This is a genomic window from Porphyromonas macacae DSM 20710 = JCM 13914 (genome assembly GCF_000379945.1).
GTDB classification, from domain to species: Bacteria; Bacteroidota; Bacteroidia; order Bacteroidales; family Porphyromonadaceae; genus Porphyromonas; species Porphyromonas macacae.
The window spans coordinates 230,687-461,372 of record NZ_KB904124.1; the positions used below are offsets into that span (position 1 = coordinate 230,687).

Sequence of the window (230,686 nt, forward strand, 5' to 3'; positions counted from 1 at the left end):
AGATGAACGCCGGGCTGCCGTACTTAAGGACTATGAAGTGATTATTTACCTGGGAGACAATCTGGGAGATTTCAGCCATCTTTTCGATTCGAACAGTGAAGCCGAACGCAAGCATGCTCTCTGGAAATTCAAACGCGAGATCGGCAGCCGCTTTATCGTATTGCCCAACCCGAATTATGGCAACTGGGAAAAAGCCATGAACGGAGGCTATCCTCCGTTATCCGTTCGAGACAGTATCCTCAAGCACACATTACGGAGCCATAAATAAGATTTGCCAAAATTTATGGATAGGGGGGTGTCAAAATTCATTTTTGGCACAGTCCCTTTCAGGTGTGTCAGAGTGCGTAAAGTACAAGGCGTTAAAGACTTGGGCTGAAGGGAGCATGCTGAAGTACGTGACCGAAGCCGAATGTCGTAAGCAACGCAGTAATTTGCGCATGATGACAAACCGTCGTTTGTATTATCCCCTGCCTCTTTTATTATTAAACAGTGCAAATAGGGGAGAAGAGTTTCGTATTTTACTTGTATAAACTAACGGTATTCAGGTGTAATTATTGATGCCATATCGATTTTTTATGTACATTTCAAGTATCTTGATAAATAAAAATGATAAACTTTATAGAATGTAAACACACGTTATTCTTTAATTTTTCAAAATTTACAACACAATGAAAAGTAAACTGTTTCTCGTGGCTCTTTTTGCCACTCTGATCCTCTCGTCCTGCGGATCCAACCAGAAAAAGAAAACGGAAGACAATACCGCTACGGAAACAGCGGTAAAGAAAATGGAGGTCGACAGTCTTCTTGCTCAAGCTGAAACCCTCATAGGTCAGGAAGTTACCGTACAGGGCTTTTGCACCCATCTCTGCGCTCACGGAGCATCCAAACTGTTTATGATAGGTAGCGACAGCACCAAGAGCATTCGTGTGGAGGCTGCCTCACTCGGTTCGTTCGATGCTGCCTGTGCAAACAGTATGGTGGAGGTGAAAGGTATTCTTAAAGAGCAGCGTATCGATGAGGCTTATCTGCAGGAATGGGAAGCGAAATTGGCTGCCGGGCAAACGGAAAAACATGGCGACGGCAAAGAAGGCGGTTGTGCCTCGGAAAAGAATGCCCGTCAGGAAACAGCCAATACGCCTGAGGCTCGCATAGCCGACTTCCGGGCAAAAATAGCTCAACGCGAGGCTGAAACCGGCAAGGCATACCTCTCGTTCTACTATTTGGAAGCCAAAAGTTATGAAATTCAATAAAATCGGTCCCTCGGTGCGCAAGTTTTCGCGTATCATACATCGGGATTTATCTTTCTTCTTCTCCGGTATGGTGTTGATATACGCCATATCGGGGTTTGTCATGAACCATCGTGACAGCATTAACCCCAACTATTCGATAACGCGCAAAGTCTATAACCATACCGAAACGTTACCTCCGAAGAGCGAGATAAAGAAAGAAGATGTGCTGCGTCTGCTTACTCCTCTTAAGGAAGAGAAAAACTATACGAAACACTATTTCCCGCAAGAAAATACGATGAAAGTGTTTCTCAAAGGCGGCTCCAATCTTTCGGTAAACCTCACAAGCCGTGAAGTGATCTATGAGAAACTGACCCGCCGCCCTGTCATTGGCCGGATGACTCGCCTGCACTATAATCCCGGGAGGTGGTGGACGACGTTTGCAGATATTTTTGCCATCTCGCTCATCATCATCACCGTCACAGGACTGGTTATGATTAAGGGGAAAAAAGGACTTTGGGGGCGTGGTGGCATCTACCTGCTTATCGGCATACTCTTCCCGTTGGCATTTCTGCTGCTGTGAAACATTCCGGTTTTCCGGAATTCTCTATCTCTGTTTTTCTGTAAAGCAGAGTGCAGCAGGAGGGTCAGCAGTAAAAATCAGATAGAGCGAAGCAGGTTCACCGTTTCCCGCACAAGTTCGGGGTGAGTGGTCGGTTGTGCATATTCGTCGATAATCACAGTGCCGCCCATGCTGACATTGCTTCGCCGATATTGCATGGCGCTTGGCACATCGGTTCTTAAAGAGCAGTGAAACTGATTGATGCCGGTTTGCCGTGCCAATTCGGCTATGTTGGATGCTCTTACTCCACTGCCTGCCATGATGCCGATGCGTCCTGCAGCACGGTACACCAGTCGCCCGATCAGAGCAGCTCCCTCCGGTGCCGTGGGGGCACATCCGCTGGTAAGAATACGGTTGAATCCTCCGGCAGTGATAATCTCCTCCAACATCCTTTCGGGGTCGGCACACATATCGAAAGCCCGGTGAAAAGTTACGGCCATCCCTTCGGCCGCCTCCAGCAATATGCCGTTAGCCCGTTTATCGTAAAATCCCTCGGGTGTCAGACAACCGAAAACAACACCGTCGGCTTTCAACTCCCTTGCCACCCGGATATCATAAACCATCTGTCGCAGTTCCGTATCGCTGTAAAAGAAGTCGCCGGCACGTGGTCGGATAATGACATGTACAGGAATATCTATTGTTTCGCATGCTTCTTTAATCATGCCCGCAGAGGGAGTTGTCCCCCCCTCGGGAATACCCTGGCAGAGCTCTACGCGGGTGGCTCCGCCCTCTTGTGCCGCTATACAGCTGTCCACCGAGTTGGCACAAATTTCCAGTTCGAAGTTTTTCATCGGGAAAGTAGTGTTAATCCGGACTTTTATTCCGGTAAAGGTAGCGATAAGAAATAATCTCTAAAGAAATAAGGCAAAACAGAGGTGGCGGAAAATCCGTTGCCTGATGGTTGAAAATTCTTCAGGCAAAGAAAAAAAATCCAAGTTAACTTCGTTGAAAATCCATTGCGCTAAGAATTTTCAACCATATTGCAACTATTCGAGCTTATAAGAGTTAAGCTCAGTATTTTCATGTAAACTTGTGTAAATCATCGTTCCGAAAGATATTGTCTTATTTCGTTAGCAGTCAATCTTCTCACCTGCGTATCTGTAAATTCTCTATATTCTTCCATGCGGAAAAGCGGACTCATGCCATCGCATCTCTTCCCTTTGTTTCTTCTTAAGTATAATTCCAAATCTTCCTCGTCTGCAAAGATTTTATACGTGCTTTTTCCTTTCCCGTCCTTTATTTCATAAATACCGCATGGTTTCCTGTTCGTGTAGTCTGCGGTCCGCAAATACAGCTTTGCAATTTCTAAGGATTTGAACGGGAAATTCCATCTTTGCAATCCTCTTTTCGGGTCGTGCTCTATGCAGATACAGCGACCACAGGTGCCGCATATATATTGTGTGTGGTTTTCCAGGCAGTCCGAAGGATTGAGTAGTGGTGTAATTCTATTTCGGTCGCTATAGCATTCTTTACATATCATAATGAAGTTATTTTTTTATTTTCTTGATGATTGTTAGGTGAATTATTCAATAAAACAACAATGTAGCGATGACTACATGCGTCGGTATTTTGTTCGGCGTTTTTATTTCTACATGACTGTTGACTTATTTGCACTTCTTACGAAACTTCACCAATATAACCATTTTAGTTTGCCTGTCGCAAGTATAGAGAGTTGTTATTACTATATCTGTTTGTTGTTGTCTAAATCTTTATTGATAATTTATACGGAGCCATACCGCTCAAAAGAGCAATTGCCTTACAAAACGATTAGATACCTAATTTATTTGATGCGTCTCCTTTGTTAGGCGAGGATTTCTTGCCTTTTTGGATTTAGTGATTGTCTGTTTGCAGATTGCATTTTGTTTTTTCTTGAATGATATATGTTTGTTTTGTTTTATTTGTTTAATAGGGTCTTTTTTTGGTTTTATTGTTAAAGTTGATTTGGGTAATTGGTTTTCTGTAGTCAAAAAATAGATGTATTACTGTTTGATTATTAATTTATGTTGGTTCTGTTGTTTGATATTATAAATAAAATATATAAATTTATTAAACGAAGAAAGAAGGGTGTCGAATAGAATATTTCGTGAGACTGGAGGATGTTAACGGGTTCTGTGCTTTCATGTCTCTATGTTGAAATAGGTAAAACAGGGCCTAATTAAAACTATTGTATTATGGCGAACGTAACACCCATGGGTTACCCGCATTATGGAGCGGGAACCGTAGAAGTTTTAGTAAAAGATGTGGACGGAGTGGATTACTCATTGCTGTTTGCTCCTGATCCGAAGAACAATGAATTGCGCAATGCCGGGCTGCCCATGCAGTTTTATTATTACCCAAAGGCTCCCAGGCTTGCTAAATATCCTGATGGTCGTTTCAAGTTTTCAATGCAAGTGTTTAAAAGTACCGGAGACGAGTCTACGGTAATTGGTGCCGAGGGGTTGGAAGAAGAGGCCGGTGCTTTCACTTCTCTTACCAGTACCATTGATGTGCCCGAGCCTATATTGCTAAAGGCGATCGAAAAGTTTAAGACAACCATAGAGAAACAATTTGGAACACACCGGAATGGTTTGTTGGGGCTTTTCTCTTGGTTAAGGGGAAAAGATAAGGATATAACCCTTGCCAATATTCGTCCTGTTCAATTGATAGAGAATAACATTTCGATGCACATTATCGGAGAGGAAGATCCCGACAAGCAACCCTTTGGCGGCCTTAATCCGTGGACTATGAATGTGCAGGGTAAAGGTGCGGGGCAAACTTTCGGACTCGGAGAGAATGCTTTTTCCATCATGATGGGGCGTAACTCTGCATCCCTTTTGAAAGCTTCTTTAGAAAGCGGAGGCAATAATCTGGTAATAGAAAATGTCATTAAGTATAAGGCCTACATGCCTACTACCATTATTCGTACGGTAGTAAAAACATCAAGAGTGCATAAATACTTTTCGTCCAAACTTTCTGTTCCGGGGAGATTTATTGATTTTAACTGGGAGCATGAATACGAAAAGCTACGCACATCGGGGGCTATTGAAACTGAGATTATTGCCGATGAGCAGTTTTCGACCGAAGATCGCAAGCGATTGGAAGAATCTTTGATTGAAAAACAGAGAGATTATGCTTTTAAGGCTGTCGAGAAGTGTATTTTTGAGCCGGAAATAAAGAAGTTTACCCCGGCAAAAGAACCGGACACAAAAAGAACGAAAACAATTAGATTTTTGGGTATCTCGGTTTCTATTTCCAGACGCTGTGTCGGATGGAGTCTGAAAACGGCTTCGGATATTAAGGAGCTTGACTTTAAAGATGAAGTTAAGTTTAGCGGTATTTGCGTGCTTGATTCCAAAATTAGCGGAAACCTGGATCCTCTTATCAATAAGGGGGATCAGGAAACTTTGAAGCAATACGTTTCCGAGGTGCGTCTTGATGAAGATTTTGCTAAGGTTCATATTATTACCGCTCTTAATGGAAGCCTTGTCAAGATGGACCGGGATAATGAGATTTTGAACGATAGCCCCGTCAGTCAGGTGGCGATCGAAGTCGGTTATCCGGATTCAAAGGGTAATATGATCTGGAAGAGTTCGGGGCGCATGATTGCAGAGGGGGGCACCCCTTATATTCAGAAGACCTCACGGAGCGGAAAGACTGTAGATGCGATCTATCCTGCATTGTGGAACTCTCCGGCTATGGATCAAAACCTGTTTGTTTTTGATTTTGTACGTAATACTCCGCCCAGCGAAGTGACTGTGCGTCAGGAAGTAATGTATGAAAAGGATAAAAGAGTAAAAGTCAAGGACAAAAAAGCGGAATTCGTGTTTAAGGGTACGAAAGTCTTTATCGAATTACCTGTATTGACATTTGTCGATTATAATCTTTCTGCCGAAGAGCTTTATGAATGCGATACTCTGGAGGTGACATTGAAGGTTGATAAGATGAGCGCTAAGACATTTAAGTTCAGCTCTGAAAATTTTGGAGATATTATCCCTTATAAAGTTTGGTATGAAGCCGGTTACTCTGTCAAACCTACCGAATATAAAGTGAAGTATACCTGTAAGGGTAAGGTCAATAAGGCTTTGAAGAAGGTAACCATTAATAGTGGCTGGCAGAAACTGGACTATCTTGAGGGGGATGTTATCTTTGAAATCCCTTCAGGAACAGAAAGTCAGAATGAAGCCGTTCAAGCTATTCGCCGGAAGTTTACCGAAGAGGAATAAACTGAAATAATCAAATGAGGGTGGGGGTGTCCACCCTCTGTTATTTTAATTAAGTAAGTACAATCATATAACCTGCAAAAAACGTTATGATGTGTCTTTTGCTGTCCTGTTATATCTTTTTATAAATAATACTATGGATACTGTATATAAAGAAATGGATGGAAAGCTTGTTCCCATTGAACGGTTTAATTTGGGAAGAGCTAAAGCTTCTGTTGCATATTTCCGGGGGCAGGGTAAAACAGAGGAGGATGAGTTTGCCGTAAGAAGGCATCCGGTGGTGCAATCTATTCCTTTGGAAAAGGCTCTTTTGGATGGTGATGTGAGAGTAAAACTGCCTGATTCTTTGGAACGCGGAACGGTAATAAATCGGGAGATTATAAAGCTGCTTGTTGAAAGTGAATCCGATTATCCTGTTGTTGAAAATGTCAGTGCAATTGATCCAAAGAGCACTTTCAAGAATAAAAAAGGAGACAAGATACTTGTCTTTCCTGAAGTTAAAATTCAGCCGTATGGGGGGAAAGAGTTGTTTTATTATGAAAAAGTCAAAAGCATCGAAAGCAGGGAAAGCGTACAGGAAGCAGAAAGAAAGCGGTTAAAATATACAGGCCGTATTACGCTTGAATATGAGCTGATTGATCGGGCAGCTCAGAATCAGACCTCTATTACGATTCGATTAAGTGAGGCGGTGCTGAATTTGAAGTCCGCAAAAGAAAAGATCTGTATCAGTGGACAGATCGATGAGGATAAGAAGATGTTGACTTTTCCCATGAAAGACGATGCTGTCGAAATTGCTTTTTGGAATTTGGTTTCAGATTTTCCGGAGAATCATTGTAGTGTGAGTCTTTTCTTCGAGTTTAAGGGATATGAGCCGGTGTCAAATAGTATTTTAATTTCCGGTAATCGAGAATTGCTGGCAGAGGTTTTTCTCGAACGGCATAATGAAAGACTTGTGGGATTGACAAAGGCCAGTTTTTTGCGGGAAATTGCCGTTCCAAAATCAGAAATTCATTTTCAAAGAAGAGAAGGCATATTACGGAAAAATCCACAGAGAAGAGCAATTCGAAGGGAATTTATAGGGAGTAAAATCTTTTCTGAAGGAGAGATGCAGAAAAGCTCTTTTATCTTAAAGGTCGAGAATACAATAAACTACCCTTGGAAAAGGGATAAAAAAGATACGTTGTACCGGGATATCGACGGTGGGATCACTTCCAATCCGTTTAATTTGAATGAAAAGTTTTCAGAGTTCGAACAGTTGTACTGTCCCGGTATTTCATTTCATGATGTGGCTGTATACAAGTCAAAAACACAGCCGGATTTGTTTCTTCTTTTCCCGAAGAGATATTTCCTGGCGAGAGACAGTGATACGTCTTTGCCATGTATGACACTGACGGCTCATTTAAGCGAGGGGGGAAGCGGTAATTATGAGGAAATCTCCAAGGTTTGCTTCTCGTATGCACTCTCTCCGGATTTGTCGGACTTAAAGCTCTGTGAATTGAAGATGAAATTGTATCAGAACAAATTATTGGATGATGACAGTCCCGGTTATCTGGATCGTATTCGATTTTGGTATCCGAGTGATATCAATGCCGATTTGGAGGTGACCGGCAATCAAAATATCCTGCCGGAATCTATTCTTGAAGACGGGAGACACTTTGTGGTTTCCTATGTCACAGAGAGCCTGTCCGATGCCAGTCTGTTTATCACGGCTCTTAACAATGAAATATCACAATATGCAAATATTACTTTCTCTCATCGCGAGATACGTAACACTGCTATCATGGAGTTGAATATGGGAAAAACAATAGGCTCTTTTGTGGATATTGTGCCGAATGATGAGAAAAAGACTTTCACAATTACAAATAATTCTCTTTCTCCATGCCGTATATCCAACGTTCTGCTCGTTTCAAAGGAAGAGAAACCGTATTATAATCCTGTCTATTTCAGCAATAAATCGAATCTTAAAAGTAAAGAAAAAAGAGAATTGCCAATCCAAGACTTGACCAGTGGCAGGGAATATCTAAATCCTAAATATATACATCTTGATTATGAAAGTTTGGAAGATATCAGTAAAGAGTTTAAACAGGAAATAGCGACAACATCCAATTATCAACGTTCGGTCATAATAAACTTTAGTAAAATTGCGAATAAAAAAATCTGTCGGTTATGGGGGGCATTGAAAATAGGGGCGACCGGCAACTCTTTTACTTTTGAAAGAGAGAAATCCGAGTTTTCAACACCTCTTTTATTAAGCTTCATTATCAAAAACGAAAAAGCGAATAATAATTATCTGATTTCTTATGAGATAACATATTATGATCAAAATGGTAATGTTTTGAAAAATCAGAAAGAAACATTTGATTATTCGAAGAGTGGACGTATTGACTTGCGATGCTGAAGACAAGAACCTTTCTTTTCATGTAGATTGATACGCTTGGTGTGCGGTGATTGGCGGTGTGCGAGAGAGCCTGTTTTTATGTTTTGAGTCGTCTTTAAGGGATAATGCCGATGGAATATCGGAACAAGATAAAAGGCCAGGTCTTTCAATTTTGTTCGGCAAGGACAATCGTTATTTTCGGAGTAAAGTAAAAACAGGTGTTTGAATGTTGTAAAAAGGAGTCTTCAAATAGCTGTTATGCACGCTGTTAATCCATTACATTTACTAACTTTGTGGGAAATTAGAAACACGACTGTCTCCGAGCTTATATCTAATCTATAGGGATTGTTAGAAATAAATGACAGAAAAGGAAAAAAAGCAGTTGGCCTTAGACCGGCGCTATCTGCGTATGGCACAAATATGGTCCGAAAACTCATACTGTAAACGCCGGCAGGTGGGTGCCCTGATCGTTAAAGATCAAATGATTATATCCGATGGCTATAACGGAACACCGTCAGGGTTTGAAAATGTTTGTGAAGATGAACATGGGGTAACCAAACCTTATGTGCTCCATGCAGAGGCCAATGCTATTACGAAAGTTGCCGCTTCGACCAATGACAGTCGTGGAGCCACTATTTATATTACCGCTTCTCCCTGTATAGAGTGTGCCAAACTGATTATTCAGTGCGGTATCGTAAGAGTCGTTTACTGTGAGGAATACCGCCTGACCGAAGGAGTGGATTTACTGAAAAAGGCCGGCGTAGAGGTTGCGTATGTTCCCATCGATTGATACATGTTTAATTGACTGCAAGAGATGACACGAAGAAATTTTTGGCGAGGAATGCTTCTTTTCCTCTGCGCCGCAGCTGTTTATTCGTTAGGGCATTATGTGGGAGGATTATCCGAGCGACGCTCTCTCAGGGGTGGTAAGCTGGATCGGGTAATGAAACTTATCCGCACGGCTTATGTGGATACGGTAGACGTCGACAAACTGGAAAGCGATGCTATCCCGATGGTTTTGAGCCATTTGGATCCTCATTCGGCTTACCTGAGCAAAGAGTTGAATACTTCGGAGGTGGAGAAACTGGACGGTTCGTTCAGCGGTATCGGTGTACAGTTCAATACGGTTTTGGATACGCCTGTTGTAGTTAAGGTAATACCCGGAGGACCCAGTGAGAGAGCCGGCATTCAGGCAGGAGATCGCATATTGAGAGCCGATGGATTCCCCCTTTTCGGCGAGAAATTGGACAGTAAGGAGATTATTTCCAAACTCAAAGGTCCCAGAAAGAGTGTTGTTAAACTGGATATACTCAGAGAAGGCAAAAGCGTGGAAGCCAAAGTTTTGCGTGATGATGTGCCTGTGCCTACGGTGGAAGCTTCTTATATGGCAGCCCCCGGCGTTCTGTTCGTCAAACTTAATGGCTGGGGATTGCAGACGCATGGCGAGGTGTTGACGAGCTATGCCAAACATAAACCTGAAGGAGTCGAAGGTATTGTAATCGATTTGCGAAACAACGGTGGCGGTTATCTGGAGGCTGCCACGTCATTGAGCAGTGAATTTTTACCAAAGAACAAGCTTATACTTTATGCCGATGGCAATGCTTTCAGCCGGCAGGACATCCGGAGTACGCGTGACGGGTTACTGAAAGATGTGCCTCTTGTGGTGCTTTTGGACGAATTTTCTGCCAGCTCCAGTGAAATTTTTGCCGGAGCCATGCAGGATCATGACCGGGCGTTGATCGTAGGGCGACGAAGCTTCGGTAAAGGACTGGTACAACGTCCGTTTATGCTCCCTGACAGTTCGGTGGTACGTCTCACCGTAGCCCGATATTACACTCCGAGCGGAAGATGTATCCAGAAACAATATGATCCGGAGAATTATGACGGGTATGTTCGGGATATTCAGGATCGCTATCTGCATGGTGAACTTTTCAATGCGGATAGCATACGGTTCAACGATTCGCTCCGTTATTTTACAGAAGGAAAACGTGTGGTTTACGGTGGCGGCGGTATTACTCCCGATGTTTTTGTGCCGCGTGACAGTTCGGGTATCACATCCTATTATATAAGGCTTATCGATTCCGAGATTTTGCCCAAGTTTGCGTTCCTCTATGCCGACGGCAATCGTGCGATGCTATCTCAGGCTAAAAATGTAGAAGAATTGACGGCCATGCTGGATGCGCAGGGCGTATTGTACAAGCTGACAGCTTTTGCGCAGAAGGAAAACATACAGATGCGTACGACATTGTTTAAACGTTCTTTTGAGCTTTTGCGCACCAATCTGTATGCTCTTATTGCCGATTATTTCTTCGACCGTGAAGGTCTTTACCTTATTATGTATGAGAAGGATGAAGCTTTGAGTAAAGCTGTCGATGCCATTAATGAAGGAAAAACTTATCCGGTAATGAGCGAAGATAAAAGGAAAGCTTTGCCGGGTAAAGGCGTTTAGACTCACTGATTTGGACAGAATGATCTCCGGTCTGTAATGTGTCGTTTGGTAAATATGGATAAAAAAGAACTGCGCAGGGTGTTGAGGCGTATGAGCCGTGAAGATCTGACGCCTGAAATGCGGAATAAAGCATCGGAACATGTGTGCAATATGCTGGCTGTACATCCTCGATTTCAGGATGCGAAAAATGTAGGACTGTATATGGCTTTGCCGGATGAGCCCGATGTCAGCAGTCTGATACGTCAGAGTGAAAAAGAGAAAAATATTTCTGTGCCTCGTGTGATAGACGAGGAAATTATTCGTTTTTATCGTTTGACCGGGAATACCGAGCTTTGTGCAGACAATAAGTTCGGCATAGAGGAGCCGGGAGAAAATGAGCAAACGCTGGTCGATCCGCAGGAGTTGGACCTGATTGTGGTGCCGGCCCTGTGTTTCGATAAGAAAGGCTACCGCCTGGGACGAGGCAAAGGGTATTACGACCGTTTTTTGGCCCTTTGTCCGCAGGCCTATAAAATAGGGGTTACAATAGGTATGATGAGTGTGGAAGAACTGCCCGGCGATCCCTGGGATTTACCCATGCACGAGGTTATTTCCGGTATGTAGAAAACGACGTCTGTTTCTGAATTATGTTAGTCTTTCTGTCTCCGGCCAAAACTTTTACTCCTCCCCGGCGTATCAAGAGTGAAGAACTTCCGGCTACCCGGCCTCTTTTCTACGATGAAGCTCAATTGTTGGCTGCATCGGCTGCCTCGCTTACTGCAGAACGGTTGGGTGCCGGTATGCAGATAAGTCCTGATCTGGCAGCTTCTGCTTGTAGATTGTTGCAAGAGTTCCCGGGAGAAAGTACGCCGGCCGCTCCTGCTGCTTTGGTTTATTCGGGTATGGTTTTCAAGAAGCTGGATGCTGCGGGCTTCGGCCGGGATGAGTGGACTTATGCTCAGGAACATTTGTTGCTTGCTTCTTTTATATATGGTCTTTTGAAGCCATCGGATTTGATCCGGCCCTATCGTATGGAGGGGAATTTGCTGCTTCCCGAGCCGATCGGCAAGACGCCTTTCGATTACTGGAAAGATAAACTGACCGATATTTTTATCGAGCGTATTCGGATTGCAGGAGGGGTACTTTGCGATTTGGCCAGTGAAGAAATGAAAAACTTGTTTCACTGGCACAAAATCAAAAAAGCTGTTCATATTGTACAACCGCTCTTTCTGGTCCGCAGACCTGACGGCCGAACCAAACAGATCGTTATCTATACCAAAATGGCGAGGGGGTTCATGGCACGAAATATTATCAAAAACCGTATTGAAGACGTTGAGGTGTTAAAGAGAATGACGCCCAACGGCTTTGTTTACAGTGAGGCCGATTCTTCACCGGATATTTTTCGGTTTATTTTAGAAGATTAGTCTTCCTCTTTTTTACGGAATTTTTCTGTATAGCCTGTGCTTGTATGATTGAGGAGAAGAGTCTGTTTCTTTTCCTTGATGGCTGGGTTATGAAAAAAATAGTTATCTTTCGCAAAACGAGAACAGATAGAGTTCCGAAGTATCAGCGGAGTAAAAGCCTGTATTGCATTCGATTGCAGGGCTTTGATAACGTGAGGTGTTTCGGGCTTATTTTTTTATCGTTTTTTCACAGAGAGGCAGGAGTGTTGTGTGAAAATGGTAAACGATTAAAAAAGGAAAAATATGGCATACAGTTATATGACTCAGGAAGGCTATGACAAGATCATGGCCGAGATCAATGAACTCGAGAGCGTTCAGAGACCGGAGATTTCAAGACAGATAGCAGAGGCACGCGACAAAGGAGATTTGAGCGAGAATGCCGAATACGATGCAGCTAAAGAAGCACAGGGTATTTTGGAAGCCAAGATTGCTCAGCTCAAAGGGCTTATTGCGAATGCCCGCATCATAGATGAGTCTCAGGTGCAAACCGATACGGTGCAGATTTTGAATAAGGTTACGATCAAGAATCTGAAAAACAATGCCGAAATGACCTATACATTGGTATCGGATTCGGAATCGGATCTCAAGCAAAACAAGATTTCCGTGAATACCCCCATTGCTCAGGGACTGATGGGGCATGCCGTTGGCGACGTGGTAGAGATCAAAGTGCCCGGTGGTGTGATGAACTTCGAGATTGTTAAGATCAGTCTCTAAAATAATGGTTGTACCTCGGTGGCGTAGAGCCCAAAATACATTCTTATTATGTCAACCGTATTCAGTAAAATCATTCGGGGTGAAATACCCTGTCATAAAATAGCAGAGTCCGATCGCTATTTTGCTTTTTTGGATATCAGCCCCGTAACTGTGGGGCATGTGCTGGTCGTTCCCAAACAAGAGATCGATTATATTTTCGACCTCGAGGACGATTTGTTAAGCGGTATGATACTTTTTGCAAAACGTATTGCTGTGGCACAGAAGAACATATTCGATTGCAAGCGTGTTGCCGTAGCCGTTATGGGTATGGAGGTTCCGCATGCCCATATTCATTTGGTGCCGATGAATAAAGAGGGCGATTTGAATTTTGCGAAAGAAAAACTTAATTGTACGCAGGAGGAGCTGGCTGCAATTGCAGAACGCATTCGCGGCGAGTACGATCGTCTGGCCGGAGGAAAGAGCCTGTAAGAATAAAAGTCGGTTTAAGCATAGGAACCAATGAAAATAGCGGTCGTAGGTGTCGGATATGTAGGCTTGGTCAGTGCTGCATGTTTTGCCGAACTGGGAGCTTGTGTGCATTGCCTAGATGTGGATGTACAGAAAATAACCCTGCTGAAACAGGGGAAAACACCTATTTACGAGCCGGGTTTGGATGCTTTGGTGCGCAATAATATATCTGCCGGCCGTTTACTCTTTTTTACGGAACTTGAAGAGGCAATTCAAGAAGCCGAGATGATTTTTATTGCCGTAGGTACACCGCCTGATGAAGATGGATCTGCCGACCTCTCTCATGTGCTGAGCGTGGCATCGGAAATAGGTCGTTCGTTACAGCATTACAGTTTGGTGGTGACCAAAAGTACGGTGCCGGTGGGTACGGGCGAGAAGATCCGTCACGTTATCGAGAGTGAACTCGAAAAGAGAAAAGCGTCGATTCCTTTTGATGTTGCTTCCAATCCTGAATTTCTGAAAGAGGGTAGTGCCATTCAGGATTTTATGCGTCCCGATCGCGTGGTGGTCGGAGTGGATTCGGAAAAGGCAAAGGATCTGCTTACCCGTCTTTACAGGCCTATGCTTCTCAATAACTTCAGGGTTCTCTTTATGGATATCCCTTCTGCCGAGATGACCAAGTATGCCGCTAATGCTATGCTGGCAACACGCATCAGTTTTATGAACGATGTGGCGAATTTGTGCGAACGGGTAGGTGCCGATATTCATCAGGTGCGTTTAGGGGTCGGATCCGATAACCGTATAGGCCAGAAGTTTTTGTATGCCGGATGCGGTTATGGCGGAAGCTGTTTCCCTAAAGATGTAAGGGCTTTAATTCATACTGCCCGTGAAAACAGTTGCCGTATGCAGGTGCTGGAGGCCGTGGAGGCTGTAAACGAGAGTCAGAAACAAATTCTTTTTGAAAAATTCAGCCGTCATTATGCCGGGAAGCTGGCAGACCGTAAAGTGGCGGTTTGGGGACTTTCGTTCAAACCCGGCACAGACGATATGCGGGAGGCGACCTCTTTGGTGCTTATCGATCAGTTGTTGGCTGCCGGTTGTCGCATTTCTGTGTATGACCCTGTGGCAATGAAAGAGGCCGAAAGCAGATTGGGAAATCGTGTGACTTATGCCACCGATATTTATGCGGCGGTGCAGGGTGCCGATGCGCTATTTCATGTAACTGAGTGGAAAGAGTTTCGTATGCCCGACTGGAAGCGTATTTATCATCTGATGAAGACTCCGTTGTTGATAGACGGCCGTAATGTTTATGGTGTGGAGCCGTCGGAGGCCGGACTGCAGGTTATGGGTATCGGTTACTGAGCCTGTGTGTCTTTGAGGTGCTTTTTTTGGAATTCTTGTGAAAGATTTTCGGTTTCTGGATTTTGTGTGAAAGATTTTTTGAACGTTAATCTTGTCTTTCTCAATAATATATCAAAGGAACTATTGTTAAAAAGAAAAATATAACTACCTTTGCACGACCGAATGGAATAGTGTGTCCGTTCGTTTGCGAAAAGCATTTTATGATCAGTTATAAATAATTAGAAATGCCTACTATTCAACAGTTAGTTAGAAAAGGTCGGGAAACATTGCCGGAAAAGGGGAAAAGTCCTGCTCTGGAATCATGTCCTCAGCGTCGTGGCGTATGTGTACGTGTTTACACAACAACGCCTAAGAAGCCTAACTCTGCCATGCGTAAGGTAGCCCGTGTGCGCCTGACCAATGGTAAAGAAGTGAATGCTTATATTCCGGGTGAAGGTCACAACTTGCAAGAGCACAGCATCGTGTTGGTGCGTGGTGGTCGTGTGAAAGACCTGCCGGGTGTACGTTATCACATCGTTCGCGGTACTTTGGATACTGCGGGTGTGAACAACCGTACGCAACGTCGCTCCAAGTACGGTGCAAAGCGTCCGAAGGCTAAGAAATAGTATGGTGTAAGGTGGCCTTGCGGGTCGCCTCGTCATACGAAGCCTTTCGATGGATGGACAGGCGGTCCTCCGGCTTACCAAGTTTGAATGTTCTATTTAGCCTCTTGTGAGGGTTTGATGAAGATCGCCCTTTAAGTTGAGCATGAAAAAGGGATAACCCCAGAGAAAGAGTAATGCTCCCCGACAAGTTTTAGAACCGGTTTTCGAGTTCGATTTTGAATAGGCTACGAAACAGGGTTGAGTAAATGCTCCGGCGGGAGCGTTGAAGACAAAACTAAAACGACAACCAACAAGTAAACGTAATTTTTTTACATCAGAGACAATGAGAAAAGCAAAACCAAAGAAAAGGCAGGTATTACCTGATCCGGTGTTTGGAGATGTAAAGGTGACGAAGTTCGTGAATCACCTGATGTATGACGGTAAGAAGAATACCGCCTATAATATCTTCTACTCGGCGCTCGAAATCGTTAGAGGAAAGATGAAAGACGAGGAGAAGAGCCCGCTGGAAATATGGAAAGCTGCATTGGATAATATCACTCCGCAAGTGGAAGTAAAGTCTCGCCGTATCGGTGGTGCTACCTTCCAGGTTCCTACAGAAATCCGTCCGGATCGTAAGGAGTCGGTTTCAATGAAAAACTTAATTCTCTTCGCACGTAAGCGTGGCGGTAAATCTATGGCAGACAAGCTGGCGTCTGAGATTATCGACGCATTTAACAGCCAGGGTGCTGCATTCAAACGTAAAGAAGATATGCACCGTATGGCGGAAGCTAACCGCGCATTCGCTCACTTTAGATTCTAATAACGAAAATGGCAAAGAATAATCATCTCGAACTTACCAGAAATATTGGTATTATGGCGCATATCGATGCCGGTAAAACAACGACATCGGAGCGTATTCTTTTCTATACCGGCTTGACCCACAAAATCGGTGAGGTGCACGACGGTGGCGCCACCATGGACTGGATGGAGCAGGAACAGGAAAGAGGTATTACTATTACATCTGCTGCCACCACTACTTTCTGGAATTACGATAACACACGCTACAAAATTAACTTGATTGACACCCCGGGGCACGTTGACTTTACCGTTGAGGTAGAGCGCTCTTTGCGTGTATTGGATGGTGCAGTGGCTGCGTTCTGTGCTGTTGGCGGTGTGGAGCCTCAAAGTGAAACCGTTTGGCGTCAGGCTGATAAATATAAAGTACCCCGTATCGGTTATGTAAACAAAATGGACCGTTCGGGTGCCAACTTCTTTGAAGTAGTGCGTCAGGTAAAAGATGTGCTGGGTGCTAACCCCTGTCCTATTCAAGTGCCTATCGGAGCCGAAGAAAGCTTCAAAGGTGTTGTGGACCTGGTTCGCATGAAAGCGATTATCTGGCATGATGAATCTATGGGTTCTGAATACAGCGTTGAGGAAATTCCCGCTGAATTGGTAGCCGAGGCTCAGGAGTGGCACGATAAGATGCTGGAGACTTTGGCCGAAGTGGATGAGACACTGATGGAGAAATTCTTCGATGATCCTTCTACTATTACGGAGGATGAAATCCGCACGGCTTTGCGTAAGGGTACGCTGGCGATGGATATTAACCCGATGATGTGCGGTTCTTCATTCAAGAACAAGGGTGTTCAGACTTTGCTGGATGCTGTATGTGCATATTTGCCCAGCCCTATCGATACGCCTGAGGTAGTAGGTACATTGCCTGATGATGCCGAAACACAGGTTGTTAGAAAAACAGATCCTTCAGAACCTCTTTGCGCACTTGCTTTCAAGATTGCCACAGACCCTTATGTAGGTCGCTTGTGTTTCTTCCGTGTATATTCCGGTGAGTTGAATGCCGGTTCTTATGTGTTGAACTCTCGTTCGGGCAAGAAAGAGCGTATCTCTCGTATTTTCCAGATGCACTCAAACAAGCAAAACCCGATGGAAGTGATCGGTTGCGGAGATATCGGTGCCGGTGTCGGTTTCAAGGATATTCGTACCGGTGATACACTTTGTGATGAAAACCACCCGATTACTTTGGAATCCATCGAATTCCCCGATCCTGTGATCTCCATTGCTGTAGAGCCCAAAACTCAGAAAGACCTGGATAAACTGGGTGTAGGTCTGGCCAAGTTGGCTGAAGAAGATCCTACTTTCAGAGTGAAGAGCGATGAGGAAACAGGCCAAACGGTTATTAGCGGTATGGGTGAATTGCACCTTGAGATTATCGTAGACCGTCTGCGTCGTGAATTTAAGGTCGAATGTAACCAGGGACGTCCTCAGGTTGCTTACAAGGAAGCCATCACACAGTCTGTTCAGATCCGTGAGGTTTATAAGAAGCAGACCGGTGGTCGCGGTAAGTTTGCCGATATCATTGTTCGTGTAGAGCCGGCTGATGAGGGCTTCGAAGGTGAATTGCAATTTATCGATGAGGTTAAGGGCGGTAACGTACCTAAAGAATTTATTCCTTCGGTACAGAAAGGTTTTGCCCGTGCGATGAAGAATGGCGTATTGGCCGGATATCCGCTGGATAAGTTGAAAGTGACGTTGGTAGACGGTTCTTTCCACCCGGTAGACTCAGACCAGTTGTCATTCGAAGTTGCCGCTGTTTCTGCGTTCAAGACAGCTTCCGCTCAAGCCGGTCCGGTGTTGATGGAGCCGATGATGAAACTCGAAGTGGTAACTCCGGAAGAAAACATGGGTGACGTAATCGGAGACTTGAACAAACGTCGCGGTCAGGTGGAAGGCATGGAAAGCAGCCGCACCGGTGCGCGTATTGTTAAAGCTAAGGTGCCTCTGTCAGAAATGTTCGGTTATGTAACCGCTCTTCGTACTATTACTTCCGGCCGTGCAACCTCTACGATGAGTTTCTCTCATTATGCCGAAGTTGCCTCTTCTATCGCTAAGCAAGTGCTGACAGAGGTAGATGGTCGCGTAGACTTGATTAAATAATAATTCCCCATATCATAATCTATGAGCCAAAAAATTAGAATTAAACTAAAGTCTTACGATTATATGCTGGTCGATAAGTCCGCAGAGAAAATCGTTAAGACCGTAAAGGCTTCCGGAGCTGTAGTTAGCGGTCCTATACCTCTGCCTACACACAAACGGATCTTTACTGTTAACCGCTCTACGTTCGTAAACAAAAAGTCTCGCGAACAGTTTGAGCTAAGCTCTTATAAGAGACTGATCGATATCCATAATTCTACAGCCGAAACAGTGGATGCTCTGATGAAATTGGAGTTGCCCAGCGGTGTGGAAGTGGAAATCAAAGTGTGAGAACAATAATCAATAAACAAAACTGAAATGCCAGGTTTATTAGGAAAGAAAATCGGAATGACATCCGTATTCAGTGCCGAGGGTAAGAATTTGCCATGCACTGTTATCGAAGTAGGTCCTTGTGTGGTATCGCAGATCAAAACGGTAGAAAAAGACGGCTATGAGGCTCTTCAATTGGCCTTCGGTGAAGCAAAGGAGAAGAATACTTCTGCTCCCATGAAAGGTCACTACCGCAAAGCAAACTCTGCACCCATGAGGCACTTGGCCGAGTTCAAGGGTTTTGATCTCTCTCAGTACAAACTGGGTGATGTGATCAATGTAGATTTGTTTGCAGATACAGCATTTGTAGACGTTGTCGGTACCTCTAAAGGGCACGGCTTCCAAGGTGTTGTGAAACGCCATGGTTTTGGTGGTGTGGGTCAAAGCACTCACGGTCAGCATAACCGCTTGCGTGCTCCCGGTTCTATCGGTGCCTGCTCTTATCCTGCGAAAGTATTTAAGGGTACCCGCATGGCCGGTCAAATGGGAAATGAACGCGTTACGGTACAAAACCTTAAAGTGATTAAGGTTATGCCCGAGCACAATTTGCTGCTGGTTAAAGGCAGTGTGCCAGGCGCTAAAGGTTCAATCTTGTTAATTGAAAAGTAAATGGAACTGAGTATTTATAACATTAAGGGAGAAGACACCGGACGTAAGATCAACCTCAATGACGAAATCTTTGGTATCGAACCTAACGATCATGCTATCTACATGGACGTTAAGTTGATCATGGCCAATCGTCGTCAGGGTACCCATAAAGCAAAAGAACGCAGCGAGATGTCCGGAAGTACCCGCAAGCTGATCCGTCAGAAGGGTGGCGGCGGTGCTCGTCGTGGGGATATCAACTCGCCTCTGTTGGTGGGTGGTGGCCGTGTGTTTGGTCCGAGACCCAGAAACTACAGCTTTAAGCTGAATAAAAAGGAAAAAGCGCTGGCTCGTCGCTCTGCTTTGGCTTATAAGGCTAAGAACGAAGAGATACGTGTGATTGAGAACTTCTCATTCGATGCGCCTAAAACAAAGAATTTTGCAGCTTTGTGCAAGGCTATCAACGTGAGCGATGCTAAATCTTTGTTCGTATTCCCCGTTATCGAGGAAAACATCAGACGTTCTGCCAATAACTTGCCGAAAGCCAGTCTGTCTACTGCAGCTCAATTAAACACTTATGATGTGTTGAATTGCAAGCACCTGGTGCTTACAGAAGATGCTGTAGCTTTCATTAATGATAATTTTAAGGCGTAAGGAGGATATAAACAATGAGTAGCATTATCATTAAGCCGATTATCTCCGAGAAGATGACGGCAATCACAGAGGGGATGCCCGAGCGCTGTGCTTTCCGTGTAAGTACGAAAGCAAATAAGATTGAGATTAAAAAGGCTGTTGAAGCCATGTATAATGTAAAAGTCGCACAGGTAAACACCATGAAATATGAAGGCAAGCGTAAAGATCGCTATACGAAAGCCGGCATGATTCATGGCCGTAGCGCTGCTTTCAAGAAAGCTGTCGTTACATTGATGCCGGGTGAACAGATCGACTTTTTCAGTAATATTTAATTGAGAAATGGGAATACGTAAGCTTAAGCCCACAACCCCGGGGCAGAGACACAAAATTATTGGTGCTTTTGATACAATCACTGCAAGTGCACCAGAAAAGTCTCTTGTATGCGGTAAACCTAAAAAGGGAGGCCGTAACAATACCGGTAAAATGACCATCCGCTATGTGGGTGGCGGCCATAAACGCCGTTTTCGTTTTATCGATTTCAAGAGAACAAAGGACGGCATTCCTGCTGTGGTAAAGACTATCGAGTACGACCCGAACCGTACTTCGCGTATTGCTTTGCTGTATTATGTCGACGGAGAAAAGAGTTATATTCTGGCTCCGGACGGATTGCAGGTTGGCCAAACAGTGATGTCGGGAGAGGATGCCGCACCTGAAGTAGGAAATGCGTTGCCTCTTTCTAAAATTCCCGTAGGTACGATTATCCACAATATAGAACTTAGACCGGGACAGGGTGCCAAATTGGTACGTTCAGCCGGAGCTAATGCACAGTTGACTTCTCGTGAAGGAACTTATGTGGTTATTAAAATGCCTTCTGGTGAAACTCGCCGTATTTTGTCTGCCTGTAAAGCTACGATAGGTAGTGTTGGCAACAAAGACCATGCTCTTGAAAAATCAGGTAAGGCAGGTCGCTCACGCTGGTTGGGTCGCAGACCTCACAACCGTGGTGTAGTTATGAACCCTGTTGATCACCCGATGGGTGGTGGTGAAGGTCGCGCATCCGGTGGCCATCCCCGTTCACGCACAGGTCTTTACTCTAAGGGCTTGAAGACCAGAGCACCTAAGAAACACTCTTCGAAGTATATCATCGAAAGGCGTAAGAAATAACACTGATTAATCAAGAACATTATGAGTCGTTCACTAAAGAAAGGTCCATATATCAATCTGAAGCTCGAGAAGAAAGTATTGGCGCAGAATGAGAGCGGTAAGAAGTCTGTTATCAAGACTTGGGCACGCGCATCAATGATTTCGCCGGACTTTGTTGGGCATACGATTGCAGTGCATAATGGCACTAAGTTTATTCCTGTTTTTATCACCGAAAATATGGTGGGACACAAGTTGGGAGAATTTTCTCCTACACGTACGTTCCGTGGCCATAGCGGTAATAGAAAGAAATAATTCGGTTGAGATTAATCTCAGGAATCTGAAATAAAAAAGTATTTAATATAATGGGTTCAAGAAAACAAAAATCAGCCGATGCCCGCAAAGAAGCTCTGAAAGCATTGTACTTTGCTTCACTGCGTAATGTGCCCACTTCTCCTCGAAAGATGCGTTTGGTGGCAGACATGGTACGTGGTATGGAAGTAAACCGTGCTTTAGGTGCTTTGCGCTACTCTAAGAAAGAAGCGTCTGTACGGCTGGAGAAATTACTCCGCTCGGCTATAGCTAACTGGGAAGAAAAGAATGGTCGCTCTGCAGAAGAAGGCGAACTCTACATTTCACGTATTTTTGTGGATGGAGGTAGTACCTTGAAGCGTCTGCGTCCTGCACCCCAAGGAAGAGGTTATAGAATTCGAAAACGTTCGAATCACGTAACGCTCTATGTAGACACACTCACTAATAACGAAAGCACAAAGAACTAACGATGGGACAGAAAATTAATCCGATAAGTAACCGTTTGGGCTACATCCGTGGTTGGGATTCTAACTGGTATGGTGGCTCTAATTATGGAGAGAAGCTGCTCGAAGATAGCCGTCTGCGTCGTTATCTGAAAGCAAGATTGGCAAAAGCCAGTGTATCGCGCATCGTTATCGAACGTGCTCTGAAAGTAATTACCATTACGATTTGTACGGCTCGTCCCGGTATGATTATCGGTAAGGGCGGCCAAGAAGTTGATAAGCTGAAAGAAGAGTTGAAGAAGGTAGCGGATAAAGATAAAGATATTCAAATCAATATCTTTGAAATCCGCCGTCCGGAGCTGGATGCTGCTATCGTAGCAGACAATATCGCTCGCCAATTGGAGGGTAAGATCGCTTATCGCCGTGCAGTGAAGATGGCTATTGCTTCTGCAATGCGTGCCGGTGCCGAGGGTATCAAGGTGCAGATTTCAGGTCGTTTGAATGGCGCTGAGATGGCACGTTCTGAAATGTTTAAGGAAGGTCGTACGCCATTGCATACACTGCGTGCCGATATCGACTATGCACAAGATGAAGCCTTGACCAAGGTGGGTCTTTTGGGCGTAAAGGTTTGGATCTGCAAAGGAGAAGTGTATGAAAAGCGCGACCTCGCTCCTAACTTTGCTGCTCCCAAGAACACCGGTCGTCGTGAAAACGGCAGCGGAAACCGTTCAGATCGTCCTCGCCGTAAGAAAAGAGGTAATCGCTAATTTTTTAAGTTGACAACAGTAGAAAATGTTACAACCAAAGAAAACCAAATTTAGAAGACAGCAAAAGGGCCGCAGCAAAGGTTTTGCCATGCGCGGCAATCAGCTGGCTTTCGGTTCTTTCGGAATCAAGTCTTTACAGACAAAGTGGATTACCGGTAGACAGATCGAGGCTGCTCGTATTGCTGTTACACGTTATATGCAACGTCAGGGGCAAGTTTGGGTACGTATATTCCCGGATAAGCCAATCACAAAGAAACCGGCTGACGTACGTATGGGTAAGGGTAAGGGTTCTCCGGAGGGCTTCGTGGCTCCCGTTACCCCGGGCCGTATGATTTTTGAAGTGGAAGGCGTGCCTTATGAAGTGGCCAAAGAAGCTCTTCGCCTTGCTGCTCAAAAACTTCCTGTTACTACTAAGTTTGTAGTTCGTCGTGATTATGATATGTCTAAAACTAATGCATAGCCGATATGAAGATAGCAGAAATGAAAGAACTCACTGTGGCTGAATTGAAAGAACGATTGGCTGCCGAAGAGCAAAACTATGCTCACATGCGCATCAATCACGCTGTGTCTCCTTTGGACAAACCCAGCCAGTTACGTGATACCCGTCGGATGATTGCACAGATGAAGACAGTACTTCGCGAACGTGAAATAAATAATAACTAATCTCTGAAGCGAACTCGATGGAAACAAGAAATTTAAGAAAAGAACGTGTGGGTGTTGTTTCAAGCAACAAAATGGAAAAAACCGTAACCGTTGCCGTGAAATGGAAAGAAAAACACCCTATCTATGGTAAGTTCGTGAATAAGACGAAGAAATACCATGCTCATGATGAGAAAAATGAATGTAATGAGGGTGATACCGTACGCATTATGGAAACTCGTCCGCTGAGCCGCACTAAGAGATGGAGAGTTACAGAAATAATCGAAAGGGCTAAATAAGATGATACAACAAGAATCAAGACTCGTCGTAGCAGACAACAGTGGCGCAAGAGAAGCGCTGTGTATTCGTGTGCTGGGTGGTACTCGCCGCCGTTACGCTTCCGTTGGTGATATCATTGTCGTTTCGGTTAAGAGTGTTATTCCCTCCAGCGATATTAAGAAAGGCGCCGTGTCTAAAGCAATCATTGTACGTACGAAGAAAGCTGTTCGTCGTGCGGATGGTTCTTATATTCGTTTTGATGACAATGCTTGTGTGTTACTCAATGCCGCAGGCGAAATGCGTGGTAGCCGTATTTTCGGCCCCATCGCTCGTGAGTTGCGTAACAAGAACATGAAGATTGTTTCTTTGGCACCGGAAGTCCTCTAATTTTATTATAACGAAAGAATCATGAGTAAGTTACATATAAAGAAGGGCGACACCGTATTTGTTAACTCCGGTGAAGACAAAGGCAAGACCGGCCGTGTGCTGGAAGTGCTGGTAAAAGAGCAGCGTGCTATTGTAGAAGGAGTTAATATAATCAAGAAGCACACCAAACCCAGTGCTCAGCACCCTGATGGAGGTATTGTGGAGAAGGAAGCCTCGATTCATATCTCTAATTTGAACGTGGTGGATCCGAAGACGGGCAAACCTACCCGTATCGGCCGTCGTGAAGATAAAAATGGTAAGCTGTTTCGTTTTTCTAAAAAATCAGGAGAGGAGATTAAGTAATGAGTACAACAGCAAATCTGAAGAATGAATATAAGGAGCGTATAGTGCCTGCTTTGATGAAGCAGTTCGACTATAAATCTGTGATGCAGGTGCCCGTGCTGAAAAAGATTGTTATCAATCAAGGTTTGGGTATGGCAACAGGTGATAAGAAGATTATTGATATTGCTATTCAGGAACTTTCTGCAATCACCGGACAAAAAGCCGTTGCTACCGTATCAAAGAAAGATATTTCAAATTTCAAACTTCGTAAGAAAATGCCTATCGGTGTGATGGTTACATTACGTCGTGAGCAGATGTACGAATTTTTGGAGCGTCTCGTTCGTGTGGCTTTGCCTCGTATTCGTGACTTTAAGGGTATAGAAAGCAAGTTCGACGGACGTGGTAATTATACCCTTGGAATTCAAGAACAAATCATTTTCCCTGAAATTAATTTGGATTCTATATCTAAAATTATGGGAATGAATATTACCTTTGTAACCTCTGCGGCTACAGATGAAGAAGGTTATGCTCTTTTGAAAGAGTTTGGCCTGCCTTTTAAGAACGCAAAAAAAAGCTAATTAAATAGAAGAATGGCAAAGGAATCAATGAAGGCTCGTGAAGTTAAGCGAGCTAAGCTGGTGGCCAAGTATGCAGACAAACGTGCACAGTTGAAAGCTGAGGGCAATTATGAAGCTTTGCAAAAGCTCCCCAAAAATGCTTCTCCTGTACGCTTGCATAATCGTTGCTCTATGACGGGCCGTCCGCGCGGATATATGCGTCAGTTTGGTATTTCACGTATTCAATTCCGTGAAATGGCTTCTAAGGGATTGATACCCGGAATAAAGAAAGCCAGCTGGTAAATGAATATATAGAAGCCTTGCTCTCTGTCTTGAGTCCTGACTCCTGACAGAGGGCATGGTTATAAATATATTAAACTATCGGATGCATAGGGACCAAAAAGGTTGAAAAGCTTGTTTTATCGTGTATGCATCATATTGTTAAATATTGTCCGGGTGTTCCGGATCAATTTAATTTTTTAATCAATGACAGATCCTATTGCAGATTATTTGACGCGGCTGCGTAATGCGGTAAGTGCCGGTCACCGAGTGGTGGAAGTGCCTGCGTCTAATCTAAAGAAAGAGATCACCAAGATTCTCTTTGAAAAGGGCTACATCTACAATTACAAGTTTGTGGATGAAGGGCCACAGGGCTTGATAAAGATAGCTCTTAAGTATGATCCACAAGACAGAGTAAACGCAATCAAAGCTTTGAAGCGTGTTTCGCGTCCGGGCTTGCGTAAGTATGTGGGATATCGTGAGATGCCTCGCGTTCTCAACGGATTGGGTATCGCTATCCTTTCTACATCGAAAGGTGTGATGACCGACAAAGAAGCTCTTCGTGAGAAAGTGGGCGGTGAAGTTTTATGTTACATTTATTAATCTTAGGAGATACAAAAGATGTCAAGAATTGGTAAGTTGCCTATTAGCATTCCTTCCGGTGTGACAGTATCTCAAAAGGATAATGTAATCACCGTAAAAGGACCAAAAGGAGAACTTTCTCAAGTAGTTGCTCCTGAAATTGAAGTTAAGATCGAGGGTTCGGAGATTGTCGTAAGCCGCCAATCTGATGAGCGTGCCGATCGTTCGTTGCACGGTTTATATCGTTCACTTATCAATAATATGGTAAAAGGTGTTTCTGAAGGTTTTTCTAAAACACTTGAACTGGTGGGTGTGGGTTATCGTGCTTCTAATCAGGGTCAAATTCTCGAACTCTCTTTAGGTTTTACGCATAGTATTTTTATGCAATTGCCGAGTGAGGTTCGGGTTGAAACTAAGAGTGAAAGAAATAAGAACCCATTGATTATTTTGGAAAGTGCAGACAAGCAATTGCTGGGTCAGGTGTGTGCTAAAATTCGCTCCTTCCGTATGCCGGAGCCTTATAAGGGCAAGGGTATTAAGTTTGAGAACGAATATATCCGCAGAAAATCTGGTAAGTCTGCCGGTAAATAAACGCTAAACTTTTGAATAATCATGGTACAAAAAGATAATAGAAGACTAAAGATCAAAACTCGGATTCGCTCCAAAATCAGCGGAACGGCAGAGCGTCCGAGATTGACTGTTTTCCGTAGCAATAAGCAAATCTATGCTCAGCTTATTGATGATGAAGCGGGTAAAACGCTTGTTTCATTTTCAAGTCGTGGCTTGGAAGCTGAAGGAAATAAGAAAGAGATTGCAGCGAAAGTGGGTGCAGAGTTGGCCAAACGTGCCAAAGATGCTAATGTTTCGACTGTAGTATTTGATAGAAACGGATACCTCTATCACGGTAGAGTAAAGGCTTTGGCTGATGCAGCCCGTGAAGCAGGTCTAAAATTTTAAAAGATGGCAGGAATGAATAATAAAGTAAAATCCGTAAGTGACGTTGGTGAACTGAAAGATCGGTTGGTTGCTATCAATCGCGTTACTAAGGTAACAAAGGGTGGCCGTACGTTTACATTTGCTGCCATCGTCGTTGTTGGAAATGAAGATGGTGTTGTAGGCTGGGGTCTTGGTAAAGCCGGTGAAGTATCCGCTGCTATTGCCAAGGGTGTTGAGGCTGCAAAAAAGAATCTGATTCGTGTGCCGATTCACAAAGGTACTATCCCTCACGAACAAAGTGCTCGCTACTCCGGTTCGAAGGTTTTTTTGAAACCTGCTACAGAGGGTACGGGAGTTGTGGCCGGTGGCGCTATGCGTGCCGTATTGGATAGTGTTGGCGTTACCGACGTGTTAGCTAAGAGTTTCGGCTCTTCTAACCCTCACAATTTGGTAAAAGCGACATTTATGGCTCTGAGCGAGATGCGTGATCCGAAGATGATTGCCAAGGTGCGTAACATTTCTGTAGATAAAGTATTTAACGGTTAAAATTATATTCAATGGGAACAGTAAAAGTACAGCAAGTTCGCAGCCGTATTAAGTGTACTAAAGTGCAAAAGCGTACGCTGGATGCTTTGGGACTGAAGAAAATGAACCAAATCGTGGAGCATGAAGCTACTCCTCAGATTATGGGTATGATAAATGCCGTTAACCATTTGGTTCGTGTAGTAGAATAATTAAGACGCAAATAAAACAGATTATAAGATATGAATCTTTCAACTTTGAAGCCTGCAGAAGGCTCTGTTAAGACGCGTAAGAGAATAGGACGTGGTCCGGGTTCAGGCTTGGGTGGTACTTCTACCCGTGGTCATAAAGGAGCTAAGAGCCGCTCGGGATATAAGAAAAAAAAGGGGTTTGAAGGAGGCCAGATGCCTATTCAGCGCCGCTTGCCCAAGTTTGGCTTTAATAATATCAATAGAGTGGAGTATCGCCCTATCAATTTGTCTGACCTGCAAAAGCTGGTTGAGCAAAAAGGGGTTTCGGCCATATCAAAGGCTGAACTTGTAGATGCAGGTTTGGCGCAAAATAAAGATCTTATTAAAATCCTGGGCAATGGAACCCTGACAGCAAAAGTTGAGGTTACTGCTCATGCTTTTTCTAAGAAGGCAGAAGAAGTAATCACAGCAGCCGGTGGTAGTTGCATAAAGTTATAAGCTCATGCGGTTTGTTGAGACTATAAAGAATATATGGAAGATTGAGGATTTGCGTAAGCGACTCCTCACTACCATTTTTTTCGTGCTCGTCTACCGATTGGGCTCCTTTGTGGTGATTCCGGGTATTGATCCGAGTGCTTTGTCGTCACTGAAAGATCAAACCTCTACAGGTTTGTTGGCATTGTTGGATATGTTTTCCGGTGGTGCTTTTTCCAATGCTTCGATTTTTGCTCTTGGGATTATGCCATATATCTCTGCCTCCATTGTGATGCAGTTAGCTGCCATTGCAGTACCTTCTTTGCAGAAGATGCAACGCGAAGGAGAGAGCGGAAGACGTAAGATCAATCAAATTACCCGTTATTTGACCGTGGCGATTTTGATTCTTCAGTCTCCTGCATATCTGATAAACCTTAATACTCAACTTCATGCCGTAGGTGCTTCTTTGCCCGGAGGTTTTTGGTTCCAGTTTGTAGCTGTTATCATCCTTACTGCCGGAAGTATGTTTGTTTTGTGGTTGGGTGAAAGAATTACGGACAAGGGTATCGGTAATGGTATTTCATTTATCATTTTGATCGGTATCATTGCTCGTCTTCCGCATTCTGTGGTTGCGGAGTTTTCTTCTCGCTGGTCAAGTGGATCCGTAGGAGGGCTCGTTGCTTTCTTGGCAGAAATCGTATTCTTGCTTTTTATTATTGCAGGTGCAATCATGTTAGTACAGGGAACACGCCGTGTGCCGGTACAATATGCTAAGCGTGTGGTTGGCAATAAACAGTATGGAGGTGCCCGTCAGTATATTCCTCTTAAGGTTAATGCGGCAAATGTAATGCCTATCATTTTTGCTCAGGCTATTATGTTTATCCCTATTTTCCTGGTAGGTTTCTCGAAATCTGCCGAAAGTAGCGGTTTTGTTCGTGCATTTATGAATAACACCAGTTTCTGGTACAACTTTGTATTTGCGTTCCTTATTATAGTATTTACCTATTTCTACACCGCGATTACCATTAATCCCACGCAGATGGCTGATGACCTGAAACGTAATAATGGTTTTATCCCCGGAGTTAAGCCTGGTAAAGCTACAAAAGACTATATCGACCAGATTATGGATCGTATAACTTTGCCGGGGGCATTTTTCCTGGCTATTGTGGCTATTTTACCTGCTTTTGCTGAAATTTTTGGGGTGAGTGCTCAGTTTGCTCAGTTCTTTGGCGGTACTTCTTTGTTGATTTTGGTGGGTGTCGTATTGGATACTTTGCAACAGATAGAAAGTCACTTGCTGATGCGCCATTACGATGGTTTGCTGAAGAGTGGTAGAATTAAGGGTAGAACCGGTTCTGTAGCTGCATATTAAAATGATCTATCTGAAAACGGACGAAGAGATCGAGTTGATGCGTGAGGCAAATCAGTTGGTTGGTAAAACATTGGCTGAGGTTGCTAAACATATAAAACCGGGAATAAGTACTTTGGAGTTGGATCGTGTGGCGGAAGAATTCATCCGTGATCATGGTGCTGTTCCGGCTTTTCTTGGTTATGGTGGTTTCCCCAACAGTCTTTGTACTTCCGTAAATGAACATGTGGTTCATGGCATTCCTTCTGCAAAACATATTTTGAAAGACGGAGATATCGTTTCTGTAGATTGCGGTACAAAGTTGAATGGTTTTACCGGAGATTCGGCTTATACTTTTGCTGTGGGAGAAATTTCTTCCGAAGTAGAAGCTTTACTCCGGACAACAAAAGAATCGCTCTATGTGGGTATTGAACAGGCAGTTGCCGGTCATCGGGTAGGTGATATTGGAGCTGCTGTACAAGCTTACTGTGAGAAACGGGGTTTCCATGTGGTGCGAGAGTTAGTCGGTCACGGTATAGGTCATGATATGCATGAATCGCCTGAAGTGCCTAATTACGGACACAAAGGTACCGGAGCTTTATTGCGTGCCGGCATGTGTATCTGTATTGAACCGATGATCAATTTGGGATCTAAGAATGTGGTTTTTGAGAAGGATGGCTGGACTGTCCGGACCAAAACGCGTAAACCTTCAGCTCACTTTGAGCATTGCATTGCAATACGTGAAGGTAAGGCTGAGATCCTCTCTTCGTTTGAATATATCAAAGATGTTTTAGGTGACAGAGAATTTTAATAAAGTATATGTCTAAACAAGCAGCAATAGAGCAAGACGGAGTAATCCTTGAGGCGTTGTCTAACGCTATGTTTAAGGTGGAACTCCAGAGTGGCCATATTATTACGGCGCATATATCGGGAAAGATGCGTATGCATTATATAAAGATTTTGCCGGGTGATAAGGTCAAAGTAGAGATGTCTCCTTATGATTTGTCAAAGGGACGTATCTCTTTTCGTTACAAGTAAATTCAAAAAACAGCAAAATAGATATGAAAGTAAGAGCATCAGTTAAAAAGCGCACTTCTGACTGTAAGATTGTGCGCCGGAAAGGTCGCTTGTATGTGATCAATAAGAAAAATCCTAAGATGAAACAACGTCAAGGATAGTTTTTAAGTATTAATCGTTGCATAATTATTTTACCAATAGAATATGGCTATAAGAATTGTTGGCGTTGATTTGCCACAAAACAAACGAGGAGAAATCGCCTTGACCTATATCTATGGTATCGGCCGCAGCAGCGCTTCAAAGGTTTTGGATGAAGCCGGTGTAGACCGTAATATCAAGGTAAAGGACTGGACAGATGATCAGGCGGCCAAAATCCGTGAAATCATCGGAGCGAACTTTAAGGTAGAGGGTGAATTGCGTTCTGAAGTACAAATGAACATCAAACGTTTGATGGATATCGGTTGCTACAGAGGTATTCGCCATCGTAATGGATTGCCGTTACGCGGACAGAAAACGAAAAATAACGCGCGGACCCGTAAGGGTAAGAAAAAGACCGTTGCGAATAAGAAGAAAGCTACTAAATAATAAAGGTTGATATGGCAAAGAAAATAGTTGCAAAGAAGAAAACCGTAAAAGTTGATGCTATCGGTCAGGCACACATCCACTCTTCTTTTAATAACATCATCATATCCATTGCCAATAGTGAAGGTCAAGTAATTAGCTGGTCTTCTGCCGGTAAGATGGGATTCCGTAGCTCTAAGAAAAACACTCCTTATGCTGCTCAAATGGCAGCTCAAGATTGTGCTAAAGTAGCTTACGACCTGGGGCTTCGCAAGGTTAAGGTGTATGTGAAAGGACCGGGTAATGGTCGTGAATCTGCTATCCGTACTATTCATGGTGCAGGTATTGAAGTTACTGAAATCGTTGATGTAACGCCAATGCCACACAACGGATGCCGCCCTCCTAAAAAGAGACGCGTATAATTATCAGCTAAAACAAAAATCCTTCTAACATTATAGATCGTTTTTCTATAAGATTAGATTTTAACGTTTTAACATACACAAAAAACGAAGCTTGGTATCTTTAATTGATTATGAAATAAAGCAGTAAGATACCGAAGAAGAAAAGAAACAGAAGAAAAACGGAACGAAAGAGTAACGAGGTGAATAGATTGGCTATCTTACTTTCATATAGTTTATACCCTCTCTCCTTTTTGTCAATCGCGGCTGCACACGTTGCAAATATTTCGTATTTGTATTTTTCTGCCGATTAGATTTTGAAGAGCTTCATATTATAACAGAATAAAACAATGGCAAGATATACAGGTCCTAAGTCCAAGATCGCTCGTAAGTTTGGTGAGCCTATCTTTGGCGCTGACAAAGTTTTGTCCAAGAAAAATTACCCTCCCGGTCAGCACGGCAATAACCGTCGTCATAAGACCAGCGAGTATGGTACGCAGTTAAAAGAAAAGCAAAAAGCTAAATACACATATGGTGTATTGGAGCGTCAGTTTCGCAATCTTTTTGAGAAAGCTCAACGGAGCAAAGGTGTAACCGGTGAAGTGCTGTTGCAGTTATTGGAGAGCCGTTTGGATAATGTCGTTTATCGTCTCGGTATTGCTCCTACCCGTTCTGCCGCCCGTCAGTTGGTTTCTCACCGTCACATCACCGTAGATGGCGGTGTGGTAAATATCCCGTCTTACTCTTTAAAACCGGGTCAGATTGTTGGTGTGCGTGAGCGTGCTAAAAGTCTTGAAGTAATTTCAGATTCTCTGGCCGGTTTCAATCATAGCAAGTATCCTTGGCTGGAGTGGGAAGAAAGTACAAAATCCGGTAAAGTTTTGCACATTCCGGAGCGTACCGATATTCCCGAAAACATCAAGGAACAATTGATTGTAGAATTGTATTCTAAATAATCCACTTAATCCCATGGCAATATTAGCATTTCAGAAGCCCGAAAATGTAATAATGATGGACGCGTCAGATACGTTTGCGCATTTTGAGTTCCATCCGTTGGAGCCTGGCTACGGCATCACCATTGGTAATGCTTTAAGGCGTATCCTCTTATCTTCACTCGAGGGGTTTGCCATCACCTCTATTAAGATCGATGGCGTAGATCATGAATTTGCTACTATTCCGGGTGTATTGGAGGACGTTACCAACATAATCCTTAATCTTAAACAAATACGCTTCAAGCAGATCGTTGCTGATACTAACGAAGAGACTTTCTCTGTGTTGGTTGAGAAGAAAGATGTATTTACAGCCGGAGATTTGAATGCCCAATTAAGCGCATTTGAAGTTCTTAACCCGGATTTGGTAATCTGTCATCTCGACAAATCAGCTTCTGTCAATATCGAATTCAAAATCTCGAAAGGTCGTGGTTATGTGCCTGCAGAGGAAAATCGTCAGGCAAACGGTGATTTGCAATCGATTGCAATCGATTCGATCTACACGCCTATTCGCAATGTGCGTTATTGGGTGGAAAACTTTCGTGTAGAGCAGAAAACCGACTATGAGAAACTTCTTTTGGAGGTGACTACCGACGGTAGCATCAGACCTCAGGAGGCTCTTCGTGAAGCTGCGATCATTATGATACAGCATTTGCAACTTTTCACCGAAGAGAATATCGAGGTTGAGAAGTCGGAGATTGGTGCCATCGATGAGTTGAATGCAGAGGCCCTTCGTATGCGTCAGTTGCTCAAGAACAGTCTGGAAGATTTTGATCTCTCGGTACGTGCTATTAACTGCCTCAATTCAGGTGGTGTATATACGTTGGGAGAGCTTGTGCGTTATCAAAAGAGTGACTTGTTGAAGTTCCGCAACTTCGGCAGGAAGTCTCTGAACGAGTTAGAGGAGTTATTTGATACGCTCGGCCTATCGTTTGGGATGGATATTAGCAAATATAAATTAGAAAAAGAGTAAGAACGATGAGACATAATAAGAAATTCAATCATTTAGGTCGCACGCATGCCCATCGAGCAGCTATGCTTTCTAACATGGCTACTTCGCTCATTATGCACAAGCGTATCTTCACTACGGTGGCCAAGGCTAAAGCTTTGCGCAAGTATGTGGAGCCTATGGTTACCCGTGCAAAAGAAGATACCACACACAGTCGTCGTATCATTTTTGCCGATCTGCAAAATAAATATGCAATTAAAGAGCTTTTTGGTGTAGTTATTCCTAAAGTAGGCGATCGCCCGGGTGGATATACCCGTATTATTAAAACGGGATTTCGTCAAGGTGACAATGCTGCTATGTGCTTCATTGAACTTGTGGATTTCAATGAAAATATGCTTAAGGATAAAGCTAAAACTGCTGCACCTAAAACACGTCGCTCACGTCGTAAGAAATCTGACGATGTTGCTGCTACTGCCCAAGCTCAGACCGAACAGTCTGCAAAGGAAGAGACAAAAGAGGAAGCATAGTCAAATAATTGATCTTTTTAGAGAAAAGGCGACTCCGAAACAAAGGAGTCGTCTTTTTTTGTTTTGTAATTCGGCATGTTTTGAAGGCTGTTTTTTAACATGAATTCAATCCAAAGTGCAAGCAAGATAAAGTCGGTTTGTAAATCTTTGATATTGAGTTTGGATTTCGAGTAAGGGGGCTGTAAGTGGTAATCCCGAAGATAAGATTGATGGATATAGGATATTCAGATGTTTAGGTGCTGTTGTTTCCTTTGAGTTCGTGAGGTTTCGAAGAGAGATGCCTCTTATAATACTCTTTATCTTATGTTTAAGTTTGCAATAAACGTGCTTTGTCTGCTGATTTTATAGTTTGTTTGAACATTGAAGTCGATATATATATATCCCGGCAAGATACCTTTCAATCCCTATAAATCATTAAATAAAAGGGAGATAAAAGCAATCAATATCATCTTTTGTGGTGATATTTGATTTGATGCTTGTTGTGTATTTTTGTCTTAAATAAAGCTATGAATATGATTTTGACAAAAATTGAAAAAGATAATAGAACGGCCGTGATCCCTTTGTCTGTCATAGAGGCCCTTTCTACCGAAGTGAAAGTGTTTTTACATCATATTTATGAATACGAGAAAGGTGTGCGCAGAATGGTTTTATGCACACTGCATGCCGATGAATGCCAATTTGCATGTGAACGGTTGGAAAGCAAGGGAATCGCTTTTTTTACACAGCCTACGCCGGGAGGGAAGCGTGTTAATGTCTTTTTCGGACGAAAAGAGTGTATTGAAGCTATACGGCTGTTTACTTGTAACAGACCTCTTAACAGCTTGAGTGCAGAAGAAGATTTTATCATCGGAGCTTTACTCGGTTATGATGTATGCCAGCAGTGTGAGCGTTATTGCGAACGCAAGAAGATGGAGGTTTGAGGAGTATTTCGTATTTATGAATAAGTTTTCTCTTTTTCTTTGATAAGAGGATGAAAAATATAAAAAAGGAACCATTATTCGAGAAGAGTAATGGTTCCTTTTTGTTAGCCATCAGCCTTAAGGCTGATAATGACATCTTTATTTTTTCTCTTTTGCAATGTCCTTTTCTGTTTTTGTGCTGCGAAGGATGATTTTTGAAACGTTCTTTTGTTTGTAAAGTTCCTCTGCAAATTTGCGAACAGATTCCGGGGTGATTGCATTCAGTTCTTTTTCGTAGTTGGTTACAAAGTCTTTGTTCCAGATAATATAGTCTACTGCATTATTCAGCCAATAGCCGTTTTCTACCAGTTTCTCCGCATGATCTTTCTTCATGTTTTCAATCGTCTTGGCAAAGTATTCTTTGTTCAAGCCGTTTTTAAGCATTTCTTCATATTCTTTGAAGATCAAGCTGTTCAGGTGGTCTACTTTTTCCGGAGCTGTGCGGTAGAAGATCTGTATGGCAGCTTCACCGACAGGCAGTCTCTCCAGCTTTCCACCTACGCTTACACCATAAGTTCCTCCTTCGTCTTCGCGTATGCTCTTCAGGTACATCTGGTTCATTACTGCAACCAATACGTTCATTGAGATTGCATTTTTGAGATTATACGGCATTCTGCCATTAATTACGCTCAGTACCATGGCCATCGGTGTATCGAGGTCTTTCTTATAGTCGCATACATTTGTTCCTTTGCTCATTTCAAAAACCTTATCCAATGCGGGTTTTTCTTTTTTTCCGGATGCAGGTAGAGAGGCAATGTACTGTTCGACCAGAGTTTTCATTTTTGCTTCGTCGATATTACCCACGAAGAAGAAGCTGAAATCACCGGCATTGGAAAAACGTTCCTTAAAGATTTGCATGCAACCCTCGTAGTTTACTTTTTCCAGATCTTCGGCTTTCAGAGGAGTCATATACTTATTGCCCGGGTATAACACTTGCATGAGGCTGTCTGCGAAACTTTTTAGCGGATTTTGCTGAGCGGCCTGCAGCTCTTCTATAGAACGTTGTTTATAGGCTTCAAATGCTTCTTTATCAGCGCGCTGAGCTGTGAATTGCAGGTGAACCAGCTGCATCAGGGTTTCCAAATCTTCGGTAGTACTTTGTCCTGAAATATTTTCCGTGGTCATATTTACAGCAGGACTGATTGAGGCAGTACGTCCGGTCAGTGCTTTTTTCAGCGCTATTTGGTCAAAATTGCCCAATCCGCCCAGTTCTGCTACATCGTTGATAACCTTCATGTTGGTCAAATCTTTGGCCAGATATGGCAAATAACCGCCAAAGCTTACGATGTTCATACGGATTTCGTTCTCTTTGTGGTCTGTTTTCTTCAGATATACTTTGGCTCCGTTGCTCAGCGTCCACTCCGTCATACCGTATTTGAGATTTTCTTTTACGCCCACCACCTTGCCCGGTTTAGGCATGGTTGTCATTAGTTTTTCGTCGCTTTTTTGCTCTTTATAAGGGTCTACTTTGATTTTGCGGGCATTCTGGAATGTTTTAAGGAGTTCTGCTTCTGTCGGATATTTGAGATTATCTTTTTTGGGTCCCATGGTGAAGATCACCAGATTTTCAGTATCGGGCAGCCCCTCTTTCATTATCTGATTAACAGCTTGAATCGGGATGTTGGGAGCCAATTGTTGCAGTGTTTTGTATTCTGTTTCTATGCCGGGGATGTATCCGCCACGAGTGAAGTAATTCTTGTATTCCTCTGCATAAGTTCCATTCTTGCGTTTACCACGCTCTTTGTAGCTGTTTTCATATGCTTTTAACAGGTTTGTGCGTGCACGGTCATATTCGCTTTCTGTAAATCCGTGCTGACGTACGCGTTCGATTTCCATGGCCAGGCGAATTAAAGCTTCATTCAGCCCTCCCTCCTTTACTTGAGCAGAAATGCTTATGGCATCCATCATCGGGGTGATATCCATATACATACCGATAGACATATCGGCATTCATAAACGGAGCATTCGGTTTGATGGTGATTTCATGGAAACGGTCGTTCATCATGTTTTGCACTATCGAGTACAGGTAGTTTTGAACCATGCCGTAGATCGTTCCTTTCTGCTCACGGCTCAGCGGCTCTACTTTGAAATTGATGCTCAGTATCGTAGACGTTGCTTCAGAATCTGTGGCGATTACAACGATAGGTTCTTTATTGTCTTCAACTTTCAGATATTCACGCGGAGCCGGATTTACCGGTTTAGGCACGTCTTTGAACATCTCTTTGATTTTGTTTTCCACGTAATCCACATTTATATCGCCCACGATAATCAAGCCCTGCAAATCCGGGCGATACCATTTGTGATAGTAGTCGCGCAGTTCTTTATAAGAGAAATGATCTACCACGTCCATGCTTCCGATCGGCAGCCGCTGGCCATAGCGATTTTTGGGGAATATGCGTGGCAGGATGGTTGTAAACATACGCATGGAAGCATTGTTGCCTTGTCTCCACTCTTCGTGTATAACGCCGCGTTCGTTGTCGATCTCTTTTTCTTCCAAAGAGATAAAGTGACTCCAATCATGCAGGATCAACAGACAGGAGTCGATAATGCCTGAGCGATTCGAGGGCACGTCCATCAGTGTGTAAACCGTTTCGTCGAAACCGGTATAGGCGTTCAGGTTTGCCCCGAAACGTACGCCGTTTTCTTCAAGGTAGCTGATCAGGTTTTTTCCGGGGAAGTTTTTTGTGCCGTTGAAGGCCATGTGTTCCAAGAAGTGAGCCAATCCGGACTGTGAATCTTCTTCCAGAATAGAACCGACACGTTGTGCTATGTAGAAGTGTGCACGCTCTTTAGGGTTTTCGTTGTGTCTGATAAAGTAGGTTAATCCGTTCGGTAAGGTGCCCATGCGCACTGCCGTATCGATAGGCAGAGGTGGCATTTGAGGTTGTTGTGCTTCCGATTGTGCAAACAGCGGGGTCAGCACAAGTGTCATGGCAGCAGCAACCAGAAGTTTTTTCAGGTTCATTGTGTTTGTTTATAAAAGTTAGTTATGATTATCGCAAATATACAGAATTTCTTTCAGGTGCAATAGCTAAATAGAACACCTATATAACTTTTTTGAAAAAGATATATCGTGTAACTGTTTTTGTGAGGATAGGCTTCTTGAATTGGAGTGATTTTTGGTGTAAAAAGAAAGAGCTGCCCGATGATTTCGGACAGCTCTTATTTCTGCTCAAGGCTCATCGCTTGCCTTCGGGCTTGCAATGTGCAGCTAAGATTACTCGGCCGGAGTGGCTTCTGCTTCAGGTGCCGTTGCCTCCGTTTCAGCGGCCGGTTCTTCACCGGCAGCTTCGGCTTCGGCCTCGGCTTTTGCTTTGGCAGCGGCAGCTCTTTTTTCTGCTACGGCTTCTGCTTTAGCCTGATTAGCTTTCTTCTCTGCTTCCAGAGCTGCTTTCGCAGCATCTTCTTTTGCTTTAGCCATGGAAGCCTTTGTCTTGTTCAGTTTTTCGTCTTTACCGGATTTCCACTCTTCGAATTTGCGTTGTGCCGTAGCTTCGTCGAAAGCCCCTTTTTTCACTCCGCCCTGAAGGTGTTTCATCATCATAACGCCCTCACGTGAAAGGATGTTACGAACGGTATCCGTAGGTTGTGCACCTACGTTCATCCAATACAGCGCACGTTCAAAGTTCAAATCTATTGTAGCAGGATTCGTGTTCGGGTTATAAGAACCTATCCTTTCAATAAACTTGCCATCTCGTGGCGCCCTGCTGTCTGCGATGACGATCTTGTAAAAGGGATAACCCTTACGACCGTGACGCTGCAATCTGATTTTTGTTGCCATTAAATTTTGATTTGATAATTTATTGCTGTATGTAGCGGGCACAAAGATATGGATAATCAGATGATTACGCAAATATCCCCGCATAGCTCTTTACTGTTTTGCTACTGACCGAAAATTTCAAAAAATTCTTCCGGCCGTCCCAGATATTGGCCGATCACCGAAACCTGTAATGGGGTGAGAAGGCGGCGTCCCGGCTTCCAGCCGTGCGAACGGAGAACATTGTGCAGTTCGCTGTCCGATTTGATCAGGTTGTTTAGATTGCGGCTCGCCTGTCGCGGATCGTGTTTGGGGAAGTAGGTGCCTGCCAATTCCTTAAAGGTATAGGCTCTGAATTCGAGCATCGCTCGTTCCGGCCCATACTGTCTGTTTGAAGCTTTTTCCATGTCTAAAAAGTATAAGAATATAAAAAATAAACAAGTCTCTTCAGGAGCTTGAACCGGTTGCGGGCATAGTCTGCCGGTTGTTTGTCTTCCGTCTGAGACTTGTGCAAAGTAAAGCCTTTTAGGCAACGAAAACAAGAACTTCTACAACTAAAATTTTTAATAAATATAGAGATGAATTTAGGCATGTACGGCAGAGTATCCCCGGCTGCTTTTTTGGGAAAAAGACTGCTGCTATTCCTTCCGCCTGTAGTGGTAGTCGATACCCAGCAGAGCACCGGCAAAAGTCATTACTTCACCGAAAGCCACCAGTACACTTGATCCGATCTCTCCTTCCGGAGGGGCATAAAACGAAGCATAGAGCAGCCCTAAACCTCCTGTTGTCAGGAGCAGGGCTAACATACGTTCTAAATAGATATGTTGTCTGTTTTTCATTGTTTTAATTGTTTGTTTATAACCATTCATATTCTGCTGCTGCATCGAAGCAGGGGCATAGTTTCAGCCATTCCGTTTCTTCGATTATCCCATTCCCGTTACGGTCCGGGCTGAGATCCCGGTGGCCTGTAATCATTGCCTTAGGGTATCGCAGCCGTAGTCCTGCTACCAGTCTGCGTAGCGTTCGCCGCTGTTCCCGGGTCCGGGTGTCGGCCGGTTGTCCGCCCGGCAGTAATCCGCCTTCGTAGCAGATCCCTATGCTGCACGTATTATAGCCGCGTACATGTGCCCCTGCTTCTGTGGGCGGACGGAGATTTTCCAATGTACCGTCTCTTCGTACATAGTAGTGATAACCCCAGGTGTAAAATCCGCGGTTCTTATGATCTCGCAGCATTTGTTCCTTGTCATACCTTTTATTGCAGGGCGTAGCCGAGCAATGCAATACGATATATTTTATGCTTTCGCTTTTCATTGTTTTTTATTTTTGTCCGTTTATGAAAGAAGCTCTCATTTCCGGAGTATGAGAGCTTCCCTGTTTTATCCTGTATTCAGGAATTAGATACCTTCTTCAGATGGATTGTCCTTTTCTGTTCCTCCCGGCTTTTCCTTTTTCTCAGGTTTTTTACCGGAGCCTACACATTCCAGCGAGATGTCTTTCGTTAACAGTTTTATGGCTTTTCCCGGGGTGAAAATCACTCCCACACCTTTGATCATATCGTTTTTGAAATCTTCTGCTTTCTTCGCACTTTTGCTTCGCAGGGTGAGGCGCAACCTGCCCAAATCGCCCAGAGAGACCAGTCGCCCGTTGGAGAGTTCTTTAGCCACCAGTTTGGTCAGAGTATAGAGCATGCTGCGCACATCTCCCACGCTAATGGCCGAGATATCGGCTATCAGTTCGGCCAAAGAGTTGATGTCGGCCTCATTCGTGTAAACGGGTCTGGCGTAAGCGATTGCCTCTCCTTCTTTGTTTTTCAGTTTAGAAACAGTTTCCAGTACTTTATACTTTAATGCCATAATAAAAAATAAATAAAAAAATAAACAATTGAGCCACTTGACTCTTTTCGGCGGGAGTGGCTCGTTGTCCCGCATCATGTCCGCACAGCTTTAGTCCCGTTTCTGCCATGTGCACATCTTTTTTTCCGGAGGCAGGGTGCCTATCGCTCTGTTGACACTGCAAACATACAACCGCTCTTTCACGCATGGGTGCAGGAAAAGGCACTTGGAGATACTTGGCGGCATTTTTTGGTGCGAAGAGTTCTTTAACCGGACTGTCCGAAGTCTGTGGTACGGGTAATTTAACGAGTCGTATTCTCGGGTTTGATATCAAACAGAGCCGGTCGCTTAATCTCGAGACTTTATTCTCGAGGTCGGAGGCACATTATATCTCTGACAAACCGGTGTTGCGGATGAAAGATGGATTTCGGGTTTTCGTCTCCCTTCGATGCTGTTTTGTGGATATCTATTTTTCTGTATTCCCTTAAAATCACCCTTTCGGGTATTGCGAAGAACAGCGTAAGGGTGGAACTTTGCAGCAGCGTACAATTATCATCAATCGGAATTTATGAAAAGATACGAGCGAAACCGGATATATATATCGGAGCAAGAGCAGAGAGAAATAAAAGGTTTCCGGGTCTTGTTGGGGGGAGCCGGGATAGGCAGTAATATAGCCGAAACCATTCTCCGGTTGGGCTTTGAGCATATCACCATTGTGGATGGCGATGTGGTGGAGGAGAGTAACCTTAATCGACAGAACTACAAACAGACAGACTTGGGACGTCCGAAAGTCGAAGCCCTGAAGCAGAGACTGCTCGGCATCAACCCCCGGGCGAAAATCACAGCTGTTCACCGGTTTATCGACCATGAGAATATCCGGGGGCTTATCGAAGGACATGATGTCGCTATTAACGCTTTGGATTTCAAAAGCGATATTCCGTTTCTTTTCGATCGTCTTTGCTCCGAACGGGGAATCTATGTACTCCATCCATATAATGTGGGATTCGCCGGCATCGTGATGGTGATGAAACCCGGTGGCATGAATTTGGAAAGCCTGTTGAAAGAAGGAGAAAGCCATGTGGCGTTTGAGAAACTTGCTGTCCGGCACGTTACGGATTACTTCAATTATTGGGTACGTCCCAAACTCTGGATAGAGGAGGTTATCCAAAAATACGAAGCAGAGAAAGAGGTCCTTCCTCCGCCGCAGTTATCTATTGCCTCTTCTCTTGTTGCCGGGATGTGTGCTTCCATTCTTCTGCGCATTGCTACCGGGGCTTTTGTTAAGGTTTTTCCTAAGTTTTACTATTATTCCGAATACGACGACTTAAATTAACCGACGATGGGTGGCAACGGCTATTGCTTCGGAAATATTCGTTACGCCTAATTTGACAAACAAACTCTTGCGGTATCCTTTCACGGAATCCTCCGAGCGGTTGATCTCACGCGCTATTTCACTTACCGAAAAACCTTGGTTCGCCAGTCGAATCACGGCTTTTTCGCTTTCAGACAAGTCGATGTTTTCAGAGAGTTTCCATCGTCCGGTTTTTAGTGTATAATGCCAGCTTTGATTCGAGTGGACGGCTGTGATGTAAGCAACGTGAAGTTCCTGTGACGGAGCCAGAGAAACCATACACAGGGCAAGCCAGATATTCCCTTCGGCTGTAAGCTTCAAAGGCGTAATCTGGTGGTTGACAAGCATTTTCTCTTTAGAGCACTCCCGGTATAAATGAAAGTTGTACGAGATGGTATATTTATGACGGTCCGAAATCGGTATACCCATGAAAAACTCGAATCCTGCCCGGTTTACGGAAAAAAGGAACTCCAAATCCTCTTGAGGCACATGCCTGTAATAAAATGCATACCCTTCCTGTTGTACCTGTTCCACCGTCTCTCCACAGAGAAAAAGCGGATTCTCCGACACGTAGAGGAAGTTCATCCGGTTGTAATCGATGATATAAAGCGATTTGTAAGTAAGCTGGGCAACTGCAGCCATTGAATCCATGTAAGGCTGTATATTCAGGTATTCATCCTCACAGACCTGAGGACGAACGCCTTTACTAAGCTCAAAACCGGATAATTTGCGTGTTTCTATATTCATACCTTATGAAAACCATGGTTTCACAAATATAATCATTTGTAAATACCCGATTACCCGAAAGGGTGAAAATGTCTTTCACCTCTGAAAATCACCCTTTAGGGTATTGTGCAGGGGGTTACACTTCTTGAAATTTGTATTGTAAGGTAAATACAAACAAAACGACAATGGATAGATTTATTACAAAGTTCGAAGAAATTACTCTTTGGCAATTATCAAAAGAGAGCCTTTTTTCTTTGGCCAAATTTGTTGTGGATGAGAATTATATACATCATCAAAAAGTAGGAGATAATAAAGAGACTTATGTAGAAGAATATCAAATGATATTTACGGAAGAATCTATCTTTTTTGATTATTCTTCTATTGTAGTGGCAAAGGACAATGCAGGTTCGATTGTCGGATCTATTAGAGTAATGAATTGGAACCTTAATCCTAATACAATTCCATTAATGAAACTGTTTGGAGAGAATCTTATCAATAAAATCAAGCTTAAAGAAGAGTATGAACATATTTGGCATGTGGGGCGTTTTGCTGTTCAAAAAGCTTATAAAGACAAAGTAAAGCTTTTTAAATTATTGATGTTATATGCCATCAGCCCTGTATTTCGACATGATCGGGGAGTCTTGTTGGCAGAAGCTGACGAAAAACTTTTGCGGGTAATGCGGGCAATGAAAATCGATGTTCAACTTTTGTCCGAAGGAAAAGAATATATTGGTTCAAAAACTATACCGATGATGGTGACGAAGAATGGACTTAGTGAGTTTATGCTGAATAATGTTGCAATGGCTTTTGATTTGCGTTTTGATGTGGAAAAGACTCAATTACCCGAAAGGGTAAAATTTAAGTCTCGCATGCAGAATTACCCTTTTGGGTATTGTGATGCTATTGAGGCATACCGAAATTCGCAAGTATATAAGGATAATAGCATATATCAAGAATACAATGATATATAGACATGAAGCAGACAAAGATCTACTTTAATGAGTTTTATGAGAGGAATATTCTTAATTATGAACTATGAATTTTCACTCAAAATAGAATGGATAGAAATGACATCTTATACAAATGAACTTCCTACATGTATGTTTATGGGGGCAGAATTAACTGCCGATGGATGGATGAGAAGTTGGAAAGAGTTCACTCCGGAGGGAATAAAGACGCGTGGGACGATACTTTTGAAGCAGGATATTCGACAGTTGAAGAAGTACATTATAAAATATTGGGTAAATCACATTGAAGAGGTACTTGACAAGCACAATATAAAGGCCGAGGAGATAAGTTATGTGATATCACATGTTTCCTCGATGTTCTTCTATGAGAAGTTGAATGATGAAATTTCCACTCGTGGAATTGCACTAACGAAAGAGAAGTGGTTTACCAATCTCACTTCTGTTGGAAATATCGGTTCGGCAGCTATTTATGTGGCATTGGATGAGTTGATTAGATCAAAAGAGATAAAGCAAGGACAGAAGATACTTCTTCTCGTTCCCGAGAGTGGCAGATTCTCGTATGGAACAGTACTTCTAAGTTTAGATCTGTAAACAATACAGAGGCATCAACCCTATATTGAAAAAACAATATAAATCTTTATAGATAGTATGGTTAAATTTAGTCTTTATTTACTCATATTGTTTTTGGGTAGTGTTGTTACATTTTCCCAAACGATCGAAGGGGTGATTGTTGATAAAGTAAGGCAGCCGATTGAGTTTGTCAATGTAGTGCTTTATTCTTTACCTGATAGCAGTTTCGTTGCAGGGGCCGTAACAGACAATCAGGGTTTTTTCTCTATACCACTCAATGAGAATCGTAGCTGTTTTTTGAAAGTTTCTCGTATCGGCTATAAGTCTCAAATTTTGTCTCCTGAATCGAATCTATCTATTTTGTTAGAAGAAGACTCTCAACAACTAAAAGAAGTGGTAGTAACGGGGAGGCAAAAAGTATTTAAGGTTAAGAACGGTGGCATTGTCGCCTCGGTGAAAAATACCATATTGGAATCCTTACCAACACTCAATGATATTATTCTTCAACTTCCTTTTGTCTCTGGGGATGATGGTTCTTTTCATATACTTGGTAAAGGCAAGCCTGCAGTATACATCAATAACCGTCTCGTGAGAGATCGTAAAGAGATTGCACAGTTTTCTCCTGCAGATATTGATAAGATAGAAGTAATTACAACACCAGGTTCAAAGTACGATTCGTCTGTAAAAGCGGTAATTAAAATCCAAACTCGTAGGGATATAGGAGAAGGACTAAGTGGTCGTTTCGATTTGTTGACCACACAAAGAAGCACTTTTTCTTCAGATGAAAACGCTAACTTTAATTACCGAACTGGAGTATGGGACATCTTTGGTGGTCTTTCTCTTTCTCAATCAAAGCAAAAACAAAGTTCTTTCTTCACTCAAGAATATCTTAAAAAAGGTCTTGAGCAAAAACAGAGTTCACATTCAGATGAAAGATATAGGTATAATTCCTTTATTCCTTCATTTGGGGTGAACTATAATCCCAATACAGCACATTCGATGGGTCTTCGTTACAGGAGCAATATTAATACAAACAATACCAAAATATGGAACACCATTGATGTTATTAATAAAGGATCGCAATATCAGGTTGTGCAGTTTTCTGAAGCGCAAAATAAGGGAAATAATCATTCGATTAACACTTATTATAGTGGAGCCCTTTCTAAACATCTTTCCCTAGATCTTAATGCTGATTGGATGACTGGACATATTGACAAAGGGCAAAAAATTAGCTATAAAGAAATTTCTGATGATGGTCTAACGACCAAAGGACTTAGTGATTACTCTCTATATGCTGCAAAAGGAGTACTTTCTTATCGTATGAAACATGGAGTTTTAGAAGCTGGAGGGGAGTATTCTTACACACAATATCTACAGTCTTATAGCACGGACAAACCAGAGATTGGCATTGAAGATTCCAAAGACAAATCCCTCCAACATCGAGCAGCACTATTTTCTTCGTATAGTATGCAAATAGGAAAGTTGGGACTATCTGTCGGGCTTCGTTACGAGGATATCTGTATTTCATATTATCTCAATGGTACTCTAAATAAGGAACAATCTCGTATTTATTGGCAATTATTTCCAAATATATTAGTTGCTTACAATGAAACTGGGACGCAAACTTCTTTTAGTTTCGAGAGAAAAATAGAGTATCCGACCTATAGCGATCTGAGAAGTAATGTGCAATATAGTACTCCTTTTTTATACGAGAGTGGAAATCCATCACTCCTCCCTAAGATTGCGAATGTTTTTACAGCATTGGCATCGTGGAAAGATTTACAAGTGATGTTAGGGTACACAATAAATGAGAATGATATTCTCCAGATGATACGCACCTACAAAGAGAAAAATATTATGATGAGTCGCCCAGAAAATATAAAGAAAACCCAAAATGCAAACGTAGGAATCTCTTATGCCCCAGTAATAGGGCTATGGCGTCCACAACTCGTAGTAAGTGGAATATGGCAATGGTTGGACTTGGATACTTCATATCGGCAAGAACAGTATAAAAGTCCACTTTTTAGCATAGCTTTTCAGAACACATTTTCCTTCCTTGACAATTGGATATTACGTACTGGAGTTATGTGGAATAGTGGAGGGTATCGAGGAATTACCTATGGGAAGCACTCTTGGCAAATCAATCTTAGACTCTCTAAGAGTTTGTTCAAGCGAAAACTTTGGATAAATCTAACACTGAACGATATCCTAAAGACAAGTACAAGTTACTGGAAAATGCATTTCGATGATCTTAGAGTAATGCAGGAGAAAAATATGGATAGTCGCTATATGATGTTGTCGATTTCCTACCGATTCAATCCGGCTAAAAACAAATATAAAGGAAAACAATCTAGTGATGAATTAAATCGCTTATAAGAGGTAAGGTTATGAATAGCATGCTTTCCATCAAAGGGTTACATTTTAGTTACCAGAATAACCCAATACTCCGAGGTATAGATTTAGATATCCCTTCTGGTTCTATCTTTGGGTATCTCGGAAAAAACGGAGCTGGTAAGTCTACTACCATTAAACTATTATTAGGACTACTTCCAATAGATGAGGGAGAAATCTTCTTTAAAGGTGTCTCACTCAAGAAGTCACCTTTATTGCTGCGTTCTCATGCGAGTAGTATGATTGAGCATCCTTCCTTCTATTCATTCCTTACAGTATCTGAAAATCTTGACTACCTCAATAAAATATTCAAGATGGGAAAGTGTCGAAAACAGGAAGTTTTATCGCTTTTAGGGCTTAGTGAGCATGCTAATAAGAAAGCGCAAGCTTTATCTTCTGGACTAAAGCAACGTCTTGGCTTAGCGATGTGTTTATTTAAACGCCCAGAAATGCTCATCCTTGACGAGCCGCTCAATGCTCTCGATCCTCAAGGTATATATGAATTAAGGCTAATCTTGAGACAACTAAATGAGGAAGAAGGAGTAACTATATTTCTTTCTAGTCACATATTGGAGGAGTTGGAAAAGCTTGCCAATCAAGTTGCCATAATTGATGGTGGCAAAGTCCTTTACCAAGGAGATATTGATGGTTTGACAAAAAAACATTCTGATGTCATAAGCCTAAAGGTTGATAATACGGATAGAATTATACAGTTAAATTATGCGTCTATCTTCTCTGTGAAGCAGGTTGATGCCCCAAATCATGTAGAGTTTGAGGTGAGAGACGAGGAGGAATTTTCCAGGTTAATCTCTTCTTTGAGTAAGGATGGGATCTCTATCTACAATATAACACACAAGGGTTCTGCCCTTGAGAACGCATTTATCCACCTAACTAAGTAAATGTATTATGAAGCTCCATATTTCTCTTCTAAATATCATTAGAGCAGAGGTTTATAAAGCCTCTCGTAGTAAGCTAATTATAGGGATTCTATTGTCCCCTTTAGTTATCTATTTATTGATGTTCATCTACATCATCTATAAAGGAAGATATGGGCTTTTCGACCATACAGCACTCGCTTATAGCGGAGATCCATGGCTAATGGTTTGGTCGCGTTACACCCTACCCTTATTCTCCTTAATGCTTCCGCTCATATTGATCGTCTTGTCCTATCTGATCTGCGAATTTGAGTTTCAGAATAACAACATAAGATCGCTTTTCTCCTTTCCTATTGTTCGGTGGAAGTTGTATCTCTCAAAGTTTATTGTGTTATCCGTACTCATAATTGCTCTCTGTATTATTACATGGAGTGGTTTTGTTTCGTTTGGCTATTTGTTGGGGGAGGTGATTCCTGCATATAGATTTGCTGAATATGCTATTGGGCTATCCTCTTCTCTGGTTATGTTGAGAGTCTTATTAGCTTCATTTTGCGTGGGAACATTTGGACTAGTAGTCAGTTTATTAACACGCAACTTCACGGTCCCTATCTTGTTAGGAGTGTTCCTGACAGCATCCGCCATTTTTGTAACAAACGAATCGGTGGGTGAATTCATTCCCTTTACAACCTTTACATACCTTGCCTCAGTACGGCCAATAGATGAACTTACGAGCTTTACCACGAGAGATGTGATAAACATTGGTTTCTTGTGCATTGCAATGCCTATAGGTTATATAAGCTTTACTCCAGAAAAGAAGTCATAATTACATAGAAAGTAATATAGACTCTGATGGTTAATGCAGACTCGCCAGAGGAGTTTTAGAAAATAACAAAAGAGTTTGCTTAATTTTCATTATGAAAGAATCTCGTAAATTGACCCTTTCGAAGAAGGTTATCTCCTCTCTAGAAAACGACAGGATGAGAGGAATCGTAGGTGGTGAAGATGTCCAAGGAGTTACCTTCGACAATGGATGTACAAGAGGTTGTACAGATGGATGTGGTCCATTCCAAACATGGTGGAATTGTACCAGAGAAACTTGTACTGCAGATTGCACTTCTTCCTTAACTTGTAATAAGACCGTTACAGTAATTGAGGAGGATTAAAGAACTCCCTCAATACATAATTGAGGAAGTTCGACGGAAAGGATAGGGGAAGGGGACCCTTCCTCTATCCTTATGAAATATAATGCACTAATGCAGCGCTATAATTCTAATATCCACAGAGAAGACTAATGCATTTATTCTCCAATATGGTTAGAGTTTTGAATATAGCTTAATATATAAATATGAACACAGAGAGAGTTTTGGAAAATATTGCGGACCGTATCATTGTGCGAGAAGGCAACGACTTAGGGCTTCTATCTGGAGCAATGGGAGATGTCCTCTTTCTCTTTGAATACTCCAGATTTAATCATATCTATAGAGATAAAGCGGAATCGATCTTTAATATTATCTTGGATCGTATTCAAAATACTCCGCCTCATTATTCATATTGTTCTGGACTTGCCGGAATAGGAATGGGGGTTTTGTACCTAAAATCACAAAAACTCATTTCAGATGATTTTGAAATAGGAGAAGAAATAGATGAGTATCTGCAGAAAAGCTTGGTCAGTTGTATTGATAAAGGCAATTACGACTTTTTACATGGAGCTATCGGAATAGCATTCTATTTTATAGAACGATTTATACAAACAAAGAGTGCTCATATAAAGAGTGTTCTAATTTTCTTGATGAGAAAGATCAAAGAGTCTGCAACTGTTTTTAAAGATAAAGATAAAAGTATTTATGCTTGGTGTACAAAAAACAAAAATGGACAGGAAGTTTTCGACCTATCTTTAGCACATGGTTGTTCTCATATTATACTTCTTCTTTGTAGGCTATATGATATTTTAGATGACAACTATCGACCTGATTTAAGAGAAATGATCATAGGTGCAGTTGAATTTGTTTTGCATCATCAACTACCCAATCCACGCTTTTCATACTATCCATATAGTGTTCAGAAAGAAGAAGTTTTTACTACTCAACATACGGCAAGCCGATTATCATGGTGCTATGGCGATTTCGGGATCGTATTATCTCTTATTCACGCAGATAAAATTTTACCCAATCATGGCTTTTATGATAAAGCTAAAGCAATCGCATTATTCATGACAAAACGGAGGAATTTATCTGAAAATTTAGTTGTTGATCCTTGTTTCTGTCATGGCGCATCGGGGGTTTCTGCAATATTTGCTTTTTTATACAAAAAAATCAAAAACAAGGAAATGCTCAATAGTTACTTCTATTGGTTAGAAGTTACAAATAAAATGCTGGTTAATAACGATATTGAATTGACATATTTCAATCCAACTACAGCGAAATTCGAGAAGCATGAGGGGATGCTTACGGGGATAGGTGGAGTTGGTATTGTTCTTTTATCCTCTTGTTATAAAACAATTGAAAGAAAACTTCCGTGGGGTAAGTTGTTTTTATTAGAATAATTGCTACGATGAAATCAATTTCTTTTTTCTCAAAGTATATAGTAAGAACACCAACGTTCTCCTATGATGAGGTGGATAAAGTATTATCGTCTCCCTCTTGTTTTGAGCAAATAATCTCAAACTCGATATTTGCAGAGGCCATTTTTATTGCTAGTCAAAGTCTTTATAAAAGAATATATCAACAAAACATAGAAAAGATGACTAAGGAGGATATTGATAGGATTCAATCATCCATCGTAAAATACTTTTCACGAATGTCTGTGAGGAGTACCCCGTTTGGTCTTTTTGCAGCTTGCTCTGTAGGAGAGTTTTCTTCAAGTAATTCTTTTACAATAAAAAAAGATGTATCAAGAGTTATTCGCTTAGATCATTCAGTTCTTTGTAAGATTGCTGAAGTAATTACTAATCCTGAAAATTGTGCAGATAATCACATTATGTATTATCCTAACACATCTCTATATAGAGTGTTTGGAAATAAAGCAAGATATATAGAGCCGTCTCAAGGGAAAGAGCTAGGAAGACAGTATTTGTTAGAGGAAATCATTTTGACAGATTATCTTATTGATGTTTTGAATTCATGTCATGATGGAGCATCTCTCGTGGAGCTGTCTAATATGATTAAAAACAAATATGGAACAGATTCTACAGAGTCAATCGAGTTCCTACATGACCTTGTAAGGTCAAAAATAATTGTTCCTGAATTATATTATTCTGTAACTGGCGATGATTATCTAAATAGAATTATCAATCTTCCTTTTTTGAAAAATACAAGAATAAAGAAAACGCTTAACTCCATCAAATGGCATACTCTTAACGATGAATCTGGAATTGTTGCATACACCAATATCCAAAAGGAACTTAGTTCGATAGGTTGGGAAAAGATAGACGATAATCTTATTCAAATCGACCTCGTTCGTAGCTCTAAGGACTTTTTTATTGGAGAAAAAATAAAAAATGACATCAAGGAAGTCTTTTATCTTCTTCGTTCCATCTCTCCGAAAAAGAATTTGCATCGAACAATGGACCAATTCAAGAATAAATTCTCCGAGGTATATCAATTACAAGAAATACCCCTAGTACTAGCACTTGATCCTGACATAGGCATTGGTTACCCAGTAGGTGCAACTAGAGCTACACAATCATCCATGATGGATTACGTTGAATTTCCCAATTTAAATAATGAGAATGAAACATCAAGCATCGTAAATCGCTTTTTGGAGAATAATATTGCAAAGACTATTGCTGAGAATCAGAAAGAAATAGACCTTACCAGTATTTTCAATAAGATAAGAATAGACGAGGATGATTTATTAGATCAATACCCTGAGTATAGTTCTTTTTTCACCAAGATTAGGCCCTTTATTTTGAATAATTCTGGGGAAGTAATAATTGAATTGAGTTCTTTTCATGGGAACTCCGCGTTGAATATAATAAATCGGTTCGCACACACATCGCCTGAGATAATGTCAATCTGCAAAGAAATTGCGTCATGGGAGAATAATCTTGGAGGAAAGGATTCCATAATTGCTGAGATTGTTCATCTTCCAGAAGATAGAGCAGGAAATGTAACATATCGCCCACTTCTAAGGGATTATGAAATCCCTTATATATCTTCAGCATCAACAAGTCGGGATTGCACTCTCAATATCGAAGATCTATACATATCAATTGTTAACAATCGATTAAAGATTAGATCAAAGCGTTTAAACAAGTGGATTATCCCTCGATTATCCAATGCTCATAACTTTGTATACTCCAAACTTCCAATATATCGTTTCCTTTGTGATTATCAATCTGAAATATCAGATATACAAGCTTTTTTTCCAAAGCCATCTAATCTTAAGTCTTCGACCTTTTTCCCAAGACTAAAGTATAAGAATATTATTCTTTCTCTTGCGTCTTGGCATGTTGATAAAAAAGAATTTGAGCACATCTTTGATATTAACGATGACTGCGATTTACTTTTTCAAATATCCCAATGGAGGAAGCATAACAATATTCCCAATAGAATTTTATTGTGTCAAGGTGATAATGAGTTATATGTAAATCTCTCCATACCGAAATCTATTAGAGCTTTTATTTCTTCAGTAAAAAAAAGCAGTTCATTCTTAATAAAGGAATTCTCTTATCCCAATACCACTCCTGCCATTATGGATGAAAATGGGGAACGACATTGTGGAGAAGTTTTTGTTTTTCTCAAAATAAAAGATAATTAAGCATGCTATCTAATAAGCAAAGAATATATCCTCCCGTATCGGAATGGATTTTTTATAAGATATATCTTGGAAAGAATTTAGCGGAAGAACTAATCATAGAATTAGGTAAAGAAGCAAATGACTTGATAAATCAGGGTGTTGCTCAAAAATGGTTCTTTATCCGATATTCGGACCCAAATTTTCATATCAGATTTCGGATTTATTGCCCTCTTAATAATCGCATGTTCGTTCTTGATAAAATTAATGCGATTATTTCAAGATTACTATCTTCTAGAATCATTCACAATGTCATGATTGATAGTTATCATAGAGAATTTGAGAGATATGGAGAATTCGCTATAGAATACGTTGAAGACATCTTTTGTATAGATAGTTACGCTGTTTTGAATTTGATCGATATCGCTATGAATACATGTTCTGATATTGAAAAATTCAAACTACAGTCGTCAATTGCTTTAATTGAAGAGTATTTCAAAGTGTTCAATATATCATTGGACGATAAAATATTAATCTTGCATGGAATTAGCGATAGTATGCATAAAGAGTTTGGATTTAATGAATATAATAGGAAAAGCCTGAATACACTCTATCGACAATACAAGCCTTTGGTATTTTCTACATACGAGAACCATGAGGATGAGCAAGTTATCCTAATCAACAATGAGATAAAGAAACACCATGTAAAATACAAATTATCGGCGAAAAAAATTATGAACGCAAGCAAGGGATCTCCTCTGTTTATTCAAAAATCATTGCCTAGTTATATTCATATGACAATGAATAGACTTTGGGCTGATAAGAATAGGATGTACGAACTCGTTATTTACGATTTCTTGGTTCGGTATTATAAAAGCTATATTGCACGCGAAAGCAATAAGCGTAAATAAAATTCGAAACAACATCAAGTATAAATGTTTTGAAGACTCCCGTTTTTATATTTTTGCACTTATGAATGCTCGGAAAATAAGACTGATAAAACAAAAGGATTCGATGGACTGTGGTTCTTCTTGTTTGTTGATGGCCGCTATGTACCATGGTATACAACCGAATATTGAAGTCGTACGATCTACTTGTGCATTAGGTAAGGACGGAGTATCTCTACTTGGCATAAGTAAAGCTGCGGAAGGAATAGGATTCAAAACTATTGGAGGGTGTTTAAGTTTTGCGAATTTGATCGATGGAGTTCCATTACCATGTATTGTTCATTGGAATCAAAAGCATTTTGTCGTAGTCTACAAGATAAAGAAACACCGGAAAGGGAGATATACGATCTATGTTGCAGATCCCGGGAAAGGGTTTGTAACATATACTAAGGAGGAATTTTGCAACCATTGGATTAGCACAAGAGTCAATGATGAAGAGAAAGGTATTGCTCTCCTCATCGAGCCTACAGAGCAGTTCTATGCCCAGACAGATACAGAAAAAACTCAGACACAGATTCGGGTAAAGTTTCTATGGAGCTATATCAAAAAGTATAAACGTTTCTTTCTTCAATTGATATTGGGCTTATTGCTTGGCTCGCTCTTACAATTAGTCTTTCCTTTTCTTACCCAAGCTATTGTGGATACGGGTATTGGAGGAAAGGATCTCAGTTTCGTATGGCTGGTTCTATTGGCACAAATGATGTTACTATTCAGCCGTACTGCCATTAACTTTATTCGATCGAAGATCCTCCTGCATATCTCTACCCGCATCAATATTTCGCTTATTTCGGATTTCTTCATCAAGCTGATGAAGCTCCCGATGAAGTTTTTCGACACCAAACTGATGGGTGATCTCTTACAACGCATCGAAGACCACAGGCGGGTGGAGCAGTTTCTTACTTCGAGCAGCCTGAGCCTTCTGTTCTCTTTCTTCACGTTCCTTGTTTTCGGGGTCGTTCTGGCCATTTACAATCCTGGTATCTTTTTTGTCTTTCTTCTTGGAACGCTCTTATATGCCGGCTGGATCATCCTGTTTCTCAAAAAGCGCCGTCGGTTGGATTACAAATACTTCGAGCAGTCCGGTCGTAATCGTAACGTAACCTATCAACTGATTGGAGGAATGCAGGAGATCAAGCTGCAGGGTTGCGAACAGCGCAAACGGTGGGAATGGGAGGATGTGCAGGCCGACCTCTTCAAAGTCAATCTCCAATCCCTCAATCTTCAACAGTTACAGCAGGCAGGAAGTATCACCATCAACGAGGTTAAGAATATTCTTATCACTGTTCTTGCCGCCGCAGCAGTCATACAAGGGCATATGACACTCGGTATGATGCTGGCGGTACAGTATATCATCGGACAACTCAACAGTCCTGTGGAGCAACTCATTCAATTCATCTATTCATGGCAGGACGTGAGCATCAGTCTCGATCGTATGAATGAAATCCATACGGAGAGCAATGAGGAGAATACGGACAGACATAGAAACGGCTATACCGGTGAAACATCCGTAGATCATTTGCTTTCGGTGAAAGAACTTTCGTTCAAATACGATATTTACAGTCCTAAGGATGTTCTTTCCGGGATCAATCTTTCCATCCCGAATGGCAAGGTAACGGCTATCGTGGGAGCAAGCGGAAGCGGTAAGACTACGCTTATCAAACTCCTGCTCGGGTTTTATGAACCGCTGAATGGGGAAATTCGGGTAGGCGGTGCGAATCTCTCGGAATACAATCTTTCCTGGTGGCGCCATCAGTGCGGTGCGGTGATGCAGGAGGGCTATCTCTTCTCCGATACCATTGCACGGAATATCGCCATTTCGGATGATGAACCCGATATTGAACGTATTCGCCGCGCTGCTCGTGTGGCAAACATTGCAGACTACATAGAAGCCCTCCCTTTGGGTTATAATACCATGATCGGTCAAGATGGGCAAGGCATCAGTCAGGGGCAACGACAACGGATACTGATAGCGAGAGTAGTGTATAAGAATCCGATGTTCGTTTTTCTGGACGAAGCGACCAATGCGCTTGATGCCAATAATGAGCGGGCCATCACCGAAAACCTCTCTGAGTTTTATCGGGGCAAGACCGTCGTGGTTGTTGCACACCGACTCTCCACCGTTCGCAATGCCGACCAGATTGTAGTGTTGGATGAGGGGAAAATTGCAGAAATCGGCACACACGAAGAACTCACGGCTCGACGTGGCAAATACTTTGCTTTAGTCAAAAACCAATTGGAGTTCGGCAATTGACATGGAAGACAGAAAGAAACAGGAACGGAGTTTTGAACTCAGAAGCGAAAAAGTTCGCAGTATTGTGGGGCAGATACCGCCCTCGCTTGTACGTTATGGGATCACGGTTATCGGAGCGGTATTGTTGTGTCTCTTTATGATTGGTTATTTCTTGCCGTATAAGCAGGTTTACTCGGGTACGGCCGTAGTACATGGCATAGCCGGAGAGTCGAAGACAGACAGTATGGAGATAACTCTCCTGCTGAGGTTTGATGGGCAGAGGATGAACGGAGGGAACAATCTGTCACAGCCGGTTTTTTTGCAGACTGAGGATGGAACGCTATCAGGACAACTGCTCCAACTGTCTTCTCTGCGTGACACGCTGCAGAGGCAGGAAGCTCTTGGCCGTTTTAATGCAAAAAAGATCAAATCGGTAGAGCATCAGACGGTGGACTTCCGGATTATTCGGTCTTCGGGTAATCTACTGCAAAAAATGCTCGGAGATCTATAATCGGTTTACAGGATTTTTGACTTATCCTTAAATGCTATTCTTTCCTCTTTAATCGAAATAAAGTCTTTGCGAGAATCATTCTTGCTGCGAATGTGTATAAGAGGCGGAAGAAACGGCTAAGTGAGGGGGCGTTTTGCTTTTGTGTAAACGGAGGAGAGCGACAGAGTAGGGTATAGAGCAAAGTTGTTGTTATCTTTGTTTCTCGTATAGAACGTGTTTTCGTAGAGCCGGACAAACGGACATCGAATTTTCGCAAAGATGCTTTTCCCGTCTGTCGAAGTGTGCACTTCGGAATACGTACACCGCTCTTTTATGGATAGCATGGAAATAGATAAAAAGCCGAAGCCTGTTTTTGTTGTTATGAATTTGGGCTCTCCCGACAGTGCGAGCGTGGAGGATGTACGCCGGTACCTGACCGAATTTTTGATGGACGGACGGGTCATATCCATTCCCCGCCCTTTTCGCTGGTTGCTGGTACACGGTTATATAACTCGCTTCAGGACTCCACGTTCGGCTAAAAAATATATCCGCATCTGGAATCATGAAAAACAATCTTTCCCTCTGATTACTCATGCCGAACAACTTGCGCATAAATTGAGCCTTCGGACCGGTGCCCCGGCATACAGCGCGATGCGCTATGGTCAACCTTCGGTGAAGGTGGTACTGAAACGGATATTGGACGAACAGCCTGAACAGAGTCCTGTTGTTCTGCTGCCTCTTTATCCGCATTATGCACAGAGCAGCTACGAAACGGCTGTCGAACATTTCCGCCGCCAGGCGCGAAAGTCAGGACTTACGCATCGTTTGCATGTTTTACCTCCTTACTATAATGATTCCGGATATATCGCTTCTTTGGCGGCATCCATAAGACCTTACCTTTCCGAACCGTTCGATAAACTGGTGTTGAGCTATCACGGTATACCGCTGCGGCATCTGGCTCCTGCCTGCCGTTTGTATAACGGCAATGATGCCTGTCACGGATTGTGTGCCGAAGATCCTGTTTGCTGCTCCACCTGTTATCGTTTCCATTGCTTTCGTACCACCGAGCTGGTAGCCGTTTCCTTGGGGCTTGATCTGAACAGGGTGGAGATGTGCTTCCAATCCCGCATGGGACACGTAGAGTGGTTGAAGCCTTATTTTTCCGAACGGATGAAAGAACTTCCTGCCGAAGGAGCCAAACGGATAGTGGTTGCTGCCCCCGGGTTTACGGCCGACTGTCTGGAAACGCTGGAGGAAATTCAAGAGGAAGGGCAGTCCGTTTTTATGCAGAGCGGAGGACATTCATTTACTTATGTGCCGTGCCTTAATGACAGTGATACTTTTGTCTCTTGTCTGGCTTCGCTGGGAAATGCTTTGGTCGAATCGGAGGGATAATCTCAGTCTCTTTGGATATTTCTCACGCCAAGGGGAATTTTGTATTCATGTCTTTGAGTGGTAGACAGAGGCGTTTTTATGCATTAAAAACGTATTCTTTTATTTTTCCCGAGAGAGGTGAAAATTCTTCAGGCAAAGAAAAAAAATCCAAGTTAACTTCGTTGAAAATCCATTGCGCTAAGAATTTTTACCCATCAGGCAGAGAAATCCGCTCTCTCCGGCAGAGAGAAATCAGCATATTCCGAGAAATTCAGGAAATCGCCCTCTCAAAACCGGAGAAAAGCTGTATACCATATACTTTAGAAGCAATAAAGAGCTATTCCGATTTAAGGGTTTTAGCCGGATTCTGCCGGGCAGCCTTGAATACCCGACTGAAAATACTCATATAAACAACGACAAACACCACCGTTATGATACTCAAGTAACTCCAGATACCTGCGGTAACCTGCCGGGTGTACTGCTCCACCCAACGCTGCATGATATAGTAGCCTACAGGCAAGGCAAAGAGAACGGAGCATAAAATCACATAAAAATATTGGCGGAAGAAAAGCATCATCACTTCCCGCACACCGGCTCCGTTGATTTTGCGAATGGCTATCTCTTTTCTACGCCGGTTGCAACTGAGCGTAATCATCGAATAGATACCGAAAACGGCAATGAGCACAGCTACTCCCGTCATCACCGAAAGCAGATAAAGCAAATAGCGTTCGCTTTTCATGTAACCGCGATAGACTTCCTCCATACTGTACATTTTATGCAAAACATAATTGCCTCTTTTTCGATATGCTTTTTCAATCTCTTCATAAATACGCGGAGCATCTTTCTTTTCGCATCGAAAAGCGAATGACTTGGAAACGGAACCGCCACCCCCGGAATTTCCATAATAGATAGTCGGCAATACCGGTTGCGTAGGCGATGCCGTATAGAAATCTTCAATAACACCCACCACTTCTTTTCCGGCTAATTTTTTACCTACCGGATCTTTTTCGCCCCACTCTTTGAGCGCGGCCTGATTGATCAGACATGCCCCCTCTTCTCCTTTGTGAATACAACGCCCGTCAACAAGTTTGATTTTGAAAAAACGAATAAAATCTTCCGGAATTCCCATATCATAAGCCTGATAGATAACTGTCCGGGGCTTCTCGCTCTTATTGTTTTCCGTCGTTTTAATGGTACTCCATGTATTTTGGGGCAGAAAGATCTGAGGAAAATATATCACATCGGTTACTCCGGCTATACTGCGTATTTCGTCTCCGGTAACGGGATCTTCATCATCGAAATTGAAATTATACACCGTATGCGTATTCATCCGGTCGAAGCCGGCAGATTCGTTATTATTCAGATGGATAAGTTGCATGGTCATAACCATGGTACAGAAAATGAGCAGGATGCTTGCAGAAAGTTGAGCCCAAAGACTGATAACGGTAAAGCTGTTCTTGAAACCCTTACCGCCGTATGCGGGACGGAGGATCTCCTGAATACCCCGTCGCATAAAATGGCGAATAGGCAACCAACCTGCAAGAAAAGAAAGAATCAATACACCCGCAACATAAAGAAGAGACATTTTGAAGAAGAAACCGCGATTGGCTGTAATCAGTGAAAATTTGGCAAAAGGGACAAAAAGCAACTCCGAAAGCATAAGCCCGAAAAAGAGACTGATCAAAATAAGCAGGAGATACTCGGTAAACAGATACTGCAACAGATTTTTTTCACCGGCACCGTTTGCCTTGCGCAGGGTCAATTCGCGACTCCGCAACTTAATGCTGTTTATAAAAAGCATCAGGAAGTTGAACAATGCGCCCAAAGTGACAAGAAGAGAAACCACAGCAAAAATCCTGAGATGGTTGTATCTTATAGCCGTTTCCTCTAAAGGCTGAGTATAGTGCATTTTTTTCAAAGGAATCATTTTAAGCTCCGTCTCCGGCGCATTTTCCTGAAGAGAGCCCAATGAAGATATTTTCTTCTCAAAAGCCTTTACATCTACCCCTTTGCGTATTTTGACAAATGCAAGAGAACCGAATTGCTGCCAGGAATGGGGATCGTTTAAGTCGAACAGCCGCGACTTCAGCTTCAGAGCCTGAAAGGCAATATTCGTGTGCTTCACATCGGGCAGGCTGCCGATATAATTTTCGTTGGTGATTTTACCCTTCAGGTTATTATCGGCGATGAGTTTATCGGACAGGAAGAAACTCCCGTCCACCACAAAATGAGGTCTTCGTGTTTGCCATTCAGGGTAAAAAACTTTGAAGAAACTGCTGTCGGCATACGCTGTTTTGATATTCAGCAAGGAATCCGTGGCACTCGTTTTAATTGTTTCTACAGCCACAAAAACGCCCGTGGCAGCCTCCACTTCCGGATAGTTCGTTTCCAAATGATGCGAAAGAGGAATCTGTGTGTACATGGCCCAACTCACCGTTTTATCTTTACCTCCCTGTATCAACAGATAGATACGGTCGGCATCCGTTATGCGGGCATCGAATGTCTTTTCATACCGTATCCAGCTTGCAGTGAAAGAGAATGCGGTAAAACCGATGGCCAACCCGATGATACTGATCAGCGTTTGCGCACAATGCCTGCCAAGGTTACGCCGGGCCATTTTCAAATCGTGTGTAAACATATCTTTTAAGATTGTATTATTTTCTGAAAACCGTACAACAAATATGATGCCAAAAATATAACTTACTGTCAATTAAATAAATACAAAAACACTCTCTTCCGCTTGTGTTCGGAAAAGCACGCCGGACTGTTCGTATCCGCACGTTTCGGACAGACTATTATTCTTATCTTTGTTGCAGTTCCTTTCAATAAAAAAACAACCCCATGGATAAACAGGGACAAATACTTATCGTAGACGACAACGAAGATATTCTCTTCGCACTCAATCTGCTGCTGGAACCGCACTGCGAAAAGGTACGCGTAACGACCGACCCCGAACGTATCGGCTATTTTATCAACACTTTTCATCCCGATGTGATCCTGCTGGACATGAACTTCCACAAGGACGTGGCCGGCGGACAGGAGGGGTTTTACTGGCTGGAGCAGATCAAGGCTTTGGATCCCGATGCCGTGGTTATTTTCATTACAGCTTATGCAGACATGGAGAAAGCTGTGCGTGCCATCAAAGCCGGAGCTGTGGATTTCATTCCGAAACCATGGGAAAAGGAGAAGCTGCTGGCTACCGTATCGGCTGCGGTTAGGCTGCGAATGAGCCGTAAAGAGGTAGACAGCCTGCGCCGGCAAGTGGAGGCGCTGCAGGGAGCAGTTCCTCCCCTTATCGGTGAAAGCCCCGCAATGTGCCGCCTGATGGACATGATCGGTCATTTAAGCCAAACGGATGCCAATATCCTGATACTCGGAGAGAACGGCACGGGTAAGGACCTGGTGGCACAGCAGCTGTATCGACACTCGCCACGTGCAGGCGGTCCGTTTGTACATATCGACATGGGCAGCATTCCGGAACAGCTGTTTGAAAGCGAACTTTTCGGCTACGAAAAAGGCGCCTTTACCGATGCCGGGAAGACCAAGCCGGGACGTATGGAAACGGCCTCGGGCGGGACGCTTTTCTTAGATGAAATCGGCAACCTGTCGGCAGCCATGCAGGCCAAGCTGCTCACGGCAATAGAGAAAAAGGAGATTGTGCGTCTGGGAGCTAACGTACCTGTTCCGATAGACGTGCGCCTGATTTCTGCCACTAATGCAGACCTTGACCGACTCATCCGGGAGGGACTTTTCCGTCAGGACCTGCTTTACCGCATCAACACCATCGAACTGCATATCCCTCCGCTCCGGGAGCGAGGCGACGATGTGTTGCTGCTGGCAGATTTTTTCATAAAACGTTTTGCTGCCAAGTATAACAAAAAAGTATCCTCTATCAGCACCATGACGGGACGCAAACTCAAGGAATATGCCTGGCCGGGCAACGTGCGCGAGCTGCAACATGCAATGGAGCGGGCCGTTATTCTCTGTACGGGCAGCACCGTCACACCTGCCGACCTGATGCTTTCGGCCAAAGGAAAGAACAGAGGCAGCATACCCGGAACGCTTAATCTGGAGACACTGGAACGACAAGCCGTCCAACAGGCGTTGGCACAGTGTGGCGGCAATATCAGCCGGGCAGCCGAACTACTGGGAATCACACGCTTTGCCCTTTACCGAAAAATGGAGAAATACGGGTTATGATCAAATACCGCAAGAAATACATTGCAACCTTCGGGCTTAAAATAGCCGCCATCGTGGTGCTGGCTTTCCTTTCCGTATGGCTGGTCTATCGCTCTTTATACATCTCGGCTTCTTTCGTCTTCCTTCTGATGATTGCTTTGGCAGTGAGCATTTACAGAGCACGCCTGCAACTGATACGACGCATCACCGAGGCGATACGGAGCATCCGCGCCGATGATTTTTCCAGCCGGCTCGTTTCGGAAGAAGCGACTTCCGGCAAAGAGATGCAGAAGCTGATGGAGGAAATGAACGAAGCGCTCGCCCACTTCCGGACGCGCACACATGAAGCCGTGGAGCAGGAAGCGGAGACGGCAGCCTGGCAGAAGCTGATCAGTGTACTTACCCATGAAATCATGAATAGCATGACGCCCATCATCTCACTTTCGGAAACCATGAGCGAACGGCAGGCGGAGTGCCTGCCGGAAGATTACGAAAAGATGCGCAGTGCCATGGAAATCATCCACCGACGCAGTGAAGGACTGCTTGCCTTCATCAATAACTACCGGAGGCTGACGCGCCTGCCGGAACCGAAAATCGCCACCGAACCGCTCGAACCTCTTTTCTCCACACTCCACCGACTGCTGAAAACCGAAGGTATCCGGTTCGACTATGAGGTTTACCCGGATACGCTAACCTTGGATGCAGACCGGGAGATGCTGGAACAAATGCTAATCAATCTCATCAGAAATGCCGGCGAGGCAGCAACAGACACATCGCAAGAAGTAGAAATCAAAATAAGAGCCCAAATGACAGAGCAGGGCGTAGAGATTGCCGTCCGGAACAACGGGCCGGAAATTCCGCCAGATGTGCTGGAGCGTATTTTCATACCGTTTTATTCGACCAAAGCAGGGGGCAGCGGCATCGGGCTGAGCCTCTGCCGGCAGATTATGCACAAGCACGGAGGTTCCATTTCGGCAACCTCGGCTCCCGGCAATACGTCCTTTATTCTCCGGTTTCCCCGGCATAAAGATTTTATGAGGTAACGGCCGATAAATATTAAAAAGAGACTCTCGCAGGCAGCGTTACCCACGGCACTCCATCGTTTGGGATATTTATTAATGGATGGATATTCGGATGAGAAGCGGAAACGCCCCGAATAATTATCGATTTTTCATCAAAACAGAGCTCTTCAACTCGTGTGATTTCCGCTATTCGGGCGAAACGGATATTGAATACAATTTAATTTTTTTGTCAATATCTTGGGGGACGGGCATAAAAGCCATCCGTAAACCCATCTCGCACGTCTTTCAAAAAGCCGGGAACGGGAACCTCGCCGGATTTTACACCTCTGACAATATCCGGACCATCGATAAACACCACGTACGTAAAAAAGCCCACAGCAATGGCCGTTAAGACAGTCCTAAAACTTAATTTTTCTTTTTTAATGCCTCGATCTTCTGTTAAATTCATCGCTAAAACCTCTAATATGGCTGAAATTATCAATAAACGAAATTACAAAACAGCTGCTATACCCGTTAAGATACGGTCCCTGATACTGCACTTCATCACCGGTGAAAATAAGTTCATCATGGTCCGATTCGGTTACCTGCCGTCACTCAGAAACATTGCTGCTATTCTATAATTCTTTTTCTGTTTTTATCGTACAAAGTTAATGATTGGAAATCAATATTAAAGTACAGATGTACGGTTTGGCCTCTTGTGTAAATTCCGCTTACCGGCGCAACACGGTGAAAAGATGTCTGTTTATTTAATATTTGCTATCTTAACAACGATTTTAATCCATGAGCAACTCTTTGGGAGAAGAGAACATTCACTTAGATAAATGTAAAAGCCATGAAAAAATCTCAACAGATATACGTATCGGAGATCATCGAAGGAAGTGGTAAAGGGCCTTTGCCCCGTTTTGTTTACCGTTTGCTGGAAAAAATTACCCACCAGGAAGAAATCAACTACATCTTACGTACCTATGGCCATTTGAAAGGCGTGGAATTCATGGGTGCACTGATCGGCTATTTCAATATAAAGGCCGATTTCGTTTTTCCCGAACGACTGCCGGAAAACGGTCGCTGCATCTTTGTCTGCAATCACCCGCTGGGAAGTCTGGACGGTATCTGCGTATCTTATTTACTGGGCAAGCATTATGGAGATATACGCTACGTGGTAAACGATCTGTTATATCGCCTCAAACCGCTGCGCAACATCTTTCTGCCGGTAGTTTTGTCGGGAGATGAAAAAAAACGGCGGAAAGCGGTAGAGATACTGAAGAAAGCCATGCGTTCGGATGTGCCGGTGGGGGTTTTCCCCGCGGGAGCCTGCTCACGCAAAATTAACGGGAAAATACAGGATCTGCCCTGGCGTAAAACGTTCCTGAAACAGGCGATACAATACGAACGGGATATCGTCCCTCTGCATTTTGTCGGATTCAATTCGCCGAAGTTCTACAACGCCGAGCTCATCCGTCGCAAAATGGGTATAAAAAACAACTATATATCGCTGTTTCTGCCCGACCAGATGTTTCGCTCCAAAGAAGCGGACTATAAAATAGTGGTAGGCAACCCCATTCCCTGGCAATCCATAGACCGGACTAAACATTTGGAAAATACGGCCCGGGACATCAGACAGATCTGCTATGATCTTCAGGAGGAATACGGCAAACTGTGTCTACCCTGAATATACGGCGTGGTTTTATCGAAAAAGAGAATGGAACAAAGCAAATATCGATATGGCACGGGAAAACGAGGCAAAAGAGTTACCTTTACAAAAGCGGGAAGCCGAATCGTAGCGCTTTATCGATTGCAGTTTGGCGGAAATATCTGCAAAAGGAACAAAAACAGGCTGTACCATATATAAGAAGAAGATTATGACTAATCTGAAAAACGATATAAAAATGGCTGAAGCCAAGAAGGCGATAGCCAAAGACCGGGAGCGAACAAATGTTTTACGAAAAGGAGAACAGACAGCCATAGCATGGCTGGTGCAGCGCATACCCTCGTGGATAACATCCAACGGACTGACCGCAATCGGATTTATGGGTAACGTGATTGTAGGCCTGAGTTTTATTTTGGGGGCTTACGTCAACCGGTACTGGCTGCTGATCTGCTCGATCGGCTTTTTTATCAGCTGGTTCGGCGACTCGTTGGACGGCCGTCTGGCTTACTATCGCAATAAACCGCGCAAGTGGTTCGGATTCTGTTTGGATATTACCGTAGACTGGTTCGGCATCGTGCTGATCGGGCTCGGTTTTATTTTTTATGCCGCGGGGTTCTGGAAGCTGATCGGCTTTGCATTCGTAGCCATGTATGGCGGAGAGATGATCGTTTCGCAGCTGCGTTATAAAGTGAGCGACCGGTATTCGATAGATTCAGGAGTATTCGGACCCACAGAAGTACGCATCCTGCTGGCAGCGATGATTTCGCTGGAGGCTTTCGTGCCGGGGACTCTGAACTACTTAGGGCTGGGTGCCTGCATCATCCTTACCGTTTTACATTTTCTGGATGTGAGAGCCCTGCTCCGTACAGCCGATGAAAGAGATACGATAGAAAATGCCGAAAAACTCAAAAACAAGGCCTCTTGATCTGGAATAAACTGTTTATGTTTGCAAAGGCTCAAGCCTCTGCATTCATCGGAGGGGTGGTAGATTACGGGGTAATGATTTTCGTTACCGAAGTTTTTCATATTCATTATACGATAGGCATTGCCATCGGAGGTGTAGTAGGAGCTATTGTCAATTTTACGGTCAACAAGGTTTGGACGTTCAGCGATAAGAAACGCAAGTATGACAGTACGCTGTTCCAGCAATTACTGAAGTTTGCCGTAACCGTTTTGAACAGTATTATGCTGAAATCGGCGGGCACTTTCATGATGACCACGCTATTGTCTCTGGACTATAAGATCAGCCGTATCATTGTCGATCTGATCGTTTCGCTGGGCTTTAACTATACTTTGCAGAAGCTGTGGGTATTCCGTAAAGTGAAAGCGAACGGAAAAGCCCGGCACATATAAACCGTTGCCATATCCGTAAAACCATATCTGCAAAAGCTATGGCTTTTGTTTCTTATTCGCCCGGCAAACGGAGCGAATAGTGTTATATTTGTACTTATGGAAGTAAGTGTAGACGAATGGCTTAAGAACCGCAGCGAATGGCTACTGCTGGACGTGCGCACGCCTGCCGAATATGAGCAGGGACATATACCGGGGGCACTCAACCTGCCGCTCTTCGACAACGAGGAACGTGCACGTGTCGGTACCCTGTACGTCCAACAAAGCCGGGAAAAAGCCGTAGACGAAGGCCTGCGAATTGTGGGGCCACGCTTGCTCCGTTACGTTAAAAGAGCCCGTAAGATGGCCGGTGGCAAACCGATATGCCTCTACTGCTGGAGGGGCGGTATGCGCAGTGGGAGTATGGAATGGCTTTTAGCAACGGCCGGAATGGACGTAAGGCGAATCGGAGGCGGCTACAAAGCCTATCGCAATCATCTGGACGAACTGTTGAATGAAAAACCATGGCGGTTCATCATTCTCGGAGGACCTACAGGCAGCGGGAAAACACCTATCCTCTACGAACTGCAAAAGCAGGGCGAGCAGATTATCGACTTCGAGGGGATGGCACATCATAAAGGTTCGGCTTTCGGAGCTTTGGGGCAGGAGCCTCAACCCTCTACCGAGCATTTTATCAATCTGGTGCACGACGAACTGTGTGCTCTCGACCCACACAAAAGAGTTTGGATGGAAAGCGAGAGCAAACTCATCGGCAAAGTTTTTATTCCCGACCTGCTTTGGACAAAGATGCTCACCTTTCCGATCATACGAATCAACCTGCCGCCGGATGTGCGGGCAGAGCATATCGCCAAAGAATACGGAATATTTGAAACGGAAAAACTCATCGAACCGTTCGAACGTATCGTAAAACGTCTGGGTATGGCCGAAAAGCAGCGAGCCATAGGGGCTTTGCAGCAAAACGATGTTCGGACGGCAGTCAGGATAGCTCTGGTTTATTACGACAAGGCCTACAACAAGTCTCTGGAAAAAGACTGGGGAACGCCACTGCTCTCTCTGTCTATCGAAGAGGATAACCCGACAGAAACGGCACGCCTGATTTTGAAAGAACTGGATAAACTAAACAAATAAAAGATATGATTACTGTAGATACGCGCGGACGTCTTTGTCCGATACCTCTGATTATGCTAAAAAAAGCACTGACCAACTGCAACCCGGGCGAGGATGTTTGCGTGCTTACCGATAACGAAACGGCCTGCGGAAACCTGACGGACTTTATCAGCGACCTGAAGTGCGAAGTGGTAAAGAAAACGGAGACCACGGCGGAAGGCTTAAGTTACACATCTCTGTCGTTCAAAGCTCCCACCGGCATAGTGGCTACAGGCACGGCAGAGACATGTACCGCTCCCCCGCGCAAATATGAAGAAGAACCTTACGTGGTTGTCATCGACAGCGACGAGATGGGTGGAGGCAACCGGGAATTGGGGCAACTTCTGCTGCGCTCGTTTGTCAATGCTTTGATCGAAATGCCTCATCTGCCTACGCATGTCATCCTGTATAACAAAGGAGTGTACATGGCACTTAAGGGAACGGATACGGCAGAAACGCTCCAACGCATGAACCGTGAGTTCGGCGTAGATATCGTTTGCTGCGGAACCTGTGTGGATTTTTATAAAGTGCGCGAGCTTTTATTGTTAGGACGCATCACCAATATGTATACCATCATGGAGTTGCAATCCAAAGCCGGCCATATCATGCGCCCGTAACAGACCGGAAAGATGCCCCAAGAGCCGAACCGTTACTTCGATAACGCCACCACGAGCTATCCGAAACCCGAAGAGATGAAACGGGTGTTGGCACACTTCTACGATGTGCCCGTGGGCAGTTATGGACGAAGTGCAGATGAAGCCACTCTCAGTATAACGCTCAAGGTGGAGGAGCTGCGAGACCGGCTGGCTGCATGGTTGGGTGTATCGGAGGCTTCCCACATTCTTTTCTGTGAAAATGCAACTTTCGGGCTCAATGCCATTCTCAAAGGATACAAACCGCTTCGTAAGCCGGGCAGTATTGTCTGGATAAGCCCTATGGAGCATAATGCGGTCATGCGACCGCTTACAGCCCTCTGCGCAGGAAGCGGCATTTCTTACCGCATTATGCCGCATTTGCCGGATGGTACCATAGATACAGCAAGGCTTGCCGAAGAGTGGCCGGGCAGCCAAACGGCTCTGGCCTGCATTAATTTGGAAAGCAACGTAAACGGTATGATGCAGCCGATAGAATCCATCGCAAACGAACTGCACCGCTTGGGTGTGCCCATTCTCTGCGATGCAACCCAGCTACCCGGCACCGAACGCATAGAGGCAGACCGGCTGGGGATAGATTTCGTTGCTTTCACCGGGCATAAAGGTTTGTTAGGCCCTTCGGGAACGGGGGGCTACTTCATCCGTCACCCGGAATCGGTGGAACCGCTTACCGCAGGAGGAAACGGCGTGCACTCCGAAAGTATGGACATAACGGAAGAGATGCCCGACCGGTTCATGGCCGGTACACCAAATATGTTGGGACTGGTGGCACTTGCCGAATCCGTTGCTCATTTGCCGGCATACGGCATTACGCAGGAGCAGTGGTGCGATGCGCTGGACGAGATGGCAGAGATGGAAGGATTGACGGTATGGCGTTCGGCGGATAGGAAACGGCAGGGTTATGTATGCTCGCTTACGCACGAAACATTGCTGCCATCCGAAACAGGAGATCTGCTGCTTTACAGACACGGCCTTATCACGCGCATGGGGCTGCACTGCGCCCCCCTCGCACACCATACATTAGGTACAGATAAGACGGGTACGGTGCGCATCTCGCTGTCGCCCTACCATACCTCACAAGATCTGCAACTCTTACTCACCGGCCTGCGCGATGTTCTCCACAGCAGATAGGCTGTATTGCCTCTTCCCGACCACGCGTGAATTTATCCGCGGTATGAAAGCCGCCTCCGGGGCAGGACTCAAACATCGTGTGATATCGGTGCCCACACGCATCAGCCACGAGTGCGGGATGTGTCTGGAGTTTGCACCCGAACTGAAAGAAGAGCTGCAAAAGCTGTTAATACAAGAAGGTATCTCCTTCGAGATAGCAAAATAAACAAATGGAAAATAAAGACTCTTTCGACCTGCTCGGCACCGTAGAATATGGCGGTTGCTCAGCCAAATTGGATCCTCTCAAACTTCAGTCTTTACTGAAAGATATTCCCCTGCGTACCGATGCGCGGGTAATGGTGGACATCAGCACGCACGACGATGCAGGAGTGTATAAACTGAACGATGAAGAAGCGTTGATCGTAACTACCGATTTTTTCCCACCTGTCTGCTCCGATGCCTTTACTTTCGGACGCATAGCAGCCGTCAACGCCTTATCCGACGTGTATGCCATGGGCGGTACTCCTTTGTTGGCTCTCAACCTCACCATGTTCCCATCCCAATCCATACCTCCCGAAGTTCTGGCCGAAATCTTAAAAGGGGGCCAGGATGCCATCAATGAAAGCGGAGCTCTGACAATGGGCGGGCATACGATAGACGACAATCCGCCCAAATACGGACTGGCAGTGGTGGGGCGCGTACATCCCGGCCGACTGGTAACGAATGCCGGAGCAAAGCCGGGACAGGTATTGGTTCTCACCAAGCCATTGGGTACCGGCGTAGCCATCGCCGCACAGCGTCTGGGATTGATTTCTCCCGAAGCCTATCAGGCAGCACTCGACAGCATGCAGTTATTGAATAAAAAAGCTGCCGAACTGATGCTCGAATATGGAGTGAAAGGAGCTACAGATATAACAGGTTTCGGACTGATTGGGCATGCTCTGGGGCTTGCACGGGCTTCCGGTGTGGTCTTGGACATCGACACACGCTCGGTACCGGCTTTGCCCGAAACCCGTCGTTTAATCGCCGACGGCTGTGTGCCGGGGGCTGCCTTTCGCAACGTTCGTTTTGCAGGTAGCGAGCTGAACGTTTATTGCAGGCATGAAGAAAAGATGCTGGCAGCAGATGCCCAAACGTCGGGCGGCCTGCTGATGGCGGTGGATGCGAACAGGGCTGCCGGTCTGCTGCAGGAACTGCACGAAACGGGAGTACATCCGAAAGCCGCGATTATCGGTGCGGTAAGCGAAAAAACATCCGATACCGCTCCCTATATCAACTTATATTAAAAAGGCCTGTTCGATTAAAAACATCTTTCCAAAAGTCTTCCGGAGCCGGCTTCGTCGAACATCTGCAAACACATAACGGAATTTCTCTTTCCTCCTCTCCCGTCAATAAAAAACTACGCTGCCTTCCATCAGGAAAAGCAGCGTAGCCAACACATTAACAACAATCTTATTTCTTGAAAAAGAGCCGAAAGCCGGACTCGAACCGGCGACCTATTCATTACGAATGAATTGCTCTACCAACTGAGCTATTTCGGCAACTTTAGAACCACGAAAAGGGAAAGCATTCCCTCAAAATCTGCGCAAAGATATAAAATTATTTAATATCCCCTAACAGCTCTTCCATAAATTTATTCAAGTCGCGGTTCAGGTCTTTCAGCAACGGTTCGTCCAGGATGATCAGATCATCGTCTAAGAATAGCAGTTGCTCGATGCTGTTCATTTCATCATCCACCAGCTCGACAGAAAGAGGCTTTAGAAAAAGCGGATTTTCCCAGAAACCTTTCTGTTCCAAAGTACTTACTGTTTCACGCACGGTTCTCTTCATCTCTGCCGTAGGCTCATTCGAAGGTTTTTCCGCCCAGTTGAACAGTGTGCAAGAGCCCAGCAATCTGTCCTGATCGTCATACAGATTGACCGCTCCGTTTTCAGGGTCTATCTGTACAAACAAGTCATGCATGGGCACAGCCAGATAGTCTTCTTTCGATTTGACGATTTCCTGAAACAAGTTTCGCAGCAGAGCGATTTCTTTTTCGTTATTCATTCCTGTTATTCTTAGATTGATGGTGTCTGTGTCGGTCGATATATTCTCTAATATACCGTTATTTCTGAATTAATTGCTCCAAAGCCTGACGAATTGTGGCGATGCGCAACTCGGCATCGGCTTCTTTTTTACGTTCCAGCTCCAGCACCCTGGCCGGAGCATTCTTTACAAAACCCTCATTGGCCAGTTTCTTTCTGACCGATTCAAGGAACTTTTGCTGATATGCCAGGTCTGCCTGCAATTTGGCGGTTTCCTCCTCCACATCGATATGTGCAGCCATGGGTACGCCGAACTCGTGAACGCCTACCATGAAGATAAAATCGCCATCCGCCTTGGTTGCCACACGGCGCAACTCGTTCAGATTACCCATTTTACAGAGAACCGCATCGAACCGGGTTGTATAATCTTCGGGCATTTCCAATTGCAGCGGCTCTTTCTGAGGGATATTCTTACCGGCGCGTATATTGCGGATACCGGTGATGACTTCCTGTATCTCGGCAAAGTCTTTCAGATAAACTTCATCTACCGGAGCAGCCTCTTTAATTTGCCGGTACATAATGGTTTTGCCGTCCTTGCGCTCCTTGATGTTTTGCCACAGTTCCTCGGTGATAAACGGCATAAACGGATGCAGAAGACAGAGCAATTCCTCAAAATATGCCAGTGCCTCGTTCAATGTTTTTCCATCGACCGGCATACCGTAAGCCGGCTTGATCAGCTCCAGATACCATGCTGAGAAATCATCCCAGAAAAGACGGTAAACAGCCATAAGCGCTTCGCTCAGTCTGTATTTGGAGAAGAGGTCTTCCACTTCGCTCTTGGCGGCATTCAATCGCATGCCGAACCAGTGGCTTGCTTCCGTTGCTGCGGCCGAAGGTTCGGCTGCCTCATCCACCTGCCAGCCTTTGAGCAGGCGGTAGGCATTCCATATTTTATTACAGAAATTACGTCCCTGTTCGCAGAGCTGCTCATCGAAAAGCAGATCATTACCCGCCGGTGCTGCCATCATCATACCCATACGCACGCCATCGGCGCCGTATCTCTGCATCAACTCTATGGGATCGGGAGAATTGCCGAGACTTTTGGACATTTTTCTTCCCTGAGCATCGCGCACAATACCTGTCAGGTAAACATTGTTGAACGGCTTCTTGCCGCGGAATTCGTAACCCGCCATAATCATACGCGCCACCCAGAAGAAAAGAATGTCGGGGGCAGTGATCAGGTCACTCGTGGGATAATAGTAATCCAACTCCTTATTCTCTTTGTCCATCACGGGAGCAAATACCGAGATCGGCCAGAGCCAACTGCTGAACCAGGTGTCCAAACTGTCTTCCTCCTGTCTCAGATCCGCTACGGACAATTCATCGTTACCCGACTGTTTTCGAGCCAAAGGAAGTGCTTCTTCGGCATTGCGTGCTACCACAAACGAACCATCGGGAAGGTAATAAGCCGGTATCCGGTGTCCCCACCAAAGCTGCCGGCTTACGCACCAGTCTTTCACATTCTCCATCCAGTGACGGTAAATGTTTTTGAATTTCGCCGGGTGTAACTGTATTTCGTCCGACATAACGGCGTCCAGCGCCGGTTTTGCCAGTTCGCTCATTCTCAAGAACCATTGCATGGAAAGTTTGGGCTCGATAACGGCATTCGTACGCTCGCTGTGTCCCACTTTGTTTACATACGGCTCGGTACGTTCCAGAAGGCCGGCTTCCTGCAGGTCTTTTTCAATCCGTTTACGCACGTCGAACCGGTCCATACCTGCATAAACATCGCCATACTCGTTGAGTGTACCGTTGTCTTCAAAAATATCGATACTTTCCAACCGGTGCTTTTCACCCAGCATATAGTCGTTGGGGTCGTGGGCGGGGGTAACTTTGAGGCATCCCGTTCCGAACTCCAAGTCCACATACTCATCCTCGATAATCGGTACGGAGCGATTGACCAGAGGCACGATAACACGCTTGCCCCTGAGCCATTCGTAGCGTTTGTCTCCGGGATTGATACATACGGCCGTATCGCCCATAATCGTTTCAGGACGCGTGGTAGCCACTACGATGTATTTGCCGGCTTCACCCTCCACTTGATAGCGGAGATAATACAGCTTACCGTTCGTCTCTTTGTACACCACCTCTTCGTCGCTAAGGGCAGTAAGCGCTTGCGGGTCCCAGTTAACCACGCGGATGCCACGGTAAATCAGTCCTTTGTTATACAGATCTATGAATACGTCAATAACGCTTTCGGAGCGCACCTCATCCATGGTAAAAGCCGTGCGTTCCCAGTCGCATGAGGCGCCGAGGTGCTTAAGTTGCTCCAGAATAATACCGCCATGTTCTTCCGTCCACGCCCATGCATGTTTGAGAAACTCTTCACGGGTAAGGTCTTTTTTCCGAATGCCCTGCTCCGCCAGTTTGGCCACCACTTTGGCCTCGGTAGCGATGGAAGCATGGTCTGTGCCCGGCACCCAGCAGGCATTGAAACCTTTCATGCGTGCCCTGCGCACCAGAATGTCCTGTATCGTGTTGTTGAGCATGTGCCCCATGTGCAATACACCGGTCACATTGGGCGGCGGTATAACGATGGTGTACGGCTTGCGCTCATCGGGTTCGGAGTGAAAGAATCCATTCTCCATCCAGTATCGATACCATTTTCTCTCTACATCCTGCGGATTATATTTTCCGGAAAGTTCCATTTGTTGTCGTCTGCTTGTAATAACGTTATAACACAGGAGGTTCAGAAGCCTCTCTGTCTGATTGTTCGAGCCGGATAATCTACGGCTGCGAATTGATTTGCAAATTTAGTAAATATTCTTATTTGCATTAGGATAAGAGGCTTACAAGCTTTTTCCGGCAGATTGTATGTCACTTTCACCCGACAGCTTGGCAAAACATCTCCTCTACTCTACAAGAAGAATTTTGAACCATCAGGCAGGGAATTTTAAGCTCTTCCCCAAAAGAGGAAAAGAGTCGGCAAAAAAAGAGACAACCCATATCGGATTGTCTCTTTACAGTCTGATGTCACCCCGCATCGGGGATACACTATTTTACGCGTTTGTAACCGTAAACGGCCAGATCGCCCAATTCCTCCTCAATGCGAAGGAGTTGGTTATACTTAGCCATGCGGTCGGTACGGCTCAGAGAACCGGTTTTGATTTGTCCGCTGTTAGTGGCTACGGCAATATCGGCGATGGTAGCATCTTCCGTTTCTCCGGAGCGATGGCTGGTAACACTGGTATAACCGTGACGGTGCGCCATATCGATAGCATCGAGCGTTTCGGTCAGAGAACCGATTTGGTTAACCTTGATCAGGATAGAGTTGGCACAACCTTCTGAAATACCACGTCTCAGGAAGTCTACGTTGGTCACGAAAAGGTCGTCGCCCACCAACTGGCAACGGTCACCGATGGCATCGGTCAATTTCTTCCAGCCTTCCCAGTCGTTTTCGCTCATACCGTCTTCGATAGAGTCGATGGGATATTTGTTGACCAGCTCCGTCAGATAAGCCACTTGCTCATCGGCAGTACGTTTCTTGCCATTGCTGCCTTCGAACTTGGCATAGTCGTATATGCCGTCTTTGTAGAATTCGCTTGCGGCGCAATCCATGGCAATGGTAATATCCTTGCCGGCAACATAACCGGCAGCCTCAACGGCTTTCAGGATAGACTCGATGGCATCTTCCGTTCCGTTCAGGGCCGGTGCAAAGCCACCTTCGTCACCCACGGCAGTACTCAGGCCACGGTCTTTCAACACTTTTTTCAGTGCATGGAATACCTCGGCACCCATACGCAGACCTTCGCGGAAGCTTTCGGCACCGACAGGACGGATCATAAACTCCTGAAAAGCAATAGGAGCATCGGAGTGAGAGCCGCCATTGATAATATTCATCATAGGCACAGGCAATACAAAAGTATTAGTGCCGCCGATATAACGGTAAAGAGGCATCTCCAGATAGTTGGCAGCCGCCTTGGCTACAGCCAGAGAAACGCCGAGAATGGCATTGGCACCCAGGTTGCTTTTGGTTTTCGTACCGTCCAGCTCCAGCATCTTCATATCGATGGCACGTTGATTCAGTGCACTTAAACCATATAACTCGGGGGCAATAACTTCGTTGATATTTTTAACTGCAGTGCAAACACCTTTACCGCAGTAGCGAGATTTATCGTTGTCACGTAACTCCAAAGCCTCGTGCTCGCCGGTAGAAGCACCGCTGGGCACAGAAGCACGACCCATTACACCGCATGCCAAATGTACATCTACCTCAACGGTAGGATTGCCGCGAGAATCCAAAATTTCGCGACCTACAATCTTTACAATTTCCATAATTTCTGATTACTATTTAAGAAGTTAAAGTTTTAACCTCCACAAAGATAAGAATTTTAATACCATATAACCGCGAATATAAAATAACGGCATTAGAGTGCGGTTTCATCTTTCGTTGTGAAGTATGTATAAAATAATAGTACGATTGTTTTCATACGTATCGAAACAAAACCGGCTTGGCATCTCCACATACCGCTCTATACGCAAACAGCGGGCAAAATAGCTGCTTAACGGAAATAATTTGTTACTTTGCAACATTGCGTATTACGGAGTATTTTTACCAAACAATACAGTTGCAATGAACGAAGCTAAATACAAAAGAGTTTTACTGAAACTGAGCGGCGAGAGCCTGATGGGTGCCCAACAGTACGGCATAGACCCTGCACGGCTCAACGACTATGCGGCAGACATCAAAACAGCCGCGGGCATGGGCATACAAATAGCCATCGTGATCGGTGGCGGTAATATCTTCAGAGGTCTGAGCGGTGCCACAAAGGGTTTCGATCGTGTGAAAGGCGACCAGATGGGTATGTTGGCCACGGTAATCAACAGTCTTGCCTTAAGTTCGGCGTTGACGGCTGCGGGCGTAAAGGCAAGAGTGCTGACTGCTACGCGCATGGAGCCTATCGGCGAATACTACAATAAATGGCGTGCCATCGAATTGATGGAGCAAGGTGAAGTGGTTATCCTTTCGGGCGGCACGGGCAACCCTTATTTTACCACCGACACCGGCAGCTCGCTCAGAGGTATCGAAGTGGAAGCCGACGTCATGCTTAAGGGCACGCGTGTGGACGGTATTTATACGGCCGACCCCGAGAAAGACCCTGCGGCTACGAAATTCGATAAAATCACCTACGACGAGATTTACCGCAGAGGACTCAAGGTCATGGACCTTACGGCTACAACCATGTGTATGGAAAACAACCTGCCCATCGTGGTGTTCGACATGGATACGCCCGGCAACCTGTTGAAAGTTCTGCGCGGAGAACCCATCGGCACTTATGTTTCAAATGAATAACGAATAAAATTGCATAATAAATTATACTATGATCGACTTGAATATTTTTGTGGATGATGCCCGTGAAAACATGGAGCGCGCCGTAGAGCACCTTACCGAACAGTTGTCCCGAGTCAGAGCCGGCAAAGCCAATCCGAAGATTCTGGACGGTATCTTTGTGGAGTATTACGGCAACAATACGCCCCTGAATCAGGTGGCTACCGTAACCACACCCGATGCACGCACCATCGTGGTGGCTCCATGGGAAAAGAATCTGCTCAAAGAAATAGAGAAAGCCATTATCAACTCTCCCGTAGGTATTACACCGGAAAACAACGGAGAGGTCATTCGTTTGGGTATTCCTCCGCTGACCGAAGACAGACGGCGCGACCTGGTAAAACAGGTAAAGAGCGATGCCGAAGATGCCAAAATCAGTGTACGCAATGCACGACGCGACGCCATAGAAGCCGTGCGCAAAAGTATCAAAACCGACTCTGTGCCGGAAGATGCAGCTAAAGATACGGAAGCGAAAATACAAACCGTGCACGATAAGTATATCAAACGTATCGAAGAGGTTTTCGGCGATAAGGAAAAGGAAATCATGACCGTGTGAAAAAGCTGGAAGGGCTGGTCACGCACAACACCGGCAGTCACTACCGCGTATTGTGCGACGACGGCAAGGAACGTCTCTGTTTGATAAAAGGCAACCTTCGCCTGCGCGGTATCCGCTCCACCAACCCGGTGGCGGTGGGCGATCGTGTACAGGTGGAGGTGATGAGTGTCGACGGAGATAACCCGGATTATATCCGAGAAATCTTACCGCGACGCAACTATATCATACGGCGTGCCAGCAACCTCTCCAAAGAATCACATATTCTGGGTGCCAACTTAGACCGCACCCTTCTGGTATGCACCGTGGTACAGCCGCAAACCAGCACCACATTCATAGACCGTTATTTAGCCACGGCAGAGGCTTACCGCGTACCTGCCGCTTTGGTGTGGAACAAAACAGACCTTTACGTCCCGAAGGAACTGGAGGAACTGGAGTTTCTCTGTGCCATGTACCGTTATATCGGTTATCCCTGTTATTGCGTTTCGGCCGAAACAGGCGAAGGCGTCGAAGCCCTGTCGACCGATCTGGCAGGGCAGACAACTTTACTGGCAGGACACAGCGGCGTAGGGAAAAGCTCGCTGATTAACCGGCTGGTTCCGGGTATAAACCTGCGCACAGCGGAAATCAGCGATGCACACCGTACCGGCATGCACACCACCACCTTTTCGCAGATGATTGCTTTGCCCGGTTCTGCAGGAGGATATCTTATCGACACACCGGGAGTCAAGGGATTCGGTACCATAGACATGGCTCCCGAAGAGGTCGGACACTACTTCCCCGAAATATTCAGGGAATCGGCGCACTGCCGGTTCAATAATTGCAGTCATACGCATGAACCCGGCTGTGCTGTGCTGGCTGCTTTGGAAGAAGGACGCATACCCCAAAGCCGGTATACGAGCTATCTGGGGATTATGGAAGACAAAGACGAAACGAAATACAGGCAGGACCATTGACGGGTTACCCTGCACCTGTGTTCAACCGGGTACAGAAATCCTTTTCATCTCTTAAACATTTCCGATCATGATTGCCTATCTTAAAGGAACATTTACCGAAATTACCCCTACATCGATGATTGTAGAATGTGCCGGCGTAGGTTACGAAGTGAACATTTCGCTCAATACTTATACAGCATTGCAGTCTGAAAAAGAGGGACGCGTGCTGACTACCGAAATAATCCGTGAGGATGCCCATCTTCTCTATGGCTTTGCCACGCATGCCGAGCAGATTCTTTTTGTCAAGCTGACTTCTGTGTCGGGCGTGGGACCCAATACGGCGCGCGTCATCCTCAGTTCGTATGCGCCGAATGAGCTGACGCAAATTATCGAGACGGGACAGACGGATGCCCTGAAAGCGGTAAAAGGAATCGGACTCAAAACAGCACAGCGTATTCTGGTGGATCTGAAAGGCAAACTTACACTGACGGAAGAGATGGCTCCGTCCGGTTCGGGCGCCGGCATCAATATGCCCGACGCACATGCAGCCGAAGAGGCCATTAGCGCTCTGAAAATGCTGGGGTTTGCCGATGCTCCTGTTCGAAAGGCGGTAAAAACCATCCTGATGCGCGAGCCCTCTGCTCCGGTCGAAGACATCATCAAGCAAGCTCTTAGAATGTTGTAGTCATATTCGTTTCGCCTGTTGCACGATTATCCGTTAATGTATTAAACTCCCTGCCGGATGATGGCCTGTCTCCGTTCGCTATACAAAGTGGTACTGTGGTGCCTGCTCGTCGGCGGAGTGAGTTGCGGCCTGCTTACGGCACAGGACAGCCTTCCGCGGCGGCGTTATACTTCGACCTTTGTTTACGATGCACCGAACAACCGGTATCTTCTTATTACTTATCTGTACGGGCAACCTGTAGGCAGCCCTGTTGTTTTTACGCCCGAACAGTATCGCCGGTATATGCAAGCCCGAGACGGCGGGGCATTGCCTGTGCCGGATCTTCTATCAGGGGAATCGTCAAAAAGAACGGAACAACCGAAAAGCATGCTGCAATTCGGTGCCGTTAACATGAATGTCAACGGCTATGCCGAGTTATCGGCCGGAGCGCACCGTACCCGTACGGACAACCCCACTCTGCACGAACGGGATCGCAGTCACCGCTATCCGGACTTAAACCAGAACATCCATCTTTCTCTCAACGGTTCTGTGGGAGAGCGTCTAATCTTCGGGCTCGATTATAATACCGATGCTCCGTTCAAACAGGACGCACGACGCTTACGTCTGGCGTACAAAGGCACCGAAGATGAGATCCTGCAATCCGTGGAGTTCGGCAATGTAAACCTGCTTCCCCGCAATTCGCTGATTCAAAGCGGCGGAGGACTTTTCGGCATTTACGGACAGATGCAGTTCGGCAAGTTGCGGGTGGATATGGTGGCGAGCCGTCAGCGAACGACGGTCAAACGTTATTCGGCTCCCCGCGGCAAGTCCGTAACTCCTTTTGAAATCAGTGCAGACCGCTACGACGAACGGCGACACTTCTTTTTAGCTCCTTTTTTTTATCACCGCTTCGATGAGGCAATGGCTTCCTTGCCGGTTGTCAACAGCGGTATCCACATAGACCGGATAGAGGTTTGGATAACCAACCGACGAGGCGTTTACGACGGTGCACGCAATATCGTGGCCATAGACAATCTGGCCGATCCGATCAATGTCGAACAGATTCCGCCTGCCAATAACGAGGGCGAACTGTATGCCATGTTGAGCGCCAATCCGGCCGTTCGCAATCTCCATCAGGTCGACGGTATTCTCTCCCCCACACATCAGCTGCATCACAGCTACGAAAGGCTCGAAAGCGCACGAAAACTGGAGCCGCAAGAGTACACCCTGCACCCCGCATTGGGATATATCTCCCTGCACAGAAAACTGGAAGCCGGCGATGTGCTGGCCGTGGCCTTTCAATACACCTATAAGGGAAAGACCTACCGGGTGGGTGAGTTCACTGCAGACCGACCGGGAGGAGCAGCCGACAATCTGATTCTCAAACTGATTAAAAGTTCGTCCTCCTCGCCCATCGACAAGGTATGGCCGCTGATGATGAAAAATGTTTACCGCATTGCTTCCGGTATTACGCTCGAACCTAAAGATTTTAAGCTGGAGATTGTGGGGCGTACAGACTCTACGGGCATTTATCTGCCCTACTTCGATGTGCAGTCCAAACGCGAAGAGAGCATCCTCCGTCTTTTGGGATTCGACCGTTTGAACGAACGACACGAACCGCACCCCGACGGTCGTTTCGATTTTGTGGAGGGATATACGGTCGACAGCCATTTGGGTACAGTTATATTCCCTTCTGTGGAACCATTCAGAATATCCGTAAAGAAAGCTCTGGGAGCAGATGCCGGACTCTATGTTTTCGATGCCCTTTACGATTCCACACGAGTAGCAGCCACACAACGCACCGAGTACAACCGCTTCCTTATCCGCGGAAGTTACGCAGGCGGAAGCAGTACGGACGACACAGGGACCGGACGGGTACGTCCGGGTTCCGTACAGGTTACCGCAGGCGGGGTCACTCTTGCCGAACATATAGACTATGAAGTGGACTATGCCACCGGAGCCGTACGTATCATCAACGAAGAGATTTTAGCTTCCGGGGTGCCGGTGGATATCCGCTATGAAGACCAGGGAACAGATCTGATACAGCGCAGGTCTGTTTTCGGAGTCGATCTCAATTATGCCTTCAATCCCGAACTGAATATCGGAGCTACACTCATGCACCTGAGAGAAACGCCTCTGGATGCCAAAATGGCTTTCGGACTCGAATCCATGCGCAATACACTCTGGGGTGTAAATCTGAACTGGCGAAAAAAGAGTACGAAGCTGACCGAATGGCTGGATGCCCTGCCTGCCGTAAAAGCCTCCGAACCGTCTCATATCTCCTTCGATGCCGAATTTGCCCATCTTATTCCTGGGCGCTATAAAAGCCGTTATGCAGGCGATTACAGCTATATCGACGACTTTGAATCCGCACGCAGTTATGATGATTTGCTCAACGCCTATTCCTGGAGTCTCTCCGCCACTCCGTGGGGAGTGCCCGGAGATGAGCTGGGAAACGAAGCCCGTCTATCCGGAGACATCCGTTACGGCATGCACCGGGCTTTGCTTTCGTGGTACCATATCGACCCGTTGTTCATGCGCCCCGATGCCCGATATATGCCGGCTTACCTGCGTGCCGACCCCAATCTGCTGAGCAATCATTACAGCCGTTCGGTAGAGGTGCATGAGCTGTTCCCTTTCCGGGATTTCTCTCTTTCCGCCATGAGCTATCTGCGCACGCTGAATGTCAGCTATTACCCCGAAGAGCGCGGTCCGTACAATCTGTCCACCGACAACCTGCTACCCGACGGACGTCTATCCGAACCTCAAAAAAACTGGGGCGGCATGATGCGTGCACTCAATCAGACCGACTTCGAGGAGGCAAATATCGCTTATGTGGAATTCTGGCTGCTCGATCCGTTCATCTATCATCCGCAGTCTAAAGGTGGCAACCTCTGTTTACATTTGGGCGATGTCTCCGAAGATGTACTCCGGGACGGAAGAAAGTTTTTTGAAAACGGCATGCCTGTGAACGATACGTCCGGAGCCACGGAACAGACCGTCTGGGGCAAGGTACCCGCTGTGCAGCCCGTATCCTCCGGGTTCGACAATACCGGTACGGGGCTAAGCCGGCAAGATGTCGGGCTGAACGGATTAAGTTCGGAAGAAGAAAAGCAAACACCGGTCTATGCCGATTACCTGAGCCGCCTGCACCGTATCGTCAGCCGGGAACAGATCGACCGCTGGGTGCAGTTGCCGGTAAGCCCTCTGACAGACCCCGCAGGCGACGACTTCGTTCATAGCCGGGACGAACGTTACGATCGCCTGCAGGCTTCCGTAACGGAGCGTTACAAATACTACAACGGCACGGAGGGCAACACGGCACGGAAAGCCGAGACCTCCACCGGAGAAACGGCCGCCCGCCTGTTACCCGATACAGAGGATGTAAACGGAGACAATACACTCACAGACCGGGAGCAGTATTACGAATATCGCATCGAATTGAAACCGTCTTATATGAAACCGGGACAAAACTTCATAGCCGACAGCCGTACGGCCTCGGTCAGCCTGCCCAACGGAAAAACCGAAACGGTTACGTGGTATCTCTTCAAAATTCCCATTCGCGACTACACCGCACAGGTGGGGAACATGCGCGATTTCCGTTCTATCCGTTTTGCCCGCCTGTGCCTTCGTAATTTCGAGGAAGAAGTGCACCTGCGGTTCGGCACATTCAGGCTGGTGCGTGGCAGTTGGCGCCCGTACGAACAGCCTTTGAACGCTCCGGAAACATCCCCCGTAACGGATGCACGAATCACGGTCGGCACGGTCAATCTGGAAGAAAACGGCGACCGCACCCCGGTCAACTATGTATTACCTCCGGGCGTAACGCAGAGTATAGACCGTTCCGGCCTCAATCCCTCACGAGTCAATGAACAGTCTCTGAGTTTGCAGGTAGAAAATTTATCACCGGCCGATGCCCGGGCAGTATACAAAACAGGCAATTACGATTTGCGCAGATATAAGAAACTGCAACTGTTCGCCCATGCCGAACGGCTGATAAACAGCACATCGACTCCCGACGATAAAGATTTGGAGCTCTTTATTCGCTTAGGATCGGATTACAGGCAAAATTATTATGAATACGCCCGCCCGCTACATCTGACCAAACCGGGTGTCTACAGTTCGGAAAACGAATTCGACCGTGAACAGGTTTGGCCTGAAGTCAACAGGATGAATATCCATTTACGCAGTCTCCCGGCTCTTAAACGCAAGCGCAATGCTGCCATAAGGAAAGCGGAGGCTTCGCTCTACGAGCCTTATATCCGTGAAGACGAACATTCCTCCGGGGGGCGTCTGTCGGTGATGGGGCAACCCACGCTGTCCGATGTACGTGCTGTCATGATCGGAGTACGCAACCGATCCGGGCGGGTGCTCAGCGCAGAAGTCTGGGTGGATGAGTTCAGGCTCACCGATTACGATGAGGAAGGTGGCTGGGCGGCACGAGCCAATCTGGGCATGCAACTGTCCGATATGGGCACGGTACATCTGGAAGCACGCCACTACTCGGCCGGCTTCGGAGCATTGGATCAGCGACTGCATGAACGGCGAATAGACCACCTGACGCTGCTGGATTTTACGGCGCAGATGGATATGGGGCGCTTCCTCCCGGAAAAATGGAAGACAAGTATCCCCCTTTATGTTACGGCGCACAACGAGCAGAGCACCCCGCTTTATAATCCCATAGACCCCGATGTATTACTGGACGATGCGCTGAAAGATGCTTCACGCTCTTCGGAACGGGATTCGATGCTCGACCTTTCCCGCAGTGTACAGCGCTCTCACAGCGTGGCTCTGACCAATGTGCGTGTGGGGATAAAAAGCAAAAACCCGATGCCTTATGATCCGGCCAACTTCAGTTTCAGCTATGCTCATAGCCGGGCACACAGTGCTACGCCCGAAGTTCGCTTCGACGACAGCCGCAACTGGAGCTCCGCCATCCATTACGATTACGCACCACGATTCAAACCGCTGCGCCCTTTGGCTTCTATGGCTTCGCATAAAAACGAGCGGTTCAGACCTCTGGCATATTACGCTGTGAACCTCTGGCCTTCCAAAATACATTTGAGTTCCTCGCTCAGGCGTTACTATCAGGAGCAGCAGATGCGCGAATACACCGCCCATTCCGAAGCCATCGTTACGCACCTGCAACATTTCTACTGGGATCGTGAGATGCAGTGGCAGTGGGATCTGACTTCCGATCTGAAAATAAACTGGCAGAGCGGCACGCATGCACGCATAGAAGAGCCTTACCGGCGCGTAAACAGACGTCTGGATCCGGACGGTTATCGTATCTGGCGCGATTCGGTGATGCGCAGTATCAGAGAACTTGGAGAACCGTTGAGCTACAGACGTATGGTTAATATTACCTATGTACTGCCCACGGCCATGCTTCCGAAACTGACGTGGGTGCGAGGCGATGCGGCTTACAGCGCCATGTACAACTGGGAACGCGGAGCACAAACACCTGCAGGCACACCGGCCATGGGACATGTGATACGCAATAACAGCACTGCTGACCTCCATTTGACATTGGATCTTCTATCTTTTTACCGACAGAACCGGCATCTGCAATCGGCTTTACAGGGGATAGAAGGAACAGGATCTGCGCGCGATACGACAACACGAACCGCTCGGCTGTGGCGTTATGCCGCAATGATCGTGCGCCGCATACAGCTCAACCTCAGCCGGAGCAGCACCACCTATCTGCCGGGGTTCATCCCCGAGATAGCCCCGTTCGGCGGTCAGGCGCATACTCACGGAAGCCTTAGCCCGGGGTTGCCCTTTGCTTTCGGTTTTACCGGCGCAGACTTCATCGATCATGCAGCAGACCGGGGCTGGTTAGTGAAAAATAGCGGCAGAATAACGCCAGCCACCTATTCCCGAACCAATACCCTCGATATGGTTGTCCGTCTGCGCCCGGCTCCTCATCTGGATATTACGTTAAACATGAACCGCACGGACACGAGACGCACCGAAGTACAGTATATGTTGGATAACCGTCCCAGAACATACGGGGGATACTTCAATATGACCACCATAGGGCTACGCAGTTTCTTTAATCGAGGCTCGGCAGATAACGGTTACCGGTCTGCGGCCTTCGAGCAGTTGCTGGCAGCCCGGGAGTCTATTGCCGGAAGACTGCGCCGGCTGTATGAAGGAAAAGTTTACCCCGATGCCGGCTTCCTGCACGGAACGGAATACGCGGGTAAGGCCGTCGATCTCTCTTCCGTCGCTTTTGCAGCCAACAGTGCCGAAGTACTCGTATCTGCCATGCGCGCCGCCTATCTGGCAGGTGGGGAGGCCGGGCGCGTGTCTCTGAATCCTTTACCGTCCCTGCTATCCATGCTGCCCAACTGGAATGTAGTTTACAATGGATTTGGCGAATTACCGTTTATGCGAAAAATTTTCAGTCGTCTGGAGCTGAGTCATGCCTACCGGGGTGTTTATACAGTAGGGAACTACACATCCGTAAACGACTGGGCCGGTTACCGCGGGGAGCATTGGGGTTTTCTGCCCGATGAGAAAGGAGAACCGCGTGCAGCCATGCCCTATTTGATACCGATGGTTTCGTTGCAGGAGGCATTCTATCCGCTCGTCGGCGTAGAAATCAGCATGTACAACGGCTTTACACTTAGCGGACACCGGCGTTACAGCCGTGGCGTACTGTTGAATACCGGAGCGGCACAACTGATCGAGTCTTATACCGATGAATGGGCTTTGATAAGCAGTTATAAATGGAAGAACCTCCCTCGACTGGATTTGGATGCACTCTTCGGCAGACAGAAAACCGCAACCCCGCCAAGTGAAAAAGAACGCCGGCAGGGAGGGATACTTCTCCGTGTGGAGTACAGCCGCGGACATACGCAAACCTTGATACGCAATATCGTAGCCGCCCGATCGCAGGCTACCACGGGCAATCTGAACAACCGTCTGCGCATGACCGCCGACTACGACCTCTCGCGCTATATCACCCTGCGCGGCTACTACGAATGGAACAGCAACAAACCGCTGGTCAGCGGCAACTCTTTCCCCGTCCACGATACACATTACGGCCTTTCTCTGCATTTCAACTTCTTACCGCAATAGGATTTCTTCAGACTGTTTCCAAGGCGTTCGCAAAAGTCTATGATACAGCTTCTTACAAGCAAAGGAATTTCTTTGCCTGACGGTTGAAAATTCTTGTTAAGGAAAATAAAAATCCAAGTTAACTTCGTTGAAAATCCGTAGCGCTACGGATTTTTAACCGTTGCCCGAAGAATTTCGAACCGCCGGCCGGAGATTTTTACTCCTCTGAAAAAACGACACTCTCATCATAAAAAGAAAGAAATCAATCGATTCGGAAGATTGAAAATACTGTGTTTTAGGTATTGAATTTTCGATTATTTCTCCATTATATTTGTGCATTGATTAACCATAGCAAGGTTGTTTGTGAAAACCCGGGCGTCCGACAGAGCTAAAGAAAAAGAAGAAACCCGTAACCATATCATCGAGGTTACCAAGAAAGCTTTCTTAGAAAAAGGCTATCGTGGCGTATCTATGCGCGATATCTCGAACATGTCGGGAATCGGGTTGAGCAATATTTATAACTATTTCAAAAACAAGGAGGAAATTTTCAGTTGCATCGTTCATCCTGTATTGGAGGCTTTCAATGATATGCTTTCCAAACATAATGAAGAGCCGCAACTCTCTGTAGACTTTTTCTCTTCCCAGGATTTACAGTACGAATTCATCCGAATGACGCTTTCCATTGTCACTCAATTCCGGGAGGAACTCCAGATTATCCTTAACTCTTCGCAGGGATCTATCTTTGAAAATTTCAGACAGCAACTCATTAACCGGAACAAAACGATCGGCATACAATACATAGAAGAAATGAAAAAACGTTATCCGGAACTGAACACGAATGTATCCTCACTTCTTATCGAACTGAACAGTATGAACTATGTCACAGTTTTCGACCTTATTGTGGAGAATTACAATCGCCCGCAAAAAGAGATAGAGACATTCGTATCACAATATATTCAATACGGAACTGCAGGATGGAAAGAAATTATGCAAGTACATTAATCCCAAGGCATTCACCGCCACAGTATCTAAAAACCCATAGCAAAAGTGTCCGACTCAAAGAGTCGGACACTTTTGTTTCTGAACGAATCTGCATTTTGTTCTCACTGACCTTGACCTCAAAAACATTATCGATATGAAACAAACCAAATCTACTTTTCTCTTATTTTTCCTGTGTCTGAATATATTTACACTTGCAGCACAGACAGCAGTCCTAAAAGGGATAATCATCGACTCTAAAAACGAGGAACCGCTTATCGGAGCCTCCATTATACTGAACCCTCTTAAGAATGGGACTACGACTGATAACAACGGAGAGTTCACTCTCCTCAACTTGCCGGCCGGCCGCTACGAAGCCTCCGTTTCCTACATAGGCTATGCTCCTAAAAAGGAAACCGTCATACTCAAAGCCGGCGAAACCAAATCCATCATTATCCGTCTGAAAAGCGAAGCCAAAAGCCTGAAAGAAGTAATCGTAACGGCAAAAAGCACGGCCCGCAAACTTCGTGAGCAAGCCATGCCCATTTCCGTTATCAATATGAATCAACTGCAGGGTACGGTCAGCAACGTACAGGATGTTTTATCCAAAACCATGGGCATAACGATACGCTCTTCGGGAGGTGCAGGGAGCAAATCCCGTATTTCGGTCAGAGGACTCGAAGGCAAAAGAATCGGGTTCTTTATCGATGGAAGCCCCATAAACGACAACTCCGATTTCGTGGATATCAACGATATACCCATCGAGATGATAGACCGCATAGAAATCTACAAAGGAGTGGTACCGGCTAAATTCGGCGGATCTGCCGTGGGAGGAGCTGTCAACATCGTGATCAAGGAATATCCGCCGAAATATATCGACGCTTCCTATTCCATCGAAAGCTTCAATACGCACAAGTTTTCCCTTGTAACCAAACATAACAGTGCCCCAAAAGGATTGGAATTCGGCTTGGGAGGCTTTTATACGCATGCCGACAACGACTACAAAATGCAGTCGCCTTTCAACGATGATCTGATTATAAAAAGAGATCATGACCAATTCAAAAAGATGGCCTTGGGAGGCAGCTTCAAGGCGCGTAAATGGTATTTCGATCTGGTGGAGCTGGAAACAGTACTTCTTCGCAGCAAAAAACAGATTCAGGGAATCGAAAGCAATATACGAAAAGCTCACAGCAGAGCTAATGTTTTATTGATAAACAATAAACTGGAGAAAGAAAACTTTTTGATCGACGGCTTAGACTTAGACTGGGCTGCTTACTATGCCTACACAAACTATTCGGTGATAGATACCGCTTCACAGCGCGTACAGTGGGACGGCACGATATTGCCGGGGGTTTCCTCCGAAGGAGGCGAAATCGGCTTGTGGGCTTCTAACTCGGATAATAAAAAACATACTACTGAAAATAAATTGAATCTGAACTATGTGCTGACGGAGAATCATTCATTAAACTTCAACTCTCTGTTTTCCTTTGCCTACGGCAATCCTAAAGACGAGACGAAAGAGCGCGCCATCGGATATAAAACGGATTTCGACAGTCACATGGTGAGTTGGGTGGCGGGACTCACATACGACTTCAGGGCCGGCAATGACCGGTTGTTAAATTCCCTTTCCGGAAAATTCTATTATTATAATACAAAAACCCGCAAAGCAAGCATTGCCAGCCCTCAACCGCAGGATTTCAATATTAGAAAAACAGACTGGGGCGTAAACAATGCTTTCCGCTACCGGCTGATACCCAATCTAATGGTTAAAACAGCTCTCGGTTACGAAGTACGCCTGCCTTCCGAAAACGAACTGCTCGGCGACGGATTTCTGATTGCACCGGCCGGAAATCTCTCTCCGGAACGTAATGCAAATTTGAATGTGGGGATGCTCTTCGACCTTACGGGAAAACATTCCACAAATCTTCAGGTAGAAGTCAACGCTTTTGCCATGTATCTGAAAAATATGATCAGATTTACCGGCGGAGTATTGCAATCGCAATATGAAAACTTCGGAGAAATGCGCACGTTAGGCATCGAGGCCGAAATAAAAGCGGATATTACATCCTGGCTGTACGGCTATGCCAACATGACCTATCAAGATCTGAGAGACACGCGCAAATACGAACAAAATACCTCTGTTCCCAACCCGACCAAAGGTTCGCGCATTCCCAACATACCGTACTTTATGGCCAATGCCGGATTCGAGTTTCACAAAGAAAATCTCTTTGGCGGAAAAGGGCAAAACACCCGTTTTTTCATCGACGGCTCTTTTGTGGAAGAATACCTTTACGACTTTGAGCAAAGCATCTATCAGGAAAGGCGCATACCTCGCACTTTCAGCTCCAATGCAGGTATCGAACACAGTATCCTGAACGGGCGTATCATCCTGAATGCCCGCATCAACAATTTGACCGATACGCGAATGCTATCCGAATTCAACCGTCCTCTGCCGGGGAGGAACTTCGGGTTTAGAATCCGTTATGTATTCAAATAAAAAACAAACCGTATTTCTAATAAATCAAATTCTAAAAAGCAATGAAAAAGTATTTTATGCCGCTGACAATGACTGTAATGACAATGTTGCTGTTGCTCAGCTCCTGTAAAAAAGACAGTCCATCCAACAACCCCGAATCGCCATTGGGCGGAACAGGCAACACTCTTATCATGACCGTCGTTCCGAACACGGATGGAATGTCCGGATCTCAGTTTGTCCGGCTCATAGAAGGCCTTCAGCCCCGGGTAGATAACAAAGAGGCTATTCCCGTTCCCTACAGCAGTGCCAACCCCTGCATTTTCGGGAATGACATTTATATCTTTCCGAGTTATATGAACGATGGGAAATTCGAAATCGTCAAGTACAGAAGGGAACAAAACCGGTTAAAAAAAGTCGGAACGATGAAAGTTCCCGAAAAATCATCGGCAACGAATATCGTGGTCATAGCTGCCGATAAAGGTTATATAGCTTGTGCCGGTATCGGGAAAGTACTGATCTTCAACCCTGAGAAAATGCAACTGACAGGAGAAATAGACCTGTCTTCTCTGGGACATCTGGATAAAGACCCGAATGTAGGAGCCATGATATATCGTGACGGTCATCTGTTTGTAGGGCTGAATCAAATGGTGGGCGGATGGGTTCCCCCTGCCGATTACACGAACACGGATATCGCCATTATCAACACTCAAACGGATAAGCTGGTAAAAATGATTTCCGAAACCACGCACAACTTCTCCATGGCTACACGCCCCATCGATCCATATTCCATATTCATGGATGAGAACAGAGACATTTATGTAAGCTGCCTCGGAGGCTTCGGCATGTTGCCGAATACGAAGCATAAGGCCGGCTTTCTTAGAATCAAAGCCGGTGCATTGGATTTCGACCCCACTTATGCGTGGGCTATTACGGGAGAAAAAATAGCCGTCAAATTCGACAGCAAGCACAATCCTGTCGAATACGACAAAAATACAGCCGGGTTCATTGCTTCTATCCGTTATGTCAAAGACGGAAAGGCTTACGGATATGTAGATATTCCCGGTTATTATAAAGAAGGGGAAACCGGGCACAATGCCATTTCCAATATGGCCGTAGAAATAGACTTGAAAAACAAAACTCTTCACAAAATCGAAGGGCTCGACCTCTCCAACGGATACGGTATTTGTGTTGCTCCGTATGGAAGCGATCAGATTATTTTCGGAAATTCATCCAAAACATCGAAAGGAGTCTATTTATATAACAGAGTAACCCGAAAACTCTCCGAAAAACCGGTCATCGTGCCCAGTTCAAACATAATTATGCTACATCCGTTCTCTATATAATTATAATAGAGAAGCAGAGACTTCGGGCTGAAAGACCGAGAGGCCTGTATCGTTTTTTCAGTCCTAAAAACACATGATATTCTCACAGAGTTGGCTTTTGGAGTTTCGGACCGAAAGCCAATTCTATTTTCGATTTTCCCCGTAATTTATATTGACAGGATTTTATATTGTGTAAGAAATATGCTTTTTGTACCTTTGCAGAGATTTTACGACGACGAAAACGAATGGAGCAAAGCACAAAATACACGCTGAAGTTGAAGTCTCTGCCCGAAGGGAAAGAGGATTTCGACTTTCAATTGGACGAAAAGTACTTCGCTCAATTAGAAAGCAATGTCATCAACAGTGGCTATGTACGCATGCAAGGAACCATTGAACGTGTCGGTACCGTATTTACTATTAACATGCGTTTCGAAGGAAATATCGAAACCGTTTGCGACCGCTGTCTGGCTCCGGTGACTGTTCCGGTGAATACGGAAACTCGCTTGATTGTAAAATTCGGAGAAACATACATAGAAGAGTCCGATGAGATTGTGATCGTGCCCGAACAGGAAGGCACCATAGACCTCGGCTGGCACATGTATGAGTTTATTCTGCTCAGCCTGCCTATGCAGCGTATGCATGAAACAGGCGAATGCGACCCTGAAATGATGGCTGTCATCAACCGCTATGAAGCGAATGAAGCCACAACGGATACCCAACAAACCGATCCGAGATGGGAAGCGCTGAAGCAGCTCAAAAACAAGAAAGATTTATAACAATAAAATAAAAAAAGATGGCACATCCTAAAAGAAGACAGTCTAAGACTCGTACAGCCAAACGTCGTACACACGACAAGGCTCAGATGCCGGCTTTGGCAAAATGCCCGAACTGCGCATCATGGTTTATTTATCACACCGTTTGCCCCGAATGCGGCTACTACCGCGGCAAACTGGCTATTGAAAAAGAAGAAGCATAAATCTTCCTTACAAAACCACACAAAAGGCTGTCTGAACTCTATGAATTTCGGACAGCCTTTTTAATTATGCAAACTGTACAAAAGCAAAACGGATAAGCCGTCAAGATCTGCACAGGCAAGAACAAAAATAACACGAGGAAGAATACCGGATATTATTCGATATTATTTCGTTATTTAATGGAAGTATCTGCACTTTTAATTAAATTAGCACGATATAATTCATTAACAATGAGATAAGAAATAAAAGAGATGAATAAAATCAACGCTGCCATAACAGCCGTAGGAGGATATCTCCCCCCGCATCTGCTTACGAATGCAGATTTAGAGAAGATGGTCGATACAACAAACGAATGGATAAAAACCCGTGTGGGCATTGACCGGAGACATATATTAAAAGAAAAAGGAAAAGGAGCGGCATATATGGCTACTCAGGCCGTTCTGGATATGTTTGAACGCAATCATATCGACCCGCTAAGCATCGAAGGTATTATTATGGCCACGGTAACACCCGACTACCATTTTCCCACTTCATCATCTATCGTAGCACATGAAACCGGCTGTCTCAATGCCTTTACATTCGACTTGCAATCGGCTTGCCCAAGCTTTATGTATGCTTTGGAAACCGGAGCCAATTACATACGTTCCGGCCGATACAAACGCCTCGTTGTGGTCGCATCCGAAAAGATGTCGGCAATTGTGGACTATACAGACCGCGCCACAGCACCGCTCTTTGGCGACGGCTCCGGCTGTGTACTTCTGGAAGCTACCGAACAGGAAAACGGCGTGATGGATGCTTATTTCCGAACCAACGGCGATTTCAAGGAACAGCTTATCATGAAGAGTGGCGGATCGGTAAGCCCTGCAACAACCGAAACCGTAGAAAAACGGGAGCATTTCGTTTATCAGGAAGGACAGGCGGTATTCAAAAATGCTGTATTGGGCATGAGTTCATCCTGTTCGGAGATCATGCGCCGCAATGCGCTGTCTAAGGACGATGTAACGTGGTTCATCCCCCATCAGGCCAACCTGCGCATCATCGATGCCGTGGCACGCCACCTCGAAGTGCCCAAAGATCATGTGATGATCAACATTCAGGAAACGGGCAATACCAGCTCCGCTACTATACCCATCTGTCTGTGGCAATGGGAAAAACAGCTGAACCGCGGCGACGTGCTTATTCTGACGTCTTTCGGATCCGGCTTCACATGGGGAGCCATGTATGTGAAATGGGCCTACGACGGTGCCAAGCGTATCAATGCTCAAATCGATCCGGCAGAAACGGAAGCCGAAGCTTCTGCAGAGGAAAGCAGTAATCCTCCTCTATAAATATAAATAGGGTCTCGAACCGGAAATATCGCTAATGGGGCAGGAAAGGCAATGTCTTTCAGCCCCATAGCTTTTCTTTTGATGAGACACACAGACCGGGAACCTGGTGCCCGGCCAACCGATAAAAGACGAAAACAAACATGAACGACGGCATATCACCTCAAACCTCGGCAGACAAAAAGCATCGCTCTGGCTTCGTAAACATCGTGGGCAACCCCAACGTGGGCAAAAGCACGCTGATGAATTTACTGGTGGGTGAACGTATCTCCATCATCACATCGAAAGCCCAGACCACCAGACACCGTATATTAGGTATTGTGAATACGGAAGAGATGCAAATCGTTTACAGCGATACGCCGGGTGTATTGAAACCCAACTATAAACTCCAAGAGTCTATGCTGGAGTCGTCAAAGTCGGCTTTGGGCGATGCGGATGTGCTGCTCTATGTAACAGACGTTATCGAACAGCCGGATAAAAACGTAGACTTTGTGGAGCGGGTGAAACGTATGCAATGCCCGACCCTGCTTATCATCAACAAAATAGATCTGGGCAATCAGCAACAACTGGAAGAGCTGGTGGAGCGATGGCATACGCTGCTGCCGAAAGCAGAGATCATCCCCATATCGGCCAAAAGCAAGTTCAATGTAGAACCTTTGCGCAAACGTATCGAAGAATTGATACCGCCCTCTCCTCCGTTTTTTGAAAAAGATGCGCTTACAGACAGGCCTGCCAGATTTTTTGTAACCGAAATTATCCGGGAGAAAATTCTGCTTTATTATCAAAAAGAAGTACCCTATGCCGTAGAAGTGGTTGTGGAAACTTTTGAGGAACAGGCAAACCTTATACGCATTCAGGCCGTTATAATCGTAGAGCGAGACTCCCAAAAAGGTATTATCATCGGACATAAAGGCGCTGCGATCAAAAAAGTGGGAGCAATGGCACGCAAGGATCTGGAAAAATTTTTCGAAAAGAAAATTTATTTGGAACTGTTTGTAAAAGTAGAGAAAGACTGGCGGAGCAACGAAGCCTATCTGCGCAACTTCGGGTACAGACAAGAGGATTGATTTTTCCTGTAAAAGGATACAACGCTCTCTGCCTGGGGCGTAAACCTTTCTTGACCTGAGAATTTTACACAGGCAACACATGACTGTATAATACACCAAAAAGTGAAAGATGAGTAGTTTAATAGCAATAGTAGGCCGTCCGAATGTGGGCAAAAGCACCCTCTTTAACCGACTGACACAAACCCGCCATGCAATCGTAACCGAGGTGCCGGGCACCACACGCGACCGCCAATACGGAAAAGCTCTATGGCTGAATCGTGAATTCTCCGTTGTAGATACCGGCGGATGGGTGGTAGGCTCGGACGACGTATTTGAGGAAGAGATCAACAAACAGGTAGAGCTTGCCATGGAAGAGGCCGATGTTATCCTTTTTCTGGTAGACGTCAACAATGGCATAACTCCTCAGGACGAAGAAGTAGCCAACAAACTCCGGCGCAGTAAAAAGCCGGTGATTCTGGTGGTCAACAAAACCGACAACTTCTCACAACACGCAGACTCTTACGAATTCTATTCTTTAGGGCTGGGCGACCCCGTCTGTATCTCTGCTGCCAACGGTTCCGGCACAGGCGATCTGCTGGATATCGCTGTAAAAAACCTGCCCGAACCAACGGAAGAAGAGGAAGAGCGGACTATTCCCAGGCTGGCTATCGTAGGCCGTCCGAATGCCGGAAAATCATCGCTGATGAACGCTTTTATCGGAGAGGACAGACACATTGTTACCGATGTGGCAGGCACCACACGCGACTCTATTTATACCCATTACAATAAATTCGGTCTGGAATTCGAACTGGTGGACACGGCCGGTATTCGTAAAAAAGGCAAGGTGGAAGAGGACTTGGAGTATTACTCCGTGATTCGATCCATAAGGGCTATCGAAAACAGTGATGTCTGCCTGCTGCTCATCGATGCTACGCGCGGCATCGAAAGCCAGGATGCCAATATCTTCTCGGTTATACAAAAAAACAGCAAAGGATTAGTGGTGTGCGTAAACAAATGGGATTTGGTGGAAAACAAAGATACCAGAACACAAAAGCAATACGAAGAAGCCATCCGCAGCCGCTTTGCCCCGTTTACGGACTTCCCCATCCTGTTTATTTCGGCTATGACCAAACAGCGCATCTTCAAAGTCCTGGAAACAGCGCGCAGCGTATACGAAAAAAGATCGAACCGCATACCCACACACAAGCTGAACGAGGTACTGCTGCCCATCATCGAGCAAACACCTCCTCCGGCATGGAAAGGGAAATACATAAAGATTAAATATGTCATGCAGCTCCCCACAATGGTACCCAGCTTCGCATTTTTCGCCAATTTACCTCAATGGGTGAAAGAGCCCTACAAACGCTTTCTGGAGAACCAAATCAGAAGCCATTGGGACTTCAGCGGAACGCCGATTAACATTTTTATTCGAGAAAAATGAGTTAAAATTTGTTTTTTTCAAAAAAAAGTAGTAACATTGCAATGTGTTTTTCATGATTAAACAATTAAGATTAACGACTTCAAAAGTCACCGTGCGTGAGCATAGTGACTTTTTTTATTTCAAAGCCTCTATTTTTCCCAAGAAAAAGTATATCGAAAAGAAAGTAACCAGCCCCCCCCTCAAAACCATTATCCGGATGACTGTCCGTGGCGTTCGCCCCAATTGATCATACGGCAAATCTGCTCCACCGTTCGTTTTATGTTTTCCCGTGCATAAGCCGGTTCCATGGCTCGTTGTAAAGCAACGGGAGAAGGAGTTATTGAAAAGACTCCCAAAAATCCGGCACCGTTCAACTCTTTTTCGTCTTCAATGCTGCCGGAAAGCAAAATCACCGGAATCTGTTGCTTCACAGCCTCGTTCAGAATACCGGACGGCACCTTACCCATCAAAGTTTGTCTATCGGCTTTACCCTCTCCGGTCAGAATAAGGTCGGCATCCCATATGATGTCCGAGAAATGGAGAGTATCAAGCAACAATTGTATGCCGGGTTTGAGCTCGGCATTCAGAAAAGCCAGCAAACCGCCACCCATACCGCCGGCAGCACCCGTACCGGGTATCTGCGAAATATCTCTGCCGGTCCGGTGGTGGATAACTTCAGCCAAATGCCGCATCGAAGCATCCAGTCGCGCAATCATTTCTTCATCCGCCCCTTTCTGCCGTGCAAAAGCATGTGCGGCTCCGGTGGGGCCGCAAAAAGGATTGCGCACATCGCATGCCACCGTAAACTGCGACTCCGCCAGAGCAGGATGAGCGAATGTACGGTCGATTGCAAAGACTTCGGACAGCAGGCCTCCGCACAAAGGTGAAGCAGTCCCCAATTCCACCCCCGATTTGTCGTAGAAACGGAAACCCAATGCCTGCAACATTCCTAATCCCGCATCATTGGTAGCACTTCCGCCGATACCGATAATAAAATTACGGCAACCCCGTTCCAAAGCATCTTTTATCAATTCCCCCGTGCCGTAAGTCGTTGTTTTCATCGGGTTGCGCTTCCCTTCCGGCACAAGCGGCAAACCGCTGATACTGGCCATTTCGATAAAAGCCGTCAGTCCGTCTCCGGAGATACCGTAATATGTTTCGATCATTTCCATCAGAGGGGAATGAGCACGAACAGGAATCCGCCGTCCGCCCGTTGCACCGATCAGCACATCCTGCATACCCTCTCCGCCGTCGGACACGGGCACAAGTGTCGTTTCGCACTCGGGACAGGCTGCATGCACCCCGGCCTCTGCAGCCCTTCCGGCTTCAATGGAAGTAAGGCAACCCTTAAAAGAGTCGATGGCAATAATGATCTTTTTCATACTTTATTCCGAAGATACGATACCTTCGATTAAAAAACAACGATACTCCAACTTTCCGGAAATCCGGACACGAACAAAACGAAAAGGTAAAAATGTCAGCTTTTGTCAGTAAGTTGAGATGGTTCTAAGGCAACAAAAAGCTCACTTTGTAAAATCCCCCCCCCCCCCAGTAAAATCATCTTTTTGACTATTGCAGGTTTATAATAATTGCCGTATTTTTAACATAAGAGTCTGAAAACAATACAACGAGTAAAGACTTCACATCTTTTCCCGTTCTTGTGATAATACAAGTTCACAAACAACATTCAGAAAAGTCATTGATATAGAAACAACTGAAAAGAAGAAACAATGAAACATATTTTCATCATTACAATCATCTCCCTTATTGCAATCTCTTGCAGCAAGGAGGAAATCCGGTTGAACCATCTTCAAGGGAAATGGAACGAATGTTATGACAATTCCGAATTTTGTATGGATGGAAGAATCGAATACGATTTTCTCGGAGAAAATGCTTATGTACAAACATCTTACGACATACTTTCACATAAAATGTCTGTCAGCAAAGGATATTATGCACTTGGCATGTTCGGAGAGAATGTCCTAACGCTGAATCCTCAGATGTCCGACTTTTCCGGAGAAAGCTATACCATCGTCAAACTCACTTCCAAAGAGATGGTCTGGCAAAAAGTCGGCACAACATACTCAAAAGGAACATTCGGCACTGAACACCGACGTTTCAAGCGAATCAAATAGCATTCCTTATTTCAATGAGAAAACAATGCTGATTTTGGGAATCATTCCCTGCTCACCTTTAGAGATATATTTCCTTGTTTTCTCTTTCTCCTCTTTGTCGCATTTTCAGGATTCGTTTCATCGTTTGTTTTACAACCCTCTTTTTCGTAAAGGAGGGGGGATCGTATTCATCTATGCCATATCAACGCCGTACCAATCCCGGAAACTTTCTCATATCCCGATTCTGCTTAATCTGTTTATGAACAGTGAAAGCACAAGCGTTATCATGTAAAAAGGCATGAGATAAGTGCAGTTAGGGAAATTCTGGTTATCTTTCTGCTTAATAAACAGTTTTGTTTCTCAAAATCAGACTACAGCATCAAGACCTATGCGCTCAACACGCTTTCTGCCTGCAATCGTAACGATTGCTTTTCTGGCCTGTGGCTTACAAGCCCAAACAAAGCAAGTAAACCCTGTTATCACCTCCGTACCCTCACTGGCCATCACACCCGATGCACGGGCTGCCGCCATGGGTAATCTGGGCGTGGCTTCCTCGGCCGACTTTTACGCCCAATACTGGAATCCTGCCAAATATGCCTCTACGATGGCAAAATCGGGAGCTTATATCGGCTACACACCATGGCTCAGCAAGCTGACGGACGGTATAGCTCTGATGAATATAGGTGGCTTCTACAAACTGTCATCAGGCACCGATCAAACCATAAGCGCCTCTCTGCGCTATTTCTCTACGGGCAAAATGATCCAATGGGACGATATGCTGAATAAAGTGGGGCAGGTCAGCGCCAGCGAGTTGGCCTTCGACATCGCCTACTCGCGCAGACTCTCCGCCTCTTTTTCAATGGCGGCAGCCTTGCGGTACATTTATGCCGACCCCGGCATTCAGCGCGAAGGTATCGGCAAAGGACACGCCTTTGCCATGGATATTGCGGGCTATATGGATAAGCCCATATACCTGTTTAAGCAGGATATGCGCTGGCGTGCCGGCTTCAACATCAAAAATATTGGCACAAAAATCAGCTTCGACGGGGGTAGCCACAAAGGATTTATTCCCACGAATCTTGGTCTGGGAACAGGGTTAAGTATGGATCTTGCTCCGGCACATGCACTGGAGGTAAACGTGGAGCTGAACAAACTGCTGGTGCCTACGCCGCCGATGTATGACCCCAAATCTTCGGAGCTCCGGGACAAGGCTTTTGCAGACTATTACAACACCTCAGCCCTCGCCGGCATATTCAAAAGTCTGGGTGATGCCCCCGGTGGCTTTAGCGAAGAGATGAAAGAGATTCTGTGGAATGCAGGCATGGAGTATACTTATCGCCAAATGTTCTTTGCACGTATGGGATACAGTTATATCCATCCCGACAAGGGAGCAATGCAACTGTTCGGTTTCGGAGCGGGCGTACGCTACAACGGTTTTACCGTAGATGCAGCCTATCAGATCGCCACCACGCCGAACAATGCGCTTGACGGCACTTTCAGCATCACCCTCGCCGTGGAGCCGGATCAGTTGAAGAATTTATGGAAGTAAAAACGGAGAAAATGATCCCTTTTAGAATTGGTTTCGGATACGATGTTCACCGCCTCTGCCGGGGGCGCGAACTCTGGTTGGGCGGCATACGCATCGACCATGAAAAAGGACTGGACGGGCACAGTGATGCCGACGTGGCTTTACACGCACTGAGCGACGCCCTGCTCGGAGCGGCAGCTTTGGGAGACATCGGCACGCACTTTCCTCCGTCCGACATGAAATATAAGGATATCGACAGTAAAATACTGCTTCGCGAAGTTATTGCCTTGTTGAAAGAGAACGGTTATCGACCCGTAAATGCCGACATAACCATCGCAGCCGAAAGACCGAAACTAAGACCGCACATAGACCGGATGCGAGAGGTTATCGCCGGCATCATGCATTTGCCGGTGGAGAATGTTTCGGTAAAAGCCACGACAACGGAAAAACTGGGATTTACGGGCAGAGAAGAGGGGATAGCCGCCCATGCCGTCTGTCTGCTGGAGAAAACAAGTGCAACGTCTTCTTTTTAAGCTGTTTTTGTTAAATTTGAAACCATACACAAAAAACGATACATCTATGCCAACTATCAATCATCGAATCGGGAACACAATAAAGATCATTTTAACCTGCTCTGCCATGCTTTTAGGCCTCGGCAGCTGCAGCAACGGCGGCGGGGGCGGCACTTTCACCCGGTCTACGGGTAAACCGGGAGAGGTCATGCTGGCTATCAACAAAAAACATCTTAATGACCAAACAGGGAAAAAGATACAGAACATGCTGGTGGAGCCTGCAATCGGTTTACCGCAAAACGAGGCTTCCATGCGTGTTTCACGGGTAAATCTGGAAAGTTTCGACAGCTTCCTGAGATACGTGCGCAACGTTCTTCTGGTAGACGTAGACCCGGAGCGGTTTACAACCACCTCACTCAAATACAGCTATGACGAGTGGGCCAAAGGACAAATCGTGATACGCATCAACAGCGTTTCTCCCGACTCGTTGAATGCCTACATCGATCGCAACAAAGAGGGCATCATGAATCGTTTTATCAACCACGAGCTCTTCCTCTTCGGCGAAGTTCTGGAAAAATCGTACAGTGGCAGTGCAGACCGCAATGCCGACAGCATTTTCAATCACCGCATCAATGCTCCCGGCGATATCGTGGGGTGGAAATTCGGGAAAGATTTTCTGTGGATGTCCAACAGCCTGCCGCGGAAACGTCATGATCTGCTGATCTATACCTACCCGTATACGGGTCAAGGCTCTCTGGGTATCGACCGCATGACGGAGATGCGCGACTCGGTGCTGCGCGAAAACATACAGGGAGCTTATGAAGACTCCTATCCTACCACACAGAGGGAATATTCTCTATACCACCGTTATGTCACCATGCACGACGGCACGGTGCGCGGAGAGCTGCGCGGCCTCTGGCACATGCACGGCAAGGCACGCATGGGCGGCCCGTTCGTAAGCCAGGCATACGCCAACAAAGAGGAGGGTAAGGTGTACGTGGTGGAAGGCTTTGTCTACAACCCGAACGACGATCTCCTGACGTTGCTCAGGATGATGGAATCCATGCTTTATACATTCAGGCCGGGCACCGAAAAGAAATTCGACCCGGAAAATATCCTCAAGTGTAAATACACCAGAATGAATTAACCGGCGTTTTTGAAAAAAACTTAAACTGAATCACTTATTCCGGTACTTCTATCGAAACGGTCTCGGACAACATTTACAATGAAATGGAAAACAGAAAGCTACGCATAGCCATCTCTCAAGGCGACATAAACGGCATCAGCTACGAGATTTTATTCAAGATATTCGAAGAAGAGCTTATGCTCGAATTGTGTACGCCCGTCATCTACGGCTCCACGCGTGTGGAAGCTTTCTGGCGAAAACGCCTGGAGCAGAAACCCGAAGAACATAAAAAATGGGTGCCGGTAAACGATGTGAGCGAAGTGCGCGATGGCAGGGTAAACATCATCAACTGCGGCTGCCGCGAATGGATGGTAGATCCGGGCAAAGCAACGGCAGACAGCGGACAAGCGGCAGCCGAAGCATTGTTTTGCGCTACGCAGGACGTGATGAAAGGTTTGTGCGACGTACTGGTCACGGCGCCTATCAATAAGGCAGCCATGCCGAAAGAAATTTTTCCATACAAAGGACATACCGACTATTTGCAGGAAGCAGCAGCCGAAAAACCGGGAGAATCTCTGATGATACTCTGCTCCGGAAACACCCGTGTAGCTCTTGTCACCACACACCTGCCATTGAACGAAGTAGCCGGTGCAATCACACCCGAACTGATCCTGCAGAAACTCCGGCTTATGGAGCATAGCCTGATCCGTGACTTCGGCATCGTAAAGCCGCAAATAGCCCTGCTCGCACTCAATCCGCATGCCGGAGATAAAGGGCTGATCGGAGAGCAGGAACAAAGGATCATCAAACCGGCAATGGAACAGGCCAAGGCATTGAACATCTTTGTTCACGGTCCTTTTGCTGCAGACGGTTTCTGGGGATCGCCCAACACGCTGGATTCGTTCGACGGTATTCTGGCCATGTACCACGACCAGGGATTGGCTCCGTTCAAAACGCTCTACATGGACCGGGGCGTAAACTTTACTGCCGGATTGAGCATCGTGCGCACATCGCCCGACCACGGTACGGCATACGATATCGCCGGCAAGGGTATTGCATCCGAGGTTTCCATGCGCGAAGCCATCTACACGGCAATAGACATCTACCGCAACCGCAGGACCTACTACGAAGCCAACCGCAATCCGCTGCGCAAACTCTATTTCAACCGTGGCAAGGATGATGAGAAAATCGATCTGACCGCAGAAGACGATAACGACTGATTTCCCGCTCTCGCCACATTCTTCTTTTTTCGTTCTCAAACGCAACTCTCATGCAGCTCAGTGTATATACAGCTTCGGCTGGTGCCGGAAAAACGCACAAATTGACAGGAGAGTTTCTCTTGCTGTCTTTAAGCAGACCCGGAGCTTTCAGGCACATACAGGCCGTAACGTTTACCAACAAGGCCATGGCCGAGATGAAAGAACGTTTCGTGAAGGAGCTGCACACTGTAGCCATAGTACCGGAGGAGTCGGCTTTCACGGACGAACTTTGCGAAAAGCTGAGAATAAGCGTGGAAGAACTGCAGAAAAAAGCAGGCGAAACGTTGTACAATGTTATGAACGACTATGATGCTTTCAGGGTCAAGACGATAGACGCTTTTTTTCAAGAAGTGATCCGCGCCTTTGCCCGCGAGCTGAATATGCCCTCGCATTACAGGCTGGAGATGGATGCTAAAATCATGCTGGATCTTGCAGCCACTCGCCTTTTAGACAGTCTGGACCACAACCCCGATATGGGCAAAGAGCAAAAGAAAGAACTGATCGACTGGCTCAAAGAGATTGCCGAAGAACAAATCGAACAGGGCAGAAACAGCAACATCAAAGCCGGGCTGATACGCATCGGTAAAGAACTCTTCTCCGAACGATTCAAACAAAACTCCGTTAAAATCATTTCGCCCGAAGAATTCAAAGAGCTGAAGCAACGTTGCCACTCATCCATTGCTGTTTTTGAAAAAAAACGGCAGCAGCAGGCCGGGCAGCTCCTTGAGCTGCTGAACGATGCCGGGCGAATACCTCAGGAGCGTGTAAACAAAAATCTGGTAAAAGGATTGGAAAAGCTGCTCCGCAAACCCAAAGAAACGGAGCTGGCGGCAGCCATCCGTAACGTGGCCACGGCAACTCCCGCCCCCGGTGAGTGGAAAGAGCAGGAAAAGGGTATCCTGAAAGCTGCAACGAAAAACTCCGCACAGGCAGACGGCACAGCCATCGACGAAATCCGCTCGCTTATCATCGATCTTTATAATTACACCGAAAAGGAAGGTAAGGACTACGCCTCCGCCCGGGCAATACTCAAAAACCTGAATACATTTGCCCTGATCAGTGCGCTGCAGGAGCAACTCAACCGGATAAGCAGCGAAAACAACGTCAGCCTCATTACCGATGCTACACAGTTCATCAACCGTATCATAGACGGATGCGAAATACCGTTTATCTATGAAAAACTGGGCGCACAGATACACCACCACATGCTGGACGAGTTTCAGGATACCAGCCGATTGCAGTACGACAACTTCAAACCGCTTCTGAAAGAAAGTTTGGACAAACAATACGGCAACCTTATCGTGGGCGATGTCAAGCAGAGCATCTACCGCTTTCGCAATTCGGACAGCAGCTTACTGTCCGGGCAGGTACCTGCAGATTTCAGCCACTATGTAAGAGAGTACAATCTGGATCGCAACTGGCGCAGCGTCCCCGAAATCATACGCTTCAACAACGCCTTCTATAAATCCTTTGCAGAACACCTGGAGCAACTCTTCAACGAGGAGTACGAAACCGCCCTGAAGCTCTTCACCGAAACCTACTCGCAAGTGGAGCAGCAGGTACCGGCATCGCACAAAGAAGAGAGCGGGGCTGTGGTCGTTCATTATCTGCCGGAGGAAACGGACGAAGCGGATGAAATGGAACCGCTCGACGAAGCACCGGTTGCCGATATCGAAGAGATACGCCTGCAGGATCTTTGCGAAACAATATACGACATCACCCGGCGCGGATACGGCCCGTCGGACATTGCTATCCTCGTACGTACCAACCGCGATGCGGAGATCATCGCCGACGCCATATTGAAGTACCGCACACCCGAAGGGGAACGCATACAGGTGGTTTCGGCCGAAGCGCTCAAAGTACGTAATTCCGCATCCGTAAGGCTGATTATAGCAGCACTCTGTTTCATCTCGGGCAACACTTCGGAAACTCCATTAAACACCCTCCGCCTGCAAGAGGCTTACCGTGTTTCCTACGAAACGCTGAAAAGAAATGACCCTCAAACGGCAGTCGGTGCATCGGTCGATACGGAAAAGATAGCAGCCTGCGCAGATCTGAACGTGGCCGAAGCGGCAGAAATGATTATCAACATTTTCGAGCCATTGATTCCGGAAGGGGAATGGCCTTATGTACTCAAGCTGCTGGATCTGATTGCCGGAGCACAGGCCGATTTCTCGGCAGACATAAAAGAGTTTCTCGATTTATGGGAAACGCGTCTCAACAAAGAGACCATCCCCGAATCGGCCGCCGCCCATGCCGTAACCATCATGACCCTGCACAAAAGTAAAGGACTGGGGTTTCCCGTAGTGTTGATGCCATTCCTCGACTTCTCCGTCAGGACGCATGGGAGCAATGACTTCCTCTGGTGCGATATATCGAAATTCGACAACCGTTTCGACTTCGAAATGCCTGTCGAATACAACAAACAACTGCTCGACACCGTATTCAAGCAGTACTATATCGACGAGGTGAGCCACATGCTTTTGGATCAACTGAACGTGCTCTACGTAGGAACGACCCGTGCCAAACGCGAACTGCACCTGTGGATAAAACAGGCAAAGCAGGACAAACAGCGTGTCACCCGCTTCGAGTCGATGATTCAATCGTGTCTGACTTCACTGAATGAGACCGACGAAAGAAATAATCAACTCTTCCTGAGCAAGCAGGTTGTCGATAAAGAAATGCCTCCACTGCCATACCTGCCGACGGAAAAACAGGAAAAAGAAGACAAAAAACCGAACGAAACCATACAGCTTAAGAGTATAGGCAGCAACCCCGTTCGCCAACGCATCGGCGTACTGATGGAAGGGCGCGATTTCTTCAAAGAGGATAACCCTCGCCGTCTGGGACGCATCATGCACTTGATTCTTCAGGAGATCAAGCAGCCGGCCGACATTCCGGAAGCCATCGAAGCTGCTATGGGAAAGGGGCTGATCACATACGACCGGGCCGAAATGCTAAAAAAAGAGCTCTTACAGATGATGGAGAACCCCACCGTAGCCTCCTGGTTCAACGGAAAAGATACGCTACTGCGCGAACAAGCCATTATCGGCCGCGAAATAGAAGGCAGCCGCAGACCCGACCGTATTCTGATTCATCCGGACGGAAGCGCCACAGTCATAGACTACAAATTCGGGGCATATCGCAGTAAGAAACATTTCACGCAAGTACGGGAGTATATGCAGTTACTCGCACAGATGGGCTACAGCCCCATAAAAGGCTTTTTGTGGTACGTGGCATTGGACGAGATTACTCCTGTCAAAATCGACAAACACCCATAAAGACAAATCATCCGGCCCTGCTCGTTTCTACGGCAAGATCTGCCAAACGGATGGATACCGTTTCTTTTGTATATATAAATATGGTGTATGAAGAGGCTTTTCACCCCTTTTGCCATAAGATTATATATAGCTAATCGGACTAACCGGCTCATCAAGCAAAAGTTATTAGTTACCTTTGCCTCATACCATTCTGCAAATCTTATCGAAAGAAGAAATGTATCAATTCGATTATATCGTAGTCGGTGGGGGGCTGGCCGGTTTGTATACCGCACATAGAGCGGCCCTGACGGGTGCCACCGTTGCTATTATTACGAAAGAGGACATAACAGACAGCAATTCATATTATGCACAGGGCGGCATTGCTGCCGTTACAGCTGAAGATGATAAGCCGTCGAACCATTTTGAAGATACCATAGAAGCCGGGCGCGGGCTCTGCGACGAGGAAGCCGTGCGCATACTGACCGAAGAAGCTCCACACCGTATCCGCGAACTTATTGCTTTGGGCATGCACTTCGATGTGGAGGCCGGAGGCGATCTTTCCTTGGGTTTGGAGGGCGGACACCGCCATAAGCGTATTTTGCATGCCGGAGGCGATAGCACAGGGCGTAAGGTAACGGAGTTTATGATTGAAGAGGTCAAGCGGGATAAACGCATCAGACTTTTTACCGAAAGGCAGGCTGTGCACCTGTTGGTAGATGATGAAGGCTGCTATGGCGTGAGTGTGTGGAACTGGTCTAAGGACTGCGAAGAAGTGTACTGCGGCAAGCATATCGTGATGGCTACCGGAGGGTCGGCCGCCATTTACGACCGCACCACCAATCCGAATGTGAGCATAGGAGACGGCATCGCCATTTGCTACCATGCCGGTTGTAAGGTGCGCGATCTGGAGTTTGTGCAGTTTCATCCTACGGCTCTTTATTCGGAAACGGGGCATTCTTTTCTTATCAGCGAAGCTGTGAGGGGCGAAGGCGCCTATCTGCTGAACAGCCGCGGAGAGCGATTTATGCCGGGCGTACATGAATTGGCCGAATTGGCACCGCGCGATGTGGTGGCAAGACAAATTTTTCAGGAGATGCAGCGTTTGGACGATAACTTCGTTTACCTGTCTCTTGCTCATCTCGATAAGGATATCATCCGGCATCGCTTCCCCACCATTACACAGCATTGCAAACAGTTGGGGCTCGATTTTACCGATAAGATTCCCGTTGTTCCTGCTGCCCATTATACTGTGGGCGGTGTGGTTACGGATCTTTACGGCCGGACTACGGTGCCGCATCTGTATGCCGTGGGCGAGTTGGCCAGTACGGGCATCATGGGAGCTAACCGTTTGGCATCGAACTCTTTGATCGAGTGTCTGGTCTTCGGTCACCGTGTGGTAGAGGATGCCCGGGTACAGGTGGGTCACAGCCTTACTTCTTATGCCTACAATGCACATCTGCCCAGACCGCTAAGCAGCGAGCTGTACGAAAAGATCAAGCATGATTTGGCCAAGACCATGATGAATTATGTGGGTATCGTGCGTGATGCACCGGGGCTGGAAAAGGCTTTGCATCAGATCGAGGAGATGAGGCTTCTGCTGGATTTGAGTGCTGCCAGCAACCTTTACTCCCGCTTTGCCGCCCAACTGCTGGATGTGGGCGAATTAGTGACACGCGGAGCCATACAGCGTAAGGAAAGCAGAGGCGGACATTACCGCCGGGACTACCCCGAGCCACGGGAGGAGTACAAAAGACATCTGGAGAATAGACTGAAATAACATGAAAACAATCTTTTTTGAGTATCTTATTATAATGAAAGGGATTGTTTGTAATCGATATATATGAAATATGGTAAATGAAGAAGTATTGATAGAGCGGATGCTGGATATTGCTTTTGATGAAGATATTGCCACGGGAGATATAACCACAAACTCCATTATTGCCCGAAGCGATTCGGCAGTGGCGGAGTTGAAAATGAAGGCCGACGGCATTATCTCCGGTCTGGCCGTAGCTCGGAAAGTTTTCGATCGTTTCCCCGACAAGGTGGAGTGGGAGCAGCTGGTGCAGGACGGCGACAGCGTGCACCGCGGGCAGATTATTCTGCGTATGCGGGGCAGTTATCGCACTTTGCTGCAGGGAGAGCGTCTGGCTCTGAACCTGTTGCAGCGGATGAGCGGCATAGCTACGGAAACAGCCCGCTATGTAGCTGAATTGCGCGGAACGAAGACCCGTATTCTGGATACCCGAAAAACGGCCCCGGGCTTGCGCATATGCGATAAAATGGCGGTACGCCACGGTGGCGGACTCAACCACCGTATGGGGTTGCATGATATGGTGCTTTTGAAGGACAATCATATCAAGGCGGCAGGCAGCATAGCGGCAGCCGTGGAGGCGGTGCGCCGGACGGTGCCCGTATCGGTGAAGGTGGAGGTGGAAACCGCTACGCTGGACGAAGTGCGCGAAGCCGTGGAGCTGGATGTGGATGTGATCATGCTGGACAATATGGATACGCAGACCATGAAAGAGGCGATTGACATCATCGACGGCCGTTGTTATACCGAAGCGTCGGGTAACATGACGCGTGAAAGACTTGCTAAAGTGGCTGCCGTGGGAGTCGATTTCATCAGCGTGGGAGCCCTTACGCACTCCGTAACGGCGCTGGATATCAGTATGAATTTCGTTCTCGACCCGGCTTGATGCACTTCCGGGCAGTCGAAACACTTAAACGAAGAGATGAAAAAAGAAGAAATTATAGCTGAAATTGCACGTTTGAAGAAAGAGAAAAACGTGCTTATTCTGGCGCATTATTATGCTCGTCCCGAGGTACAGGATATTGCCGATTTTATAGGAGATTCCCTGCAGCTTTCGAGACAGGCTGCGGAAACGCAGGCCGATATTATTTTGTTTTGCGGGGTGCACTTTATGGCCGAAACGGCAGCCGTGTTGTCTCCGTACAAAAAAGTACTTGCCCCCACTAAGTATGCAGGTTGCTCTCTGGCCGAAGGGGCCGATGCCGAAGGTTTGCGCCGATGGCACGAGAAAAACCCCACAGGATTAGTGGTGAGTTATGTAAATACCACTGCCGCCGTGAAAGCCGAAACGGACTATTGTGTGACCTCTTCCAATGCGTTGGAAATCGTTAAAAGCCTGCCGGCAGGCGTACCCGTTCTTTTCGGCCCCGACCGTAATCTGGGAGCCTACATAGCCAAAGAAACGGGCAGGGAAATGGAGCTGTGGGATGCTTGCTGTTTTGTGCACGAGCGTATAGACACCGAGTCGATCGAAGCAGCCCTGTATGCCTACCCCGAAGCAGATGTGCTCATTCATCCCGAAAGCAAAGGCGCCAATGATGTGTCGGTAATGAACCATCCGAGATGTTTCATGTACAGTACGGCAGGTATTCTGGCTCATGCGAGCCGCTCGTCGAAGCAGCAGTTCGTGATTGCCACCGAGCCGGAAACGCTCCACCTCCTGAAGAAGCAAAACCCCGGTAAAGAGTTTATTGCCATTCAGCCGGAAAACCGTTGCCATTACATGAAGCAGGCCGGTCTTTGGGAAGTGCTGGAGGCATTACGCGAAGAAAAATACCGGGTGACTGTGCCCGATGAAATCCGCGAACGAGCTCTGATTTCTCTGGAACGTATGTTGAGGTTCGGTTGAAAGTTCTGTCTCTCTCTCATACAAGAAAGTTCTTTTTGTGCGTTATGTTTATAGAATTTGCCGACCCGTAGCATGATAACGCAATAAACAGGGCGGTAGTAGATTGTTGAATGTTTTTCCATCAAGAGCAGAATATGGACTTAAAGACAAAGATTGCTTATAATACTTTCCTCCGTCACAGACTGACCGCCGTCGACCGTTATGCCGAAGATCCACGCACAATACAATTGAAGCAGTTGCGCTACATTCTGGATAATGCGCAGCATACGGATTTCGGCCGGAAGCATCATTTGGAGAGGCGTCTGACTTACCGCCAATTTGCCGAGCGTGTGCCCGTTCAGACCTATGACGATGTCAAGGGCGATGTGGAGCGAATGATCAATGGTGCCGAAGGTGTGCTGATACCGGGCAAATGTATATGGTTTGCCAAGAGCAGCGGCACTACAAATGACAAAAGCAAGTTTATTCCCGTTCCCTATTCTTATCTCTCGCGTAATCACTATCGAGGCGGTTCGGATGCCCTGACGCTTTATTTGAGGAACAGGCCGGACAGTCGTTTTTTCGACACCAAGGGGCTTCTTCTCGGCGGCAGTCATGCTCCCACACCCTTGAATGCCAAAGCTCGTATGGGTGATTTGAGTGCAGTGCTCGTTCAACATATGCCGGTGCTGGGGGATGCCATTCGTGTACCCAAGCGCAGCACTCTGCTGATGAGCGAATGGGTGTCGAAGCTGGAAAAGATTGTCGATGAGGTTATCCCGGCCCGTGTGGGCAGCCTTTCCGGAGTACCGAGCTGGATGCTGGTGCTGATACGTCGTGTTCTGGAAAAGACGGGATGCAATGATCTGAGCGAAGTTTGGCCGGACCTGGAAGTGTTCTTCCACGGAGGCATCAGTTTTCAGCCGTACAGGGAAACGTATCGGGAACTTATTTCCTCTCCGCGCATGAAATACATGGAGACGTACAATGCCTCCGAAGGATTTTTTGCCCTGCAGGACGATCTCTCTATTTCTGCCATGATGCTGATGCTCGACTATGGCGTCTTTTTCGAGTTTCTGCCTCTTGAGGAATTGGATGAAAGCCGTACGCCCGTTTGTGACCCGTCCAAACTGTTGCCTCTCTGGGAAGTCGAGCTGTATAAAAACTACGCCATGGTGATTACGACTTCGGGTGGTCTTTACCGTTACCTGATTGGCGATACGGTTCGTTTTGAAACGGATATGCCTTATCGTATCGTCATAACCGGACGCACCAAAAGTTATATCAATGCTTTTGGCGAGGAGCTGATGGTGGGCAATGCCGACAAGGCGCTGGCTGTCGTTTGCGAGCAGATGGGGGCGAAGGTGAAGGAATACACCGCTGCTCCTTTCTTTTTGCCCGATCAGGCGAAAGGACGTCATGACTGGCTCATCGAGTTCGAGCGGAAACCCAAGGATATGGATTGCTTTGCTCTGGAGTTGGACGGTGCTTTGCAGGCGTTGAATTCGGACTATGAGGCCAAACGGTACAGCAACATGACGCTGCTGCCTCTACGGATTACGCAGGCACCCGAAGGGCTTTTCCACCGCTGGTTGGATGAAAAAGGCAAGCTGGGCGGCCAGCATAAGGTGCCCAGACTGTCAAACAACCGCAAAATTATGGATGAACTGCTGTCGATGATATAATATCGAGGAACAGGTTCGTTTTTTCTCAAATACAGAACAGGCCGGGCTCCGTGAAGGGGATACCGGCCTTCTTTTTATGGAAACGGTTCATTTCGGATAAACGATTCCGCTGACCAGTGTAAAATAGTTGCATAATTCGTCGGGCTTGCACCATAGCATTTCCGTATGCAGCAAATCGGATGCCGTGCGGTTCAGGTCGAAACCCACGGCTTCCAGCGACAGGCGCATGCGACGGGGGAAACGGCAGGCTGCCCCTTTCTTTCGCGAACAGTGCTCTTCCGGGCATACATGACAGCTGCCGGCAAAAAACACCGTGCTGCCGTGCTGCTCTTTCTCACGTTCCAGTAGTGCTTTGTCCAGACGTGCTCGTGCTTCCTTGAACAGCATCTCGCAGGCCTCGCGGACCGATAACTGTTGTGCGATTACAGCTTTTTTCAACTCTTCGGACGGATAGACCAAGTCTACGATAATTTCGATTGTCATATCCTCTGAAAAACCGGCCGTCGGGTCGTAGCCATCGAACGGCGGGCAGGTCCATAGCATTCCGTAGCTGCGGCACTGTTTGCAGTAGCCCAGCATTTGTTGTGTGTTGCGATACTCTTTGCAGTATGTTCCCCACGCAAGGGAGCAGGTGCGTCGCTCGTATTTCTCTATCGGTCTCATTTGCCGGATGGTCTTCGTTTTTTACAAAGATAGTCATCCGGATAATTCCCTTTCCGGGAGAAACGGCTAAAGGCTGTGAACCCCGGATAATTGTGATGAAATAGCGTTAATTGCAGCGGACGGTGTATATTTGCATATTATATAACCTTTTACTCATATGGAAAGACAAACTCAGTTGGATATCATCAAGATGCTTCACCGCGAGGTCATACCCGCCACGGGATGTACCGAACCGGTTGCCGTAGCCCTTACTGTGGCTTATGCTGCTCATGCTTTGGGTTGTGTGCCCGACAGCATCAAACTGGAGTTGAGTGCCAACGTGTTGAAAAACGCCATGGGCGTAGGTATTCCCGGAACGGGCATGATAGGTCTGCCCATTGCCATTGCTTTGGGCGCTGTGATCGCAGCACCCGAGAAAGAATTGAAAGTTTTGGACGGCTTTTCCGACGAGCAATTTGCCGAGGCTCGTAAACTTATGGAAGGTAAATTCATCGATATTGGTTTGAAAGAAGGTGATGTGGATAAGCTTTACATTGAGGCAACGCTTTGCGATACCCAAGGACACGAAGCGAAAGCCATTATCGAACATGCACATACCGCTCTCAAACTGCTGACTTTGGATGGCAAGCCCTGTGAATTGAAAGAGACTCAGGCGGATAGCCGGAGCGAAGAGAGCGGTGTAAGCAGCTTCGACGGCCCCGAAGTGCCGCTTACTTTCAGCATGGTGTATGATTTTGCTACGCAGATGCCTTTGGAGGAGATTCGCTTTATCAGCGAGGCTGCCAGGCTGAACCGCAATGCTGCCGAATACTCTCTCAAAGGCAGTTTCGGCCATGCTGTCGGCCGTATGATTCAAGGTCCGTTGGGACGCAAATATCTTGGAGATACCGTTTTTACTCATTTGTTGACTTATACCAGCGCCGCCTGCGATGCTCGTATGGATGGCGCTCCCGTAACCGTAATGAGCAATTCGGGCAGCGGCAATCAGGGTATTACCGCCACTTTGCCCGTACTGAGTTTTGCCGAAGACGAGGGTGTGAGCGAAGAGAAGAAGGTGCGTGCCCTGCTGTTGAGCAATCTTATGGTTATTTACATCAAACAAAAGTTAGGTCGTCTTTCCGCTCTTTGCGGTTGTGTGGTGGCGGCTACGGGAAGTGCTGCCGGCATCACGTATTTGATGGGCGGGAGTAAGGAACAAATAGGTTTTGCCATTAAGAATATGGTGGGCAACCTGACCGGTATGATTTGCGACGGGGCAAAACCCAGTTGCAGCCTTAAGGTTTCCAGCGGTGTCAGTTCGGCTATGCTTTCTTCTCTTTTGGCTATGGAGCAGAAAGTGGTTACCAGCAACGAAGGTGTGGTAGACGATGATATAGACCGCAGTATAGACAATCTGACGAGCATCGGGCGCGATGCCATGAGCGAGACGGACAGGCACGTGCTGCATATCATGACCCATAAGAATAAAGACAAATAACACTCGAACCTTTATTCCGGAACATAAAAAACAAATACCTGCCGTTATGTAAAGAGTTTATACGCTCTTCACATAACGGCAGGAAAGGGTAGAATATGTGCTTGCTTGAACTTGCTAACAAACAGGATTTAAGACAGATTAAATCCTGATATAGAATAATAATCGTTTCTATTTTCTATGTTTTGAAAGGAACTTTTAAGAAAAGGGAAATTACAATCATTGCAGTTCGAATGCGAAACAAGCGGTGTTGCTTTTAGAGGAGATCTTTTTTTTCGTACTTTTAAGATACCATAATTATGACCGTTTGAAGTGTCGTTGTCATAACTCGGTTAATACTTCCTTTCCCGTAGTGTTATTTTGTGTAGTATTCCCAAACTTTCCTGGCAATATCCGAAATAATCTTTTCGTTTGTTTTAATATCTTCGGCGGAGTTAGAGACCAGAATACTGATAAAGACAGGATCTCCTGTTGGTAAAATTATTATGCCGATATCATGAGTGGCTGCGATTATATTTCTTTCATTTATTCCCGATGTTCCCGTTTTATGCGCCACCCTTGTTCCTTCTGGCAGTTGTCCTTTCAGTCTGTTGCCTCCTGTTGAAGTATCGACCATTACCTTCCACAAGAAGTCGAAAGATTTTTGTGAAAGAATGCTTTTGTTTCCAACACCATAAAACATCGTTAACAGTTTAGTTAAAGAAACCGGGGTTGCCCGGTTTCGGAACTGAAGATCGGGTGTCTCGTGCATCTCTTTTTCACTTGCTTTTATTGAAATGTCGGTAAGTTCATACTTGGACAGAAACTTTTCGACAGCGGTTGTTCCCCCAATAAGTTGCAGTAATATATCACAGCCGTTGTTGTCGCTTTCGGATACGGTATACCTGATAACTTCCGAAAGCGGCATAGTCGTTCCTTTGGGGTATTTATTCCTGATAGGACTCCATGTGTCCGGTAGTAAATCCGTGGAAGAAATTCTGATTTCCTGCTCTAAACGGAGAGCTCCTTTATCGACTTCCGATAGAACCGTTAATGCGATGGGCAACTTAAAAACACTTTGCATCGGGTAATGGAGATTTTCATTTATGCCTATTGTATCTTTACGGTTATTTGCAATAATCGATACCCCGACAGTAGCGTTTTTGTCCTTTATCAGGCGGTTGATCTCTGATTTCAAACGGTCAATTTGTGCATGGGAAATTACACAGTTAAAGATAACCAAGGCTATCGTAAAAATTCTTTTTTTCATTTTAATGTCTGCTTTCCCTCCTTATTTTATTCAATGATACTTTTATACTCAATTGGATATAGGGAATGATACAAAAGTGAAATTACGAAATCTTCACGCCGAATTCCAATATTTATGAGTTTACCCTGCTACTTTCAATAAAAAATCTTGGGATCTCTTCCAATGAACAATGATAACTGAAGCATAGCAATTGCAGAGGAAACATTTTATCCCTTGGGGAAGAAGGAGATAAAAGATGTCCGATGGTTCTTCTTTTGCGATTGTTTGAGGGAGGTTTTACTGTATAGAAAACAAAATGTATTTTTGAGGAGATCTAATTTTCGGTGTGTTTGCCTCTGCGATGATACATGCCCTGTAAATTGTAATCACTTATGAAACTGCGAAATTTCGGTCTTTTCACTTTGTTTCTTTATATGACTTTGCTTTCTGTTCATTCACTTGAAGCCAAAGATCTTCCGGATACCGTTTATTTGCATGACGGGTGGACTTTCGGTCCTCCTGCCAAGCCTGCCCGATTTCCTGCCACTGTGCCCGGTGTGGTGCAGCAGGATTTCATCCGTCTGGGCGTTTTACCCGATCCGGGGTGGGGAACCAATGAGGATTCCGTACAGTGGGCAGGCGAGCATGACTGGACTTACCGGCTGGTATTCAAACTCACGGATGAACAATTGAAAAGCCGTAACAGCATTCTCGAATTTCAGGGTTTGGATACTTATGCCGAGGTGAAGTTGAACGGCAGGGAGATTTTGCGTTCGGAAAATATGTTCGTGGGGCACCGTGTGCCGGTGCAGGGCTTGCTGCAAAAGGAAAACGAACTGCTGGTCGCTTTCACTTCTCCGCTTAAGGCAGCTTTGCCTGCATATGAGAAAAGCGGGGTAGATTATCCGGCCGACAATGACCACGGACATCCTCGCCTGAGTGTTTATACTCGCAAGGCGCCTTATCACTATGGTTGGGATTGGGGTGAGAGGTTGATTACCATCGGTATCTGGCGTCCCGTGCTCCTCCATTTGCAGGGCGATTTGGCTTTTGAAGAGCAGCCCGAAATAACCTGTCGACTGAATGCTCCTGCTTGTGATAAGGCTGAGGTTGCAGTAAATGTGACTTTGCGTAATAATACTCCCCGGACGAAAAAGATACAGATCGGCTGCACTCTTTTTGCTCCCGACGGGCATATTGTTCATCAAAGCCGTAAGCCCGTTGCCTGCCGGGGTGTTGTTTCCGATTACTCCATCGCTTTCGATGTTCATCGACCGGAGCTTTGGATGCCCGCCGGCCGGGGTAAGCCCAACCTTTACCGTACAGAGGTCGTTCTGTATGATGAGAAAGGTAAACCTTTGGGACTGAAAGCAGAAGCCTCCGCCGGGTTTCGGACGGTAGAGCTGGTGCGTGAACCAGATGTGTATGGACGGAGTTTTTATTTTCGTGTCAATGGCAAACCGTTTTTTGCCAAGGGGGCGAACTATATTCCCGGCACGTTGCTTCTGCCTGCGCGCGATGAAACATATCGCCGGCGACTGTTCGATGATATAAAGGATCAGGGCATGAATATGCTGCGCGTTTGGGGTGGCGGTGTCTATGAACACGATTGGTTTTACAACCGGGCCGACAGTCTGGGGATCCTGATTTGGCAGGACTTCATGTTTGCCTGCACGGCCTATCCCGGCGATACGGCTTTTCTGGATAACGTGGAGCAGGAGGTGCGGTACAATGTACGAAGGTTGCGCCGGCACCCCTCCGTGGCTGTTTGGTGCGGTAACAATGAAATACGTGAGGGTCTGAAGTATTGGGGCTGGCAGAAAAAATACAGCCCCGAAGTTTATAGCCGTTTCCTCACGGACTATGATAAACTCTTTGCCCGACTGATACCTTCCTTGCTGAAAGAAGAAGATCCGAATCGTTCTTATATTCAGAGTTCGCCCGATACTGCCAATTGGGGACGTCCTCAAACTTTGGGTTTGGGCGAAAGTCACTATTGGGGCGTATGGTACGGACGGGAACCGTTTGAAATCCTGCGCGAACGAACCTCGCGGTTTATGAGCGAATTCGGTGTGCAGAGCTTTCCCGCACTCTCTTCCATCAGGCGTTTCAGCACACGGGCGGATGAATCTTTGGATAGCCCGGTGATGAAAGCTCACCAGAAAAGCAGTATCGGCAACGAGGTTATAGCCGAATATATCGATCGTTATTATACGCCAACGTCCGATTTTGCCCGCTTCGTTTACCTCTCTCAGGTGATGCAGGGCGCAGGCATTCGTTTGGGTATCGAAGCTCAGCGCGCAGCTGCTCCTTTCTGTATGGGCAGTCTTTACTGGCAGTTCAACGATGCGTGGCCTGCCGTTTCATGGAGTGCCATTGATTATTACGGGCAGCGCAAGGCCTTGCATTACGAAGCACGCCGGGCTTTCAGACCGGTTATTCTGGTCCCTGCGGCAGACGGTGCCGGTATCCGTATTGTGAATGACCGGTTGGTATCGATGAAGGATTTGACGCTTTCAGTGACCCCCGTACGCTTCGATGGATCGAAGCCGCATCAGAAAGAATGGCAATGCGCCGTTTCCGTAAGAGCCAATAGCGTATCGGACGCCTGTTCCATACCGTTGGAAAAACTTTTGCCTGAGGCAGAAAAAACGAGAATGCTGTTGCTGTATCAATTGAAGGACCGGAAAGGTACAGTGCTTGCCGACTATCTCTATTATGCCCGCCCGCCCAAAGATTTGGCTTTGCCGCAGGATCCCGGGCTTACCTTTACCACACAGAACACAGAGCGAGGAGAGTTGAAAGTGAAAGTAAAAGCCAGACAATTGGTTCGCAGTCTGTATCTTGAAGTGTCAGAGTGTTTCGGACGATGGAGCGATAACTATTTCGACCTGTTACCCGGCGAGGAGCGTACCCTTCTTTTTACTCCGGACGAACAGTTGCCGCAGCAGATACGGCTTTTACACCAACATCTGTGATCTCGAAATTCTCTGCCTGATGGTTAAAAATCCTTCAGAGAGTTTTAATATCCCCAAAAGAAATGGTAACGGGTTTCCATCGTGAAATTTCACCTATCCGGTAAAGACGCCACCCAACGATAGACGGACGGATAAAAATAACCCATACAAGAAGCAATCCAAGGGAAACCCAACCCGGAAGGTGGAGCAATGCACCCAAAATAACAGCAGCCAAAGAACCGAATATGGCCAAATAAAAAAGAATTAAATTTTTCATTGTAATTAAATTTATTTTGTTGCACTTCTGCGTACCCGTCTTTTACTGTACGGTCTTATTCTATTTTCTCCAAAACATAACAGGCCAAGACTACATGCAGCAAAAATAGGTAAAACAATCAAAATAGCACAGTAAATCTTCTTACTCAAAAACACATGCAAATACCCTTGTACAAACGGAACTTCAGCTTTTCCATATATAAGGTAATCCGTATACTTCAAGAAGAATCTATACGATAAATCGATAAAAAACACTTTGCAGAATCATGCAACCTGTATTCACATGACTGCCTTGCTTAATACCCGAATGTGCAAATACCGGTTTCAGAGACCGCCTGCTTCGATATTGGGGCTTTTTTTGTATTTTTGATTTGTCTTTTCAGATTGTTGCGCTTGCAACACCCTTACTTAAAACAAACGAGACATGAGCTCTGACAGGAATACTGCTCTTAAAAGTTATCTCTTCTATATATTTCTGCTAATTCTATTCGCCGGAGGCCTCTGGGCTACACTTTATTTCGGTGCGGATTATATTCCTCACTCGGAAACAGTACTCGGAAGCGGTCGTTTTCTCAACGAATCTTTCAATCAGTTCATGGATGGCGTCAGCCACCACATGTCTTCCACCATCGGGCTGCTGCTCCTGCAAATACTGGTAATTCTTGCCGTTGCGCGGCTTATGGGCTGGCTCTTCACCAAAATGAGACAGCCGTCAGTCATCGGGGAAATCGTGGCCGGTATCCTTCTGGGGCCTACCCTCCTGGGCACGCTTTGGCCGGAAGGGTTCAATTTCCTTTTTCCGGCACAAAGTCTGGCTTCCATCGAGCTGCTAAGCCAGTTCGGGCTTATTTTATTTATGTTTGCCGTCGGCATGGAGCTTAGCCTGAACGATATCAAAACTCAGTTTACAGACAGTCTGGTACTCAGTCACGCCGGCATCTTCATTCCGTTTTTACTCTCTCTGCCCCTTTCTTATTTTATCTACCCGCATGTCAACATGGAAGGTACACTGCCCTTCATTCCTTTCACTCTCTTTGTGGGTATAGCCATGAGCATTACGGCCTTTCCTGTATTGGCACGTATCATCAGCGAGCAGGGACTGTCCGGCAAACCGCTGGGAAAACTGGCTCTCAGCACCGCTGCCATGGGCGATATCAGCGCATGGCTTTTTCTGGCGGCCATTATGGCCATTACGCAGAACGGGAATATACTCAGCTCCGTCTACAATCTGATCTTTCTGCTGGCCTATTTGGGGGTAATGTTCGGCCTGATCAGACCGCTCTTTAAGATTATGGGCAAGATTTACGACAACACCGAAGTCGTCAACCGCACCATGGTCGGTTTTATTTTCATTCTGCTCATCATCTCTTCTTACGCTACAGAATTGCTCAGTATGCATGCACTCTTCGGCGCCTTTATCATGGGACTGGTAATGCCCGAGGATGATAAGTTCAGACACATCATCACGCAAAAAGTGGAGGACGTTTCGCTGATGCTTTTCCTGCCGCTCTTCTTTGTTTCTTCGGGTTTGCACACACACCTGGGGCTGATAGACAGTGTCTGGATGTGGGCTTTGCTGGCTCTCTTCGTTTTCGTAGCCGTATCGGGCAAAGTGGGAGGCACCTATATTGCCGGACTGGCTACGGGGCACGGTTCGCGTCAGAGTTTGTATCTGGGAGCTTTTATGAATACACGCGGGTTGATGGAGCTGGTAGTGCTCAGCATCGGTTTGCAGCTGGGAGTACTGCCTGCACCCATTTATGCCGTGTTGGTGCTGATGACCATCATCACTACGGTGATGACACAACCGCTCGTGAGTCTCATTAACAGTCTGTATAAACGCCGGGAGAAAAAATATCGGGATCCCAAAGCACGAAAAGGCATTTACGAAAACGGGCGTGTACTGCTTTCGTTCGGCCGTCCGGAGTCGGGAGCCATGCTGCTGCAACTGGTAGATCGCTTACTGCGCCGAGGCGAACGTGTTCCCGACGTTACGGCATTGCACATCACTCCCGATGTAGATATTAACCCGCATCATGCGGAAACCATTTGCAAACAAAGTTTCCAACCGGTTCGCCGGGAAAGCAAACGCCTGAATATTCCATTGACTACGCAGTACGAGATTTCTACGCAAATAGAACGCCTGGTGGTGGAAAACCTCGAAAAAGGATACGATATGCTTGTCGTGGGCGGCGGTATCAAACTGTCGGCACGCTCCAGCGATTTGGCTGCAACAAGCTACAGACGCACCATGCGTCGCCGCCTGGGCAATCTGCCCGTAGCTACGGGCGAAGCCCTCTTTGCCATGAGAAACATGCTGCGCGACAAAATGGATTTCTTCGTCAAGAATTCTCCGTGCTCGGTAGCGGTGTTTGTAGATCGTGACTTCGGACAACCCCAAAATGTGCTTATGCTCGTGAGTGCCCGAGCAGATATGAACATACTGCCCTATGCACGCACCATGGCGCAAAACTGCAATGCCTCGCTAAGCCTTTTGCCGACGAATGACGATATGATTATTACTCCGGACAAACTGCGCACGGGAGAGATGCAATTATCGCCCGAACGCCTGCCGAAACCGGAAACTCTGGCCTCCTATGACTTTATGCTGGTTTCTTATGACCATTGGAAGAGACTTATGCACGAATGTCCCGACCTTTTGATGGCCATACCCAGCACTGTAATTCTGAACATACGCAACTATAAAAACGACTTGTAATACTCTACCCGATTACCCGAAGAGTATTTTTTCTTTTATTTTTACACAGAACATCAACGACACTCCGTATATTATGAAACTATTGGATCAAGACCCCTGGCTGAAACCCTATGAAGAGAGAATAAAAAAACGGGCTCTCTACTCTTTAAGCAGAGAACGCTCTCTGACACAGGGAGGAGACCTGCTTTTAAGCGAATTTGCCGATGGACATCGTTACTACGGCCTGCACCGCCGGGAAGACGGCAGCTGGGTCATCCGGGAATTTCTGCCCAACGCCACCGAGGTCTACCTGATCGGAGACTTCAACAATTGGCGTCGCATGATTGTCTGGGGGATGAAACGTACCAATGACTACGGAGACTGGGAAATAAACATCGCAGCCGACAAGATCAAACACGGGGATCACTACAAGCTGTTTGTGGTCTGGCCTCACGGCTCGGGCGAACGGATACCGGCATGGGCTACGCGTGTGGTGCAAGACCCACGGACGGCTATTTTCAGTGCGCAGGTATGGGCACCCGCCAAACCGTATACTTTTCATCACCTGCGCCCCACTCCGAAAGCGGAACCGCTGCTCATATACGAATGCCATGTGGGCATGAGTGGCGAAGAGGAGGGTATCAGTACTTACAATGATTTCCGCCTCAACGTTCTGCCCCGCATCGCCAAATCGGGATACAACGCCATACAGGTGATGGCCGTTCAGGAGCATCCCTATTACGGCTCTTTCGGCTACCATGTCTCCGGTTTTTTCGCTCCGAGCAGCCGTTTCGGTACGCCGGACGAACTTAAACAACTTATCGACGAAGCACATGCCCTCGGAATACGGGTGATCATGGATCTCGTACACAGCCATGCCGTGAGGAACGAAGTGGAAGGGCTGGGCAACTACGATGGCACGCGCACACTCTTCTTCCATGGCGGAGAAAGGGGGGAACATCCGGCATGGGATTCGCTCTGCTTCGATTATGGGCGAAACAATGTGATGCACTTTCTGCTCTCCAACTGCAAATACTGGCTGGAGGAATTCCAGTTCGACGGCTTCCGTTTCGACGGCGTATCCAGCATGCTTTACTACAATCACGGGCTGGGACAAACATTTACGGGCTACGGCGACTATTTCAACGGACATCAGGATGCCGATGCTATTGCCTATCTGACAATAGCCAACAAACTGATTCACGAACTTTACCCTAATGCCATTACCATAGCGGAGGAGGTGAGCGGTATGCCGGGGATCGCCTCAAAGATAGAAAACGGAGGCATGGGATTCGACTACAGGCTGGCGATGAACATACCCGACTACTGGATCAAAACGATTAAGGAACTACCGGATGAACGATGGAACCCCGGAGATATTTGGTATCAGCTGACGAACCGGCGCAAAGAAGAGAAAACCATCAGCTATGCCGAAAGCCACGATCAGGCACTGGTGGGTGACAAAACGCTGCTTTTCCGTCTGGCAGACGCCGAGATGTACTGGCACATGGAGCGCAACGATCGCAACTTTGCGGTAGACCGCGGCATTGCATTGGTAAAAATGATCAGGCTGGTTACAGCGGCTACAATGAACGGTGGATACCTCAACTTTATGGGAAATGAATTCGGGCACCCCGAATGGATAGATTTCCCGCGCGAAGGCAACGGATGGTCCTATAAGCATGCTCGCCGGCAGTGGCAGCTGGCCGATGACAAAAACTTGAAATACAACTGCCTGTACGAGTTCGACAGAGATATGATTGCTCTCTTCAAAAGTGTGGATCACTTTGAGAAAAACAGTCTGGAAAAAACATGGGACAGCAGAGAAGACCAGATACTTTGCTTCAAGCGAGGCAATCTGGTGTTTGTCTTCAACTTCCACCCCGACAGTTCTTTCACAGATTACCCCCTGCCGCTTCCGGCAGGCAAGTATAAAGTGGTTATGAACACGGATAATCCGGAATACTGCGGCTTCGGTCTGACAGACGACAGCGTGGAGCATTTCACCATACCCGATGTGGACGAAAACGGTAAAGCAATACCGGGACAGCAGCACATCAACCTCTACATCCCAAGCCGCAGCGCACAGGTGCTTCGCTTAGAGGATTGACACCCGGTGGCTTATAGAGAGCTGTTTCTCTTTCGCCATTCCTCAGAGATTTAACCCAAAAGACACTAAAAAAGCCCGAAGAACATCCTTCGGGCTTTTTGTTTTATACAGTAAGCTGTCTGTATTACAGCAATTTGTCGATTTCTTTCTTAAAGGCCTCTTTGCTTTGAGCACCTACCATTTTGTTAACCATCTGACCATCTTTCAGGAAAATAATGGTGGGGATATTGCGTACGCCGAACTGAGAAGGCAGGTCTGCATTGGCATCTACGTCAACCTTACCGATGACCACACGACCTTCGTATTCGGTTGCCAACTCATCGATGATAGGACCGACCATGCGGCAAGGACCGCACCATGTTGCCCAGAAATCGATAACTACGGGCTTGCCTTCTGCAAGAATCTCCTGGAAGTTTGCGTCTGTGATTTGTTTTGCCATAATTAAAATAGTTTTAGGATTAAATGTTATTTGTCTTAATAATCTTTTTTCAGTTGTTTTTGTTCACGCCTACCCGATATTATAGGCAATATTATTTTCTTCGAGCAGATTGAAGAAGGTCGTAGAGGGCGTTACGGATGCCAGATGCGAACGCAGCTGGACGCCTACTCCCGAGCTCTCATCAATGGCATATACGGAAAGCGAAGCCTCCCCCGGATTGCTTTTTGCTATCTCCACGAGACTTGCTGCCATCGTCTCGTCTAACTCGGTCACATTCAGCCGGAGTTTCACCTCTTTTATCAACGAATCCGCTACTTCGGGCAGCAAATCGATTTTGTTGACAACAAGCTCCAGCTGATTGTCCCAGCGGCGCTCCTGAATGCCGGCGCGCACCAACAGGAAGAGCCCGTCGATGGCGAATTTGCCGAATTCGATATGCTGACGGCTGAAAAGCGGGAACTCGAAGCTGCCGCTGTAATCTTCGATGGTTATGCGCGAGAAGGGTTCGTTGCGCTTGGTCATACCCTGATAGGTTTTCGTTACCTGCCCACCGAAGATAAGCGTTTTGCCGGCTCCGTATTCACTCAAATCCGACATCTCGGCTGCACGGATATTGCAATAATGTTCGAGGATAATTCTATATGGCTCCAGAGGATTGGAAGAAAGGTACAGCCCTACCAGTTCGCGCTCTTTATTGAGTCGCTCCAGATCGCTCCAGAGCTCGATGTTCTGAGCAGGCTCGGGCTTTGCCACGGTAGCCATCACCTCCGAAGTGTCGAAAAGAGAGAAAGCGGCCTGGTAACGGTCTTCCTGCACGCCGCTGCCGTAACGCATGAGAGACTGGATGAAAGTATCTTCCTGCCCGGCAGAGGACGGTTGCAGGTATGCCTCGCGCGGGATACCGAAACTGTCGAAAGCTCCGCTAAGCGCCAATGCTTCAAGAGAACGACGATTGCAGGCTGAAAGATTGATACGCTCGACGAAGTCGTAAATATCTTTGTAGGCGCCGTTGGACTCTCTTTCGGAAAGGATGGACTCCACTCCGCTACTGCTCATGCCTTTAATTGCACTCAGCCCGAAGCGAATATCCCCCGATTCGTTAACGCTAAACTTAAAGTCCGATTCGTTAACGTCCGGAACAAGCACTCTGATACCCATACTCTTACATTCGTCCATCAACTTGGTGATTTCAGTAATGTTGCTAAGGTTTCGGCTCAACGCCCCGGCCATGTATTCCGAAGGGTAGTTTGCCTTAAGGTAAGCCGTCTGGTAGGCTACCCAACTGTAACAAGTGGCATGGCTCTTATTGAATGCGTAGCTGGCAAATTTTTCCCAGTCGGCCCATATCTTATTCAGCACTTCCTCTTTATGCCCGTTAGCTTTACCGCCGGATAGGAATTTCACTTTCAAAGCATTCATTTTATCAATGAGTTTCTTTCCCATCGCTTTACGCAGCGTATCGCTTTCTCCACGCGTGAAATTGGCCAGTTTACGGCTCAAAAGCATGACTTGCTCCTGATACACCGTAATACCGTAGGTTGCTTTGAGATATTCCTCCATTTCGGGCAGATCGTATTCGATCTTTTCCCGCCCGTGCTTACGATCTATAAACTGCGGAATATAGTCCATGGGCCCCGGCCGGTAGAGGGCGTTCATAGCGATAAGATCTTCAAAAGTACTGGGTTGCAGTTTGCGCAGATAGTTTTGCATACCGGCAGACTCGAACTGGAAAGTACCTACCGTACGCCCGTCGCAGTATAACTTGTATGTCTTCTCATCATCCATAGGAATGCTGTCGATATCGATATCCTGCCCCGTCCTTTTCTTGATGTTAAGAAGAGCTTCCTTGATAATGGAAAGAGTTTTGAGCCCCAGAAAGTCCATCTTGATAAGCCCCGTTTCTTCGATAACGGAGCCTTCGTACTGGGTTACCAGCAGCTCGCTGTCACTCTCCTTATCCTTCACCGTACTGATAGGCACCACATCGCTGATGTCGGTTTTACCGATAATGATACCACAGGCATGCACGCCCACGTTACGCACATTGCCTTCCAGCATCTGGGCATATTTAAGCGTATCGCGCAGCACAGGATTGTCACTCAGGGCTGCCTGCTTGAGTTCGGTTACATTGTCGATAGCGGCCTTGAGGTTCACTTTCTTGACATTCGGTATCTTATCCGGTACCAGTTTGGCCAGACGGTTACTTTCGGCAAGAGGGAGACGTTGCACCCGCGCCACATCTTTAATGGAACTTTTCGTGGCCATGGTACCGTAGGTGATGATATGAGCTACGCGATCGAATCCGTACTTTTCAGTTACCCAGCGCAAGATCGTGGCTCTTCCGTCATCGTCGAAATCCACGTCGATATCCGGCATCGAAATACGGTCGGGGTTCAGGAAACGCTCGAAAAGGAGGTCGTACTTGATCGGATCTATATCCGTGATACCCAAACAGTAAGCCACTGCCGAACCGGCTGCCGAACCTCGCCCAGGCCCCACCGAAACGCCCATTTTCTTGGCTTCGTTGATAAAGTCCTGCACGATAAGGAAGTAGCCCGGGAATCCCATATTTTTAATCGTGTTGAGCTCAAAGTCGATACGCTCCTTCTGCACCTCGCTCAATTCTCCGCCATAGCGTTTCTTGGCTCCTTCATAAGTCAGGAACTTCAGATAATCGTCATCGTCATCGAATTCGCTCGGAATCGGAAAGTCGGGCATCAACGCCGAATGGTCGATGCTGTAAAACTCCACTTTGTCGAGTATCTCGATGGTATTTGCCATGGTTTCCGGCACATCGGCAAAGATTTTGTTCATCTCCTCCGTCGTCTTGAGCCACTCCTGTTTGGAATAGCGCATACGGTTAGGGTCGTCCAGATCCTTGCCTGTACTCAGGCAAATCAGCCGGTCGTGCGCCTCGCCGTCTTCTTCATTGATAAAGTGCACGTCGTTTGTGGCAATAACCTTTACGTTATGTTTGGCTGCAAGTTGCAGCAACACACGGTTTACTTTTTGCTGTTCGGGAAAAATGGACCGGTTGCCAAGGGGATTGTGCGTTTCATGACGCTGAATTTCCAGATAATAATCGTCACCGAAAATACGTTTGAACCACAGGATACTCTCTTCTGCACGCTCGATCTGCCCGGCCATGATATGTTGCGGAATTTCACCACCCAGACAGGCCGAACTGACGATAATGCCTTCATGATACTTTTCGAGCAGTTCGCGGTCTATACGCGGGCGCATATAATAACCCTCGGTCCACCCGTAAGAGACCATTTTGATAAGGTTGTGGTAGCCTACTTTGTTTTTGGCCAGCAGGATGATGTGCCAGCCGCTGCTGTCTATACTCCGGCCGGGTTTATACGGGTCTGAGACGGATTTATCCTTATCGTGCCGGCTACGGCGGGCACAATAGGCTTCACATCCCAAAATGGGTTTGAAAAGTTTTTTTTCTTCCGCTCTGATCTGTTCGTCTACAGCCTTTCGCTCCTCTTCGGACATATCGTCCGTAATCTTTTTTTTCAGCTCCTTGATGGTGCTGTTGCAGTCAGCATTTTTTCTGTTTACATAGTTAAAGAATTCTTTGATGCCATACATCACCCCATGGTCTGTCAGTGCAATGCCGGGCATGCCGTCTGCCATGGCTTTATCCACCAGTCCTTTAATGGATGCCTGACCATCGAGTAATGAGTATTGCGAGTGTACGTGCAGATGTACGAAAGGTTGCATTGTTATTGTCGTTTTAGAGTAAGACGCCATCGTGAATTTCGTGGAATTTTCACCGGCATACAAGTGGTATTTGTAAAAACCTTACCGGACAAATATAACCAAATAAGCCCTATTACGCATGGAAATATTTGTAAAAAATCTTTCGGAAAGAGATGCAACATGCACTCTGTCAAAACCCTGAATCACCCGAAATCGATGACAGTATCTCAAGGAAAAGCAGATATTCCGTGTCGAAAAAAATCAAAAAGAAAAACCCGGAAAAGGATTCCGTTCAAACAATCCTTCTCCAGGCTTCCGTAATTTTTTTTGTAAATATAACCCTATACAGTTTACAACTATTGCAAAAGCATTATAGTTTGAGGTTTATTTTGGCCGGTTTACTCTCATTCCAAAAGCGGTCTATAGCAGTAACCAAATAGGTATAGCTTAACCTGCCGTTTTTATAAGGGAGAACATAATACGGCGCAGTACTTACCTGTACGAGAAAGCGGCTGTTCTCCACATCGGGTTTGACTCCTTTCGGAAAGGCATAAACGGCGTAATAAAATGGCTCCACGGGGTCGTTCGGTTGTCTCAAATCTTCCCACATCAACACGTAGCCTTCCGGCACCCATTCCGCGTGCAACGAGGGTACCGGCTTCGGTCTGCCGTTATGCAGCGAAGAGTAGGCATAAGGCAGAGCCTTAAAATGCTGATAACGTGTTGCAAGGCTATCGGCAACGCCTTTATAATTTCGTATCAGCTCGTCTCCCGGCCACCACACATTACCGTGGCTGTGTCGCCTGCTCAACGCCAACTTATGGTGCAGTTGCCTGCCGTCCATGGTTCGCTTAACATCCTGCCCGATGTAGAGCTGCGTATTATGGAGGTGCAGGTTGCCCCACCAGGTTGTCAGCACATCGTAGTCCGCAGCCTTCGTTCCTTTATTCCAATAAATTTGAGGAGCGATATAATCGACCCAGCCGCGATTGATCCACTCCAGTACATCGGCATAAAGGTCGTCGTAATTCTGCAGGCCTGAAGTAACGCTTCCTTTTGCCCACGAACGCCGGTTACGATAGATACCGAACGGGCTGATGCCCAAGCGCACCCAGGGTTTGGTATAGAGGAGAGTGGATTTTATTTCACCCATGAGTCTGTTTACATTGGCTCTCCGCCAATCGCCTTTCGTAGCTTGCGTATAACCGTTTCCATAGAGGGCAAAACTGCGATCGTCGGGGAAAGGCAATCCACCTGCGGGATAAGGATAGAAATAGTCGTCCAGATGAATGGCGTCTATATCGTAGTTCATTACAATATCCCGCACCACATTGCATATATGCTTGCGACAATCGGGCACTCCGGGGTCATAGAGCAGCTGATTGTTATAAGTCACGAACCACTCGGGATGCACATTGTACGGATGTTTGGACGATAAAGGTACGTTAATGTTGGAGGCAGCCCGGTACGGATTGATCCATGCATGCAATTCCATGCCCAACTGATGGCAGAGTTTCACAACAAAGGCAAGCGGATCCCATTCAGGATTCGGCGCCATACCCTGCATACCGGTCAGAAAACGGCTCCAAGGCTCATGTTTGGAACGGTAGAACGCATCGCTTTCGGGTCTTACCTGAAAGATGATCACATTGCACCCCAACCGGTGCAATTCGCGGATACGCTGCTCCAGTATTTTTTGAGTGCCTTCGCTGCCGGCACTGCTGTACTCTGTACGGAATATGGTGGGCAACCATGCAGCACGCACCTCTCGTTTGACAGGTTTTGCGGGCTCGGGCAACACTTTTCTGCGCGTACCGCAACTCACAAATACGGCCATAATAAAAAACGCCCACAAGATTGCGGCAATTTTGTGGGACGTCATCTGATACAAGTTCTGTTTTTTGTTCACAATCTTAAAGGTTGTCTTTTTCAATGTCTTTGAAATAGCGGTACGTGCCCACCTTCAATTCTTCGCAGGCAGCCTCATCGCTCACAATAATGCCGTGCGGATGAAGCTGAAGAGCGGTAATCGTCCACTGTTGGCTGATAGCGCCTTCGACAGCTTCGCGCAGAGCACGGGCTTTGGCATGTCCGTTCACCAGAATAAGCACTTCACGCGCATCCATCACCGTACCAACTCCTACCGTCATGGCCGTTTTAGGCACTTTGTTCACATCATTATCGAAAAAACGGCTATTGGCGATAATGGTATCCGTCGTAAGCGTCTTGATGCGCGTACGGGAGGTGAGGGAGGAGCCGGGTTCGTTAAAAGCGATATGTCCGTCAGGTCCGATACCACCGATAAAAAGGTCGATGCCCCCGATTTCGGCTATGGCCTTTTCATAGGCTGCACATTCGGCTATGGGGTCAGCGGCATTGCCATTCAGAATATGTACATTTTCCTTTTTGATGTTTATATGGTTGAAAAAATTATTCCACATAAAACTGTGGTAACTCTCCGGATGATCCTGTGGCAAACCGATATATTCGTCCATATTGAACGTTACCACATGTTCGAAAGAAATACGCCCTCTCTGATAAGCATCGATCAGTGCGCGGTACATACCCAGCGGAGAAGAACCGGTAGGCAAACCCAGACGAAATGGTTTCTCTGCCGAAGGAATAAACGCATTGATTTTTTCAACTACATAGTTTGCTGCCCAGGCAGACATCTTATCGTAGTCCGGCTGTATAATAAGTCTCATCGTATATATCTTAAAAAGTGTCGAAAAATAAAGATTATTTACCCGCTTTCAGTTGCTCGGCCATATCCAGCCCGAGGTGATAGGCATCGTCGGCAACGCCGGTAAGATCGCCCTGCTTCAATTGAACAGGATTACCCACAGCCTCCCAGCCCATCTCTTCGCCGAAAGCGCTGAGAATGCCTGCGGCTTTACCGGCCCAGCTGAAAGAACCGAAACAGCCGAAGAGACGGCCTTTGACCTCTCTCAGTCTGATCATTTCCAAAAGATTGGTCAGCGGAGTAAAAAGACCGTTGCTGTAAGTCGGTCCGCCGATAACGACACCGCGGTATTTGAAAATGTCGCGGAGAATTTCCGAAGGGTCGGCATAACTGATATTATAGCACTTTACCTCTTTGATACCGCCGTCGTGCAAACCGGCAGCCACCACATCGGCCATCTGTTCGGTATGCCCGTACATCGAACCGTAGATTACCACAGCACCCTCATGCCCGCGGTATGTACTGATATCGTTGTAGAGAGAGAGCAGTTGGGGTAAATGACGCTCTCCCCAGACCTTACCGTGGGTAGAGCAGATATACTTCATTTCGATCTGAGCATCCAATACGCTCTTGAGCGCTTTCTGCACAAAAGGACCGTATTTACCTACGATGCAGGAATAGTAACGGGTCATCTCATCCAAATATGCCGGGTCGATCATATCTTCTTTGTAGATCACTTCGCCGTCATTCGCTCCGAAAGAACCGAAAGCATCGGCAGAAAACAGCACTTTTTCGGTTTGTTCATAGCAAAACATCACCTCCGGCCAGTGAACCATGGGAGCCATGATAAACGAAAGCTCATGATGTCCCAGGCAGATGGACTCGCCCGTCTTCACCTCCAGCGTATTTTCGGTGATACCATGGTAACCTTCCAACATGCTTAAGGTTTTGCGGTTACCCACCAGTTTGATATCAGGGTAGCGTTGACGCAGCAGGCTGATAGCTCCGCTGTGGTCGGGTTCCATATGATCGATAATCAGGTAGTCGATGGGCTTGTCTCCCAATACCAGCCGGATTTTATGAAAAAACATATCGGCATAGCATACGTCCACACAGTCTATCAATGCCACTTTCTCGTCTGCAATCAAATAAGAATTGTAAGCTACGCCATGGGGAATCGGCCACATGCTCTCGAACTTCGTTTTCGAGCGGTCGTTAACGCCAACGTAATAAATATTGTCGGTTACTTTAGGTACTTGATACATAATAAGGAAAAGTATTTTAGTTGAGATGAGTTATTTGTTTACGATTTTTGTGTTTATGGGGTTTCTCAGAGCTCTGATCATCAACCATACACCCACGACAACGAAGGGGATACTTAACAATTGTCCCATGTTGAGTCCGATATCTTGAATCAGATTCAATTCCCAGGGCTCCTGCACGATTTTAACTTGTTCGATAATGAGACGCGAGGCGAAAACACCTGTCAGAAAGAATCCGACAATCAGCCCGCTGTAACGCCGCGCCGCATCTGCTTTCCAGTACAGCAGGAGGCAGATACCAAAAACAATCAGGTAGCAAATGGCTTCGTATATCTGTGTGGGGTGGCATCCTGAAATGCCGTCGGGCACCAGCCGGTGATATTCGGCACTGCGAACAAACCGGAAAGCCCACGGTAAGTCTGTGGTACGGCCGAAAATCTCGCTGTTGAACAGATTGCCCAACCGTATCATGGCAGCGACCAATCCGGTGGGCACGGCCAAGCGGTCTAAGATCCACAGAATACTCTTGTGCGTCACTTTACGCGAATATATCCAGCAAGCTATAATGATACCCAACGTACCGCCATGGCTTGCCAGGCCTCCCTCCCATATCTTGAAGATCTCTACCGGGTTGGCCAGATAAAATTGAGGATCATAAAAAAGACAGTGCCCCAGTCGTGCACCGAGAACGGTGCTGATCATCACATACCAGAAAAGTTTGGGGTAGAGCCACTCCTGATTCAGTTTTTCACGCACCCACATTTTATTCATGATCCAGGGGCCGAGCAGTACCAGTCCCACACCGAAAAGCAAACTGTACCAGCGGATACTGCGCCCGAAGAGCGAGAAGATTTCAGGGTCGACATTCCAGGTTATCGCATTTAACACCATAAAGTTCAGAATTCTTATTATTAATAATGGTAGAAACCATGATTTTGTTTATCGTGCAGATAACCGGCCGGTTGCAGTTAGCCGGGCAAAAGGTCGCACAATCATAATTTACAAAGTTACGTCTTTTAGCTTAATTTTTTTGTGTTTCCGTTTATCGGGATTACCGGACAGCCAAACCTTTCAATATTCCAAGAAAAATGGTAAATTGCTTTGCTTAATTACAATTAAAAGAAAACCTTAAAGAAACAAAGAAAAATGGGCAGCGTCAAGAAAAACTTCATACTGGACACCAATGTTATCCTGCATGACCATGAGTGCATCGAGAAATTTCAGGAAAACGATATTTACATCCCCATTACCGTATTGGAGGAATTGGATAAATTCAAAAAAGGCACGGAGCAGGTAAACTACAACGCACGTGCTTTCATACGGAAACTGGATAATCTGACGAACGAAGATTTTTTTGCAAAAGGCGTTTCGATAGGAGACGAAGGCGGCAGGCTTTTCATCTACACGCACAATGTTATTCACAAAAAAGTGCAGGAGGCTTTCCCCTCTGCCATACCGGACCATCGTATCCTGTCTGCTGCGTTTAACATCCATGACGAACAGCCCGGCGAAAAAACGATCCTCGTAACCAAAGATGTGAACCTCCGAATGAAAGCCCGTTCTTTGGGTATGCCGGTAGAAGATTACATCAACGATAAGGTAACGGAGGTAGACATCTTCAACACCGGTCAGGAGGTTTTCGAAGGAGTAGACGCCGATCTGATCGACAAAATATACGCATCTCCCAACGGTATCGACGCCGATGAATGGGAGCACGCCAAAGAACTCGACTCCAACCAGTGTTTTATGCTCAAAAGCGAACGAAACAGCGTAATGGTGCGTTACGTTCCGAAAGAGCATGTCATACGCCAGGTGAAGAAACTCACCCTGATGGGCATCACCCCGCGCAATGCGGAACAGGCATTTGCTTTCGACATGCTCACCGACCCGGATATCAAACTGGTGGGCGTAACCGGCAAAGCAGGTACGGGTAAAACGCTTCTGGCGTTGGCTTCGGTACTGGCGCAGGCCGAAAGCTACCAGCAAGTTCTTCTGGCAAGGCCTATCGTTTCGCTCGCCAATAAAGACATCGGCTACCTGCCGGGCAACGAACAGGCGAAGGTAAGTCCCTACATGCAACCGCTTTTCGACAACCTCAATGTAATCAAGTCGCAGTTGGGTAAAGACAGTAACGCTTTGACCAAAATCAACGAACTGCAAAAGAGCGGCAAGCTTGCCATCGAAGCGCTGGCTTTCATACGCGGACGCAGTCTGGCAAACACCATTGCCATTATAGACGAGGCTCAAAACCTTACACCGCACGAAATCAAAACCGTTATCACCAGAGCAGGCGAAGACACGAAAATGATTTTCACCGGAGACATCCAGCAAATAGACTCGCCGTATCTGGATATGCAAAGCAACGGATTGGCTTACATGATCGATCGAATGAAAGGTGAAGAAATATTCGCCCACGTAAATCTGGTCAAGGGCGAGCGAAGCGAATTGAGCGAACTGGCTTCGAATAAGTTATAACCTTCATAACAAAAGACAACAACCGCCTTGTGAGAATTCCGATACTTTTCTCACAAGGCGGTTCTCTTTTCAGACCCTTTCCTTCAAAAACGCATCCGACATCGGCAGGGCTTTATTATCTTTGATACGACCAAAGAAGAGAAAAACGTGCCTCGAACAACAAAAAAGAAAAACCCTCGTACCGAAGAGAACGAAGATTTCAAACCCGACCCTGCCAACAAAGAGATGCTCAATGCTCTGCAACTGCTGCGCGAAACGAACGAATCTTTCTTTCTCACCGGTAAAGCCGGTACCGGTAAAAGTACACTGGTGCGCTATATCCGCAAGCATCTTCACAAAAAATGCGTCATGCTGGCACCGACAGGTATCGCCGCCTTGAATGTAGGCGGCCAGACCATCCACCGCTTCTTCAAAATTCCTATCAGGCCTCTACTGCCGGATGACAGGGATCTCTCGGATCGCAAAATATCCCAAACCTTCAAATACAACAAAGAGCAAAAAGATCTGCTACGGGAGCTTGAGCTGATCATCATAGACGAAGTTTCCATGGTGCGGGCAGATATCATCGATGTCATAGATCGTATCCTGCGGGCATACCGCGGAGTTCACAACGAACCCTTCGGAGGGGTACAAATTCTCTTCGTGGGAGATCTTTACCAACTCGAACCGGTTACCGATGCAGACGAGCGTGATATTCTGCGCAACTATTACCCGGATATGTATTTTTTCTCTGCCAGAGTTTTCAACAAACAGAAACCTCTGACCATCGAACTGACTAAAGTTTACAGACAGGCCGATGCCCGTTTCGTGGGCGTGCTGGATCATTTCCGTACGGGAGCAGTGACTGTAGAGGATCTGCAAATGATAAACAGTCGCGTGGGGCAAACTCTTTCCGAAAAGGATATGGTGCTGCGTCTGAGCACCACACGGGCGTTGGTCGATCACCACAATACAGACCGGTTGAATGATTTAGAAACCGAGGAGGTTATTTTTACAGGCAAAATAGTCGGAGACTTTCCGGAGAGAGACTTACCCACCGAGCTGCATCTCAAACTGAAAGAGCAGGCTCAAGTCATGTTCCTCTCGAACCATCCGGATCAATTCTGGGCAAACGGCACTCTGGGCATCATCGAACATATCGATGAAGAAGGCACCGTAAGCGTCAGGCTGGAAGACGGACAGATACATACGGTAGAGGAATATATCTGGGAAAACATTCGTTACACTTATTCACACGAGGAGCATAAAGTAAAAACGGAAGTTATCGGCCAGTTCGTTCAACTGCCGCTAAAACTGGCATGGGCTATTACCATACACAAAAGTCAGGGGCTGACCTTCAATCATGTGAGCATAGACTTCGGAACACGCATCTTTGCAGCAGGTCAGGCGTATGTAGCACTGAGCCGTTGCCGCAGCCTCGAAGGTATCCACATGCAGCGTGCCGTGCAGCCCCACGAAATCATCTCGCGCACGGCGGTCGACCGATTTTACAGCCAGGCCAATAACGATACTCGCATGAGTGCAGCATTAGATCGCGCCAAGGCCGAGGCCGGTTACATACAAGCAGCCATAGCCTGGCGCAAACGGCAATTTGCCGACGCCTCGAATTATCTGGCCGAAGCTATGAATATCTGCAATCTTTTCGACAAACCGGTATACAGACGAATGCTGACAAACCGCATTTACAGTATGGCACAAACGCAGCAGGAAACCATCGAAAAGCAGGCGAAACGATTGACCGGGCAGGACAAGTTGATGAAAGAACTGGCTTTGGAATACGTGACCATGGGAAACGATTGCATAACCGGGCTAAACGAACCCGAAGCTGCCATCAGAAACTACAACAAGGCTTTGCGCCTGAATCCCACACAGATAGAAGCGATGGTCGGCAAAGGACGGGCTTTCATGAAAATGAACGATGCCCACGGTGCCATGAGTGCACTAAACGATGCCGTAGCCTTAGCTCCGAAAAATGCAGAAGCTCTCATTGCCATAGGCGAAGCCGCTCTACACTTTGGTTACCCCGAAAATGCAGAGGGTTACCTGTTGAAAGCCCTGACACTGAAAAAACATCGCCGGAAAGTTTTAGATCTCCTCATCAAAACCTATGAGAAATTGGGAGACGATGAACTATACGACAAGTTCAGGAAAATGAGGAAAAAAGAAGATAATCCCGAATAATCGAAAAAACTCTTTACCCAACACAAGCCGGCAATATAAAATGAGTGAGACCTGCCTCTCAAACTAAAACAATATCCTTGTCAAAGGGGAAAAGAAGCAGAAGAACTACCACTGCTTTTGAGAAGATACCGAGCATTTTCGTTTTCATAACAAACTCATATTGGATAATCATGCTCGGTCATTAGGTTATGACACTTGAAAATTCTTCAGGCAATGGACAAAAATCGGTAGCGCTACGGATTTTCAACGAAGTTAACTTGGATTTTTTTTCTTTGCCTGAAGGATTTTTTTTCTTTGCCTGAAGAATTTTCAACCATCAGGCAGAGATTTTTTGTCCATTGAGTGCAGAGAGGAAAATTACCCATTGAGGTGTTGCATCTTACCCACCATGCCATGCTTAACTGTTCAGCCCTGCATATCTTCGCCGGGCGATGCGTATCGAGGAAGGCGTTTTGTTGTTTCTCTTTAATTCCTTATTAATTATTACTTTTGTTTATTCTATTGGTATATAGGGCAATGTAGGCTGTTCGATAGCCTTCAAGCTGTATCTTTTGGGTTTAACGCCAATGGAAAATTATCTTTCTGACTATGAATATATCCTATAAATGGCTGCGCGAGCTGGTAGACACCACGCTGACCCCGCAGGAGGTGGCCGACGTGCTGACCTCGATCGGTCTGGAGACCGGAAGCATTGACGAAGTGGAAACCATCCCGGGCGGACTGCGTGGGCTGGTAATCGGTAAGGTGTTGACCTGCGAGATGCACCCCGATTCGGACCATCTGCATATCACTACCGTTTCGGTGGGCGATGACCGGGAGCCTCTGCAAATCGTTTGCGGAGCACCTAATGTAGCGGCCGGACAGGCAGTGGTGGTAGCTACTGTCGGTGCCGTGCTGGGTAGCGGTAACGAGCAGTTTACCATAAAGAAATCCAAGCTGCGCGGAGTGGATAGCTACGGCATGATTTGCAGTGAAACGGAGATCGGCGTGGGCTCCGACAGTAGCGGTATCATCGTTCTTGACCCCGAAAAGGTTACCGTCGGTATGCCGGCTGCCGAGTACTACGGCGTGGAAAGCGATTATATTTTAGAGGTGGATATTACCCCCAACCGTGTGGATGCCACCAGCCACTACGGTGTGGCACGGGATTTGGCAGCCTATCTGACGCTGCACAATGGCAAAGAAATCCGGGCCGGATTGCCTGATGCCGGTCCTGAATTGCCTGTGGGCAAACCGTGCCCTGTGGAGGTGGAGCTGCGAGGTGAAGACGAACTTTGTCCCCGTTTCGAAGGCGTGGTGATCAGAGGCATAAAAGTGACCGATAGCCCCGAGTGGCTGCAGAAACGTCTCAACGCCATCGGACTGAAGCCTGTTAACAATGTGGTGGATATTACGAATTACGTGCTGCACGAGGTGGGGCAACCGCTGCATGCTTACAGCCTGAATGCGATAGACGGCAATCAATTGGTTGTGGGACCGGCTGCAAAGGGAGCCAAAATTCTCACATTGGACCATGTGGAGCATGAGTTGGACGAGCGGGATATCGTTATCGCCGATGCCGAAGGCACGCCTCTCTGTGTGGGTGGTGTGATGGGCAGCGAAGCGGCCGGAACGACAGCCCGGACAACCGATATATTCCTTGAAGCGGCCAATTTCAACCCTACCCGTGTTCGTAAGACGGCACGCCGTCTGGGTATCAACAGTGACTCTTCTTTCCGTTTCGAGCGAGGGCTGGATGCCGATAATACGCATTGGGCTCTGCGCCGTGCTGCCAATCTGATTCTGGAGGTTGCAGGCGGAACAATAGACGGAGGCGTTACGGATCAGTACCGTATTCCTTCACAGCCTTATTCCGTTACCCTTAATCTGACAAAGATGAGGAAACTGGTGGGGCAGGAAATCCCATTGACTGATGTCAAGCGAATACTCAAGAGTCTGGAAATCGAATGTATATCCGAAAAAGGGGAGGAATTGCAGCTGAAGGTGCCGAAATACCGCTACGACGTAACCCGCGATGTGGATGTGATCGAGGATCTTATGCGTATTTACGGCTACAACCGCATCCGGCTGTCGGGGTATATCCGTGCCAACTTAAGCACAAAATCGCAGGAAGATATCAATTACCGCAGGCAATTGTTTATTTCGGAACAACTGGTCGGTGCCGGTTTCAATGAGTTGCTCAATAACTCGCTATCCTCGAGATCCAATTATGAGGGACTGACCTCTTTCCCGGCGAACAATGCCGTAGAGTTGCTCAATCCGCTGAGTCATGACCTGGATGTGATGCGTCAGACACTGCTCTTCGGCGGTTTGCAAAATATCGGTTATAACCTGCGCCGGCAGAAATCACGCTTTTACTTTTTTGAATGGGGCAAATGTTATGCCGTTGACAAAGAGAAAGCAGGTAAAAATTCGGAAAAACCGTTGCAGGGATATACGGAAGAAAGCAAACTGGGTATTTGGATTGCCGGGCAGCGGGTCAGTAACAGCTGGGCGCATGCCAACGAGGAGACTTCGCCGTTTGAGTTGAAAGCGGCTTTGATAAATATCCTGAACCGGTTGGGAATTTCTCCCATTGCCATGCAGATGAAACCTGTGACGATGGATATCTTCGATGGTACAGCCTATGAGCTTACGCTCTATCAGGGACGTCGCATCGGTTTTCTGGGAGCCGTAAGTCAGACGCTGCGCAAACGTGCGGATATCAGTATCCCCATCTATTTCATGGAATTGGATTGGGATCAGATTTGCCTTTTGGCAGACCGGAATAGGGTTGAAGCACAGGATCTGCCCCGCTTCCCGCTGGTGAAGAGGGATTTGGCGCTACTGGTCGATAAGGCGGTTTCTTTTGTCGACATCGAAAGCGTGGCTTATAAAACAGAGCGTAAACTGCTTCGGAGTTGCGAGCTTTTCGATGTGTACGAAGGCAAAAACCTGCCGGACGGCAAGAAGAGCTATGCCGTAAGTTTCTACCTGCGCGACGATGAGAAGACCATGAGCGATAAGCAGATCGACGGCATTATGCAGAAACTGGCACAACAGCTCAATAAACAGCTCGGAGCAGAACTGCGTTAACGGTTGAGAATATCATTAAATTAAAATAAACGAATATATATGGGAAGAGCTTTTGAATACCGCAAAGCACGCAAGATGAAACGCTGGGGCAACATGGCTCGCGTATTCACGAAACTGGGTAAGGAGATCACGATAGCCGCCAAAGAGGGTGGCCCCGATCCTGACACCAATCCCCGCCTGCGCGTACTTATTCAGACGGCAAAAAAAGAAAACATGCCTAAGGATAACGTGGAGCGCGCTATAAAGAAAGCCACGGACAAAGATTACTCGGGCTACAAAGAGATGAACTACGAAGGCTACGGCCCTTACGGAATAGCCATCTTTGTGGAAACAGCTACGGACAATACCACACGGACGGTGGCCAATGTGCGCAGTTATTTCAATAAACACGGCGGTAACTTGGGGACTACGGGCAGTCTGGAGTTTCTTTTTGAGCACAAGTGTATTTTTCACATTGTCAGAAAAGAGGGTATGGATCCCGAGGAGCTGGAGTTGGAACTCATCGATTACGGTGTGGACGAATTGGAAGTGGACGAAGACGAGATCATCGTGTATGGTGATTTCTCGGCAAATGCTCAAATACAAAAGTATCTTGAGGATAAAGGTTTTGAAATCAGTTCGGCCGAGTTCGTTCGTATTCCCAATGATTCCAAGGCTGTTACTCCGGAGCAGCGCGAGCAGCTCAATAAGCTGATCGAGAAGCTGGAAGAAGACGAAGATGTTCAGAATGTCTTTACCAATATGCAGGAAGAAGAATAATTGACGGATATTCGATTCAAATAAAACCGGCTGCCCAGAAAGTTCGAGGCAGCCGGTTATTTTTTCGGTCTATTTTTATGAAACTACTGTTCGGCAATGGTCAGATCGTTTCGGATCAGTCTGTTGCTGTAGCTCTGGATGAATGCTTTAAGCATCTTTTCCAGCGATTCGGCTTTGTCTTTTTGTAAATCGAGCAGATTATTCTTTTGCTCCGGATCTGCGGTCAGGTCATAGAGTCCGTAGACTTTGTCGTTTCGGAAGAGAATAAGCGAATCGTTCCTGATCATCTGGAAGTTGTCATCCCGGTTCATTACAGCGATGTGCGGTTTATCCGGGTTCATCAGATCTTGCCCGAAAGAGATGAAAGGTTTTTCATATCCCAGCAGATTAAGCACCGTGGGCATAATATCTATTTGCTGTGCCGGTGTAGAATCCCGACCGATAAGTCCGCCTTGCGGGTCGAAAATAATAATAGGGATGCGGTAAGCGCCGGCCGAAGTTTTATATTGCGGCAATACGCCGGGTATCGAGTGATCCGCTACAATGATGAACAACGTGTTTTCGTACCAGGAGCTTTGTTTGGCTGTATTGAAGAAGTTACGCAGAGCATCGTCCGTATAGCCGATACATTTCATCAGGGGCAATTCGCCTTCCGGATATTTACCTTTGCATTCTGCGGGGATATTGTACGGGTGGTGCGATGTTACCGTAAACGCCGAAGCGACAAACGGCTGTTGCAGCGTGTCCAGTTGCCGGCTCGTGTATTCGAGGAACGGCATATCCCAGATGCCCCAATGTCCGTCGTACAGGCTGTTGTCTCCGAACTCCGTGGCACCGTAATAGCGATCGAATCCTATCTGACAGGAAAAAGGCAGAAAACCCATCGAACCGTTTTCCGCTCCATGGAAGAAAGCGGAAGTATAGCCCTCCGATTTCAAGAGTTGGGGGATAGAGTTCAGTTTATTGCCCGAGTAGTTCGACAGTACGAACGACGTTCCCACATGAGGAATGGTGGTCATGATAGAAGGAATGGCGTCTATGGATATCTGCCCGTTGGCGTAAGCATTCGTATAAACGTAGCTGAAGTTGGAAAGCGAGTCGATAAAGGGGGTATACCCCTTGTATCCCGGTATGTCGGTGTTCAGGTTGCCCACCCATTCACGGGCAAAGCTTTCCCAAATCAGTATCACCACATTCCGTCCATTGTATTTGCCGAACAGCTCCTGCCTGTCTTTTGAAAGCTGCTGTACAACGGGGTAAATTTTCTCCGCTTCCTCTTCGCTGAAATACGAAATGGGTTGCAGTACACTCTTTTTGGCGGTGCGAATGAGAGAGAAAGGCGTGTTGAGCACCATGGCTCTTTGTTGCGGTTTTTCTACGTATTCCGAGGCTTTGATGAGCGTAATCGGCCGGTCTGTGTTCAAAATGCCACCACGAAGTCCGCCTACCGAAAAAATAACGGCAAAAAACATCCACAGAATATTTGTTCCGTAGTAAGCATAGGGCTTTCTTACCCAATACTTTTCTTTCGTGCTTAGCGTACGTTTGTATAAAAATGCCATCAGAACAATCAAGACTACGGCCAGAAAGGTCAGCAAACGGAAATCCCAGATCATACGCATGAAATTCAGCGGATTTTCATTGCTGAACTCACTGAAAAAAGAGGACGTCGTACGTCTGAAGGTAAACCGGTAGTAGCCGATATCCGCAATGTTGATGATAATGCAAATGCTGTTGATAACCAGAAATAGCCATTTGCAGACTTTCTGATACAGAGCATTGTCTCTGAAGCGAAAAGGCAGGATACTGAGAAATAAAACAGGAATGTTGGTATAAAGTATGGCAGAAATATCGAACTGGACGCCACCCCAAAAGATTTTGAGAATCGAATAGCTTTCGTCCAGCTGAAGTAAATCTTTATTATAGAAGAAAAATACAAGCCGCATGAGCGTATAGATAAGCAGGATAATCCCTAAACGCTCGACAAGTCTGACAGCGGTTGTCTGTTCTATTGTTTTTCTTTGATGTCCGCTAACGGTATTCATTGTTCCTTTAGAAATATTGATGTGAGAATAAATCTTTAATCGTAGTTTTCTGTTTGGTTAAAAAACTGTTTCTGTAAAACCGGATTTTCCGTTTACTTTTCAAGAGTCAATTCATTGTTCAACAATCTGTTGTTGTAGCTCTGGATGAATGCTTTGAGCATCTTTTCCAGCGATTCGGCTTTATCTTTTTGCGAATCGATCAGGTTTGTTTTCTGTTGACGGTCTGCAGCCAAATCATAAAGTCCGTAAACCTCGTTGTTATGGAAAAGGATCAGCGAATCGTTCCTGACCATCTGGAAGTTGTCATCCTGATTCATCACCGCTATATGCGGCTTATCCGGGTTCGTCAGATTTTGTCCGAAAGAAACGAAAGGTTTATCGTATCCCAGCAGGTTGAGCACCGTGGGCATAATGTCTATTTGCTGTGCCAAAGTGGTATCCCTGCCGGTCGATTCTTCCTTGGGATGGAAGAAGATAATGGGAATGCGGTAAGCTCCGGCGGAGGCTTTGTAGCCGGGCAATACGCCGGGTATCGAATGGTCTGCCACAATGACGAACAGCGTGTTTTCGTACCACGAGCTTTGTTTTGCCATATTGAAGAAATTGCGCAGCGCATCGTCTGTATAGCCGATGCACTTCATCAGGGGGAGTTCTCCCTCGCGATACTTGTTTTCGAACCCTTTGGGCAATTGGTACGGGTGATGCGAGGAAACGGTGAAAACCGAAGCTGCAAACGGCTGTTTCATCGTATCCAGCTGGGTTTTCATATATTCGAGGAACGGGCGGTCCCAGATGCCCCAATATCCGTCGTGCTGACTGTTGTCTCCGAACTCCGTGGCACCGTAATAGCGGTCGAAACCTATTTGATTGGCAAAAGCCAGAAAGCCCATCGAACCGTTGTTGGCTCCATGAAAAAAGGCGGAAGAATACCCCTCCGGTTTCAAGAGTTGGGGGATAGAGTTCAGTTTATTGCCCGAATAGTGCGAAGAGATAAACGGCAGGCCGATATGCGGAAGGGAAGTCATGATCGAAGGGATGGCGTCGATAGACTTCACACCGTTGGCATAAGCATTGGTATACACCAGGCTGTGGTTGCACAGCGAGTCGATAAACGGGGTATAACCCTCGTAGCCCGGTACATCGGTATTCAGGTTGCCCACCCATTCGCGAGCGAAGCTTTCCCAAATGATAATAACGACGTTGTTTCCTTTATAACTGCCGAAGCGATTCTCTGTTTCCTTTGAAAACTGCTGCACAACGGGGTAGATGTCTTCGGCCTCTTCCTGCGTAAAGAAGTAAATCGGTTGAAGTGTTTTTTTCCCGATCGTACGGATAAGCGAGAAGGGGGTGTTGAGTACGGCAGCCCGTTGCTGCGGCTCCTTTGTGTATGCCGAGGCATTGCTCAGCGTAATGGGGCGGACGGAATGTGCCAGACCGCCGCGCATACCGCCTATGGTAAGGATGATAACGGTTCCCATCCAGAGCAGATTAAGCCCGTAGTAAAAGAATGGCTTTTTAGACCGGTATCGCTCGTTTACTTCTTTTGTCTGTTTATAAGCGACTGTCATCAGTACGATTAAAATCAGAATCATCAGGCTGACAGTCCGGTAGTCCCAAATCATACGTACGAAATTCAGCGGATTTTCATTGCGAAATTCACTGAAAACCGAGGTTGTTGTCCTTTTTAGCGTGAAACGGTAATAAGCAACATCCATCATGTTAATGATGATGCACAGCCCGTTTACGACAAGGAAAATCCATTTGCAAATCTTTTGGTAGACGGTATTCTCTCTGAACCGGAAAGGGACGATCGATAAGAGAATAAACAGAATATTGGTGTATAGAATGGCTGAAACATCGAATTGAAAACCGCCGGTAAAGACATTCCATATCGAAGTGTTGTCATTCAGTTTTAACAGGTCGTTGTTGTAAACGAAGAAGATAGCCCGCATCAAAGTATAAAGTACTAAAATGATGACCATCCGCTCTATCAACCTGATTACAGATGATTTCATAAACCTGCTGCGGGGGGCAGTCTTGCAAAATCTTTTCATCCTATTGCCGTAATCTAAGGAGATAATATCCTTATTGTCAGTCTGCAAAGATAATTCGTTTTCCTGTAGAGCGATTAGAAAACAGGATAAAATCCTTTGTTTTAGGTAGAAGAAAAGTCTATTCCAGCATCATACTCATGAAGAGTGGCGTTTCGGCGAAGATGATTTCGGTGAGTTGTTCGGGGGTTAAAACTTCTTTTGTAAAATCCTGTTCGGATGTTTGCGGTTCGAAGGTTAGCAGCCGGTTCCTTACCGTATACACGCCGTTGTTTTCCGGTATTTGCTCGTCGCGGAGGATAAATTGCCTGTCGAATTTTTGATTTCCGGCTGCATAAATCCGCATGATTTCCGGTATACGGAGTAGCCTGAGCATACCTTTCGGTTCCCGGCGTTCCGGCGATGCCGGCAGTGTGGCTTGCAGGAGATGACATTGCAGTTTCATCATCAGTTTATCTATGAGCTGCCTGCGCATGTGGTTCGGTCCGTAAATATCCGGTATGTAAAGAACTCCGTCGTTTGTTCGATACCAGCAAATAGCAGAAACTTCGGGGCTGTCTTCCGGATAACGGACTATACCTCCTCCGGCCAGATTCAGATCTTCTGCCACCGCCTGCAGTTGTGCCGTGTTGTGCAGTATGCCGCCAGGTATTCTTTGCTTTTCCGCCCGGCGGATAAAATCGTCCCATGCACCGGCGGGTATATCCTCTCCGTTTTTGCAGACTTCCTCTACACCGGAAACGGTCTGCTTATAAAAGGCTGTTTCAAAACCCGATTTTCGTCTGTAGAAATCGTATAGCCCGGGTTCTGCCGGAATGAGAAAACTGAAAAAATCGCCCCGTTCATACATTTTCCTTAAAGCACGTTGCATCAAGTTTTTCATTAAACCCTTGTTGCGCTCTTCGGGGATTGTGCAGGCACCGCTGATATAACCGGCGGGAAGGCGGAGTCCCTGCCAGTTCAATTCATAAGGCAAAAATTGTACATGGGCTGCGGTTTCTCCTTTGTCGTTTTGCAGGAGAAGCGTATTGCCGGCTTTGAAAACACGGCTGAAATACAAGTCCAGAAAAACCTCCGGGTCATTGGGAAAGCACCGATGCCAGATGTTGCGCGATTCTTTTAGTATGCGGTCTTCAGATTTTGTCATGGCGCAGAATGGCTGTTGCCTTGGGTAGTAACAGTTCCGGTTTATATGACAGCTTGCTTTGCCGTAAACCTTCCAGTCCTAAATCCTCTTCGCGGTTGATAAAGTCGAAGTGTGAGGGTATACGGCGTGCAAATTCGCGGTTGATGATGGTGAAAGCGCCGTCCACCGAAATATCCGCTTTTTCGATATGGATGCCGAAAGTATTGTGGTTGATGGGGCCTCCGATGGAGAAAGCCACCACGCGCCCATCGATGCGAATGGCTCCGCCTGTCACTCCCAAAGCATCCATATTGTTCATGACGCGTCTGATCATGTTTTTTTCATTTTCCTCACCGTCTTCGCTGCCTCGCTTCTTGAGCCATTCCTGCTCCAGTTTTAGACAGTCTTTGGCGATTTCCCTGTCGATGTTCACATACTCATAGCCGGGGTGCTCACGCTCGAAGCGGTTGGCATGGTTGCGCTTGCTTTGCAGTTTTTTGCCGGCCAGTGTGCAGAGTTTCTCCCGCTCATATATATAGTCGCAATAGTTACGGTCATTAAAAAAAGTGAAAGCATCGGGGAATAGCTCTTCCAAGTGATTACGGCACTTTGGTGTTATCCCCATAAGGGTAAGCGGATAGCCTTCCTCTTCGCACTGTTTAGCCAACACATCGATGGCTTCCTGGATATGGCAGCCTTCACGGCTTACGGGGCAGAGGTAGACGGGGTGATTGCGGTGTGGCGATGTGAAGCGGATAACCAGGGCTTCTTCTATGATTGCCCATGAAGTCTTGTAGAGAAAGCCCCAGCCGTATAGATTGCTGATGGCCAAATCGCAGATATTGATGTCTGACGGCATCGTGTAGGCCCTTATGGCATCTCTGTCTGACGGCTCGAAAATTTTATAGCTCATAAACAGAATATAAATGAATTGTTAATAAAACTTTCCGGTAGCCCCTATTGTTTGATTTTTTTCGCTTTTCGGTTCTGATTCAGTGTGCCGGAAATGTTTTCTTTTAGTTAAGAACGGAAAATAATCCTCTGATATTGCCGCAAAGTATTTCGATATCTGCCAAATTATTACGTTATTTGTAAGATAAACAATGTGTATATCGAAATTAAGAATAAATAAATATACTACTGCTATGAACAACTTTATGAAGGCGCTTGGCATCATCATTCTGATTATCGGTGTGCTGATTTTGGCAATTCCTCATCTGACGAATACTGCAACCAATGCAACATTGTGGACGGGGTTGATTTTGATTCTCGGAGGCTTTGCCGCACACATTATCTTGAATAAGCGTAATGCCAGATAATAAACGCTGACATTTCTTTCGGGAGGCTCCCGAACTGTTATAATTAAGGACTGCTCTTTCGGTTTCATGCCGGAGAGCAGTCCTTAATTTTTTTGTGGTTAAAGGGGTAAAATTCCTGTTAAGGGAAATAAAAATCCAAGTTAACTTCGTTGAAAATCCGTAGCGCAAAGAATTTTTATCCGTTGCCTGACGGTTCAAAATCGTTCAGACAACCGATTTTTATGGCCTGTCCGGATGAAAAACAGCTGTTAATGTGAAGCGAAAAAACTATCGATGAACTCTTTTTATCATTCTCGAAGTATTTGAAACAGTTATTGACAATGGTCTGTATTCTTTTCGGGGTATTTTATTTATAATACAGCCGTTTTCTTGTTTTCTACCCTTTACGATATGCTTTTATCTACAAGTTATTCACAGGAAAGGGGCTGTTTCTTAACTCATATAAAGGTTGGATAAACAGTATATCCATAAGTTTCAGACAAATTATCGACATTGAGGATGTATCTTATAAACCGGTTATTAACAAGTTTGATTTTCGAATGAGATTGGCTAATCCGTTTAAGATGAATTGGTTAACCGGTTTCACGAAATGGTTTTCAACAAATGTATACGGTTGCTTAAAGAGGCAGATATATGAAAAACAACAGGTGGAGTTTCAAATATCGATAACTGTGAGGTATAAATATTCCTTCCTGCTGTCTTTTTTCAACAGGATAAATGACAGTATTTTATCATAAAACAACAAGATATCAACAGCTTATCCACCGGTCGGCAGGCCTCTTTATGAGAGAAATTCATGAAATCTCAACAGATTATCAAAGGCTTATAAATCATTTATGAACAGGTTGTTAACAGAGGAGATGGCCCTTTGGCAATAAACGGGCTTTACAATATTTCGCTAAAATGCCGTTGTATAAATAAAACGGTATCGGTAAATGTCTATATAATTAAATATATCTACATTTACATGCTAAGAATTTGAAAAGTAAATATAGAGACACAGATGTCAAACAAGGAAAAAGAATGTTCTGCCTACAGGCAACTTACAGATACAGAGATCGATATACTTGTAAATAACCTTTGTATCGCGGATGAATGGGGAGATATAGAGGTGCGGGACGGTTTCGACCCTACATTTTGCCGTCAAGTCAGATTTTCGGGAAAAAACAAGTTGGGAGCGATGAATGCGACCTATACCGAGCTGGGAGGTATCAAAACACATAGTGGAATAAGTCACTGTTACCTCCACAATTGCACAATCGGCGACAACGTGGTTATCAAGAACGTCCATCGATATATCGCCAACTACGACATCGGGGACTGTGTGTGTATAGAGAATGTGGATACGATTGTCGTGGATGGCTTCAGCTCTTTCGGCAACGGCGTGCGTGTGCCCGTCTTGAATGAAACGGGCGGACGCGAAGTTATCCTAACGAATAATCTCTCTTCTCATATTGCTTATCTGATGGCTTTTTACAGGCATGATGAGGAATTGATCAAAAGCCTTTTTTCCTTTGCCGACAGCTATGCCGAGTCGGTAAAAAGCGACCGTGGCAAAATCGGTGAGAATGTCAAAATCAAGGATTGTGGCAGTATTATCAATATGCATGTGGGGGCGGGAGCACGGCTTTTAGGCGTTTCTTTTCTGAAAAACGGTTCTTTGAACAGTAATCCGGAGGCTCCTGTCAGGATCGGTTTCAATGTGATTGCAGAAAATTTTATCTGTGCCAGCGGCTCATCGGTGTTCGACGGCTGTACGATCAGTAACTGTTTTATCGGTCAGGGCACTCACATGGGGCACCTCTTTTCGGCGCACGACTCTCTCTTTTTTGCCAACTGTCAGGCTGAAAACGGTGAAGCCTGCGCCGTTTTCGCGGGTCCCTATACGGTAACGATGCACAAGAGCAGCCTCCTTATTGCCGGGTACTACTCGTTTTTGAATGCAGGTAGCGGCTCCAACCAGAGTAACCACCTCTATAAACTGGGTCCCATACATCAGGGGGTTGTGGAGCGCGGCTCCAAAACCACCAGTGACAGTTATATTCTCTGGCCCTCCCATATCGGCCCGTTTTCATTGGTTATGGGGCGACACGTACACCATGTGGATACCTCTAAATTTCCTTTCTCTTACCTTATCGAGGAGCATAACCAGACCTATCTGGTGCCGGGGGTGAACATTCGCAGCGTAGGCACCATACGGGATGCCAAGAAGTGGCCTAACCGCGATAAACGGACAGATAGCAAAAAAACCGATTGTATAAACTTCAATCTTCTCAGCCCTTATACGGTGGGAAAGATGCTGCATGCACACCGGATCTTGAGCGAATTGAGCCGGTTGCTTTGCAATGACGGCAATCAGGAGTACGTATATCGAAACATGCGCATACAAAGCCGTGCATTGGCCAAAGGGTTGCATTTTTACGAGATGGCCATTGTCAAGTTTTTGGGTAACAGTCTGATCAAAAAACTGGAAGACTGTCCTTGTACTTCGGATGCCGAAGTTATCGAATGGTTGCGCCCCCGAACGGAGGAGGGGTTGGGTGTGTGGCTGGATATTTGCGGTATGATTGCTCCGCGTTCTTCTGTTCTATGCATCCTGGATAAAGTCAAAAACGCTACTGTCAATTCATTGGAAGAATTGAATGAAGAGATTTGCTCTCTGCATAAAAATTACTATAATCTGGAATGGACGTGGGCATACAACACGATTTTGGAGTGGTTCGGTTTGAAACCGGAAGATTTGACACGTACCAAGGTGGCGGAGATTGTTAGGAAATGGAAGGATTGCGTGGTTTCGCTGGACAAAATGCTCTATGAGGATGCACGCAAAGAGTTTACCATGAATACGCAGGTGGGTTTCGGCATCGACGTGAAAGGGGATGAAAAAAGTGCCGATTTCGATACGGTACGCGGTAACTTCGAATCGAATCCTTTTGTATTGGAGATACTCGATCATATCGAGAAAAAAAGCGCTTTGGGAGATCAAACTCTGGCCAAACTCGGTGCTGTATAGTTTTTGATACTCCGACAACTCTTTTTATTCTATATTTATCGACGGAAAATCATACCATTATATATCATAATGAAACGAATCATACTTTTATGTACTCTCGTCGTTTCGGCGGCTGTACATCTCGGAGCGCAAAATCGAATCAGCGGTCTCTCGGTTTTTTCTAACAGACAGCCGATTATCGTGTTTATCAACGACGTACAGGTATGCGAGCCGACTCTTAGCTGTTTTATCGCAAATCTCGAAAACGACAGTTATCGCGTGCGTGTCATGGCTCTTTCTTCCGGACGGAACGGTATGTTCAGCCCGGTTTTTGAGTCTTTCGTTTTTTATTCGGGTTTCGGTGTGAAGCAAATAGATGTAACGCCGTATATTCCGCATGAAAATATCCCCAATCCGCCTTATGAACCTCCTTATCCGCCCAACAGGGGCGGCGGTTACGATACCGGTTGGCAAAACAGCAGGGGGTACCGGTTGCAACCCATGCCGGCAGAAACTTATGCGAACCTGAAAAATAAGATAGCCGAATGTACTTTCGAATCGGACTATGAACGTGCTTTCGATTTAATGGTGCCTGCTTACGGTATTACCGCTTCTCAATTCCGGGAACTTTTGTCGATGCCTTCATTCGATGACAGGCGAAAAGTCATTGCGCGTCATCTGGTGCCTCAGATTATTGATATAGAGAATTGCAATCTGAGCAAAGTGTGCGATTTCTCTTCCACCGAAAAAGAGATACATAAGCAGCTGAAAGCCGAATTGGAGAGCAGGAAAAACCGGAACCGATAGCCCCGGGAAAAGAAAAATCTGGATGCAACGACACAAAAAAAGCTGCCGAAAAAGGCAGCTTTTTTTGTGTCTGAAGATTTGTTTAGTCCAAAATCATAACCCAATTGTGTGTATCGGGTTCTTCGCCGTATTGAATGGCACGGAGCTTATTGTATAGCTTCTCGCAGGTAGGACCGGCCTTACCGTCTTTTGAGATGATATAGCTTTTGTGCTCATCGAGGTCGTCGATGCGTTCGATCGGGCTGATAACGGCAGCGGTGCCGCAAGCGCCGGCTTCTTCGAATGTAGAAAGTTCGTCCACGTGTATTTCGCGACGCTCTACTTTCATTCCCATATCCTCTGCAATTTGCATGAGGCTCTTATTGGTGATGGAAGGAAGGATAGAGGTGCTTTTCGGAGTGATATACGTGTTGTTTTTGATACCGAAGAAGTTGGCCGGGCCGCACTCGTCGATGTATTCTTTATGTTTGGCATCCAAGAAAATAACTGCGCTGTAACCTTTTTCATGAGCCAGTACGCCGGCTTTCAAACTGGCGGCATAGTTACCCCCCACTTTAATCGTACCGGTGCCCAGAGGAGCCGCACGGTCATAACCACGCATAATGGCCATAGGGGTCGGTTTGAAACCTTCTTTGAAGTAAGGGCCTACGGGGGTTACGAAGATCATGAACAGGTATTCGGCTGCGGGTTTAACGCCGACTTGCTGGCTCAGGCCGAGCAAAAGAGGACGGATATACAAAGATGCCCCTGTTCCGTAGGGAGGAACAAACTCTTCGTTCAACTCGATGACGCGCTTAACGGCATTGATAAACAAGTCCGTAGGCAATTCGGGCATCATGATGCCGCGGGAAGAACTTTGCAGGCGGGCTGCATTTTCTTCGGGGCGGAAAATACGGATTTTACCGTCTTTGCCACGGAAAGCTTTCATACCCTCGAACGCTTCCTGTCCGTAGTGCAAGCAGGTTGCTGCCATGGGGATGTTGATGCTTGTTTCAGAGCTTACTTCCAGTTCGCCCCATTTGCCGTTACGATAATACATGCGCACGTTGTAGTTGGTGGGCACATAACCGAAGGTCAGAGATGACCAGTCAATTTTCTTGTTTTCCATTGGTTAATGTTTCTTTATTATAAAGTGTATAATCTTAGTTATTCTAAAAAAACAGTGGTTTATAAAGCATTAGATGCTTATCTCCACAAAGATAGCAATTTAATATACCAACCAAGCTTTACCGTTGGCTAATACCATATTTTCCCTTTCTCCGCTGTCATGTTGAAAACAATCTCGACTCCGTTTTTTATACAGTCGTAAGTGATGTAAGACTGACGCCAGGGGGTCCCGTTCACCGTAACGGATTCGATATAGATGTTTTCGGCAGAGAGATTGCGTGCCGTGATTTTTATTTTCTTCCCGTTTTGCAGTGTGATTTCCGACCGTGGATAAAGCGGGCTGACAAGCTCGTACTGTCCCGAAACGGGATCCACCGGGTAGAAACCCAAAGAGGTGAAGACGTACCATGCACTCATTTGCCCGCAATCTTCATTGCCGCAGAGGCCATCCGGCTGCGTTGTGTAGAAATCCTGCAGTATCTTACGGCTTATATCCGTGGCTTTCCATGGCTGACGCGCCTGATTGTAGAGGAATAGAACATGATGTGCCGGTTCGTTGCCATGCGGGTATTGCCCGATCATGCCGGTGGAGAATATCGGCAAGCGGATACTGTCGGGAGTGGCGGAGAAGAAAAACTCGTCCAGTCTCTTTCCGAAAGCTTCCCTGCCTCCCATCAATTCCATCAGCCCCCTGGTGTCATGCTGAACCGAGAAAAGATATTGGTAGGCATTGCTCTCGGTATAATCCTCGGTATAGGCAAACGGATTGAACGGCTCTACTCGAGAGCCATCTGCTTTTCGGGGAGCGAAAAAGCCCCGCTCCGGCAGCCAGAGATTCCGGTAGTTTTGACTTCGGGAGGCATATTCGGCTGCCATCTTTTCATCTCCGGCGTGCTTGGCCCATGCCTGTACGGCTGCATCGTTACAGGCGTATTCCAATGTTTTGGAAACGCTTTCGTGTTCGTTATTCTGCGCTACGTAGCCAAGTCTGCGGTAGCTGTCCATTCCGCGGTAACCATCTCTGTTGGTTGTGCCTGTAAGCAGAGGTTTCAGTCTCTCCGGAGCTATGGAGGTCACCCCTTTGATGATACCTGAAACAATAACCGGAATGGAGTGATGTCCGATCATCATATCCGTTTCCGAAGCCCACATATTCCAAACCGGCAGGATGCTTTGGTTCTGTTCCCCGAAATCGATCAGGGAGTGTATCATATCCGCCTGTTCCTTTGTATTTATAAGCTCCAATAGCGGGTGAGCTGCCCGATAGGTATCCCACAGCGAGAAGGTGCTGTAATGTACCTGTCCCGAATCCGGACGGTGTATTGCCCTGTCGGCCCCGAGGTATCGCCCGTCCGTATCGCTGTAAGTCGTAGGGCAGATCTTGGCACGGTATAGAGCTGTGTACAGTTTCACCAGCTCTTCCTTGGAAGCCCCTTCCACGCGAATACAACTCAACTGCCGCTGCCACTCTGTTTCTGTTTCTTGTCTGATTTTCTCAAAATCCGTTTCAGGTGCTTCTGTCAGCAGATTGGCTTTTGCTCCGGCTTCGTCCACTCCGCTGATAGCTGTGTTCACTACGATTTTGGCCTTTGGGGGCAGGTTGTAATAATAGAGATGAGCGTACGAACGTTTGGCATCTGTTTCATTTCCTTTGTCATCTGTGATCTTTTCTTCAAAAAGCGCAATGGAATCCGGAGCGACGCTCAGACGGCAATAAAAAAATACTTTCTGATTGCGTGCCCATCCATCGGAGAAACGATACCCCTGCAATGTTGTTCGATCGATTTGTACAATGTGGCTGTCCGTCGTTCGGTCCCAGTTGATGGCACGCCCCAGATCCAAACGGATCATGGCCGAGTCCGCACCGTTGAGAAACGTGTACTGCTGCACCCCGGCACGGGTCGTTGCTGTAAGTTCCACCCGTATATCGTATGGCTTTAGAAGTACGCTGTAATAACCGGCATGGCACTGCTCGTCATCATGGGAGAAACGTGCGTAGTAGCCGCCGACAACTTCACTGCTATGCAATGCGGGCAGTGTTACCGGCATGAAAGCAATATCGTACATATCTCCTGCTCCCGTACCGCTCAGATGCGTATGACTGAAAGAGGCGATCAGGCTGTCGGGGTAGTAGTAGCCTGCAATGTGATGCCAACCGCCATGCCCGTTGTCCGGGCTTAGCTGTACCATGCCGAAAGGTGCGGATGCCCCCGGAAAGACAGTGCCCACGGAGTCTGTGCCGATGAGAGGGTCGACATATAGAGCGGCATTGAAAGAGGGATTTTTACGACACGAAGACAAGCCCGGTATCCCGATCAATAAGAAAAGAGCAATTATTGTATAACGGTATGTTTGTTTGGCAATCATAGATGGTGGATATTGAGGAAAGTACGGGTAATAAAAAACTCGAGCCACCGCTGTTTGACGCGATAGCTCGAGTTTATCATTCGATTGTTCTTATTTTGTTCCACTGACAGTAGACTCCGGCAGATCGAAGTCCATAAAACAAAGAGCGGCCAGGGCCGTACCGTAGCGCTTTTCGATGGTCATACCCTCAGTAATGAAATTCAGTTCACCCAGATAGTACTGAGAATAGGTGCGGATATGCAGGTCGTTGATTACCCTGATCAAACGAGCTTCAAGCTCCTCGATGCGGTAACGCCCGCTAACTTCGCATACCAGACCGCCGACTTTTTCGTCGAAGTTTTCGTCGGCATACATCCAGGCATAAACCAGTCCGGCCGAGATAAACTCGTCTTGCTGACCGTGGGAAACGGCCATAATCGTTTTCATCTCCGAGCCAAAAGGAGGTAAATCCACTTCGTCCATACTTACCAGATGCGCAGTGGCGGGTAATACAGACGAATATGTCATAATATTGAAGTCCGATATACCGGCATCGAAGAGAGCCATGTGGTACGAACCGGCATGAATTTCCAGGTCGGATTCGCCGCTGCCTTTTGTGGTAAAGAATGTACGCGGAATAAGATTGCCTACTGCTTTTGTCATTTCTTCTTAATGTTCTTAGTGTGGATAATATAAAATCTATACAAAGATAATAGTAATTAAAAACTGCTACAAGTCAAATCCTTAATCTGTAAAGACTTACTACTTAAGGCTGTTGGGTTTTGTGCATAACGTCTACGGAAACTATCGGGGCTTTTTGGCTTTTCCCGCTGCATCGTAGGTACAGAGCATCCTGATGCCCACGGTCTGTACGCCGTACAGCGTGCTGTCGCCTGCCGGCTTGACGCTCAGTTTATAGATGCCTGCCAGGGGAGGTGAAATGGAGTGATACAGCACCGTTCGCAGTTCGGATACGGCCACCCCTTTGCCGATCCATTTCCCGGCTTCCGAAGCCAGTGTCAGCCGCAGTGTGTCTTTGCGATTGTAATACAAGTCACGCTGTAAAGAAGAAGCTATGTTGATATAACCTTTCGGATAACGGTTGTCTGTGCGCAAGATCAGTTCTATTCGGTAGGTGTTTCCTTTACAGGGAACGAATAATTCGTAATCCAGATTTTCTTCCGCATGCCACCGTCCCTGCTCCAGCCCTTTGAAAAGAATAGTTTCCTCCGCAGGTGTAGGCGGCTTCCTGCAAGCAGGTATGCCTGTGGCTATCAAGAAGACCGACAGGCTGCATGCCAAAGATTTTAACCGAAAGAGGTGTTGAGACATCATGACGGCAGGGGGCTGAACTTATTGTTCCTTTTTGTTTTTCGGAAGTTGGGGGTTGCGGTTGTTGCGTTCTCTGCTCCCGTTGTTATAGGGACGTGCCGATCGTGGCATATCATTGGCCGCTCCATGCATGGGCCTTCCCCCCCCGTTGCCGGTTTGCGGATGCCTGTTGGGAGTGTTGTTTCGCCTGCGTTCGTTGCCCTGATGTGCCGGTGAGGTATTTTCCCCGTCGTTTCGGAGTTGACGTCCGCCATTGTTCGGTTTGTTTCCGTTATTGGTCGTTTTCTGCCCCTCGCTTACAGGCGGTTGATTGCCGTTATTCCGTTTTCTCTTACTGTTTCGGTTGCTGCGTTTGTCGTCCATTTGCGCATCAAAACGGGTCAGGCTGTTTTCATCCAGGATATCCACCGGCTTTTTCCCCGTTTTCTGCTCCGGATTTTCAATACCGATAGTCTCCGGCAGCTCGTTGCGCTTGTTCATGTTGATAATATCGAATACGCGTTTTACCGGAATGGTAACCAGATTTACCGGGGCGTTCTTTTCCGTACTGTAAGTAATCTGACGGTGAAAAATATCGCTTTTGAAATGGTAGAAATCTCCTTTTTTCGTGTGCAGTACAATTTCCGGACTGGGCATCTTTTTTTGAGCATCCAGATAGCTGTCCACTTCAAAGTTCATGCAGCATTTCAGCTTCGCACATTGCCCTGTCAGCTTTTGCGGATTCATGGACAAATCCTGTATGCGTGCCGCACTGGTGTTGACGGACATGAAGTTGGTCATCCATGCCGAGCAGCAGAGCTGTCTGCCGCAGGGACCGATGCCTCCGATGCGTCCGGCCTCCTGACGTGCCCCGATTTGTTTCATTTCCACACGGATATGGAACGTATCCGCCAGCACGCGGATCAACTGTCTGAAATCCACTCTTCCGTCGGCTATATAGTAGAAAATGGCTTTACTGCCGTCCGCCTGATATTCCACATCGCCGATTTTCATTTCCAGACCTAATTTGGCTGCAATCTGGCGGGTCTCGATCATCGTGTCGTGTTCGCGGCTTTTGGCCTCGTACATCCGTTCCAGATCATACGGTTTGGCCAGACGGTAAATTCGGCGTATTTCGTTGCGCTCGGTATTGAAATGGTGGAGTTTCATCGCATGAGGAACCAGCCGCCCCGTCAATGTTACCCGCCCTATGTCATGGCCGGGCGAAGCCTCCACCGTCACCCAGTCTCCTTTGTGCAGTTCCAGCCCTTCGCTGTTGATATAATACCCTTTGCGCGTGTTCTTAAATTGCACTTCTACCAGATTATTCTCCTCATGGAGACTTTCCGGTATACCATGCATCCAATCGTAACTGCTTAACGGCTGTTTATGAGTCTCCCGGGCTCCTTCGCTCGTCAGTTTGGCTCCGTCCGTGTCTAACTTATATTTCATTGATGTTATCGTCTTATTATTATGTCGCATTGCCCGTTTTTCTGCTGTATGTCTTAGGGTAAGGGACAGCTTTTACGTCTCTCTCGATTTGAAAATACGGGCACATTCATCATCTTAGCAACAAAGATAACTAATCTCCTCATTTCTACCGGTTTTCATTCTGTACTTCCTTTGCGAAAGAAGGCATTTTGTCTTTCTCGATAACTCGAATTGTAGATATGCGGCTGAAAATAAAATTAATATGCTTCAAAAAACTATTTTTGTATTCTATTCAGATATATAAGGAACGTAAGAAAGAAAATGAACGAATTTCAATTATTCGAAGGCTTAGGCGTGGCTTTGGTAACGCCATTCAAACAAGACGGCTCTTTGGACTGCACCTCTTTAAGCCGCCTTGTGGAGTATCAAAAAGAAAGAGGTGTAGATTTCTTTGTTCTCCACGGCTCCACAGGAGAGTCTCCCTGTATAGACCGTGACGAGCGTGATTTTATCATCGATTGCGCATACGAAGCCACCGGAGGAGAGATACCCATAGTCATGGGATTAGGCAGCAACGATACCCGCCATGTCGTCGAGCGTATACGGACGATGGACACCCGCAAAGTGAACGGTATTCTTTCCGTTGTTCCTTACTATAACAAACCCATGCAAGAGGGTATTTTCAGACACTTTTCCCTCTTTGCCGAAGCTTGTCCGCTTCCGATTATTCTATACAATATCCCCGGTCGCACGGGTATGAACATGCTGCCCGAAACGACTCTTCGTCTGGCCGACAGGCACAAAAATATCGTGGGTATCAAGGAGGCCAGCGGCATGCGCGAGCAGGTACAGGCTATTGCCCGGGGGCTGAACCGTGAGGACTTCAGAATCCTTTCGGGTGACGACAACCTTTCTGTTCCTTTTATTGAAGACGGAGCAAGGGGGGTGATCTCTGTCATCGGCAATGCCTATCCCCGGATTTTCGGCCGATTGATTCATTCGGCTATGGATGGCGATTGGGAAACGGCCAAAAGCATCAATTGCGAATTGGCCGAAATGAATAAACTTCTTTTTGTTAACGGAAATCCTGCCGGTATCAAGACGTTGCTTTATCAGATGGGGCTTATCGACCACAACGAACTGCGACTGCCTCTCATCCCTGCCACCCCTCTGTTGCAAAAACAGATCGGCGCCGAGCATAAACGCCTGAGTGAAGTTTTCGGCAGCAGACTTTAATCCGGAGTGCAGTTCGATACTTTTGAGTAAAAAGATCTCCCTTTCGAGAAGCTGCGAGCGGCCGATCGAAAGGGTTTCTTTTTTTCCGGGGGTTGCGGTACAGGACTTCGGATGCGGTCAGGCAGAATAAATTAAATATCTTTATAAACACTATCCTAAAATCAGTTAAAGTTTTATGAATAAACGATTTCTTTTTTTACTGACATCCGTAGCTTTATTTCTCTTTTCTGCATGCAGCAAGCAGAGCAAACCGCTCTCGGAACCGTCTTTGATACCGATGCCGGCACAGGTGGAGCTGGCATCCGGCGCTTTCAATCTTAAGGGCAGCACCGTAGCGATCGGTGGCGAAACCGACTCCACCGCTACGGAGATGAACAGGCTGGCCGATCTTCTGATCAGAGGAATTAAAGATGTTTCCGGCATCGAGCCTCGTAAGGGAAAGGCGGGTAAGGCTGATATTCTGCTGGAGCTGATTTCCGAGCCCGGGATTTCTACAGAAGGTTACCGTCTTGTTGCAGATAAGCAAGGCATCAAATTGCAGGCATCCTCCACACAAGGTCTTTTTTATGGTATGCAGACACTGCTGCAGCTGACCGATGCCGAAGGCCGTGTGCATTATGCCGGGATCATGGACGAACCTCGTTTCGAATATCGCGGTTTGCATCTCGATGTGTCGCGCCACTTTATGAGCATAGCTTATATCAAAGAGATGTTGGATCTGATGGCTTCTTACAAATACAACCGTTTTCACTGGCATCTCACCGATGGTGGCGGCTGGCGTATGGAGTCTGAAAAATATCCGTTGCTCACGCAAAAGGCACAGGCACGTATGGTTTCCGATTGGGACGAATGGTGGTCTAAAGGCGATCGCAAGTTTGTAGAAACGGGTACTCCCGGTAGCTATGGCGGTTACTATACACAGGATGAGATCAGAGAAGTCGTACGATTTGCCGCCGACCGGTACATCACAGTCATTCCCGAAATCGAATTGCCGGGGCACAGCAATGAGGTTTTTGCCGCATATCCCGAGTTGAACTGTCTGGGGCGCTGGGATCACGACTGTAGCGATTTCTGTATCGGCAATCCCAAAACCTTTGAGTTTTTAGAGAATATCCTTGATGAAACGATGGCGTTGTTTCCAAGCAAATACATCCATATCGGCGGTGATGAAGCCGGTAAGTGGCATTGGAAGAGCTGTCCGAAATGTCAGGCTCTGATGAGAGCCGAAGGGTTGAAAGACGTAGACGAACTGCAAAGCTACGCCGTTAAACGCATTGAAAAGTATCTGAACGGCAAGGGGCGCGAGATTATCGGTTGGGATGAGATTCTCGAAGGCGGTTTGGCTCCTAATGCCACCGTTATGAGCTGGCGGGGCGAAGAGGGCGGTAAGACGGCCGCACGCATGGGGCATCATGTGATTATGACGCCGGGTAATCCGCTCTATTTCGATTTCTATCAGGGCAATCCGGCCACCGAACCCAAAGCCATCGGCGGTTATAATCCGTTGAAAAGGGTTTATGCTTACGACCCCGAACCAGTGGATCTCACAGCCGAAGAGCATCAGTATATTCTGGGGGCACAGGGCAACTTGTGGACGGAGTATGTCGTGGACGAAAAGCATGCTGCCTATATGACCTGGCCGCGTGCTTTAGCTTTGGCCGAAGTGTTATGGACGCCAAAGGATAAGAAGGATTTCGATAACTTTCTTTCCCGTGCCAATGTACATACGGCAAAGATGCTCGAAAAAGGCATCAATGCGTTTCCGCTGAAGAACATCGACCTCAGCATGGAAGTAGACACCTTGAAAAAAGAGATCCGTATTTATGCCGATACCGAAAAAAGACCCAGTACGTTGCGTTATACGCTCGATGGTACCGCTCCCACGGCGCAGTCGCCTCTTTACGATTCGGCGATTATCGTAAAAGATTCGGCCAAACTGATGGTTCAGCTTTTCGATGGAGACAAACCGCTTTTCGATCCGGTACCTTTCTTTGCCGACTACCACAAAGCGTTGGGTAAACCTGTACGGTATAATTGTAAATTCGACAGAGGCTATCCCGCAGGCGGGGCAATGGCTTTGACCGATGGCTATCGCGGCAGCTGGACTTATCTGGATAAACGTTGGCAGGGCTTCACGGAAACGATGGATGTCACCGTCGATTTAGTCTCTGTGCAACCGATCAATTCCGTATGTGCCAAATTTATGCAGGCCAAAGGAGCCTGGGTTTATATGCCGGAAACCGTGGAAGCCTGGATCAGTGCCGATGGTAAAAATTTTACTTCTTTGGGACAAATACCCACAACGGTGGATATCGATGATGTAAACCTTCGCTTCGAGGTCTTTAAGTTCAACACTACTGCAGAAGCGCGTTATGTCCGTATGAAAGCCGTACAGTCCAAAATCAAAAATTACTTCCTGTTTGCAGACGAAATCATCGTTTACTGAAAGAAAATTTTGTAAAAGAGTAGAGCCGCAGCGTCATGGTTGTGGCTCTTTTTGTATAAACGGTATGGCTGGCGATAGCGGATTGCGGCTGCTCTGAAATATTGAATCATGGCTTCTCACTTCCGAAAGCAGTATTTCAAAATAGCACAGGCAGAGAGTAAAAAGCCGTAGCGCAAAGGATAAAAATTCTTCAGGCAAAGGATTTTCAACGAAGTTAACTTGGATTTTTTTTCTTTGCCTGAAGAATTTTCAACCATCAGGCAGAGAATTTTCACCATGCAAAACAAGACATTTTTTTTCGGTTAACGTGAATTCAAAGTAAAAGGGTATGTACCGACTGCTACAGTCGTATCGTTTATGCCGGACTTCCCTTAATTACGGCATCTTTCCGGCAAGAGAACGAAGGAGCATTCGGTGAGGTGCGTGGCTTTTTGTTACCTTTGCAAAAGAAAAATCCCAATTTATATTATGATAGCAGTTAATGAGTTAAGTGTGCAGTTTGGTAAACGCATACTCTTTCAGGATGTCAATTTGAAATTTACCCCCGGTAATTGTTATGGTGTGATCGGCGCCAACGGTGCGGGCAAGTCCACACTGCTCCGTGTGATCAGTGGAGAGTTGGACCCCACGCGAGGCTCTGTGAGCATGGGGCCGGGCGAACGCCTGTCCGTTCTGGCTCAGGATCACTTCGCTTTCGATGAGTTTACCGTGTTGGATACCGTAATGATGGGGCATACTGTTTTGTGGTCGATTATCGAAGAGAAGAATGCCCTTTACGCCAAGCCCGATTTCAGCGATGAAGATGGAAACCGCGTGGCAGAGCTGGAAGATAAGTTTGCCGAAATGGAGGGATGGAATGCTGAAAGCGATGCCGCCGCCTTGCTTAGCGGTTTGGGCATCCCCGAAAGTGTGCACTACTCGCTCATGAAAGATTTAAGCGGTAAGCAAAAAGTGCGTGTGCTGCTGGCGCGTGCACTGTTCGGTAAACCCGATAATCTTTTGCTGGACGAGCCGACCAATGACTTGGACCTCGATACGGTGGCATGGCTGGAAAATTATCTGTCGGAGTGTGAGCAAACCGTTCTCATCGTCAGCCACGACCGCCACTTCCTCGACTCCGTATGTACACATACCGTAGATATCGACTTCGGTCGTGTGCAGCTCTTTGCCGGTAACTACAGCTTCTGGTACGAGAGCAGCCAGTTGGCTCTGCGTCAGCAACAGCAGCAGAACAAGAAAGCGGAAGAGAAGAAAAAGGAACTCGAAGAATTTATCCGCCGCTTCAGCGCCAATGTGGCCAAAAGCAAGCAGACCACCAGCCGCAAGAAGATGCTGGAGAAACTCAATGTGGAGGAAATCAAGCCCAGCAGTCGTCGCTATCCGGGTATTATCTTCACCACCGAGCGCGATCCCGGCAATAAGATCCTGGAGGTTAAAGGCCTTACCGCACATGCCGATGATGGTACGTTGCTCTTCAAAGATTTCAACCTGAATGTGGAGAAAGACGATAAAATTGTCTTTATCAGCCATGATCCCCGTGCCATGACCGCTCTTTTCGAGATTATTAATGATAATCAGAAACCGACAGAGGGTACTTTCGAATGGGGGCAGACCATTACCACGGCTTACTTGCCTTTGGACAACTCTGCTTTCTTCGATACCGATATGAATCTTGTGGACTGGCTGTCGCAGTATTCGCCTGATACCAACGAGGTGTATATCAAAGGCTTCCTCGGGCGGATGCTGTTCAGCGGTGAGGAAATTCTGAAGAAAGCATCGGTGCTCAGCGGAGGCGAGAAGATGCGTTGCATGATTTCCAGGATGATGATGCGCAATGCCAACGTGCTGATTCTCGACAGCCCTACGAACCATCTGGACTTGGAGTCTATACAGGCATTCAACAATACGCTCAAAACCTTTAAGGGTAACGTGCTCTTTACCAGCCATGACCACGAGTTCATCCAAACCGTGGCTAACCGGATTATAGAGCTGGCACCGGGCGGTATCATCGACAAGATGATGGATTACGACGATTATATCACCGACCCCACGGTGGCCGAACTGCGTCAGAAGTATTATGCACAAAATAATTAAAAACTTTTTCTGATTATGTTAATGAGTACAACGCCCACTATTGAAGGGCGACCTGTAAGAGAATATTTGGGTGTGGTAACGGGTGAAACCATTATCGGCGCCAATGTGATCAGAGATTTTTTAGCCGGGATAACCGATTTTTTCGGAGGCCGCTCCGGAGCTTATGAAGAGGTGCTTCGTAAAGCCAAAGATCAGGCCTTGCAGGAAATGAGCGCTCAGGCTGCCCGCATGGGAGCCACGGCTGTGGTGGGTATCGATCTGGACTATGAAACGATCGGATCCGGCGGCAGTATGCTGATGGTGAGCTGTAGCGGTACGGCTGTTGTTCTTTCTTAGCGATTTCAATAACCTTTTAACCGGATGGTTTGCAAAAAACAAAGCAGATCTATCCGGTTTTTTCTTTTTCTCAATATCCTTTTATGTATATTTGTCAGATATATTTCGAGGGTATGCAAATACTGTAGAAATAGGGAATAGTCTAATACTCAATTAAATTATAAATCTTATGAAAAATACATTCCTGTTTTTTTGTTTGGGTCTGTGTTTTCTGGTTGCTTCATGCAATTCCAAGAATGACCCTGCACCCGGCCCGGAAGATCCGGCAGAATACTCTCTACAATTAAAAACTTCTGAGGTAGTGGAGCTTAAGCAGTTTAATTCGGGGAAACCGGTGCAGGATGTGCCCGAAGACAAGGTGAAAGAATACTTTGGCGAGATACCGGAAATTACAAGTCCGGTTGAGATTCGTTTTGAGAAGGATCACATAACCGTATTAAGGCAATACGATGTTGCGGAGAAATATAAATCTCAATGGAAAAACAACGAGCTTTATATTTTTGACGAGTCGACCGGGGAGTGGTTGCATTGCGGGAATAAATCGGACAATAAGCAGTTTGTGCTGAATGTTGTCTTTTTGAAAGAGAGCCGTAAGAATGATCAACGAAGCCTTATGATAATGGAGCAGATGTATGGAACGAAGGCAAAAATGAACGAAAACGCCGGAACTTCTGCTTTGCTGCTGAAAGTTAATTATGTATTTGAGGGTAAACGATAAAATCTTAAGGAAATGAAAATAAAAACAATCATCATAACAGCATTGCTGTTTACAGGGTTATCTTTGCATGCCCAAACAGAAAGAAAAGCCATCGACTTCGTTTCCAAGTATCCCGGAAAAACATTTGTAGGAGCTGTTCTTGAGCATAAGAGTATAAATACCGAAGAATATAAGTTCGTGAAAGTCGAACCTTCTCCCGTAACCATCAGTTTCTTCTCTTTGCCCGTAAAGTCTGAAACGATTATTCCCTCTTATGAGAATCTGATGAATGTTGTAAGGGATAAAGTGTTGCGTATCGGAAAAATTAAGTCGAATCATTCTTTTTCTTTCTCTTTGAAGGAATTGAAATCTTACGATTTCCTTTCATTATCTTTTGGGCAAAAGATCGATACCGATTTATTTTTCGGCATATCGAAAGACGCCAAGCCTCGAAAAACAGCTGTAATGGTGGATATGTCTCAAACATATTTCAGCGTGGTTATGGATCTTCCTGAAAGCGGAAAAATTTATGACAAAGACCGAAACCCCGAGATTGTCAAAAGAGAAGACGAACTGGTATATATCGGTTCCGTCGAATTCGGACGAAAGGTTACGGCAATCGTGGAGTCGCCGGTTTCATACGGTGATTTGAAGCAAGCCATTCAGGAAGCTTTGTCCGAAAGTAAAGATAAACCCATGAGCAAGAAAAGCCGGTCCATACTGGCAAGAGCTACGGTACGGGTTATGGTGATTGGCGATGAGAAGCTGCCGGATACTCACCCGGACAATGTGTTCGGCAATATCAAAGATTATTTTGATCGCCCTGTTACCGTGGAGGATTTTGGAAAGCCGATCACTTTTCAGGCCTCTTATGTGAAAGATAACAGCGTATTCCAAAATACATTCTAAAAACAACAACTTGCTTGCGGGCTATCTTTGCCGGTAAAGATTGCGTTTCTTGAGGGAAGATATCCTGCGATATGTAAGCATTGAATTCCTCGTTTTACATTTGCCTGAGAGGTTGTGTAAAACGAGGATTTTTTTGTATTCCCCAAAAGGCCTCAAACGAGATACACAATCGTTTTTCGTTTCAGGAAAGAATCTTGGACAGGAATTACAGGATAATGACAATGAGACAGGAAACGGAAACGGTTTATCCGCCTTGGAGTATTCTTTTATTTGAATAAAATACGTACGTTTGTTTTCACTTGGCTGTGAGTGTGTTTATGGCCGTGCAAATCTTGGATAAACCTTGTAAAAACATATTAATATTATGACTGCGATTTTCGATTTGGCCGTAATCGGTGCCGGCCCCGGTGGAGATAATGCTGCCGAATATGCTTCTGCAAACGGATTGAAAACGATAATCTTCGAGAAAAATAATGTGGGCGGCGTATGCCTCAACGAAGGATGTGTGCCCACAAAGACTATTCTCCACAGTGCACATATTTATCATAAAGCCGGTGCCGACGGACGCAAATATGCCGTCAGTGCGGAAAATATAGAAGTGGCACTGGATAAATTGATTGCCAGAAAAAACAAGATCATCAAGAAATTCTCCGCCGGTATCCGCGGCGATTTCAAAAACCATGGTGTTGAGCTGGTTATGGCCGAGGCCGTACTCAATGGCAAGGATACCGATGGAAACTATCGTATCGATGCCGGGGGGGAAACTTATCTGGCAAAACATATTTTGTTGGCCACAGGGAGTCGTTCTTTCATTCCACCCATTCCCGGTTTGGATAAGGTGGATTACTGGACGAATAAGGAGGCGCTGGATTGTAAGGAGCTGCCGAAAAGTCTGACCGTTATAGGCGGCGGTGTTATCGGCATGGAGTTCGTTTCGTTCTTCAATACCATGGGCGTACCGGTTACGGTGGTGGAGATGATGCCTAAGATTTTGGGTCCTATGGATGAGGAACTTTCGGAAGAGCTGATGAAGACCTACGAAAAGCGTGGCGTTAAGTTCTATCTCAACACAAAAGTGGTGGAAGTCGCTCCGGGTGTTGTTTATGCCGAGCTGCCCGAGGGCGAGCGTATAGAAATTCCCGGCGATCGAATTATGGTCAGCGTCGGTCGTAAGGCTGTTACCGAAGGGTTGGGGTTGGACTCTTTAGGCATAAAAACCGAGCGTGGGGCAGTGCCGGTAAATGAGCACATGCAAACCTCCGACCCGAATGTCTATGCCTGTGGCGATATTACCGGACAGGCTTTGCTGGCGCATGTGGCGCGCCGTGAGGGACAGGTGGCCGTTCACCATCTTCTGGGTGTGGAGGATGCGATGAGCTATAAGGCTATCCCCGCCATTGTTTACACCGATCCCGAGGTCTCTTCCGTAGGAGCCACGGAGCGCGAACTCAAGCTGAATAATGTCCCTTATCAAGTGTTGCGTTTACCCATGTCGTACAGCGGTCGTTTTGTCATAGAAAACGAGCAGGTAAACGGTATTTGCAAGGTGTTGACAGATGCCGAAGAGAAAATTATCGGAGCACACTTGTTGGGCAATACGAGCAGCGAGTTTATTACCATCATCACACTTGCAGTGGAAAAAGGGATGACGGTGGACGAATTGAGCCGTATCGTATTTCCGCACCCCACTATTTCGGAGATCTTATTCTCTACCACTTATCCCCGCAAACGTCGGTAGATTTTTATAATAAGTAAATACAAATACATTGAAAGGAGATACTCGTAGGCCGCTTTTTCAGGCTTATCGAGTATCTCCTTATTTTTCTTTTATCAGAAAATACAAGAAGGTAAAATGTTTGACAAAAATCTTGTCACCTTGAAAATATCCCCAAGAATAAAAGAATTTTCACCCCATTATGTCTGTCTGTTTTTGTTTAACGAGTTCTATTCCGGTATTCGATAAAAATAAACAGATTGGTTTTCGATGGTATAAATAAATAATTTTAATAACTCATTTTTCGAATTAAATAAAACAAATACTCTTTTTCTTTCGCTGTTTTTTGTGATTCTAAAAAGTGTGTAATTCTTTTATTTACAGATTTTTAGATGATACATATTTTCTGTTTTTTCTTCTTCTTTTCAAGTCTGCTTTTTTCTGAAAATGATAAAATAAGTTCGTTTTGGTGAACTTTTTATTGCATTTGCATTTTAATTCCATACATTTGTGCCCGGTTTAACCTAAGTGTTTAGGCGCTAATTATTTGAGAGGAATAAGTTTTTGGATGATGCCAAAAAATGTTTTATAAACTAATCAATAAAGTATAACTATGAAGAGACGCAATTTTTACTTGCTCTTTGTTTTACTGTTTGCAGCCATTGGTATAGCTAACGCACAAATGCGTTCGGTTACCGGTGTTGTGACAGATGAACAAAACGAACCGTTGATTCAAGCTTCTATCCGTGTTTTGAATGATAATACACGAGGAGCTGTAACAGACTTGGATGGTCGTTATTCAATTCAAGCCGCACCCGGTGAGGTGCTCGTTTTTTCCTATGTCGGGTATAAAACGCAAAAAATAACATTAGGAAATCAGACTGTCATTAATGTTAAGTTGCTTAGCGATGCCACACAGTTGGAAGGCGTAGTTGTGACTGCCATGGGTATAAAGCGTTCGGAAAAGAGTCTGCCTTATGCAACACAGAAAGTAGATGGCAGTGCTCTTACGCAGGTTCCCAGCACGAACTTCCTGTCTAACCTGAGCGGTAAGACTGCCGGTCTGCAAGTTTCCGGATCCGGTTCCAGCGTTGGTAGCTCTGTTAAAATATTGCTTCGCGGTAATCGCTCCATCAATGGTAATAACCAGCCTCTTTATGTGGTAGACGGCACCCCTATCAACAGTGGTGCGTTCTCTCAAACCGGCGGTGAAGGAGGCTATGGCGGCGGTATCGATGTCGGTGACGGTTTGGCTGTTATCAACCCTAATGATATTGAGGACATCAACGTGTTGAAAGGTGCTTCTGCTGCTGCGTTGTATGGTAGCCATGCTGCCAACGGTGTAATTATGATTACGACCAAGCGCGGTAAAGCCGGCGTTACTTCCGTTTCTGTTCACAGCAGTTTTCAGGCCGATGTTCCTTATATGACATATAAATTCCAGGACCAGTACGGTATGGGCGTGGATGGAGCTGAAACCGTTACGGCTGAAGGTTGGGGCCCGAAGAAGAGTATAAATAACGACTTTATCCGCGATTTTTTCAGAACCGGTACGACTTTTATTAATGGCGTTACCGTTTCCGGCGGTACCGAAAAGTTGCAAAACTTCTTCAGTTACCAGAATACCACGGCCAGTGGCATCCTTGATAAGAACCGTTTGGAAAAACATAACGTTTCACTGCGTTCGACCACCAGCCTTTTTGAGAAATTTATGGATGTCGATGCTTCTGTGGCTTTGACCAAGCAAAATATCAGCCATGCTCCTACGGCTCCGGGACAGTATTTCAACCCGCTGATCGGCCTTTACCTGTATCCTGATGGTAATGAAAACTTCCAGGTTTACAAGAATGAGTATGAGAAGATGGATGCGAAAACCAATATGCTTCGTGAAAACTGGGCATTTATCGGAGACATCAATCACAATCCGTATTGGTTGATAAACAACCATAACTACTCCAGCAAATTGTACAAGGGTATCACCAAAGTGAATTTGACTTTCAATCTTACCGAATATTTGAAGTTTATTCTTCGTGGCAGCTACGATCGCAGCTGGATTACCAACGAACGTAAGGTGGCTGCTACCGCATTCCCTTCCGGTCCTCGTGGCGGACGTTACGATCATAACTTCGATAATGCGGCTAATTCTTATGGCGATGCCATGCTGCAACTCAATAAAGATTTCAATGGATTGTCTGTCATGGCCACTCTGGGAAGCAGTATTTCCGACAATAAGATTTATAAGGAAAGTATTAATCTGGGTGACTTGCAAATCCCCGGAATCTATCATTTTAAGAACTATCTGAAGGGTGGGCGTCCCGGTGTGGATCAGAAAAAGGAACACCGTCAATTGCAATCCGTTTTTGCAACTGCATCATTAGGATGGAAAGATGTGATGTATCTGGATTTAACCGCCCGTAACGACTGGTCTTCTACATTGCCCGCTTCTAACCGCAGCTACTTCTATCCTTCGGTAGGTACCTCCGTTATCTTTAGCAAATGGCTCAAGGATATGGGGTATAGCCTGAATTGGATGAATTTCGGAAAGCTGCGTGCCAGCTGGACATCCGTAGGTAATGATATGCCTTGGGGGCTGACCAACCCGCTGGATGAATTGATCGATGGTGGCGATATCAAAGCCAATACGATCAAACCGTTTACAGATCTCAAGCCCGAGCGTTCGAACTCTTTCGAAGTGGGTTTGAACCTGCGTATGCTGAACAACCGTTTGACTTTCGACCTCGCCTGGTATCAAACGAAGACGAAGAACCAGTACTTCCTGGTAGACAATACATCCGGTACCGGCTATAGCCAGTACTATATCAATGCCGGTGAAGTGCGTAACCGCGGTTTTGAAGGTACCATCGGATTTACTCCCATTCGTACGGAAGATTTTGAATGGACCGGCTATCTGAATTTCTCAATGAATAAAAATAAGGTTCTGAGCCTGCCGGAGCAGTATGATAAAGAAGGTCTTTCATTGTCTAAAGGCGGATTCAATTACCGTCTGTTCAAAGGCAAAGAGTGGGGTGAAATGTATTCTGAGCGTCTGCTGCGCGACGAGCAGGGACGGGTTATCTTGAGCAAAAAAGAAGGAGACAAGGATTTCAGTCTTGCCAAGACCAAAGAAGAAGAGCGTATCGGCAATGTTAATCCTAAATTCCTGATGGGTCTGCGCAATGAGATTCGTTATAAAGACTTTACTTTGGGCTTCCTCATTGATGGACGCTTTGGCGGTGATGTGATTTCTTTGACAGAGGCTAAGATTTCTGCTGCCGGACGCAGCCAGCAGACGGCAGATGCACGCAATAACGGCGGTTTTTCGGTTCCGGCTGTTCAGAATATATTAGATAAAGACGGTAAAGTGATTTCTTCAACTCCGGTTGACAGGATCGATGCGCAGCTGTTCTACAAGTCGGCTCCTGCTTCAGAATTTGCCATGTATAAAGCGACGAATATTCGTTTGCGCGAACTTTCTTTGGCTTATGCGTTGCCTTCACGTTTGTTTGAAAATACGAACTGGTTCAAAGGGGCTACCGTTTCTTTGATCGGCCGAAATCTCTTCTTTATTTACCGCGATGCTCCGTATGATCCGGAAATTGCATTGACCACAAGCGGAAACGGAGGTACGAATGCCGATAACTTCAGCTTGCCTTCTACGCGTAGCTTCGGTTTGAGTATTAATCTGAACTTTTAACAGAACGAAACGATGAAAAAACAATTCTATATCGCAGTGTTTGCTGTAGCAGCATTCATGGGTATTCTCTCCGGCTGTACCGATGGCTTCGATGAGATGAATACCAATCCTTATGGCGTGACCCCGGAGCATAAGAAACCGTATGTTCTTGAGTTGGGCGGCTTTATACCACAAATGCAGAAGTCTATATATTTCAATCGTGAGAATAAAGACTGGGATTTCCAGATTATGCAGAACCTCTCTTCAGACGTATATTCCGGTTATATGACTCCTCCTACTCCGTTTGCAGGAGATAAGAATAATATTACTTATTTCATGATGGAGGGTTGGAACTCTTATAGCTTTGGTGCATACAATAACGGTTTGATGAAACCCTGGACCAAGATCAGGGAGATGACTCTGGATAAGAACGAATTTCTGGAAGTGTATGCGGTATCTCTGCTGCTTAAGGTGCAGGGTATGCAGCAGTCTACCGATATCTACGGTCCGATTATTTATTCCGATTACGGTAAAGGGGGCGTTTCTTCCAAATACGACTCACAGGAGGAGGTTTATAAAACTTTCCTGAAAGAAATCGATGATGCACAAAAGTATATCAGAGATTTCCAGAAAAGCGAACGCAAAGCTGCCCGTTTGTTGGCCGAATACGATTTGATTTTCGGTGGAGACTATGATCAGTGGCTTAAGCTGGCCAACTCTCTTCGCTTGCGTATTGCTATCCGTTTGTCCAAAGTCGATCCCGCATTGGCCAAAGAACAGGGAGAAAAGGCAGTGAAAGACCCCGCCGGTTTCCTGGAAAAGGATATGATTATGCCCACGCTCACCATGAAGAATCCTTTGAATATATTGGCTTATGCTTATGACGATGCCCGTATGAGTGCTGATATGGAGTCGATTATGGTCGGACTTAAAGACCCGCGTATCAGCAGTTACTTTGACTATGCTACCGATGAAGAAGTTGTAAAAAAACATGGTCCGAAGCATTATCAGGGTATTCGTCAGGGTACCAATATGGTGAATAAGGATACGCGTAAGAACTACTCTAATCTGGCAGAAAAACGCTTTAGTGTATCTAAAGTAAACAGTAATGATATCGTTTTGATGTCTGTTGCAGAGATCTGTTTCCTTCGTGCGGAAGGGGCTTTGCGCGGTTGGGCCGGTATGGGTTCGGCTGAAAAACTTTATGAGCAGGGTGTGGAGGCTTCGTTCTCTTCTCTGGGCGTTGCAGGTGTGGCCGATTATCTGAAAGACGGAACGAGCAAGCCTAAAGCTTATGACGATCCTGCCAATAAGGAACATGACAGCGAGGCCGTTTCCAAAGTAACCGTTAAATGGAATGAGGCAGATAATAAAGAAGTTAAATTGGAGAAAATCATTACTCAGAAGTGGATTGCAATGTTCCCCAATGGTCGTGAAGCATGGAGTGAATTCCGCCGTACCGGTTATCCTCGTTTGTTCCCGATTTTGGTAAACAACAGTGCCGGTACGATCGACTCTAAAATAATGATTCGCCGTTTGCCTTTCTCTAAAGATGAGTATCGCGATAATAAAGCGGAAGTGGAAAAGGCTGTTAAGATGCTTAAGGGAGCCGATAACGGCGGTACGATGCTTTGGTGGGATACCAATGCCGGTGCTGCTGCCGGAGCTTCGAACTTCTAATATGGCAATACAGCCTTTTTAGGCATATCTCCTGTATTATAAGAAAAACCCGCATAGCACAGACCGTTATGCGGGTTTTCCTTTTGTTAGGAAGATGATGAATATTGAAAATCGAAGAGTATGGTAGCCGCCCCAAGTTGATGAGTATTCGATGTAAGGATATGCACAGAAACTGTCACAGTCTGTTTGCAGGTAAGCCGGTTCCTCCTTTGTACGATACTATGCTTATTTAACGTTTTATCTTGAATTTACCGCAGTGTTGCGTTGGATATACCGGAATACGGATAATAACTGCCGTTAGATAATGTTATCTTTGCAACATTCAATTCTATTTTGTTATGGAATATAATGTACAAGAGCTGAGAAAGCAATTCCCTATATTAGATATTGCAATTCATCAAAAACCTTTGGTTTATTTGGATAATGCCGCCACAACACAGAAGCCGGAGTGTGTTATCGACGCTATTGCCCGGGTTTACGGAGAGGCCAATGCCAACGTGCATAGAGGTGTGCACTATTTGAGCCAGTTGGCTACGGAAAGGCATGAGCAGGCACGTAAGACCGTAGCCGGTTTTATTCACGCTCCGGAAGAGGAGTCCGTTATCTTTACTCGTGGCACCACCGATAGTATCAATCTGGTGGCTTCGTCTTATGGGCGTACATTCTTTCAACCGGGCGGCGAGATTATTATCAGTACGATGGAGCACCATTCCAATATCGTACCCTGGCAAATGATTGCCAAAGAGCGAGGGGCAGTGTTGCGGATAGTGCGGTTGAATGAATGCGGTGAAATCGATATGGAGCATTACCGCAGCCTGTTGAATGATAAGACGGTGTTTGTTGCCGTTTCTCATGTGAGCAATGTGTTAGGTACGGTCAATCCGGTTAAGGAAATGATCGAATCGGCTCATGAACGAGGAGTGCCCGTGCTTCTGGACGGAGCTCAGGCGATTGCCCATACACCGGTGGATGTACGCGAACTGGATGCCGATTTTTATGCTTTCAGCGCTCATAAAATTTATGGTCCTAACGGCATCGGCGTTTTATACGGCAAACGGGAGCTTTTGGATAAAATGCCTCCTTATCAGGGAGGAGGGGAAATGATTAAAAAGGTTACGTTTCAGGAAACGACCTATAATGAGTTGCCGTTCAAGTTCGAAGCCGGCACCCCGGATTATGTCGGCAGCGTAGCCATGGCCAGAGCTTTGGATTTTGTCGGATCCATAGGTGTGAAAAAGATTGCAGCCCATGAACACGAATTGCTTCAATATGCTACATCCCGAATGTTGGAAGAGATCCCCGGGCTTCGTATTATCGGTACTTCCGAGAGAAAAGCCGGAGTCATTTCCTTTGTTGTCGATCGCATTCATCCTTATGATTTAGGTATGCTGTTAGACCGGTTGGGTATCGCCATTCGCACGGGACATCATTGTGCAGAGCCTCTGTTGGACAGCTATGGGCTTACCTCTACCGCGCGTATCTCTTTCGGCTTGTATAATACGGCAGAAGAGGTGGATATATTTATGGATGCGTTGAAGAGAGTGGTCGGTATGTTTTCATAGGAAGATGAGCGAAGAAAGGGGGAAACTTAAGAACCTGTTTGCCGGTGATGGGTTGTCGGAATGCGGCTGTGATGAAGCCGGACGCGGCTGTTTGGCAGGACCCGTTTTTGCTGCTGCTGTCATACTGCCTTCGGATTTTTATCATCCTCTGTTGAATGATTCCAAGAAGCTCACGGAGAAACAGCGTTATATGCTTCGTCCGTATATACAGGAGCATGCTGTGGCATGGTCTGTGGCGAGTGCCACGGCTGCCGAAATAGATGAAGTGAATATTTTGCATGCCTCATTTCTGGCGATGCACCGGGCGGTGGACAATCTGTCCGTTATGCCCGAACGATTGCTGATCGATGGCAATCGTTTTGATGCCCACCCGAAAATCCCTCATGTATGTTTGGTGCATGGCGATGCTCTTTATGCCCCGATAGCTGCGGCCAGTGTATTGGCCAAGACCTGTCGTGATGATTACATGAAAAAACTTGCCGCAGATTACCCCGCTTATAATTGGGTTTCAAATAAAGGGTATCCCACGGAAGAACATCGTGCCGCTGTAGAGATTTTCGGATTGACTCCCCATCACCGAAAAACATTCTGTAAAAGTAAATTTTAGTGCCGGTTTGAGGTTAAGGAATTTGTATTTCCATCAAATTCTTTTGATCTCTTATTTTTCTTTTATTTAACTGCTTTTTTGACCAGTTTCAGTATGGCGTTTGCCGTATTATTGCACTTTTGATAAAAATTCAACAGGGTTGTATTTTTGTCTGTCGATTTGCTGATTTCTTTCTCCAGTTCTGCAATAAGGGCTTTATCCGCTCCCGATCTTTTGAGTTTCTTGATAATATCCGGGAAAAATGATTTTCCCATGGCTTTCGCTTTTTCTTCTGCTGTTTGAATATCAGCGAGAAGAGCGGCTTCTTCCGCCGCTTTCTCTAAATCTTCGATATTGATTTTCATGATTCTATTCTTTTATTATGTTGATGATGTCTTTTACTTTTTCTTCAACAGCTTCTGCTTTGTCCAGTTCGCTTTGAATTTGATTTAACCGGTTGTCTATTTTTTTGAGAGATTGCTGTACGATGGAATCGAGTTTTTGAGGAGAAATGACTTTGCCCAGATAGTCGTTGTATTGTTTTTGCAGTTCATTGTTCGATATGAGATTCTTCATCAAGATCGTATTCATTTTGATAGCCATATCGTATTCGTCGTTGAAAGATTTTAATGTCGCTTCTTTTTCTTCTAAAATCGGTTTAATCAATATGGCTTTCTGTGATTGATATTTTTTCATTCCGACTTTAGTTAAAGCAGTCAGTATCTTCATCCGGTTTTGTATGTTGTTCGTCTTTACCGCCTCATCCCAAACGGCAATAACCGCAGGCGTTTCAAACCAGTTTTCTAAAAATTGCGGATACCAAATATTGTCAAGGAAATCGATAACATTGTTTTCTTTCTCTTTGTATATATTTTCGATGATTTCGGCGTTTGCCCGTTTGAGTGCATATAACTGTTGTTCCAGTTGAATGGACATGTCGACGGACGCTTTCGGCACACTGGCGCAAGAGACCAGGATAAACAGGGATAACCCGATAAAAATAATGTTGCTTTTTATTTTTTGATAGAGAAAAGGGTCTCTTGAGAATGTTTGTTTTTGTCTGATTTGCATGATTTTATCCTTTTGTTTATTAATAAAGGTAATCTAAAAAGTGTATTATTAAAAATGGCGTGCTTTTATTTCTGTATTATGGATTTTTTGTGCTTTTGTTATGCCTGAAAAAGAAGGACTGTTGTTCGCGGGGCTTTTTACGTTGTTGCGAGAGTCGGAGAAGGTTTTTGGGTCGATGACAGTCGGAAAGGCCTTAGAATCAAACAATTTGGTTACATTTGTATAAAGTAAGGTATTATATGACGGATCAGGAACGATTAAACCTGATAAGACTGGAGGAAAATATCCAAAAGTTGATCGGTTTAGCAAGTACTTTGAGGAAAGACAATGACTTGCTTCGACAGCGTTTAGCCGACTGTGAGGAACAGCTCCGCATCAGTATGAAACAGAGAACTGCTGCTGAGACGAGAAATGAAATGCTGCTTGTTGCAGGAGCTTTAGCCGGCGATGAAAACGGCGTCAAGTATGCAAAAAGTCGTATAGACGAGCTTATAAAAGAAGTAGATAGGTGTATATCACTGATTAAAACAGAATAAATATCCGTTGGATCAATCGATGTTGACAGACAGGCAGCGTATTAATTTGATTATCGACGCTAATCATTTAACGCTTTATGTGCCGAGAGAGGAAGAGCAAACCTTTCGGCAGGCCGGTACGTATGTCAATGAACGAATTCAGGGATACAAAACCAAATACCCAAATAGTAAGTTGTTGCCTGCCGGTTGTTACTTGTTGATGTCTGCGGTAGATGCTGCTTATTATTATTTGAAGAGTGCAAAAAAGGCCGACAGCCAACCGGTGCATGATAAGATTACAGTATTAAACAGGACAATCGAAGATTTTCTGTTGTCTAATCGATATTGAGTTGCCGAGTCGATAATCTGTTGTTTTTGATTCTTCTGCAAAAGTAGTCTTTGGTTATTCTTGTCTTCTATTCTTTTTCAAGTTCCTTTTATTTGTCGTGTATATATTTTATTGGGGAGAAACCTGTTGGTTTAGCCCTTATGTTATTAGGTGTGAATTTTAATAGTTAAAAACAAAAAAATATATGAACCTATTTTTTACCATAGTACTCCTGGCTGTGGCGTTTGCCGTCGGCATGGGGTTGATGTGGTTCTTAGATAACCGCTTGCTAATTCAGAAGCGTAAGGCGATTTTAGATGATGCCAGACGGGAATCGGAAGTGCTGAAGCAAAAGAAGTTGCTGGAGGTTAAAGAAAAATTTATACAGCTTAAAGGTGAACTGGAGCAACAGGTGGCTCAGCGCAGCGCCAAACTCAAACAGATGGAGGCTAAACTCAAGAATAGAGAGTTTAATTTGAAGCAACGTCAGGATGAAATTGCAAAAAGAACGTTGGAGATTGATGCCATTAAGGAGAATCTGACGGCCCAATTAAGTGTTATCGATAAGAAAAAGGAAGAGCTGGAAGAACTCAAAATCAAACAGATTACTCATTTGGAGAATCTCTCCGGCTTGTCTGCCGATGAAGCTAAAGAGCGTCTTGTGGACGGACTTCGTGCCGAGGCGAAAGATCAGGCTCAGGCCTATGTGAACGAAATTATGGAGGAGGCCAAGATGACAGCCAATAAGGAGGCTAAGCGTATCGTAATCCAATCGATTCAGCGTGTTGCCACCGAAACGGCTATCGAAAACTCTGTTACGGTATTCCATATAGAGAGCGATGAGATAAAAGGACGTATCATTGGCCGTGAAGGACGTAATATTCGCGCCTTGGAAGCTGCTACCGGTGTGGAAATTATTGTGGATGATACGCCGGAGGCAATCGTATTAAGCGGTTTTGACCCGGTGAGACGTGAAATAGCCCGCTTGGCTTTGCATCAACTGGTGCAGGATGGGCGTATTCACCCTGCCCGTATCGAAGAAGTCGTGGCTAAAGTGCGTAAACAGGTCGAAGAGGAAGTGGTGGAAACCGGAAAACGTACAGTTATCGATTTGGGTATTCATGGTATGCACCCCGAACTTATTCGGATGATCGGAAAGATGAAATACCGTTCTTCCTATGGGCAAAATCTTCTTCAACACTCGCGTGAAACGGCAAATCTTTGCGCAATAATGGCTTCCGAATTGGGGCTTAATCCGAAGAAAGCCAAACGTGCCGGCTTGTTGCACGATATCGGCAAAGTGCCCGATGATGAACCGGAATTGCCGCACGCTTTGCTTGGTATGCGTTTATGTGAAAAATTCAAGGAGAAACCCGATATCTGCAATGCCGTAGGAGCTCACCATGATGAGGTGGAGATGACTTCTCTGATTGCTCCTATTGTGCAGGTTTGCGATGCTATCAGCGGAGCCCGCCCCGGAGCGCGCCGGGAGATCGTAGAGGCTTATATCAAGCGTCTTAACGATTTGGAACAACTGGCTCTTTCTTATCCCGGCGTGATTAAAACTTATGCTATTCAGGCCGGACGCGAATTACGTGTGATTGTGGGAGCTGAACATTCGGATGATGCTTCCATTTCTACACTCAGTACGGAAATTGCAAAACGCATTCAGGATGAAATGACCTATCCGGGTCAGGTTAAGATCACGGTGATTCGTGAAACTCGTTCTGTGGCCTATGCCAAGTAAGAAAAGGAGTGTGCGAGAAATAAACAGCCCGAATAGACCTGCAAATCTATTCGGGCTGTTTTCTTACGTCATACTGCCGGGCGGAAAGGGTTTCCCGTACCGGTTGCCCTTAATCCCAATCTTCATCCCAGTCGAAGAAGTCCATGCCGGAAGGTATCTCTTCGCTGAACTGTTCCAATTCCCGACGATCCTTTTTGGTTGGTCTGCCTAATCCTTTTGCCCGGTCGATGAAACCGGAAATCTTTTGCATCTCCAATATTTCATATTGATCGGATGGGGTAATGTTTTCCATATGTTCGGGCACCAGCTTGGCCCCCATTCTGTTTTGTGCCAGTTTGAGCACTCTGAATTGATAGGTTATAGGAGGTTTCCGAACGGAAATAATATCTCCGACTTTGATGGTTCTGGAAGGTTTGGCCGGTTGGTTGTTTATTTCAATTCTGTTTTTTTTGCAGGCATCAGTGGCAATAGAGCGGGTTTTGAATATTCTCACCGCCCACATCCATTTATCTATTCTTACTTCTTCCATGTTTGTATGCTCAATATAATCTATTCTATGAGAGGATAGAATGTAGTACGAAGGTACTGCATTCATTTGAAAAGACTTGTTTTAAAGTTTTTTACTAATAAGTGTGATTTAATTAGAAACTTTAGCGTGCTGTTCGGTTGGCAAGATTGAATGGGGTAATTTATTGTTGATTGAATTAACTTCATTAAATTTGTGAGTAACGATTTCGATGATGCTAAAACGTCTCAAGTTTATGGCATCGTGTCTCGTTTTTATGAAAAGCCATAACATGGTATAATGTAAAATAAAAAGTAGAAAAATGATTAAAGTTGGTATCAACGGCTTCGGACGCATCGGCCGTTTTGTTTTCCGTGCCGCACAAGAGCGTGACGACATTCAAATTGTAGGTATTAACGACTTGTTGGAGCCCGAGTATTTGGCATACATGTTGAGGTATGATACGATGCATGGCCAGTTCAAAGGTACTATCGAGGTTGAAGGCAATACTCTGATCGTTAACGGAAACAGAATCCGTATTTCAGCAGAGCGCAATCCGGCAGATCTGAAGTGGAACGAAATCGGTGCCGAATATGTGGTGGAATCTACCGGTTTGTTTTTGACCAAAGAGAAATCTCAGGGTCACCTGGATGCCGGTGCTAAATACGTAGTCATGTCTGCTCCTTCAAAGGATGATACTCCGATGTTTGTTTGCGGTGTGAATCTGGATAAATATGAAAAGGGCGTTCGCATTGTTTCTAATGCTTCTTGTACGACCAACTGTCTGGCGCCCATAGCCAAAGTGTTGAATGATAATTGGGGTGTGAAAGACGGATTGATGAGTACTGTGCACTCGATTACGGCTACTCAGAAAACCGTGGACGGTCCTTCTGCCAAAGACTGGCGTGGGGGTCGTGCCGCTTCCGGCAACATTATTCCTTCTTCAACCGGTGCTGCCAAAGCTGTAGGCAAAGTTATCCCCGAACTGAACGGTAAATTGACCGGTATGTCTATGCGCGTTCCTACCTTGGATGTATCTGTGGTAGACCTGACGGTTAATCTGGAAAGACCGGCCAAATATGAGGAAATCTGCGCTGCCATGAAGAAAGCTTCTGAGGGTGAACTGAAAGGTATTCTGGGTTATACGGAAGACGCTGTTGTAAGCAGCGATTTTCTTGGAGACAAGCGTACTTCTATTTTCGATGCGGAAGCAGGTATTGCCCTTACCGATACTTTTGTTAAAGTGGTTTCTTGGTATGACAATGAAATCGGTTACTCAAACAAAGTATTGGATTTGATTGCTCACATGGCTAAAGTAAATGCTTAATTCTTTTTATTATTAGTTAATAGATTGAGACCATAACCTAAGGGCGGGCTTGCAAAAGTCCGCCTTTTTATTTTTATAAATAAATCTTTTTGTATTTTCGGTCTTGATTTGTGAATAGCCTGTTTATCTTCTTAAGATAAATTCTTAAATTTGCAACCGGATAGTTATTGTAATTCCCAAGTATTTTTGATATTTTGTGGGCGCTTAGGGCTATGATACATGTAACTCGTGCCATAAAATGATTTAGGTTTTCCTTGGATTTATCGATTAGGATATAGAACCTTTGTTTATTTACTTACCAACTTACCAAAAAACCAGGACAGAATTAAAAATTGAAAGAGAAAAAAGTTGGCGACCGAGAGGCCGCAATTAGTTTAACAATGTGATCGCAAAGAAAAATATGACAAACGAAGAAAATTTTTTGAATAATCTTAGCCAAAACGAAGGCAGAGAAACAACCCCCGAAACAGACCAATCAGTTAAATCCGGTCGCAAGTTGATGCCGGTGGCCGGTGCAAGTGGAAATGAAGTGGAAATGAATGAGAATAATGCTCAGCCGGGGCATAAACGCAGACGCATCAGAGTGGCTGCGGAGCCGGCTTTCGGAACCGGCGGGCGTTTTTATTCCCGTAAAGAATCGCCTTTTGGAAATAATCCCCATCAAAACAATCCACGTCCCAGAAGAGAGTTTACCCATGATGGAGTGGAAAGACCGCAGGGTGCCTATTCTAAAAACTTCGGTCCCGACAATTATTTTGACGACCGATATGATCGGGAAGACCGTCCGTTCAGATCGAATACGACCGAAGGTTATGAGCAGCGCAAAGAGCGCTATGAGAATGCCGTAAGAGAGCAATATCGCCAACAAAGTAATTATGGCTACGATTCATCCGAAGGAGATGTCGCTTCTGACGCATACGGTGCTCCCATGGCTGAAAGAAGAGAGTACGGCCATGACAATTATGCAGGAGGCAGACCCGATTATAATAATAGAAATAACTACAGATCTCAACACGGTTATAACCAACAACGCGGCTATGGTCAGCAGCGTGGTGGGTATGACAACCCTCGCGGTGGAGGATACGGTCCCCAGCGTAGCGGTTATGATAACCAGCAACGCGGCTATGGTCCTCAGCGTGGCGGGTATGACAACCCTCGCGGTGGAGGATACAGTCCTCAGCGTGGCGGTTATGATAACCAGCAACGCGGTTATAGCCCTCAACGCGGCGGTTATGGCATGCAGCGTCCTTATGAACCGAGACGCAATGATGGAATGCGTAACCCCGAAGGCGGACAGCGAGATTATGGAAACAGAGGAGGTATGCAGCGCGGCGGTGGATATAACAGACCTTATGGCCAGCATGCTCCTCAGCAAAACAAACGTTTCAACAGACCGGGCAGCGGCTTCAAAAAGAATCCCAGACCTCGCCAGCCTATACAGCCTGTAAAATATCAGGAAGTGGTTACGGATCCCAGTGAAGAAATACGTTTGAATAAATTTCTTGCAAATGCCGGGGTTTGTTCACGTCGAGAAGCCGATGAACTTATTCAAAAAGGACTTGTAACGGTTAACGGTGAGGTGGTAACTGAGTTGGGCTCACGTGTTACCCGTCAGGATGAAGTGATTTATAATGGAAATCCTGTTAAGATAGAAAGCAAAGTATACGTTCTGCTTAATAAACCCAGAAACTGTGTAACCACTTCGGATGATCCCGAATGCCGTACCACGGTAATGGATATTGTACGCAATGCCTGTCCTGAGCGTATCTATCCCGTAGGGCGTTTAGACCGCAATACCACCGGTGTTTTGCTGGTGACCAATGATGGCGATCTGGCTGCCAAACTCACTCATCCGTCTTTCATGAAGAAGAAGATCTATCACGTTTGGCTGGATAAAGGTATTCCCGTAGAGGATATGCAACGGATAGCCGAAGGCATTGAGCTGGAAGACGGAGAAATCCACGCCGATGCCATCAGCTATGTGAAGGATGACGACGATAAGCAGGTCGGCATCGAGATTCACTCCGGGCGTAATCGTATTGTGCGCCGTATCTTCGAACATTTGGGGTATCATGTGATCAAGCTGGATCGTGTTTACTTTGCCGGATTGACCAAGAAAAATCTGCCGCGCGGTAAATGGCGTTATCTCAATGAACAGGAGGTTAATAACCTCCGAATGGGTGCATTTGATTAATATCTATCTGATGAAATAACATACGAGATGAAAAGGACTAAAATCATTGATCTCCTCAAGGGAGAGCTGCTTGGAGAAAAGGTTAACATAAAAGGATGGGTTCGCACCCGTCGCGGTAATAAAGCCGTAACGTTCATTGCTTTGAATGACGGTTCTACCATACATAACGTGCAGGTAGTGGCAGATCCTGATTTGTTGCCGAGTGAAGAAATGACCAGAATCACTACCGGGGCATGTCTGAATGTTATCGGTAAACTGGTGGAATCGCAAGGTTCGGGGCAGAGTGTGGAGGTAAAGGCCGAGAGCATCGAAATTTATGGAACGGCAGATCCGCAAACTTATCCGTTGCAGAAGAAAGGACACAGTCTGGAGTTTCTGCGTGAGATTGCTCACCTTCGTCCCAGAACCAATACATTCGGTGCCATCTTCCGTATCAGACACAATATGGCCATTGCCATCCATACCTATTTCCACGAGCATGGATTTGTCTACTTCAACTCTCCTCTTATTACCGGCAGCGATTGTGAGGGTGCCGGACAAATGTTTCAGGTGACTACTTTGGACTTGAATAAGGTGCCCAAAGATAAGGACGGCAATGTCGATTATTCCGAAGATTTCTTCGGTAAACATACGGCCCTCACCGTCTCCGGCCAGCTCGAGGGCGAAATGGCGGCGATGGCCCTGGGCGCTATTTATACTTTCGGTCCTACTTTTAGAGCCGAAAACTCCAATACTCCCCGTCACCTCGCGGAGTTCTGGATGATCGAGCCGGAAGTCGCATTCCTTGAGATTGAAGAGAATATGGACTTGGCCGAAGACTTCATCAAGTTTTGCGTTCAATGGGCATTGGATCACTGTATGGATGATATCAGTTTTCTGAGCGAGCATTTTGATAAGGAGCTGATAGACCGTTTGCGTTTTGTCCTCGATAAGCCGTTTAAGCGTCTGACCTATACGGAAGGTATTCAGGTATTGGAGGACGCCATTAAGCAGGGACGCAAATTCGAATTTCCGGTTTATTGGGGTGCCGATTTGGCCAGCGAGCACGAACGTTATCTTGTGGAAGAATATTTCAAACGACCCGTTATCATGACCGACTATCCGAAAGAGATCAAGAGCTTCTATATGAAGATCAATGACGACGACAAGACTGTTCGCGGTATGGATGTTCTGTTCCCGAAAATCGGAGAAATCATCGGTGGCTCCGAGCGTGAATGGAATTATGATAAACTTGTTAAGCGTGCCAGTGAGATGGGAGTACCCGAGAAGGATATTTGGTGGTATCTGGATTCGCGTCGTTACGGTACTGCTCCACACTCCGGCTTCGGTTTGGGCTTCGAGCGTCTGTTGCTTTTCGTTACCGGTATGAGCAATATCCGTGATGTGATTCCTTTCCCGCGTACGCCGAACAATGCCGAATTCTAAAAAGAAAACATTAATAACAATCTTATCATATATGTCGAACAGAGATTTTATCACGAGTGACAACAGCAAGATAATCCTTGCGAATATCTACGGTGAAGACAAACCGGGGGTGACGGCTCAGCTTACGCAGATTCTTGCAAACCATCAGGCATATATTCTGGACATCGGTCAAAGCGATATTCATAATAATCTGGCTTTGGGCATTCTTTTTCTGACCACCGAAGAGCAGTCCGGTAATATATTGAAAGACTTGCTTTTCAAGAGCTATGAGCTGGGGGTTACCATTCGCTTTAAGCCTATTACCGGAGAGGAGTATATGGATTGGGTCGGCATGCAGGGCAAGAATCGCTATATCATTACCATTGTGGCGCGCAAGATCACAGCAGAGATGATTGCCGGTATTGCACGTGCCAGTGCGGAGCAGGGGCTGAATATAGACGATATCAAACGTCTTACCGGCCGTATCTCGCTCAATGTCGAAGCCTCTAAAACGCCGATGGCCAGTGTGGAGTTTTCCATGCGCGGTACTCCGCACGATGTGGAAGCCTTACAGGCTGAGTTCGTAAGACTTTCACAGGCTCATAGCATGGATGTCTCCTTCCAGCGCGAAAGCATGTACAGACGCACCAGACGCCTGATTTGTTTCGATATGGACTCTACACTCATTCAGACAGAAGTAATCGACGAACTGGCTGAGTGTGCCGGCGTGGGTGACAAGGTAAGAGAGATTACCGAGCGTGCCATGCGCGGAGAAATCGATTTCAATGAAAGTTTCAAGGAGCGTGTAGCCCTGCTTAAGGGGCTGGATGTAAGCGTTATGCAGGAAATAGCCGAGCGTCTGCCGCTTACCGAAGGCTTGGAGCGTCTGATGAAGACGCTTAAACTGGTCGGTTTCAAGATTGCCATCTTGAGTGGAGGATTTATGTTCTTTGGCAATTACCTGAAGAATAAGTTCGGTATCGACTATGTCTATGCCAATGAGCTGGAAGTGGAAGACGGCAAGCTCACCGGCAGATATGTCGGCGATATTGTCGATGGGAAACGTAAGGCCGAACTGTTGCGTTTGATTGCACAGGTCGAAGGTGTCCATTTGATGCAAACCGTTGCCGTGGGCGACGGGGCCAATGACCTCCCGATGCTTTCTCTTGCCGGCTTGGGTATTGCTTTCCATGCCAAGAGTAAGGTTAAACAAAATGCCAAACAGACCTTGAGTAATGTAGGTATCGACGGTATCCTCTACTTCCTTGGGTATAAAGATTCCATCATTGATGATGAGACAGTCAATTCATTATAATCAAGATTATAAACTTAACGTAATGATTAAACATATTGTTCTATTCGGTCTCGACGACACCATGCCCGGCAATAAAAAAGCCCATTTGACCGAGATTAAGAAACGCCTGGAGGCTCTGACGCAGGAAATCGATGCCCTGAAGGGTATGCAAGTGAAGTTTAATGTCAATCCCGCAGAAAATTACGATTTTATGCTCATTGCCGATGTGGAAGATATGGATGCGCTTGGCGTTTATGCCGGGCATCCTTCTCATGTGTCAATAGTCAAGGAGTTGATAGCACCTTATAAGGTTAGTCGTGCTTGTGTAGATTATGAATATTGATATTCCTTAAACGGCATTGTATTAATGATAAAAAAGCTTTCTCCATGCTCCGGAGAGAGCTTTTTGTTTTACTTGTTTTTCGAGTCTTCCCCAAGAGGTTTGTAAGGATTAACTATATTATGTTAATTTCAATAGAATAATCCGGTAGAAAAGACCTAAATTTGTGTTTAGTATAATAACACATGAATAGGAAAAACACAATACAAATGAGTATACCATAACAATATGACACAAGAAGAAATATCAGGAATAAATAGAGTTTTAGACCAACACTTAACGGAAACGGGGAAACAGAGCACTAACCCTGTAGAAGCAAATGCTATACTTGCAGAAAAAGGAATTCTTCGGAATAGTAAAAGCAGACCAGGTGAACCGCTTCGGAAGTTGTTAAAAAAGGGGGTATTTTCTCATGCTTTTCAATCTGCAGGTAAAGGTTCACATTGGATAATTCCTCATTCAAGCAATATCAATCCAATAGTTCCTCAATCAGATAATAAAACAAATGCCATTTTACAAAAACAAAATGTTTCTATGAAAAATGACATTAATGATCTCAAAAGAAAACTTGAAGACGCAAGACTGAAATATAAACCTGATAAAATTGAGTATTTGTTAATAGCTGAAGCTCCACCTGATAATATTGAGCGTTTTTTCTATTATGAAGATGTTCGTAAGCATGATTATTTGTTTTTAGCGATTGTGGAAGCACTTTATCCGGATCAAAAAGAAAAATTTCTTTCAAGTGGAAGATGCAGCCATATGAAAGAATTAATCTTGTGCAAGTTGAAAACAGATGGATTTTATTTGCTTGACCTTTCGGAACTGCCGATAAAATTTCTTAATAATGACTTGTCTGAACAACTTCCTTCCTTGGTTAAGAGAATAAACGATGTCGTTGATAAGCAGACCAATATCATTTTGATTAAAGCTACGGTTTACGATGCTGCATTTTTATATTTGCATGATAAAGGTTTTAATATTGTTGATATTAAAATCCCTTTTCCAAGTAGTGGTAGACAAAATGAATTCCAGACAAAATTTCGTGAAGCACTGACGTGTACTGAAAAATTCTTTGCCTGATGGATAAAAATTCTTCAGGCAAAGAAAAAAAATCCAAGTTAACTTCGTTGAAAATCCGTAGCGCTAAGAATTTTCAGGCATCAGGCAGAGAATTCGAATAAATTGTACGATGCCTTATAACCGAGTGAGTGCAAAGGCTTTTATTAGTATCAAACTTTAATTATATTTGTGTCGCTGGGAGCTAACTACTCGGGGGTGCCAATCGACAAAAGGCTGAGATTATACCCTAAGGACCTGATCCGGATAATACCGGCGTGGGGAGCAGAAGAGTCACAGTTATACAGCGATGCGCTGTTAACCTATTCTATTTTTCCCGATTGATCCTTTTTTAATCTTTTTGCCGGAGGAGATTCCCTTTTCCGGAAATGTTGCTTTTGGCTTTTGTTTCATAACCTTATACAAAAGCTTTATGACCGTTTCTTTTAATGATACACCGCTGAACTGTTCCGCAGGGATGAGCTTGGAAAAATTGCTAACCGAACAATCGTTGCTCCATAAGCGCATAGCCGTTGCCGTAAATGGAAATCTTATCAAACGGGATCTTTGGGGCGAATTGATCCTAACCGAAGGTGCCGATGTGGTCGTTATCGAAGCAACTTACGGAGGGTAGCCTGATTGTCCGCGTCTCAAAAATCAAGTGTATAAACAATCAAGATATTATATATGATGAAAAAACAGTTTAATGTAACTTCCGGACCCATTCCCGGCGGTGAAAAGATTTACGTCACCGGGTCACGGCCTGATATTCGTGTGCCCATGCGACGGATTAATCTGTCGAATACCCGTTTGGATGATGGCGAAATCGAGTGTAACGAACCTGTGGTAGTCTATGATACCAGCGGCCCTTATACCGACCCCGGTTATTCGGTGGATCTGGATGCCGGTTTACCTCATATCCGCGAGCAGTGGATTGAGGAGCGTGCCGATACCGTTCGTCTGGATAGCCTGAGTTCCGAATACGGACGCCGGCGGTTGGCCGATACCTCTCTGGATGAACTCCGTTACTCCCATGTTTGCACCAATCCGCGTGTAGCCAAAGAGGGGCATTTCGTAACTCAGCGTTACTACGCCGAGCAGGGCATCGTTACTCCGGAAATGGAGTATGTGGCTATTCGTGAAAATCAACTTATCGACCGGATACAAACGAAGTATGAAGCCATGGCAGGCGAACCTCTCGGGGCAAATATCCCCCGTTACATAACTCCCGAATTCGTCCGTGATGAAATAGCCGCAGGCCGTGCCGTCATACCCGCCAATATCAATCACCCCGAGTGCGAACCGATGATTATCGGCCGCAACTTTCTCGTGAAAATCAATGCAAACATAGGTAATTCGCCCACAACGAGCAGTATCGGCGAGGAGGTGGATAAAGCCGTGTGGGCTATGCGTTGGGGGGCGGATACGGTGATGGATCTCTCTACGGGCAAGCATATTCATGAAACACGAGAGTGGATTGTACGCAACTCCCCTGTACCCATCGGTACGGTGCCTTTGTACCAGACACTCGAAAAAGTGCAGGGCAATACTTCTAAACTGACTTGGGAGCTGTTTCGCGATACATTGATCGAACAGGCTGAACAGGGGGTTGACTATTTTACCATTCATGCCGGATTGCGTTGGCATCATGTACCTCTGACACTCAACAGGGTTACGGGTATTGTATCTCGTGGCGGTTCCATTATTGCCAATTGGTGCACGATGTTCAAGCGTGAGAGTTTTATTTATGAAAACTTTGAAGAGATTTGCCAAATCTGCGCCCGTTACGATGTGGGTATTTCTTTAGGCGACGGACTTCGCCCCGGCTGTATTCACGATGCCAACGACGAGGCGCAGTTTGCCGAACTGCATACTCTGGGTGAGCTGACCGAACTGGCCGCGAAATATCACGTACAGTGTTTCATCGAGGGTCCGGGACACGTGCCCATGCACAAAATCAGAGCTAATATGGATGAACAGCTGGCATGGTGTAACGGAGCTCCGTTCTATACTTTAGGTCCGCTGGTAACGGATGTAGCACCCGGATACGATCATATCACCAGTGCTATCGGCGCTGCCATGATCGGCTGGATGGGTACGGCCATGCTCTGCTATGTGACCCGGAAAGAGCATCTTGGTCTGCCCAACCGGGAGGATGTGCGCGAAGGGGTGATTACCTACAAGCTGGCAGCTCATGCCGCAGACTTGGCAAAAGGCCATCCCGCAGCTTACTTTCGCGACTATATGATGAGCAAGGCACGGTTTGAATTCAGATGGAAAGACCAGTTCCACCTTGCTCTCGATCCGGAAAAAGCACTGGCATTTCATGATCAGACTCTGCCCGATGAAGGCCATAAGGAAGCACATTTCTGTTCCATGTGCGGCGAGCATTTCTGCTCCATGCGTGCCAATAAGTCCTTTAGAAAGAAAATTCAAAAAGAGATGGCTGCATCTTGCGAAGCATAATCATGACACCCCTTATCCTGATAACCGCCCCGGCGATTCAACCCGATGAAGCCGCATTGTTGAACGAGCTGTTTGCTGCCGGTTGCGAGCGTGTACATTTGCGCAAACCGGATGAACCGGTGGAGAATATCGTCCGGCTGATTAAAGGACTCGATCCGCGTTACCGTAAGCGACTGGTAATACATGGGCATGTCGAACCGGTCGCAGAGTATGGGCTGGGCGGTTTGCATCTTCCCGAGCGTATATGGAAAGGTATAACCGAAGTTCCCAAATTGCCTGCAGGATGTTCACTTTCTGCTTCCTGCCACAGCCTTGCCGATATAAAGGCTTTTCCGTTTTCTGCGGACTATTTATTTCTCAGTCCCGTGTTCGACAGTCTGTCCAAGCCCGGTTACACAGCCGCTTTCGATGAGGAAAAGCTTCGGGAAGAACTTCCGAAGATCGCTACCCCGGTGTATGCTTTGGGCGGTATCACTCCGCGAACGCTTCTCAAATGCAAAACGCTCGGATTTTCCGGAGCTGCCGTCTTGGGTTATGTTTGGCAGGGGGTAGAACAAGCTGTTTTACGCTGGCGGGAACTGTCTATGCCGCAGATACTCTGTATCGGAGGGCTCGACCCGAGTGGCGGAGCCGGCATTACGGCGGATGTGCGTACTGCCATGCAGTTGGGTGTGCGTGCCTGTCCCGTAGCTACGGCTGTCACCTATCAGGATGAGAGACACTATGCCGGCACGCGATGGATGACCGATGGGGAAATCAGGCTCCAACTCGAATCCATTGCCGGTACAGCCCGGCCTTCGGTTGTTAAGATCGGGTTGGTGGAGAGCTATTGGTCTTTGCGTAAGATTATGGATCTTGTGCAAGAGCTGTTCCCCGGTGTACGAATTGTCTGGGATCCCATTATTCGCAGCAGTACGGGATGCTGTTTTCACTCCGATTTTGCCCTTCTGCCCGAAATATTGGCATCGGTCGATGTGGTCACTCCCAATTTACCTGAGGCCGAGCGATTGTTCAATGGGCATACCTCACCTGAGCAACTGGTCGGAGAGGCTGCACGCTACCGTATGGCCATTATCCTGAAGGGCGGTCATACCGAAGGCGACAATGTAACCGATATGCTTATCATGCCCCATGATGTAGTGCCTTATACCGTTCTTCGTGCCGGTTGGGAAAAACATGGTACCGGTTGTGCCCACAGCACGGCGGTGGCTTCGTGGTTGGCCAAAGGAGCGGATATTTACACGGCAGCCGGTAAAGCACAGCTTTATGTGAGTCGCATGATGCGCTCCGCTCTCGGATTGTTGGATGCCCCGTCTTTGTATGCCGGCATTAAACCTTCGCTCAGTGCAGTGAAACGAATGTTTATCACCCATGCTTCTCCCGGTGCTCCCTCTCTTTTAGAGCAGGTAGAAGCTGCCTGTCGTATGGGGGTGCAGTGCGTGCAGCTCAGGATGAAACGGGCTTCCGACCGCGAAATGTTGGAAACGGCCTTTCGAGCGATAGAGATTTGCCGTAGATACGGTGTGCTTTTTATCGTTAATGATCGTGTGCAGATAGCCCGTCAGTCCGATGCCGACGGCGTTCATTTGGGGCAGACGGATATGAGCACGAGAGAGGCGAGAGAATTATTCGGCGCCGATAAGATTATCGGGCGTACCTGCAATACCCGGGAACAGGTTTGCAGAGCCATTGCCGATGGAGCCGATTACCTTGGGGTAGGGCCTTATCGTTATACTGCCACCAAGGAAAATCTTTCTACCGTTCTGGGACTTGAAGGTTATCGTAAACTCATGAATACGATGATTGCCGAAAACTTTCGTATTCCTGTTTTTGCCATTGGCGGTATTACCGATGCCGATGAATCCTTGCTCATGGATGCAGGTGTGCAGGGCGTAGCCGTAAGTGGCGATATGATAAGAAGAATGAAAAGTTTTATTTGAAAGAGATATGCTTTTGCAGCAAAAATCTTGATGCAGGAGCATTTGTATTAAAGAAGAAGAAAATGAAAGCATTACAAATTGCGGATAAGACGTTCAATTCACGCCTGTTCGTAGGAACCGGAAAGTTTGCCTCCGCCCGGTTGATGGCCGAGGCTGCCGAAGCTTCCGGTTCGGAAATGGTAACGGTGGCCATGAAGCGTGTGGAGGCCGGGCAAGGTACATCCGACGACCTGATCAAACCTCTGCAGAAACCGCATATAACCTTATTGCCCAATACTTCCGGAGTGAGGTCGGCCAAAGAGGCTGTGCTTGCAGCTGAGATGGCGCGTGAAGCTTTGGGTACGAACTGGTTGAAACTGGAAATTCATCCCGATCCGCGCTATCTCTTGCCCGATCCTGTCGAAACGCTGAAAGCGACCGAGGAACTGGTTAAGCGCGGGTTCATCGTCTTACCCTATATACAGGCCGATCCCGTACTCTGCCATCGGCTGGAGGATGCGGGGGCGGCTACAGTGATGCCATTGGGTGCGCCTATCGGCAGCAACCGGGGGTTGCAAACTCGCGAATTACTTCGCATTATTATCGAACAGAGTCATGTGCCGGTCGTTGTCGATGCCGGTATCGGTGCTCCCTCTCATGCGGCCGAAGCGATGGAAATGGGTGCCGATGCAGTACTGGTCAATACTGCTATTGCTGCAGCACAGGATCCGGTGAAGATGGCACGTGCTTTCAAATTGGCTGTGGAGGCCGGGCGTATGGCCTATGAGGCTAAACTGGCGCCGGTGAGAACAGAAGCCGAAGCTTCGTCTCCTTTTACCCGTTTTTTGAATTTGAATAAATAGAAAAGGTACGTCAAGAGATGAAAAAGTATCATTCTTTTTATGATTGCATCCGGGAGTATAACTGGCAGGAAACAGAGGAGCGCATAGCTTCCTGCACTGCTGCCGATGTAGAGCGTGCGCTGGCCAATCCGGCACGTACGCCGGATGATTTTGCTGCTCTGATATCTCCGGCTGCCGTGCCTTATCTCGAACCGATGGCACAGGAAGCACACCGGCTTACGGTGGAGCGTTTCGGCCGTACCATACAGATGTATATTCCGCTCTATCTGTCCAATATCTGTACGAATGCTTGCGTTTACTGCGGATTCAACAAGTACAATAAAATACATCGTCGTAAGCTCACGGAGGAAGAGGTGCGGAGGGAAATGGAAGCTATTCTGAAGTTGGGCTATCAGCACCTTTTATTGGTCAGCGGTGAAGCCGAGGTCGTTACCGGTGCCGACTATTACGAAAAGATGGTGCGTCTGGTTCGTCCCCATTTCTCTCAAATTTCTTTGGAGGTACAACCGCTAAAGACGGAGGAGTACAGGCGTTTGCACGAAGCCGGTGTGGGATATGTATGTGTTTATCAGGAAACTTATAATGAGGAAGCCTATCCGGGCTATCATCCCGAAGGGAAGAAGCATGATTACCGTTGGCGTTTGGAAACGCCCGACCGCATTGCACAGGCCGATATTCAGAAAATAGGCATCGGAGCTTTGCTCGGGTTGGAAAACTGGCGTACCGACTCTTTCTTTACAGCCTTGCATCTGCGTTATATGGAGCAGCAATACTGGCGTACCAAATACTCCGTTTCACTGCCTCGTTTACGTCCCGCGGCAGGCGGATGGCAGCCCAAAGATCCGATCGATGATGCCGGCATGGTTCAGCTTATCACGGCTTTCCGCCTTTTTGACCCGATGGTGGAGATCTCGCTTTCCACACGTGAAAGCGCTGTTTTCCGCGGCCATGTTACACCCATAGGCATAACCGCCATGAGTGCCGGTTCTAAAACGGAGCCCGGAGGGTATGCCGAAGATAATGCCGATCTGGAGCAATTCGTGATTAACGATGCCCGTAGCCCGCAAGAGTTTGCTCTGTCTATGCGCAAACTCGGCTATGAACCGGTTTGGAAGGACTGGGATTGTTGGATGTAGGATTATTTGAAGAGAATGTCTTATAAAAGGGCATTCTCTTTTTTGCTTGAAAGACTATGAACGAACGGTATGAGAGGCAGGAGATGCTGCCGGAAATAGGGAAAGAAGGACAGCAGAAACTGCGGAATGCCCGTATAACCGTGGTCGGAGCCGGCGGTTTGGGTTGCCCCGTATTGCTTTATTTGACAGCAGTGGGGGTGGGGCATATTACCATCATCGATGACGACGCTGTTTCTCTTCATAATCTGCAGCGTCAGATACTTTATACCGAAGAGGATATATACAAGCCGAAAGCCGAGGTTGCAGCCGGACGCCTCTCTGCTCTCAATAACGAGGTTGAAGTGCATCCTGTTTGCGAGCGATTATGTGAAGCAAATGCTTCCCGGCTGATAGGCCGTGTGGACCTGATTATCGATTGTACGGACAATCTTCCTGCCCGTAAGGTGATTGATGCTTGTGCCGCACGGATAGGGGTGCCATGGCTCTATGGGAGTATAGGCGGATGGCAGGGGCAGTGTTCGTTGATGAATTGCGGTTCCGAACCGAAGAGATACGCAGACCTGCTGCTCGATGAAGCGCCTCTTATGCCGGCTCCTGCAGTCTTAGGAGCCTTGTCCGGTATGGTCGGAGCCATGCAGGTGGCCGAAGCTGTAAAATATCTGGCCGGTCTCTCCGAAGAGCAGTTGCTTACCGGCAAATTGTGGTGGATGGATCTGAAAACCCTCCGGTCCGGAATATTCAGGTTCTAAGATACTTTATGCTTGTTTTTTTTTATTGTTTTATTTAGAATTTCCTGGGCCTGATGAGGAATTCTAATTCCTCGGATGTTTCCGTTTTTTCTTTTCGTTGTGATGCGTGGGCTGGCTTTGCTGCCCGGTATGTATTCGTACCGGTACATATTGATGAAAAGCACGAGCAGGGAAAGCAGCAGAGGGCCGAAGATGACACCCCAGAACCCGAACATGCCCATTCCGATAATTACCCCGAAAATGGTGATGAGCGGATGGATGTCCGCCAGCTTTTTCTGCATCAGGAAGCGAGCGATATTATCGACTCCGCCGATAACCAGGATACCGTATGTAAATAACCCCAAAGCCATAGCCCATTCGGATTTGAGAGCTAAAGCAATGGCCAGCGGAACCCAGATAATCATGGTACCCAATACCGGTATAATGGTGGAGAAGGCCGTCAGTATACTGTAAAAAAGCGGATTGTCTATGTCGAATATAAGATAACCTGCATAGGCGAAAGCCCCCTGTATGATAGCCAATAGAGGGATACCGATAGCATTGGCACGGATAATCTGATCGGATTCCTCCAGTAAAATCTGACGATTTTCTTTGTTAAAAGGAAGTAACTCCTTGATTGCCTGCTGAAAACTTTCGTAGTTGTACAGCATATAGAAAAGGATGAAAAGAATAATGACTCCGTTCATTACGATGGAGTAAGTATTAGCGAGCAGGAATTGAACGATGGCGGATCCCATCTTGGGCAGGAACCCCAGATTTTCTATGGTTAGCAGGTCGAAGCCTATTTTTTCTTCGATCAGTTCGCTTATCTGATTGATTTCCATAATGATCGCATCGAAGTCGATTGTCAGTCCGGTGAAAACATCTATCATCATCATGATGATGCCGGTAAGCGGGATAAGAAAGAACAGCAAAGCTTCCAGTACAAGTACAGATGCTGCCCATGAACGTTTCCATTTATATTTTACCGTCAGCGCACGCATTTGCCTGCGCTCCATGGCAAAGAGCGTAACGGCTCCCATTAAACCGCTTATGTAAGCCCATCCCTCATATAAAAATACGATTCCCAGAAAAATGATCAGGATAACAAGGCATGCCCAGTAGAATTTGGGTGTTCTGAAATCGTTTTTTTCGTTTATTGCATCTTGCATAAGTTACTTATGTTATGACGTTTGTAAACAACCTTCAATTCAATTTGTACAAAAATAATTAAATATATTGCGAAAGGCTATACGAAAGATATTCGATTTTTCACCGGAGTAGTACATGTAACCGATATTGTTTTTCTGATTGGATTTTACTGCTACGCCGTTCCTGCCGGAAAGATTGTGCGGATTTTGTTTTACCGTAATAAACGGATAGATTTGTAAAGGATACAATGAAAATAAAAACAGTATGACAAAGGAAAAAATAAAATCCCGGTTCGATCATTTCAACTTCAATGTTCTCGACCTTGAAAGAAGTCTTGAGTTTTACCGGAAAGCGCTTGGTCTGAAAGAGGTTCGGCGTAAAGAAGCGACGGACGGCTCTTTTATTCTCGTTTATTTGGGGGATGGAGAAACTGGTTTTACGCTTGAACTTACCTGGTTGCGTGACCGTCATGAACCATATAACCTCGGTGACCTCGAGTTCCATCTTTGTATGCGTGTACCCGGAGATTATGACCAATGGCGTGCATATCATAAGGAAATGGGCTGTGTATGCTACGAAAACGAAGCCATGGGGCTGTATTTTATCCATGACCCCGACGGCTACTGGATAGAAATCCTTCCTCTGAAATAACTTGCTCGTCGGATCGCCGACGGATGCAAACCGTTTCCTCTCTTTCGGCCAATTCAAGTACTATGCTGCAAGGAGGCTAACTTTTCTAACGAAAGGCCGTTTTCTTCGGCCTATATGAGGGATTGGTTCGTATGCACGCAAAGTATTCTTTATCTTAGTTACGTAGCAAGCGAATAGAGCAGTATGTTTGAACGTCTTTATGTTTTGTCGATGGGGATAGCTTCGCTGGAGGATCAGCGCAGGCTGGTGCTCTTGCTGCTGATACTGTCTGTGACGGCTTTAATCCTGATGCTGGTATCGCTGAGACGTCAACTGCGCAAGCGTACGAACCAGCTATTGCGCTCGGAGCAGGCTTTTTTCGGCATGGTGCACGATCTGAAGACGCCGCTGGCGGCAGCGTATGCCGATCTGCGTCACCTGAGCGAGACGGAAACGGATTTGGATAAGGCCCTGGCATTGGAAGACAGTGCGGAGCGCATCAACCTGATTAGCGATAAGGTCAAGCGTTTGCTCAAATTGCCCAGATTGCTTCAGGATGGGAAGATTTCCGACGCTCAGGAGTTCAATTTGCTGTCTCTGCTCGTTCCCGTGGAATCGGAACTGGAAGTCAGTTATCCCGAAAAGCACATCGAATTCGTTCATGCCGTATCCCCGGAGTTGGTTATCAAAGCCCCCAAAGAAGAGGTAGAGGCACTGATGCGTATTCTCATGGAGAATGCCGTAAAATACAGTGGAGAGGAGCCGGTGGTTACCCTGTCGGTTCATGATCCTGCCGGTCAATGCGCGGTGCTGGTTCAGGACAACGGCCCCGGATTGGGTATCGAAACGAATAACTATTGGATAAGGCTGACGGCCGGAACCATGCCCCGTGAGGTGAGTGGAAACGGTATAGGACTTCTGTATGCCATAAGGCTGGCAGAAGATATGAAAGCAGTGCTGATGTGTAAAAGTACACAACAGGGAACTTCCATGGCTTTAGTACTCAAACCTCAGCAACGCAAAAAACGGCTTCGGGATATATGGACAAGACAATAAAAATATTGATCGTAGACGACGATGTAGTTTTGGTGAAAACGCTTTGCAAGCAACTTTGCGAAGCAGGAATGAGTACGTATGGTTTGAATGATCCGGTTCTGATATTGGATGCCATAGAGCGGGTTCGACCCAATCTGCTTTTTCTGGACATAGACCTGAACGGACAGAGCGGCATCGAGATATGCCGGAGGGTGAAGGAGCATTCGCCGGAATTGCCTTTGATTTTTATATCCAGTCAGTTGAGCCCCGAAATAAAAACCGCAGCTATCGAGGCCGGAGGTCTGGCATACGTGGATAAACCTCTTACCGCTCATTTGCTGGCAGCTTATGCCCGCAGGTATGCAGCAGAATGGGGAGAGAAACCGGAGGAAAAGGCGGGTGATACGAACCGGGTAACTATGGGAGCCATAGAGATCGATTTTCGAGAGCGCTTACTGCTTTTTCCCGATGGGTCGATGCGAGACTTAAGCCCTATGCAGACGACCGTATTGCGTTATTTAACCGCACATGCCGGAGAAACGGTAAGTAAAGAAGATCTTTCTTACGAAGTATGGCGTAGCCGTGATATGATTAAGAGCCGGGAGCAGAGTTTGCATAATACGATTCATCGCTTACGGGTAATGCTTTCCGTCGAACCCGCATTAACAATTACCAATGTGCGCGGATACGGTTATATTCTGGAAACACCTGTAAAAATTTAGTTCTTCTTTTATCCATTAAAGTGCTGGCAAACAAGGCAAAAACCGGTTGATTTTGAACTTATTCGAGGCTAAAATGATTATAGAAGAAAACGTATTAACCTTTAATTATTTATCGAATGAAATCGGATATCGAAATAGCCAGAGGCGTAACTCTAAAACCCATCGAAGAGGTGGCAGCTACCATCGGCATTCCCGAGCAGGCTTTGGAACATTACGGGCATCATATTGCGAAAGTGCCATTGGAACAACTCAAAAATAAAAAACAAAAAGGCAAACTGATTTTAGTTACGGCTATCACGCCTACGAAAACGGGTGTGGGAAAGACCACTGTTTCCGTGGGCTTGTCGTTGGGGCTTAACCGCATTGGAAAGAAGGCCATCGTGGCTTTGCGCGAACCCTCTCTGGGGCCCTGTTTCGGTATGAAAGGAGGAGCTGCCGGAGGCGGATACGCACAGGTGTTGCCGATGGAAAATATAAACTTGCACTTCACGGGAGATTTCCATGCGGTCACGTCGGCGCACAACATGATCACTGCTTTGCTGGATAACTATATGTATCAGAATCGTAACAACCTTCAGCGCAATCTTTCCGAGGTTACCTGGAAACGCGTGCTGGATGTGAACGACCGCTCTCTGAGAAATGTTGTCTCAGGGTTAGGTGGCAGAGTAAATGGTATAACCTGCGAGACCGGTTTCGATATCACTCCTGCCTCGGAGATTATGGCTATTCTCTGTTTGGCTAACGATATGGATGACCTGAAGAGACGTATTGAAAACGTTGTATTGGGCTATACTGTAAAAGGAGCTCCGTTTACCGTTAAGGATCTGGGTGTGGCCGGAGCTATTACCGTATTGCTGAAAGATGCCATTAAACCCAATTTAGTGCAAACAACAGAGAATACGCCTGCTTTTGTACATGGCGGTCCGTTTGCCAACATTGCACATGGCGCAAACTCTGTTCTTGCTACGAAAATGGCGCTTGCCTATGGTGAATATGTCGTTACCGAAGCGGGTTTCGGTGCAGATCTGGGTGCCGAGAAGTTTTTCAATATCAAGAGCCGTATGGCCGGTCTCAATCCCGATCTGACTGTTTTGGTTGTAACCGTAGGCGGTTTGAAACTCAACGGAGGTACGCGGGAGGAAGATCTTAAGCAGCCTGATGTGAATGGTCTGCGCCGTGGTTTGAAGAATCTGGACAGACATGTAGCCAATTTGCAGAAGTTCGGACAAACGGTGATAGTGGCTTTCAACCGTTTTACTTCGGATACATCTCAGGAGATTTCAGTTATTGCAGATCACTGTAAAGAGTTGGGTATCGGTTTTGCCATCAATAATGCTTTTGCCGAGGGTGGTCCGGGTGCGGAGGAGCTGGCGCATCTGGTTGTCGATACGATTGAGAAGAACCCGTCTAAACCGCTGAAGTTCACTTATGATTTGAATGACTCGATCGAAGTGAAAGCGAATAAGGTGGCTAAGGAAATTTACGATGCCGGCTGCGTTACGTTTACGACCGGAGCGAAGAAAAAACTGAAAGATATCGAAGCCATGGGGTTGGGCCATTTGCCTATCTGTATCGCTAAAACGCAATACTCGTTTACACAGGATCCGAAAGCCGTTGGAGACCTCCATGGTTTCGAACTTGAGGTTTCCGATGTCGTTATCAATGCCGGAGCCGAAATGATTGTACTGATTATGGGGTCTATTATGCGTATGCCGGGTTTGCCTAAACATCCTTCTGCTTTGGGTATTGATATTGTAGACGGGCAAATCGAAGGTTTGAGTTAAGCAATTTTCTGTAAAGTTTTGTTTCGACACACTGTTAAAAGAAAGGAGCTGTGTCAAAACATGGAATTGGGAGAAATCTCCTTTCATATCCATAGTTACCGCCCTTTCTAACCCAATAAAACAATCGCTATCATTGAGTTTTCAGCTCTTTGATAGCGATTGTTCTTTACAAATGACAGTTGATTTAGGGAGAATGGAGTTTTGACACACCCCCTTTTTGTTGAAGTGAATTTTTTGCTGTGAAAACTCTAAGCGTTAAGCAGTTCTTTCACAACCTCGCTGATCAGTTTACCTTCGGCTTTTCCCGCCAGTTCTTTTTGGGCGGCACCGATAACACGCCCCATTTGTTTAGCATCGGAAACGCCGAGTTTTTCAATCAAAGTCTTGATGATGGGCATTAACTCTTCGCGGGAAAGCTGTTTGGGCAGATAGGCCGACAGAGCTTCGGCTTCGGCCAACTCGGCTTCCGCCATTTCAGGTCTGTTGTTCTCTTTGAAAATAGCAGCCGATTCGTGTCGCTGCTTCACCATTTTCTGAATGATTTTCAGTGCCTGTTCATCGCTTAGTTCGCCGCTTGCTCCTTTGGCGGTTTTGGCTTCCAGAAATTCTTTCTTTACTCCGCGCAGCGCTTCGAGACGCACTTTGTCCCGTGCCAGCATGGCTTCTTTGATGCCATTGCTGATTTCGTCAAATAAAGACATATATTTTTCCCTTTCTTTTGGTTTGTTCTTAAATCAGGTTCTTAAAACTTAATGGTCTGATAGGAGTTTCCCGGGCTGCTTTCCGATCTGCCGTTCCGCGAGCCTGTATCCATGGCATTTCCGCCCGTCGTTCCCGGGAACTTACCCGCATTTGCTGCTTTGCGGCTTCTCACTTCTTCTATCGGCTTGTTATTGCGGTTCAGCGTAGGCGTCTCTTCCATGATGCCGATGATGTCCTCATCATCCAGCTCGCTGATCTTGAGCAGAGTCGGTTTGAATATTTTACGTTCCAGATTGTCCGTACCGTAGTAGTCGCTGATCAGTTCGTTCTCCTCTTTGATACGGGAAATATCATCGTTGTTAGAGCTTAATGTGTTGATGAGGTTGTTATCCTTGTCCGTAGAGGATGAACTCTGGATGCTCTTCGTGGTCGTATCGAGGTCGAAGCCCGAGGCCAAAACCGTAACCGCCACTTTTTGTCCAAGACTGTCGTCCGTACTCAATCCCCAGATATTGTCGAATCCGGTCTCGATTTTATTTGTAAACTCGTTGATCGGATCAAGCTCTTCGGTGATAAGCGGCGCTTCGTTAGACTGGTAGATATTGATCAGCACCTTACGTGCTTTGTAGATATTGTTGTTATTCAGCAACGGAGAGTTCAGCGCTTCGTCTATAGCCTTCTGCATACGGTTTTCTCCTTCTCCGTAGCCGGTGCTGATGATGGCCACTCCTCCGTTCTTCAGCGTTGTTTTAACGTCCTCGAAGTCCAGGTTTATCCGTCCCGGGCGGGTAATCATGTCGGAGATGCCGCGTGCCGCATTGGTCAATGTTTCGTCTGCCTTGTCGAACGCGTTATCCAGTCTTAAATCCTGATAAATGTTGCGCAGCCGTTCGTTATTGACCACCAGCAGGGCATCCACGTTTTCGCGCATCTCTTTGACGCCTCGCAATGCCTGCAAAATCTTATTACGTCCTTCAAAGAGAAAGGGAATGGTGATGATGCCCACAGTGAGCAGCCCCGCATCCATGGCTATTCGTCCGATAACGGGTGCTGCACCTGTACCTGTGCCACCACCCATACCGGCTGTGAGGAATACCATTTGCGTGCCGTCCGAAGTCAGGGCTTCCTTGATTTCTTCTCGGCTCGATTCGGCCGCTTCCTGTGCTCGTTCGGGGCGGTTGCCCGCACCTAATCCGCGGGTGATGTCAGGACCCAGAACCAGTTGGTTGGGCACTTTACTCTTGCGTAAAGCCTGCATATCGGTGTTGCATAGCAGAAAAGTCACATCCTTGACTGATCCGCCGGCAAACATGGTTTCCACGGCATTACCGCCGCCACCCCCTACACCAACGACTTTGATGATGGGTTTCATCTCGGATTGGTCGTAGTCGAAATCTAATAATTTGTTGTTGTCGTCTTGCATAGTCCGGAAATGTGTTTATCTGTTATCTTCCTCATCTTCATCGGCATTGAAGAGATCCGAAAGTCTATTGCCGAAATTGCGCAGTCCTTTTGCAAAGGTCAGAGCGCTGCGGTGTCTGGGTCTTGCTTCTTCTTTATCTTCTTCGTCCGTTTTTTCGAATCTCTGCCTTTCTGTTTGCTTGGGCTGCTGCGGTTTTTGGGGATGGCCGTTTTCATTCTCAACCGTAACGGTTATTACTTTGTCCGTATTGTTAAGATCCAGACTGTCCGTCTCCTCCTCCATCGTTGCTTTGGCGTCCTTTTCGTCGTAGTCGGCTTCATTGTACAGCTCGCTTAGCGATTTCTCCTTGTAGTTGACGCAGTTTTTCTCTGCCATGGCAAGCAGTGCAATGGCTGTCAGATACCGATCGCTTTCGTTTTTACGGAGGATGTCGCTCGTTTCATCGACAAGATCTCTGCGTATGGATGCATACCTGAACGGATCGAAATACTCTCTTAGCTGTTGTATATAACCGTCTATTTTGATAGCCCCGCCCGTCATGATGAGTCCGGCGCCCAGTTTTTCTTCGTAGCCCGACTCTTTGATCAGGTTGATATAGTTGTAAGTGATTTCATTCATTCGTGCAGCCACCAGTTGATTGATGTCCTGCTGTCTGATTTTTCGCTCCGTCATCTGGTCTGCCGAACTGATGGTTACGATGCGGTCCCGTATACCTTCAAGCATCATGGAGCTGTTGGAAATTTTCAATGCCTCGGCATCCGGCTCCACAAGCCTCAGACTGGTCAGGTCGCGTGTTACGTTTTGCCCGCCGAAAGGCAATACATATAAAGCTGCCAGCAATCTGTTGTTGTAGATCGAAACCGTTGTGCAGCCGCCGCCCATATTGACGAATGCACAGCCGAGTGTGCGCTCCTCATTGCTCAGTACGGCTCTGGCTTCTGCAATCGGCGAAATCAGGATACCTGCCAGTTCCAGTTTCAGATGATTTTCAATAACGGTGTGTATGTTTGTTATGATATTCTTGCGCACGGTAATGACCTGAAAGCAAACCTCGATACGTGAGCAGCGGATACCTTGCGGGTTCGTTTCGGGGCGTCCGTCCACATAGTATAAGGGGTCTGTTACCATGACTACCGAAGCACCCTCGAAGTTTATGTTGTTAGCCTTTTCTCGTAGCTGCTCCAGATGATCCTGCGTGATGATTTCGCCTTCTTCTCCCAAGTCCATTTCTGTGGTGAAGGATCTGGATATCATGGATTGGCATCCCAGCCCTACGTATACCGATTTGATAGTCGTCTGTTCGTCCAAACGGCTGTTCAGGCTCTCGATTATTCTGCGCAACATCGTTGCCGTAGCATCGATGTTATAAATATAGCCATGGCGTATGCACCCCATAGACCGCTCCGTGTGTACTGCCACCGGGATAACGTGCCCGTCCGGCAGTTTGCTGCCCACAAGTCCTACGGTATAAGTGCTGCCCAAATCTATAACAACATACAATTCCTCTTTCACTGGCTCAATATTTTAAGATTATTGTTTTTTTACTCCTTCGGCGAACCGATATGGGCCGGTGAGCCGTCAACCGATTTCGCTATGACCTGTCCGTTAAACTCCAAATTTAGCGATTTATATGCTTCCCATCCGACCCGGGGGATAACTTCGTCGCAGAAAGCGCGCAGGTTGTGCAGTTTGGTTCTCCATTTGGGTGTCGTTCCCATGATAATTTGCATTGTTCCCAACCTTGGCGTCAGAATGATGTTGCCATCCTTCCGAACATACACTTGTGTGAAAAAATTTTGCCAGTAACTGTCATTCTTGATGATTTTGATCAAGTCGTAAACAGCTCCCAAAGCATAGTCCCTCTCCACATGGCCGGTTACCAGCGGCACCTCTACGGCATAGCGCGGATTGCACGGGATAATCCCTCTGTCTGTGGAGATGTAGTAAACCGAATCTCCTGCCTGTACGATAAACATAGGGGATTTCTGCTCTATTTGCAACACCAGGCTTTTGGATACCGGAGAGAGATAGACCTGCGTATTGCTGAAAAGCGGATTTTTCCGCAAATTCTCTTCCACTTCGTAGATGTTTATCGTGCCTAACTCTTTACCCGGCAAGTCGAATTTCATCAGTTCCAACTCTTTTCGCACATCTTCCCGGGTCATGAAAGCAATCTGTCCGGATTTGCTGATCATCTCCACATCCACCCCGGAACATTTGCCCGAAGGCCGATGCCGGAGTGCGAAGTAGATCACTACGGACAAATATGCCAGCAGAAGGAAAAAGCCGATGATGTATAATATCTTTTTTATCATGGGACTTCGTTTTTACTTTATGTTTTCCATCAGCAATTCCTTTACCGGCAAGACGAGACGATCTATGTTGCCTGCGCCCAGCATGATGATAATCCGTGGCAACTCTTTCAGGTGCCGGCTTAAAAATACGGTTAACTCTTCCCGGGGCAAAACCGCCATCGGCTTAAGGCTCATGTGGTCTGCGATCAACTGTGAGGTCACTCCCGGCATCGGCTCCTCGCGTGCCGGATAAATGTCTATCAGGATGGTTTGGTCTATCAGGTCGAGTGCCGATGCGAATTCACGATAGAAGTCTGCCGTGCGGCTGTACAGGTGTGGTTGGAAGATGCCTAAGATACGTTCGTTGGGGTACAGTTTGCGCACGGAGTTTAGCGAAGCCTGCAGTTCTTCGGGGTGATGCGCATAGTCGTCGATGAGTACGAATCGCTCCGTGTTCAACACGCGGTCGAACCGTCTGTGGCTACCGGCGAAAGACGCGATCCCCGATTGCAGCTCTTGTATGTTCACCCCGTTCAGATATGCCGCTGCCATCGCTGCCGTTGCATTCTCCACATTAATATAGAGCGGTACACCCAATTTGACAGCCAGCGGCGTACCGTTGTCGTCCGGATAATGCCAGCGGAAAGTCAGCTCGCCGTTTTCGGTGTCTATGTCCGTTGCATAGAAATCAGCCGGTTCATTCACCGCATAGGTCAGTGAGGTCACGCCCGGCTTTGTCCTGGGCGAAATAGCGATGCCTTTCTTCATGATCAGGTATCCGCCCGGCCGGATGAGGGCTGTAAAATGCTCGAAAGCCTCGCGGTACGCTTTGGGTGTACCGTAGATATCCAGATGATCCGGGTCGGCAGCCGTTATGATGGCCAGTGCCGGGGTCAGATGGTGAAAAGAGCGATCGAATTCATCCGCCTCCACGACCACCAGATCGCTCTTCTCCGAAAGCAGCAGATTCGTTTTGTAGTTATTGGCGATGCCGCCCAGAAAAGCATTGCAGTCCACATGGCTTTGTTTGAGCAGATGGGCAAGTATGGTGCTCGTTGTGGTTTTGCCGTGTGTGCCGGCTATGCAGAGCGCTTTTTCCATGCGTGTGATATCCCCTAAAATTTCAGCCCTCTTGACCACACGGTAGCCCTGTTCGATGAAGTACCGCAGTTGAGGGTGCGAAGAGGGCACCGCAGGCGTATAAACCACCGTGGTTTCTTCTCGTTTGGGAATTTGCGGTACGATAGCATCCACGGCATCATCGAATGTTACTTGAATGCCTTCGGAAATTAACGCTTCTATCAAAGGGCTTGGTGTAAGATCGTATCCGGAAACCCGGTAGCCTTTGGCATGAAAATAGCGAGCCAAAGCACTCATACCGATTCCTCCGATACCAATAAAATATACTTGCTTCATGAGGCTTTTTTGTTTCGAAACAAAGATAACAAACTTGCTTGTTAAAGTTTGATACTATTGCACTTAAATATATAAAACCACCCTTTGCGTTCCTTATGATTTTTCATTAAAACTTAAAAACAGTTGTTTGGTAATTCAGGATGCGCCGGGCAAAGGCTGAAAATCCGTAGCGCTACGGATTTTTGACGAAGTTAACTTGGATTTTTATTCTTTGCCTGAAGAATTTTCAACCGTCAGGCAGAGAAATTCAATGATTTCTAAGATGCTGTGGCAGAGTGCTTTTTCAAACTGAGAAAATTGTCCGTTCCACTTGTTTTTATATTTCGGTTTGGATTATTAAAGACGGTCTTTTTCCGATAATACCGGGCTCTCGGGCTGAGGGCGACGCAAAAGAATTATATTTGTGAAGCCATAATAATGTGTTACTATAAAACATTTTTCCTCTCACTACGATGTATTTCAGGGATATTATCGGGCTTGAAGACCTCAAGCAACGCCTTATCGACAATGCACGCTCCGGACACATTGCACACGCCCAACTGTTCTGCGGAAACGAGGGCAGTGGAGCTTCAGCTTTGGCACTGGCTTATGCACGCTATCTCAATTGTCATAATCCGGGTGAAACGGATGCCTGCGGCCGGTGTGCTTCGTGCTTGAAATACGATCGCTTGGCGCATCCCGATTTATTCATGCTGTATCCGTACATAAACGGCACTAAACTGTCGTCCGAGGATTTTCTGCCGCATTGGCGGGATATGCTTACCGATAAGGGAGCTTACTTCAGCCGAACGGAGTGGCAGGAAGAGATCAAGGCAGGAAACAGTCAGCCCATAATTTACAGCAAAGAAAGCCGGTTTCTGGATGAAAAGCTGGCTTATAAGGTTTCGGAGGCCAAATACCGGATTATTTATATCTGGCAGCCGGAAAAAATGCACGAAACGCTGGCTAATAAACTGCTTAAACTGGTGGAAGAGCCACCCGAAAGAACGATTATTCTGATGGCTTCGTTCGATCCGAACCATGTGTTGGGTACGATATTGAGCCGCATTCAATATGTGAATGTAAGACCGCTTTCGGACGAAGAAATTAAAGAAGGTATTCGTCAACGGGGCTTATTGTCGTCTTCGGGCGAGGAGCAATTACAAACACTGGCTCATCTGGCACAGGGGAGTTTTAAGCATGCCTTGGAGCTGATCGAAGGGAACGAGGAGGCACGGGAAAATTTCGTGATTATAGAAAAAATACTGACCGGCATTATGAAACCCGACCCCAAGGAGATGCGTAGTATATCGGAAGAGATCGCCGCATTGGGGCGGGAAAGTCAGATACGGTTAGTGTCGCAGCTCGGTTCTTTTTTCAGAGAATGCCTTATTTTGCCTTTCGGGCAGTGGCAGCTCAATTATTTGCGATTGGACCAGATGGGGCTTGCCCGTGAAATCAAGGGTGCTGTCAATGAGAAGAATATCGTTTCTCTTATGGCGGAATGCGACCTTGCAATCAGGCATATCAAACAGAATGTGAATGCCAAAATGATTTTCTTCGATTTTATCCTGCGCATCACATCGGCACTGACACCCGCTTTCAAATCGCTGGGGCTGCGAAGGCCTTAAAAAGATTTTACCGGAGAGGGGAGAGCTATTTTAGCTTTGGGAGGACGGAATAAGCAGCTCTTTTTCGTATGAAATATTCCCATACGATGCTGTAATGTTTCATCCCTCTCGGCCATTCGATGATTGTGTACGATAAATTTTCCTGCCGGGCAGCTTTGAAGTTTTTTCTCATTTTTTTATAATCTTGCCGGGCTTTCAGGGCTGCGGCCGCATGCTTCCGGTTTCCTTTGAGCAGGAACATCAGTGCAGACAGATGGTCGAGCCAGTAACGGACGAACATGACCCTGTGCAGGCGTTTGGCGGGAAGATTTTTATAGAGCATGAGCAGGTTGTTCCTGAAATTGAGATAAACTTTCCTCGGATTATTCATGTCCAGACTGGCTCCTCCGATATGGTAAACAGTGCTTAGCGGAGTGAAGATAACTCGTTTGGCTCGTGCTTTGAACCGCCAGCAGAGGTCGATTTCCTCCTGATGGGCAAAGAAAAGAGGGTCTAACCCGCCTGCTTCGATATAATCACGAGTGCGGACGATCAGGGCAGCTCCGCTTGCCCAGAAAATATCGCCCTGTTGCCGGTCGTATTGTCCGCAGTCTTTTTCCACGGCATCGAAAATACGTCCCCGGCAAAAAGGGTATCCCCACCGATCTATAAAGCCCCCGGCGGCACCGGCATATTCAAAAGATTGTGGATTGCGGTAAGAACGGATTTTGGGTTGAACAGCTGCTACGGTAGTATCTTCTTCCAGAATGCGCAGAGGCTCGTCCAGCCACCCCTCGGAAAGTGCCGCATCGCTGTTCAGCAGTACGGTGTAGGGGGTATTCACCATCTTCAGAACACGGTTGTAGCCATCTGCAAAACCGTAGTTTTCAGAGAAGAGGATTTGCTCTGTTTGCGGATAGGTTTTCTTCAGAAATTCCACCGATCCGTCCTCCGAATGATTGTCGGCGATAATGAGTTTGGCCGTATCGCCGGGTACGTAGCGTACCCAGTTCGGCATCAGTTCCTCCAGAAGATTCTTACCGTTCCAGTTCAAAACCACCACCGAAACCTTTGGTCGTATGTCTGCCATTGCAAGAAGGTTAATGAACGAATCCGGGTCTCCGGTGCAAAAGGAGCACAGTGTGCCGGACTCGCAGTATCGTTTGCCGGAACAAATATATCGATTTATCCATGATCGACCTCTTTCAGAATGTCAGGCTGAGCATCGCCGGGTCGAACCGCTTGGGTACGACTTCTTCCAGCTGTCCCACACTCTCTTCGCTGTATGGCTTGGCCACGCGGATGTACTGGTCGGAAAAGCCCAGCATCATACCGTCGTGCTCGGCTTGCTCCCATAGCACACGGAGGGGCTGCCCGATGTGTTCCCTGTAAAACGCTCTTAACTTTTTATCGGAGAGTTTGAGCAAAGCCTGACTTCGCTTATGCTTATCCTGCGATCCGACGGCATAGGGTATCTCCAGAGCCTTGGTACCCGGGCGTTCCGAATAGCTGAAAACGTGCAATTGCGTAAAAGGGATGGATTCCAAAAACCGGTAACAGGCTTCAAAGTATTCGGGGCGTTCGCCACGTGTGCCTACAATGACGTCTACCCCGATAAAACTGTCCGGCATAACCTGTTTGATATGCTCGATGCGATTGCGAAAGAGTGCAGTATCATAACGTCTTTTCATCAGCTTGAGCACCTCATCGCTTCCGCTCTGCAACGGGATGTGGAAATGCGGCATGAAATGTCGGGAGGAAGCACAGAAGTCTATCACTTCGTCCGATAGCAGGTTAGGCTCTATCGAACTGATGCGATAACGCTCGATGCCTTCGACCCGGTCTAAGGCTTTAATCAAGTCGAGAAACGTTTCTCCCGTCGTTCTCCCGAAATCTCCGATATTGACACCCGTAAGCACGATTTCACGCCCTCCGTTTTCTGCAACGGAGCGTGCCTGCTGCACCAGAGATGCAATCGAGCCGTTGCGGCTCCGCCCGCGTGCCTTGGGTATGGTGCAATAGGTGCAATAGTAGTCGCAGCCGTCCTGTACTTTCAGGAAATGACGTGTACGGTCATCTGCCGAAACGCTGGGGCTGAAAGTACGGATATCTTTGGTGGGTGTATGGATGATGTGGCTGATACCCAATCCCTGACTGTTGTTTTGGGATGAGATTCGCTCGGCATGTTGCCGGAGCAGATTGATCAGATCCAGCTTCTGCTCGGTGCCGATTATCAGGTCTACACCTTCTATGGCGGCAATCTCTTCCGGGCTAAGCTGTGCATAGCACCCTGTAACCACGATTAACGCACCGGGGTGTTCCCGCCGGGCGCGGCGAATCATGTTACGGCACTTTTTATCCGCCAGTTCGGTTACGGAGCAGGTGTTGATAATGCAGACATCCGCTTTTTCTCCCGGTTCCACTCTGCGTACACCCTGTTCTTGGAGTGCTTTGCCGATCGAGGACGTTTCGGCAAAGTTGAGTTTGCAGCCGAGAGTGAAGTAAGCGGCTTTTTTATTTTCAAATATGTTGATATCGATCATTGATGATTTGTTTTATCGGCTTGATGTAACGGAGGGAGGTCAGAATGAGGGCTATTCCCAATCCGGAGTAAAAGCCGGCGATGAAGCTGTCCGGTATGTAGGGGCGGCTTCTGAGCCAGATGCCGAAATTGATCATAACGATAATGATCAACCACGTGGACGGTTTGAAACAATAATAAACCGGCAGCCGATCCCCCGGTTTCGTTCGAGTATATCGGAGGTTTTCCTCAACCACCGGAGGGAAGATAAAAAAAGTGAATGCAATCAGGGCAACCAGCGCCCATGCGACGGGAATGATAAATGAGGACGGAAGCGGAGCCCAACGGCTGATGCCCACATAAAAGATTTTTATGCCGGGCACAAGCCAGAACAGAGCTGCTACGATGTGCAGGAATTTGCGGGAAGCATTCAGATATCTTCGGGCCATTGTATTGTCAGAGATTCGTCTTCTTCCGTCAAAAGGCTCGATGTTTCAGCCAGTCCCTGCTTCAGTGTTTCGGATAAATCGGATTCCCCGGCATCCGCCACCGGCCCGGTATCCGCCTCGTCTGCACCTGCGGCGATGCGACCGGCTACGTCGGCCAGTGCTTCCATAAACTTTTGGAGATCTTCTCGATATACGAAAATACGATGACGCTCTATCTTTCCGTTCGGATCCGAGCTTTTGCTTTCGGTCAATACCAGATAATCGTTGCCTTTGCTGTCTTTTTTTGCGTCTATATAATAGAAGCGTTGCCCGGCCTTTATACGACGGGTATAGTATGCGTCCGTTTTACTCTCGTTTTCTTTTTCTTTCTGCATCTTATTCATACTTTTTCAGCCTGAACCCGGATTAAATATATTCGGGCATATCACAATGGAATGGCTTCTAAGATAATACTTTTGTCTTGTTTGTTCTTGCATAACAACAAATCAGGCAGCCGACAAAAGCCGACTGCCTGTTTCCCAAGTGTCGGGGTACCAGGATTCGAACCTGGGACCCCCTGCTCCCAAAGCAGGTGCGCTAACCGGACTGCGCTACACCCCGAAGACTACGACAGAAAAGTATCATCTTTCTGAAATAGTGGCACAAAGATATAATATTAATTCCGAATACCGGCAAATTCCTCTAAACAAATCAGGATTGGCGCCCCTGACGCTTACGCTCCGTTTCATCAAGAGTGATCTTGCGCATACGCATACTTTTCGGCGTAACTTCTACGTATTCATCGGATTTGATGTATTCCAGCGCATCTTCCAGACTGAAAATCACGGGCGGCGCAAGGCTTACCTTGTCGTCGCTGCCCGAAGCGCGCATGTTGGTCAGTTTTTTACTTTTGCACACATTTACGCAAAGATCTCCTTCTTTGGTATGCTCGCCCACGACCTGACCGCCGTACACTTCTTCCTGAGGAGAAATAAAAAAGCGCCCGCGGCTTTGCAAATTGTTCAGGGCATAGGCATAGGCTGTTCCGCTTTCCAATGCAATGATCGAGCCGTTATTACGACGGTCTATTTCGCCTTTCCAGGGCTCGAAGTCCATAAAACGGTGTGCAATGACTGCTTCACCGGCCGAGGCGGTAAGAACGGTATTGTTCAGACCGATGATCCCTCTTGAGGGTATTTTGAATTCCAGAAAAACACGGTCGTTTTTGCTGTCCATCATCGTCATCTCACCTTTGCGTTTGGTTACGATATCGATAATGCGGCTGGCGTATTCTTCGGGCAGATTGATGGTCAACTCCTCTACCGGTTCGCATTTGACGCCATCGATTTCTCTGATAATAACCTGCGGTTGTCCCACCTGCAATTCGTATCCCTCGCGACGCATGGTTTCGATAAGCACGGAAAGATGCAGTACGCCCCGGCCATAAACCAGCCACGAGTCGGCAGATCCCGTCGGCTCTACACGCAAAGCCAGATTCTTGTCCAGCTCCTTGATGAGACGATCGTGTATATGTCGTGAGGTTACGAACTTACCTTCCTTGCCGAAAAACGGAGAGTTATTGATGGTAAACAGCATACTCATGGTCGGTTCGTCTACGGCAATGGCATTCAAAGCTTCGGGGGCGGAAGCATCGGCAACTGTTTCGCCGATTTCGAATCCTTCTATGCCGATCAGAGCGCAAATATCTCCGGAACCGACTTCGGAAACTTTGGAACGCCCCAACCCTTCGAACGTATTTAACTCCTTGATTTTCATCTTTTGCTTCGTGCCGTCACGTTTGCACAGCATGATATCCTGCCCCTCTCTGAGTGTGCCGCGATGTATGCGCCCTACGGCTATACGGCCTACATAAGAAGAGTAGTCCAGAGAAGTAATCAGCATCTGTGCCGGTCCTTGTATTTGTTGCGGTGCAGGGATATGGGCAACGATGGCATCCAAAAGAGCCGTAATGTCTTCGGCCGGTTTTTGATAGTCCGTGCTCATCCAACCGTTTTTTGCCGATCCGTATATCGTGGGGAAATCGAGTTGCTCTTCCGTGGCATCCAGACTGAACATCAGGTCGAACACCAACTCCTGTACCTCGGCAGGGCGACAGTTGGGTTTATCTACTTTGTTGATTACGACTATCGGTTTCAACCCCATTTCGATGGCTTTGTGCAGCACGAAACGTGTCTGTGGCATAGGCCCCTCGAAAGCATCCACCAGCAGCAGGCAGCCGTCCGCCATATTCAATACGCGTTCCACCTCGCCGCCGAAGTCGGCGTGCCCCGGAGTGTCTATGATGTTGATTTTAGTTCCTTTATATTGTATGCTTACGTTTTTCGAAACGATTGTAATACCACGCTCGCGTTCCAGATCGTTATTGTCCAAAAAAGTGTCTACTTCTGCCGCTTTGTCGTCCCTGAACAGTTTGCCGGCGAGCATCATCTTATCCACCAGCGTTGTCTTGCCATGGTCCACGTGGGCTATAATGGCAATGTTTCTAATATCTTGCATTCTTTTATATATTTTCGGCAAAGTTACATTAAATGAAGCAAAACGCATGATACATAGGCACAAACGCATCCCTCCGCCAAGGGTATAGCGAGCTTGATGGGCAGATTGCGTAAATGAAATAATTTCTTCGTTCAATGGACTGATTGATTTCTCAAGCTGGAGCCTTGATATCTTTCGGAGATTTATATCTGTTCTTACAGTACCGGTTCTCTGGAAAACAAGTGTTTTCTGCAACTTCTGCATATCTTTAATCCCTGATAAGTGGCATTTCCTCGAATAAATTGTGAAAACAAGCTTGTTTTCTTTCTTTGAAGGCTTTTCGAGCAGTAAAAATCCAATAAAAAAACGATATCTTAGCAAAAAGAAGTCTCACAGCCTTTAATTAAATGCCCATGAGTTACTTAAAGTTTGACAGACGGCTCATGTCTAACCTCGATGAATCGCTCCAGTACGAACAGTTGCGCACAAACAGAATGGGCGCTTACAGCTGCTCCAGCATCGTAGGGTGCAATACTCGAAAATATCACGGATTGCTGGTGGTGCCTATTCCGGAGTTGAGCCATAACAATCATGTACTTCTATCGTCTCTGGATTTAACCATCATTCAGCATGACGCTCCTTTTAATATTGCCGTACACGAATATAAGGGAGATGTGTTCAGCCCCAAGGGCAACAAGTATATTCGAGAGTACAATGTCGATGTGACTTCATCGACCACTTACCGGGTGGGGGGAGTGGTGATGCGTCGGGAGCATCTCTTCTGTCATTTCCAGCATCGAATCATTTTGAAATATACCCTGCTTGAGGCGCACAGTAAAACGCAACTCAAGTTCAGTCCTTTTCTTGCTTTTAGAGATGTGAAGATGCTGACGCATAAAAATACGGATATCAACGAAGCTTACGATCAGGTTAAAGGGGGTATACGCACGAGACTGTACAACGCCTATCCGGATCTATTCATGCAGTTTACGGCGGAGGACATCGATTTTGTTTCGGAGCCGCACTGGAATGAAAACATTGCTTATCTCAAAGAGCGTGAACGCGGGTACGAATATCTGGAAGACTTGTATGTGCCCGGATACTTTACGTGTACTATCAAGAAGAACCGACCGGTTTACTTTACCGCCGGATTGGAAGAAATAAATCCTGAGGAATTGGAGGGTCTTTTTAATCGCGAAGTAGCGGAGCGTATCCCCAAAAAGGACTTCAAACATTGTCTGATGAATGCATCGCAGCAGTTTTACTACAGGCCGACACCTACGGACGGCTATCTGCTGGCCGGCTATCCATGGTTTGCAGCCCGCACGCGGGATATGCTGGTTTCGCTACCGGGATGCACGCTGCTATCCGATGCACCGGAGCGTTTCGAGCGGATCATGAACACGTTTACGCCGTTGATGTACAAATTCATCGATCAGGAAGAGATAACGCCTGAGATTCGCAATATCGGTGACCCTGATATCGGAGTCTGGTATGTGTGGGTTATTCAGCAATATGCCCAATGGGGAGATCTGGAAACGGCCAGACGGAAATACGGTAAGGCTGTGAAAGATATTGTGGAGTACTATCGAAAGAATATACATCCTCTGGCACGTATCGTACCCAACGGCTTGCTTTATGTCGAGAGCGACGGACGCCCCCTGACGTGGATGGATGCAAAACTCGATGGCAAGGCCGTGGTGGCGCGTGAGGGATACATCGTAGAGTTGAATGCCTTGTGGTATAACGCCTTGTGTTTTCTTAGCGAGCTCTATCCCGAAGAAGAAGAGACATACCGACCGCTGGCCGAAAAAGCGAAAGAAAGTTTTGTAAAAGTTTTTCATAACCGGTATGACTATCTCTTCGACTATGTTCGTGAAGAAGCTCTGCAGGATTGGAGCGTAAGGCCGAACATGATTTTTGCCGTATCGTTGCCGTATTCGCCCCTTACGCGTCCACAGCAGCGTAAGGTACTCGAATTTGTTACCCGTGAGCTTCTTATCCCGAAAGGTTTGCGTTCGCTAAGTCCTAAAAGCGAAGGTTTCAAGGGGATCTGCGGGCCATCTCAATACGAACGGGAACTCTCCTATTATAACGGCTCTGCGTGGCCCTGGCTGCTCGGTGCCTACTGCGAATCTTATCTGAAAGTAAACGGACGGGCAGGTATTTCTTTTATCGAACGTATCCTTATCGGAATGGAAGAAGAGGTTCATTTGCACGGTATCGGCACCATCAGCGAGCTGTTCGACGGCAATCCGCCGTACAAAAGCCGGGGAGCTATTTCCTTTGCCATGAGTGTGGGGGAAATCATACGTGCCTTGCACTTGCTGGACGAGGCGAAGAAGAACGAAGAAGACGAAATTAACCCCATTATACAATACGTATGAAAGCATTGATGTTTGGATGGGAATTTCCTCCGCATATTCTGGGAGGGTTGGGAACCGCCAGTTTCGGATTGACGAAAGGCATGGCGCAGCAATCCGACATGGATATTACATTCGTTATTCCGAAACCGTGGGGCGATGAAGATAAAAGTTTCCTGACGCTGATCGGGGCCTCCGAAACTCCTGTGGTGTGGAGAGATCATGATTATGATTATGTGCATGAACAGCTGGGCAATAAAATGTCTCCGGAGCTTTACTACCGGCTGAGAGATCATATTTATGCCGATTTCAATTATATCGGAACGAATGAATTGGGGGCAATCCAGTTTTCGGGAAGATATCCGGACAACCTGCTGGAAGAGATCAACAATTATTCGATTATGGCGGGGGTTATCGCTCGCTCGCTCGACTTCGATATCATACATTCTCACGACTGGCTGACCTATCCGGCAGGAATACACACCAAGAGCGTTACGGGAAAACCTTTGGTGGTACATGTGCACGCTACGGACTTCGACCGGAGCAGGGGCAATGTAAATCCGCAGGTTTTTGCCATAGAAAAGGACGGTATGAACCATGCGGATCACATTATTACCGTAAGCAATCTGACACGGAAAACAGTTATAGAAAAATACGGGCAACCGCCTGAAAAAGTGACTACTGTGCATAATGCCGTGACTCCTTTGTCGCCAGCCATTCTTTCTCTGCCGGATATGCGAGGGGTGAAAGAAAAGGTCATCACTTTTCTGGGACGTATTACCATGCAGAAAGGACCGGAGTTTTTTGTCGAAGCTGCGGCCAAAGTGCTGAAAAATACCGATAATGTGCGATTTGTTATGGCGGGTAACGGCGATATGATGGATGAGATGATCAGGCTGGCTGCCCGGCACGAGATTTCAGACCGGTTCCACTTTACCGGTTTTATGAAAGGACAGCAGGTTTACGAAGTCTTTAAGTCCAGCGACGTATATGTGATGCCATCGGTTTCCGAACCTTTCGGCATATCTCCTTTGGAAGCCATGCAGTGCGGTGTGCCCAGTATCATCTCGCATCAATCGGGTTGTGCCGAAATCCTCGAATATGCCATAAAAGTGGATTATTGGGATGTGGATGCCATGGCGGACGCTATGTATGCGCTTATCACTTACCCCGAACTCCATACCTTCTTAAAGGAAGAGGGACTTAAGGAAGTCAATAACTTGACCTGGGAAGCCGCAGGGCTTAAGGTTAGAAACATATATGATAAATTGGTTAGGTAATGAAACAGATCTGTCTATACTTTGAGCTGCATCAGCCATTCAGACTCAAACGGTATCGTTTTTTCGATATCGGTAACGACCATTATTATTACGATGATTTTCAGAATGAAGATATATTCTTGCGGGTAGCCGAACAGAGTTATCTGCCGGCAAATAAGATGATGCTGGAGCTTTTGCACAAGCACCCCGACTTTAAGGTTACTTTCTCTATTTCGGGGCTTGCCATCGAGCAGATGGAGTATCATAAGCCGGAGCTGATCGAAAGTTTCCGTGAGCTTGCAGAAACGGGGCGTGTGGAATTTCTGGCAACGACTTACGCTCACTCGATTTCGGCGCTCTATGATGAGGTGGAGTTCAGAAATCAGTTGAAGATGCATCGGGCTAAAATCAAGGCCGTTTTCGGTGTGGATACAAAGGTTTTCCATAATCCCGAACTTATATACTCGGACGATATAGCCAGGGTGGTTGCCGCTGAAGGGGTACAAACGATTGTAACCGAGGGTGCCAGACATATTCTGGGTTGGAAAAGTCCGAACTATCTGTACAAGGCGGCTTCGACCGGCAAAGTCAAACTCTTGTTGCGCAATGCGGGATTGTCGGATATGATCGGCGCAAATTTTACCCGTTACGATTCTCCGGATTATCCCGTGACGGCCGATAAGTTTTTGGAGCGTATCAAATGGCTTCCCATAGGCGAGGATGTAGTCAATATCTTTCTGAATTATGCCGTTTTAGGCATAGATCATCCTGCACATTCCGGAATCTTTGATTTTTTTAGGGCTCTACCGGATATGGCATACAATTACGACGTTTCTTTTGCCACCCCATCTGAGGTTGTGAAGAAGCAGAAACCGGTAGACCAGCTGTCTGTGGTTTATCCCATCAGTTGGTCCGGTGAGGAAAAGAGTACGAACTACTGGAACGGCAATATTCTGCAGCAGGGCGTGATAGAGAAGTATGTCAAGTGGGGCGAACGGATACGGATGTCTCAGGATCGTCGTCTCCTGCAGGAGTGGTTGTATCTCCAGAGCTCCGATCATTTGTATTATATGAGTACATCGAAGAAAAATAACCCCTACAGTCCTTACCAGTCTTCTTACGATGCTTTCAATAACTATATGAATGTGCTCAGCGACTTTTTACTTCGTGTGGAAAGTCAGTTCCCCAGTTCAGTGGAGAATGAAGAGTTGAATGCCTTGTTGTTGACAATACAAAATCAAAATAATACCATTGAGCAACTGCAGGCCGAAATAAATAAACTTAAGGAAAACTCAAAAAAACAGTAAAACGTTGCAAACTTCGCAAGTAACTCACACCGATCGTTTTACTCCCACGGTTCTGTATGAAGACAATCATCTGCTGATTATAGCCAAGAAACCGGGTGAAATCGTTCAGGGAGATAAAACGGGCGATGAACCGCTCGTTGAATTACTGAAAAACTGGCTCAAGGAAAAGTATTCCAAGCCCGGTAATGTTTTTCTGGGTGTGGTGCATCGTTTGGACAGGCCGGTGGGCGGTGTCGTTGTTTTTGCCAAAACAAGTAAGGGCCTAAGCCGGATGAGCGAACTTTTCAGGAAAGGCGATGTGAAGAAAACTTATTGGGCAGTTGTTTGCAGGAAGCCACCAAAAAACGAAGATACGATTACGCACCATCTCGTTCGCAACGAAAAACAAAACAAAAGCTATGCTTATAGTACGCCCCAGCCGTCGAGTAAAGAAGCACGGTTAAGCTACAAATTGCTTTCCTCTACAGATAAATATCATTTGCTGGAAGTGCGGTTGCATACGGGGCGTCATCATCAGATAAGGTGCCAGCTTGCTGCCATCGGTTGTGTGATAAAAGGCGACCTTAAGTACGGTGCGCCGCGCAGCAATCCGGATGGTAGCATAGGCCTGCTCTCGCGCAATATCAGCTTCATTCATCCCGTTTCAGATAAAGATATCGATGTAACGGCACCGGCACCGGACGATAATTTGTGGAATGCTCTGACTCATTGATTATAAAACAATAAAAAACCGGAAGAAATCAATCTTCCGGTTTTTTGTTGTTTATAGGGAAAGGTTCGATTACATTCTGAAGGTAACACCCAAATTGACATTGGAAATACCGTATCCCAGTTCCATAAAGGCTCCCACTTTCGGAGTGAAGAAGTAACGGGCACCGATATTCAGATTCCATGCCAGGCCTGAGCTTGTAGAGTCTATATCACCGAAGTCTCCGGAAAGAGAGACGCTGCGATAGCCTAACATAAGTCCCAGATAAGTATCCAATTTACCCAAGAAACCATAGTGCAGAGCCAAACGGGGACCTATAACAAAGTGATTTTCTTTAAGGCTGTTAACCTTATAAGGCTTATACTTATAGCTGGCATAACCGATATAAGCACCTAGCCCAAGGCTTCCGTTTCCATTGCTGAAAATGTTGTCTGCCAATCCTAACTCATAAGATGCAGACAGAGGAGGAATAACCATTGTATAGTTATTTAATGAGTTTAACCCCAAACCTAAGTTCAGCATACTTTCTCCTTTTCTGAATACAGACTGAGCATTCGCCGAAACTGCTAAACCAACCAATACAATGATTGTATAAAAAAATTTCTTCATCATTTCTTTCTTTTTAACGGGATAGAACATTTATTTAATAAATCCGGGTGTAAAGATAATGAATTTACATAAATTAACAATTCATCCCCCCACAAACAGAGATAACCTGCCCGGTAACATAAGAAGAAAGATCGCTACCCAGAAATACTGCTACGTTTGCTACATCTTCCGGCGTACCGCCTCTTCTCAGCGGAATTTGCTGTGCCCATTGTTTTTTAACATCCTCACTAAGCACATTGGTCATTTCGGTAATGATAAAGCCCGGAGCGATAGCATTGGCACGTACTCCGCGTGAACCCATTTCCTTGGCGATGCTTTTGGCTAAACCGATCATGCCGGCTTTGCTTGCCGAATAGTTCGCCTGTCCCGCATTACCGGATACACCCACCACCGAAGCCATGTTGATGATGCTGCCTTGGCGCTGTTTCATCATAACCGGTGTTGCTGCATGGATAAGATTGAAAGCGCTTTTCAGATTCACATTGATCACTGCATCCCATTGCTGTTCGGTCATACGCATCATCAGCGAGTCGCGCGTGATACCGGCATTGTTAACCAAAATATCCAGATGCCCGAAGTCGGCCACAATCTGATTTACCACCTCGTGAGCGGCATCGAATTCCGCCGCATTAGAGGCATAAGCCTTTGCACGCACGCCCATGGCTTTCAATTCTTCGATAAAAGCCTCTACCGTCTCATCTATTTTCAGATCGGTTATAGCTACATCTGCACCTTCCTGTGCATATTTCCGGGCAATGGCCTGTCCGATGCCCCGTCCTGCGCCTGTAATCAGCGCTACTTTGTTTTCTAACAGTTTCATAAATCTATTTGATAGATATTAAACATCCAACATTCAAATCTTTGCTATGTCTGCATCGTGATCTTCTTCACGCAGTCTGCGCCCTTCGGGTGTACAGATACCCTGGAAAATCAAGAATTTTGCATTCGAAAAAAGACGTTCGAACTCCTTTGAACCGGGGGTTCTCAGGTGTCCGCTGATAAATGGAACTTCGAGTCCTTTCATAGAGTTTTGTATGAGTCTTGACATCATATTGCTGTCGGGCAGATTGAAAAGCCCCTGATTTATCCCATCGTCGAGGATATTCCGAATCAATTGCTGCTCGCGGCGGTCAAAACTCTTTCTGACTTCTTCTACCGTCCATATATCCTTGAAAAAGTCTGCTCGCAGCGACCCGTTGCGCATGACCAGTTCTCTCATGGCATTCAGATGCCTGTAAGTAAAAGCCAATAGTTTTCTGTCAGGTCTCAACCCTCCATGATAGACTTCCTCCAGTTCACAATAGAGCTTATTCAGTTCGCGCTCGATAACAGCCTCAAAAATTTCATCTTTACTTTTGAAATAGGTGTAGATCGTACGGCGGCCTTTATGTGCAGCGTCTGCGATGTCATTCATCGTTGTTTTAGCTACACCGAACCGGGCGAAGAGCTGCCTCGCCACATCCAACATCAATTCCTTCGTTTTCGACAAGACTTAAAGCTTATTAAAGATTAAACATAAACATCCTCTTGCACAAATTTAACCAAAAAGTGCAATAAGTTTCAGTAAATAAAGAATCTTGCGTTGTTTTTAACAATCAAAACGCAATGTTTTCTTTTTAAGAAACGCTTTAGCCATACCGTTTTATTGTGGTATTCTTCAAGGTGTATTGCTGTTTTTATAAAAGAGGGGCTGTGTCAAAATGAATTTTGGCACAGCCCCTCTCGGTATAGATAAATTTATCGTAAAGTCTTGCGCGTTAGCTTATCTGTATCGATGGGTCGTATATTGCTTTTCTTCATATTTTTTTGAAGAAGGAGCTACCGTAGAGAACAGATGTAAGTCGATGACAGGGCCCAAATCCTGTAAGGTTACCCAGCGAATTGCAATGCCAAGTTTTTTCTCATTGTTTCTAAACTGATGCCATCCGCCGCTGTAACCGACATAAAAGAATCCTTCTTTTTTGCACAGAGCCTTAAATTCGGCTGTCACCAGAGTAAACCCTTCCGCTTCGTAGAAAACAAGACTTTGTTTCGTAAAATATTGAGCTGTTTCAGAAAGTTTTCCATTTCTCTTGTATAAGAAATATGCCCTTCCTTTTGTGTCGGGCATGTTTTTGACATCGAAGAAGTAATAATTTTCCGACATTTTAGGGTCGTTTATAACGCATAAACCATCGTTCATGGTGCCGTTATGTTCTTTTTCATATTTCTTTACGTCATCCAATGTTGCATTGTTAAAGTCGGTAAGTCCATACGGCAGCTTGTCGAATGTGGGCAGTGGGGCAGGTTGTTTGGGAACGATGGAGAAAATAATCTTTCCCGAATCCCCTTGCATAAATTTTGCATTGATGATATAGACTTTATCGCCTTTGTTTGCCTCTTTCTCATATTCCGAGTCTGAAACTTTTACAAAGTTGTTGCTTTCGAGCATTTTCAGGAATTCCGGGTCATTGTAGATATCGTTGTTACTGACATCCATGTAGATATAATCAAGAGATTTTTGGTAGAACCCGTATTGTACTATTGGGAAAATCGGGCTTGCAGTCTCCCAGGTAATCGAACCGCCGGAGATATAGCCCATGTCTATTTTAATGTTGCTTTTGCGCCCCAGTTCGAAAGCTTTTACATCGGCTTCTGTTGCATTCAGATCCAGTAATGGCAGAATGTAGTGCATAGCTCCGGATTGCTCGATGAAGATTTCTTTGGGTGCTTTTTTATCGGCTCCGGATAAAAGCAGTCTTGCCTTGCGAGCCTCTCTGCTTTTGTTTTCGCTTACTTCTACAAGAACTTCGTTTTTATGGTTCTTAGGGGTTATTTTAACCCAATCCACGTCCGTGCTGATAACCCAATCCTGCACATTCGCAACAATGTCGAACTGATACTTTCCGCCCCATTGGTCAATGTCTAATTTGTCCGGTATCGAAACGATACTGATGTCGGAGGCTTTTTGTGTGACAAGAATTTTTCTTCCGATGCCGGCGACGACCATAATTTCACCTTTCCGCTCTTTGGTCAAGGGGTTTGCAAGTACTTTTACGGTTAAGGTGTTTTCAGACTGTGTCAGTTCGATCCAGTCTACATTGCTTATTGCAGTCCAATCCGACCGGTTTGTGGTTATGGTTATTGTTTTTTCTGATGCCATTTTGGGAAATTCGAGGTTTTTTTCGACGATCGTAAGTATCGGTTCTTCCTGTTCATTCTTTTGGCATGAGGTAGTGATAAAGGCAAACAATAAAAATAATGTCGAAAATAATTTTGTTTTCATTGATTTTATAAAATAGTGTTTTGTAGTATTTCGATCCGTAGCAAACCCCGATTATCGGGATTCGGAAAAAAAGAGTTAATAACAAAATTGCAAAGGCCTTATGACCCTCGATCACGAACGATGGTATTAGTTAAATCTTGTGTCTTCATGCGATCACGTTACAGATGTGGTATTAAATTTTTCAACCGGCAAACCTTTTTGTTGAAATATTTTGTTCGGACGAGGTGGCTGATTCTTGTCTGAATTTGTTTTATATACATGCTGGAGTAGGTAACTCCTTTAGTACAAATTTAATAAATATAAAGATCATTGATGACCTGTACTTGATGATGATGTGTGTGACGTGACGCGTTGACGTGTACTGACGTGTACTGAAAAAATCTCTGCCTGACGGTTCAAAATTCTTCAGGCAAAGAAAAAAAATCCAAGTTAACTTCGTTGAAAATCCGTAGCGCTACGGATTTTCAACCGTCAGGCAGAGAAAATTTTTGTTCTTTGAGGCTTTGTTTTTATGTGGGTTCGATGTCTGGATATTTCAATTTTCAAATCTTTTTTTGCAGAAAATTCTGGAAATGGTCTTAAAATTGTTTGGTCTTTTTGGTTTAATACTGTCTTTTTGTGAGTAATTCTTTCTTTTTGTTTTTTTCTGGTTGTAATTTGTGGCAAAGTGTGTGAAATTTTCTTCTTTTTGTTGAAATAATTTGTTTTGTCGATTTTTCCATTTATCTTGTGCTCCAATTAAAATTTACTCCTTTTGAAACAATATAATCCGGGTGTGAATTTGCCATGTGTTTCCCATCGGTTTTTTTGAAATTCCGTATGTGTGTCCTTAAATCTACAATAGTGTACTGCTTTGTAAGCAGGAACTGAATTTTTTGATATAGTTAGGTGTTAATTTTCTAATGTGTTACATTTTTAGATTTATTATCTTATGAAAAAAACATTGTTATTTTTGATGATGCTTTTAACCGCATTTTTTACCTATTCCTGTTCTTCCGATGATACCGAAGAACCCACTTTATCTTTATCCGAATACGAATTGAGTTTTCCTAAAACAGCTTCGGAAAAAACGATCACCGTTACAACTAATCAGAGCGAGTGGGTTTTTGTAGCCAATGCAGATTGGGTTAAATTGAGTCAGTCCGGTAATTCATTGGTGATTAAAGTTTCGGAAAATATAAGTGCTCAACAACGAGAGGCTGATATTATGGTTGTTGCGGGTGTAGGTAAAACAATACACCTGAAGCAGGAGGCCTCGGCTGTGAATATCGTTCCCATTCCGGATCGTATAGATGTCGATCAATGGGGTGGAAAATACCAGTTCGATGTGGAAACGAATGTGAAAGACTGGAAGGTAACAACAGAAGCAGACTGGCTCAAAGTAATGAAACGATCCTATAAGAGTGTGGTTGAAGTTGAAGTGTCGGAGAATAAGAATGACGCAAGCCGGATAGCCAAGATTTATATCTCCGATATGGCCGGCAAGGGCATTAAGGAGTTTGTTGTTAAACAAAACGGAGTGATGAGCTACATCCTGCCATGTTTGCAACCCGGAGCTTCGATGGGTGATGTAAAACGTTTTGAGGAAAATCGTAGAAGCTATCTCTCTATCGATTGGGGGACATTCGGAGAGAAAGAAGTGACTTTCAAAACCAAAAGTCGTGTTTTCCCTGCCATCACTTATTTATTCTTCAAAGGAACACTTTCTTCGGTAAACCTGAAAGCTGAAAATCCGGAAGATTTGACCAAACCTGAAATGGAGCGGGCTTTGATTGATGAAGGCTTTGAAAAAGAAGTTTCCGGTGATAACGTTGCATATAGCAAGAGTGTGGAGGCAGACGGCAAACCGTTTGTAATAGCAGCGCGTATAGAGAAAGAAAAAGCACGTGCGGTGTTTGTTATTATTCCCCGTCAGCCTGTTCCCATGCCTACCTTTAAGGAAATTCCTTATACATTGACAGGTTTTGGCAAGGATAAGACGGAAGATGTTTTTGCTTATGAAAAGGAGCATGGTGGAGAGTATAACAAGGATGAGTCCAATCTGGAGAATGAGAAAACCAATTTCCTGTATTTTGATGTGAAGAATACGCCGGATTTGGTGGCCCGTTCTTATTACATCGATAAAGTAGAAGGGAAACCGACTACTTTGAGCGAAACCGGTTCGTATTATACCAAACAAAGCCTTGTGTTTTATGAAGTATTCGGTCAGACCTATCTTACAGATGAGTTTAGAGCTCTCGCCAAACGGGATGGTTATCAATACCTCGGGCTAAAAGGTTTGAATGAAGACTGGCATTATTTTGAAAATAAAACGAAGAAACTCGTTATGGTAGTCAGATGGATTAAATATAACGATATGGATATGCCGGTGGTGGATCTCCATTTCTTTAGATTGAAAGAAAAAACATCCGGAGGGAAAGATTCATCCGATATGAAAAAGTTTGAAAAACAGCTGCTTAAACATCAGTCTGCGAAATCCCTTTTTTAACGGAAAATTTCCGGGAAAAATATAGCTGACGGTTTCGCTGCTTTTCGGGTTGATTCTCCGGAAGCAGCGAAACTTTTTTGTGGGCATATATTGAGTGTATAAGAATATTCATTGAAAACACATCGCCTTTTTTTGTATTTTTGTAAATTGCAAGGTTGGCATAGATTATGTGTTTGGTAAACGCATAATTTATGTATGCCTAATTTGAATGATAATATGACCGAACGATTGAATATACGGTTTCTTGTCGGTGTTTGCCTGATTGCTTTGTTTGCCTGTGCGCTAAATGCCCAGCAAGCAAAACGAAATTCGGTTTATATGAATTATATCTACAAACATAGCGACGAGGCCATTTCGCAAATGAAATACCATAAGATACCGGCAAGTATTACCATGGCGCAGGGATTGCTCGAAACGGGAGCCGGCACCAGCAGTTTGGCAGTGGAGCACAACAATCATTTTGGTATCAAGTGTCATAAAACATGGACAGGCCCTCGTGCTTATCGGGATGATGATCGCCGGAACGAATGTTTTCGCAGCTATTCTTCCTGGAGAGATTCTTATAAGGACCATTCCATTTTTCTTAAACAGGCTCGATACAGAGAACTTTTCCGCTTAGCCCCCGATGATTACAGGGGATGGGCTAAAGGTTTGCAGCAGTGTGGTTATGCCACGGATCGCGGTTATGCCAACCGTTTGATAAAAATTGTAGAGGATTATGAACTTTATGCTCTGGATAAAGGCTATTATCCTTCCTGGTATGACGGGGGCAAGAGTTTCAGGCAGATGAAATCCCGCAATGATAAATACCGAAAGTCTTCACCGCTCCTGAGAGATGCTTACCTGAGCTATAATTTGTTGTATGTATTGGCAGAAGATGGCGATACATTCCAGTCTATTGCCGACGATATGGGGATGAAACCCCATAAATTGGCCAAATATAACGATGCCCCTGAAGATTTTGTGCTTAAAAAGGGGGATGTGGTCTATCTGCAAGCCAAACACAACAGGGCAGAGCCTCCGTACTATACCTATGTGGTGCGTGTGGGAGACTCTATGCACAGCATCGCACAGCGTTTCGGGGTGAAGATGAGCAAACTTTATAAAATGAATAATGCGGACGGAGATTATCTGCCTTTGGAAGGCGATGTGCTGCGTCTCAGATAATACGGATTATGAACGAACGATATATTCAGCGTGGTGTTTCGGCCTCTAAGGAAGATGTGCATCGAGCCATTAAGAATGTAGATAAAGGGTTGTATCCCGGAGCTTTTTGCAAAATTATTCCCGATTTGCTGGGAGGAGACCCGGAGTATTGTAATATCATGCATGCCGATGGTGCCGGCACCAAAAGTGCTTTGGCCTATATGTACTGGAAGGAGACCGGAGATCTGTCGGTCTGGAAAGGTATTGCCCAGGATGCTTTGATTATGAATATCGATGATTTGCTCTGTGTGGGAGCCGTCGACAATATATTGGTATCGAGCACGATAGGGCGAAATAAACTGTTGATACCCGGGGAGGTGATTTCGGCTATCATCGATGGAACCGAAGAGCTGCTTGCAACTCTCAGGAAGATGGGAGTCGATGCTTACTCTACGGGGGGGGAGACTGCCGATGTGGGAGATTTGGTACGCACGATTATTGTGGACAGTACTGTTACCTGTCGCATGAAACGCAGTGATGTGATCGATAATGCCAACATCAAAGGCGGTGATATCATTGTAGGATTGGCTTCTTATGGGAAAGCAACCTATGAAGATGTGTATAACGGCGGTATGGGGAGTAATGGACTGACCAGTGCGAGACACGATGTCTTTGCCCATTATCTGGCCCGAAAATATCCCGAAAGCTATGATCATGCCCTTCCCGAAAGTCTGGTATACAGTGGTTCTCTGCAGCTAACCGACAAAGTGAAGGGCGTCGATTTGGATGCCGGAAAGCTGGTACTCTCTCCCACGCGTACTTACGCTCCGGTGGTGAAAAAGGTTCTTGATGAAATGAGAACCCGCATTCACGGTATGGTGCACTGCTCGGGCGGTGCACAAACCAAAATCATGCACTTTTTGAAGAACAAACACGTAATCAAAGATAATTTATTGCCTGTACCTCCCCTGTTCGACCTTATACAGAGAGAGAGCGGTACTCCGCCCAGAGAGATGTATAAGGTGTTCAATATGGGACATCGTATGGAGTTTTATGTGCCTTCTTCTGAAGATGCCCGAAGAATAGTGGAAATTTCTGAAAGTTTCGGTATTGCAGCCCGGGTAGTGGGGCGTGTGGAGGATGCGGAACAGAACAGGCTGACTCTGAAGACTCCGTACGGAACGATAGAATACGGTAACGAATGATATATGACTGCAGATAACAACGAATTGTTGCAACGCATAGAAGGTTTGCATGCCCGTTTTGAAGAAATCAGCACGATGATTTCTTCTCCTGAGGTTATTGCAGACCAGAAAAGATATGCCAAACTGAGTAAAGAATACAGAGACCTGCAAAAGATATTAGATAAGGGGAACGAGTATAAGAATGCCATGGATACCATACAGGAAGGGCGGGAGACCATGCAAAATGAAGGCGATCCCGAACTTCGCGAAATGGCACGCGAACTTATCGGTGAAGCGGAGGAAAAACTGCCCCGGCTCGAAGAAGAGATAAAAATGCTTCTGGTGCCGGCCGATCCTGAAGACGAAAAAAATGCGGTGATGGAAATACGTGGAGGCACGGGCGGTGATGAAGCGGCGATTTTTGCCGGTGACCTTTATAAGATGTATATCAAGTATTGTGAGAGCAAAGGTTGGAAAACCGAAGTAACCAGTTACACAGAAGGAACCGCCGGAGGGTTTAAGGAGATTATCTTTACCGTAACCGGCGAGGGAGTCTATGGAGTGCTGAAATACGAAAGCGGCGTACATCGCGTACAGCGTGTGCCGGCCACCGAAACGCAGGGACGCGTGCATACTTCTGCAGCCACGGTGGCTGTATTGCCCGAAGCCGATGAGGTGGATGTGGAGATCAATCCTGCCGATGTGGAGATGCAAACAAGCCGTTCCGGCGGTGCCGGCGGACAGAATGTGAACAAGGTCGAAACCAAAGTTCAGTTGACGCATAAACCTACGGGCATAGTGGTGATTTGTCAGGAAGCCCGTACACAGACCGGGAACCGTGAACTGGCCTGGCAGATGCTCAGAAACAAACTGTATGAGATCGAGATTACTAAACATAACGAGGCTATTGCGAGCAAAAGAAAGACGATGGTTTCTACCGGAGACAGATCGGCTAAAATCCGTACCTATAATTATCCTCAGGGACGGGTAACAGACCATCGGATCAATTTGACCCTTTATAACCTTTCGGCTATTATGGATGGCCATGTACAGCCCATTATCGATGAACTGATCGTAGCCGAAAACATTGAGCGAATGAAGGAGGCGGAATTATAGCGATTACCTCCGATGCCGGGGTGTCCATCGATTTTTTGTTCTCCTGAAAAGAGTATAAGATTATGACAAAAGAAGACCTTTTTGAAAATATTAAGCGCAAGCGTTCATTCCTTTGTGTGGGATTGGATACGGATGTGCGCAGATTGCCCGAACATTTGCAACACGAAGATGATCCTATCTTTGAGTTCAACCGCCGGATTATCGATGCCACAGCGGAGTATTGCATTGCCTATAAACCCAATCTGGCTTTTTACGAGAGTATGGGGGCTTTCGGCATTCAGGCTTTTGACAAGACTGTTTCGTATTTGCGTGAGAAATACCCCGATCAGTTGATTATAGCCGATGCCAAACGCGGAGATATCGGAAACACCAGCAGCATGTATGCGCGTTCTTTCTTTGAGAACTCCCATGTGGACGCCATCACCGTATCTCCGTATATGGGCTCCGACAGTGTTTCTCCCTTCTTGCTGTATCCCGGTAAATGGGTGATTCTGCTGGCTTTGACTTCCAATCAGGGTTCGGCGGATTTTCAGATGATGCAGGATGAAAAAGGGGAGTATCTCTTTGAACGTGTGTTACGTATTTCTAAAACGTGGGAAAACTCAGAACAACTGATGTACGTGGTGGGAGCAACCAAGGCTCAGATGCTGGAGCGTGTTCGTGCAATTGTACCCGACAGCTTTTTGCTGGTGCCCGGCATCGGTTCACAGAATGGAAGTCTCGAAGAGGTTGTTAAGTATGGTTTGAATAAAACGTGCGGCCTGATCGTAAATGCTTCGCGCAGTATTATTTATGCCGATAATACTGAAAGTTTCGCCCTGTATGCTGCCGAAGAAGCCGGTAAACTGAGGAGGCAGATGGAAGATGCATTGATTAAGAACAATATTATTTGATGATACCCGAATTTTCTGTAGAACAAATAGCGGCAGTTGTTGGCGGTACCATAGAAGGTGACCCCTCTGCCAAAGTAAGTGCGTTCGGAAAGATAGAAGATGCCAAAAGCGGTGATTTGACGTTTTTGGCCAATGAGAAATACGAGTCTTTTATCTATACCACCAAAGCGACGGCTGTTTTGGTAAACAAAACGTTCGAACCTCGTGAAAAGATAGAAGCTGTGTTAATCCGTGTGCCTGATGCTTATGCAGCTTTAGCCCAGCTTTTGCAGATGGTGCAGCAGGCAGAAAAGGCCGATCGGCCTGTCGGTATTCACCCGACAGCTATCGTAGCCGAAGGGGTGATAATCCCCGAGGATGCCTATGTCGGCGCTTATGCTTATGTTGACCGTGGGTGTGTAATCGGTAGCGGATGCTGTATTTACCCTTATGTTTATATCGGTAAAGGTGTGCAAATAGGAGAACAGACCGAGATTTATCCGCATGCTACGGTCTATAGCGGCGTTAAGATAGGTAGACGTTGCCTGTTGCATGCAGGGGTTGTAATCGGAGCCGATGGTTTCGGATTTGCACCCGAAGAAGACGGTTATCACAAGATTCCGCAACTCGGAGGCGTTATTTTAGAAGATGATGTCGAAATCGGGGCCAATACTTGTGTGGATCGTGCCGTTATGGGTAATACGATCATCAGTAAGGGTGTTAAACTGGACAATCTCGTTCAGATTGCCCATAATTGTGTTGTCGGTAAGCATACGGTAATGGCAGCTCAGGCCGGTTTAGCCGGATCTACGCATGTGGGCCAGTGGTGTCAGCTTGGCGGTCAGGTGGGTGTGGCCGGTCATTTGAAGATCGGCAATCATGTGAAAGCCGGTGGACAGACCGGTATTCTGGGTAATATCGAGGATGGCAAAAATATTATGGGATCGCCTGCTATGGAAGCCGGCAAAGCCATGCGTACTTATGTGCAGTTGAGCCGGTTGTCCGAATTGGAGAAACGCGTGAGAGAACTGGAAAAAAAGTTATATGTAAAAGAAAAACAATAAGATATATTGCAATGACACAAAATCAGCAAACATTAGGAGGCAGCTTTAGCCTGTGCGGTAAAGGACTGCATACGGGGTTGAATATCAACATCTCTTTTCACCCCGCACCCGATAATACGGGTCGTGTAATACGTCGTGTGGATTTGGATGGTACCCCCGAAATACCGGCTCTGTCCGAGTATGTGGTAGCTACGGAGCGTGGCACTGTGCTGGGCAAAGGCGAGGTGACGGTCAGTACCATCGAACATGCTATGGCGTCTCTTTTTGCCATGAATGTGGATAATTGTTATATCGATGTCGATGCCCCTGAATTCCCTATTTTAGATGGGAGTGCACGTGATTATATCGAGAACATAAGACGTGTGGGCATAGTAGAGCAAACTTTCCCGGCAGAAAACTACATTGTGATGCATCGTAAAGAAGTGAATAAGGGAGACTCCCGTATCTTGCTGTTGCCGGATGATCGTTTTGGTGTAGATGTTCATATCAGCTATGATTCTCCGATTTTGAGCAATCAATATGCGGAGCTTTACGATCTGGAAGATTTTGAAAAAGAAATAGCCGATGCCCGCACTTTTGTGTTTGTACGAGAAATAGAACCCCTGATACAGCATGGTTTGATTAAGGGAGGAGATCTCGATAATGCTTTGGTTATCTATGATAGAGAGTTAAGCCAGGAGCGTATCGATGAAATCTGCAACCTTGTGGGCGTACCGAAAAAAGAAGTCTCTTCTTTGGGTTATCTGAACACGCGCCCCCTGAAATATGAAAATGAACCGGCACGCCATAAACTGCTTGATGTTTTGGGCGATCTGTCTTTGATCGGCCGTCGGATTGTGGGGCGTATCATTGCCCGAAGCCCGGGGCATACCATTAATAATATGATGGGGCAAGCCATTCGTAAAGAGATCAAGCAAAATGAGTCTCAGGCTCCGCTGTATGATCCTTGCAAAGAGCCTTTGATGGATGTAAACCGTATTCGGGAATTGCTTCCGCACCGTTATCCGTTCTTGCTGGTGGATAAGATTATCGACCTGGGGCAGTACGAGATTGTGGGCGTGAAGAGCGTATCCGGCAACGAGCCGTTTTTTGTCGGACACTTCCCGGATGAGCCTGTAATGCCCGGCGTGTTGCAGGTAGAGGCTATGGCGCAAGTGGGCGGTTTGCTGGTGCTTAATTCTTTGAGTGATCCGGAGCGTTATTCGACTTATTTCTTGAAAATCGATAATGTGAAGTTCAGACGTAAGGTGGTGCCCGGAGATACTCTGCTCTTCAAGCTCCGGATGCTTACGGAAATTCGCCGTGGCGTGGCCAATATGCGCGGACTCGCTTTTGTGGGAGACAAACTCGTTTGCGAGGCCGAGTTTATGGCTCAGATTGTGAAGAATAAATAAAACGAAATAAACAGTAAAATATGTCGAATCAGAGTTTAGTAAGCCCTTTGGCTGTGGTTCACCCCGGTGCGAAATTGGGAGAAAATGTTCGTGTTGAGCCTTTTGCCGTAATAGAAGATAATGTTATTATCGGTGATAATTCCGTAATACACACCCATGCTGTAATTCGGAGCGGTGCCCGTCTTGGTAAACATTGCGAAGTACACCCGGGTGCCGTGGTGGCCAACATCCCTCAAGACTTGAAATTTGAGGGAGAAGACACCGTAGCCATTATCGGAGACTATACGACCATCCGTGAGTGTGTAACCATCAACCGCGGTACCAAATCGCGCGGACATACGATTATCGGCGATCACTGTCTTTTAATGGCTTATTCTCACGTGGCGCACGACTGTGAAGTAGGCAATCACGTTATTATAGGTAATGCCACACAAATCGCTGGCGAAGTGGAAATAGCAGATTATGCCACTATCAGCGGCGGAGTGCTTGTTCATCAGTTTACACGTATCGGAACGCAGGTCATGGTGCAGGGCGGATGCCGTTTCTCCAAGGATATCCCTCCGTTTACACTGGTGGGGCGCGAACCGACCGTATATTGCGGTATCAATATTGTGGGATTGCGCAGGAGGGGATACACCAAAGAGCAAATCTATATCATCAACGATATTTACCGCACCTTGTATCAGCGTGGCTTGAATACAACGGATGCTTTTGCCGTGATCAAAGCCGATTTCCCCGATTCGGAAGAGCGGCGCATTATCTTAGACTTCATTACTTCCAGCCAGCGAGGTATCATTCGCGGCAATCTGGAGTAAGTTGCTTTTCTGTTAAATATTTGCAGGTATGAAAAAGATATTCACCGGAGCGCAAATAGCAGAATTAGACCGATACACCATGCGCAGCGAATCCATTGAGCATATAGACTTGGTGGAACGTGCTGCGCGTGCTTTTGTTTATGAGTTTAATCGTCATTATATGCCCCGGCGCAACGATGTGTTTGTTTTCGCCGGGCGGGGAAACAATGGCGCCGATGCTTTGGCTATAGCACGTTTGTTGCTTGAGGACAGCTACTCCGTGCAGGTGATACTTTTTAATACCAGCGGCTCTTTATCCCCTTCGTGCGAGGCTAACAGACAGCGACTTCTGGATACTCCCGGCAGTCACTTGCAGGAGGTTCGCGATGAATTTACACCACCGGTTATGCGTCATGACAGTGTGGTGATCGACGGTCTCTTCGGGACAGGGCTGAATCGAGAGCTGGAAGGTGGATACGCCATGCTGATAGAGTTTATCAACCGGAGTGAAAGGGAGGTGGTCAGTGTGGATATTCCGTCCGGTTTATACAGTGAGGAGAATGATTTCGGGCGCAGATTGCCGCCGATTATTAAGGCGACGCGCACGTTTTCTTTTGAGCAGCCCAAACTTTCTTTCTTTATGGCTGAAAACAGCCGCTATCTGGGTCAATGGCAAATTCTTTCCATCGGGCTGAGCGAACGGGGAAAAGAAGAAATAGAGTCCGATTATTTTCAGACCACGGACTTTGATATGGCACGCTCTATTCTGACCCGTGACCGTTTTGCTCATAAGGGCGATTTCGGGCATGCTTTACTCGTATCCGGAAGCCGTGGACATATGGGAGCAGCCTGTTTGGCTGCCAAAGGTGCCTTGCGCAGTGGAGCGGGTCTTTTGACTGTGCATGTACCGGCTTGCGGAGAGGTTATCATGCAGACCGCTTTACCGGAAGCCATGACGGATTCCGATATGGAGTCCGATTTGATTAGCGGTGTGCCGCAGCCGGATAAATTCGATGCTGTGGGAGCAGGTCCGGGCATCGGTGTCGGAGCCATACAGGAAAAAATGCTCAGACAGCTCATTCTATCGATGAAAAAACCGATGGTCTTGGATGCAGATGCCCTGAATATCATTGCAGAGCACCGCGATCTTCTGGATTTACTGCCTTCGGGAAGTATTCTTACCCCTCATGCCAGAGAATTGGAGCGGCTGACGACTTATTGCGATAATGATTACCAGCGCTTGTGTCAGGCTCGTGCTCTCTCGGCCAATCATCAGGTTTATGTAGTGCTGAAAGGTGCTTATACGGCCACCTGCATGCCCAGTGGTAAGGTTGTCTTTAACAGCAGTGGAAATGCCGGTATGGCTACGGCCGGTAGCGGGGATGTGCTGACCGGAATAATTACGGGTTTGCTGGCACAGGGTTATGCTCCGGCTACGGCTGCCGTGCTGGGCGTCTATTTGCATGGTCTGGCCGGAGACCTTTATGCCGGCCGCTATTCTCAGCAAAGTTTGCTGGCCGGAGATATTGCTGAATATCTGGGTGAAGCATACAAGCAGTTGCTGGTCCATTAGAGATGCTTGTATCTGTTGGAGAATGGATGACGAAAGGGGATATTTGCAAAACTTGCTTAATGCGTTCTGCCGTGTTAATGATACACTCTTTGTATCTTTGCACCGGAATTTCAAATTGATATACTGATGACTCTACATAAAGAGGGAACGGAGTTGATAATTTGCCTTTTGGTTGTATTGGCTGCAATTCTTAGTACCATTTATCTGTTTTTAGGTGCCGGGGTGGTTTTCTGGATTATGTTGGTTGCCATGTCTGTTCTGGCTTTACTTGTCATTAATTTCTTTAGATATCAGCCCCGTTTTCATGCGATGGCCGATCAGCCCGATGTGGTTGTTGCTCCTGCCGATGGTACGGTGGTTGTAGTAGAGCCGGCCTGCGAGCGACGTATGTTAAACGGTGAAGAGTGTTTGCAGGTTTCTATTTTCATGTCTGTATTTAACATTCATGTGAACTGGATACCGGTGAATGGGGTGGCTGAGAAAGTGGAACATACGAAGGGACGTTTCAGGGCGGCATATCTGCCAAAGAGCAGCGAGGATAATGAGAGCGCTTCTGTTTTGATACGAACGGAGCAGGGGTTCAAAGTGCTTGTTCGTCAAATAGCAGGGGCTGTAGCCCAGCGAATCGTAACTTATCCCAAGATTGGGGAGCATGTGCATATCGACAGTAATCTGGGTTTTATAAAATTCGGTTCTCGTGTCGATCTGTTTTTGCCTCTTGACAGTGAAGTAATGGTCGAACCGAGGCAAAAAGTTCAAGGAAACATCACCGTTATTGCCCGTTTGCCAAAAGCAGATGCATCTGCCAGCCGTTAGCGGTTGGTCGTATCGTTTTCGGATACTTGTATTAACTAAGACGCCAAAAAATGAATATTCGCAAAAACATTCCTAATGCCATAACGTCTCTTAATCTGTTGAGCGGAGCTTTGTCATTGGTTTTTTCTCTGTATCTCAAACAACCTCATATTGCAGTCTGGTTTATCGTAGCGGCTGCAGTTTTCGATTTTTTCGATGGTTTGGTGGCACGAATGCTTCATGTGGTATCTCCAATTGGTAAGGAGTTGGATTCTTTGGCTGATGTGGTCAGTTTCGGCGTGGCTCCCGCTGCATTGATTTTTGCTGCTTTTGCTCCCGCTGTTGGCTCTTCGTCCGAACTCCTCCTTTGTCTTCCGATTTTTATTACCTCCGTTTTTGCCGGTATCAGACTGGCTAAATTTAATGTTGATACCCGGCAGACAACTTCTTTTCTCGGGTTGCCCGTACCCTCCAATGCTCTTTTTTGGATCGGTTTCTTTGCTTTAGGCACATCTTACGGATATTTCTTCCGGCCTGTCGCTGTCGATATTCCTGTTTTTTTGATGTGGTTTTTTACCATACTCATGAGTCGTCTCATGGTCAGTGAAGTACCCATGTTTTCCCTCAAAGTGAAAAATTTCGGGTGGCGAGGCAATGAACGGCAGTATTTGCTTATTTTGAGTGCTTTGGCATTCTTTTTGCTGTTCGGTTGGGGAGGTTTTGCCCCCACGATAATCGTATATGTGTTTTTATCCTTACTGAAAGCCTGATAAGAAGTACTATTTGGCTATCTTTAAGCGTTAGCTATACGAGTTGACAGTATTAAACTTAAATATATAACGAAGGAAGATGTCATTTTTTATAATATTCATTCTCTGTCTGGTTTTAATATTTGTTTTGTGGCCTAACATACAGCAGTGGGTGGCTCGCAAAATCATGCAGCGTATTGCCCGAAATATGGGTTTGGACCCCGAAGCCTACGAACAGCAGAGGAGAAAACATAATCGGCAACAGAGTAATTCTT

203 protein-coding genes, 2 tRNA genes, 1 pseudogene and 1 riboswitch (2 of these 207 cut by a window edge) are annotated in these 230,686 nt (G+C 46.2%); of the genes and pseudogenes, 151 read left to right on the plus strand and 55 right to left on the minus strand.

Going from position 1 to position 230,686, the window contains the following annotated elements:
* From A3GI_RS0101110 to A3GI_RS0101120, 3 genes are all read left to right on the plus strand, one after another.
* Positions 1 to 268, plus strand: partial view of a 5'-nucleotidase, lipoprotein e(P4) family gene (locus A3GI_RS0101110; protein ID WP_018359635.1) — the final stretch only. The gene continues 566 nt to the left of window position 1, outside the view; only the last 268 of its 834 coding nucleotides appear in the window; the start codon falls outside the window, past its left edge; the stop codon is at positions 266 to 268.
* A gap of 400 nt (positions 269 to 668) precedes the next feature.
* Positions 669 to 1,250, plus strand: coding sequence for a hypothetical protein (locus A3GI_RS0101115; RefSeq protein ID WP_018359636.1), 582 nt, complete (start codon positions 669 to 671; stop codon positions 1,248 to 1,250).
* Entirely contained in the window at positions 1,237 to 1,809 is a 573-nt protein-coding gene (locus A3GI_RS0101120; RefSeq protein ID WP_018359637.1) for a PepSY-associated TM helix domain-containing protein, read from the plus strand. Before A3GI_RS0101115 ends, A3GI_RS0101120 begins: the two co-directional genes overlap by 14 nt.
* 77 nt (positions 1,810 to 1,886) lie before the next feature.
* Here the strand turns inward: A3GI_RS0101120 and A3GI_RS0101125 are convergent, their stop codons facing one another.
* Both A3GI_RS0101125 and A3GI_RS0101130 read right to left on the minus strand, forming a co-directional pair.
* Complete coding sequence (locus tag A3GI_RS0101125) at positions 1,887 to 2,639, minus strand: copper homeostasis protein CutC (protein ID WP_018359638.1); 753 nt, start codon at positions 2,637 to 2,639, stop codon at positions 1,887 to 1,889.
* A 248-nt stretch (positions 2,640 to 2,887) separates the two neighbouring features.
* Positions 2,888 to 3,328 carry a hypothetical protein gene (locus A3GI_RS0101130; protein ID WP_238319937.1) on the minus strand — a complete coding sequence of 147 codons (441 nt, stop codon included), beginning with the start codon at positions 3,326 to 3,328 and terminating at the stop codon, positions 2,888 to 2,890.
* 691 nt (positions 3,329 to 4,019) lie between these two features.
* Here A3GI_RS0101130 and A3GI_RS0101135 point away from each other — a divergent pair.
* From A3GI_RS0101135 to A3GI_RS0101345, 43 genes are all read left to right on the plus strand, one after another.
* Positions 4,020 to 6,050: a hypothetical protein gene (locus A3GI_RS0101135; RefSeq protein ID WP_018359640.1), complete on the plus strand. Its 2,031-nt coding sequence runs from the start codon at positions 4,020 to 4,022 to the stop codon at positions 6,048 to 6,050.
* 133 nt (positions 6,051 to 6,183) lie between these two features.
* A complete protein-coding gene (locus A3GI_RS0101140) occupies positions 6,184 to 8,445 on the plus strand; it encodes a hypothetical protein (protein WP_018359641.1) in 2,262 nt (753 codons plus the stop codon).
* A 337-nt stretch (positions 8,446 to 8,782) separates the two neighbouring features.
* Positions 8,783 to 9,214 (plus strand): dCMP deaminase family protein, encoded by a 432-nt coding sequence (locus A3GI_RS0101145; protein WP_018359642.1) that lies wholly within the window; start codon positions 8,783 to 8,785, stop codon positions 9,212 to 9,214.
* 24 nt (positions 9,215 to 9,238) lie between these two features.
* The gene (locus tag A3GI_RS10220) at positions 9,239 to 10,873 is read left to right on the plus strand and encodes a S41 family peptidase (protein ID WP_025079355.1); all 1,635 of its coding nucleotides are present in this window, start codon (positions 9,239 to 9,241) and stop codon (positions 10,871 to 10,873) included.
* A 54-nt stretch (positions 10,874 to 10,927) separates the two neighbouring features.
* Positions 10,928 to 11,476 (plus strand): 5-formyltetrahydrofolate cyclo-ligase, encoded by a 549-nt coding sequence (locus A3GI_RS0101155; RefSeq protein ID WP_025079354.1) that lies wholly within the window; start codon positions 10,928 to 10,930, stop codon positions 11,474 to 11,476.
* Positions 11,477 to 11,499: 23 nt separating this feature from the next.
* Positions 11,500 to 12,276 carry a YaaA family protein gene (locus A3GI_RS0101160; RefSeq protein WP_018359645.1) on the plus strand — a complete coding sequence of 259 codons (777 nt, stop codon included), beginning with the start codon at positions 11,500 to 11,502 and terminating at the stop codon, positions 12,274 to 12,276.
* 282 nt (positions 12,277 to 12,558) lie between these two features.
* Positions 12,559 to 13,029 (plus strand): transcription elongation factor GreA, encoded by a 471-nt coding sequence (gene greA, locus A3GI_RS0101170; RefSeq protein WP_018359646.1) that lies wholly within the window; start codon positions 12,559 to 12,561, stop codon positions 13,027 to 13,029.
* Between the two features lie 48 nt (positions 13,030 to 13,077).
* Positions 13,078 to 13,497: an HIT family protein gene (locus A3GI_RS0101175; RefSeq protein WP_018359647.1), complete on the plus strand. Its 420-nt coding sequence runs from the start codon at positions 13,078 to 13,080 to the stop codon at positions 13,495 to 13,497.
* Positions 13,498 to 13,527: 30 nt separating this feature from the next.
* Entirely contained in the window at positions 13,528 to 14,838 is a 1,311-nt protein-coding gene (locus A3GI_RS0101180; protein WP_018359648.1) for a UDP-glucose dehydrogenase family protein, read from the plus strand.
* A 224-nt stretch (positions 14,839 to 15,062) separates the two neighbouring features.
* On the plus strand, positions 15,063 to 15,443 hold the full coding sequence (gene rpsL, locus A3GI_RS0101185; protein ID WP_018359649.1) for a 30S ribosomal protein S12: 381 nt from the start codon (positions 15,063 to 15,065) through the stop codon (positions 15,441 to 15,443).
* 322 nt (positions 15,444 to 15,765) lie between these two features.
* On the plus strand, positions 15,766 to 16,242 hold the full coding sequence (gene rpsG / locus A3GI_RS0101190) for a 30S ribosomal protein S7 (protein WP_025079353.1): 477 nt from the start codon (positions 15,766 to 15,768) through the stop codon (positions 16,240 to 16,242).
* A gap of 8 nt (positions 16,243 to 16,250) precedes the next feature.
* On the plus strand, positions 16,251 to 18,374 hold the full coding sequence (fusA, locus tag A3GI_RS0101195; RefSeq protein ID WP_018359651.1) for an elongation factor G: 2,124 nt from the start codon (positions 16,251 to 16,253) through the stop codon (positions 18,372 to 18,374).
* A 21-nt stretch (positions 18,375 to 18,395) separates the two neighbouring features.
* Complete coding sequence (rpsJ, locus tag A3GI_RS0101200) at positions 18,396 to 18,701, plus strand: 30S ribosomal protein S10 (protein ID WP_025004015.1); 306 nt, start codon at positions 18,396 to 18,398, stop codon at positions 18,699 to 18,701.
* A 27-nt stretch (positions 18,702 to 18,728) separates the two neighbouring features.
* A complete protein-coding gene (gene rplC / locus A3GI_RS0101205; protein ID WP_018359653.1) occupies positions 18,729 to 19,349 on the plus strand; it encodes a 50S ribosomal protein L3 in 621 nt (206 codons plus the stop codon).
* Positions 19,350 to 19,979 (plus strand): 50S ribosomal protein L4, encoded by a 630-nt coding sequence (rplD, locus tag A3GI_RS0101210; protein WP_018359654.1) that lies wholly within the window; start codon positions 19,350 to 19,352, stop codon positions 19,977 to 19,979.
* Positions 19,980 to 19,993: 14 nt separating this feature from the next.
* Positions 19,994 to 20,290, plus strand: a complete 297-nt coding sequence (gene rplW, locus A3GI_RS0101215) for a 50S ribosomal protein L23 (RefSeq protein WP_018359655.1) — start codon at positions 19,994 to 19,996, stop codon at positions 20,288 to 20,290.
* Between the two features lie 7 nt (positions 20,291 to 20,297).
* A complete protein-coding gene (gene rplB, locus A3GI_RS0101220) occupies positions 20,298 to 21,122 on the plus strand; it encodes a 50S ribosomal protein L2 (protein WP_018359656.1) in 825 nt (274 codons plus the stop codon).
* A 21-nt stretch (positions 21,123 to 21,143) separates the two neighbouring features.
* Positions 21,144 to 21,413 (plus strand): 30S ribosomal protein S19, encoded by a 270-nt coding sequence (gene rpsS / locus A3GI_RS0101225; RefSeq protein ID WP_018359657.1) that lies wholly within the window; start codon positions 21,144 to 21,146, stop codon positions 21,411 to 21,413.
* Between the two features lie 50 nt (positions 21,414 to 21,463).
* Positions 21,464 to 21,877, plus strand: a complete 414-nt coding sequence (gene rplV, locus A3GI_RS0101230) for a 50S ribosomal protein L22 (RefSeq protein ID WP_018359658.1) — start codon at positions 21,464 to 21,466, stop codon at positions 21,875 to 21,877.
* A 2-nt stretch (positions 21,878 to 21,879) separates the two neighbouring features.
* Complete coding sequence (gene rpsC / locus A3GI_RS0101235; RefSeq protein ID WP_018359659.1) at positions 21,880 to 22,620, plus strand: 30S ribosomal protein S3; 741 nt, start codon at positions 21,880 to 21,882, stop codon at positions 22,618 to 22,620.
* Positions 22,621 to 22,645: 25 nt separating this feature from the next.
* The gene (rplP, locus tag A3GI_RS0101240) at positions 22,646 to 23,080 is read left to right on the plus strand and encodes a 50S ribosomal protein L16 (RefSeq protein ID WP_018359660.1); all 435 of its coding nucleotides are present in this window, start codon (positions 22,646 to 22,648) and stop codon (positions 23,078 to 23,080) included.
* A 5-nt stretch (positions 23,081 to 23,085) separates the two neighbouring features.
* A complete protein-coding gene (gene rpmC / locus A3GI_RS0101245) occupies positions 23,086 to 23,283 on the plus strand; it encodes a 50S ribosomal protein L29 (RefSeq protein WP_018359661.1) in 198 nt (65 codons plus the stop codon).
* A gap of 17 nt (positions 23,284 to 23,300) precedes the next feature.
* On the plus strand, positions 23,301 to 23,558 hold the full coding sequence (gene rpsQ, locus A3GI_RS0101250; RefSeq protein ID WP_018359662.1) for a 30S ribosomal protein S17: 258 nt from the start codon (positions 23,301 to 23,303) through the stop codon (positions 23,556 to 23,558).
* A 1-nt stretch (position 23,559) separates the two neighbouring features.
* Complete coding sequence (gene rplN / locus A3GI_RS0101255; RefSeq protein WP_018359663.1) at positions 23,560 to 23,925, plus strand: 50S ribosomal protein L14; 366 nt, start codon at positions 23,560 to 23,562, stop codon at positions 23,923 to 23,925.
* Between the two features lie 21 nt (positions 23,926 to 23,946).
* Positions 23,947 to 24,267: a 50S ribosomal protein L24 gene (gene rplX / locus A3GI_RS0101260; protein WP_018359664.1), complete on the plus strand. Its 321-nt coding sequence runs from the start codon at positions 23,947 to 23,949 to the stop codon at positions 24,265 to 24,267.
* Positions 24,267 to 24,824, plus strand: a complete 558-nt coding sequence (rplE, locus tag A3GI_RS0101265) for a 50S ribosomal protein L5 (protein ID WP_018359665.1) — start codon at positions 24,267 to 24,269, stop codon at positions 24,822 to 24,824. Before rplX ends, rplE begins: the two co-directional genes overlap by 1 nt.
* Before the next feature lie 12 nt (positions 24,825 to 24,836).
* A complete protein-coding gene (gene rpsN, locus A3GI_RS0101270) occupies positions 24,837 to 25,106 on the plus strand; it encodes a 30S ribosomal protein S14 (RefSeq protein WP_025004018.1) in 270 nt (89 codons plus the stop codon).
* Between the two features lie 183 nt (positions 25,107 to 25,289).
* Complete coding sequence (rpsH, locus tag A3GI_RS0101275) at positions 25,290 to 25,685, plus strand: 30S ribosomal protein S8 (protein ID WP_018359667.1); 396 nt, start codon at positions 25,290 to 25,292, stop codon at positions 25,683 to 25,685.
* An 18-nt stretch (positions 25,686 to 25,703) separates the two neighbouring features.
* The gene (gene rplF, locus A3GI_RS0101280) at positions 25,704 to 26,255 is read left to right on the plus strand and encodes a 50S ribosomal protein L6 (RefSeq protein WP_018359668.1); all 552 of its coding nucleotides are present in this window, start codon (positions 25,704 to 25,706) and stop codon (positions 26,253 to 26,255) included.
* Positions 26,256 to 26,276: 21 nt separating this feature from the next.
* Positions 26,277 to 26,621 carry a 50S ribosomal protein L18 gene (gene rplR, locus A3GI_RS0101285; protein ID WP_018359669.1) on the plus strand — a complete coding sequence of 115 codons (345 nt, stop codon included), beginning with the start codon at positions 26,277 to 26,279 and terminating at the stop codon, positions 26,619 to 26,621.
* A 3-nt stretch (positions 26,622 to 26,624) separates the two neighbouring features.
* Positions 26,625 to 27,146 carry a 30S ribosomal protein S5 gene (rpsE, locus tag A3GI_RS0101290; protein WP_018359670.1) on the plus strand — a complete coding sequence of 174 codons (522 nt, stop codon included), beginning with the start codon at positions 26,625 to 26,627 and terminating at the stop codon, positions 27,144 to 27,146.
* Positions 27,147 to 27,157: 11 nt separating this feature from the next.
* Positions 27,158 to 27,334 carry a 50S ribosomal protein L30 gene (gene rpmD, locus A3GI_RS0101295; protein ID WP_018359671.1) on the plus strand — a complete coding sequence of 59 codons (177 nt, stop codon included), beginning with the start codon at positions 27,158 to 27,160 and terminating at the stop codon, positions 27,332 to 27,334.
* A gap of 30 nt (positions 27,335 to 27,364) precedes the next feature.
* On the plus strand, positions 27,365 to 27,811 hold the full coding sequence (gene rplO / locus A3GI_RS0101300) for a 50S ribosomal protein L15 (RefSeq protein WP_018359672.1): 447 nt from the start codon (positions 27,365 to 27,367) through the stop codon (positions 27,809 to 27,811).
* A 4-nt stretch (positions 27,812 to 27,815) separates the two neighbouring features.
* A complete protein-coding gene (gene secY, locus A3GI_RS0101305; RefSeq protein ID WP_018359673.1) occupies positions 27,816 to 29,159 on the plus strand; it encodes a preprotein translocase subunit SecY in 1,344 nt (447 codons plus the stop codon).
* A gap of 1 nt (position 29,160) precedes the next feature.
* Complete coding sequence (gene map / locus A3GI_RS0101310) at positions 29,161 to 29,946, plus strand: type I methionyl aminopeptidase (protein WP_018359674.1); 786 nt, start codon at positions 29,161 to 29,163, stop codon at positions 29,944 to 29,946.
* A gap of 8 nt (positions 29,947 to 29,954) precedes the next feature.
* Positions 29,955 to 30,173 (plus strand): translation initiation factor IF-1, encoded by a 219-nt coding sequence (gene infA / locus A3GI_RS0101315; protein ID WP_018359675.1) that lies wholly within the window; start codon positions 29,955 to 29,957, stop codon positions 30,171 to 30,173.
* 23 nt (positions 30,174 to 30,196) lie between these two features.
* Positions 30,197 to 30,313, plus strand: a complete 117-nt coding sequence (ykgO, locus tag A3GI_RS11295) for a type B 50S ribosomal protein L36 (RefSeq protein ID WP_081612778.1) — start codon at positions 30,197 to 30,199, stop codon at positions 30,311 to 30,313.
* Between the two features lie 43 nt (positions 30,314 to 30,356).
* Positions 30,357 to 30,737 carry a 30S ribosomal protein S13 gene (gene rpsM, locus A3GI_RS0101320; protein WP_018359676.1) on the plus strand — a complete coding sequence of 127 codons (381 nt, stop codon included), beginning with the start codon at positions 30,357 to 30,359 and terminating at the stop codon, positions 30,735 to 30,737.
* A gap of 11 nt (positions 30,738 to 30,748) precedes the next feature.
* On the plus strand, positions 30,749 to 31,135 hold the full coding sequence (gene rpsK, locus A3GI_RS0101325; protein WP_018359677.1) for a 30S ribosomal protein S11: 387 nt from the start codon (positions 30,749 to 30,751) through the stop codon (positions 31,133 to 31,135).
* Between the two features lie 326 nt (positions 31,136 to 31,461).
* Positions 31,462 to 32,067 carry a 30S ribosomal protein S4 gene (rpsD, locus tag A3GI_RS0101330; RefSeq protein ID WP_018359678.1) on the plus strand — a complete coding sequence of 202 codons (606 nt, stop codon included), beginning with the start codon at positions 31,462 to 31,464 and terminating at the stop codon, positions 32,065 to 32,067.
* 13 nt (positions 32,068 to 32,080) lie between these two features.
* On the plus strand, positions 32,081 to 33,073 hold the full coding sequence (locus A3GI_RS0101335; RefSeq protein ID WP_018359679.1) for a DNA-directed RNA polymerase subunit alpha: 993 nt from the start codon (positions 32,081 to 32,083) through the stop codon (positions 33,071 to 33,073).
* A gap of 5 nt (positions 33,074 to 33,078) precedes the next feature.
* Entirely contained in the window at positions 33,079 to 33,576 is a 498-nt protein-coding gene (gene rplQ, locus A3GI_RS0101340) for a 50S ribosomal protein L17 (protein WP_018359680.1), read from the plus strand.
* Between the two features lie 512 nt (positions 33,577 to 34,088).
* On the plus strand, positions 34,089 to 34,496 hold the full coding sequence (locus tag A3GI_RS0101345; RefSeq protein ID WP_051074574.1) for a DUF2023 family protein: 408 nt from the start codon (positions 34,089 to 34,091) through the stop codon (positions 34,494 to 34,496).
* Between the two features lie 138 nt (positions 34,497 to 34,634).
* Here the strand turns inward: A3GI_RS0101345 and A3GI_RS0101350 are convergent, their stop codons facing one another.
* The 7 genes from A3GI_RS0101350 to A3GI_RS11895 form a co-directional block, all read right to left on the minus strand.
* The gene (locus tag A3GI_RS0101350) at positions 34,635 to 37,499 is read right to left on the minus strand and encodes a M16 family metallopeptidase (protein ID WP_018359682.1); all 2,865 of its coding nucleotides are present in this window, start codon (positions 37,497 to 37,499) and stop codon (positions 34,635 to 34,637) included.
* A gap of 252 nt (positions 37,500 to 37,751) precedes the next feature.
* Positions 37,752 to 38,315: a 30S ribosomal protein S16 gene (locus tag A3GI_RS0101355; RefSeq protein ID WP_026215846.1), complete on the minus strand. Its 564-nt coding sequence runs from the start codon at positions 38,313 to 38,315 to the stop codon at positions 37,752 to 37,754.
* A gap of 101 nt (positions 38,316 to 38,416) precedes the next feature.
* Positions 38,417 to 38,656, minus strand: coding sequence for a DUF4248 domain-containing protein (locus A3GI_RS0101360; RefSeq protein ID WP_018359684.1), 240 nt, complete (start codon positions 38,654 to 38,656; stop codon positions 38,417 to 38,419).
* Positions 38,657 to 38,929: 273 nt separating this feature from the next.
* Positions 38,930 to 39,130 carry a hypothetical protein gene (locus A3GI_RS0101370; protein ID WP_051074575.1) on the minus strand — a complete coding sequence of 67 codons (201 nt, stop codon included), beginning with the start codon at positions 39,128 to 39,130 and terminating at the stop codon, positions 38,930 to 38,932.
* Between the two features lie 16 nt (positions 39,131 to 39,146).
* A complete protein-coding gene (locus A3GI_RS0101375; RefSeq protein ID WP_018359686.1) occupies positions 39,147 to 39,602 on the minus strand; it encodes an N-acetylmuramoyl-L-alanine amidase in 456 nt (151 codons plus the stop codon).
* Positions 39,603 to 39,685: 83 nt separating this feature from the next.
* Entirely contained in the window at positions 39,686 to 40,144 is a 459-nt protein-coding gene (locus A3GI_RS11080) for an HU family DNA-binding protein (RefSeq protein ID WP_025004027.1), read from the minus strand.
* A complete protein-coding gene (locus A3GI_RS11895) occupies positions 40,128 to 40,253 on the minus strand; it encodes a hypothetical protein (protein ID WP_256592958.1) in 126 nt (41 codons plus the stop codon). Before A3GI_RS11895 ends, A3GI_RS11080 begins: the two co-directional genes overlap by 17 nt.
* 438 nt (positions 40,254 to 40,691) lie before the next feature.
* Between A3GI_RS11895 and A3GI_RS0101395 the strand changes: the two genes are divergently transcribed.
* Positions 40,692 to 41,456 carry a HesA/MoeB/ThiF family protein gene (locus A3GI_RS0101395; RefSeq protein WP_018359689.1) on the plus strand — a complete coding sequence of 255 codons (765 nt, stop codon included), beginning with the start codon at positions 40,692 to 40,694 and terminating at the stop codon, positions 41,454 to 41,456.
* Here A3GI_RS0101395 and A3GI_RS0101400 read toward each other — a convergent pair.
* Entirely contained in the window at positions 41,448 to 42,221 is a 774-nt protein-coding gene (locus A3GI_RS0101400) for a response regulator transcription factor (RefSeq protein WP_018359690.1), read from the minus strand. The genes A3GI_RS0101395 and A3GI_RS0101400 overlap by 9 nt on opposite strands.
* Positions 42,222 to 42,385: 164 nt before the next feature.
* On the opposite strand from A3GI_RS0101400, the gene A3GI_RS0101405 reads away from it, so the two are divergent.
* The 12 genes and pseudogenes from A3GI_RS0101405 to A3GI_RS10240 all read left to right on the plus strand — a co-directional run bounded on the left by A3GI_RS0101405 (position 42,386) and on the right by A3GI_RS10240 (position 56,800).
* Entirely contained in the window at positions 42,386 to 43,171 is a 786-nt protein-coding gene (locus tag A3GI_RS0101405) for an N-acyl amino acid synthase FeeM domain-containing protein (protein ID WP_018359691.1), read from the plus strand.
* 75 nt (positions 43,172 to 43,246) lie between these two features.
* Positions 43,247 to 43,759 (plus strand): annotated as a pseudogene (locus A3GI_RS10230) (3-oxoacyl-[acyl-carrier-protein] synthase III C-terminal domain-containing protein); the annotation flags it as partial.
* A 57-nt stretch (positions 43,760 to 43,816) separates the two neighbouring features.
* Positions 43,817 to 46,114, plus strand: a complete 2,298-nt coding sequence (locus A3GI_RS0101415; protein WP_018359693.1) for an outer membrane beta-barrel family protein — start codon at positions 43,817 to 43,819, stop codon at positions 46,112 to 46,114.
* An 11-nt stretch (positions 46,115 to 46,125) separates the two neighbouring features.
* Complete coding sequence (locus tag A3GI_RS0101420) at positions 46,126 to 47,028, plus strand: ABC transporter ATP-binding protein (RefSeq protein ID WP_018359694.1); 903 nt, start codon at positions 46,126 to 46,128, stop codon at positions 47,026 to 47,028.
* Positions 47,029 to 47,035: 7 nt separating this feature from the next.
* Positions 47,036 to 47,827, plus strand: coding sequence for an ABC transporter permease (locus A3GI_RS11305; RefSeq protein ID WP_026215850.1), 792 nt, complete (start codon positions 47,036 to 47,038; stop codon positions 47,825 to 47,827).
* A 91-nt stretch (positions 47,828 to 47,918) separates the two neighbouring features.
* On the plus strand, positions 47,919 to 48,167 hold the full coding sequence (locus A3GI_RS11945) for a class I lanthipeptide (RefSeq protein ID WP_202898676.1): 249 nt from the start codon (positions 47,919 to 47,921) through the stop codon (positions 48,165 to 48,167).
* A gap of 182 nt (positions 48,168 to 48,349) precedes the next feature.
* Complete coding sequence (locus A3GI_RS0101430; protein WP_018359697.1) at positions 48,350 to 49,546, plus strand: lanthionine synthetase LanC family protein; 1,197 nt, start codon at positions 48,350 to 48,352, stop codon at positions 49,544 to 49,546.
* A gap of 8 nt (positions 49,547 to 49,554) precedes the next feature.
* Positions 49,555 to 51,762 (plus strand): lantibiotic dehydratase family protein, encoded by a 2,208-nt coding sequence (locus A3GI_RS0101435; RefSeq protein ID WP_026215851.1) that lies wholly within the window; start codon positions 49,555 to 49,557, stop codon positions 51,760 to 51,762.
* 2 nt (positions 51,763 to 51,764) lie between these two features.
* The gene (locus A3GI_RS0101440) at positions 51,765 to 52,649 is read left to right on the plus strand and encodes a thiopeptide-type bacteriocin biosynthesis protein (protein WP_026215852.1); all 885 of its coding nucleotides are present in this window, start codon (positions 51,765 to 51,767) and stop codon (positions 52,647 to 52,649) included.
* 61 nt (positions 52,650 to 52,710) lie between these two features.
* A complete protein-coding gene (locus tag A3GI_RS0101445) occupies positions 52,711 to 54,936 on the plus strand; it encodes a peptidase domain-containing ABC transporter (protein WP_036869714.1) in 2,226 nt (741 codons plus the stop codon).
* A 1-nt stretch (position 54,937) separates the two neighbouring features.
* Positions 54,938 to 55,426: a hypothetical protein gene (locus tag A3GI_RS0101450; RefSeq protein WP_018359699.1), complete on the plus strand. Its 489-nt coding sequence runs from the start codon at positions 54,938 to 54,940 to the stop codon at positions 55,424 to 55,426.
* Between the two features lie 312 nt (positions 55,427 to 55,738).
* Positions 55,739 to 56,800, plus strand: a complete 1,062-nt coding sequence (locus A3GI_RS10240; RefSeq protein ID WP_115087365.1) for a ferrochelatase — start codon at positions 55,739 to 55,741, stop codon at positions 56,798 to 56,800.
* A 316-nt stretch (positions 56,801 to 57,116) separates the two neighbouring features.
* Here the strand turns inward: A3GI_RS10240 and A3GI_RS0101460 are convergent, their stop codons facing one another.
* Positions 57,117 to 59,417, minus strand: a complete 2,301-nt coding sequence (locus A3GI_RS0101460; protein ID WP_018359701.1) for an ABC transporter permease — start codon at positions 59,415 to 59,417, stop codon at positions 57,117 to 57,119.
* Between the two features lie 203 nt (positions 59,418 to 59,620).
* Between A3GI_RS0101460 and A3GI_RS0101465 the strand changes: the two genes are divergently transcribed.
* Both A3GI_RS0101465 and A3GI_RS0101470 read left to right on the plus strand, forming a co-directional pair.
* A complete protein-coding gene (locus A3GI_RS0101465; protein WP_018359702.1) occupies positions 59,621 to 60,979 on the plus strand; it encodes a sigma-54-dependent transcriptional regulator in 1,359 nt (452 codons plus the stop codon).
* The gene (locus A3GI_RS0101470) at positions 60,976 to 62,001 is read left to right on the plus strand and encodes a sensor histidine kinase (RefSeq protein ID WP_018359703.1); all 1,026 of its coding nucleotides are present in this window, start codon (positions 60,976 to 60,978) and stop codon (positions 61,999 to 62,001) included. Before A3GI_RS0101465 ends, A3GI_RS0101470 begins: the two co-directional genes overlap by 4 nt.
* Positions 62,002 to 62,209: 208 nt before the next feature.
* On the opposite strand, the gene A3GI_RS11565 is transcribed toward A3GI_RS0101470, so the two are convergent.
* The gene (locus A3GI_RS11565) at positions 62,210 to 62,428 is read right to left on the minus strand and encodes a hypothetical protein (protein WP_147277703.1); all 219 of its coding nucleotides are present in this window, start codon (positions 62,426 to 62,428) and stop codon (positions 62,210 to 62,212) included.
* A 16-nt stretch (positions 62,429 to 62,444) separates the two neighbouring features.
* Between A3GI_RS11565 and A3GI_RS0101480 the strand changes: the two genes are divergently transcribed.
* The 9 genes from A3GI_RS0101480 (at position 62,445) to selD (ending at position 69,173) form a co-directional block, all read left to right on the plus strand.
* A complete protein-coding gene (locus A3GI_RS0101480) occupies positions 62,445 to 62,600 on the plus strand; it encodes a hypothetical protein (RefSeq protein ID WP_154647825.1) in 156 nt (51 codons plus the stop codon).
* A 212-nt stretch (positions 62,601 to 62,812) separates the two neighbouring features.
* Positions 62,813 to 63,649, plus strand: a complete 837-nt coding sequence (locus A3GI_RS0101485) for a 1-acyl-sn-glycerol-3-phosphate acyltransferase (protein WP_018359706.1) — start codon at positions 62,813 to 62,815, stop codon at positions 63,647 to 63,649.
* A 190-nt stretch (positions 63,650 to 63,839) separates the two neighbouring features.
* The gene (locus A3GI_RS0101490; protein WP_018359708.1) at positions 63,840 to 64,553 is read left to right on the plus strand and encodes a CDP-alcohol phosphatidyltransferase family protein; all 714 of its coding nucleotides are present in this window, start codon (positions 63,840 to 63,842) and stop codon (positions 64,551 to 64,553) included.
* Entirely contained in the window at positions 64,550 to 64,981 is a 432-nt protein-coding gene (locus A3GI_RS0101495) for a GtrA family protein (protein WP_025079343.1), read from the plus strand. The genes A3GI_RS0101490 and A3GI_RS0101495 overlap by 4 nt, the downstream gene beginning before the upstream one ends.
* 96 nt (positions 64,982 to 65,077) lie before the next feature.
* On the plus strand, positions 65,078 to 66,106 hold the full coding sequence (gene mnmH, locus A3GI_RS0101500) for a tRNA 2-selenouridine(34) synthase MnmH (protein ID WP_018359710.1): 1,029 nt from the start codon (positions 65,078 to 65,080) through the stop codon (positions 66,104 to 66,106).
* A gap of 5 nt (positions 66,107 to 66,111) precedes the next feature.
* Positions 66,112 to 66,741, plus strand: coding sequence for a sulfurtransferase-like selenium metabolism protein YedF (gene yedF, locus A3GI_RS0101505; RefSeq protein WP_018359711.1), 630 nt, complete (start codon positions 66,112 to 66,114; stop codon positions 66,739 to 66,741).
* A gap of 12 nt (positions 66,742 to 66,753) precedes the next feature.
* Positions 66,754 to 67,908, plus strand: coding sequence for an aminotransferase class V-fold PLP-dependent enzyme (locus tag A3GI_RS0101510; protein WP_018359712.1), 1,155 nt, complete (start codon positions 66,754 to 66,756; stop codon positions 67,906 to 67,908).
* Positions 67,889 to 68,113, plus strand: coding sequence for a DUF3343 domain-containing protein (locus tag A3GI_RS0101515; protein WP_018359713.1), 225 nt, complete (start codon positions 67,889 to 67,891; stop codon positions 68,111 to 68,113). The genes A3GI_RS0101510 and A3GI_RS0101515 overlap by 20 nt, the downstream gene beginning before the upstream one ends.
* A 4-nt stretch (positions 68,114 to 68,117) precedes the next feature.
* Positions 68,118 to 69,173, plus strand: a complete 1,056-nt coding sequence (gene selD / locus A3GI_RS0101520) for a selenide, water dikinase SelD (RefSeq protein WP_018359714.1) — start codon at positions 68,118 to 68,120, stop codon at positions 69,171 to 69,173.
* Between the two features lie 182 nt (positions 69,174 to 69,355).
* On the opposite strand, the gene A3GI_RS0101525 is transcribed toward selD, so the two are convergent.
* The 4 genes from A3GI_RS0101525 to eno form a co-directional block, all read right to left on the minus strand.
* Positions 69,356 to 69,428: transfer RNA gene (locus A3GI_RS0101525), tRNA-Thr, on the minus strand.
* A 58-nt stretch (positions 69,429 to 69,486) separates the two neighbouring features.
* The gene (locus A3GI_RS0101530) at positions 69,487 to 69,933 is read right to left on the minus strand and encodes a hypothetical protein (protein ID WP_018359715.1); all 447 of its coding nucleotides are present in this window, start codon (positions 69,931 to 69,933) and stop codon (positions 69,487 to 69,489) included.
* Between the two features lie 58 nt (positions 69,934 to 69,991).
* Positions 69,992 to 72,619, minus strand: a complete 2,628-nt coding sequence (locus A3GI_RS0101535; protein WP_018359716.1) for a valine--tRNA ligase — start codon at positions 72,617 to 72,619, stop codon at positions 69,992 to 69,994.
* A 346-nt stretch (positions 72,620 to 72,965) separates the two neighbouring features.
* Entirely contained in the window at positions 72,966 to 74,246 is a 1,281-nt protein-coding gene (gene eno / locus A3GI_RS0101540; protein ID WP_018359717.1) for a phosphopyruvate hydratase, read from the minus strand.
* 298 nt (positions 74,247 to 74,544) lie between these two features.
* Between eno and pyrH the strand changes: the two genes are divergently transcribed.
* The 13 genes from pyrH to der all read left to right on the plus strand — a co-directional run bounded on the left by pyrH (position 74,545) and on the right by der (position 94,079).
* A complete protein-coding gene (gene pyrH / locus A3GI_RS0101545; RefSeq protein WP_018359718.1) occupies positions 74,545 to 75,264 on the plus strand; it encodes a UMP kinase in 720 nt (239 codons plus the stop codon).
* Between the two features lie 28 nt (positions 75,265 to 75,292).
* The gene (gene frr / locus A3GI_RS0101550; protein ID WP_018359719.1) at positions 75,293 to 75,856 is read left to right on the plus strand and encodes a ribosome recycling factor; all 564 of its coding nucleotides are present in this window, start codon (positions 75,293 to 75,295) and stop codon (positions 75,854 to 75,856) included.
* A 5-nt stretch (positions 75,857 to 75,861) separates the two neighbouring features.
* Positions 75,862 to 76,809 carry a ribosome small subunit-dependent GTPase A gene (rsgA, locus tag A3GI_RS10245; RefSeq protein WP_040575238.1) on the plus strand — a complete coding sequence of 316 codons (948 nt, stop codon included), beginning with the start codon at positions 75,862 to 75,864 and terminating at the stop codon, positions 76,807 to 76,809.
* A gap of 67 nt (positions 76,810 to 76,876) precedes the next feature.
* On the plus strand, positions 76,877 to 77,473 hold the full coding sequence (ruvA, locus tag A3GI_RS0101565; protein ID WP_018359721.1) for a Holliday junction branch migration protein RuvA: 597 nt from the start codon (positions 76,877 to 76,879) through the stop codon (positions 77,471 to 77,473).
* Between the two features lie 57 nt (positions 77,474 to 77,530).
* Positions 77,531 to 84,538 carry a T9SS outer membrane translocon Sov/SprA gene (sov, locus tag A3GI_RS10250; RefSeq protein ID WP_018359722.1) on the plus strand — a complete coding sequence of 2,336 codons (7,008 nt, stop codon included), beginning with the start codon at positions 77,531 to 77,533 and terminating at the stop codon, positions 84,536 to 84,538.
* Between the two features lie 342 nt (positions 84,539 to 84,880).
* A complete protein-coding gene (locus A3GI_RS0101575; protein WP_025079336.1) occupies positions 84,881 to 85,519 on the plus strand; it encodes a TetR/AcrR family transcriptional regulator in 639 nt (212 codons plus the stop codon).
* Positions 85,520 to 85,652: 133 nt separating this feature from the next.
* Positions 85,653 to 87,992 (plus strand): TonB-dependent receptor, encoded by a 2,340-nt coding sequence (locus A3GI_RS0101580; RefSeq protein ID WP_018359725.1) that lies wholly within the window; start codon positions 85,653 to 85,655, stop codon positions 87,990 to 87,992.
* A gap of 41 nt (positions 87,993 to 88,033) precedes the next feature.
* Positions 88,034 to 89,314 (plus strand): hypothetical protein, encoded by a 1,281-nt coding sequence (locus A3GI_RS0101585; RefSeq protein ID WP_018359726.1) that lies wholly within the window; start codon positions 88,034 to 88,036, stop codon positions 89,312 to 89,314.
* Positions 89,315 to 89,538: 224 nt separating this feature from the next.
* The gene (locus A3GI_RS0101590; RefSeq protein WP_018359727.1) at positions 89,539 to 90,069 is read left to right on the plus strand and encodes a YceD family protein; all 531 of its coding nucleotides are present in this window, start codon (positions 89,539 to 89,541) and stop codon (positions 90,067 to 90,069) included.
* A gap of 17 nt (positions 90,070 to 90,086) precedes the next feature.
* Positions 90,087 to 90,269: a 50S ribosomal protein L32 gene (gene rpmF, locus A3GI_RS0101595; RefSeq protein ID WP_018359728.1), complete on the plus strand. Its 183-nt coding sequence runs from the start codon at positions 90,087 to 90,089 to the stop codon at positions 90,267 to 90,269.
* 249 nt (positions 90,270 to 90,518) lie between these two features.
* Entirely contained in the window at positions 90,519 to 91,595 is a 1,077-nt protein-coding gene (locus A3GI_RS0101600; RefSeq protein ID WP_018359729.1) for a beta-ketoacyl-ACP synthase III, read from the plus strand.
* A gap of 140 nt (positions 91,596 to 91,735) precedes the next feature.
* Entirely contained in the window at positions 91,736 to 92,659 is a 924-nt protein-coding gene (gene era, locus A3GI_RS0101605) for a GTPase Era (protein ID WP_018359730.1), read from the plus strand.
* Positions 92,660 to 92,768: 109 nt separating this feature from the next.
* Entirely contained in the window at positions 92,769 to 94,079 is a 1,311-nt protein-coding gene (gene der / locus A3GI_RS0101610; RefSeq protein WP_018359731.1) for a ribosome biogenesis GTPase Der, read from the plus strand.
* A 188-nt stretch (positions 94,080 to 94,267) separates the two neighbouring features.
* Here the strand turns inward: der and A3GI_RS0101615 are convergent, their stop codons facing one another.
* Positions 94,268 to 95,440 (minus strand): glycerate kinase family protein, encoded by a 1,173-nt coding sequence (locus tag A3GI_RS0101615; RefSeq protein ID WP_018359732.1) that lies wholly within the window; start codon positions 95,438 to 95,440, stop codon positions 94,268 to 94,270.
* 348 nt (positions 95,441 to 95,788) lie between these two features.
* Here A3GI_RS0101615 and A3GI_RS0101620 point away from each other — a divergent pair, with 348 nt between their 5' ends.
* The 10 genes from A3GI_RS0101620 (at position 95,789) to A3GI_RS0101670 (ending at position 109,180) form a co-directional block, all read left to right on the plus strand.
* Positions 95,789 to 96,193, plus strand: coding sequence for a hypothetical protein (locus A3GI_RS0101620; RefSeq protein WP_018359733.1), 405 nt, complete (start codon positions 95,789 to 95,791; stop codon positions 96,191 to 96,193).
* A 367-nt stretch (positions 96,194 to 96,560) separates the two neighbouring features.
* Positions 96,561 to 97,721: a type IX secretion system outer membrane channel protein PorV gene (porV, locus tag A3GI_RS0101630; protein WP_018359735.1), complete on the plus strand. Its 1,161-nt coding sequence runs from the start codon at positions 96,561 to 96,563 to the stop codon at positions 97,719 to 97,721.
* Positions 97,712 to 98,233 (plus strand): 2-C-methyl-D-erythritol 2,4-cyclodiphosphate synthase, encoded by a 522-nt coding sequence (gene ispF / locus A3GI_RS0101635; RefSeq protein ID WP_018359736.1) that lies wholly within the window; start codon positions 97,712 to 97,714, stop codon positions 98,231 to 98,233. The genes porV and ispF overlap by 10 nt, the downstream gene beginning before the upstream one ends.
* A 46-nt stretch (positions 98,234 to 98,279) precedes the next feature.
* Positions 98,280 to 99,359, plus strand: a complete 1,080-nt coding sequence (locus A3GI_RS0101640) for a DUF4837 family protein (RefSeq protein ID WP_235304112.1) — start codon at positions 98,280 to 98,282, stop codon at positions 99,357 to 99,359.
* Positions 99,360 to 99,442: 83 nt separating this feature from the next.
* Positions 99,443 to 100,558: a 4-hydroxythreonine-4-phosphate dehydrogenase PdxA gene (gene pdxA / locus A3GI_RS0101645; RefSeq protein WP_018359738.1), complete on the plus strand. Its 1,116-nt coding sequence runs from the start codon at positions 99,443 to 99,445 to the stop codon at positions 100,556 to 100,558.
* A 50-nt stretch (positions 100,559 to 100,608) separates the two neighbouring features.
* Positions 100,609 to 103,878: a UvrD-helicase domain-containing protein gene (locus A3GI_RS0101650; protein ID WP_018359739.1), complete on the plus strand. Its 3,270-nt coding sequence runs from the start codon at positions 100,609 to 100,611 to the stop codon at positions 103,876 to 103,878.
* Between the two features lie 214 nt (positions 103,879 to 104,092).
* Positions 104,093 to 105,634 (plus strand): L-aspartate oxidase, encoded by a 1,542-nt coding sequence (gene nadB, locus A3GI_RS0101655; RefSeq protein WP_018359740.1) that lies wholly within the window; start codon positions 104,093 to 104,095, stop codon positions 105,632 to 105,634.
* Between the two features lie 70 nt (positions 105,635 to 105,704).
* A complete protein-coding gene (gene nadC / locus A3GI_RS0101660) occupies positions 105,705 to 106,553 on the plus strand; it encodes a carboxylating nicotinate-nucleotide diphosphorylase (protein WP_018359741.1) in 849 nt (282 codons plus the stop codon).
* 36 nt (positions 106,554 to 106,589) lie between these two features.
* A complete protein-coding gene (gene nadA, locus A3GI_RS0101665; protein WP_018359742.1) occupies positions 106,590 to 107,516 on the plus strand; it encodes a quinolinate synthase NadA in 927 nt (308 codons plus the stop codon).
* 134 nt (positions 107,517 to 107,650) lie between these two features.
* A complete protein-coding gene (locus A3GI_RS0101670) occupies positions 107,651 to 109,180 on the plus strand; it encodes a GH3 auxin-responsive promoter family protein (protein ID WP_025079331.1) in 1,530 nt (509 codons plus the stop codon).
* Positions 109,181 to 109,267: 87 nt separating this feature from the next.
* On the opposite strand, the gene A3GI_RS0101675 is transcribed toward A3GI_RS0101670, so the two are convergent.
* Positions 109,268 to 109,843, minus strand: coding sequence for a DUF2284 domain-containing protein (locus A3GI_RS0101675; RefSeq protein ID WP_025079330.1), 576 nt, complete (start codon positions 109,841 to 109,843; stop codon positions 109,268 to 109,270).
* A gap of 157 nt (positions 109,844 to 110,000) precedes the next feature.
* Between A3GI_RS0101675 and A3GI_RS0101680 the strand changes: the two genes are divergently transcribed.
* Positions 110,001 to 111,320: an L-cysteine desulfidase family protein gene (locus tag A3GI_RS0101680; protein WP_018359745.1), complete on the plus strand. Its 1,320-nt coding sequence runs from the start codon at positions 110,001 to 110,003 to the stop codon at positions 111,318 to 111,320.
* A 352-nt stretch (positions 111,321 to 111,672) separates the two neighbouring features.
* Here A3GI_RS0101680 and bla read toward each other — a convergent pair whose 3' ends face one another.
* On the minus strand, positions 111,673 to 112,572 hold the full coding sequence (bla, locus tag A3GI_RS0101685; RefSeq protein ID WP_115087280.1) for a class A beta-lactamase, subclass A2: 900 nt from the start codon (positions 112,570 to 112,572) through the stop codon (positions 111,673 to 111,675).
* A gap of 365 nt (positions 112,573 to 112,937) precedes the next feature.
* On the opposite strand from bla, the gene A3GI_RS0101690 reads away from it, so the two are divergent.
* Positions 112,938 to 115,523: a beta-mannosidase gene (locus A3GI_RS0101690; RefSeq protein WP_018359747.1), complete on the plus strand. Its 2,586-nt coding sequence runs from the start codon at positions 112,938 to 112,940 to the stop codon at positions 115,521 to 115,523.
* Positions 115,524 to 115,557: 34 nt separating this feature from the next.
* Here the strand turns inward: A3GI_RS0101690 and A3GI_RS0101695 are convergent, their stop codons facing one another.
* Positions 115,558 to 115,779 carry a hypothetical protein gene (locus A3GI_RS0101695; RefSeq protein WP_018359748.1) on the minus strand — a complete coding sequence of 74 codons (222 nt, stop codon included), beginning with the start codon at positions 115,777 to 115,779 and terminating at the stop codon, positions 115,558 to 115,560.
* Positions 115,780 to 116,202: 423 nt separating this feature from the next.
* Between A3GI_RS0101695 and A3GI_RS0101700 the strand changes: the two genes are divergently transcribed.
* Both A3GI_RS0101700 and A3GI_RS0101705 read left to right on the plus strand, forming a co-directional pair.
* Complete coding sequence (locus A3GI_RS0101700; protein ID WP_018359749.1) at positions 116,203 to 118,497, plus strand: cation:proton antiporter; 2,295 nt, start codon at positions 116,203 to 116,205, stop codon at positions 118,495 to 118,497.
* 73 nt (positions 118,498 to 118,570) lie between these two features.
* Entirely contained in the window at positions 118,571 to 120,586 is a 2,016-nt protein-coding gene (locus A3GI_RS0101705; RefSeq protein WP_018359750.1) for an alpha amylase C-terminal domain-containing protein, read from the plus strand.
* Between the two features lie 124 nt (positions 120,587 to 120,710).
* Here the strand turns inward: A3GI_RS0101705 and trxA are convergent, their stop codons facing one another.
* The 6 genes from trxA to lgt form a co-directional block, all read right to left on the minus strand.
* A complete protein-coding gene (gene trxA, locus A3GI_RS0101710) occupies positions 120,711 to 121,025 on the minus strand; it encodes a thioredoxin (RefSeq protein WP_018359751.1) in 315 nt (104 codons plus the stop codon).
* A gap of 69 nt (positions 121,026 to 121,094) precedes the next feature.
* Positions 121,095 to 124,754, minus strand: coding sequence for a DNA polymerase III subunit alpha (gene dnaE / locus A3GI_RS0101715; RefSeq protein ID WP_018359752.1), 3,660 nt, complete (start codon positions 124,752 to 124,754; stop codon positions 121,095 to 121,097).
* A 349-nt stretch (positions 124,755 to 125,103) separates the two neighbouring features.
* Complete coding sequence (locus A3GI_RS0101720) at positions 125,104 to 126,615, minus strand: glycoside hydrolase family 10 protein (protein ID WP_025079328.1); 1,512 nt, start codon at positions 126,613 to 126,615, stop codon at positions 125,104 to 125,106.
* A 31-nt stretch (positions 126,616 to 126,646) separates the two neighbouring features.
* Positions 126,647 to 127,438, minus strand: coding sequence for a glucosamine-6-phosphate deaminase (gene nagB, locus A3GI_RS0101725; protein WP_018359754.1), 792 nt, complete (start codon positions 127,436 to 127,438; stop codon positions 126,647 to 126,649).
* A 34-nt stretch (positions 127,439 to 127,472) separates the two neighbouring features.
* The gene (locus A3GI_RS0101730; RefSeq protein ID WP_018359755.1) at positions 127,473 to 128,681 is read right to left on the minus strand and encodes an FprA family A-type flavoprotein; all 1,209 of its coding nucleotides are present in this window, start codon (positions 128,679 to 128,681) and stop codon (positions 127,473 to 127,475) included.
* A 30-nt stretch (positions 128,682 to 128,711) separates the two neighbouring features.
* The gene (gene lgt, locus A3GI_RS0101735) at positions 128,712 to 129,569 is read right to left on the minus strand and encodes a prolipoprotein diacylglyceryl transferase (RefSeq protein ID WP_018359756.1); all 858 of its coding nucleotides are present in this window, start codon (positions 129,567 to 129,569) and stop codon (positions 128,712 to 128,714) included.
* 255 nt (positions 129,570 to 129,824) lie between these two features.
* Here lgt and A3GI_RS0101740 point away from each other — a divergent pair, with 255 nt between their 5' ends.
* The 4 genes from A3GI_RS0101740 (at position 129,825) to A3GI_RS0101765 (ending at position 137,168) form a co-directional block, all read left to right on the plus strand.
* On the plus strand, positions 129,825 to 131,153 hold the full coding sequence (locus A3GI_RS0101740; RefSeq protein ID WP_018359757.1) for a PhoH family protein: 1,329 nt from the start codon (positions 129,825 to 129,827) through the stop codon (positions 131,151 to 131,153).
* Between the two features lie 147 nt (positions 131,154 to 131,300).
* On the plus strand, positions 131,301 to 133,334 hold the full coding sequence (locus A3GI_RS0101745) for a DEAD/DEAH box helicase (RefSeq protein WP_018359758.1): 2,034 nt from the start codon (positions 131,301 to 131,303) through the stop codon (positions 133,332 to 133,334).
* A 588-nt stretch (positions 133,335 to 133,922) separates the two neighbouring features.
* Complete coding sequence (gene pheT, locus A3GI_RS0101760; RefSeq protein ID WP_018359760.1) at positions 133,923 to 136,409, plus strand: phenylalanine--tRNA ligase subunit beta; 2,487 nt, start codon at positions 133,923 to 133,925, stop codon at positions 136,407 to 136,409.
* A gap of 39 nt (positions 136,410 to 136,448) precedes the next feature.
* Positions 136,449 to 137,168, plus strand: coding sequence for a YebC/PmpR family DNA-binding transcriptional regulator (locus tag A3GI_RS0101765; RefSeq protein WP_018359761.1), 720 nt, complete (start codon positions 136,449 to 136,451; stop codon positions 137,166 to 137,168).
* An 83-nt stretch (positions 137,169 to 137,251) separates the two neighbouring features.
* On the opposite strand, the gene A3GI_RS0101770 is transcribed toward A3GI_RS0101765, so the two are convergent.
* The 4 genes from A3GI_RS0101770 to A3GI_RS0101785 all read right to left on the minus strand — a co-directional run bounded on the left by A3GI_RS0101770 (position 137,252) and on the right by A3GI_RS0101785 (position 143,303).
* Complete coding sequence (locus tag A3GI_RS0101770) at positions 137,252 to 139,213, minus strand: LTA synthase family protein (protein ID WP_018359762.1); 1,962 nt, start codon at positions 139,211 to 139,213, stop codon at positions 137,252 to 137,254.
* A 92-nt stretch (positions 139,214 to 139,305) separates the two neighbouring features.
* The gene (locus tag A3GI_RS0101775) at positions 139,306 to 141,228 is read right to left on the minus strand and encodes an LTA synthase family protein (protein ID WP_025079327.1); all 1,923 of its coding nucleotides are present in this window, start codon (positions 141,226 to 141,228) and stop codon (positions 139,306 to 139,308) included.
* A gap of 157 nt (positions 141,229 to 141,385) precedes the next feature.
* Positions 141,386 to 142,411 (minus strand): GNAT family N-acetyltransferase, encoded by a 1,026-nt coding sequence (locus A3GI_RS0101780; protein ID WP_018359765.1) that lies wholly within the window; start codon positions 142,409 to 142,411, stop codon positions 141,386 to 141,388.
* Positions 142,398 to 143,303 (minus strand): DUF2156 domain-containing protein, encoded by a 906-nt coding sequence (locus A3GI_RS0101785; RefSeq protein ID WP_018359766.1) that lies wholly within the window; start codon positions 143,301 to 143,303, stop codon positions 142,398 to 142,400. Before A3GI_RS0101785 ends, A3GI_RS0101780 begins: the two co-directional genes overlap by 14 nt.
* Before the next feature lie 232 nt (positions 143,304 to 143,535).
* On the opposite strand from A3GI_RS0101785, the gene A3GI_RS11705 reads away from it, so the two are divergent.
* The 3 genes from A3GI_RS11705 (at position 143,536) to A3GI_RS11085 (ending at position 147,508) form a co-directional block, all read left to right on the plus strand.
* On the plus strand, positions 143,536 to 143,709 hold the full coding sequence (locus A3GI_RS11705) for a hypothetical protein (protein ID WP_169333224.1): 174 nt from the start codon (positions 143,536 to 143,538) through the stop codon (positions 143,707 to 143,709).
* Between the two features lie 1,003 nt (positions 143,710 to 144,712).
* Positions 144,713 to 146,722 (plus strand): DUF4954 family protein, encoded by a 2,010-nt coding sequence (locus tag A3GI_RS0101795; RefSeq protein WP_018359769.1) that lies wholly within the window; start codon positions 144,713 to 144,715, stop codon positions 146,720 to 146,722.
* Between the two features lie 69 nt (positions 146,723 to 146,791).
* Positions 146,792 to 147,508, plus strand: coding sequence for a DUF4476 domain-containing protein (locus A3GI_RS11085; protein ID WP_018359770.1), 717 nt, complete (start codon positions 146,792 to 146,794; stop codon positions 147,506 to 147,508).
* Positions 147,509 to 147,590: 82 nt separating this feature from the next.
* On the opposite strand, the gene A3GI_RS0101805 is transcribed toward A3GI_RS11085, so the two are convergent.
* The 5 genes from A3GI_RS0101805 to A3GI_RS0101825 all read right to left on the minus strand — a co-directional run bounded on the left by A3GI_RS0101805 (position 147,591) and on the right by A3GI_RS0101825 (position 153,724).
* Positions 147,591 to 148,616 carry a branched-chain amino acid aminotransferase gene (locus tag A3GI_RS0101805; RefSeq protein WP_018359771.1) on the minus strand — a complete coding sequence of 342 codons (1,026 nt, stop codon included), beginning with the start codon at positions 148,614 to 148,616 and terminating at the stop codon, positions 147,591 to 147,593.
* A 128-nt stretch (positions 148,617 to 148,744) separates the two neighbouring features.
* Positions 148,745 to 150,982: a GH92 family glycosyl hydrolase gene (locus A3GI_RS0101810; RefSeq protein ID WP_018359772.1), complete on the minus strand. Its 2,238-nt coding sequence runs from the start codon at positions 150,980 to 150,982 to the stop codon at positions 148,745 to 148,747.
* 90 nt (positions 150,983 to 151,072) lie between these two features.
* On the minus strand, positions 151,073 to 151,624 hold the full coding sequence (locus A3GI_RS0101815; protein ID WP_018359773.1) for a pyruvoyl-dependent arginine decarboxylase: 552 nt from the start codon (positions 151,622 to 151,624) through the stop codon (positions 151,073 to 151,075).
* Positions 151,625 to 151,765: 141 nt separating this feature from the next.
* Positions 151,766 to 152,296, minus strand: coding sequence for a gliding motility lipoprotein GldH family protein (locus A3GI_RS0101820; protein WP_025003404.1), 531 nt, complete (start codon positions 152,294 to 152,296; stop codon positions 151,766 to 151,768).
* A gap of 18 nt (positions 152,297 to 152,314) precedes the next feature.
* Entirely contained in the window at positions 152,315 to 153,724 is a 1,410-nt protein-coding gene (locus A3GI_RS0101825) for a PSP1 domain-containing protein (RefSeq protein ID WP_018359775.1), read from the minus strand.
* 300 nt (positions 153,725 to 154,024) lie between these two features.
* Here A3GI_RS0101825 and dapA point away from each other — a divergent pair, with 300 nt between their 5' ends.
* The 11 genes from dapA to A3GI_RS0101890 all read left to right on the plus strand — a co-directional run bounded on the left by dapA (position 154,025) and on the right by A3GI_RS0101890 (position 170,657).
* Positions 154,025 to 154,939, plus strand: coding sequence for a 4-hydroxy-tetrahydrodipicolinate synthase (gene dapA, locus A3GI_RS0101830; protein ID WP_018359776.1), 915 nt, complete (start codon positions 154,025 to 154,027; stop codon positions 154,937 to 154,939).
* A gap of 175 nt (positions 154,940 to 155,114) precedes the next feature.
* On the plus strand, positions 155,115 to 157,385 hold the full coding sequence (locus A3GI_RS0101835) for a glycoside hydrolase family 20 protein (RefSeq protein ID WP_018359777.1): 2,271 nt from the start codon (positions 155,115 to 155,117) through the stop codon (positions 157,383 to 157,385).
* A 468-nt stretch (positions 157,386 to 157,853) separates the two neighbouring features.
* A complete protein-coding gene (locus A3GI_RS0101845; RefSeq protein WP_018359779.1) occupies positions 157,854 to 159,479 on the plus strand; it encodes an ABC-F family ATP-binding cassette domain-containing protein in 1,626 nt (541 codons plus the stop codon).
* A gap of 15 nt (positions 159,480 to 159,494) precedes the next feature.
* Positions 159,495 to 159,815: a heavy metal-binding domain-containing protein gene (locus A3GI_RS0101850; protein ID WP_025079325.1), complete on the plus strand. Its 321-nt coding sequence runs from the start codon at positions 159,495 to 159,497 to the stop codon at positions 159,813 to 159,815.
* A 169-nt stretch (positions 159,816 to 159,984) separates the two neighbouring features.
* Positions 159,985 to 160,533 carry a hypothetical protein gene (locus A3GI_RS0101860; RefSeq protein ID WP_018359781.1) on the plus strand — a complete coding sequence of 183 codons (549 nt, stop codon included), beginning with the start codon at positions 159,985 to 159,987 and terminating at the stop codon, positions 160,531 to 160,533.
* Positions 160,534 to 160,545: 12 nt separating this feature from the next.
* Positions 160,546 to 161,421 (plus strand): thiol-activated cytolysin family protein, encoded by an 876-nt coding sequence (locus tag A3GI_RS0101865; RefSeq protein WP_018359782.1) that lies wholly within the window; start codon positions 160,546 to 160,548, stop codon positions 161,419 to 161,421.
* 364 nt (positions 161,422 to 161,785) lie between these two features.
* Positions 161,786 to 163,159, plus strand: a complete 1,374-nt coding sequence (gene lpdA, locus A3GI_RS0101870; RefSeq protein WP_018359783.1) for a dihydrolipoyl dehydrogenase — start codon at positions 161,786 to 161,788, stop codon at positions 163,157 to 163,159.
* Between the two features lie 589 nt (positions 163,160 to 163,748).
* Positions 163,749 to 166,829, plus strand: a complete 3,081-nt coding sequence (locus tag A3GI_RS10260) for a SusC/RagA family TonB-linked outer membrane protein (protein ID WP_018359785.1) — start codon at positions 163,749 to 163,751, stop codon at positions 166,827 to 166,829.
* A gap of 12 nt (positions 166,830 to 166,841) precedes the next feature.
* Positions 166,842 to 168,488 (plus strand): RagB/SusD family nutrient uptake outer membrane protein, encoded by a 1,647-nt coding sequence (locus tag A3GI_RS0101880; protein WP_018359786.1) that lies wholly within the window; start codon positions 166,842 to 166,844, stop codon positions 168,486 to 168,488.
* A gap of 338 nt (positions 168,489 to 168,826) precedes the next feature.
* The gene (locus A3GI_RS0101885; RefSeq protein ID WP_018359787.1) at positions 168,827 to 170,050 is read left to right on the plus strand and encodes an aminotransferase class V-fold PLP-dependent enzyme; all 1,224 of its coding nucleotides are present in this window, start codon (positions 168,827 to 168,829) and stop codon (positions 170,048 to 170,050) included.
* Between the two features lie 4 nt (positions 170,051 to 170,054).
* A complete protein-coding gene (locus tag A3GI_RS0101890) occupies positions 170,055 to 170,657 on the plus strand; it encodes a ribonuclease HII (protein ID WP_018359788.1) in 603 nt (200 codons plus the stop codon).
* Positions 170,658 to 170,719: 62 nt separating this feature from the next.
* Here the strand turns inward: A3GI_RS0101890 and A3GI_RS0101895 are convergent, their stop codons facing one another.
* Positions 170,720 to 171,001 carry a hypothetical protein gene (locus A3GI_RS0101895; protein ID WP_018359789.1) on the minus strand — a complete coding sequence of 94 codons (282 nt, stop codon included), beginning with the start codon at positions 170,999 to 171,001 and terminating at the stop codon, positions 170,720 to 170,722.
* A gap of 4 nt (positions 171,002 to 171,005) precedes the next feature.
* Complete coding sequence (locus A3GI_RS0101900; RefSeq protein WP_018359790.1) at positions 171,006 to 171,707, minus strand: hypothetical protein; 702 nt, start codon at positions 171,705 to 171,707, stop codon at positions 171,006 to 171,008.
* Between the two features lie 239 nt (positions 171,708 to 171,946).
* Here A3GI_RS0101900 and A3GI_RS0101910 point away from each other — a divergent pair, with 239 nt between their 5' ends.
* The 3 genes from A3GI_RS0101910 to rny all read left to right on the plus strand — a co-directional run bounded on the left by A3GI_RS0101910 (position 171,947) and on the right by rny (position 174,297).
* A complete protein-coding gene (locus A3GI_RS0101910) occupies positions 171,947 to 172,243 on the plus strand; it encodes a hypothetical protein (protein ID WP_018359791.1) in 297 nt (98 codons plus the stop codon).
* Positions 172,244 to 172,262: 19 nt separating this feature from the next.
* Complete coding sequence (locus A3GI_RS0101915; RefSeq protein ID WP_018359792.1) at positions 172,263 to 172,571, plus strand: cell division protein ZapA; 309 nt, start codon at positions 172,263 to 172,265, stop codon at positions 172,569 to 172,571.
* Between the two features lie 184 nt (positions 172,572 to 172,755).
* On the plus strand, positions 172,756 to 174,297 hold the full coding sequence (rny, locus tag A3GI_RS0101920; RefSeq protein WP_018359793.1) for a ribonuclease Y: 1,542 nt from the start codon (positions 172,756 to 172,758) through the stop codon (positions 174,295 to 174,297).
* Positions 174,298 to 174,406: 109 nt separating this feature from the next.
* Here the strand turns inward: rny and A3GI_RS0101925 are convergent, their stop codons facing one another.
* A complete protein-coding gene (locus tag A3GI_RS0101925; protein ID WP_018359794.1) occupies positions 174,407 to 174,826 on the minus strand; it encodes an RNA-binding S4 domain-containing protein in 420 nt (139 codons plus the stop codon).
* Between the two features lie 298 nt (positions 174,827 to 175,124).
* Here A3GI_RS0101925 and gap point away from each other — a divergent pair, with 298 nt between their 5' ends.
* From gap to A3GI_RS0101990, 12 genes are all read left to right on the plus strand, one after another.
* On the plus strand, positions 175,125 to 176,129 hold the full coding sequence (gap, locus tag A3GI_RS0101930) for a type I glyceraldehyde-3-phosphate dehydrogenase (RefSeq protein WP_018359795.1): 1,005 nt from the start codon (positions 175,125 to 175,127) through the stop codon (positions 176,127 to 176,129).
* Between the two features lie 928 nt (positions 176,130 to 177,057).
* Positions 177,058 to 178,323, plus strand: a complete 1,266-nt coding sequence (locus A3GI_RS10265; RefSeq protein WP_238319935.1) for a pseudouridine synthase — start codon at positions 177,058 to 177,060, stop codon at positions 178,321 to 178,323.
* A gap of 27 nt (positions 178,324 to 178,350) precedes the next feature.
* On the plus strand, positions 178,351 to 179,748 hold the full coding sequence (asnS, locus tag A3GI_RS0101940) for an asparagine--tRNA ligase (RefSeq protein ID WP_018359797.1): 1,398 nt from the start codon (positions 178,351 to 178,353) through the stop codon (positions 179,746 to 179,748).
* A 31-nt stretch (positions 179,749 to 179,779) separates the two neighbouring features.
* Positions 179,780 to 181,042: a phosphoserine phosphatase SerB gene (gene serB / locus A3GI_RS0101945; RefSeq protein WP_018359798.1), complete on the plus strand. Its 1,263-nt coding sequence runs from the start codon at positions 179,780 to 179,782 to the stop codon at positions 181,040 to 181,042.
* A 22-nt stretch (positions 181,043 to 181,064) separates the two neighbouring features.
* Positions 181,065 to 181,364, plus strand: a complete 300-nt coding sequence (locus A3GI_RS0101950) for a Dabb family protein (RefSeq protein WP_025079324.1) — start codon at positions 181,065 to 181,067, stop codon at positions 181,362 to 181,364.
* A gap of 225 nt (positions 181,365 to 181,589) precedes the next feature.
* Positions 181,590 to 182,444, plus strand: coding sequence for a hypothetical protein (locus A3GI_RS11090; RefSeq protein WP_018359800.1), 855 nt, complete (start codon positions 181,590 to 181,592; stop codon positions 182,442 to 182,444).
* A gap of 181 nt (positions 182,445 to 182,625) precedes the next feature.
* A riboswitch (TPP riboswitch) is annotated at positions 182,626 to 182,723 on the plus strand.
* 130 nt (positions 182,724 to 182,853) lie between these two features.
* Positions 182,854 to 183,054, plus strand: a complete 201-nt coding sequence (thiS, locus tag A3GI_RS0101965; RefSeq protein WP_018359803.1) for a sulfur carrier protein ThiS — start codon at positions 182,854 to 182,856, stop codon at positions 183,052 to 183,054.
* A 53-nt stretch (positions 183,055 to 183,107) separates the two neighbouring features.
* Positions 183,108 to 184,886, plus strand: a complete 1,779-nt coding sequence (thiC, locus tag A3GI_RS0101970) for a phosphomethylpyrimidine synthase ThiC (RefSeq protein ID WP_018359804.1) — start codon at positions 183,108 to 183,110, stop codon at positions 184,884 to 184,886.
* Positions 184,887 to 184,888: 2 nt separating this feature from the next.
* Positions 184,889 to 186,826 (plus strand): thiamine phosphate synthase, encoded by a 1,938-nt coding sequence (gene thiE / locus A3GI_RS11315; protein ID WP_018359805.1) that lies wholly within the window; start codon positions 184,889 to 184,891, stop codon positions 186,824 to 186,826.
* Positions 186,827 to 186,888: 62 nt separating this feature from the next.
* Positions 186,889 to 187,668, plus strand: coding sequence for a thiazole synthase (locus tag A3GI_RS0101980; RefSeq protein ID WP_025079322.1), 780 nt, complete (start codon positions 186,889 to 186,891; stop codon positions 187,666 to 187,668).
* A gap of 17 nt (positions 187,669 to 187,685) precedes the next feature.
* The gene (thiH, locus tag A3GI_RS0101985) at positions 187,686 to 188,804 is read left to right on the plus strand and encodes a 2-iminoacetate synthase ThiH (protein ID WP_018359807.1); all 1,119 of its coding nucleotides are present in this window, start codon (positions 187,686 to 187,688) and stop codon (positions 188,802 to 188,804) included.
* 56 nt (positions 188,805 to 188,860) lie between these two features.
* Positions 188,861 to 189,553, plus strand: a complete 693-nt coding sequence (locus A3GI_RS0101990; protein WP_018359808.1) for a HesA/MoeB/ThiF family protein — start codon at positions 188,861 to 188,863, stop codon at positions 189,551 to 189,553.
* Here A3GI_RS0101990 and A3GI_RS0101995 read toward each other — a convergent pair.
* A complete protein-coding gene (locus tag A3GI_RS0101995) occupies positions 189,550 to 190,704 on the minus strand; it encodes an AI-2E family transporter (RefSeq protein WP_018359809.1) in 1,155 nt (384 codons plus the stop codon). The genes A3GI_RS0101990 and A3GI_RS0101995 overlap by 4 nt on opposite strands.
* A 244-nt stretch (positions 190,705 to 190,948) precedes the next feature.
* Here A3GI_RS0101995 and A3GI_RS0102005 point away from each other — a divergent pair, with 244 nt between their 5' ends.
* From A3GI_RS0102005 to A3GI_RS0102020, 4 genes are all read left to right on the plus strand, one after another.
* Positions 190,949 to 191,335, plus strand: coding sequence for a VOC family protein (locus A3GI_RS0102005; protein ID WP_018359810.1), 387 nt, complete (start codon positions 190,949 to 190,951; stop codon positions 191,333 to 191,335).
* A gap of 183 nt (positions 191,336 to 191,518) precedes the next feature.
* A complete protein-coding gene (locus tag A3GI_RS0102010; RefSeq protein ID WP_018359811.1) occupies positions 191,519 to 192,370 on the plus strand; it encodes a sensor histidine kinase in 852 nt (283 codons plus the stop codon).
* The gene (locus tag A3GI_RS0102015) at positions 192,355 to 193,071 is read left to right on the plus strand and encodes a response regulator transcription factor (protein ID WP_018359812.1); all 717 of its coding nucleotides are present in this window, start codon (positions 192,355 to 192,357) and stop codon (positions 193,069 to 193,071) included. Before A3GI_RS0102010 ends, A3GI_RS0102015 begins: the two co-directional genes overlap by 16 nt.
* A gap of 116 nt (positions 193,072 to 193,187) precedes the next feature.
* Positions 193,188 to 194,855, plus strand: a complete 1,668-nt coding sequence (locus A3GI_RS0102020; RefSeq protein WP_018359813.1) for a formate--tetrahydrofolate ligase — start codon at positions 193,188 to 193,190, stop codon at positions 194,853 to 194,855.
* Between the two features lie 248 nt (positions 194,856 to 195,103).
* Here the strand turns inward: A3GI_RS0102020 and A3GI_RS0102025 are convergent, their stop codons facing one another.
* Genes A3GI_RS0102025 through murC form a run of 5 tightly spaced genes read right to left on the minus strand, consistent with a single transcriptional unit; the run spans position 195,104 to position 200,690 of the window.
* Entirely contained in the window at positions 195,104 to 195,556 is a 453-nt protein-coding gene (locus A3GI_RS0102025) for a GatB/YqeY domain-containing protein (protein WP_018359814.1), read from the minus strand.
* Positions 195,557 to 195,597: 41 nt separating this feature from the next.
* Complete coding sequence (gene ftsZ, locus A3GI_RS0102030; RefSeq protein WP_018359815.1) at positions 195,598 to 196,980, minus strand: cell division protein FtsZ; 1,383 nt, start codon at positions 196,978 to 196,980, stop codon at positions 195,598 to 195,600.
* Positions 196,981 to 196,995: 15 nt separating this feature from the next.
* Positions 196,996 to 198,492 carry a cell division protein FtsA gene (gene ftsA / locus A3GI_RS0102035; RefSeq protein ID WP_018359816.1) on the minus strand — a complete coding sequence of 499 codons (1,497 nt, stop codon included), beginning with the start codon at positions 198,490 to 198,492 and terminating at the stop codon, positions 196,996 to 196,998.
* A 29-nt stretch (positions 198,493 to 198,521) separates the two neighbouring features.
* Positions 198,522 to 199,295: a cell division protein FtsQ/DivIB gene (locus A3GI_RS10270; protein ID WP_018359817.1), complete on the minus strand. Its 774-nt coding sequence runs from the start codon at positions 199,293 to 199,295 to the stop codon at positions 198,522 to 198,524.
* A gap of 12 nt (positions 199,296 to 199,307) precedes the next feature.
* A complete protein-coding gene (gene murC / locus A3GI_RS0102045) occupies positions 199,308 to 200,690 on the minus strand; it encodes a UDP-N-acetylmuramate--L-alanine ligase (RefSeq protein WP_018359818.1) in 1,383 nt (460 codons plus the stop codon).
* A gap of 452 nt (positions 200,691 to 201,142) precedes the next feature.
* Here murC and A3GI_RS0102050 point away from each other — a divergent pair, with 452 nt between their 5' ends.
* Entirely contained in the window at positions 201,143 to 202,300 is a 1,158-nt protein-coding gene (locus A3GI_RS0102050) for a DNA polymerase III subunit (protein WP_018359819.1), read from the plus strand.
* 25 nt (positions 202,301 to 202,325) lie between these two features.
* On the opposite strand, the gene A3GI_RS0102055 is transcribed toward A3GI_RS0102050, so the two are convergent.
* From A3GI_RS0102055 to typA, 6 genes are all read right to left on the minus strand, one after another.
* The gene (locus A3GI_RS0102055; protein WP_018359820.1) at positions 202,326 to 203,369 is read right to left on the minus strand and encodes a glycosyltransferase family 2 protein; all 1,044 of its coding nucleotides are present in this window, start codon (positions 203,367 to 203,369) and stop codon (positions 202,326 to 202,328) included.
* Positions 203,370 to 203,484: 115 nt separating this feature from the next.
* A complete protein-coding gene (mtaB, locus tag A3GI_RS0102060) occupies positions 203,485 to 204,822 on the minus strand; it encodes a tRNA (N(6)-L-threonylcarbamoyladenosine(37)-C(2))-methylthiotransferase MtaB (protein ID WP_018359821.1) in 1,338 nt (445 codons plus the stop codon).
* Positions 204,800 to 205,249: a hypothetical protein gene (locus tag A3GI_RS11100; RefSeq protein WP_018359822.1), complete on the minus strand. Its 450-nt coding sequence runs from the start codon at positions 205,247 to 205,249 to the stop codon at positions 204,800 to 204,802. The genes mtaB and A3GI_RS11100 overlap by 23 nt, the downstream gene beginning before the upstream one ends.
* Positions 205,231 to 205,632, minus strand: a complete 402-nt coding sequence (locus A3GI_RS10280; protein WP_018359823.1) for a DUF3276 family protein — start codon at positions 205,630 to 205,632, stop codon at positions 205,231 to 205,233. Before A3GI_RS10280 ends, A3GI_RS11100 begins: the two co-directional genes overlap by 19 nt.
* A gap of 142 nt (positions 205,633 to 205,774) precedes the next feature.
* Positions 205,775 to 205,849, minus strand: a tRNA-Pro gene (locus tag A3GI_RS0102075).
* A gap of 90 nt (positions 205,850 to 205,939) precedes the next feature.
* Entirely contained in the window at positions 205,940 to 207,745 is a 1,806-nt protein-coding gene (gene typA / locus A3GI_RS0102080; RefSeq protein WP_026215872.1) for a translational GTPase TypA, read from the minus strand.
* A gap of 392 nt (positions 207,746 to 208,137) precedes the next feature.
* On the opposite strand from typA, the gene A3GI_RS0102085 reads away from it, so the two are divergent.
* The 4 genes from A3GI_RS0102085 to A3GI_RS0102100 are packed head-to-tail and all read left to right on the plus strand — an operon-like array spanning position 208,138 to position 213,365.
* On the plus strand, positions 208,138 to 210,111 hold the full coding sequence (locus A3GI_RS0102085; RefSeq protein ID WP_026215873.1) for a glycogen debranching enzyme N-terminal domain-containing protein: 1,974 nt from the start codon (positions 208,138 to 208,140) through the stop codon (positions 210,109 to 210,111).
* Positions 210,108 to 211,367, plus strand: coding sequence for a glycosyltransferase (locus tag A3GI_RS0102090; RefSeq protein WP_018359826.1), 1,260 nt, complete (start codon positions 210,108 to 210,110; stop codon positions 211,365 to 211,367). Before A3GI_RS0102085 ends, A3GI_RS0102090 begins: the two co-directional genes overlap by 4 nt.
* Entirely contained in the window at positions 211,367 to 212,653 is a 1,287-nt protein-coding gene (locus A3GI_RS0102095) for a glycoside hydrolase family 57 protein (protein WP_018359827.1), read from the plus strand. The genes A3GI_RS0102090 and A3GI_RS0102095 overlap by 1 nt, the downstream gene beginning before the upstream one ends.
* 4 nt (positions 212,654 to 212,657) lie before the next feature.
* Positions 212,658 to 213,365 carry an RluA family pseudouridine synthase gene (locus A3GI_RS0102100; RefSeq protein WP_018359828.1) on the plus strand — a complete coding sequence of 236 codons (708 nt, stop codon included), beginning with the start codon at positions 212,658 to 212,660 and terminating at the stop codon, positions 213,363 to 213,365.
* Between the two features lie 69 nt (positions 213,366 to 213,434).
* Here A3GI_RS0102100 and A3GI_RS11105 read toward each other — a convergent pair whose 3' ends face one another.
* From A3GI_RS11105 to A3GI_RS0102125, 5 genes are all read right to left on the minus strand, one after another.
* A complete protein-coding gene (locus A3GI_RS11105) occupies positions 213,435 to 213,974 on the minus strand; it encodes an outer membrane beta-barrel protein (RefSeq protein WP_162151341.1) in 540 nt (179 codons plus the stop codon).
* Positions 213,975 to 214,044: 70 nt separating this feature from the next.
* The gene (gene fabG, locus A3GI_RS0102110) at positions 214,045 to 214,791 is read right to left on the minus strand and encodes a 3-oxoacyl-[acyl-carrier-protein] reductase (RefSeq protein WP_018359830.1); all 747 of its coding nucleotides are present in this window, start codon (positions 214,789 to 214,791) and stop codon (positions 214,045 to 214,047) included.
* A gap of 33 nt (positions 214,792 to 214,824) precedes the next feature.
* Positions 214,825 to 215,439, minus strand: coding sequence for a TetR/AcrR family transcriptional regulator (locus A3GI_RS0102115; protein ID WP_018359831.1), 615 nt, complete (start codon positions 215,437 to 215,439; stop codon positions 214,825 to 214,827).
* Between the two features lie 294 nt (positions 215,440 to 215,733).
* Positions 215,734 to 217,113 (minus strand): BACON domain-containing protein, encoded by a 1,380-nt coding sequence (locus A3GI_RS0102120; protein ID WP_162151340.1) that lies wholly within the window; start codon positions 217,111 to 217,113, stop codon positions 215,734 to 215,736.
* Positions 217,114 to 217,707: 594 nt separating this feature from the next.
* On the minus strand, positions 217,708 to 217,974 hold the full coding sequence (locus A3GI_RS0102125) for a hypothetical protein (RefSeq protein ID WP_018359833.1): 267 nt from the start codon (positions 217,972 to 217,974) through the stop codon (positions 217,708 to 217,710).
* Positions 217,975 to 218,167: 193 nt separating this feature from the next.
* Between A3GI_RS0102125 and A3GI_RS0102130 the strand changes: the two genes are divergently transcribed.
* The 12 genes from A3GI_RS0102130 to A3GI_RS0102190 form a co-directional block, all read left to right on the plus strand.
* On the plus strand, positions 218,168 to 219,724 hold the full coding sequence (locus A3GI_RS0102130; protein WP_026215875.1) for a BACON domain-containing protein: 1,557 nt from the start codon (positions 218,168 to 218,170) through the stop codon (positions 219,722 to 219,724).
* 195 nt (positions 219,725 to 219,919) lie between these two features.
* Positions 219,920 to 220,891, plus strand: coding sequence for a glucosaminidase domain-containing protein (locus A3GI_RS0102135; RefSeq protein WP_018359835.1), 972 nt, complete (start codon positions 219,920 to 219,922; stop codon positions 220,889 to 220,891).
* Positions 220,892 to 220,896: 5 nt separating this feature from the next.
* Complete coding sequence (locus A3GI_RS0102140) at positions 220,897 to 222,075, plus strand: AIR synthase related protein (RefSeq protein ID WP_025079319.1); 1,179 nt, start codon at positions 220,897 to 220,899, stop codon at positions 222,073 to 222,075.
* 3 nt (positions 222,076 to 222,078) lie between these two features.
* Entirely contained in the window at positions 222,079 to 223,170 is a 1,092-nt protein-coding gene (gene prfA, locus A3GI_RS0102145; RefSeq protein ID WP_018359837.1) for a peptide chain release factor 1, read from the plus strand.
* A 62-nt stretch (positions 223,171 to 223,232) separates the two neighbouring features.
* Positions 223,233 to 224,063 (plus strand): orotidine-5'-phosphate decarboxylase, encoded by an 831-nt coding sequence (pyrF, locus tag A3GI_RS0102150; protein ID WP_018359838.1) that lies wholly within the window; start codon positions 223,233 to 223,235, stop codon positions 224,061 to 224,063.
* Positions 224,063 to 225,106 (plus strand): UDP-3-O-(3-hydroxymyristoyl)glucosamine N-acyltransferase, encoded by a 1,044-nt coding sequence (gene lpxD, locus A3GI_RS0102155; RefSeq protein WP_018359839.1) that lies wholly within the window; start codon positions 224,063 to 224,065, stop codon positions 225,104 to 225,106. The genes pyrF and lpxD overlap by 1 nt, the downstream gene beginning before the upstream one ends.
* Before the next feature lie 11 nt (positions 225,107 to 225,117).
* Positions 225,118 to 226,500, plus strand: coding sequence for a bifunctional UDP-3-O-[3-hydroxymyristoyl] N-acetylglucosamine deacetylase/3-hydroxyacyl-ACP dehydratase (locus tag A3GI_RS0102160; protein ID WP_018359840.1), 1,383 nt, complete (start codon positions 225,118 to 225,120; stop codon positions 226,498 to 226,500).
* A 20-nt stretch (positions 226,501 to 226,520) separates the two neighbouring features.
* Positions 226,521 to 227,315, plus strand: coding sequence for an acyl-ACP--UDP-N-acetylglucosamine O-acyltransferase (gene lpxA, locus A3GI_RS0102165; protein WP_018359841.1), 795 nt, complete (start codon positions 226,521 to 226,523; stop codon positions 227,313 to 227,315).
* A gap of 28 nt (positions 227,316 to 227,343) precedes the next feature.
* Positions 227,344 to 228,867: a bifunctional ADP-dependent NAD(P)H-hydrate dehydratase/NAD(P)H-hydrate epimerase gene (locus tag A3GI_RS0102170; protein ID WP_018359842.1), complete on the plus strand. Its 1,524-nt coding sequence runs from the start codon at positions 227,344 to 227,346 to the stop codon at positions 228,865 to 228,867.
* Between the two features lie 126 nt (positions 228,868 to 228,993).
* Entirely contained in the window at positions 228,994 to 229,683 is a 690-nt protein-coding gene (locus tag A3GI_RS0102180; RefSeq protein WP_018359843.1) for a phosphatidylserine decarboxylase family protein, read from the plus strand.
* Positions 229,684 to 229,733: 50 nt separating this feature from the next.
* A complete protein-coding gene (gene pssA, locus A3GI_RS0102185; RefSeq protein WP_018359844.1) occupies positions 229,734 to 230,432 on the plus strand; it encodes a CDP-diacylglycerol--serine O-phosphatidyltransferase in 699 nt (232 codons plus the stop codon).
* A 79-nt stretch (positions 230,433 to 230,511) separates the two neighbouring features.
* Positions 230,512 to 230,686 carry the 5' portion of a DUF4834 family protein gene (locus A3GI_RS0102190; protein WP_018359845.1) on the plus strand. Its footprint extends 116 nt past the window's final position, so 175 of the gene's 291 nt are visible here — the first part of the coding sequence; the start codon lies at positions 230,512 to 230,514; its stop codon lies beyond the right edge, outside the window.

Bases quoted from the DNA above. Each gene is read 5' to 3' on its own strand.
- A3GI_RS0101705 (WP_018359750.1), top strand. From the start codon at position 118,571: ATGAAACTATTGGATCAAGACCCCTGGCTGAAACCCTATGAAGAGAGA.
- A3GI_RS0101465 (WP_018359702.1), top strand. From the start codon at position 59,621: ATGGATAAACAGGGACAAATACTTATCGTAGACGACAACGAAGATATT.
- A3GI_RS0101400 (WP_018359690.1), bottom strand. From the start codon at position 42,221: ATGAATATAGAAACACGCAAATTATCCGGTTTTGAGCTTAGTAAAGGC.
- rplO (WP_018359672.1), top strand. From the start codon at position 27,365: ATGAATCTTTCAACTTTGAAGCCTGCAGAAGGCTCTGTTAAGACGCGT.
- A3GI_RS0101535 (WP_018359716.1), bottom strand. From the start codon at position 72,619: ATGGAACTTTCCGGAAAATATAATCCGCAGGATGTAGAGAGAAAATGG.
- pyrF (WP_018359838.1), top strand. From the start codon at position 223,233: ATGACAAAAGAAGACCTTTTTGAAAATATTAAGCGCAAGCGTTCATTC.
- A3GI_RS0101360 (WP_018359684.1), bottom strand. From the start codon at position 38,656: ATGCTCGAATTCAGAGCCTATACCTTTAAGGAATTGGCAGGCACCTAC.
- A3GI_RS11565 (WP_147277703.1), bottom strand. From the start codon at position 62,428: ATGAATTTAACAGAAGATCGAGGCATTAAAAAAGAAAAATTAAGTTTT.
- dapA (WP_018359776.1), top strand. From the start codon at position 154,025: ATGAACGAATTTCAATTATTCGAAGGCTTAGGCGTGGCTTTGGTAACG.
- A3GI_RS0101825 (WP_018359775.1), bottom strand. From the start codon at position 153,724: ATGAAATATAAGTTAGACACGGACGGAGCCAAACTGACGAGCGAAGGA.
- thiE (WP_018359805.1), top strand. From the start codon at position 184,889: ATGACACCCCTTATCCTGATAACCGCCCCGGCGATTCAACCCGATGAA.
- A3GI_RS0101835 (WP_018359777.1), top strand. From the start codon at position 155,115: ATGAATAAACGATTTCTTTTTTTACTGACATCCGTAGCTTTATTTCTC.
- A3GI_RS0101335 (WP_018359679.1), top strand. From the start codon at position 32,081: ATGGCAATATTAGCATTTCAGAAGCCCGAAAATGTAATAATGATGGAC.
- A3GI_RS0102170 (WP_018359842.1), top strand. From the start codon at position 227,344: ATGAAAAAGATATTCACCGGAGCGCAAATAGCAGAATTAGACCGATAC.
- mnmH (WP_018359710.1), top strand. From the start codon at position 65,078: ATGGAAGTAAGTGTAGACGAATGGCTTAAGAACCGCAGCGAATGGCTA.
- rplF (WP_018359668.1), top strand. From the start codon at position 25,704: ATGTCAAGAATTGGTAAGTTGCCTATTAGCATTCCTTCCGGTGTGACA.
- A3GI_RS11705 (WP_169333224.1), top strand. From the start codon at position 143,536: ATGAACAACTTTATGAAGGCGCTTGGCATCATCATTCTGATTATCGGT.
- A3GI_RS0101615 (WP_018359732.1), bottom strand. From the start codon at position 95,440: ATGAAAAAGATCATTATTGCCATCGACTCTTTTAAGGGTTGCCTTACT.
- A3GI_RS0101140 (WP_018359641.1), top strand. From the start codon at position 6,184: ATGGATACTGTATATAAAGAAATGGATGGAAAGCTTGTTCCCATTGAA.
- A3GI_RS0101460 (WP_018359701.1), bottom strand. From the start codon at position 59,417: ATGTTTACACACGATTTGAAAATGGCCCGGCGTAACCTTGGCAGGCAT.
- lpdA (WP_018359783.1), top strand. From the start codon at position 161,786: ATGACTGCGATTTTCGATTTGGCCGTAATCGGTGCCGGCCCCGGTGGA.
- A3GI_RS0101530 (WP_018359715.1), bottom strand. From the start codon at position 69,933: ATGAATAACGAAAAAGAAATCGCTCTGCTGCGAAACTTGTTTCAGGAA.
- A3GI_RS0102005 (WP_018359810.1), top strand. From the start codon at position 190,949: ATGACAAAGGAAAAAATAAAATCCCGGTTCGATCATTTCAACTTCAAT.
- A3GI_RS0101950 (WP_025079324.1), top strand. From the start codon at position 181,065: ATGATTAAACATATTGTTCTATTCGGTCTCGACGACACCATGCCCGGC.
- rplQ (WP_018359680.1), top strand. From the start codon at position 33,079: ATGAGACATAATAAGAAATTCAATCATTTAGGTCGCACGCATGCCCAT.
- A3GI_RS0101115 (WP_018359636.1), top strand. From the start codon at position 669: ATGAAAAGTAAACTGTTTCTCGTGGCTCTTTTTGCCACTCTGATCCTC.
- A3GI_RS0101120 (WP_018359637.1), top strand. From the start codon at position 1,237: ATGAAATTCAATAAAATCGGTCCCTCGGTGCGCAAGTTTTCGCGTATC.
- ispF (WP_018359736.1), top strand. From the start codon at position 97,712: ATGGAAGTAAAAACGGAGAAAATGATCCCTTTTAGAATTGGTTTCGGA.
- selD (WP_018359714.1), top strand. From the start codon at position 68,118: ATGGAAAATAAAGACTCTTTCGACCTGCTCGGCACCGTAGAATATGGC.
- A3GI_RS0101415 (WP_018359693.1), top strand. From the start codon at position 43,817: ATGGTTAAATTTAGTCTTTATTTACTCATATTGTTTTTGGGTAGTGTT.
- pheT (WP_018359760.1), top strand. From the start codon at position 133,923: ATGAATATATCCTATAAATGGCTGCGCGAGCTGGTAGACACCACGCTG.
- rpsS (WP_018359657.1), top strand. From the start codon at position 21,144: ATGAGTCGTTCACTAAAGAAAGGTCCATATATCAATCTGAAGCTCGAG.
- A3GI_RS11085 (WP_018359770.1), top strand. From the start codon at position 146,792: ATGAAACGAATCATACTTTTATGTACTCTCGTCGTTTCGGCGGCTGTA.
- A3GI_RS0101445 (WP_036869714.1), top strand. From the start codon at position 52,711: ATGAATGCTCGGAAAATAAGACTGATAAAACAAAAGGATTCGATGGAC.
- A3GI_RS11895 (WP_256592958.1), bottom strand. From the start codon at position 40,253: ATGGCAGAAACGGGACTAAAGCTGTGCGGACATGATGCGGGACAACGA.
- A3GI_RS0102090 (WP_018359826.1), top strand. From the start codon at position 210,108: ATGAAAGCATTGATGTTTGGATGGGAATTTCCTCCGCATATTCTGGGA.
- pdxA (WP_018359738.1), top strand. From the start codon at position 99,443: ATGGAAAACAGAAAGCTACGCATAGCCATCTCTCAAGGCGACATAAAC.
- rplB (WP_018359656.1), top strand. From the start codon at position 20,298: ATGGGAATACGTAAGCTTAAGCCCACAACCCCGGGGCAGAGACACAAA.
- A3GI_RS0101730 (WP_018359755.1), bottom strand. From the start codon at position 128,681: ATGTATCAAGTACCTAAAGTAACCGACAATATTTATTACGTTGGCGTT.
- A3GI_RS0101910 (WP_018359791.1), top strand. From the start codon at position 171,947: ATGACGGATCAGGAACGATTAAACCTGATAAGACTGGAGGAAAATATC.
- A3GI_RS0101765 (WP_018359761.1), top strand. From the start codon at position 136,449: ATGGGAAGAGCTTTTGAATACCGCAAAGCACGCAAGATGAAACGCTGG.
- rplD (WP_018359654.1), top strand. From the start codon at position 19,350: ATGGAACTGAGTATTTATAACATTAAGGGAGAAGACACCGGACGTAAG.
- rny (WP_018359793.1), top strand. From the start codon at position 172,756: ATGAACCTATTTTTTACCATAGTACTCCTGGCTGTGGCGTTTGCCGTC.
- A3GI_RS0101155 (WP_025079354.1), top strand. From the start codon at position 10,928: ATGGATAAAAAAGAACTGCGCAGGGTGTTGAGGCGTATGAGCCGTGAA.
- A3GI_RS0101375 (WP_018359686.1), bottom strand. From the start codon at position 39,602: ATGAAAAGCGAAAGCATAAAATATATCGTATTGCATTGCTCGGCTACG.
- A3GI_RS11100 (WP_018359822.1), bottom strand. From the start codon at position 205,249: ATGGCCCGAAGATATCTGAATGCTTCCCGCAAATTCCTGCACATCGTA.
- A3GI_RS11080 (WP_025004027.1), bottom strand. From the start codon at position 40,144: ATGGCATTAAAGTATAAAGTACTGGAAACTGTTTCTAAACTGAAAAAC.
- A3GI_RS0101810 (WP_018359772.1), bottom strand. From the start codon at position 150,982: ATGATTGCCAAACAAACATACCGTTATACAATAATTGCTCTTTTCTTA.
- A3GI_RS0102010 (WP_018359811.1), top strand. From the start codon at position 191,519: ATGTTTGAACGTCTTTATGTTTTGTCGATGGGGATAGCTTCGCTGGAG.
- porV (WP_018359735.1), top strand. From the start codon at position 96,561: ATGCGCTCAACACGCTTTCTGCCTGCAATCGTAACGATTGCTTTTCTG.
- thiS (WP_018359803.1), top strand. From the start codon at position 182,854: ATGACCGTTTCTTTTAATGATACACCGCTGAACTGTTCCGCAGGGATG.
- A3GI_RS0101890 (WP_018359788.1), top strand. From the start codon at position 170,055: ATGAGCGAAGAAAGGGGGAAACTTAAGAACCTGTTTGCCGGTGATGGG.
- mtaB (WP_018359821.1), bottom strand. From the start codon at position 204,822: ATGATCGATATCAACATATTTGAAAATAAAAAAGCCGCTTACTTCACT.
- A3GI_RS0101805 (WP_018359771.1), bottom strand. From the start codon at position 148,616: ATGGAAAACAAGAAAATTGACTGGTCATCTCTGACCTTCGGTTATGTG.
- rplR (WP_018359669.1), top strand. From the start codon at position 26,277: ATGGTACAAAAAGATAATAGAAGACTAAAGATCAAAACTCGGATTCGC.
- prfA (WP_018359837.1), top strand. From the start codon at position 222,079: ATGACTGCAGATAACAACGAATTGTTGCAACGCATAGAAGGTTTGCAT.
- A3GI_RS0101420 (WP_018359694.1), top strand. From the start codon at position 46,126: ATGAATAGCATGCTTTCCATCAAAGGGTTACATTTTAGTTACCAGAAT.
- A3GI_RS0101915 (WP_018359792.1), top strand. From the start codon at position 172,263: ATGTTGACAGACAGGCAGCGTATTAATTTGATTATCGACGCTAATCAT.
- A3GI_RS0101980 (WP_025079322.1), top strand. From the start codon at position 186,889: ATGAAAGCATTACAAATTGCGGATAAGACGTTCAATTCACGCCTGTTC.
- A3GI_RS0101405 (WP_018359691.1), top strand. From the start codon at position 42,386: ATGGATAGATTTATTACAAAGTTCGAAGAAATTACTCTTTGGCAATTA.
- A3GI_RS0101125 (WP_018359638.1), bottom strand. From the start codon at position 2,639: ATGAAAAACTTCGAACTGGAAATTTGTGCCAACTCGGTGGACAGCTGT.
- ykgO (WP_081612778.1), top strand. From the start codon at position 30,197: ATGAAAGTAAGAGCATCAGTTAAAAAGCGCACTTCTGACTGTAAGATT.
- A3GI_RS0101580 (WP_018359725.1), top strand. From the start codon at position 85,653: ATGAAACAAACCAAATCTACTTTTCTCTTATTTTTCCTGTGTCTGAAT.
- rpsE (WP_018359670.1), top strand. From the start codon at position 26,625: ATGGCAGGAATGAATAATAAAGTAAAATCCGTAAGTGACGTTGGTGAA.
- A3GI_RS0101515 (WP_018359713.1), top strand. From the start codon at position 67,889: ATGTTCTCCACAGCAGATAGGCTGTATTGCCTCTTCCCGACCACGCGT.
- A3GI_RS0101175 (WP_018359647.1), top strand. From the start codon at position 13,078: ATGTCAACCGTATTCAGTAAAATCATTCGGGGTGAAATACCCTGTCAT.
- A3GI_RS0102120 (WP_162151340.1), bottom strand. From the start codon at position 217,113: ATGGCATCAGAAAAAACAATAACCATAACCACAAACCGGTCGGATTGG.
- nadA (WP_018359742.1), top strand. From the start codon at position 106,590: ATGAAAAAAGAAGAAATTATAGCTGAAATTGCACGTTTGAAGAAAGAG.
- A3GI_RS0101345 (WP_051074574.1), top strand. From the start codon at position 34,089: ATGATTTTGACAAAAATTGAAAAAGATAATAGAACGGCCGTGATCCCT.
- A3GI_RS0101865 (WP_018359782.1), top strand. From the start codon at position 160,546: ATGAAAATAAAAACAATCATCATAACAGCATTGCTGTTTACAGGGTTA.
- ftsZ (WP_018359815.1), bottom strand. From the start codon at position 196,980: ATGCAAGACGACAACAACAAATTATTAGATTTCGACTACGACCAATCC.
- A3GI_RS0102055 (WP_018359820.1), bottom strand. From the start codon at position 203,369: ATGGCAGACATACGACCAAAGGTTTCGGTGGTGGTTTTGAACTGGAAC.
- A3GI_RS0101670 (WP_025079331.1), top strand. From the start codon at position 107,651: ATGGACTTAAAGACAAAGATTGCTTATAATACTTTCCTCCGTCACAGA.
- A3GI_RS0101690 (WP_018359747.1), top strand. From the start codon at position 112,938: ATGAAACTGCGAAATTTCGGTCTTTTCACTTTGTTTCTTTATATGACT.
- rpsC (WP_018359659.1), top strand. From the start codon at position 21,880: ATGGGACAGAAAATTAATCCGATAAGTAACCGTTTGGGCTACATCCGT.
- A3GI_RS0102025 (WP_018359814.1), bottom strand. From the start codon at position 195,556: ATGTCTTTATTTGACGAAATCAGCAATGGCATCAAAGAAGCCATGCTG.
- rplW (WP_018359655.1), top strand. From the start codon at position 19,994: ATGAGTAGCATTATCATTAAGCCGATTATCTCCGAGAAGATGACGGCA.
- rplP (WP_018359660.1), top strand. From the start codon at position 22,646: ATGTTACAACCAAAGAAAACCAAATTTAGAAGACAGCAAAAGGGCCGC.
- rplC (WP_018359653.1), top strand. From the start codon at position 18,729: ATGCCAGGTTTATTAGGAAAGAAAATCGGAATGACATCCGTATTCAGT.
- A3GI_RS10280 (WP_018359823.1), bottom strand. From the start codon at position 205,632: ATGAATAAGATGCAGAAAGAAAAAGAAAACGAGAGTAAAACGGACGCA.
- A3GI_RS0101700 (WP_018359749.1), top strand. From the start codon at position 116,203: ATGAGCTCTGACAGGAATACTGCTCTTAAAAGTTATCTCTTCTATATA.
- rpmC (WP_018359661.1), top strand. From the start codon at position 23,086: ATGAAGATAGCAGAAATGAAAGAACTCACTGTGGCTGAATTGAAAGAA.
- A3GI_RS0101590 (WP_018359727.1), top strand. From the start codon at position 89,539: ATGGAGCAAAGCACAAAATACACGCTGAAGTTGAAGTCTCTGCCCGAA.
- rpsL (WP_018359649.1), top strand. From the start codon at position 15,063: ATGCCTACTATTCAACAGTTAGTTAGAAAAGGTCGGGAAACATTGCCG.
- A3GI_RS10270 (WP_018359817.1), bottom strand. From the start codon at position 199,295: ATGATAAAAAAGATATTATACATCATCGGCTTTTTCCTTCTGCTGGCA.
- A3GI_RS0102135 (WP_018359835.1), top strand. From the start codon at position 219,920: ATGCCTAATTTGAATGATAATATGACCGAACGATTGAATATACGGTTT.
- A3GI_RS0101650 (WP_018359739.1), top strand. From the start codon at position 100,609: ATGCAGCTCAGTGTATATACAGCTTCGGCTGGTGCCGGAAAAACGCAC.
- map (WP_018359674.1), top strand. From the start codon at position 29,161: ATGATCTATCTGAAAACGGACGAAGAGATCGAGTTGATGCGTGAGGCA.
- A3GI_RS0101675 (WP_025079330.1), bottom strand. From the start codon at position 109,843: ATGAGACCGATAGAGAAATACGAGCGACGCACCTGCTCCCTTGCGTGG.
- A3GI_RS10260 (WP_018359785.1), top strand. From the start codon at position 163,749: ATGAAGAGACGCAATTTTTACTTGCTCTTTGTTTTACTGTTTGCAGCC.
- A3GI_RS10265 (WP_238319935.1), top strand. From the start codon at position 177,058: ATGGCTGAAAGAAGAGAGTACGGCCATGACAATTATGCAGGAGGCAGA.
- nadB (WP_018359740.1), top strand. From the start codon at position 104,093: ATGTATCAATTCGATTATATCGTAGTCGGTGGGGGGCTGGCCGGTTTG.
- pyrH (WP_018359718.1), top strand. From the start codon at position 74,545: ATGAACGAAGCTAAATACAAAAGAGTTTTACTGAAACTGAGCGGCGAG.
- trxA (WP_018359751.1), bottom strand. From the start codon at position 121,025: ATGGCAAAACAAATCACAGACGCAAACTTCCAGGAGATTCTTGCAGAA.
- A3GI_RS10220 (WP_025079355.1), top strand. From the start codon at position 9,239: ATGACACGAAGAAATTTTTGGCGAGGAATGCTTCTTTTCCTCTGCGCC.
- A3GI_RS11305 (WP_026215850.1), top strand. From the start codon at position 47,036: ATGAAGCTCCATATTTCTCTTCTAAATATCATTAGAGCAGAGGTTTAT.
- A3GI_RS0102085 (WP_026215873.1), top strand. From the start codon at position 208,138: ATGAGTTACTTAAAGTTTGACAGACGGCTCATGTCTAACCTCGATGAA.
- rpmF (WP_018359728.1), top strand. From the start codon at position 90,087: ATGGCACATCCTAAAAGAAGACAGTCTAAGACTCGTACAGCCAAACGT.
- A3GI_RS11090 (WP_018359800.1), top strand. From the start codon at position 181,590: ATGACACAAGAAGAAATATCAGGAATAAATAGAGTTTTAGACCAACAC.
- A3GI_RS0102130 (WP_026215875.1), top strand. From the start codon at position 218,168: ATGAAAAAAACATTGTTATTTTTGATGATGCTTTTAACCGCATTTTTT.
- A3GI_RS11105 (WP_162151341.1), bottom strand. From the start codon at position 213,974: ATGATGAAGAAATTTTTTTATACAATCATTGTATTGGTTGGTTTAGCA.
- A3GI_RS0101430 (WP_018359697.1), top strand. From the start codon at position 48,350: ATGAACACAGAGAGAGTTTTGGAAAATATTGCGGACCGTATCATTGTG.
- A3GI_RS0101395 (WP_018359689.1), top strand. From the start codon at position 40,692: ATGAAAAGATACGAGCGAAACCGGATATATATATCGGAGCAAGAGCAG.
- A3GI_RS0102115 (WP_018359831.1), bottom strand. From the start codon at position 215,439: ATGTTGGATGTGGCGAGGCAGCTCTTCGCCCGGTTCGGTGTAGCTAAA.
- A3GI_RS0102015 (WP_018359812.1), top strand. From the start codon at position 192,355: ATGGACAAGACAATAAAAATATTGATCGTAGACGACGATGTAGTTTTG.
- A3GI_RS0102020 (WP_018359813.1), top strand. From the start codon at position 193,188: ATGAAATCGGATATCGAAATAGCCAGAGGCGTAACTCTAAAACCCATC.
- ruvA (WP_018359721.1), top strand. From the start codon at position 76,877: ATGATTGCCTATCTTAAAGGAACATTTACCGAAATTACCCCTACATCG.
- A3GI_RS0101925 (WP_018359794.1), bottom strand. From the start codon at position 174,826: ATGGAAGAAGTAAGAATAGATAAATGGATGTGGGCGGTGAGAATATTC.
- A3GI_RS0101440 (WP_026215852.1), top strand. From the start codon at position 51,765: ATGCTATCTAATAAGCAAAGAATATATCCTCCCGTATCGGAATGGATT.
- A3GI_RS0101900 (WP_018359790.1), bottom strand. From the start codon at position 171,707: ATGCAAATCAGACAAAAACAAACATTCTCAAGAGACCCTTTTCTCTAT.
- A3GI_RS0101490 (WP_018359708.1), top strand. From the start codon at position 63,840: ATGACTAATCTGAAAAACGATATAAAAATGGCTGAAGCCAAGAAGGCG.
- A3GI_RS0101895 (WP_018359789.1), bottom strand. From the start codon at position 171,001: ATGAAAATCAATATCGAAGATTTAGAGAAAGCGGCGGAAGAAGCCGCT.
- lpxD (WP_018359839.1), top strand. From the start codon at position 224,063: ATGATACCCGAATTTTCTGTAGAACAAATAGCGGCAGTTGTTGGCGGT.
- A3GI_RS0101370 (WP_051074575.1), bottom strand. From the start codon at position 39,130: ATGAAAAACAGACAACATATCTATTTAGAACGTATGTTAGCCCTGCTC.
- yedF (WP_018359711.1), top strand. From the start codon at position 66,112: ATGATTACTGTAGATACGCGCGGACGTCTTTGTCCGATACCTCTGATT.
- A3GI_RS0102180 (WP_018359843.1), top strand. From the start codon at position 228,994: ATGACTCTACATAAAGAGGGAACGGAGTTGATAATTTGCCTTTTGGTT.
- secY (WP_018359673.1), top strand. From the start codon at position 27,816: ATGCGGTTTGTTGAGACTATAAAGAATATATGGAAGATTGAGGATTTG.
- gap (WP_018359795.1), top strand. From the start codon at position 175,125: ATGATTAAAGTTGGTATCAACGGCTTCGGACGCATCGGCCGTTTTGTT.
- A3GI_RS0101775 (WP_025079327.1), bottom strand. From the start codon at position 141,228: ATGAAATCATCTGTAATCAGGTTGATAGAGCGGATGGTCATCATTTTA.
- rpsN (WP_025004018.1), top strand. From the start codon at position 24,837: ATGGCAAAGGAATCAATGAAGGCTCGTGAAGTTAAGCGAGCTAAGCTG.
- A3GI_RS0102160 (WP_018359840.1), top strand. From the start codon at position 225,118: ATGACACAAAATCAGCAAACATTAGGAGGCAGCTTTAGCCTGTGCGGT.
- dnaE (WP_018359752.1), bottom strand. From the start codon at position 124,754: ATGCAACCTTTCGTACATCTGCACGTACACTCGCAATACTCATTACTC.
- A3GI_RS0101780 (WP_018359765.1), bottom strand. From the start codon at position 142,411: ATGACAAAATCTGAAGACCGCATACTAAAAGAATCGCGCAACATCTGG.
- A3GI_RS0101770 (WP_018359762.1), bottom strand. From the start codon at position 139,213: ATGAATACCGTTAGCGGACATCAAAGAAAAACAATAGAACAGACAACC.
- A3GI_RS0101355 (WP_026215846.1), bottom strand. From the start codon at position 38,315: ATGGCAACAAAAATCAGATTGCAGCGTCACGGTCGTAAGGGTTATCCC.
- thiC (WP_018359804.1), top strand. From the start codon at position 183,108: ATGATGAAAAAACAGTTTAATGTAACTTCCGGACCCATTCCCGGCGGT.
- A3GI_RS0101145 (WP_018359642.1), top strand. From the start codon at position 8,783: ATGACAGAAAAGGAAAAAAAGCAGTTGGCCTTAGACCGGCGCTATCTG.
- A3GI_RS0101640 (WP_235304112.1), top strand. From the start codon at position 98,280: ATGCCAACTATCAATCATCGAATCGGGAACACAATAAAGATCATTTTA.
- lgt (WP_018359756.1), bottom strand. From the start codon at position 129,569: ATGGTGTTAAATGCGATAACCTGGAATGTCGACCCTGAAATCTTCTCG.
- A3GI_RS0101785 (WP_018359766.1), bottom strand. From the start codon at position 143,303: ATGAGCTATAAAATTTTCGAGCCGTCAGACAGAGATGCCATAAGGGCC.
- A3GI_RS0101845 (WP_018359779.1), top strand. From the start codon at position 157,854: ATGATAGCAGTTAATGAGTTAAGTGTGCAGTTTGGTAAACGCATACTC.
- greA (WP_018359646.1), top strand. From the start codon at position 12,559: ATGGCATACAGTTATATGACTCAGGAAGGCTATGACAAGATCATGGCC.
- A3GI_RS0101795 (WP_018359769.1), top strand. From the start codon at position 144,713: ATGTCAAACAAGGAAAAAGAATGTTCTGCCTACAGGCAACTTACAGAT.
- A3GI_RS10240 (WP_115087365.1), top strand. From the start codon at position 55,739: ATGGATAGCATGGAAATAGATAAAAAGCCGAAGCCTGTTTTTGTTGTT.
- A3GI_RS0101860 (WP_018359781.1), top strand. From the start codon at position 159,985: ATGAAAAATACATTCCTGTTTTTTTGTTTGGGTCTGTGTTTTCTGGTT.
- A3GI_RS0101485 (WP_018359706.1), top strand. From the start codon at position 62,813: ATGAAAAAATCTCAACAGATATACGTATCGGAGATCATCGAAGGAAGT.
- rpsQ (WP_018359662.1), top strand. From the start codon at position 23,301: ATGGAAACAAGAAATTTAAGAAAAGAACGTGTGGGTGTTGTTTCAAGC.
- thiH (WP_018359807.1), top strand. From the start codon at position 187,686: ATGAAAAAGTATCATTCTTTTTATGATTGCATCCGGGAGTATAACTGG.
- A3GI_RS0101620 (WP_018359733.1), top strand. From the start codon at position 95,789: ATGAAACATATTTTCATCATTACAATCATCTCCCTTATTGCAATCTCT.
- A3GI_RS0101885 (WP_018359787.1), top strand. From the start codon at position 168,827: ATGGAATATAATGTACAAGAGCTGAGAAAGCAATTCCCTATATTAGAT.
- A3GI_RS0101130 (WP_238319937.1), bottom strand. From the start codon at position 3,328: ATGATATGTAAAGAATGCTATAGCGACCGAAATAGAATTACACCACTA.
- rpsJ (WP_025004015.1), top strand. From the start codon at position 18,396: ATGAGCCAAAAAATTAGAATTAAACTAAAGTCTTACGATTATATGCTG.
- A3GI_RS11945 (WP_202898676.1), top strand. From the start codon at position 47,919: ATGAAAGAATCTCGTAAATTGACCCTTTCGAAGAAGGTTATCTCCTCT.
- rpsH (WP_018359667.1), top strand. From the start codon at position 25,290: ATGACAGATCCTATTGCAGATTATTTGACGCGGCTGCGTAATGCGGTA.
- A3GI_RS0101585 (WP_018359726.1), top strand. From the start codon at position 88,034: ATGAAAAAGTATTTTATGCCGCTGACAATGACTGTAATGACAATGTTG.
- rpsM (WP_018359676.1), top strand. From the start codon at position 30,357: ATGGCTATAAGAATTGTTGGCGTTGATTTGCCACAAAACAAACGAGGA.
- A3GI_RS0101600 (WP_018359729.1), top strand. From the start codon at position 90,519: ATGAATAAAATCAACGCTGCCATAACAGCCGTAGGAGGATATCTCCCC.
- A3GI_RS0101350 (WP_018359682.1), bottom strand. From the start codon at position 37,499: ATGAACCTGAAAAAACTTCTGGTTGCTGCTGCCATGACACTTGTGCTG.
- A3GI_RS0101480 (WP_154647825.1), top strand. From the start codon at position 62,445: ATGGCTGAAATTATCAATAAACGAAATTACAAAACAGCTGCTATACCC.
- A3GI_RS0101995 (WP_018359809.1), bottom strand. From the start codon at position 190,704: ATGCAAGATGCAATAAACGAAAAAAACGATTTCAGAACACCCAAATTC.
- rplV (WP_018359658.1), top strand. From the start codon at position 21,464: ATGGGTTCAAGAAAACAAAAATCAGCCGATGCCCGCAAAGAAGCTCTG.
- A3GI_RS0102095 (WP_018359827.1), top strand. From the start codon at position 211,367: ATGAAACAGATCTGTCTATACTTTGAGCTGCATCAGCCATTCAGACTC.
- infA (WP_018359675.1), top strand. From the start codon at position 29,955: ATGTCTAAACAAGCAGCAATAGAGCAAGACGGAGTAATCCTTGAGGCG.
- lpxA (WP_018359841.1), top strand. From the start codon at position 226,521: ATGTCGAATCAGAGTTTAGTAAGCCCTTTGGCTGTGGTTCACCCCGGT.
- serB (WP_018359798.1), top strand. From the start codon at position 179,780: ATGTCGAACAGAGATTTTATCACGAGTGACAACAGCAAGATAATCCTT.
- rplN (WP_018359663.1), top strand. From the start codon at position 23,560: ATGATACAACAAGAATCAAGACTCGTCGTAGCAGACAACAGTGGCGCA.
- A3GI_RS0101680 (WP_018359745.1), top strand. From the start codon at position 110,001: ATGGAAAGACAAACTCAGTTGGATATCATCAAGATGCTTCACCGCGAG.
- A3GI_RS0101820 (WP_025003404.1), bottom strand. From the start codon at position 152,296: ATGATGTCTCAACACCTCTTTCGGTTAAAATCTTTGGCATGCAGCCTG.
- A3GI_RS0102050 (WP_018359819.1), top strand. From the start codon at position 201,143: ATGTATTTCAGGGATATTATCGGGCTTGAAGACCTCAAGCAACGCCTT.
- rplE (WP_018359665.1), top strand. From the start codon at position 24,267: ATGAGTACAACAGCAAATCTGAAGAATGAATATAAGGAGCGTATAGTG.
- fusA (WP_018359651.1), top strand. From the start codon at position 16,251: ATGGCAAAGAATAATCATCTCGAACTTACCAGAAATATTGGTATTATG.
- A3GI_RS0101880 (WP_018359786.1), top strand. From the start codon at position 166,842: ATGAAAAAACAATTCTATATCGCAGTGTTTGCTGTAGCAGCATTCATG.
- A3GI_RS0101695 (WP_018359748.1), bottom strand. From the start codon at position 115,779: ATGAAAAATTTAATTCTTTTTTATTTGGCCATATTCGGTTCTTTGGCT.
- pssA (WP_018359844.1), top strand. From the start codon at position 229,734: ATGAATATTCGCAAAAACATTCCTAATGCCATAACGTCTCTTAATCTG.
- murC (WP_018359818.1), bottom strand. From the start codon at position 200,690: ATGAAGCAAGTATATTTTATTGGTATCGGAGGAATCGGTATGAGTGCT.
- der (WP_018359731.1), top strand. From the start codon at position 92,769: ATGAGTAGTTTAATAGCAATAGTAGGCCGTCCGAATGTGGGCAAAAGC.
- A3GI_RS0101435 (WP_026215851.1), top strand. From the start codon at position 49,555: ATGAAATCAATTTCTTTTTTCTCAAAGTATATAGTAAGAACACCAACG.
- A3GI_RS0101160 (WP_018359645.1), top strand. From the start codon at position 11,500: ATGTTAGTCTTTCTGTCTCCGGCCAAAACTTTTACTCCTCCCCGGCGT.
- rpsK (WP_018359677.1), top strand. From the start codon at position 30,749: ATGGCAAAGAAAATAGTTGCAAAGAAGAAAACCGTAAAAGTTGATGCT.
- A3GI_RS0101450 (WP_018359699.1), top strand. From the start codon at position 54,938: ATGGAAGACAGAAAGAAACAGGAACGGAGTTTTGAACTCAGAAGCGAA.
- A3GI_RS0101720 (WP_025079328.1), bottom strand. From the start codon at position 126,615: ATGACGTCCCACAAAATTGCCGCAATCTTGTGGGCGTTTTTTATTATG.
- A3GI_RS0101815 (WP_018359773.1), bottom strand. From the start codon at position 151,624: ATGACAAAAGCAGTAGGCAATCTTATTCCGCGTACATTCTTTACCACA.
- eno (WP_018359717.1), bottom strand. From the start codon at position 74,246: ATGGAAATTGTAAAGATTGTAGGTCGCGAAATTTTGGATTCTCGCGGC.
- A3GI_RS0101510 (WP_018359712.1), top strand. From the start codon at position 66,754: ATGCCCCAAGAGCCGAACCGTTACTTCGATAACGCCACCACGAGCTAT.
- rplX (WP_018359664.1), top strand. From the start codon at position 23,947: ATGAGTAAGTTACATATAAAGAAGGGCGACACCGTATTTGTTAACTCC.
- rpsD (WP_018359678.1), top strand. From the start codon at position 31,462: ATGGCAAGATATACAGGTCCTAAGTCCAAGATCGCTCGTAAGTTTGGT.
- A3GI_RS0101470 (WP_018359703.1), top strand. From the start codon at position 60,976: ATGATCAAATACCGCAAGAAATACATTGCAACCTTCGGGCTTAAAATA.
- A3GI_RS0101180 (WP_018359648.1), top strand. From the start codon at position 13,528: ATGAAAATAGCGGTCGTAGGTGTCGGATATGTAGGCTTGGTCAGTGCT.
- nagB (WP_018359754.1), bottom strand. From the start codon at position 127,438: ATGAGACTTATTATACAGCCGGACTACGATAAGATGTCTGCCTGGGCA.
- fabG (WP_018359830.1), bottom strand. From the start codon at position 214,791: ATGAAACTGTTAGAAAACAAAGTAGCGCTGATTACAGGCGCAGGACGG.
- A3GI_RS0101990 (WP_018359808.1), top strand. From the start codon at position 188,861: ATGAACGAACGGTATGAGAGGCAGGAGATGCTGCCGGAAATAGGGAAA.
- asnS (WP_018359797.1), top strand. From the start codon at position 178,351: ATGAAAAGGACTAAAATCATTGATCTCCTCAAGGGAGAGCTGCTTGGA.
- typA (WP_026215872.1), bottom strand. From the start codon at position 207,745: ATGCAAGATATTAGAAACATTGCCATTATAGCCCACGTGGACCATGGC.
- frr (WP_018359719.1), top strand. From the start codon at position 75,293: ATGATCGACTTGAATATTTTTGTGGATGATGCCCGTGAAAACATGGAG.
- sov (WP_018359722.1), top strand. From the start codon at position 77,531: ATGATGGCCTGTCTCCGTTCGCTATACAAAGTGGTACTGTGGTGCCTG.
- A3GI_RS0101135 (WP_018359640.1), top strand. From the start codon at position 4,020: ATGGCGAACGTAACACCCATGGGTTACCCGCATTATGGAGCGGGAACC.
- A3GI_RS0101740 (WP_018359757.1), top strand. From the start codon at position 129,825: ATGGGCAGCGTCAAGAAAAACTTCATACTGGACACCAATGTTATCCTG.
- rpsG (WP_025079353.1), top strand. From the start codon at position 15,766: ATGAGAAAAGCAAAACCAAAGAAAAGGCAGGTATTACCTGATCCGGTG.
- era (WP_018359730.1), top strand. From the start codon at position 91,736: ATGAACGACGGCATATCACCTCAAACCTCGGCAGACAAAAAGCATCGC.
- rpmD (WP_018359671.1), top strand. From the start codon at position 27,158: ATGGGAACAGTAAAAGTACAGCAAGTTCGCAGCCGTATTAAGTGTACT.
- nadC (WP_018359741.1), top strand. From the start codon at position 105,705: ATGGTAAATGAAGAAGTATTGATAGAGCGGATGCTGGATATTGCTTTT.
- A3GI_RS0101850 (WP_025079325.1), top strand. From the start codon at position 159,495: ATGTTAATGAGTACAACGCCCACTATTGAAGGGCGACCTGTAAGAGAA.